General features: G+C 68.0%; 215 protein-coding genes (2 of these 215 only partly in view). 112 read left to right on the plus strand and 103 right to left on the minus strand.

Annotated elements, in window-relative coordinates:
- Positions 1-1200: the 3' end of a cation:proton antiporter gene (locus DKG74_RS04520; RefSeq protein ID WP_109903083.1), read on the plus strand. It extends 1308 nt beyond the left edge of the window; 1200 of the gene's 2508 nt are visible here — the last part of the coding sequence; its start codon lies off the left edge, out of view; its stop codon occupies positions 1198-1200.
- 120 nt (positions 1201-1320) lie between these two features.
- On the opposite strand, the gene DKG74_RS04525 is transcribed toward DKG74_RS04520, so the two are convergent.
- Both DKG74_RS04525 and DKG74_RS04530 read right to left on the minus strand, forming a co-directional pair.
- Positions 1321-1959: an HAD-IA family hydrolase gene (locus DKG74_RS04525; RefSeq protein ID WP_109903085.1), complete on the minus strand. Its 639-nt coding sequence runs from the start codon at positions 1957-1959 to the stop codon at positions 1321-1323.
- A gap of 10 nt (positions 1960-1969) precedes the next feature.
- Positions 1970-2626, minus strand: coding sequence for a TetR/AcrR family transcriptional regulator (locus DKG74_RS04530; protein WP_165837531.1), 657 nt, complete (start codon positions 2624-2626; stop codon positions 1970-1972).
- A 143-nt stretch (positions 2627-2769) separates the two neighbouring features.
- Here DKG74_RS04530 and DKG74_RS04535 point away from each other — a divergent pair, with 143 nt between their 5' ends.
- The 3 genes from DKG74_RS04535 to DKG74_RS04545 all read left to right on the plus strand — a co-directional run bounded on the left by DKG74_RS04535 (position 2770) and on the right by DKG74_RS04545 (position 6732).
- Positions 2770-3840: an HlyD family secretion protein gene (locus DKG74_RS04535; protein WP_109903089.1), complete on the plus strand. Its 1071-nt coding sequence runs from the start codon at positions 2770-2772 to the stop codon at positions 3838-3840.
- Positions 3841-3849: 9 nt separating this feature from the next.
- Entirely contained in the window at positions 3850-5484 is a 1635-nt protein-coding gene (locus tag DKG74_RS04540; protein ID WP_109903091.1) for a DHA2 family efflux MFS transporter permease subunit, read from the plus strand.
- 129 nt (positions 5485-5613) lie between these two features.
- On the plus strand, positions 5614-6732 hold the full coding sequence (locus DKG74_RS04545; RefSeq protein WP_109903093.1) for a ferritin-like domain-containing protein: 1119 nt from the start codon (positions 5614-5616) through the stop codon (positions 6730-6732).
- A gap of 63 nt (positions 6733-6795) precedes the next feature.
- Here the strand turns inward: DKG74_RS04545 and DKG74_RS04550 are convergent, their stop codons facing one another.
- Positions 6796-7884 carry a hypothetical protein gene (locus DKG74_RS04550; RefSeq protein ID WP_133251500.1) on the minus strand — a complete coding sequence of 363 codons (1089 nt, stop codon included), beginning with the start codon at positions 7882-7884 and terminating at the stop codon, positions 6796-6798.
- Between the two features lie 313 nt (positions 7885-8197).
- Between DKG74_RS04550 and DKG74_RS04555 the strand changes: the two genes are divergently transcribed.
- Complete coding sequence (locus tag DKG74_RS04555; protein ID WP_109903097.1) at positions 8198-8497, plus strand: hypothetical protein; 300 nt, start codon at positions 8198-8200, stop codon at positions 8495-8497.
- A gap of 43 nt (positions 8498-8540) precedes the next feature.
- Here the strand turns inward: DKG74_RS04555 and DKG74_RS04560 are convergent, their stop codons facing one another.
- From DKG74_RS04560 to DKG74_RS04570, 3 genes are read right to left on the minus strand one after another with little or no spacing between them, the layout of a single operon-like run.
- Positions 8541-9098, minus strand: a complete 558-nt coding sequence (locus DKG74_RS04560) for an ActR/PrrA/RegA family redox response regulator transcription factor (protein ID WP_109903099.1) — start codon at positions 9096-9098, stop codon at positions 8541-8543.
- Between the two features lie 20 nt (positions 9099-9118).
- A complete protein-coding gene (locus DKG74_RS04565) occupies positions 9119-10471 on the minus strand; it encodes an ActS/PrrB/RegB family redox-sensitive histidine kinase (protein WP_243404018.1) in 1353 nt (450 codons plus the stop codon).
- 49 nt (positions 10472-10520) lie between these two features.
- The gene (locus DKG74_RS04570) at positions 10521-10814 is read right to left on the minus strand and encodes a DUF1244 domain-containing protein (RefSeq protein ID WP_109903101.1); all 294 of its coding nucleotides are present in this window, start codon (positions 10812-10814) and stop codon (positions 10521-10523) included.
- Between the two features lie 87 nt (positions 10815-10901).
- Between DKG74_RS04570 and DKG74_RS04575 the strand changes: the two genes are divergently transcribed.
- Positions 10902-13493: a hybrid sensor histidine kinase/response regulator gene (locus tag DKG74_RS04575; RefSeq protein ID WP_109903103.1), complete on the plus strand. Its 2592-nt coding sequence runs from the start codon at positions 10902-10904 to the stop codon at positions 13491-13493.
- On the opposite strand, the gene DKG74_RS04580 is transcribed toward DKG74_RS04575, so the two are convergent.
- A complete protein-coding gene (locus tag DKG74_RS04580; protein WP_243404019.1) occupies positions 13471-14448 on the minus strand; it encodes a mitochondrial fission ELM1 family protein in 978 nt (325 codons plus the stop codon). The genes DKG74_RS04575 and DKG74_RS04580 overlap by 23 nt on opposite strands.
- A gap of 141 nt (positions 14449-14589) precedes the next feature.
- Between DKG74_RS04580 and DKG74_RS04585 the strand changes: the two genes are divergently transcribed.
- The 3 genes from DKG74_RS04585 to pyk are packed head-to-tail and all read left to right on the plus strand — an operon-like array spanning position 14590 to position 18222.
- On the plus strand, positions 14590-15483 hold the full coding sequence (locus tag DKG74_RS04585) for a DMT family transporter (RefSeq protein ID WP_109903105.1): 894 nt from the start codon (positions 14590-14592) through the stop codon (positions 15481-15483).
- 2 nt (positions 15484-15485) lie between these two features.
- On the plus strand, positions 15486-16727 hold the full coding sequence (locus DKG74_RS04590; RefSeq protein ID WP_109903107.1) for a glycerate kinase type-2 family protein: 1242 nt from the start codon (positions 15486-15488) through the stop codon (positions 16725-16727).
- Positions 16728-16779: 52 nt separating this feature from the next.
- Entirely contained in the window at positions 16780-18222 is a 1443-nt protein-coding gene (gene pyk, locus DKG74_RS04595; RefSeq protein WP_109903109.1) for a pyruvate kinase, read from the plus strand.
- Positions 18223-18242: 20 nt separating this feature from the next.
- Here the strand turns inward: pyk and DKG74_RS04600 are convergent, their stop codons facing one another.
- Positions 18243-18680, minus strand: a complete 438-nt coding sequence (locus DKG74_RS04600; protein WP_243404020.1) for a nuclear transport factor 2 family protein — start codon at positions 18678-18680, stop codon at positions 18243-18245.
- Positions 18680-19129 carry a GreA/GreB family elongation factor gene (locus DKG74_RS04605; protein ID WP_109903113.1) on the minus strand — a complete coding sequence of 150 codons (450 nt, stop codon included), beginning with the start codon at positions 19127-19129 and terminating at the stop codon, positions 18680-18682. The genes DKG74_RS04600 and DKG74_RS04605 overlap by 1 nt, the downstream gene beginning before the upstream one ends.
- 125 nt (positions 19130-19254) lie before the next feature.
- On the opposite strand from DKG74_RS04605, the gene DKG74_RS04610 reads away from it, so the two are divergent.
- Entirely contained in the window at positions 19255-20130 is an 876-nt protein-coding gene (locus DKG74_RS04610; RefSeq protein ID WP_109903115.1) for a trypsin-like serine peptidase, read from the plus strand.
- 21 nt (positions 20131-20151) lie between these two features.
- Here DKG74_RS04610 and DKG74_RS04615 read toward each other — a convergent pair whose 3' ends face one another.
- A complete protein-coding gene (locus tag DKG74_RS04615) occupies positions 20152-20811 on the minus strand; it encodes a hypothetical protein (RefSeq protein WP_133251501.1) in 660 nt (219 codons plus the stop codon).
- Positions 20812-21066: 255 nt separating this feature from the next.
- Here DKG74_RS04615 and DKG74_RS04620 point away from each other — a divergent pair, with 255 nt between their 5' ends.
- Positions 21067-21504, plus strand: a complete 438-nt coding sequence (locus DKG74_RS04620) for a DUF1036 domain-containing protein (RefSeq protein WP_109903119.1) — start codon at positions 21067-21069, stop codon at positions 21502-21504.
- Between the two features lie 4 nt (positions 21505-21508).
- Here the strand turns inward: DKG74_RS04620 and hrpB are convergent, their stop codons facing one another.
- The gene (gene hrpB, locus DKG74_RS04625) at positions 21509-24019 is read right to left on the minus strand and encodes an ATP-dependent helicase HrpB (protein WP_243404021.1); all 2511 of its coding nucleotides are present in this window, start codon (positions 24017-24019) and stop codon (positions 21509-21511) included.
- Between the two features lie 240 nt (positions 24020-24259).
- Here hrpB and DKG74_RS04630 point away from each other — a divergent pair, with 240 nt between their 5' ends.
- The 6 genes from DKG74_RS04630 to DKG74_RS04655 all read left to right on the plus strand — a co-directional run bounded on the left by DKG74_RS04630 (position 24260) and on the right by DKG74_RS04655 (position 40304).
- Positions 24260-25153 (plus strand): hypothetical protein, encoded by an 894-nt coding sequence (locus tag DKG74_RS04630; protein WP_109903123.1) that lies wholly within the window; start codon positions 24260-24262, stop codon positions 25151-25153.
- A gap of 238 nt (positions 25154-25391) precedes the next feature.
- The gene (locus DKG74_RS04635; RefSeq protein ID WP_109903125.1) at positions 25392-27086 is read left to right on the plus strand and encodes a ShlB/FhaC/HecB family hemolysin secretion/activation protein; all 1695 of its coding nucleotides are present in this window, start codon (positions 25392-25394) and stop codon (positions 27084-27086) included.
- 13 nt (positions 27087-27099) lie between these two features.
- Positions 27100-34410, plus strand: a complete 7311-nt coding sequence (locus DKG74_RS04640; RefSeq protein WP_109903127.1) for a two-partner secretion domain-containing protein — start codon at positions 27100-27102, stop codon at positions 34408-34410.
- Between the two features lie 29 nt (positions 34411-34439).
- On the plus strand, positions 34440-37382 hold the full coding sequence (locus DKG74_RS04645; RefSeq protein WP_165837532.1) for a CHAT domain-containing protein: 2943 nt from the start codon (positions 34440-34442) through the stop codon (positions 37380-37382).
- 190 nt (positions 37383-37572) lie between these two features.
- On the plus strand, positions 37573-38913 hold the full coding sequence (locus tag DKG74_RS04650) for an NAD(P)/FAD-dependent oxidoreductase (RefSeq protein WP_109903131.1): 1341 nt from the start codon (positions 37573-37575) through the stop codon (positions 38911-38913).
- 101 nt (positions 38914-39014) lie between these two features.
- A complete protein-coding gene (locus tag DKG74_RS04655) occupies positions 39015-40304 on the plus strand; it encodes a putative bifunctional diguanylate cyclase/phosphodiesterase (protein WP_109903133.1) in 1290 nt (429 codons plus the stop codon).
- 51 nt (positions 40305-40355) lie between these two features.
- Here DKG74_RS04655 and cydX read toward each other — a convergent pair whose 3' ends face one another.
- From cydX to DKG74_RS04685, 6 genes are all read right to left on the minus strand, one after another.
- On the minus strand, positions 40356-40475 hold the full coding sequence (gene cydX / locus DKG74_RS04660; RefSeq protein ID WP_109903135.1) for a cytochrome bd-I oxidase subunit CydX: 120 nt from the start codon (positions 40473-40475) through the stop codon (positions 40356-40358).
- 27 nt (positions 40476-40502) lie between these two features.
- Positions 40503-41657: a cytochrome d ubiquinol oxidase subunit II gene (gene cydB / locus DKG74_RS04665; protein WP_109903137.1), complete on the minus strand. Its 1155-nt coding sequence runs from the start codon at positions 41655-41657 to the stop codon at positions 40503-40505.
- Between the two features lie 5 nt (positions 41658-41662).
- Positions 41663-43240 (minus strand): cytochrome ubiquinol oxidase subunit I, encoded by a 1578-nt coding sequence (locus tag DKG74_RS04670; RefSeq protein WP_109903773.1) that lies wholly within the window; start codon positions 43238-43240, stop codon positions 41663-41665.
- Between the two features lie 183 nt (positions 43241-43423).
- The gene (locus tag DKG74_RS04675) at positions 43424-45115 is read right to left on the minus strand and encodes an amino acid ABC transporter ATP-binding/permease protein (RefSeq protein WP_109903139.1); all 1692 of its coding nucleotides are present in this window, start codon (positions 45113-45115) and stop codon (positions 43424-43426) included.
- Positions 45112-46761 carry a thiol reductant ABC exporter subunit CydD gene (cydD, locus tag DKG74_RS04680; RefSeq protein WP_109903141.1) on the minus strand — a complete coding sequence of 550 codons (1650 nt, stop codon included), beginning with the start codon at positions 46759-46761 and terminating at the stop codon, positions 45112-45114. Before cydD ends, DKG74_RS04675 begins: the two co-directional genes overlap by 4 nt.
- Positions 46762-47065: 304 nt before the next feature.
- Positions 47066-47455 carry a hypothetical protein gene (locus tag DKG74_RS04685; protein ID WP_109903143.1) on the minus strand — a complete coding sequence of 130 codons (390 nt, stop codon included), beginning with the start codon at positions 47453-47455 and terminating at the stop codon, positions 47066-47068.
- A 270-nt stretch (positions 47456-47725) separates the two neighbouring features.
- On the opposite strand from DKG74_RS04685, the gene DKG74_RS04690 reads away from it, so the two are divergent.
- The 3 genes from DKG74_RS04690 to DKG74_RS04700 are packed head-to-tail and all read left to right on the plus strand — an operon-like array spanning position 47726 to position 49220.
- Positions 47726-48148, plus strand: a complete 423-nt coding sequence (locus DKG74_RS04690) for a YeeE/YedE family protein (protein WP_109903145.1) — start codon at positions 47726-47728, stop codon at positions 48146-48148.
- A gap of 17 nt (positions 48149-48165) precedes the next feature.
- The gene (locus tag DKG74_RS04695) at positions 48166-48582 is read left to right on the plus strand and encodes a DUF6691 family protein (RefSeq protein ID WP_109903147.1); all 417 of its coding nucleotides are present in this window, start codon (positions 48166-48168) and stop codon (positions 48580-48582) included.
- A gap of 2 nt (positions 48583-48584) precedes the next feature.
- Positions 48585-49220 carry a DUF599 domain-containing protein gene (locus DKG74_RS04700; protein ID WP_109903149.1) on the plus strand — a complete coding sequence of 212 codons (636 nt, stop codon included), beginning with the start codon at positions 48585-48587 and terminating at the stop codon, positions 49218-49220.
- Positions 49221-49281: 61 nt separating this feature from the next.
- Here DKG74_RS04700 and DKG74_RS04705 read toward each other — a convergent pair whose 3' ends face one another.
- Both DKG74_RS04705 and DKG74_RS04710 read right to left on the minus strand, forming a co-directional pair.
- Positions 49282-49935: a DUF1013 domain-containing protein gene (locus tag DKG74_RS04705; protein WP_109903151.1), complete on the minus strand. Its 654-nt coding sequence runs from the start codon at positions 49933-49935 to the stop codon at positions 49282-49284.
- A gap of 122 nt (positions 49936-50057) precedes the next feature.
- Positions 50058-51056: an NAD(P)H-quinone oxidoreductase gene (locus tag DKG74_RS04710; RefSeq protein ID WP_109903153.1), complete on the minus strand. Its 999-nt coding sequence runs from the start codon at positions 51054-51056 to the stop codon at positions 50058-50060.
- 57 nt (positions 51057-51113) lie between these two features.
- Between DKG74_RS04710 and DKG74_RS04715 the strand changes: the two genes are divergently transcribed.
- Positions 51114-51308, plus strand: a complete 195-nt coding sequence (locus tag DKG74_RS04715) for a DUF1192 domain-containing protein (protein WP_109903155.1) — start codon at positions 51114-51116, stop codon at positions 51306-51308.
- Positions 51309-51472: 164 nt separating this feature from the next.
- Here DKG74_RS04715 and DKG74_RS04720 read toward each other — a convergent pair whose 3' ends face one another.
- The 3 genes from DKG74_RS04720 to DKG74_RS04730 all read right to left on the minus strand — a co-directional run bounded on the left by DKG74_RS04720 (position 51473) and on the right by DKG74_RS04730 (position 53429).
- Entirely contained in the window at positions 51473-51943 is a 471-nt protein-coding gene (locus tag DKG74_RS04720) for an Hsp20 family protein (protein WP_109903157.1), read from the minus strand.
- Positions 51944-52176: 233 nt separating this feature from the next.
- Positions 52177-52401 (minus strand): 50S ribosomal protein L31, encoded by a 225-nt coding sequence (rpmE, locus tag DKG74_RS04725; protein WP_109903159.1) that lies wholly within the window; start codon positions 52399-52401, stop codon positions 52177-52179.
- A 131-nt stretch (positions 52402-52532) separates the two neighbouring features.
- Positions 52533-53429, minus strand: coding sequence for an SHOCT domain-containing protein (locus tag DKG74_RS04730; protein WP_109903161.1), 897 nt, complete (start codon positions 53427-53429; stop codon positions 52533-52535).
- Positions 53430-53603: 174 nt separating this feature from the next.
- Between DKG74_RS04730 and DKG74_RS04735 the strand changes: the two genes are divergently transcribed.
- From DKG74_RS04735 to DKG74_RS04750, 4 genes are all read left to right on the plus strand, one after another.
- A complete protein-coding gene (locus tag DKG74_RS04735; RefSeq protein ID WP_133251503.1) occupies positions 53604-53792 on the plus strand; it encodes a hypothetical protein in 189 nt (62 codons plus the stop codon).
- A gap of 118 nt (positions 53793-53910) precedes the next feature.
- Positions 53911-54159 carry a DUF3297 family protein gene (locus DKG74_RS04740; RefSeq protein WP_109903165.1) on the plus strand — a complete coding sequence of 83 codons (249 nt, stop codon included), beginning with the start codon at positions 53911-53913 and terminating at the stop codon, positions 54157-54159.
- Between the two features lie 7 nt (positions 54160-54166).
- Complete coding sequence (locus tag DKG74_RS04745) at positions 54167-54904, plus strand: HesA/MoeB/ThiF family protein (RefSeq protein WP_109903167.1); 738 nt, start codon at positions 54167-54169, stop codon at positions 54902-54904.
- Positions 54905-54914: 10 nt separating this feature from the next.
- Positions 54915-55799 (plus strand): lysophospholipid acyltransferase family protein, encoded by an 885-nt coding sequence (locus DKG74_RS04750; protein ID WP_109903169.1) that lies wholly within the window; start codon positions 54915-54917, stop codon positions 55797-55799.
- Here the strand turns inward: DKG74_RS04750 and DKG74_RS04755 are convergent.
- A complete protein-coding gene (locus DKG74_RS04755; protein WP_109903171.1) occupies positions 55784-56581 on the minus strand; it encodes a crotonase/enoyl-CoA hydratase family protein in 798 nt (265 codons plus the stop codon). The genes DKG74_RS04750 and DKG74_RS04755 overlap by 16 nt on opposite strands.
- Positions 56582-56795: 214 nt before the next feature.
- Here DKG74_RS04755 and ykgO point away from each other — a divergent pair, with 214 nt between their 5' ends.
- The 4 genes from ykgO to DKG74_RS04775 all read left to right on the plus strand — a co-directional run bounded on the left by ykgO (position 56796) and on the right by DKG74_RS04775 (position 59554).
- Entirely contained in the window at positions 56796-56921 is a 126-nt protein-coding gene (gene ykgO, locus DKG74_RS04760) for a type B 50S ribosomal protein L36 (RefSeq protein WP_109903173.1), read from the plus strand.
- A gap of 19 nt (positions 56922-56940) precedes the next feature.
- Positions 56941-57546, plus strand: coding sequence for an HAD family hydrolase (locus DKG74_RS04765; protein ID WP_109903175.1), 606 nt, complete (start codon positions 56941-56943; stop codon positions 57544-57546).
- Positions 57547-57628: 82 nt separating this feature from the next.
- Positions 57629-59023, plus strand: a complete 1395-nt coding sequence (locus DKG74_RS04770; protein ID WP_109903177.1) for a methyl-accepting chemotaxis protein — start codon at positions 57629-57631, stop codon at positions 59021-59023.
- A gap of 123 nt (positions 59024-59146) precedes the next feature.
- The gene (locus tag DKG74_RS04775; protein WP_133251504.1) at positions 59147-59554 is read left to right on the plus strand and encodes a response regulator; all 408 of its coding nucleotides are present in this window, start codon (positions 59147-59149) and stop codon (positions 59552-59554) included.
- Here DKG74_RS04775 and DKG74_RS04780 read toward each other — a convergent pair whose 3' ends face one another.
- Positions 59555-59785 carry a DUF1127 domain-containing protein gene (locus DKG74_RS04780; RefSeq protein WP_133251505.1) on the minus strand — a complete coding sequence of 77 codons (231 nt, stop codon included), beginning with the start codon at positions 59783-59785 and terminating at the stop codon, positions 59555-59557. It abuts the gene before it with no gap.
- Positions 59786-59904: 119 nt separating this feature from the next.
- Between DKG74_RS04780 and DKG74_RS04785 the strand changes: the two genes are divergently transcribed.
- Positions 59905-60828, plus strand: a complete 924-nt coding sequence (locus DKG74_RS04785) for a LysR substrate-binding domain-containing protein (RefSeq protein WP_109903183.1) — start codon at positions 59905-59907, stop codon at positions 60826-60828.
- 3 nt (positions 60829-60831) lie between these two features.
- Here the strand turns inward: DKG74_RS04785 and DKG74_RS04790 are convergent, their stop codons facing one another.
- The 5 genes from DKG74_RS04790 to DKG74_RS04810 all read right to left on the minus strand — a co-directional run bounded on the left by DKG74_RS04790 (position 60832) and on the right by DKG74_RS04810 (position 66695).
- Positions 60832-61761 carry a hydrogen peroxide-inducible genes activator gene (locus DKG74_RS04790; protein WP_165837534.1) on the minus strand — a complete coding sequence of 310 codons (930 nt, stop codon included), beginning with the start codon at positions 61759-61761 and terminating at the stop codon, positions 60832-60834.
- A 164-nt stretch (positions 61762-61925) separates the two neighbouring features.
- Positions 61926-63767, minus strand: coding sequence for a long-chain-acyl-CoA synthetase (locus DKG74_RS04795; protein WP_109903187.1), 1842 nt, complete (start codon positions 63765-63767; stop codon positions 61926-61928).
- A 152-nt stretch (positions 63768-63919) separates the two neighbouring features.
- Positions 63920-64831 carry a cation diffusion facilitator family transporter gene (locus DKG74_RS04800; protein ID WP_109903189.1) on the minus strand — a complete coding sequence of 304 codons (912 nt, stop codon included), beginning with the start codon at positions 64829-64831 and terminating at the stop codon, positions 63920-63922.
- 148 nt (positions 64832-64979) lie between these two features.
- Positions 64980-66329: an ammonium transporter gene (locus tag DKG74_RS04805; RefSeq protein WP_109903191.1), complete on the minus strand. Its 1350-nt coding sequence runs from the start codon at positions 66327-66329 to the stop codon at positions 64980-64982.
- A gap of 27 nt (positions 66330-66356) precedes the next feature.
- Complete coding sequence (locus DKG74_RS04810; RefSeq protein ID WP_109903193.1) at positions 66357-66695, minus strand: P-II family nitrogen regulator; 339 nt, start codon at positions 66693-66695, stop codon at positions 66357-66359.
- Positions 66696-66995: 300 nt separating this feature from the next.
- Between DKG74_RS04810 and DKG74_RS04815 the strand changes: the two genes are divergently transcribed.
- A complete protein-coding gene (locus DKG74_RS04815; protein WP_109903195.1) occupies positions 66996-68366 on the plus strand; it encodes an RsmB/NOP family class I SAM-dependent RNA methyltransferase in 1371 nt (456 codons plus the stop codon).
- A gap of 2 nt (positions 68367-68368) precedes the next feature.
- Positions 68369-69202: a 23S rRNA (adenine(2030)-N(6))-methyltransferase RlmJ gene (locus tag DKG74_RS04820; protein ID WP_109903197.1), complete on the plus strand. Its 834-nt coding sequence runs from the start codon at positions 68369-68371 to the stop codon at positions 69200-69202.
- Between the two features lie 53 nt (positions 69203-69255).
- Here DKG74_RS04820 and phaR read toward each other — a convergent pair whose 3' ends face one another.
- Positions 69256-69927 carry a polyhydroxyalkanoate synthesis repressor PhaR gene (phaR, locus tag DKG74_RS04825; RefSeq protein WP_109903199.1) on the minus strand — a complete coding sequence of 224 codons (672 nt, stop codon included), beginning with the start codon at positions 69925-69927 and terminating at the stop codon, positions 69256-69258.
- A 201-nt stretch (positions 69928-70128) separates the two neighbouring features.
- Here phaR and DKG74_RS04830 point away from each other — a divergent pair, with 201 nt between their 5' ends.
- The 6 genes from DKG74_RS04830 (at position 70129) to DKG74_RS04855 (ending at position 74310) form a co-directional block, all read left to right on the plus strand.
- Positions 70129-71304, plus strand: a complete 1176-nt coding sequence (locus DKG74_RS04830) for an acetyl-CoA C-acetyltransferase (protein ID WP_109903201.1) — start codon at positions 70129-70131, stop codon at positions 71302-71304.
- Between the two features lie 103 nt (positions 71305-71407).
- Positions 71408-72130, plus strand: a complete 723-nt coding sequence (gene phbB, locus DKG74_RS04835; protein ID WP_109903775.1) for an acetoacetyl-CoA reductase — start codon at positions 71408-71410, stop codon at positions 72128-72130.
- 7 nt (positions 72131-72137) lie between these two features.
- Complete coding sequence (yddG, locus tag DKG74_RS04840) at positions 72138-73007, plus strand: aromatic amino acid exporter YddG (RefSeq protein WP_109903203.1); 870 nt, start codon at positions 72138-72140, stop codon at positions 73005-73007.
- 58 nt (positions 73008-73065) lie between these two features.
- Positions 73066-73698 (plus strand): glutathione S-transferase family protein, encoded by a 633-nt coding sequence (locus tag DKG74_RS04845; RefSeq protein ID WP_109903205.1) that lies wholly within the window; start codon positions 73066-73068, stop codon positions 73696-73698.
- A 40-nt stretch (positions 73699-73738) separates the two neighbouring features.
- Positions 73739-74026, plus strand: a complete 288-nt coding sequence (locus DKG74_RS04850; protein ID WP_109903207.1) for a hypothetical protein — start codon at positions 73739-73741, stop codon at positions 74024-74026.
- The gene (locus DKG74_RS04855; RefSeq protein WP_109903209.1) at positions 74023-74310 is read left to right on the plus strand and encodes a helix-turn-helix domain-containing protein; all 288 of its coding nucleotides are present in this window, start codon (positions 74023-74025) and stop codon (positions 74308-74310) included. The genes DKG74_RS04850 and DKG74_RS04855 overlap by 4 nt, the downstream gene beginning before the upstream one ends.
- Before the next feature lie 4 nt (positions 74311-74314).
- Here the strand turns inward: DKG74_RS04855 and DKG74_RS04860 are convergent, their stop codons facing one another.
- The 3 genes from DKG74_RS04860 to gloB are packed head-to-tail and all read right to left on the minus strand — an operon-like array spanning position 74315 to position 76139.
- Positions 74315-74755, minus strand: a complete 441-nt coding sequence (locus DKG74_RS04860) for a cupin domain-containing protein (protein WP_109903211.1) — start codon at positions 74753-74755, stop codon at positions 74315-74317.
- Entirely contained in the window at positions 74752-75369 is a 618-nt protein-coding gene (locus DKG74_RS04865) for a glutathione S-transferase N-terminal domain-containing protein (protein ID WP_243404024.1), read from the minus strand. Before DKG74_RS04865 ends, DKG74_RS04860 begins: the two co-directional genes overlap by 4 nt.
- Positions 75366-76139 (minus strand): hydroxyacylglutathione hydrolase, encoded by a 774-nt coding sequence (gene gloB / locus DKG74_RS04870; RefSeq protein WP_109903779.1) that lies wholly within the window; start codon positions 76137-76139, stop codon positions 75366-75368. The genes DKG74_RS04865 and gloB overlap by 4 nt, the downstream gene beginning before the upstream one ends.
- 132 nt (positions 76140-76271) lie before the next feature.
- On the opposite strand from gloB, the gene DKG74_RS04875 reads away from it, so the two are divergent.
- Positions 76272-77012, plus strand: a complete 741-nt coding sequence (locus tag DKG74_RS04875) for a methyltransferase domain-containing protein (RefSeq protein WP_207779236.1) — start codon at positions 76272-76274, stop codon at positions 77010-77012.
- Here DKG74_RS04875 and metW read toward each other — a convergent pair.
- Both metW and metX read right to left on the minus strand, forming a co-directional pair.
- Positions 76935-77552: a methionine biosynthesis protein MetW gene (metW, locus tag DKG74_RS21650; protein ID WP_109903215.1), complete on the minus strand. Its 618-nt coding sequence runs from the start codon at positions 77550-77552 to the stop codon at positions 76935-76937. The two genes, DKG74_RS04875 and metW, sit on opposite strands and share 78 nt — an antisense overlap.
- Entirely contained in the window at positions 77549-78745 is a 1197-nt protein-coding gene (metX, locus tag DKG74_RS21655; protein ID WP_165837535.1) for a homoserine O-acetyltransferase MetX, read from the minus strand. Before metX ends, metW begins: the two co-directional genes overlap by 4 nt.
- Before the next feature lie 134 nt (positions 78746-78879).
- Between metX and pheA the strand changes: the two genes are divergently transcribed.
- Genes pheA through DKG74_RS04900 form a run of 3 tightly spaced genes read left to right on the plus strand, consistent with a single transcriptional unit; the run spans position 78880 to position 81790 of the window.
- Entirely contained in the window at positions 78880-79725 is an 846-nt protein-coding gene (gene pheA, locus DKG74_RS04890; protein WP_109903219.1) for a chorismate mutase, read from the plus strand.
- A 27-nt stretch (positions 79726-79752) separates the two neighbouring features.
- Positions 79753-80865, plus strand: a complete 1113-nt coding sequence (gene hisC / locus DKG74_RS04895) for a histidinol-phosphate transaminase (RefSeq protein ID WP_109903221.1) — start codon at positions 79753-79755, stop codon at positions 80863-80865.
- A complete protein-coding gene (locus DKG74_RS04900; protein WP_109903223.1) occupies positions 80858-81790 on the plus strand; it encodes a prephenate/arogenate dehydrogenase family protein in 933 nt (310 codons plus the stop codon). Before hisC ends, DKG74_RS04900 begins: the two co-directional genes overlap by 8 nt.
- Positions 81791-81902: 112 nt before the next feature.
- Here DKG74_RS04900 and DKG74_RS04905 read toward each other — a convergent pair whose 3' ends face one another.
- Entirely contained in the window at positions 81903-82967 is a 1065-nt protein-coding gene (locus DKG74_RS04905) for a DUF2125 domain-containing protein (RefSeq protein WP_165837536.1), read from the minus strand.
- Positions 82968-83052: 85 nt separating this feature from the next.
- Between DKG74_RS04905 and DKG74_RS04910 the strand changes: the two genes are divergently transcribed.
- Positions 83053-83628 (plus strand): gamma-glutamylcyclotransferase, encoded by a 576-nt coding sequence (locus DKG74_RS04910; protein WP_109903227.1) that lies wholly within the window; start codon positions 83053-83055, stop codon positions 83626-83628.
- A 139-nt stretch (positions 83629-83767) separates the two neighbouring features.
- On the opposite strand, the gene DKG74_RS04915 is transcribed toward DKG74_RS04910, so the two are convergent.
- From DKG74_RS04915 to ftsE, 6 genes are all read right to left on the minus strand, one after another.
- Complete coding sequence (locus DKG74_RS04915) at positions 83768-86098, minus strand: adenosylcobalamin-dependent ribonucleoside-diphosphate reductase (protein WP_109903229.1); 2331 nt, start codon at positions 86096-86098, stop codon at positions 83768-83770.
- A 252-nt stretch (positions 86099-86350) separates the two neighbouring features.
- Positions 86351-87085 (minus strand): lysophospholipid acyltransferase family protein, encoded by a 735-nt coding sequence (locus DKG74_RS04920; protein ID WP_243404025.1) that lies wholly within the window; start codon positions 87083-87085, stop codon positions 86351-86353.
- Positions 87082-87714 (minus strand): YdcF family protein, encoded by a 633-nt coding sequence (locus DKG74_RS04925; RefSeq protein ID WP_109903231.1) that lies wholly within the window; start codon positions 87712-87714, stop codon positions 87082-87084. The genes DKG74_RS04920 and DKG74_RS04925 overlap by 4 nt, the downstream gene beginning before the upstream one ends.
- On the minus strand, positions 87714-88274 hold the full coding sequence (locus DKG74_RS04930; protein ID WP_109903233.1) for an HAD hydrolase-like protein: 561 nt from the start codon (positions 88272-88274) through the stop codon (positions 87714-87716). Before DKG74_RS04930 ends, DKG74_RS04925 begins: the two co-directional genes overlap by 1 nt.
- A 2-nt stretch (positions 88275-88276) precedes the next feature.
- The gene (locus DKG74_RS04935; protein WP_109903235.1) at positions 88277-89155 is read right to left on the minus strand and encodes a cell division protein FtsX; all 879 of its coding nucleotides are present in this window, start codon (positions 89153-89155) and stop codon (positions 88277-88279) included.
- 11 nt (positions 89156-89166) lie between these two features.
- Positions 89167-89841, minus strand: coding sequence for a cell division ATP-binding protein FtsE (ftsE, locus tag DKG74_RS04940; RefSeq protein ID WP_109903237.1), 675 nt, complete (start codon positions 89839-89841; stop codon positions 89167-89169).
- 191 nt (positions 89842-90032) lie between these two features.
- Between ftsE and DKG74_RS04945 the strand changes: the two genes are divergently transcribed.
- From DKG74_RS04945 to DKG74_RS04955, 3 genes are read left to right on the plus strand one after another with little or no spacing between them, the layout of a single operon-like run.
- Positions 90033-90698, plus strand: coding sequence for a zinc-ribbon domain-containing protein (locus DKG74_RS04945; protein ID WP_109903783.1), 666 nt, complete (start codon positions 90033-90035; stop codon positions 90696-90698).
- Positions 90695-91237, plus strand: a complete 543-nt coding sequence (gene hpt, locus DKG74_RS04950; RefSeq protein WP_109903239.1) for a hypoxanthine phosphoribosyltransferase — start codon at positions 90695-90697, stop codon at positions 91235-91237. The genes DKG74_RS04945 and hpt overlap by 4 nt, the downstream gene beginning before the upstream one ends.
- Positions 91238-91247: 10 nt before the next feature.
- Positions 91248-91607: a response regulator gene (locus tag DKG74_RS04955; RefSeq protein ID WP_109903241.1), complete on the plus strand. Its 360-nt coding sequence runs from the start codon at positions 91248-91250 to the stop codon at positions 91605-91607.
- Here DKG74_RS04955 and DKG74_RS04960 read toward each other — a convergent pair whose 3' ends face one another.
- From DKG74_RS04960 to argH, 7 genes are all read right to left on the minus strand, one after another.
- Entirely contained in the window at positions 91608-91991 is a 384-nt protein-coding gene (locus DKG74_RS04960) for a DUF1850 domain-containing protein (RefSeq protein ID WP_109903243.1), read from the minus strand.
- Positions 91988-94042 (minus strand): TRAP transporter permease, encoded by a 2055-nt coding sequence (locus tag DKG74_RS04965; RefSeq protein ID WP_109903245.1) that lies wholly within the window; start codon positions 94040-94042, stop codon positions 91988-91990. Before DKG74_RS04965 ends, DKG74_RS04960 begins: the two co-directional genes overlap by 4 nt.
- A complete protein-coding gene (locus tag DKG74_RS04970; RefSeq protein ID WP_341475842.1) occupies positions 94039-95004 on the minus strand; it encodes a TAXI family TRAP transporter solute-binding subunit in 966 nt (321 codons plus the stop codon). Before DKG74_RS04970 ends, DKG74_RS04965 begins: the two co-directional genes overlap by 4 nt.
- A 138-nt stretch (positions 95005-95142) precedes the next feature.
- Positions 95143-97656 (minus strand): TIGR02302 family protein, encoded by a 2514-nt coding sequence (locus tag DKG74_RS04975; protein ID WP_109903247.1) that lies wholly within the window; start codon positions 97654-97656, stop codon positions 95143-95145.
- A gap of 1 nt (position 97657) precedes the next feature.
- Positions 97658-98938 (minus strand): diaminopimelate decarboxylase, encoded by a 1281-nt coding sequence (lysA, locus tag DKG74_RS04980; RefSeq protein ID WP_109903249.1) that lies wholly within the window; start codon positions 98936-98938, stop codon positions 97658-97660.
- Between the two features lie 15 nt (positions 98939-98953).
- Entirely contained in the window at positions 98954-99139 is a 186-nt protein-coding gene (locus tag DKG74_RS04985) for a hypothetical protein (RefSeq protein ID WP_109903251.1), read from the minus strand.
- A gap of 13 nt (positions 99140-99152) precedes the next feature.
- Positions 99153-100565, minus strand: a complete 1413-nt coding sequence (gene argH / locus DKG74_RS04990) for an argininosuccinate lyase (protein ID WP_243404026.1) — start codon at positions 100563-100565, stop codon at positions 99153-99155.
- 54 nt (positions 100566-100619) lie between these two features.
- On the opposite strand from argH, the gene DKG74_RS04995 reads away from it, so the two are divergent.
- On the plus strand, positions 100620-101183 hold the full coding sequence (locus tag DKG74_RS04995) for a TlpA family protein disulfide reductase (RefSeq protein WP_109903253.1): 564 nt from the start codon (positions 100620-100622) through the stop codon (positions 101181-101183).
- Here the strand turns inward: DKG74_RS04995 and DKG74_RS05000 are convergent.
- The 3 genes from DKG74_RS05000 to DKG74_RS05010 form a co-directional block, all read right to left on the minus strand.
- Positions 101170-102543, minus strand: a complete 1374-nt coding sequence (locus DKG74_RS05000) for a chloride channel protein (protein WP_207779237.1) — start codon at positions 102541-102543, stop codon at positions 101170-101172. The genes DKG74_RS04995 and DKG74_RS05000 overlap by 14 nt on opposite strands.
- A 70-nt stretch (positions 102544-102613) precedes the next feature.
- On the minus strand, positions 102614-103219 hold the full coding sequence (gene fixJ, locus DKG74_RS05005; protein WP_109903257.1) for a response regulator FixJ: 606 nt from the start codon (positions 103217-103219) through the stop codon (positions 102614-102616).
- A complete protein-coding gene (locus DKG74_RS05010) occupies positions 103212-104609 on the minus strand; it encodes a PAS domain-containing sensor histidine kinase (RefSeq protein ID WP_243404027.1) in 1398 nt (465 codons plus the stop codon). The genes fixJ and DKG74_RS05010 overlap by 8 nt, the downstream gene beginning before the upstream one ends.
- 211 nt (positions 104610-104820) lie before the next feature.
- Here DKG74_RS05010 and DKG74_RS05015 point away from each other — a divergent pair, with 211 nt between their 5' ends.
- From DKG74_RS05015 to DKG74_RS05025, 3 genes are read left to right on the plus strand one after another with little or no spacing between them, the layout of a single operon-like run.
- The gene (locus tag DKG74_RS05015; RefSeq protein WP_109903261.1) at positions 104821-105432 is read left to right on the plus strand and encodes a formyltransferase family protein; all 612 of its coding nucleotides are present in this window, start codon (positions 104821-104823) and stop codon (positions 105430-105432) included.
- A gap of 3 nt (positions 105433-105435) precedes the next feature.
- Positions 105436-106077: an HAD family hydrolase gene (locus DKG74_RS05020; RefSeq protein WP_109903263.1), complete on the plus strand. Its 642-nt coding sequence runs from the start codon at positions 105436-105438 to the stop codon at positions 106075-106077.
- Positions 106074-106796, plus strand: a complete 723-nt coding sequence (locus tag DKG74_RS05025; RefSeq protein WP_109903265.1) for an NUDIX hydrolase — start codon at positions 106074-106076, stop codon at positions 106794-106796. Before DKG74_RS05020 ends, DKG74_RS05025 begins: the two co-directional genes overlap by 4 nt.
- A 12-nt stretch (positions 106797-106808) precedes the next feature.
- Here the strand turns inward: DKG74_RS05025 and DKG74_RS05030 are convergent, their stop codons facing one another.
- From DKG74_RS05030 to DKG74_RS05040, 3 genes are all read right to left on the minus strand, one after another.
- Positions 106809-107516, minus strand: coding sequence for a lipoprotein YafT (locus tag DKG74_RS05030; protein WP_109903267.1), 708 nt, complete (start codon positions 107514-107516; stop codon positions 106809-106811).
- Between the two features lie 191 nt (positions 107517-107707).
- The gene (gltB, locus tag DKG74_RS05035; protein ID WP_109903269.1) at positions 107708-112249 is read right to left on the minus strand and encodes a glutamate synthase large subunit; all 4542 of its coding nucleotides are present in this window, start codon (positions 112247-112249) and stop codon (positions 107708-107710) included.
- Positions 112250-112266: 17 nt separating this feature from the next.
- Positions 112267-113709 carry an NAD(P)-dependent oxidoreductase gene (locus tag DKG74_RS05040; protein ID WP_109903271.1) on the minus strand — a complete coding sequence of 481 codons (1443 nt, stop codon included), beginning with the start codon at positions 113707-113709 and terminating at the stop codon, positions 112267-112269.
- A gap of 451 nt (positions 113710-114160) precedes the next feature.
- Between DKG74_RS05040 and DKG74_RS05045 the strand changes: the two genes are divergently transcribed.
- On the plus strand, positions 114161-114973 hold the full coding sequence (locus tag DKG74_RS05045; RefSeq protein WP_109903273.1) for a calcium-binding protein: 813 nt from the start codon (positions 114161-114163) through the stop codon (positions 114971-114973).
- A gap of 64 nt (positions 114974-115037) precedes the next feature.
- Here the strand turns inward: DKG74_RS05045 and DKG74_RS05050 are convergent, their stop codons facing one another.
- Both DKG74_RS05050 and DKG74_RS05055 read right to left on the minus strand, forming a co-directional pair.
- Positions 115038-115748: a hypothetical protein gene (locus tag DKG74_RS05050; RefSeq protein ID WP_109903275.1), complete on the minus strand. Its 711-nt coding sequence runs from the start codon at positions 115746-115748 to the stop codon at positions 115038-115040.
- 83 nt (positions 115749-115831) lie between these two features.
- Positions 115832-116791, minus strand: coding sequence for a complex I NDUFA9 subunit family protein (locus DKG74_RS05055; protein ID WP_109903277.1), 960 nt, complete (start codon positions 116789-116791; stop codon positions 115832-115834).
- A gap of 66 nt (positions 116792-116857) precedes the next feature.
- On the opposite strand from DKG74_RS05055, the gene DKG74_RS05060 reads away from it, so the two are divergent.
- From DKG74_RS05060 to DKG74_RS05070, 3 genes are all read left to right on the plus strand, one after another.
- Positions 116858-117667 (plus strand): ABC transporter ATP-binding protein, encoded by an 810-nt coding sequence (locus DKG74_RS05060; protein ID WP_109903279.1) that lies wholly within the window; start codon positions 116858-116860, stop codon positions 117665-117667.
- On the plus strand, positions 117664-118464 hold the full coding sequence (locus tag DKG74_RS05065) for an ABC transporter permease (RefSeq protein WP_109903281.1): 801 nt from the start codon (positions 117664-117666) through the stop codon (positions 118462-118464). The genes DKG74_RS05060 and DKG74_RS05065 overlap by 4 nt, the downstream gene beginning before the upstream one ends.
- 64 nt (positions 118465-118528) lie before the next feature.
- The gene (locus DKG74_RS05070; RefSeq protein WP_133251507.1) at positions 118529-119227 is read left to right on the plus strand and encodes a lipid-binding SYLF domain-containing protein; all 699 of its coding nucleotides are present in this window, start codon (positions 118529-118531) and stop codon (positions 119225-119227) included.
- A gap of 19 nt (positions 119228-119246) precedes the next feature.
- Here DKG74_RS05070 and DKG74_RS05075 read toward each other — a convergent pair whose 3' ends face one another.
- The gene (locus DKG74_RS05075) at positions 119247-120059 is read right to left on the minus strand and encodes a hypothetical protein (protein ID WP_109903283.1); all 813 of its coding nucleotides are present in this window, start codon (positions 120057-120059) and stop codon (positions 119247-119249) included.
- Positions 120060-120175: 116 nt separating this feature from the next.
- Between DKG74_RS05075 and DKG74_RS05080 the strand changes: the two genes are divergently transcribed.
- Positions 120176-120862 carry an extensin-like domain-containing protein gene (locus tag DKG74_RS05080; protein WP_165837537.1) on the plus strand — a complete coding sequence of 229 codons (687 nt, stop codon included), beginning with the start codon at positions 120176-120178 and terminating at the stop codon, positions 120860-120862.
- Positions 120863-120899: 37 nt separating this feature from the next.
- Positions 120900-121367, plus strand: a complete 468-nt coding sequence (locus tag DKG74_RS05085) for a hypothetical protein (protein WP_109903287.1) — start codon at positions 120900-120902, stop codon at positions 121365-121367.
- A 7-nt stretch (positions 121368-121374) separates the two neighbouring features.
- Here the strand turns inward: DKG74_RS05085 and DKG74_RS05090 are convergent, their stop codons facing one another.
- Positions 121375-122976, minus strand: a complete 1602-nt coding sequence (locus tag DKG74_RS05090) for a hypothetical protein (protein ID WP_109903289.1) — start codon at positions 122974-122976, stop codon at positions 121375-121377.
- Positions 122977-123177: 201 nt separating this feature from the next.
- Between DKG74_RS05090 and DKG74_RS05095 the strand changes: the two genes are divergently transcribed.
- From DKG74_RS05095 to DKG74_RS05125, 7 genes are all read left to right on the plus strand, one after another.
- Entirely contained in the window at positions 123178-124809 is a 1632-nt protein-coding gene (locus DKG74_RS05095; protein ID WP_109903291.1) for an ABC transporter substrate-binding protein, read from the plus strand.
- Positions 124810-124867: 58 nt separating this feature from the next.
- A complete protein-coding gene (locus DKG74_RS05100; RefSeq protein WP_109903293.1) occupies positions 124868-125878 on the plus strand; it encodes an ABC transporter permease subunit in 1011 nt (336 codons plus the stop codon).
- On the plus strand, positions 125875-126777 hold the full coding sequence (locus DKG74_RS05105; RefSeq protein WP_109903295.1) for an ABC transporter permease subunit: 903 nt from the start codon (positions 125875-125877) through the stop codon (positions 126775-126777). Before DKG74_RS05100 ends, DKG74_RS05105 begins: the two co-directional genes overlap by 4 nt.
- A 2-nt stretch (positions 126778-126779) precedes the next feature.
- On the plus strand, positions 126780-127787 hold the full coding sequence (locus tag DKG74_RS05110) for an ABC transporter ATP-binding protein (RefSeq protein WP_109903297.1): 1008 nt from the start codon (positions 126780-126782) through the stop codon (positions 127785-127787).
- Positions 127784-128746 carry a dipeptide ABC transporter ATP-binding protein gene (locus tag DKG74_RS05115; RefSeq protein ID WP_109903299.1) on the plus strand — a complete coding sequence of 321 codons (963 nt, stop codon included), beginning with the start codon at positions 127784-127786 and terminating at the stop codon, positions 128744-128746. Before DKG74_RS05110 ends, DKG74_RS05115 begins: the two co-directional genes overlap by 4 nt.
- A gap of 151 nt (positions 128747-128897) precedes the next feature.
- Positions 128898-132689: a calcium-binding protein gene (locus DKG74_RS05120; RefSeq protein WP_109903301.1), complete on the plus strand. Its 3792-nt coding sequence runs from the start codon at positions 128898-128900 to the stop codon at positions 132687-132689.
- A gap of 144 nt (positions 132690-132833) precedes the next feature.
- On the plus strand, positions 132834-134192 hold the full coding sequence (locus DKG74_RS05125) for a flavin monoamine oxidase family protein (protein ID WP_109903303.1): 1359 nt from the start codon (positions 132834-132836) through the stop codon (positions 134190-134192).
- Here the strand turns inward: DKG74_RS05125 and DKG74_RS05130 are convergent.
- Entirely contained in the window at positions 134185-135429 is a 1245-nt protein-coding gene (locus DKG74_RS05130; RefSeq protein WP_165837538.1) for an aminotransferase class V-fold PLP-dependent enzyme, read from the minus strand. The two genes, DKG74_RS05125 and DKG74_RS05130, sit on opposite strands and share 8 nt — an antisense overlap.
- A gap of 35 nt (positions 135430-135464) precedes the next feature.
- A complete protein-coding gene (locus DKG74_RS05135; protein WP_207779239.1) occupies positions 135465-135998 on the minus strand; it encodes a septal ring lytic transglycosylase RlpA family protein in 534 nt (177 codons plus the stop codon).
- 724 nt (positions 135999-136722) lie between these two features.
- Between DKG74_RS05135 and ggt the strand changes: the two genes are divergently transcribed.
- Positions 136723-138483, plus strand: a complete 1761-nt coding sequence (ggt, locus tag DKG74_RS05140; RefSeq protein ID WP_109903309.1) for a gamma-glutamyltransferase — start codon at positions 136723-136725, stop codon at positions 138481-138483.
- A 3-nt stretch (positions 138484-138486) separates the two neighbouring features.
- On the opposite strand, the gene DKG74_RS05145 is transcribed toward ggt, so the two are convergent.
- The 9 genes from DKG74_RS05145 to DKG74_RS05185 form a co-directional block, all read right to left on the minus strand.
- Positions 138487-139893: a WS/DGAT/MGAT family O-acyltransferase gene (locus tag DKG74_RS05145; protein WP_109903311.1), complete on the minus strand. Its 1407-nt coding sequence runs from the start codon at positions 139891-139893 to the stop codon at positions 138487-138489.
- A gap of 156 nt (positions 139894-140049) precedes the next feature.
- Positions 140050-141120: an OmpA family protein gene (locus tag DKG74_RS05150; RefSeq protein ID WP_109903313.1), complete on the minus strand. Its 1071-nt coding sequence runs from the start codon at positions 141118-141120 to the stop codon at positions 140050-140052.
- Positions 141121-141240: 120 nt separating this feature from the next.
- A complete protein-coding gene (locus DKG74_RS05155; RefSeq protein WP_109903315.1) occupies positions 141241-142014 on the minus strand; it encodes a glucose 1-dehydrogenase in 774 nt (257 codons plus the stop codon).
- A 14-nt stretch (positions 142015-142028) separates the two neighbouring features.
- Positions 142029-142805, minus strand: coding sequence for an SDR family NAD(P)-dependent oxidoreductase (locus DKG74_RS05160; protein WP_109903317.1), 777 nt, complete (start codon positions 142803-142805; stop codon positions 142029-142031).
- 1 nt (position 142806) lies between these two features.
- Positions 142807-143583, minus strand: coding sequence for an ABC transporter permease (locus DKG74_RS05165; protein ID WP_109903319.1), 777 nt, complete (start codon positions 143581-143583; stop codon positions 142807-142809).
- Position 143584: 1 nt separating this feature from the next.
- The gene (locus DKG74_RS05170) at positions 143585-144442 is read right to left on the minus strand and encodes an ABC transporter permease (protein ID WP_109903321.1); all 858 of its coding nucleotides are present in this window, start codon (positions 144440-144442) and stop codon (positions 143585-143587) included.
- The gene (locus DKG74_RS05175; RefSeq protein ID WP_109903323.1) at positions 144439-145479 is read right to left on the minus strand and encodes an ABC transporter ATP-binding protein; all 1041 of its coding nucleotides are present in this window, start codon (positions 145477-145479) and stop codon (positions 144439-144441) included. The genes DKG74_RS05170 and DKG74_RS05175 overlap by 4 nt, the downstream gene beginning before the upstream one ends.
- A 4-nt stretch (positions 145480-145483) precedes the next feature.
- Positions 145484-146620 (minus strand): ABC transporter substrate-binding protein, encoded by a 1137-nt coding sequence (locus DKG74_RS05180; protein ID WP_109903325.1) that lies wholly within the window; start codon positions 146618-146620, stop codon positions 145484-145486.
- Positions 146621-146746: 126 nt separating this feature from the next.
- A complete protein-coding gene (locus tag DKG74_RS05185) occupies positions 146747-147646 on the minus strand; it encodes a fatty acid desaturase (RefSeq protein WP_207779240.1) in 900 nt (299 codons plus the stop codon).
- A 254-nt stretch (positions 147647-147900) separates the two neighbouring features.
- On the opposite strand from DKG74_RS05185, the gene DKG74_RS05190 reads away from it, so the two are divergent.
- Positions 147901-149121, plus strand: coding sequence for a class I SAM-dependent methyltransferase (locus DKG74_RS05190; protein ID WP_109903329.1), 1221 nt, complete (start codon positions 147901-147903; stop codon positions 149119-149121).
- Here DKG74_RS05190 and DKG74_RS05195 read toward each other — a convergent pair.
- The 3 genes from DKG74_RS05195 to DKG74_RS05205 all read right to left on the minus strand — a co-directional run bounded on the left by DKG74_RS05195 (position 149093) and on the right by DKG74_RS05205 (position 151914).
- Complete coding sequence (locus DKG74_RS05195) at positions 149093-149380, minus strand: lipid-A-disaccharide synthase N-terminal domain-containing protein (protein WP_341475843.1); 288 nt, start codon at positions 149378-149380, stop codon at positions 149093-149095. The two genes, DKG74_RS05190 and DKG74_RS05195, sit on opposite strands and share 29 nt — an antisense overlap.
- Before the next feature lie 64 nt (positions 149381-149444).
- Positions 149445-151577 carry a penicillin-binding protein 1C gene (gene pbpC / locus DKG74_RS05200; protein ID WP_109903333.1) on the minus strand — a complete coding sequence of 711 codons (2133 nt, stop codon included), beginning with the start codon at positions 151575-151577 and terminating at the stop codon, positions 149445-149447.
- 169 nt (positions 151578-151746) lie between these two features.
- Positions 151747-151914: a YdcH family protein gene (locus DKG74_RS05205; protein ID WP_109903335.1), complete on the minus strand. Its 168-nt coding sequence runs from the start codon at positions 151912-151914 to the stop codon at positions 151747-151749.
- Positions 151915-152131: 217 nt separating this feature from the next.
- On the opposite strand from DKG74_RS05205, the gene DKG74_RS05210 reads away from it, so the two are divergent.
- On the plus strand, positions 152132-152749 hold the full coding sequence (locus DKG74_RS05210) for a UbiX family flavin prenyltransferase (RefSeq protein WP_341475844.1): 618 nt from the start codon (positions 152132-152134) through the stop codon (positions 152747-152749).
- A gap of 1 nt (position 152750) precedes the next feature.
- Here the strand turns inward: DKG74_RS05210 and DKG74_RS05215 are convergent, their stop codons facing one another.
- Positions 152751-153203, minus strand: coding sequence for a TIGR02444 family protein (locus tag DKG74_RS05215; RefSeq protein ID WP_109903339.1), 453 nt, complete (start codon positions 153201-153203; stop codon positions 152751-152753).
- A 57-nt stretch (positions 153204-153260) separates the two neighbouring features.
- Between DKG74_RS05215 and DKG74_RS05220 the strand changes: the two genes are divergently transcribed.
- The 3 genes from DKG74_RS05220 to DKG74_RS05230 are packed head-to-tail and all read left to right on the plus strand — an operon-like array spanning position 153261 to position 155119.
- Positions 153261-153461 carry a YdcH family protein gene (locus DKG74_RS05220; RefSeq protein WP_109903341.1) on the plus strand — a complete coding sequence of 67 codons (201 nt, stop codon included), beginning with the start codon at positions 153261-153263 and terminating at the stop codon, positions 153459-153461.
- A 12-nt stretch (positions 153462-153473) separates the two neighbouring features.
- Positions 153474-153962, plus strand: a complete 489-nt coding sequence (purE, locus tag DKG74_RS05225; RefSeq protein WP_109903343.1) for a 5-(carboxyamino)imidazole ribonucleotide mutase — start codon at positions 153474-153476, stop codon at positions 153960-153962.
- Positions 153959-155119 carry a 5-(carboxyamino)imidazole ribonucleotide synthase gene (locus tag DKG74_RS05230; protein ID WP_243404029.1) on the plus strand — a complete coding sequence of 387 codons (1161 nt, stop codon included), beginning with the start codon at positions 153959-153961 and terminating at the stop codon, positions 155117-155119. The genes purE and DKG74_RS05230 overlap by 4 nt, the downstream gene beginning before the upstream one ends.
- Before the next feature lie 7 nt (positions 155120-155126).
- Here DKG74_RS05230 and cobA read toward each other — a convergent pair whose 3' ends face one another.
- From cobA to DKG74_RS05290, 12 genes are all read right to left on the minus strand, one after another.
- Positions 155127-155963, minus strand: coding sequence for a uroporphyrinogen-III C-methyltransferase (gene cobA, locus DKG74_RS05235; RefSeq protein WP_109903345.1), 837 nt, complete (start codon positions 155961-155963; stop codon positions 155127-155129).
- A complete protein-coding gene (locus DKG74_RS05240; protein WP_109903347.1) occupies positions 155935-158586 on the minus strand; it encodes a nitrate reductase in 2652 nt (883 codons plus the stop codon). The genes cobA and DKG74_RS05240 overlap by 29 nt, the downstream gene beginning before the upstream one ends.
- Positions 158586-158909 (minus strand): nitrite reductase small subunit NirD, encoded by a 324-nt coding sequence (nirD, locus tag DKG74_RS05245; protein ID WP_109903793.1) that lies wholly within the window; start codon positions 158907-158909, stop codon positions 158586-158588. Before nirD ends, DKG74_RS05240 begins: the two co-directional genes overlap by 1 nt.
- An 8-nt stretch (positions 158910-158917) precedes the next feature.
- Positions 158918-161368 carry a nitrite reductase large subunit NirB gene (gene nirB, locus DKG74_RS05250; RefSeq protein WP_109903349.1) on the minus strand — a complete coding sequence of 817 codons (2451 nt, stop codon included), beginning with the start codon at positions 161366-161368 and terminating at the stop codon, positions 158918-158920.
- 1 nt (position 161369) lies between these two features.
- Positions 161370-162170 carry an ABC transporter ATP-binding protein gene (locus DKG74_RS05255; RefSeq protein WP_109903351.1) on the minus strand — a complete coding sequence of 267 codons (801 nt, stop codon included), beginning with the start codon at positions 162168-162170 and terminating at the stop codon, positions 161370-161372.
- Positions 162171-162184: 14 nt separating this feature from the next.
- Positions 162185-163051, minus strand: coding sequence for a nitrate ABC transporter permease (gene ntrB, locus DKG74_RS05260; protein ID WP_207779241.1), 867 nt, complete (start codon positions 163049-163051; stop codon positions 162185-162187).
- Positions 163052-163069: 18 nt separating this feature from the next.
- The gene (locus DKG74_RS05265; RefSeq protein WP_243404030.1) at positions 163070-164359 is read right to left on the minus strand and encodes a CmpA/NrtA family ABC transporter substrate-binding protein; all 1290 of its coding nucleotides are present in this window, start codon (positions 164357-164359) and stop codon (positions 163070-163072) included.
- A gap of 412 nt (positions 164360-164771) precedes the next feature.
- On the minus strand, positions 164772-166028 hold the full coding sequence (locus DKG74_RS05270; RefSeq protein WP_109903355.1) for a CmpA/NrtA family ABC transporter substrate-binding protein: 1257 nt from the start codon (positions 166026-166028) through the stop codon (positions 164772-164774).
- The gene (locus DKG74_RS05275; protein WP_109903357.1) at positions 166025-166624 is read right to left on the minus strand and encodes an ANTAR domain-containing response regulator; all 600 of its coding nucleotides are present in this window, start codon (positions 166622-166624) and stop codon (positions 166025-166027) included. Before DKG74_RS05275 ends, DKG74_RS05270 begins: the two co-directional genes overlap by 4 nt.
- Positions 166625-166723: 99 nt before the next feature.
- Positions 166724-167392: an EF-hand domain-containing protein gene (locus DKG74_RS05280; RefSeq protein ID WP_109903359.1), complete on the minus strand. Its 669-nt coding sequence runs from the start codon at positions 167390-167392 to the stop codon at positions 166724-166726.
- A 70-nt stretch (positions 167393-167462) separates the two neighbouring features.
- Complete coding sequence (locus DKG74_RS05285) at positions 167463-168053, minus strand: Spy/CpxP family protein refolding chaperone (protein ID WP_109903361.1); 591 nt, start codon at positions 168051-168053, stop codon at positions 167463-167465.
- Between the two features lie 79 nt (positions 168054-168132).
- Positions 168133-168378, minus strand: coding sequence for a GlsB/YeaQ/YmgE family stress response membrane protein (locus DKG74_RS05290; protein ID WP_109903363.1), 246 nt, complete (start codon positions 168376-168378; stop codon positions 168133-168135).
- A 128-nt stretch (positions 168379-168506) separates the two neighbouring features.
- Between DKG74_RS05290 and def the strand changes: the two genes are divergently transcribed.
- The 36 genes from def to DKG74_RS05470 all read left to right on the plus strand — a co-directional run bounded on the left by def (position 168507) and on the right by DKG74_RS05470 (position 199858).
- The gene (def, locus tag DKG74_RS05295; protein WP_109903365.1) at positions 168507-169028 is read left to right on the plus strand and encodes a peptide deformylase; all 522 of its coding nucleotides are present in this window, start codon (positions 168507-168509) and stop codon (positions 169026-169028) included.
- A 5-nt stretch (positions 169029-169033) separates the two neighbouring features.
- Positions 169034-169705, plus strand: coding sequence for a COQ9 family protein (locus DKG74_RS05300; protein ID WP_109903367.1), 672 nt, complete (start codon positions 169034-169036; stop codon positions 169703-169705).
- A gap of 141 nt (positions 169706-169846) precedes the next feature.
- Entirely contained in the window at positions 169847-171625 is a 1779-nt protein-coding gene (gene nifA / locus DKG74_RS05305; RefSeq protein WP_341475845.1) for a nif-specific transcriptional activator NifA, read from the plus strand.
- Between the two features lie 230 nt (positions 171626-171855).
- Complete coding sequence (nifB, locus tag DKG74_RS05310; protein WP_165837559.1) at positions 171856-173280, plus strand: nitrogenase cofactor biosynthesis protein NifB; 1425 nt, start codon at positions 171856-171858, stop codon at positions 173278-173280.
- Between the two features lie 27 nt (positions 173281-173307).
- On the plus strand, positions 173308-173502 hold the full coding sequence (locus DKG74_RS05315) for a 4Fe-4S dicluster domain-containing protein (RefSeq protein ID WP_109903373.1): 195 nt from the start codon (positions 173308-173310) through the stop codon (positions 173500-173502).
- 22 nt (positions 173503-173524) lie between these two features.
- Complete coding sequence (locus tag DKG74_RS05320; RefSeq protein ID WP_109903375.1) at positions 173525-174286, plus strand: 4Fe4S-binding leucine-rich repeat protein; 762 nt, start codon at positions 173525-173527, stop codon at positions 174284-174286.
- A 2-nt stretch (positions 174287-174288) separates the two neighbouring features.
- Positions 174289-174582: a nitrogen fixation protein NifZ gene (locus DKG74_RS05325; RefSeq protein ID WP_109903377.1), complete on the plus strand. Its 294-nt coding sequence runs from the start codon at positions 174289-174291 to the stop codon at positions 174580-174582.
- Positions 174579-174791 carry a putative nitrogen fixation protein NifT gene (nifT, locus tag DKG74_RS05330; protein ID WP_109903379.1) on the plus strand — a complete coding sequence of 71 codons (213 nt, stop codon included), beginning with the start codon at positions 174579-174581 and terminating at the stop codon, positions 174789-174791. Before DKG74_RS05325 ends, nifT begins: the two co-directional genes overlap by 4 nt.
- 3 nt (positions 174792-174794) lie before the next feature.
- A complete protein-coding gene (locus tag DKG74_RS05335) occupies positions 174795-175649 on the plus strand; it encodes an SIR2 family NAD-dependent protein deacylase (protein WP_109903381.1) in 855 nt (284 codons plus the stop codon).
- 301 nt (positions 175650-175950) lie between these two features.
- Positions 175951-176850 (plus strand): nitrogenase iron protein, encoded by a 900-nt coding sequence (gene nifH / locus DKG74_RS05340; protein ID WP_109903383.1) that lies wholly within the window; start codon positions 175951-175953, stop codon positions 176848-176850.
- Between the two features lie 63 nt (positions 176851-176913).
- A complete protein-coding gene (gene nifD / locus DKG74_RS05345; protein ID WP_109903385.1) occupies positions 176914-178386 on the plus strand; it encodes a nitrogenase molybdenum-iron protein alpha chain in 1473 nt (490 codons plus the stop codon).
- Positions 178387-178451: 65 nt separating this feature from the next.
- The gene (gene nifK / locus DKG74_RS05350) at positions 178452-179990 is read left to right on the plus strand and encodes a nitrogenase molybdenum-iron protein subunit beta (protein ID WP_109903387.1); all 1539 of its coding nucleotides are present in this window, start codon (positions 178452-178454) and stop codon (positions 179988-179990) included.
- Positions 179991-180068: 78 nt separating this feature from the next.
- Positions 180069-181499 carry a nitrogenase iron-molybdenum cofactor biosynthesis protein NifE gene (nifE, locus tag DKG74_RS05355; RefSeq protein WP_109903389.1) on the plus strand — a complete coding sequence of 477 codons (1431 nt, stop codon included), beginning with the start codon at positions 180069-180071 and terminating at the stop codon, positions 181497-181499.
- A gap of 11 nt (positions 181500-181510) precedes the next feature.
- The gene (nifN, locus tag DKG74_RS05360) at positions 181511-182908 is read left to right on the plus strand and encodes a nitrogenase iron-molybdenum cofactor biosynthesis protein NifN (protein WP_109903391.1); all 1398 of its coding nucleotides are present in this window, start codon (positions 181511-181513) and stop codon (positions 182906-182908) included.
- Positions 182886-183365: a nitrogen fixation protein NifX gene (gene nifX / locus DKG74_RS05365; RefSeq protein WP_109903393.1), complete on the plus strand. Its 480-nt coding sequence runs from the start codon at positions 182886-182888 to the stop codon at positions 183363-183365. Before nifN ends, nifX begins: the two co-directional genes overlap by 23 nt.
- A gap of 2 nt (positions 183366-183367) precedes the next feature.
- A complete protein-coding gene (locus tag DKG74_RS05370) occupies positions 183368-183832 on the plus strand; it encodes a NifX-associated nitrogen fixation protein (protein ID WP_109903395.1) in 465 nt (154 codons plus the stop codon).
- Between the two features lie 12 nt (positions 183833-183844).
- On the plus strand, positions 183845-184045 hold the full coding sequence (locus tag DKG74_RS05375; protein WP_109903397.1) for a CCE_0567 family metalloprotein: 201 nt from the start codon (positions 183845-183847) through the stop codon (positions 184043-184045).
- 14 nt (positions 184046-184059) lie between these two features.
- A complete protein-coding gene (fdxB, locus tag DKG74_RS05380) occupies positions 184060-184335 on the plus strand; it encodes a ferredoxin III, nif-specific (RefSeq protein ID WP_109903399.1) in 276 nt (91 codons plus the stop codon).
- 13 nt (positions 184336-184348) lie between these two features.
- A complete protein-coding gene (locus DKG74_RS05385) occupies positions 184349-184972 on the plus strand; it encodes a nitrogen fixation protein NifQ (protein ID WP_109903401.1) in 624 nt (207 codons plus the stop codon).
- Between the two features lie 239 nt (positions 184973-185211).
- Positions 185212-185532, plus strand: a complete 321-nt coding sequence (locus tag DKG74_RS05390) for a HesB/IscA family protein (protein ID WP_109903403.1) — start codon at positions 185212-185214, stop codon at positions 185530-185532.
- Between the two features lie 11 nt (positions 185533-185543).
- Positions 185544-186470, plus strand: coding sequence for a Fe-S cluster assembly protein NifU (nifU, locus tag DKG74_RS05395; RefSeq protein WP_109903405.1), 927 nt, complete (start codon positions 185544-185546; stop codon positions 186468-186470).
- Between the two features lie 20 nt (positions 186471-186490).
- On the plus strand, positions 186491-187705 hold the full coding sequence (gene nifS, locus DKG74_RS05400) for a cysteine desulfurase NifS (protein ID WP_109903407.1): 1215 nt from the start codon (positions 186491-186493) through the stop codon (positions 187703-187705).
- A gap of 20 nt (positions 187706-187725) precedes the next feature.
- Positions 187726-188883 carry a homocitrate synthase gene (gene nifV, locus DKG74_RS05405; protein WP_109903409.1) on the plus strand — a complete coding sequence of 386 codons (1158 nt, stop codon included), beginning with the start codon at positions 187726-187728 and terminating at the stop codon, positions 188881-188883.
- Positions 188883-189614 (plus strand): serine O-acetyltransferase, encoded by a 732-nt coding sequence (cysE, locus tag DKG74_RS05410; RefSeq protein ID WP_109903411.1) that lies wholly within the window; start codon positions 188883-188885, stop codon positions 189612-189614. The genes nifV and cysE overlap by 1 nt, the downstream gene beginning before the upstream one ends.
- Positions 189611-189937 (plus strand): nitrogenase stabilizing/protective protein NifW, encoded by a 327-nt coding sequence (gene nifW / locus DKG74_RS05415; protein WP_109903413.1) that lies wholly within the window; start codon positions 189611-189613, stop codon positions 189935-189937. Before cysE ends, nifW begins: the two co-directional genes overlap by 4 nt.
- Positions 189938-190056: 119 nt before the next feature.
- A complete protein-coding gene (locus DKG74_RS05420; RefSeq protein WP_109903415.1) occupies positions 190057-190911 on the plus strand; it encodes an electron transfer flavoprotein subunit beta/FixA family protein in 855 nt (284 codons plus the stop codon).
- A gap of 13 nt (positions 190912-190924) precedes the next feature.
- Entirely contained in the window at positions 190925-192037 is a 1113-nt protein-coding gene (locus DKG74_RS05425) for an electron transfer flavoprotein subunit alpha/FixB family protein (RefSeq protein ID WP_109903417.1), read from the plus strand.
- Positions 192038-192049: 12 nt separating this feature from the next.
- Positions 192050-193357 (plus strand): FAD-dependent oxidoreductase, encoded by a 1308-nt coding sequence (locus tag DKG74_RS05430; RefSeq protein ID WP_109903419.1) that lies wholly within the window; start codon positions 192050-192052, stop codon positions 193355-193357.
- The gene (locus DKG74_RS05435; protein WP_109903797.1) at positions 193354-193644 is read left to right on the plus strand and encodes a ferredoxin family protein; all 291 of its coding nucleotides are present in this window, start codon (positions 193354-193356) and stop codon (positions 193642-193644) included. The genes DKG74_RS05430 and DKG74_RS05435 overlap by 4 nt, the downstream gene beginning before the upstream one ends.
- Positions 193645-193646: 2 nt before the next feature.
- Positions 193647-194501 (plus strand): ModD protein, encoded by an 855-nt coding sequence (modD, locus tag DKG74_RS05440; RefSeq protein ID WP_109903421.1) that lies wholly within the window; start codon positions 193647-193649, stop codon positions 194499-194501.
- Positions 194502-194516: 15 nt separating this feature from the next.
- On the plus strand, positions 194517-194942 hold the full coding sequence (locus tag DKG74_RS05445) for a TOBE domain-containing protein (RefSeq protein WP_109903423.1): 426 nt from the start codon (positions 194517-194519) through the stop codon (positions 194940-194942).
- Between the two features lie 90 nt (positions 194943-195032).
- The gene (modA, locus tag DKG74_RS05450) at positions 195033-195830 is read left to right on the plus strand and encodes a molybdate ABC transporter substrate-binding protein (protein ID WP_109903425.1); all 798 of its coding nucleotides are present in this window, start codon (positions 195033-195035) and stop codon (positions 195828-195830) included.
- A 7-nt stretch (positions 195831-195837) separates the two neighbouring features.
- Positions 195838-196527, plus strand: a complete 690-nt coding sequence (gene modB / locus DKG74_RS05455; RefSeq protein ID WP_207779242.1) for a molybdate ABC transporter permease subunit — start codon at positions 195838-195840, stop codon at positions 196525-196527.
- Positions 196524-197594, plus strand: coding sequence for a molybdenum ABC transporter ATP-binding protein (gene modC, locus DKG74_RS05460; protein WP_109903427.1), 1071 nt, complete (start codon positions 196524-196526; stop codon positions 197592-197594). Before modB ends, modC begins: the two co-directional genes overlap by 4 nt.
- Positions 197595-197699: 105 nt before the next feature.
- Positions 197700-199202: a PAS domain S-box protein gene (locus DKG74_RS05465; protein WP_165837539.1), complete on the plus strand. Its 1503-nt coding sequence runs from the start codon at positions 197700-197702 to the stop codon at positions 199200-199202.
- Positions 199199-199858, plus strand: coding sequence for a response regulator transcription factor (locus DKG74_RS05470; RefSeq protein ID WP_109903431.1), 660 nt, complete (start codon positions 199199-199201; stop codon positions 199856-199858). Before DKG74_RS05465 ends, DKG74_RS05470 begins: the two co-directional genes overlap by 4 nt.
- 10 nt (positions 199859-199868) lie before the next feature.
- Here DKG74_RS05470 and DKG74_RS05475 read toward each other — a convergent pair whose 3' ends face one another.
- From DKG74_RS05475 to DKG74_RS05505, 7 genes are all read right to left on the minus strand, one after another.
- Complete coding sequence (locus DKG74_RS05475) at positions 199869-200942, minus strand: ABC transporter ATP-binding protein (RefSeq protein WP_109903433.1); 1074 nt, start codon at positions 200940-200942, stop codon at positions 199869-199871.
- The gene (locus DKG74_RS05480; protein WP_109903435.1) at positions 200939-201727 is read right to left on the minus strand and encodes an ABC transporter permease; all 789 of its coding nucleotides are present in this window, start codon (positions 201725-201727) and stop codon (positions 200939-200941) included. Before DKG74_RS05480 ends, DKG74_RS05475 begins: the two co-directional genes overlap by 4 nt.
- Positions 201724-202620 (minus strand): ABC transporter permease, encoded by an 897-nt coding sequence (locus DKG74_RS05485; protein WP_165837540.1) that lies wholly within the window; start codon positions 202618-202620, stop codon positions 201724-201726. The genes DKG74_RS05480 and DKG74_RS05485 overlap by 4 nt, the downstream gene beginning before the upstream one ends.
- 29 nt (positions 202621-202649) lie before the next feature.
- Positions 202650-203765, minus strand: a complete 1116-nt coding sequence (locus tag DKG74_RS05490; protein WP_109903439.1) for an ABC transporter substrate-binding protein — start codon at positions 203763-203765, stop codon at positions 202650-202652.
- A 65-nt stretch (positions 203766-203830) separates the two neighbouring features.
- Positions 203831-205624 carry a hydantoinase B/oxoprolinase family protein gene (locus tag DKG74_RS05495; RefSeq protein WP_109903441.1) on the minus strand — a complete coding sequence of 598 codons (1794 nt, stop codon included), beginning with the start codon at positions 205622-205624 and terminating at the stop codon, positions 203831-203833.
- 13 nt (positions 205625-205637) lie between these two features.
- Positions 205638-207725 (minus strand): hydantoinase/oxoprolinase family protein, encoded by a 2088-nt coding sequence (locus DKG74_RS05500; RefSeq protein WP_109903443.1) that lies wholly within the window; start codon positions 207723-207725, stop codon positions 205638-205640.
- Positions 207722-209008, minus strand: coding sequence for an aminotransferase class III-fold pyridoxal phosphate-dependent enzyme (locus DKG74_RS05505; protein ID WP_109903445.1), 1287 nt, complete (start codon positions 209006-209008; stop codon positions 207722-207724). Before DKG74_RS05505 ends, DKG74_RS05500 begins: the two co-directional genes overlap by 4 nt.
- A gap of 195 nt (positions 209009-209203) precedes the next feature.
- On the opposite strand from DKG74_RS05505, the gene DKG74_RS05510 reads away from it, so the two are divergent.
- Positions 209204-209929 (plus strand): GntR family transcriptional regulator, encoded by a 726-nt coding sequence (locus tag DKG74_RS05510; RefSeq protein ID WP_109903447.1) that lies wholly within the window; start codon positions 209204-209206, stop codon positions 209927-209929.
- Positions 209929-210330, plus strand: coding sequence for a RidA family protein (locus DKG74_RS05515; protein ID WP_109903449.1), 402 nt, complete (start codon positions 209929-209931; stop codon positions 210328-210330). The genes DKG74_RS05510 and DKG74_RS05515 overlap by 1 nt, the downstream gene beginning before the upstream one ends.
- Before the next feature lie 50 nt (positions 210331-210380).
- Here DKG74_RS05515 and DKG74_RS05520 read toward each other — a convergent pair whose 3' ends face one another.
- Positions 210381-211193 (minus strand): beta-keto acid cleavage family enzyme, encoded by an 813-nt coding sequence (locus DKG74_RS05520; protein WP_109903451.1) that lies wholly within the window; start codon positions 211191-211193, stop codon positions 210381-210383.
- Positions 211194-211291: 98 nt separating this feature from the next.
- Here DKG74_RS05520 and DKG74_RS05525 point away from each other — a divergent pair, with 98 nt between their 5' ends.
- Entirely contained in the window at positions 211292-212227 is a 936-nt protein-coding gene (locus tag DKG74_RS05525) for a LysR family transcriptional regulator (protein WP_109903453.1), read from the plus strand.
- Between the two features lie 5 nt (positions 212228-212232).
- Here the strand turns inward: DKG74_RS05525 and DKG74_RS05530 are convergent, their stop codons facing one another.
- The 9 genes from DKG74_RS05530 to DKG74_RS05570 all read right to left on the minus strand — a co-directional run bounded on the left by DKG74_RS05530 (position 212233) and on the right by DKG74_RS05570 (position 223270).
- Positions 212233-213273: an MDR/zinc-dependent alcohol dehydrogenase-like family protein gene (locus DKG74_RS05530; RefSeq protein WP_109903455.1), complete on the minus strand. Its 1041-nt coding sequence runs from the start codon at positions 213271-213273 to the stop codon at positions 212233-212235.
- Entirely contained in the window at positions 213266-215269 is a 2004-nt protein-coding gene (locus DKG74_RS05535; RefSeq protein ID WP_165837541.1) for a hydantoinase B/oxoprolinase family protein, read from the minus strand. Before DKG74_RS05535 ends, DKG74_RS05530 begins: the two co-directional genes overlap by 8 nt.
- The gene (locus tag DKG74_RS05540) at positions 215266-217308 is read right to left on the minus strand and encodes a hydantoinase/oxoprolinase family protein (protein ID WP_109903459.1); all 2043 of its coding nucleotides are present in this window, start codon (positions 217306-217308) and stop codon (positions 215266-215268) included. Before DKG74_RS05540 ends, DKG74_RS05535 begins: the two co-directional genes overlap by 4 nt.
- Before the next feature lie 143 nt (positions 217309-217451).
- Positions 217452-217829: a cupin domain-containing protein gene (locus tag DKG74_RS05545; RefSeq protein ID WP_109903461.1), complete on the minus strand. Its 378-nt coding sequence runs from the start codon at positions 217827-217829 to the stop codon at positions 217452-217454.
- A gap of 47 nt (positions 217830-217876) precedes the next feature.
- Complete coding sequence (locus DKG74_RS05550) at positions 217877-218962, minus strand: ABC transporter ATP-binding protein (RefSeq protein WP_109903463.1); 1086 nt, start codon at positions 218960-218962, stop codon at positions 217877-217879.
- Positions 218959-220272, minus strand: coding sequence for an NAD(P)/FAD-dependent oxidoreductase (locus DKG74_RS05555; protein WP_109903465.1), 1314 nt, complete (start codon positions 220270-220272; stop codon positions 218959-218961). Before DKG74_RS05555 ends, DKG74_RS05550 begins: the two co-directional genes overlap by 4 nt.
- Complete coding sequence (locus DKG74_RS05560) at positions 220269-221057, minus strand: ABC transporter permease (protein WP_109903467.1); 789 nt, start codon at positions 221055-221057, stop codon at positions 220269-220271. Before DKG74_RS05560 ends, DKG74_RS05555 begins: the two co-directional genes overlap by 4 nt.
- Complete coding sequence (locus tag DKG74_RS05565; RefSeq protein ID WP_109903469.1) at positions 221057-222229, minus strand: ABC transporter permease; 1173 nt, start codon at positions 222227-222229, stop codon at positions 221057-221059. Before DKG74_RS05565 ends, DKG74_RS05560 begins: the two co-directional genes overlap by 1 nt.
- 15 nt (positions 222230-222244) lie before the next feature.
- The gene (locus DKG74_RS05570) at positions 222245-223270 is read right to left on the minus strand and encodes an ABC transporter substrate-binding protein (protein ID WP_207779243.1); all 1026 of its coding nucleotides are present in this window, start codon (positions 223268-223270) and stop codon (positions 222245-222247) included.
- A gap of 217 nt (positions 223271-223487) precedes the next feature.
- Here DKG74_RS05570 and DKG74_RS05575 point away from each other — a divergent pair, with 217 nt between their 5' ends.
- The 4 genes from DKG74_RS05575 to DKG74_RS05590 form a co-directional block, all read left to right on the plus strand.
- Positions 223488-224081 carry a helix-turn-helix domain-containing protein gene (locus DKG74_RS05575; RefSeq protein ID WP_165837542.1) on the plus strand — a complete coding sequence of 198 codons (594 nt, stop codon included), beginning with the start codon at positions 223488-223490 and terminating at the stop codon, positions 224079-224081.
- 205 nt (positions 224082-224286) lie between these two features.
- Positions 224287-225528 carry a D-amino acid dehydrogenase gene (locus DKG74_RS05580; RefSeq protein ID WP_109903475.1) on the plus strand — a complete coding sequence of 414 codons (1242 nt, stop codon included), beginning with the start codon at positions 224287-224289 and terminating at the stop codon, positions 225526-225528.
- Between the two features lie 10 nt (positions 225529-225538).
- Complete coding sequence (locus tag DKG74_RS05585; protein WP_109903477.1) at positions 225539-226315, plus strand: maleate cis-trans isomerase family protein; 777 nt, start codon at positions 225539-225541, stop codon at positions 226313-226315.
- Positions 226316-226365: 50 nt separating this feature from the next.
- Positions 226366-226683, plus strand: partial view of an ABC transporter substrate-binding protein gene (locus tag DKG74_RS05590; protein ID WP_207779244.1) — the 5' portion only. It continues 804 nt past the right edge of the window; 318 of the gene's 1122 nt are visible here — the first part of the coding sequence; it begins with the start codon at positions 226366-226368; its stop codon lies off the right edge, out of view.

A 226683-nucleotide genomic window follows, 5' to 3' on the forward strand; every position in this document is an offset into this window, starting at 1 on the left:
GCCCTCAGCCTGACCGAGGTCAAGGATCACGCCCAGCAGGTTGGCCACAACCACCGGCTGGCCGATGCCGCCGTGCGTCAGGTCACCGGCTATTACGAGCGCCGCCTCGGCGAGCTCGAGGTCGCCGCCAGCCTCGACCCCGGCGCCGGCAAGGGTGACGATGTCGGCAGCGCCGCGCTCGTCACCCTCGCCCGGCGCGAACAGGCGGCCTATCTCGAAATGTTCGAGGACCGGGTGATCGGGCGCGAGCTGGCCGCCCCCCTCGCCGCCATGGCCAGTGGCCTTGCCGATGCCGCGCGCGACGGCGGGCAGGCCGAGTACCTGAAGGACTGCGGCCGGGTCGCGGCCTTTCCGCCGCCCTTCCGCATCGCCCTGTTCCTGCAGCGCCGCCTCGGCTGGAGCCGGCCGCTGGCGACCATCCTCGAAGCGCGGATGGAGCGGCTGCTGATCATGCAGGCCTCGCTGCGCGACCTGCAGACCTATGTCGAGCATACGCTGGCGCCCGTCTTCGGCCGTGCCGCGGGCGACCTTCTGCTGCAGACGCTCGAACTCCGCCAGAAGGTTCTCGCCGACGGGCTCGACGCCCTGAAGCTGCAATATCCCGATTACGCCGCCGATCTCGAGGCGCGCTATCTGGCCCGCGCCGCCATGGGGCAGGAAACCGTCGCCTATCGCCACATGCTGGAGGAGGGCGTCATCTCGCAGGAGGTGATGAATGCCCTGCTGCGCGATCTCGAAACCCGCCGCGCCCTGATCAGCCGGCCGCCCCGGCTCGACCTGCGCCTGTCGCGGGACGAGCTGGTCAACCGGGTGCCAATCTTTGCCGGCCTCGGCCTTGGCCGTTGCGGCGCCGTCGGCGCCCTGATGAAGCCGCATCTCGCCGTGCCTGGCGAGCGGATCATGGCCCGGGGCGAGCGGGGCGACACGATGTATTTCATCTCGTCCGGCGCGGTCGAGGTCTCGGTCGGCGGCACGCCGATCCGCCTCGGCTCCGGCGCCTTCTTCGGCGAAATGGCGCTGTTGTTCGACCAGCCGCGCAATGCCGACGTGACCGCCCTCGGCTATTGCCAGCTGCTCGAATTGTCGCGCCGGGATTTCGAGCGCCTGATGGCTTCGGACGAGACCATAAGGCGCACCATCATGGCCGCGGCCGAGACCCGCGCGCGCGGCCACCGCGAGGCGAAACCCACCCCGGGCTGAGGCTCGGCGCCTCCCGTTTCGTCATCCCGGCGAAGGCCGGGATCCTGGGCCGGCAAGGGCGCCTCTCTCGTCCAAAGGCCCCGGCCTGCGCCGGGGCGACGAATGTCCCGATAAAAGGCCTCAGCGCAGGGGCAGGTCGAGGATGGCTTCCAGCTCGCGCAGGGCCTGGTCGGCGCCATCGACCTTGATCGTCGTCATTCCCATTGCCCTGGCCGGCTTCAGGTTGATGCCGAGGTCGTCGAGATAGACCGCGCGCCGCGGATCGACACCGACAATCTCGCAAGCCATTTCATAGAAGCGCGACTCCGGCTTGCGGCAGCCGACGCGCCGGCTCTCGATCACCGCACCGAATTCGGCCATGACCGCCCCGACCTCGCGGGCGTAAGCCTCGCCCGCGCCCGAATCATTCACGTTGTTGGTGAGGCAGGCGGTCTTGTAGTGCTGCTTCACCCGGCGCAGCGCCTCGACCATCTCGGGCCGGATCGCACCGTGGATCACCGCGACGACATCGCGCCCGCGCAAGTCGTGACCGAGGGCGCGGGCCTCGGCGGCGAAGGCTTCGTCGAAGCCGTCGAGGTCGATTTCGCTGCGCTCGAACCTGGCCCAGGCATTGTCGTGGGGATTGGCTGCGTTGATGCGGCGGATCGTGTCCGGCGGCAGGCCGCGCGCCACTTCCAGCGCGTTGAACGCCTCGAACGGCGACGACAGGATGACCCCGCCGAAATCCCACAGGACGGCGTCGAATTCCCGGCTCGGCATGTTCACTCCCCTAGCGTTGCGCCGGGCGATGGGCCTTGAGGAAGACCGCCACCGCCGTGTCGGCGAGGCGCGAAATGTCCGTCCTTTGCAATTGGTCGGCAAGCCCCAGCATACGGCGCATGTGCAGGTCGCCGCGGATCATGCCGAAGAACAGTTCGGCCGCGATGCGCGGATCCTCCATCTCGAGATCGCCGCGCGCCTTGGACCGCTCGAGATAGGCGGTCAGGGCGGCCAGCACCCGGGCCGGCCCCGCCCGGTAGAAGCGGGCGGCGAGATCGGGCCGGCGCCCGGCCTCGGCCATGACGAGGCGCAGGGTCTTCAGCGATTGCGGGCTGGTCAGCACGCCCATGAATTCATGGGCGACGGTCGACAGCGCCGCCTCGACCCCCAGCGTGTCGAGATCGGCCGCCATCAGGCTGGCGAAACGCTCGACCGAGCCCTGCGCCACCATGGCCTCGAACAGGTCTTCCTTGGAAGCGAAATGGGCATAGACCGTGGCCTTGGACACCCCGGCCTTGCGCGCGACCGCATCCATCGAGGTGCCGGCGAAGCCCTGGTCCATGAACAGTTCGGACGCCGCCGCCATCACCTGGCGGCGCTTGGCCGACGTGCAGGCGCCGTCGTCGGGAATGGCGGTATCGACCGCCGGATATGCCGTGGACTTCATCACAGAAAACCTTGCCGCCCGGCCGCCACACGACCTGCCATGCGCATGATGCATGACGTGGGGAGGTGTGTGCCAGCCTCGTTGGTGCTATATCAACTGAACTGAACCGTTTAGTCTAGTTCCGGAAATGCGAGACTGATGCCATGAAACCGCATGTGAAGTTCGGCCTGCTGGGCCTCGTGGTTCTGGTCGCGGCCGGCTTCCTGGGCTGGCTCTATCTGACCCGGCATCTGATCAGCACCGACGATGCCTATGTCGCCGCCGATATCGCCCCGATCAGCACCAAGGTCGAGGGGACGGTGGCCGAGGTGCTGGTGACCGATAACCAGACCGTGCGCCCGGGCGACGTCCTGCTGCGCATCGACGATGCCAATTACAAGGCGCAGGCCAACGCCGCGCGCGCCGCCAGCGCCGCCGCCGCCGCCGATGTCGAGACCCTCTCGCAGCAGCTGGCACAGCAGGCCTCGCATATCGCGGCAGCCAAGGCCGACGCCGACAGCGCGGCCGCCGAGGCGGAACGCGCCGCCCGCGACCTCGCCCGCCAGAGCAAGCTGGTCAGCAGCGATTTCGCCACCCGCCAGAACGTCGAAACCGCCAAGGCGGATGACGCCAAGGCGCGCGCCGCCCTCGACCGCGCCAGGGCCAATGTCGCCCTCGCCGAATCCGATACCGCCGTGCTGCAGGCCCGCCTCGTGGAAGCCCGCGCCGCCCTCGACCGGGCCAAGGCGCAGCAGGATCTCGCCGAGCGCAATCTGGCCGACACGGTGATCCGCGCGCCGTCCGCCGGGGTCGTCGGCAACCGCGGCGTCGTCGCCGGGCAATATGTCCGGCCGGGCGTCATCATGATGTCGATCGTGCCGGTCGAGGCGTTGTGGATCGACGCCAATTTCAAGGAAACCCAGCTCGCCGCCATGGGCCCGGGCCAGCCGGTCGAGATCGAGGTCGACGCCCTGCCCGGCCTTGTCCTGCACGGCAAGGTCGAGAGCTTCAGCCCGGCGTCGGGCGCGCTGTTCAGCCTGCTGCCCCCTGAGAATGCCAGCGGCAATTTCACCAAGGTCGTCCAGCGCGTGCCGGTGAAGATCGTGCTCGACCCGGCGGAAGGCCACGGCCGTCTGGTGCCCGGCCTGTCGGTCGTCGTCACCGTCGACACTTCGGTCGAGCCCGCGCGCAGCGCCTATATCCCGGCGCCGGCCGCGGTCGCCCAGGGCCAGTAAGGCACCGCCATGTCGAGAAGCAGCGCCGCCGCCGCCGCGAAGCCGCCCGCAGCGCCCGCGCCCGCCCAGGCCGCGACCACGATCCGCGTGGACGCAGCCGGCAACCCGAGACCCGAAAGACGCCATCTGATCGGCTTCTTCGTCATGGTCATCGGCATGTTCATGGCGATTCTCGACATTCAGATCGTCGCCTCCTCGCTGTCCGAGATTCAGGCCGGCCTCGGCGCCGCGCCCGACGAGATCGGCTGGGTACAATCGTCCTATCTGATCGCCGAAGTCGTGATCATTCCGCTGTCGGGCTGGCTGTCGCAGGTGATTTCCACCCGCTGGCTCTTCGTCATTTCCTGCGGCGGCTTCACCCTCGCCTCGCTCGCCTGCGCCTTCTCGTGGTCGATCGAGTCCATGATCTTCTTCCGCGTACTGCAGGGCTTCCTCGGCGGCGCGATGATCCCGACGGTCTTCGCCACCTCCTTCTTCGTGCTCGGCCGCAACAATCCGCGCGCCTCGATCCTGATGGGCCTGATCGCCACCATGGGGCCGACCCTCGGCCCCACATTGGGCGGCTGGATCACCTCGGCCCTGTCGTGGCACTGGCTGTTCCTGCTGAACATCATTCCGGGCATCTTCGTCACCCTGTCGACGGCGACGTTGATGGACATCGACCGGCCGAATCTGAAGCTGCTGAAGGGCTTCGACCTTCAGGGCATCGTCGCGGTCGCGGTCTTCCTCGGCTCGATGCAATATGTCCTCGAGGAAGGCGCCAAGGATGACTGGTTCCAGTCGGATACCATCGTCGGCTTCACCGCCGCCGCCGCCTTCGGCGCCTGCTGGTTCTTCTGGCGCTCCTTCACCTTCGCGCGGCCGGTGATCGACCTCCGGGTCTTTTCCAACCGCAATTTCGCCATCGGCTGCCTGATCGCCTTTTCCATCGGCTTTGGCATGTATGGCTCGGTCTATGTGCTGCCGCTGTTCCTTGCCCGGGTCTCGGGCTATGACAGCTATCACATCGGCACCGTGCTGGCGGTCACCGGCCTGTGCCAGTTCCTGGCGACGCCGATCGCCGGCATCCTGTCGCGCAAGCTCGACGCCCGCGCCGTGCTCGGCATCGGCGTGTTCTTCTTCGCCCTTGGCGTCTATCTGAACACGTTCCTGACCTCGGAATCCGGCTTTTCCGATTTCGTGCTGCCGCAAGCGGTGCGCGGCTTCGGCATCATGATGTGCATGATCCCGGCCAACATGCTCGCCCTCGGCGCCCTCGACATCCATCAGATGAAGAACGGCTCCGGCCTCTATAACCTGATGCGCAACACCGGCGGCGCCTTCGGCCTCGCCGCCATCAACACCCTGCTGACCGACCGGCTGGCGCTGCACGTCTCCCGCCTCGCCGAGGCGGTGAACCCGGCCCGGCTGGCGGCCACGGCGAAGCTCGAAGGCCTGTCGAGCTATGTCTCGACCGCGGCGGGCGGCACCATCGACGGCGACAAGGGCGCCCTCGCCCTGGTGCGCCAGATCGTGCAGCAACAGGCTTCGGTGCTCGCCTTCACGGATGTCCTGCTGATCATGGCCGGCGTCTTCGTTTTCGTGCTGGCCTTCGTGCCGCTGATGCGCCTGCCGAAGGCCACGGCGATCGTCGCCGATCACTGACACCCGTCCTAAATGTGAGGACGGTTCGCTTTTTCATTGCCACGCCTGCACCCTCGAATTAGTCTGACAGAAAATCAGATCACCCCGACTTAAAAACAACACGGGGGATTCCCTAGGGAGGGTAATGGTATGAATGCGCTGGTCTCCCAGATCACGAAGGACCCCGCCTATAACACGGTGCGGCCCAACGACTTCGGCGCCATGATCGCCGTCGATCGTTACGGTCAGCGGTCGAGTGCCTTCGACAAGATCATCACCGCGACCCACGACCATTTCTGGGACCCGCTCGATCCTGCCTATATCGACTTTTCGCAGCCCTTCGACATGGAGAACCAGCCGCTGCTGCCCTTCGACCTGATGGTCGAGCTGCAGTCGGCGGTCGCCGACAAGCTGGACGAAAAGCAGAAGATCCAGCTCGTCAACATGAACACCCATTGGTCGCTGTCGTCGATCCTGCATGGCGAGCAGGGCGCGCTCGGCCTGTCGGCCAGCCTGTGCCACATCCTGGTCGATCCGGGCGCGCAGGAATATGCCGCCAATCAGGCCCGGGAAGAGGCGCGCCACGTCACCGCCTTCACCCGCTACATCCAGGCGCGCTGGGGCAAGCCGGCGCCGGTCGGCCCGATCCTCGGCAATCTCCTGAGCGAACTCGTGCTGGCGGAAGAGGTCTACAAGAAGCTGGTCGGGATGCAGATGCTGGTCGAGGGCCTCGCCATGGGCGCCTTCGCCATGCTGCATTCCAAGACCTTCGATCCCCTCCTGAAGAAGACCACCCAGCTGGTCATGACCGACGAGGCGTTCCACCACAAGTTCGGCAAGATCTGGGCCGACCGCACCATGCCCAAGCTGAGCGCGGAAGAGCATGACAAGGTCGAGGACTGGGCCTTCAACTGCTTCCAGTCGCTGTTCTTCAACCTGGTCTCGCCCGACCAGAAGGGCTGGATCTACGAGCGCCTCGGCCTCGATCCCGCCTGGGTGCAGGGTGCCGTGCTCGAAGCCGCGACCGACGATCTGCGCCGCGAGCGCATGAAGGACGGCACCGACATCTTCCGTGTGCTGATCAAGACCCTGCTGAACGCCGGCATCATCACCGACCGCACCCGGTGGTTCTACGAACAGTATGTCGACATGGTCCAGCTGAAGGCCGAGGGCGACTACATGGTGGGCGACGCCATCGCCGAGGAAGGCATCGAATACCTGAAGGGTATCAACAAGAACCGCAAGAGCTTCGGCAAGGCGGTCGCGTAAGGGCTTACCCCTCTGGCGAAGGGCCGTCGGCACGAGCCGGCGGCCCTTTTTCTTTTGCGCACGTCAATAAGGCAGGCTGTCGAGGCAGCGATCCTCGTCCAGGCGGAAGCCCTCGGCATTGCCGGGGCGAGAGCGCCAGGCGACCATCGCCGGCCGCTCGTCGAGACCGGCCACGGGATAATACTCCGGCTGTCCCGGCGCCCCCGCGATGCGATAGCAACTCCTCGGCTGGCCCGGCAGGTCGAGGCACAGCGCCTCGCCACCGGTTGCCCGATTGATCGACCAGCGGCCTACACGGGCACAGCGGCCATCGAGGCGCACGAAACGCCAGTTTTCGTCATAGAAATCGACGATGGCTCGGGGATCGCCGTCGATCGAGTGAAGGTCGAAGGTCCGGCCGCGCAGCGTCGGCGCCAGCGGCGAGGCCGAACGGTCGGCGCCGTCGACACGGGCCACGCTCGGCAGCCAGCGGCCGCCGTCACGCGACTGACCGGACAGGCGCGCCGCCAGTTCGGCCATGAAGCCATCCAGCACCTCGGTCGCGACGGCGCCAAGGGCATCGGTCGCATTCTCGCAGGCGAACTGCAGGCCATCCGGGTTGCGATGGCGCCGTTCGGCCGCGACCCGCGTCTCCACCATGGAGCCGGCCGCATACTGGACCTGAACCAGGGCCGAGAGATCGAGCCGCGCGGTCGAGGCATGGTGCCAGAACTCGGCGATATGCTTGCGGTCCAGCCAGAACCGCCGCTCGAACGACAGATCGGTCACCGGCGGATCGACCGTCACCACGATCTGCCCGGCATAGCCCGCGGCCTTCAGTTCGTCCGGCGGCAAGATATCGGCCCCGACCACGACCGCCTCGACATTGGCGGCGACAGTACGGCGGACCGACAGGTCGAAGGCATCGCGCAGGTCGAAATTGATCACCTCGGCGTTGCAGTCATAGGCCGAGGGCACGACCCGGGCCGCCAGCGCCTGCCCCTGCACCACCAGAAGGAATTTTCCAGGATGGGGTGAAGCCCTGAGAGCCGGTGGTGCCTGCACCGCTTCGACCTGCACGTCGACCTCCGTCCCCCAGCCATAGCCGAGATCGAAGGCGCAACCACCCAGCATCAGCGCAGCCATCGCGGACAGAATCACCGAGATCTTCAATTGGCCTTCCCCCATCAACCGGCGGATTCTACGCGGAACCTGCGACGGCGGCGACCCCCGACATTCCTGCATGGCGGCCACGACATCGCGATGTAACCCGGCGGCAACGACCGGCGAACTACAGGGCAAGGACGAGACGACGCCGAGGACCGCAGACGATAGCCCCCTCACCCGACTGAACACCCGGCCCGACCGCCTTGCCCGAAACGCGCATCCCGCGCAGCCTGAAGATGCACACCCCGATCATCCGCCGCCACGGGACAATCCGGCCCGGCGAAATCGACCCATCTTTAGTAATCAGAAAGGTTACAAAATGAACACGCGCCTTCTCTTCGCCTCCCTCGCCGCCCTGTCGCTCGGCACCATCGCCTCGACCGGCAGCTTCGCCGCGCAGCAGTCCGGCGGCAAGGACAGCTATGGCCCTGGCATCACCTACACGCAGAAGGCCGCGCCCGGCAGCGCCGAAGCCTTCGCCCTGATCGACAACGAGAATGCCGCCGGCCCCGGCATCGTGATCGCCACGCCCCCCACGGCCCACGCAGGCGGGACCGGTCCCGACAGCGAGCTGGCCATGGCGTCGGCATATCCGGTTGACAACCGCAACGGTCACTGAGGGCTGGAGCCACCGCCAGCCGGACCGCCAGCCGCGGTCCGGCTCAGCGCGGCGAATGCTTGGCGAGGATGCGCTGCAGCGTGCGGCGATGCATGTTCAGCCGGCGCGCGGTCTCGGAAACATTTCGCTCGCACAGTTCGTAAATGCGATTGATGTGTTCCCAGCGCACCCGGTCGGCCGACATCGGACGATCCGGCGGTTCGGGCTTGGTGTCGCCCGAGGCTTGCAGCGCGGCGTCGATATCGTCGGCGTCGGCAGGCTTCGCCATGTAGTCGACGGCGCCGGCCTTAACCGCGGCGACCGCCGTCGCGATATTGCCGTAGCCGGTCAGCATGACGACGCGGGCATCGGGGTTGATATCGCGAATGGCCGCAATGACGTCGAGGCCATTGCCGTCGGCGAGACGCAGGTCACAGACGGCATAGCGTGGCGGATTGCTGCGCGCCGCCGTGATGCCGGCCGCGACCGAAGGTGCCGTGGTGACGGCATAGCCGCGCTTGGCGAGGGCCCGCGCCAGACGCTCGCGCAGGATATCGTCGTCGTCGACGAGCAGAAGCGTGCGGTTCGGGTCGACATTCGAGGGCGCAGGTGTGGTTTCCATGGACTTTCTGTCTCCCGTGCTCACTCGTTCCGAGCGCCGACGGCTTCGGCCGCCAAACCGGAGCCCGCGATATCCAATATGCCCCGAGGCCAGCGAATCGCAACCTCCGCGCCACGACCGACGCGGTTGAAGAAACCGATGCGCCCCCCGGAATGTTCGATCAGGGTCTTGGCGATGAAGACACCGAGGCCCAGCCCCTCGCCCTTCCTGGTCGTCACGTAAGGCTCGCCCAGCGATTCGAGGATTTCCGCCGAGAAGCCGGGGCCGTCGTCGCTGACCGCGACCACGATTTCATCGGCATCCCAGTCGATGGTGATGATCACCTGCTCGCGGGCGAAGCGCATCGCGTTCTCGACCAGATTGCCGAGGCCATGCAGGATTTCCGGGCTGCGGCGGACCTGCGGTTCCGCCCCCTCGCCCACATCCTCGATCTGGAAGCCGATCTGGCGCCGCAGGTGCGGCTCGGCCGCGGCCTCGACCAGCGCGGTCAGGCCAAGGACCGAGAAGGTCTCGTCGCGCATGTCCTCCGGCCGGCGCGACAGGCGCGACAGGATATCCCGGCAGCGCGCGGTCTGGCTGCGCAGGATCGCGAGATCGTCGGCATGGGCACTGTCGGAAAGTTCATTGGCGAGTTCGCCGACGACGATGGCGATGGTCGCGAGCGGCGTGCCCAATTCATGGGCCGCCGCCGCCGCCAGCGTGCCGAGGGCGGACAGCTGCTGTTCCCGGGCGAGGGCGTCGCGCGTCGCGGCAAAGGCGCTCGACAGGCGCCGCGCTTCCGCCGCCACCCGCCAGGCATAGGTGACGATGAACACCATGCCGAGGGAAAGGCTGGCCCATATGCCGATCATGTAGATCGGGTCGATATCGAAAGGCTGGCCACGCCAGGGCAATGGCAGATGCAGCACCGACAGCATGGTGATGCAGGCGAAGGCAAGCGCCCCGAGACCGACCGTCAGACCGAGTTCGAGAATGGTCGCCGAAATCGTCACCGGCACCAGGATCAGGAAGGAGAACGGATTCTGCAGCCCCCCGGTCAGATACAGCAGGGCAGCGAGCTGCAGGATGTCATAGGCGAGATAGAGACCGGCCTCCCGGTCCGACAGGCGCTTGGCCGCCGGATAGACCGCCTGCAACACGATGTTCAGCAGGATCGACGCGGCGATGGGGATCGCGATCGCGACCATGGGCAGTGGAAAATCCAGCACCACGGCGACGACGAACAGCGCCCCCGTCTGGCCCGCGACGGCAAGCCAGCGCAACAGGACAAGAGTGTGGAGGCGCAGGGGCGCGCCCGCCGCCGCCTTGGTCAGCGAGGTCGCCGGATTTTCGGGCTCCGCCTCTTCGCGCGGGGACTGCATCATGATCGCCATGGCGCCACATTAGGGGGGCTGGGTCCGCCCCGCCACCGCATTGAGGACGTCAGGCCCCTGACTTTGTGTTGAAGGCGGCGAGCTGTTCCGCCGTCGCCTCGCGCTGATGGCGCCGCTTCCATTCGTCGTAGGGCATCCCGTAGACCTCGGCCCGTGCCTCGTCCCTGGTCAGGGCGACGCCGGCCTCGTCGGCCGCGTCCTTCAGCCAGTTGGACAGACAGTTACGGCAGAAACCGGCAAGATTCATCAGCTCGATGTTCTGGACATCGACCCGCTCGCGCAGGTGCCCGACAAGGCGGCGGAAGGCCGCCGCTTCCAGCTCGGTCCGGGTCTTATCGTCCATGGCTCTTCGCCCCTTCGGTTGAGTCGCATAGGGTTGATTAACTTTTCGCAGCGAATATCCCGTCATGCAACCGCTCCGCCAGCGTCCATGACTGCGTCCGCTGCATCCCGCCTGCGGATCTTCCGTTCGCCGCCTCATGTCCTCATCTGGCGGCTGTCGGTGCTCATCGCCGTTCTCGGGCTGCTGTTCGGCACTCACCTGATGCTCGACCGGCGGGCCTATCTGGCCGAGACGACGGCCACCACGCGCCTCGGGGCCACGGTGCTCGCCGACTGGACCGCCCGCACGTTCGATCTGATGAACAGCCTGCTCGCCGCCGCGGCCGAGGTGCGCGAAGCCGATCCGGCACCGAGCGATACCGCGAACCGGAAAGACGTCCTCGAAACCGCCTTCCGCCGTCTGCTCGGCGCCGATCCCGCCGTGATTGACATCGGGCTCTATTCGCCCGAGGGGCGTCTGATCGCCTCGGCCGGCGGGGGCGAACGCCTGCCGGCGGAGTTGTCCCCGCTGATCTGGACATCGGCCCTTTCATCGCCCGGAGAAGGCCCCGCCGCGATCGGCAAACCGCAACGGGACCACCAGGGCCGTCTGCTCCTCGTCGCGGGCTTTCGCCTGGGCGACGGCGCAATGCTGGTCGGCGCGATCGAACACGACTATCTGAAGGCAGCCTATCAATCGGTGCTGCGCCGTGCAGCCAGCGTCGTCACCCTGACCGACGGAGGCCATCTTGTTCTGGCGCGAACTCGGGACGACCGTTTCGCCGCGGGCAGCCTGCTGCCCTTCACCCCGGCGCAGGCCGACGCGGAGGTCGACGGTGTCCCGGACGCCGATCCCCGGCTGGTCGGCGAGCGGCAGCTCTCGCCACTTGGCCTGACCGTCACCCTGACCACCTCCAGGGCTGAAATCGCCGCAGGCTGGTGGCATCGGCAGGCCCTGTTCATCGCCATGTTCACCGCCGCGATGCTCGTGCTCATCGTCGGCGGTCACGCCTTCTATCGCCGGTTGCTGGACATCGAGAACAATCGGATCGCCCTGCACCAGGCGAGGGACCGCGCCCATGACGCCAGCGAGGCGAAATCCCGCTTCCTCGCCATGATGAGTCACGAGCTGCGGACCCCGATGACCGGTGTGATCGGCACCCTCGACCTGCTGCGCCAGAGCCCGTTGAACGGCCGTCAGGCCCAGCTGGTCAAGGTTCTGACGACCTCGTCCAACGCCCTGCTTGAAGTCCTGAACGATATTCTCGACTTCTCGAAGATCGAGGCAGGGGCCGTGCAGATCGAGGAGGTCGATTTTCGGCTGGAAGACGTCGTCGGCGCCACCGCCGACATGTTCCGGGCCCGCTGCGAACAGAAGAACATCCGCCTGATCGCCCGCATCGACGCCGATGTCCCCGGTTGGCTGAAGGGCGATCCGACGCGCATCCGGCAGGTTCTGACCAATCTTGTCGGCAACGCGGTCAAATTCACCGAAGGCGGCGAAATCAGCCTTCAGGTCAGCCACCAGTCGCTGAACGACAAGCCCACCGCAGGGCCGGTCGAGCTGCGGTTCAGCGTGCAGGATACCGGCGTCGGCATTTCCCGCGCGACCCAGGCCCATCTGTTCGAGCCTTTCGTCCAGGCCGATGCCTCGACGGCCCGGCGCTATGGCGGGACCGGGCTCGGCCTTGCCATCTGCCGCCGGCTGGTCCAGGCCATGGGCGGCGAGATCGGCCTGACCAGCGCCCTCGGCAACGGCAGCCGCTTCTGGTTCACGTTGCGCCTGCAGGCCACCGAGGCACCGTCGGAAGCGGTCGCGGAGGCCGCCGCGGCCCCCGGCCCCGTGGCTCCAGCCGCGCATCACGGGGCGCATATCCTCGTGGCCGAGGATAACGAGATCAACCGCTTCCTCATTCGCGAGCAGCTGACCCGGCGCGGCTATCGCGTGACCACGGTCGAGAACGGCTGGCAGGCGGTCGAGGAGCAGCGCGCCAATCCTCACGACTTGGTCATTCTCGACATGCGGATGCCGGTGATGGACGGGCCGACCGCCCTCGCCCATATCCGCGCGCTCGACGGCAGGGCCGCGACCTGCCCGGTCGTGGCGCTGACCGCCGATGCCCTGCCCGAGGAAATCGAAGTCTATATCCGCAGCGGCGTCGACGCCCTGCACACCAAGCCGATCGACTGGCAGGCGCTCGACGACAGCCTGCGCCGCCTGCTCGACAATCGGATGACACTGCCGGCGAAATCCGCGACGCCACCCGACGGCGGCGCCGCCAACGTCAACGAAGCCGCCGGGGCGAAGCCCCCCACCGCGCAGACCCTGCTGGGCCTGAGCGGCGCCAATCCCGGCTTCAATCCGGCAATGATCGAGGATCTGCGCGATGTGATGGACGCCGCCGCCATCGGCGACCTCATCGCCTCCTTCCGCTGCACCCTGCTGAAGGAAGGCGCCGCCCTGCGCGAGGCCGCCCTCGCGGGGGATGCCGCGCGCCTGCGCGAGGTCGCACACACCATCCAGGGCATGGCCGCCCAGATGGGCGCGGACGGCATCGCCGCGGTCGCGCGGACGATCCGCCTCGACGGGCCATCGCCGATTGCCCCGCGAGACCTGCCGGGCCGGATCGAGTTCTACGACACGATCGTCGCTGCGACCCTGTCGCGGCTCGACGGTTTCACCAACCTAGGCGCCGCCTGACCTCGGCCGCGATACGCGGCATCTCGTCGAGGGGTTCGTACCCCCAGCTGTCGAAACGGCCGTCGAACCAGCGGACATAGCCATCGGCCACGAGATCGTCGACGAAACGACCGAGGCGCTTCGAGCGGCCGGGCAGCCGCGCGACATGGACAGGCCGACCCGTCACCAGAGCCTCCGAAATCATGGACACGGAATCAGCGGTGATCACCAGATGGTCGGCGAGGCCGAGCAGGCCGAAATAGGGATTGTCGCCCTTGCCGTCCCAGATGAAACGCGGCCGGTCGCCGAGCGCCTGGCGCAGCCCCTCGAGCGCGGGTGCGCCGGTGCGCCGCGACGGCGTCACCGCGAGACTGCCGCCGACCCGCGCCGCCGCCGCCGCGAGCGACGCCCCGAGCGCCGCGCCCGAGCGGGCATCGAGCCGATAGCGCCGGTTGGAGCCGCCGAGCAACACGCCGATCAGCGGCCGCGGCATATGGGCGAGGCGGTCGCGCCACTGGCCCGCGCCGGCCTCGATCTTGGCCGGGGTCACCCGGTGCAGGCCCGCCCGCGTCTCGACCACATTCTCGCCCGCCAGCCGGTCGTGGCGCGGCGCGATGACGACGTCGAACAGGCGCAGCGGCAGCTTGGGGTTCTGCAGATGGACGAGGCGGGTGTGGCCGCCGCTCGCCCGGCGGATCGCGACCGCGAGGGGGGCGGCAACATTGCCGGTCGATATGACGAGGTCGGGCCAGGGCGGCGTCAGCGGGTCGCTGTCGGCGGTCGGCGCCTTCAGCGGAAACGGCCACAGGCGCCCGGGCAGCCAGTCCCACGGCCGGCGCGCCCGCACGCGCTTGACCACATGCGGCAGGCCGAGCGCCTCGGCGAGGCCGACGATCTGCGTCTCCATGCCGGCATGGCCTTCGCTGAGGCACCAGACCAGTGCCGGCGCCGCGCTGGGCGACAGGGCCGTCGTCACCACCACTCTCCCCGCCGGCGGCAACGCAACTCTCGGGCGCCGGATCTTCGGCGCAGAGGTTTAACGAGACCGGCGCCCGGCACAAGCCCGCAATTGCCAATCGGAAGAGGCGGCCCGCCCACCGGCCCGCTATAAGACGGCATGACCGCCCCTGCCCTGCCCCGGCCGGCCCCCGTCTGGGCCCTGCCCGCCCTCGCCCTCGGCGCCGCCTTCATCGGCTGTTCGCCCATTTTCGTGCGCCTGTCGGAACTCGGCCCGACGGCGACCGCCTTCTGGCGCCTCGCCCTCGCGCTGCCGCTCTACTATGCCTGGATGAAGGTCGCCGACCGCAACCGGCCGGCGGCGCCGCCCCGGCTGCCTGCGGGATCGCGCCGACGCCTCCTGCTGGCCGGCCTGCTCTTTACCGGCGACCTGTTCTCCTGGCACTGGTCGATCCACATGACGACGGTGGCCAACTCGACCCTGCTGGCCAATTTCGCCCCGGTCTTCGTCGTCTTCGGCGCCTGGCTGCTGTTCGGCGACCGGCCGCGTCCTGTCTTTCTCGCCGGCCTTGCCCTGACCGTCGCCGGGGCGGCCTGCCTGATCGGCGACAGTTTCTCGATCGGCGCCCAGAACGCGGTCGGCGATGGCCTCGCCCTCGTCACCGCCTTCTTCTTCGGCACCTATCTTCTCACCGTGAAGGATCTGCGCGAGCGGATCGACGCCCCGCGCCTGATGCTGTGGTCGAGCCTGGTGACCGCCCTCGCCCTGTTGCCCCTCGCCCTGCTCTCGGGCGAGTCGATTTGGCCGACGAGCCTCGATGGCTTCCTCGTCCTGCTCGGCCTCGCCTGGATCAGTCAGGCGCTCGGTCAGGGGCTGATCGCGGAGGCCTTCGGCCACCTGCCGGCCGGCTTTTCGTCGCTCGTCATCCTGGTCGAGCCGCTGTCCGCCGCCATCCTGGGCTGGCTCCTGCTGAACGAGGCGCTGGGGCCGTGGCAGGCACTGGGCGGCGCGCTGATCCTGTTCGGCATCCTGGTCGCGCGGCGGGGGGCCTGACCATGGCCGAGAAAGACCCGCGGGACCGTCTGTTCGCCGCCGCCCTCGCCGCCGCCGATGCCGGTGCGGCGACACTGCGCCATCTGCCGCCCGTGCCCCGGGGGCGCACCGTCGTCGTCGGCGCGGGCAAGGCCGCCGCCGCCATGGCCGCCGCGCTCGATTCGGCGTGGCGGGGGCCCCTGAGCGGGCTGGTCGTCACCCGCCACGGCCATGGCCTGCCCACCGGCCGGATCGAAGTGGTCGAAGCCGGCCATCCGCTGCCCGATGGCGCGGGGCAAGACGCGGCGCGGCGCATCCTCGATGTCGTCCGGGGTCTCGGCCCCGACGATCTCGTGATCGCCCTTGTCTCCGGCGGCGGCTCCGCCCTGCTCGCCCTGCCGGCGCCGGGGCTTGCCCTTGCCGACAAGCAGGCGGTGACCCGCGCCCTGCTGCGCGCCGGCACCCCGATCGGCGAGATCAATGTCGTGCGCAAACATCTGTCGGCGATCAAGGGCGGCCGCCTCGCCCTCGCCGCCGCGCCCGCGCCTGTCCACACGCTGCTGGTCTCGGACGTGCCGGGCGACGATCCTTCCGTGATCGCCTCCGGCCCGACCCTGCCCGATGCCTCGACCCGCGAAGAGGCGCAGGCGATCCTGCGCCGCTGGTCGGTCGACGCACCGGAAGCCGTCGCCCGCTGGCTGGACGATCCGGCATCGGAGACGCCGAAGCCGGGCGACCCGCGCTTTGGCCCGCTGGCCCCGGCCATCGTCCTGCGCCCGGCCGACGCACTGGCGGCGGCCGCCGCCGAGGCGAGGGCGGCGGGCTATCGCGTGATCGACCTCGGCCCCCGGATCGAGGGTGAGGCCCGGCAGGTCGGCGCCGCCCATGCCCTGCTCGCCCTCAGCCTGTCGGGTGGCGGGCCGACCGCCATCCTCTCGGGCGGGGAATTGACCGTGACCGTGGCGGGCGATGGCGCGGGCGGCCCCAACAAGGAATATCTGCTGGGGCTCGCCCTCGCCCTCGGCGGCGCGCCGGGCATTTCCGCCCTCGCCTGCGATACCGACGGCATCGACGGCACGTCTGACGACGCGGGCGCGCGCATCGACGAAACCACCCTCGGCCGTGCCGCCGGCCTCGGCCTCGACGTCGCGGCGATGCTGGCGGCCAACCGCTCCCACGAGGTCTTCGCCGCCCTCGGCGATCTCGTTTCGACCGGCCCGACGCGGACGAATGTGAACGATTTTCGGGTTATCTTCGTCACCTGAAAGCCATCGTTTCGTCATGGCGCCGGCCATCTGCCGGCGCTAACCTGCCGCCATGATCGAATATCGCAGTCGCCGCGCGCGCATCATCGCCACCCTCGGCCCCGCCTCCTCCGACAAGGCCGTCATCCGGGCCCTCGCCGAAGCCGGCGCCGACGTCTTCCGCCTGAACATGAGCCATGGCGCCCACGAGGACGCCCGCGCCCGCCACGCCGCCATCCGGGCGGTCGAGGCGGAGCTGGGCCGGCCCATCGGCATTCTCGCCGATCTTCAGGGGCCGAAGCTGCGCATCGGCCGCTTCGCCGAAGGCGCCATCGACATCGCCCCCGGCCACCGCATCCATCTCGACATGGACGAGACCCCGGGCGATGCCGGCCGGGTCTGCCTGCCCCATCCGGAAATCTTCGCCGCCATGGCGCCGGGCACCGAGCTGCTGCTCGACGATGGCCGCGTCCGCCTCATCATTGAAGAGGTTTACGAGGGCCGCGCCTTCGCCCGGGTGGTCGAAGGCCGGCGCCTGTCGGACCGCAAGGGCGTGAACGTGCCGAACGCCATCCTGCCCCTCGCCGCGATGACGCCGAAGGACCTGCGCGACCTCGACTTCGCGCTCGAGATCGGCGTCGACTGGATCGCCCTGTCCTTCGTCCAGCGCCCGCAGGACGTGCGCGACCTGAAAGCCATCGTGCAGGGTCGTGCCGGCATCGTCGCCAAGATCGAGAAACCGTCCGCGGTCGAGGATATCGACGGTATCCTGGCCGAATCCGATGCCATCATGGTCGCTCGCGGCGATCTCGGCGTGGAGCTGCCACTGGAAACCGTGCCCGGCATCCAGAAACGCCTGACCGCCAAGGCCCGCGCGGCCGGCAAGCCGGTCGTGGTCGCGACCCAGATGCTGGAAAGCATGGTCTCGGCCCCTGTCCCGACGCGCGCCGAGGTTTCGGACGTCGCCACCGCCGTCTATGACGGCGCCGACTGCGTGATGCTGTCGGCCGAGTCGGCGGCGGGCAGTTTCCCGGTCGAGTCGGTCGCCACCATGAGCCGCATCGCCGCCCAGGCGGAACAGGACATCGTCTACGACGAGCTGATCCATGCCCACCACGAGGAAACCGGCGATTCGATCGGTGACGCCATCACCACCGCCGCCGGCCGGGTCGCGGCCATGGTCGGCGCCGCCTGCATCGTCACCTTCACCTCGAGCGGATCGACCGCGCTGCGCACCGCGCGGGAGCGGCCGGAGACCGATATCCTGGTGCTGACGCCCAACCTGAACACGGCGCGGCGCCTCGCCATCGCCTGGGGCCTCAGCTGCGTCGTCGTGCCCGATGTCTCGAATTTCGCCGAAATGGTGCAGCGCGCCGGGGCGACGGCGGCGGAGCATGGTTTCGCCCGGCCGGGCGACCGTATCGTGATCACCGCGGGCGTGCCCTTCGGCTCGCCCGGCACCACCAATATCCTGCGCGTCGCCATCGTCGGCCAGCCGGGCGGCCCCACCACCTGACGGGGCGGCGCCTCAGCCGGTCAATGCAGCATGGTGCCCGTGGGCGGGCCGGCGTCGTCGCCGGTCTCGTCGGCGGGGATCTGCGCCGCGTCGGCCAGCGGGCTGGCCTGGTGGTGGACGATGTGCCATTCGCCATCCTCGAGGACGAAGACATTGGTCGCCGCCAGCGGGTTGTCGCCGATCATCTCGATCAGCACGACGAGGGCCTGGCCCTTGCCGATCATGCGCACCTTCTCGTCGCGACAGGCGACCGCGGGCGATTCGGGGTGGGAAAGGATGCCTTCCCACGACCCCATCACCTCGTCCCGGCCGATCAGCGGCGGCCAGCCCGGATGGACGCAGGACACCGGCGCCACCCGCGCCCAGAGCGCCCGCATCGCCCCGATATCGCGGCGGCGGAACACGGCATAGAAGGCCCGGTTGGCGGCCAGCACCGCCGCTTCGTCGTCTGCGCTCATCATGGCTCCGGGAGGGACAGGCTGACCACTTCGAGGTCGCGGCGCCCACTCGGCCTTGACCAGGTGACCGTGTCGCCGACCATGGCGCCGACGAGGGCGCGGCCGAGCGGCGAAGTGCAGGACAGGCGCCACAGCGCGGGATCGGCCTCGTGCTCACCGACCAGGGTGACGGACAGGGACTGGCCGTCATCGTCGACGACACCGACGGTGCAGCCGAAACAGGCAGCCTCCGGCACCGCGGTCAGGGCCGGCACCACCTCGGCCGCGCCGATCACGGCATCGAGCCGCGCCCGTTCATTGGACGCTTCGAGACCGTCCTGCCCGGCAAGGGTATCCCGCCGTGCCGTCAGCAGCGCGAGGCCGCGCGGCGAGATACGGTGCGGCGCGACCGCGGGCCGCTCGACTTCGGCTGTCGCCGTATCGTCTTCCTTCACGAATGCCCGGCTCACCCCTCGCCCTCTCCCCGTTGCCGCGTAGCGCGGCCGGTCATCCTAGCAGCCTGTGGCGCGGATCATAGACGGGAAGCGGAGCGACATGGTTTCCTGCGCCTCGGAACATCAGGACCCCCACCATCATGAAGATCATGCCGGCCCGCCTCGCTCTTGTCCTGTCGCTCGTCGTGGCGACGGGCAGCCCGCTTCGGGCCGACGACCGCGGCGGCCGCTTCGGTGCCGCGCCGGACGCGGGTGCCGATATCGCCGATGTCGCCCCCCTGCCGAAATTTCCGGGCGGCGCCGCCCCGCCGGCCGGCAAGCCCGACCGGCGCCACCGCGACCGCGCGGGTGGCGACCCGGCCGATATCGCCGGCCTGCCGGACCTGCCGCTGTCGGCCATCGGCGTCGTCGATTCGCCGAACAGTTTCTGCACCGGCACCGTCGTCGGCCCGCGCATCGTGCTGACCGCGGCGCATTGCGTGTTCAGCGAATACGGCGGCGTGAAACTGCCCGACACCTTCCTGGCCGGCCATGGGGACGACGGCACGCTGGTCGAAGCCAGGATCGTCGAGGCTTTCGTGCCGCCACGCTTCAACCTCGAAACCTTCAACAAGACCAACGACATCGACGGTCTCGACTGGGCCATCCTCGAACTCGACCGCGACATCGGCGATGTCACGGGCATCGTCGAGATCGCTGCCTTCGATCGCAAGGCGCTGAAGTCCTACGACGGCGGCAGCCGCACCTTCGTCCAGATCGGCTATGGCGAGGAGGACGGCGAACGGGTGACGATCCGGCGCGGCTGCACCGTGATGGAGGCCTGGGACGACGGTACCTTCGGCCACAATTGCGGCAGTGTCTCCGGCGATTCCGGCGGCCCCGACCTCGCCCTGATCGACGGCCGCTGGCAGATCATCGGCATCGAATCGGCCGAGATCGACACCGAGAACATACGTGGCGTCGACATGGCGGTTTCCGCCACCTCCTTCGCCCGGGAGGCGGCGCGCCACCGCTGACGGCGCGCCCCGGGGGATGGCTCAGCCGTTGCCGTCGCGGCCGAGCAGCGCCGTGGTGCAGCCCGGCGCGCCGCTCAGGGTCGCGCGGAGGGCCATGTCGTCGGACGACAACTGCAATTCGAATCCGACCATGACATAGCCCGGCGGCCGCTCGATCCAGCCGTCGGGATAGAAGATCAGCGCCCGGTCACCGGGCGCGGGCGCCGTGCCGGTGACCCGGAAGCGGCCGGACGGCACGCCCGGGTTGGACGCCACCGGATAGAAGGCGACGACGGCCGAAATCTCGCCACCCGCAGGCGCGTCGAAGGTGAAGGTGACGCCGGTCAGCCCCTGCGCGCAGGTATAGGTGCCCGACCACACGCCGGCGAAACCACGGGCATCCACCGTGGGGGCCGGCGCGGGCGAAGGCGAGGGCGCGATACCCTTGCCGGGCGACGTCGGCGCCGGTGCCGTGGCGGAAGGACTGGTGGGCGCGGTCGGGGTCTGCGGCCGGCTGGGCCGCAGCGAGGACGACGAGTCGTCGGCCGGGGCGGGCGGGGTTTCGGCGGGCGGGGCTTCCGGCGCGGGGCTCGCGGGCGCGGTCTTGCCGGTCAAGCCGCCGAGAAAGCTGCCCTGGGCCAGCGCCGGACCGGTGCCGAGCATCAAGCAGAGGCCGATCGCCGACCATTTCCGAATCGTCACAGTCCCCGTCTCCCCGCAACGGCGCGCCATCCCGACGCTATCCCTTCACGCCGCAGGCCACCATACAGCAAAGCCGTGTCGCGTCACAGCAAGCCCGACTTGACGACAGCGGAAGCGGGTCCATAAGGTCGATATCGCGCGCACCTTCTTGTGATCAACCGGGGTTTTTGTGGCCCGGGTCACAGCGGGGGGAAAGGCCGCGTGATCAAATGGTGACCGTCCGATTTGTCGGCACCCATATCAGGAGTGGACGGGATGAAGATCCGTTCTGTCGCGATGGCGGCGCTTACGGTTGCGGGGGTTGCGACCGTCACTGCCCCGGCCTTCGCCGAATACAAGGTTTGCAACAAGACCAAGCAGACCACGTCCGTGGCCGTCGGCTATTACGACGACAAGACCCCTGACGGCGTCGAAAACGGTGTCTGGGTCTCGGAAGGCTGGTGGAACGTCGACCCGGGCAAATGCGCGACGCCGATCACCGGCCCGCTGAAGGTCCGCTACGTCTATGTCTATGCCGAGCATCCGGACGGCACCGGCTGGACCGGCGAGAATCCCTTTTGCGTGAAGGACGCGGAATTCACCATCCGCGGCAACGAGAATTGCGAACGGCGCGGCTTTGCTTCCAAGAATTTCTCGGAAGTCGACACTGGCGCCGAAGCCAAGTCCTATACGACCAACCTGACCGACGATTGATCGCTCAGCGTTGCTCCGGCGGCAGGTGACGCTTCGTCCTTGCCGTCGGCAGCGCGGTCAGCGGGTCTTCGGGCCAGGGGTGCCTCGGATAGCGTCCGCGCAGGTCCGCCCGGACATCGGCATAGCCCCGGCCCCAGAAACTGACCAGATCCTGCGTCACCTGCACCGGCCGCCCCGCGGGCGAAAGCAGGTGCAGCGTGACCGGGATCTTGCCCTTCGCGACACTGGGCGTCTCGCGCGCGCCGAACATTTCCTGCAGCTTCACGGCGAGCACCGGCGCCTCCCCCGCGCCGTAATCGAGGGCGTGGCGGTTGCCCGACGGCACCTCGAGATGGGACGGCGCTTCAATATCGAGCGCCTGACGCAGGGGCCAGTCGAGGCCGGCCGATAGCACCTCGTGAAGGTCGAGGCGCTTAAGCCCCTCGAGCCGGGAAATCCCGCCGAGATAGGGCAAAAGCCAGTCTTCCAGTCCGGCCAGCAAGGCATCGTCGGACCAGTCGGGCCAGCGCCCCGACGCGGGGTCCAGGCGATGAAGGAAATTGACCCGTGCCTTCAGCGCCGCCGCCGCCGCCGTCCAGGGCAACAGGGTCAGGCCACGCGCCCTGATCGCGGCCAGCAGGGCGGCGCTGACCGCATCGGCCGGCGGGTCGGACCAGACCGCATCCTCGATCACGATTTCGCCCAGCCGGCGACGTCGGCGGGCCCGGACCTGACCGCTGGCCTCATCGAAGGCGACCTCTGCTTCCGCCACGATGCGATCGGCGAACAGGGCCTCGACCTCGGCGGCATCGAGCGGCGCGGCGAGATAGACGCGCCCATCCTTGCGGCTGCCGTCGAGCGAGGCGATGGCCAGCCATTCGCGACCGGCCAGCGGCTCAACGGGGTCGAGACGGGCCGCCGCGCCCGAAGCCATGAGGTATAGGCTACCGCCCCCCGGCCGGCGCCGCGCCACCCGTTCAGGGTAAGCGAGGGCGACGAGCTGGCCGGTCAGCGACCGGTCGTCCAGAGCCCGCGCGTCGACGCCGAGACGCCGGCACCATTGCCCCGCCGCCTGTTCGATCTGGCGCAGCAGGCCCCGGTCGGTCCCGCCGCCGCCCCGCCCTTCGATCGCTTCGAGGCGGAGGGCGAGGTCGCAATCCCGGTTGCCGGGGCCAAGGCGCAGGGGATCGCGCCCCTCGATCAGGGCGGCGATACGGGCGGCCTGCGCGCCCTGCCCCAGCCGTTTGCCCTCGATCATCAGATGACCGAGGCGGGGATGGGCACCGAGCCGGACCAGCGCCTTGCCATGATCGGTGATGTGACCCTGGCGGTCGAGGGCGCCGAGACCTTCGAGCAAGGCGCGGCCCTGCGCATAGGCGCCCGCGTTCGGCGCATCGAGCAGACGGAGGCTGGACGGGTCGGCGATGCCCCACAGCGCGAGGTCGAGGGCGACGGGCGCAAGGTCGGCCAGCAGGATCTCCGCCGTTGTATGGGGCAGCAGGGCACGGTGTTCCGCCTCGCTCCACAGGCGGATGCAGGTGCCGGGGCCGAGGCGGCCGGCGCGGCCCCGGCGCTGTTCGGCCGAGGCCGCGGAAATACTGCCAAGCACGAGGCGCCCCATGCCGGTGCCGGGGTCGAAGGCGGCGTGGCGGGCCAGACCCGAATCGATCACGACGGCGACGCCTTCGATGGTCAGGCTGGTTTCGGCGATATTGGTCGCGAGCACGATCTTGCGCGTGCCCGGCGCGGCGGGGGCGAGGGCCCGGTCCTGCTGGGCGAAATCGAGGTCGCCGTGCAGCCGGTGCAGGAGGATATCCGGCGGCAGGCCGCCCTCCTCGATCTGGCGGGCGGCCTTCTCGATCTCGCCCCGGCCCGGCAGGAAGACGAGGATGTCGCCCGAAAGCTCGGCCAGCGCCCGGCGCACCGCCCGGGCGATGCGCGCCTCGAGTGGGGCATCGTCCCGCCCCTCGGCCCAGCGGAGCGCAACCGGATAGGCGCGGCCTTCCGAACGGACCGTCGGGGCGCCGCCCAGCAGTTCCGCCACCCGGGCGCCATCCAGTGTCGCCGACATGACGACGAGGCGGAGGTCGGGCCGCAGCGCCTCCTGCGCTTCGAGCGCGAGGGCAAGGCCGAGATCGGCATCGAGGCTGCGCTCGTGGAATTCGTCGAACAGCACGGCGGCGATACCGTCCAGCCCCGGATCGTCGACGATCATGCGGGTGAAGAGGCCGTCGGTGACCACCTCGATCCTGGTCCGGGCGCTGACCTTGCTGTCGAAGCGCACGCGGTAGCCCACGGTCTCCCCCACCGCCTCGCCCAGCGTCGCCGCCATGCGCCGCGCGGCCGAGCGGGCGGCGAGACGGCGTGGTTCGATCATGACGATGCGCCCGCCCGTGGCCCAGGCCTCGCCGAGCAGGGCGAGAGGCACCCGCGTCGTCTTGCCGGCGCCGGTTGGCGCTTCGAGCACCGCCGAGGGTCCAGCCCGCAGCACGGACAGAAGTTCGGGCAGGACATCGTCAATCGGCAGATGATCCACGCGTCTCCCCTTCCCGCCACCGGCACGCATTCGCCGTCGCTGCCGACCGACTAGCGCAAAGCGCGTCGCCCGATCAAGCGGTCATGTGGCGGCCTCTGTTCCCCCTGCGGGTCTCCGGCGCTATCCTCGCCTGCGATCCCGCTGGCGGCGTGCCGAAACGAAACCGCGCGCGAGGATGGATGATGGGTGTCCATGAATTTTCGACCGGTGACATCACGGCTCTGGCCAAAGGGATCGCGGATGGCCCGATTCGCGGCGGTCGCCATCGCCCTGGCCGTCATCGGGGTTGGCGCCGGTCGCGGCGAGGCCCCCCCACCGAATTCCGACGCCGCCCAAATCACGGCGGCCATGCAGGGCCAGACGGGGCTGGTGGTGGCGAGCGCCGACGACATCGCCCGCCGCATTCCGCGGCGACTGACGCTGTACCGGGCTGCACACAACCCGCGGGTGCTGATCCTCGATTTCCCCGATGCCGCGCTTCAGGCGAGAACCTTGAACAGAATCGCCGTCTTCGCCGAAATGAAGGGGGCTCCGCACGATCGGGTGCCGGACGAGGCCGAGACCCGCCGCCTGATCGCGGAGGCTGGCCGCCCCTTCGACCACTTCTATCTGGGTCATGATTACGATGCCGCGACCCTCGCCCGCTTCTTCTCCCTTGCCGGGGCCGATGGCCTGTCGCCGGAGGAAGCAAGGCTGCGCAATATACTCCTGCATTACCATGTGCTGCGCACCGCCGCCGACGGCTTCGTCGCAACGACACCGGTGCAGGCCCTGATCAGCATCGCCGACCTCGGCGGAACTCCCGGCGATGCCGTTGCATTGCGCCGGCAGGTGCTCCGTCACGAACTCGCCCACGGCGAATTCTTCACCCGTCTCTTCTATCGGGCAGCCTGCGACCGGTTCTGGCGACAGGGACTGAACGGCTACGAAAGAAACCTGTTCCTGCGCTTCCTGGATCGCGAAGGTTACGATATTCGCGAGACCGAACTGGTGATCAACGAGGTTCAGGCCTATCTCGGCTTCACCGCCGGTCCGGGGCTTTTCGATGCCCGGCAGCTCGGCATCGACGATATTGCGTTCGACGAGTTGAGGCAGCGCTTCCACCGCGCGATGAACGCCACCCCCGCCTTCTAGTCTCGATGCTTGACGCCCCACGCGTAATATTCTGAAATCTGCCGCCACCCGGGGGGGTGAATTTGGCCGGTGTCGGCCTGTTCCGGGTGACTCGGCGATCTGTTGGATGCTTTGCCCTGCGCCAGCTTCCGGCAGCCGCCCAGGGGGAACAATGAAGACAGTGGTTCAGGGCCTGCTTGCCAGCGCAAACGGTTCTCGCGGTCGCGCTCGCGGCCATATCGGTGGCGGCCAGCGCCCCATGTTGGCGCTCGCGACGGCCGCCTTGCTGCTTCACGCCATGCCGGCGGCCGCGCAAAGCCTGCCCTCCGCCGCCCGCCCCGCCGTCGCGCCCGAGGCCCTGACGCCGCCCGCTCCCGCCGCCCCCGGCGGACTGGACCTGGTGACGGCGCCCGCAGGACAGCCGCCGACGGGTGCCGAGAGTGTGAAACTGACCCTGAGCGCCCTCGCCGTCGACGGCAGCACGGTCTATGACGCCGAAACGCTTTCCGCCTTCTATGCCGGGAAGATCGGCACCGAAGTCTCGCTGGCCGACATCTTCGCCATCGCTGCCGCGATCGAGGCCGCCTATCGTAGCGACGGCTATTTCCTGACCCGGGTGGTGGTGCCGGCCCAGCGGATCGAAGGCGGCGCGGTGAAGCTCGTCGTCGTCGAAGGTTATATCCATTCCGTCGCCGTGGTCGGCGACGCCGGGGGATCCCTCGATCTGGTCAAGGACATGGCCGCCCGCATCTCGGAAGATCGTGGTCCCGCCCGTCTCGCCACGGTCGAGCGGCAGTTGCTGTTGATCAACGACCTGCCCGGCATCAGCGCCCGGGGGGTGCTCAGCCCCGTGGCGGGGGAGCGAGGCGCCAGCCAGCTCACCATCGAAGTCGGCCACAAGGCGATGGACGGATTCGTCGCCGTCGACAACCGCAGCTCCGACCTGCTCGGTCCCTGGGGCGCCACCGCTTCTGCCGGGGTGAACAGCCTGACCGGCATGGGCGAGCGGCTGGACCTCGTGTTGTTCTCGTCCGTCTTCAGCGATCATCAGCGCCTCGCCCAGGTCTCGGGCGATATCGCCCTCGGCAGCGACGGGCTGCGCCTGCGTGCCTATGCCGGCTATGCCCCCGGGCGTCCGGGCGGCGCGCTCCAGGTTCTCGACGTCGAGACGGCGGCCACCCGCTTTGGCCTCTCCCTCGCCTATCCGGTATTGCGCGGCCGCACGCTTTCGCTGTCGACCCGCGCCGCCTTCGACTGGCTGGACGAGGATGACGAACTGCTGGGTGTCACCAACACCAGCGATCGCCTGCGCGTCCTGCGTCTGTTCGCGGATGGCGAATACCATGACGAATGGGCCGGCGTGACCCGGGCCAGCCTTGGCCTGCACATGGGTGTCGACGCTTTCGGCGCGACGACGGCCGACGACCGCAACCGCTCGCGCGTCGACGGCGACGGCACCTTCGAGAAGGCGACGCTCGAGGTGTCCCGTCTGCAGGGCCTGTTCTCGGGTGAGTTCGGTTCGCTCAATCTCTTTGTCGAGGCGACGGGGCAATATGCTCCGGGCGCCCTGCTGGCGGACGAGGAGTTTCGCCTTGGCGGCTATCGTTTCGGACGGGGTTACACGCCGGGCGAGATCAGCGGCGACCGCGCCCTCGGCGCCAGCGCCGAGTTGCAGCTGAACGGGATCATCGACCACAGCGACGAGGCGGGCCAATTCCACCTGCCGTTCCAGCTCTATGGTTTCTACGATGCCGGCAAGGTCTGGGACCAGGGCCGCACGGAAATATCCAGTGCCGCCCTCACCTCCGCCGGCGCCGGTGTCCGCCTCTATGTCGGCGATTCCATCCAGGGCGAGATCGAGGTGGCCAAGCCGCTGACCCGCGACCGCGGCGACCGCAGCGACGACGACAAGCGCAATCCAGGCGTCTTCCTGCGCCTCGTCGGCAGCTTCTAGGAGGAATCGAATCATGACTTTCGCATTCTTCCCGTCGGCGCGACGCGCCGCCCTGTTGGCATCGACCGCGCTCGGCATCGTTCTCGTCGGCGCGCCCGTCGCGCCGACGCGCGCCAACCCGACCGGCGGCACCGTGGTCCGCGGTGAAGCCACGGTCACCACCGCCCCCGGCACCGTCACGGTCCGCCAGACCACGGACCGCGCGGTGATCGACTGGCAGGACTTCTCGGTCGGCGGCGGCGAGAGCACCAGTTTCGTTCAGCCGGGGCGCGGCTCTGTCACCCTGAACCGGGTGACCGGCGACGATGCCTCGGTGATCGACGGCAAGCTGACCGCCAATGGCAATGTCTTCCTGGTCAACCGGAACGGCGTCCTTGTCGGTGCCGGGGCGCAGATCGACGTCGGCGGCCTGGTCGCCAGCACCAGCGATATCGCGGACGATGCCTTCATGGCCGGCCGCGACCGCTTCGACCGGCCGACCGACAATCCGAATGCCCGCGTCGTCAATGAAGGCCGCATCACCGTCGCCGACAAGGGCATCGCCGCCCTCGTCGGCCCGACGGTCGCGAACGATGGCGTCATCGCCGCCCGTCTCGGCACGGTCGCCCTCGGCAGCGCCGAGACCTTCACCGTCGATCTCGCGGGCGACGGGCTGATCGCCTTCGACACGGGTCAGACCGTGGACCGGGCGACAGGCGCGCCTCAAGTTGCCAACAGCGGCGTCATCAGCGCCGCCGGGGGCACCATCGTGCTCGACGCCCGGCAGGCTTCCAGCGTGGTCGACCGCGCCATCGACATGACCGGCGTCATCGAAGCGGGCAGCATCTCGACCGAAGGCGGCACCGTCATCCTCTCCGGCGGGGCGGGCACGACCGCTGTTTCCGGCACGGTCGATGCCTCGGGCACGACCGGCGGCACCATCGAGATTACGGGCCGGCAGGTCGCCGTCGCCGGCAGCGCCAGCCTCGATGCCTCGGGCGCGCGGGGCGGCGGCACCGTTCGCCTCGGCGGCGGCCCGCGCGGCACTGGTGCCACCCCGCGCGCTGAAACCACCACGGTCGCGGCCGGTGCCCGCGTCGACGTCTCGGCGACTGTGCAGGGCGATGGCGGCACGATCGCCGTCTGGTCCGACAAAACGACCGATTTCGCCGGCACGGCCCGGGCGACCGGCGGTGCCTCGGGCGGCAACGGCGGCCTGATCGAGACCTCATCCGCCGGCAAACTGTCGGTGGAAGGCGCAAGCATCGACGCTTCGGCGGCATCGGGCAAGGCCGGCGAATGGCTGCTGGACCCGGCCGACATCGCCATCGTCAATCGCGGCTCGCCCATTCCCGCCGACGGCGTCTTCATTCCGGCCGACGCCTCGCTGGTTTCGATCGACTCCATCTTCGACGTGCTCAAGACCGGCACCAACGTCAGCATCGTCACCAACGATCCGGCGATCAAGGGCGACGGCAACATCTCCTATCTCGCCAATGCCGCCTATGACCTCGGCGGGGTCGGCGCCAGCCTGCGCCTCGAGGCGGCGGGGGCGATCGACTGGTCGGGAACCCTTCAGGTCTCGAACGGCACGCTGTCGATCGACGCTGTCGCGGGTCAGGGTCTGATGTGGTCCGGCACGCTCGACGGCGCGGCGGCGGACCTGACCCTGCGCGCGACGGCCGGCGGCTCGATCAAGATTTTCGACGGCAGGCTCGTCGCCGACACCATCGACCTGCGCGGCTGCATGACCGGGGCCGGCGGCTGTGGCACCGACGCCGATCCTTATGGCGTCGGCATCCAGCCGACGGCCAGCGGGACTTCCGGTTCCGTGCCCTCGATCGTGATCGACGCCGGGCAGCTCACCCTGCTCGGCGGCTACGGCGGTATCGGCATTGATCACGGCGCGGATTCCGAATCCTCGATCGACATCGCGGTCGGGCGCCAGCTGCACATGCAGGGTTACGGCCTGGACCCGTTCCACATCGGGAACGGGGTGTTCTCGCCGGCATCGACGGCGACCGTCCTGATCACCGGCGCCTTCCGCAACTCGAACCTCGGCGCCATCGTCGGCGCCCCCCCGGGGATTGACGTTCCGGGTCTCAGCGAATCCGAACTGGCGGCCATCGGCGGTTTCCAGTCGCTGACGCTGCGGACCGGTGCCGCTTCCGCCACCTTCGACGCCGACGAAGCCAGCGGCAGCGCGAGCGTGCTCGTCGTCGGCGCGGTTCCCGGTCAGGTTACCTTCAACGTACCGTTCGACGTCTTCGTCGAGGTCAACGACGGCGGGGACTTCTATCTCGCCTCGAATGTGACGATCAAGAGCGCCGACAGCATCTCCATCGTCACGTCGTCGCCATCGTCCAAGGCTTCCTTCCTCGGCGCGGCGGATATCGGGGGCGATTTCACCATCGATTCCCCGGACATCATCCTGGCGCGTGGCCTCGACGTCGCGGGACGCATCCTGCTCGATGGCGATGTCGCCGTCGCCGCGCCGGCGATTGCGGTCACGGCCGGAACCAATCTCGACATCACCGGCACGCTCGACGGTCTGGTGGCGCCCGGCGGCCCCGTCTCCCCCCATGTCGGACTGACGGCCAAGGCGGGCAGCGTGCGCATCCGCGGCGATGTCGGCTTCGGCGTCGGCCTCGCCTCGCTCACGGTCCTGGGGGGCGCGGTCGAAATCGCCGGGGTATCGACGCTCGGCGACCAGAACTATCTCGCGTCGGTGATCACGCTGTTCGGCAGCGACAGCGCGGGCAACGACTACCGTTCGGCCGCGGGCGACATCACCTTCGACGGCACGACCATGCTGGCGGGGACCACCGCCATCGCCGCGGCGGATGGCGGCATCCACTTCACGCGGGACATAATGCGTCTCGATTCGACCCTTGAAACGGCGCTGACCCTGACCGCGGGCGGTGCCTCGGGCGATGTGATCGTCGACGGCGACATCGGCAGCGTCGAGGGAATGCTCGACCGGGTGACCGTGGCGGCCACCCGGTCCTTCACCCTGCACGATGTGCTGACATCGGGCGACCAGACCTATGCCGCGCCGCTCGGCCAGTTCTTCGGCGAGACCTACCGCTCGTTCTCGGGCAGCATCGTCGCGGCGGCGACAGAGGCGGCCCTGGTTTCCGGCCCGACCCTGTTCGACGCCGGGCGTGGCGTGAGCTTCGGCAAGGTCGATTCGACCGACGAAGGCTTCGGCGGCCTCAATGTCGTGGCCCGCGCCGGCAGCATCGGTTTCTTCGGTGCTCTCGGCGGCACCACCCGGTTGAGCTTCCTCACCGCCAAGGCCAGTGAACGCATCACGGCGGACGACATCGGAACCACGGGCGACGCCATGCTCTTCGCGCCCGACATCGCCTTCACGGGCGCGAGCTATGACGCGGGCGGCGCCTTCATCGCCCATGGCGCGATGACAATCGCGCGCGACCTGAGCATCGCGGGCCACGATCTCGTCGACCTGAACGGAGACATCGACCTTGCCTCGGCGGTCGGTGCCGGCCTGTCGGTCGGCTCGGCCGCGGGCGACATCCTGATCGGCGGCGATGTCGGCGGCATGACCGCCATTGCCTATCTCGACGCGACGGCGGCCGGGGAAATCTCCCTCGCCAATGCCGCGACCGAGGGCGACCAGCGTTTCTCCGCGAGCCGGGTCAATCTCGGCGGCGCGACCTATGACGCCGGCGGTGCCTTCGCCATCTCGGGCGAGGCGGTGGCGAGCCGCACGCTGGCCATCACCGCCGGTGACGACATCGTGTTCGACGGCAGTCTCGATGCCCGTGGCGATGCCGTCGATATCGTCGCCAAATCCGGTGGCGATCTGACCATCTTCGGGCCGATGGGAGGCATCGACGCCTTCGGCTCCATCGAATTGTCCGCTCTTGGCGTCGCCGCCATCGGTGCCGTCGATGCCATCGGTGCCCTGACTGTCACCGCCGGGGATCACATCCACCTGCTCGACACCCATGTCGCGGCTGGCGGCGACATCGGCCTGTTCGCCGATCTTCGCCTTGCCCAGGATGCCCGCATCGTCTCGGGCGGCAGCGTGACCATCGGCGGCAAAGTCGACGGCGATGGCCTGTCGGACGGCATTCCCTCGCTCAATGTCGCCGGCAACGGCGGCTTCGTCCGTATCGACGGCGCCATCGGCGGCCAGTCGGCCATGCTCGACGTCACCCTTTCTGCCCTCGACCGCGTCTCCATCGACGATGTCACCACCGAAGGCAGCCAACTTTACGATGCCCCGCTTGCCCTGCTCGGTGGCGCGACCTACAGCGCGGGCCGTGACTTCAACGTGACCGGCGATGCCGGGATCGTGCATGGCGCAAGCATCGAGGCCGGGGGCGACATCCACTTCGGCGGCACCATCGAAGCGACCGATGGCGGCGGAGCCTTGCGCGCCGCGGCGCCGGGCCTGACGGCCAGGGCGGGCGGCGATCTCGGCATCGACGGCGACATCGGCGGCACGAAGACACTCGGCGCCATCGACCTGACGGCGACCGGCGATATCCTGCTGCAGTCGGCGCAGGCGACAGGCGGCATTTCCGTCGTCGCGGGCGGGCTCGTCCGCCTCGCCGGAACCCTGGACGCGGGCGGCGACCTGTCGCTCCGCGGTGCGCTCAAGCTGCTCGGCGACACGCGGCTGCTCGCGGCCGGCTCGGTCCTGATCGCCGGCACCGTGGACGCCGATTGCACCACCTGTCTGGTCGCGGCCGCGCCCGGCCTCGACATCGAGGCGGCGACCGGCTCGGTCGAGGTTACCGGCGCCATCGGCAGCCTCTCCGCCCCTGGCAATGTCAGGATCGGTGCGGCCGGCACGCTCGACGTCGCCGCCATCGACGCCGGCGGGTCGCTCACCCTCGCCGGCAATGGCATCACGCTGAACGGGGCCAGTTACACCGCCGCGGGCGATATCGACATTCTGGGCGACACCCTGCTGACCGGCGTGACCACGCTCGCGGCCGGGGGCGGCATCGGCGTCCGCGGCACCATGGACGCTGCCGACGGAACCGGGCGCGACCGCGTGCCGGCCCCCACCCTGACGGCCCGGTCGAATGGCGATCTGTTGCTTGCCGGCGATATCGGCAGCCGCGGCGCCCTGGGCGACATCATGCTCGAAGCGGGGGGGAGCGCCACCGTCGCCGCCATCGACAGTGTCGGCAGCCTGAACATCGAGGCGGGCGACCATATCCATCTGTCGGGCAACCATATCGTGACGGGCGGCGACATCGACCTGTTCGCCGATGTCCGGCTCGCCCAGTCCATCTCCATCGCCTCGGGCGGCAGTGTGACCGTCTACGGTCGCATCGACGGCGATGGCCTGTCGGACGAGACACCTTCGCTCGACCTCATCGGCAATGGCGGTTTCGTGCGGGTCAATGGCGCCATCGGCGGCCTGTCGGCGCTGCTGGACGTTACCATGATCGCGCCCGGGCGCATCACCCTCGGCGACGTGACGACCGAGGGCCGGCAGTATTACGATGCCCCCTTGGCGCTGCTGCGCGGCGCGACCTACCGCGCCGGGCTCGGCTTCACCGTCACGGGCGATACCGAAATCGCCCGTGACGTAACGGTGACCGCCGGGCGGGACGTCCGCTTCGGTGGCCGGATCGACGCCATCGACGAAGGCGCCGGCCGGCGTGGACACGCCCCCCTGCTGACCGCCGACGCCGGTGGCGACCTGCTGGTCGACGGCGACATCGGTGGCTCGGGCATTCTCGGCGGGATCGACCTGACCGCCGCCCGAGACATCCTGCTGCACGGCGTGACCGTGGCCGACGGCATATACGCCGCCGCGGACGGCTTCATCCGCCTTGGCGGCAGGCTGGACGCGGGCGGTGGCCTTTCGCTGCTGGGCACGGTCCGCCTCTTCGCCGACACCCTCCTGCGCGCGGGGGAATCGGTCTTCGTCGACGGGACCATCGACGTCGACGACTGCTACGGCTGCCTGGTCAGCGCGTCCCCCGGCCTCGATATCGAGGCGGCGGCCGGCACCGTCGAAATTACTGGCGCCATCGGAGCCGTGTCCGCGCCGGGCGACATCTGGATCAGCGCCGACGGCTCGATCGACGTCGCCGATATCGACACGGACGGCTCGATCTTCATGCGCGGGAACGGCATCACGCTGAACGGCGGACATTACAGCGCGTCGGAAGGCATCAACATCCAGGGCGACACGGTGCTGACCCGGGCCACCAGCGTCACGGCGGGCGGCGACGTCGACATCGTCGGCACCGTCGACATGCTGCCCGGCGCGGATGGCGGCGATGCCCTGCCAGTGCCAACAAAAGGGCCGGTCGAGATCATTTCGCGCGGCGGCAATGTCAGCCTGGCGAAGGCCGTCGGCGCGGCCGGCAGCCTCGGCAGCCTGCTGGTTTCGGCGGCCGAGGAGATCTTCCTGGCGCGGGGCGTCTGGACCGATGGCGGCCAGACCTACGATGCCAGCCGCGTCACGGCCACCAACGCGATCCTTGCCAGTACCTCGGCCGGCATCGCCATCGACGGCAGCCTCGAAGCCAGCGGCGACGTCACCTTGCAAGCCGCGACCGACATCGACATCGCCGGCACCATCGACAGCCTGCGTGGCGAAGGCTCCGGCCTCGCCCGGGTCGGCATGACGGCCGGACGTGAAATCCGCCTGCTCGGCGCGGTCGGACAGGGTGCCGCGCTCGGCTCGTTCGAACTGGTGGCCGGGGTCAGGATCGACCCGTTGTCGGTGACCACTTTCGGTGCCCAGTCCTACAGCGCGCCAATCGTCATCCTCAGCGGCAGCCGCTACGAGACCAATGGCGGCACGTTCACGACCTCGGGCAATCTCAGCCTGACCGCGCCCGAGGTGACCATCGTCACCACGGGCTCGGGCGGCGACGGCGACATCCTGCTGGAGGGAGCCGCCGATGGCGCGGACGTGACGCTGGATGCCGGCGACGGCGATATCACCGGCCTCAATGTTACTTTCAACAGGCTGACGGTCATGAGCACGACCGGTTCCGCCACGATGGGCGGCAGCCTCGGGGACATCTCGGGTGTCGAGGCCGCGGCCGACGTCCTGCGCCCGGATGGCATCGCGGCCACCTATCTGTTCAACGATTGCGTCATGGCCACGAGCTGCGGCGGCCCGCCGCCGCCGGTCGGCAGCATCGACCCCGAGGGCACGATCAAGGTCACGCTGCCGCCGCCGCTCGTGCTGCCGCAACTGTCACCGACACCGCTGATCGTTCTCGCCACCGACGATCCCCTGGACGACCCGCGTTTCGTCCTGTCCAACACCGGCAAGGATACCCTGTGGCGGCTCGACCTGTTGCTTCCCGATGCCACCCGGGAGGGCGGGCAATGACCGGCCCGCGTCTTCGCGGGGTGGCCTGGATGGCCCTTCCCCTGATTCTCGCCGCCTGCGCCAGTACTGGCGACGGCACGCGGGACATTCCACGCGATGCCGGCAAGAATCTGGTCGGCGAAGCCTGCACCCTGACCGAAACCGCCCCGACGGGTGCCGCGCGGCGCGGTTTCACCATCCAGTGCGGCAGCTGGCAGCAGCCGTCGGCCCGGCTTTCCGAGGTCGAGAGCGCGTCCGATCCGGCCGCCCTCCTGTCCGGCGGCGCCTGGCGCGGGGAAATCGACACGCGCATGGCCTGCGCCAAGGCGCAGCCCGCGCATTTCGCCGACGGTCTGTCGGGCGCGATGGCGCAGTGCCGTCTGCTGAACGGCGGTTTCCCGACCGTCATCGCCGCCATGGCCAGCGACGACGGCCGCCTGATCCTCGCGGACGGCATTCCGGCTGCCCTGCCCGTCATCGAAAGATCTGCCCTTGCCGCCTTCGGCCGCACCGCCCTCGGCGTGCAGGCAGCGGATTCGCAGGCAATCGAACTCATCCGTCAGTCCACCGGGCGCCCCCTGACCGGGGCAGGTACCCTCGACGTCTATTACGCCGCCATGTCGAAGGCGCAATACGAAGACACGATTCAGGACTTCGCCGCCTCGGAAGACAGTTACCGCGCGGCCATGCTGGCGCAGGCCGAGGCCCTCGGAGCCGACGACCCCGGCGGCGCCGATCCCCTGATGCATGTCGCGCTCGAGATGTCGAACCAGGGCCGCTTCGACGACGCGGGTCCGCTGTTCGACGAGGCCCAGCGCCTGGCCACCGCCAACCCCAATCCGGCCAGCCTGCCCCGCCTGCTATCCTACCGGGCGATCGACGCGGCCAACCGCAACAAGCTCGACCTCGCGCTGTCCTACGCCGAACAGGCGACCGAACAGCGGCGCAAGCTGGCGCGCGAACTCGGCGGAGTGCCGGGCGGCGGCGGAGGCGACCTGCTGGTCTTCGCCGGCGCTTCCGCTTCCTCGGTCGCGGTCGACATCGCCCAGAGCCTGCACACGGAGGCGGCACTGCGCCTGCGCCTCGGCGATCTTGCGGGGGCGGCCGACAAGGCCGACGAGGCGCTGGCGATGGCGGCAGGCAGCCGCGCGACGCCGCCCTGGTGGCGACCGCAGTTCCTCGAGACCCGCGCGACCATCGCCAGCGCGGCCGGCAATCCGGCCAGCGCCATCGCCATCCAGGGCGAGGCGGTCAGCCTCTGGGCGCGCATTCTGCCGCAATCGACCCCGGAAGGCCTCGCCCGGCTCGGCCTTGGCCGCCTGCTCTTCGCCGGTGGCGCCGAGGACCAGGCCATCGACAGCTACCGGCAGGGGCTGAGCATCCTCAAGGCCCGCAACGCGGAAATTCGCCCGCGTGACCTGATCGGCTTTCTCGACGTCGCGAGCACCCTGGCTGCGCGTCGGCCGGATCAGGCAGACGGCCTGCGGATCGAGATGTTCGAGGCGATGCAGTTGATGCGCTCCGGCGTGACCAGCCGCACGGTCAGCCTCGCGACCGCGCGGCTCGCGGCCGGCGATCAGGCGGTGGGCGGCGTCATTCGCGCACAGCAGGAGAATGAGCGCAGGCGCTATGCCCTCGTCGCCGAGCTGAACCGCGCCCTCGCCGCGCCGTCCGACCTGCGCGACACGGCGAAGATTACCCGCCTGCGCCAGGATCTGGACACCGTTGAGCGCGAGGGGCGCGGTCTCGACGAGACCCTGCAGGCCGCCTCGTCCGGCTATCGCCAGCTGCTGGCGACGCCGGTCGGCGCGGCCGAGCTGCAAGGCCTGCTGAAACCCGGCGAAGCCGTCGCCGCCTTCGCCAGTTCGGAAAACGCCACCTACGGCTTCCTGGTCGCCGCCGACCGGTTGCGGGTGTGGCGGATCGACATCGGCGACCAGGGCCTTGGCGACGTCGTGGTGTCGCTGCGCCGGGGTGTGCTGCCCGCCGCGGGGGCGAGCGGGCGTTTCCCGGTCGATCTCGCGCAGCAGCTTTATGCCGCCCTGTTCGGTCCGATCGCCGACGATCTCGCCGGCATCGACCGCCTCGTGACCACGGCCAACGGGCCCCTGGCCAGCATTCCCTTCGGCATACTGGTCGTCAGCCCGGGCACGGCCCCGGCGGGCGACTATCGCGGAATCGACTGGATGGTGCGCCACCAGGCCCTATCGGCGGCGCCTTCGGTGCGGGCCTTCGCCGACCTGCGCAAGGTGCCGACCGCCGCCGCCGGCACTTCGGCCCTGATCGGTTTCGGCGACTACCGCCCGCCGCAGGATATCGGCAGCCTGTTCGCCAGCCTGCCCGCGGGCTGCCAGCGCGACCGCAAGGTGCTGGGCAGCCTCGGCGCCCTGCCGGCGACGGCGGGCGAGGTTCGGCGCGTGGCACAGCTCGTCGGCGCGGGTGCCGATTCCCTCCTGCTCGGTCCCGCTTTCACCAAGGAAGCGGTACTGGCCAAGCCTCTGTCCGACTATCGCATCCTCTATTTCGCCACCCATGCCGTGCTTGCCAGCGAGATTCGCTGCTTCTCGGAACCGGCCCTGCTGGCCACGCCGGGCGCGGGCAGCGGCATCGACAGCGCCCTGCTTCGCCTCAGCGATATCCTGAACCTGAAGCTCGATGCCGACCTCGTCGTGCTTTCCGCCTGCAACACGGCGGGAACCGACGGCAAGAGTGGCGGCGAGGCCCTGTCCGGCCTCGCTCGGGCCTTCTTCTATGCCGGGGCGCGGCGTCTGGTCGTCTCGCACTGGCAGGTGCCAGACGACTCCACCGCGGCCCTGATGCTCGGCGTGTTCGACCGCCACGGTCCGGGTGTCGGCGGGGCTGAAGCCCTGCGCCAGGCACAGCTCGCGATGATCGACGGTCGGACGGGCGGCATCGGCGCAAGCTGGTCCCACCCGTTCTATTGGGCCGGCTTCACCGCGATCGGCGATGGCACCGGCGTCAAGGTCCCTTGAGGCGGGCCGACGATCGTGAAATTGGCGGCCCGCTCTGGCCCCTTTGAATAGCGGCTTCCAGCGGCCGACGGCCGGGATGGATGGTCGCCTTCCGCGCCGGAACACCGATCCGCCGACGCGAAATTTTGTAGGTCAACCGAGACAGAAGGAAAACTTCCCTCTGTCTCGGTTGCCCCCCTAGGATATTCATATGTCCGCGTCGCTTCACCATCCGTCGATCCACGATTACCGGCAGCCGGTACCCAGTTGGTGGGCGGCCTCGGCGGGTGTGGCCCCGTCGGCGCCTCGTCTCGACGGTGAGCTGAAGGTCGATGTCGCGGTCATCGGCGGGGGCGTTACCGGCCTCAACGCCGGGATCGCCATCGTCCGCGAGGGCGGCCTGTCGGCGGCGGTGCTCGATGCGGCGCCGATCGGCTGGGGGGCGTCGGGGCGGAATGGCGGCTTCTGCTGCCTCGGGTCGGCCAAACTGTCCTGGCCCGCCATCATCCGTCGCTTCGGCCTCGCCGAGGCGCAAGCCTTCTTCCGGCTGCAAGTCGCGGCCATCGCCCATGTTCGTCAGCTGCTGGCCGAATTCGCCATCGACGCCGAAGCCGGGCCGGAAGGTGAAGCGGTGATCGCCCATCATCCCCGCGCCGTCGAGGGCCTCGCCGAGGAGGCCGCGCTCTATGCCCAGGCCTTCGATACACCATGCCGTGTCCTTTCCCTGTCCGAGGTGAAGGAGCGCGGCCTCTTCACCGCCGAGGCGGCGGGGGCGCTGCTGGTACCCCACGGCTTTCCGCTGCACCCGCTGAAATACGTCCAGGGGCTTGCCCGGGCCGCTGCCGATGCGGGGGTGAAGCTGCATGGCGAAAGCCCTGTCGTCGGCTGGTCGCGGGAGGGGCATCGGCACCGCTTGACGACACCGACGGGCAGCGTGCTCGCCGACCGGGTCGCGGTGGCGACCGCCGGATTCACCCGTGAGAGCCTGCACCCGGGCCTTTCCGGCCGGCTGCTGCCCGTGCTCTCGAATATTATCGTCACCCGTCCGCTGACGGCGGCGGAACGGGCCGAACAGCGGTTCGACACGCTGACCATGTGCGCCGATACGCGGCACCTGCTGCATTATTTCCGGCTGCTGCCAGACGGGCGCCTGATGTTCGGTGCGCGGGGCGGCATATCGGCAGCCCCTGCCGCGGAAGATGCGATGAAGGCACGGCTGCGCGGCGATCTCGCCCGCATGTTCCCGGCCTTCGCCCGGGCCGAGACCGCCTATTTCTGGCGCGGCCTGACCGATCTGACGTTCGATCTGCTGCCCCACTTCGGCACGCTGGACGATGAAAGCGCCCATTTCCTGCTGGGCTTTCACGGCAATGGCGTCGCCATGGGCAGTTTCGGCGGATCGTTGCTGGGCCGGCGCGTCGCCGGTCTGCCGGTGGACCTGCCCTCGCCGGTGTCGCGCCCTCTGCGTCGTTTTCCTCTGCCCTGGTTGCGCCAGACGTATTTACGCGCCGCCTATATCGCCTTTAGTCTTCGGGACGGAGTCGGAAAATGACACCAAGAACGCCACCGGCTTTATTTCCAATCTGAAATCATATATTCCCAATCTGGAAGCAGATCGTGCCCAATGCCTAGCGTCAGGACCAGCCCGGACTCATGAGCCACAAATTCTCACCGGGGCCGCTGCTGCGGGACCGGCAGTGGCTTGTCGATCGTCTCGATAACGCGCTGCCGGGCGGACGCCGCGGCATTCTGGTGATCAAGATCGTCGGCCTGTCGAATATCGAGGATCTGCTGGGCTTTTCGGGCCGCGATCTGGTGATCGAAGGGGTCGGCCGCCGTCTCGGCGAACGCCTGGGCGACGTACCGATCGGACATCTGTTCGCCAATGAATTCTTCGCCCTGATCGAGGCTCCAAGCGGTGACGCCGATGTCTCCGATCTCGTCGAACGCGCGCTGACCTGCACAGCCGAGCCGATCAAGGCCGGTGACGCCTCGGTGCGGGTCGACATCCGGATTGGCGTGGTGTTCTCGCCGGAGCATGGCCACTCCAGTGAAATCCTGTTGTCGCGGGCGATCACCGCGCTGAACGCCGCAGCGCGGCAACGTCAGCCGGTCGTCTATTTCGACGAGATGGTCAATCGCAACGCCAGGGAGCGGGCGGCGACCCACGCGGAATTGCGGCGTGCTCTGACCGAAGGTCAGTTCGAGCTGTATTTTCAACCCAAGGCCGCCCTGCCCGACCACCGGCTGGTCGGTTTCGAGGCGCTGCTGCGCTGGCGCCAGCCCGGCCACGGCATCGTGCCACCGGCCACCTTCGTGCCGCTGGCCGAGGAAACGGGCCTCATCCGCGAGATCGACGTGTGGGTGGCGGAACGGGCCTGCGAAGCCATCATGCGCATCAACAGGGCGCTGAACACCGACTTCAGCGTATCGGTCAACGCCTCGGCCATGGCGCTCGAATCGGGTGATTACATCCGCCACCTGCGCCGGCTGATCGCCGAAAACCATATTCCGGTCGAATGGCTGGAAATCGAAATGACCGAGACCACGATCGGCGACGACACGGTGGCGGCGGCTGCACTGTTGGCGGAATGCCGGGCCATCGGCCTCAAAGTCTCGATCGACGATTTCGGCATCGGCTATTCGTCCCTGCACCGGCTGCGCCATTTCCCGGTTTCGGGACTGAAGATCGACCGCTCCTTCGTCGGGGAACTGGGGCAATCGAATGTCGCCCGGCTGATCATCCGGGCGACCATCGAACTTGGCCATGCCATGGGCCTGCAAATCATCGCAGAAGGGGTCGAGACCCTGGCCCAGGCCGAAGACCTCGCCCTGCTCGGCGTCGATGTCTATCAGGGCTATGTCTTGTCCCGCCCCCTGCCGGAGGCGGAACTGATGCGCTGGATCGGCAATCAGGATCTGGGGACGCTGCTGCTGCGCTGACAGCGCCCCCAGACCTTCAGCCCTTACGCAGGCCCTCCCGGCACGGGCAGGTCACTTGCGGGCGAGCTTGCGCTTCGCCGACTCGTCATCGACCAGCTCGTACCACATGGCGTTGAGGACGGCGAAGGCCGCCGCGAGCGGCAGGCCGAGCATCCAGGCGAAATACCACATTGTCGTTTCTCCTTGTTTCCCGGCCGCTCAGTAGGCGTGACCGCCCTTGCGGGTGATGGACTCCGGCCGGACCTTGCCCCACAGCACCTTGTAGACCCAGGCGGTATAGGCGAGGACGATCGGCAGGAAGATCAGCGTGACGACCAGCATGATGAACAGGGTCATATGGCTGGACGAAGCGTCGAACACGGTGAGGCTGGCCCTGGGATCGGCCGACGACGGCAGGATGAAGGGGAACATCGAGACGCCGACGGTCGAGATGATGCCGAAGATCGACAGTTTGCTGGCCAGCACGGTCAGGCCTTCCTTGCGCGCGCCGAAGCAGACGAAGGTCAGGAACGCACCGCCGAGACCGAGCGCCGGCGCGATCAGCAGCCAGGGATGGGCGCCGTAATTGGCGAACCAGGCCCCGGGCAGCATCACCGCGTCCTTCAGCAGCGGATTGGACGGGCCGGCCCCGTCGACGGCGCTGGTGATCGCATAGCCGTTGACGAAGAAATAGAGGCAGACCCCGCCGAGGACGAAGAGCAGGAAACTGGCGAAGGAGGCGAGCTGGCCATAGGCCCGCGCCCGCTCCGCCACCCGGCCCTCGGTCTTCAGGACGATCCAGGCGGCGCCGTGGGTGACCAGCATGGCGACCGACAGGAGCCCGCACAGCAGGGCATAGGGGTTGAGCAGGCCGAAGAAGGTGCCGTCGTAGAAGATGCGCAGGTCGTCGTCGAGGCGGAAGGGCACACCCTGCAGCACGTTGCCGACGGCGACGCCGAAGATCAGCGACGGCACGAAGCCGCCGACGAACAGCGCCCAGTCCCAGCCGCCGCGCCAAGCCGCGCTATCCCGCTTGCTGCGGTACTTGAAGCCCACGGGGCGCAGGATCAGCGCCGCGAGGATCGCGAACATGGCAAGATAGAAGCCCGAGAAGGACACGGCATAGAGCGGCGGCCAGGCGGCGAAGATGGCGCCGCCGCCGAGGATCAGCCACACCTGATTGCCTTCCCACACCGGGCCGACGGTGTTGATCACCACCCGGCGCTCGATATCGGTCTTGCCGACGAAGGGCAGCAGGGCGCCGACGCCGAGATCGAAACCGTCGGTCGCGGCGAAGCCGATCAGGAGGACGCCCAGCAGCACCCACCAGATCAGGCGCAGGGTTTCATAGTCGATGAGTTGATGGAGGATCATGTCGGTTACTCCGCGGGCACGATGGCAGGCGAGATCAGCTCGGCCTGCGGGTCGGTGTCGTCTTCGGGGCCCTTGCGGATGGCTTTCAGCATCAGGCCCATTTCGATGACGATGAGGACGGTGTAGATGGCGGCGAAGCCGACGATGGTCAGCAGCAGCGTCCCGGCGCCGAGGCTGGAGACCGCGGCCGCCGTCGGCAGCACGCCTTCGATGATCCAGGGCTGACGGCCGAATTCGGCGACGAACCAGCCGAGTTCCGCCGCCAGCCAGGGCAGCGGGATCGCCAGCACGGCGACGCGCAGCAGCCAGCGCCGGGCCAGCAGGTTGCGCCGGGCCGACAGGACGAAGAACACGCCCGTCAGCAGGATGAAGAAGAAGCCGAGACCGACCATGATCCGGAACGACCAGAACAGCGGCGCGACCTGCGGCACCGTATCCCAGGCCGCCTTCTCGATCTGTTCGGGCGTCGCCGCCGCCGGATTGTCGGTGTAACGCTTCAGGAGAAGGGCATAGCCGAGGTTGGCGCCATTGTCCTCGAAGGCGGTCTGGGCCGCCGGATCGACGGCCTTGGCCTTGCCGGCGGCGCGGATCTTCACCAGCGCGTCATAGGCGATCATGCCGCTCCTGATGCGTTCCTCGGCCTTGACCACCAGATCCTTGATGCCCGGCAGTTCCTCGGTCAGCGAGCGGGTGGCGATCAGGCCCATGACGGCGGGGATCTTCACCGCGTAATGGGTCTCGCGCGCTTCCTGGTCGGGGAAGCCGATCAGGGTGAAGGCGGCGGGGGCGGTATCCGTCTCCCACATGCCTTCCATGGCGGCGAGCTTCATCTTCTGATGCTCGTTCGCGAGATAGCCGCTTTCATCGCCAAGGACGACGACCGAGAGCGAGGCGGCGAGGCCGAAGGAGGCCGCGACCGTCATCGAACGCTTGGCAATGTCTATGTGCCGGCCCTTCAGGGCATACCAGGCCGAGACGCCGAGCACGAAGATCGAGGCCGTGACATAGCCGGCCGAGACCGTGTGGACGAATTTCGCCTGCGCCACCGGATTGAACAGCACCTCGAAGAAATTCGAGACTTCCATCCGCATGGTCTGGATGTTGAAGGTCGAACCCACCGGGTTCTGCATCCAGCCGTTGGCGATCAGGATCCACAGCGCCGACAGGTTGGAGCCGAGCGCCACCGCCCAGGTCGCGGTCAGATGCCCGACCTTGGACATGCGGTCCCAGCCGAAGAAGAACAGGCCGACGAAGGTCGCCTCGAGGAAGAAGGCCATCAGGCCTTCGATCGCCAGCGGCGCGCCGAAAATGTCGCCGACATAATGGCTGTAGTAGCTCCAGTTCATGCCGAACTGGAATTCCATGACGATGCCGGTGGCGACGCCCAGCACGAAGTTGATGCCGAACAGCGTGCCCCAGAATTTCGTCATCTGCCGCCAGATCGGACGCCCGGTCATGACATAGACCGTCTCCATGATGGCGAGCAGCACGGACAGCCCGAGCGTGAGCGGTACGAAGAGAAAGTGGTACAGCGCCGTCATGGCGAACTGCAGGCGTGACAGCCCTACGATATCCAGTTCCATGTCGATCAACGCCGGACGAACCGGCGCCCTCCTTTTGAGTTCCCGCCCGTCACCGGGCGAAATGGCTACAGACCTTTTTCCCTCACCACCGGCCCCGGGAGGGCCGGCCAGCACCTTCGCTGTCCGGCCCGTGGGCCGGACGGCATCTCCCCTGGCCGGCCCGCAGGCCGGCCAGCGTATCCCCTAGCCGGCCCGCAGGCCGGCCAGCATGTCGTCATATCCAGGCGTGCCCTTGCGGGCCTCGCGCTGGATGCCACCGCCGCCGACGGCGATCAGCCGGTCGGCCAGTGCCGCCTCGCGGCGCAGATGGGTGGCGATCACCAGGGTCCGGTCGCTCGCGGCCGCGGCGACACGGGCAAGGACGTCGGCCGCGACCGCGCCATCCAGCGCCTCGGTCGGCTCGTCCAGCAGCCACAGCGGCACCGGCCGCAGCAGCAGCCGCGCCAGCGCCAGCCGCCGCCCCTGCCCGCCCGACAGCCCGAGGCCGCCGTCGCCGAGCCTTGTTGCAAGGCCATGCGGCAGGGCACGGATGTCGGCACCAAGGCCGGCTGCGTCCAGCGCGGCCCACAACTCGGCCTCGCTCGCCCCGGCGTGGGCGAGGCGCAGGTTGCCGGCCACCGTGTCGCGGAACAATTCGCTGCGCTGGGTCAGCAGGGCCGAGGGCAGCGTGGCGACATGGCCCGCGCTCTGCGGCAATTCCCCGGCGATGGCCTGCATCAGGCTGGATTTGCCGGCGCCGCTCGGCCCGATCAGGGCGACCCGCTCGCCTTTGGCAATGGCAAGATCAAGGGCGGTCAGGACCGGCGCGGCGGCGCCGTCATGGCGGCAGGTCGCGCCCCTGATCTCGACCGCGAGGCGCTGGTCGAGCGGCAAGGGCACCACCGAAGGGACGAGCGGCGACAGAAGTGTCGGCGCCAGCCGGTCGACGGCCAGCAGACTGCGACCGATCTCGACCGCGCCCCGGCGCAGCGCGGCGAAAGGCTCCATCGCGGCGAGGGCGAGCAGCAGGGCGAAGGCGGCGACCGGCGTGCCGATCGCGCCCTGTTCGACCAGCAGCGCGCAGGCCAGCAGGACACCCACGAGGCCAAGGCAGCCGGCGATGCCGAGCAGGAAACCGGCGCCGCATTCAGCCCGGTTCAGCCGGTCATCGGCCGCGGCGAGATAGGCATCGGCCCGTTTGGCCGCGCCCAGCTGGGCCGGCATCCGCCCGGCGAGCAGAAGATCGGTCTGACCGTCGACAAGGTCGATGGTCCGCACGCGCAAGGCCTCGAGGCCAAGGGCGCGGCGCCGCGCCGCCCGCCGCCCGACCAATGCCGCCAGCAGCGGAACGCCGAGCCCGGCGAACACCAGGAACGGACCGAAGCCGAGACCGAGCCAGCCGTCGATGAAGGACAGCGCCGCCCCGGCGACCAGCGCCGCGCCGACGGCGGCGATGGCGGGCACGCCGAGGCGCAGGTAGAAGGATTCGAGGGCGTCGATATCGCTGGTCAGGCGGAACAGCATCCGCCCGGGCCGGGCCAGCAGGCCGCGCGCCGCCCCGGGCAGGGCATAGGCCCGGAACAGGCGGACCCGCAGGGTCTCGAGCGTGCGCAGGGTCGCGTCATGGGTCACCAGCCGCTCGCCATAGCGGGCGGCGGTGCGCACCAGCGCCAGCAGGCGGATGGCGGCGGCAGGCGCGAAGACATCGAAGACCAGCGCCGTCGCGGGGACGAGACCCGCCAGCGCCGTCGCGGTAATGAACCAGCCCGACAGGCCGAGCAGGGCGATGCCCGCCAACACCGTCGCCGCCGCCAGCAGCGCGCCGAGGGCGAGCCGACCCCGATGACCTTCCGCCAGCAGGCGGAGAATGGCGGGGAGAAGACGAAGCGCGCTCATGACCGTGCCCCCGTCAGGTCGATCTGCCGGTCCATGGCGGCGATCAGCACCGGATCATGGGTGGCGAGGATCAGGGTCCGCCCCTCGGCGAGGGCGAGCAGCCCCGCGGTCACTTCCGCCGCCGTCGCGCGGTCGAGATGGGCCGTCGGCTCGTCGGCGATGACAAGGCCGAGGTCCGGCGTCGCCGCCGCCCGGGCAATCGCCAGGCGAAGCTGCTCACCGCCCGACAGGCCACCGCCGCCTTCGCCAAGATCGCGCGCCGCGCCCGGCCCGGCCACGCCCTGCAACCGGGCCAGCGCCACCGCGTCGAGCACGTCCATCAGACCGATTTCCGGCCGGCCGAGGGCGATGTTGCCCCGCACCGTGCCGGCGAAGAAATGCGGGCGCTGGCCGATCCAGGCGATGCGGGCGCGAAGACTGGCGGCGCTCGCCCCGGTCAGCGCGGTGCCGCCGATGGCGATGCATCCGGCGCCGACCGGGGCAAGCCCCGCGATCAGCGACAGCAGGGTGGATTTGCCCGCGCCCGACGGCGCAGTCAGCGCGACATGCTCGCCGGGGCGGATATTCAGGCTGAAATCCGTGAATACGGGCTTCGCCGCACCTTCGTGGCTGAAATGCAGATGCTCGATCTCTACCCCCGGCACCGGGCCGCTTGCCGCGCCAGCCCTATCGAGGGCACCGGGCACCTCGAGGCCGGGGGCGGCGAGCCGGGCCAGGCTGTCGGCGGCGGCAACACCCGCCGCGCGGTCGTGCCAGACCGCCGAGAGATCGCGCAAGGGCTCGAAGAAGGCGGGGGCCAGCATCAGCACGAACAGGCCCTGAGCGAGGTCGAGCCGGCCGCCCCAGGCGCCGAAGCCAAGCTGGCCGAGCAGGTGGAAGCCGACATAGACGGCGACCATGGCGACACCGAGGGCCGAGAACAGCTCGAGCACGGCGGACGACAGGAAGGCGATACGCAGCACCGCCATGGTGCGCTGGCGCAGGCCCCGGGCGCTGGCCGCCAGCCGCTCGGCCGTCGCCTCGATGGCGCCGAGGCCGCGAATGGTGGCAAGCCCGCGCAGCCGGTCGAGCAGGAAGGCGTTCATGCCGCCCATTTCGACCATCTGGGCTTCGCTCGCCGCCTTGGCGCGCCAGCCGACGAGGGCCATGAAGACGGGGATCAGCGGCGCCGCGGCGAGGAGAATCAGCGCCGCCACCCAGGACTGGCTGAAGACGGCGGCGAGGATGAGCGGCGGCACCAGCGCGACGCGCAGGCGTACCGGCTCGAAGCGCGAAAGGTAGGGCAGCAGGGTTTCCGCCTGTTCGGCCAGCACGGAAGCGGCGAGACCAGCCGGATGGCGCCGGGGATCGAGCGGCGAGCCGGTGGCGAGGCAATGCAGGGCCTCGCCCCGCGCCTCGCCCAGCAGCTGCCGGGCCCGCAGGTACGACAGGCGCGCCCCCGCCGCCTCGGCTCCGGCGCGGAGAACGCCGAGCCCAAGCACGAAACCCGCCAGCACCACGACGGCGCCAAAGCCGCCACCGTCCGCCAGCGCCTGCACGGACAGGGCGAGCAGCGCCGCCTGCGGCAGCCAGATCAGCGCGGCCAGCGCGGAAAGCAGGCTTCCCGCCGACAGACGGCCGATTTTCGGGGCGCGAGGATGGGTCATGGCATCAACCCGCGATCACCCGGCAAGGGGCGGACAGGGACGCGATGACCGACATCGGGGGCGGAGGGTTCATGGGGGTGTTGGCTCCACGCTCGCCGCAATTTCAATTATTATTGAAATTACAGTATGCGCATATGATGACAGGAACAAGCGCAGCGGGCCCTGCGGCATTCTCGTTTGAAGGGTGGATGGATTGGGGTCGGAGCCGGAATGCCGGTCGCCCGAAGATGAATGACCCGCCCGCGATGGCTGCCCGCCGATCCGAAATCGGCGAAACACCCGAGGTTTCGGCAAACCTTCGGCGTTACAGGATGCGGATATTCATCGTGTTACCGGGCACGATCGCCCGCGCAAGGGGAGGACCACGCGGCTGGACGTCGGCGACATGGATCAGGTCCGGCGCAGTGAGGGGCTGCTGGTGCCAGTCGAGATGACCATGTCCCCCGGGCACGACCAGCGCCAGGGTGACGGGGATAAGACCGAGGCCGGCGACGGCCTGGGTGATGCAGACCTGACAGTCATGGCCCGGCAGGGCTGGCGCGGGCCGTTGGCCCGGCGCCTTTCCGTCGATGCTGCAAAGCTCTTCAAGGGCCGCCTGCAGGGCCGCCAGCGAATTGATGCGGCCGCCATGCATCGGCGACAGCGGCGCGATCACCTGCAGGCACAGGGCAAGCGCGGCCAGCAGCGTCATCATGTGACGCCGGCCGATCCGCCGATATGCCGAAAGTGACCGCATGGAATACAATCCGCCGCTGGGATATTTTCGAGGTAAGCCCTCGTCCCGGCTCCCGGCAATGGGACAGAAACGCACAGCGACGCAAGCGCGCAGCGACAGATGAACGCAGCCGCCCCCTCTGCGCGGCGCACAGTTCCGCCCTGCGCCGCGCTCATCGCCAGCCCTATTCCAATTTACATTTTATGATTATATATAATGATACAAACCAGCGGACACGGGACAAACGCCATGGATCAATTCATTTCGCCGACGCTCGGCGGCGCGCTCATCGCGCTCTCGGCCATCCTGATGATGGGCTTGCTCGGCCGCATCACCGGCATCAGCGGCATCCTCGGAAATCTGTTGCCCCCGGCCCCGGCGCGGGGCGGTGAAGCCATGTGGCGCGTCGCCTTTATCGCCGGCCTGCTGGGCGGCCCCCTGCTGCTGCAGGCCTTCACCGGCGACAGCGGCATCGGCGCCCCTGTCGTCGGACTGCCGATGATGATCCTCGGCGGCTTCATCGTCGGCGTCGGCACCGCGCTCGGCTCGGGCTGCACCTCGGGCCATGGCATCTGCGGCCTGTCGCGCCTGTCGAAACGCAGCTTCGTCGCCGTCGGCACCTTCATGGCGACCGGCGTCGCGACCGTCTTCGTCGTCCGTCACCTGCTCTGATCACGGGGATCATCGTCATGGCACGCATCATCGCCGCCCTCGCCGCCGGGCTGATTTTCGGCCTCGGCCTTGCCCTCGCCGGCATGACCGATCCCGCCAGGGTCATCGGCTTCCTCGACCTTGCCGGGGCGTGGAACCCGGCCCTCGCCTTTGTCATGGGCGCGGGCGTCATCGTCACCTTCATCGGTTACCGGCTGGTGCTGGCGCGGCCGAAGCCGGCGCTGGACGCCAAGTTCCAGATCCCGACAAGGACCGACATCGACCTGCCGCTGGTCGGCGGCGCCGCGCTGTTCGGCATCGGCTGGGGCCTCGCCGGCTATTGCCCGGGGCCCGCCCTGTCGTCGCTGATCGCCGGCAATGGTGATGTCTTCGCCCTGGTCGGCGCCATGATCGCGGGCATGATCGTGGTCCGCTTCGCCCGGATGCGCGGTTGACCATGCTGTCGGCGGACGTCTGGCGCTGGCTCGCCCTCGCGGGGGCAGCCATCGCCATCCTTGCCTTCGAGCGGCATCAGCGCCGCCGCCAGACCGCCCGCCAGCGCCATGTCACCATGCGCGAGCGCTGGCTGGATGCCCTCATGGCGCGGCCGGGTCAGGAGATCGTCGCGGTCCAGACCCTGCGCAATTCGCTGATGGCGGCGAGCATCGTCGCCTCGACGACGGTGATCGCGATCATGGGCACGATCAGCCTGGTCGGCCCGGTCGCCGCCCATCTGGCGCTGCGCATCGCCGAAAGCCCCGAGGAAGCGGCGGTGCGCCCGGTACAGCTGACCATCGGCGGCCTGCTGGTCATCGTGCTCTTCTCGGCCTTCCTCTTTGCCACACAGTCGGCGCGCTTCTACAACCACCTGTCCTATCTGGTCGGTTTCGGCGCCGCCGCCAGCGACGACGACCGGGTCACGGCCCGGCATTATGTCGCCCTCGCCGGGCGCTATTACAGCGACAGCCTGCGCACCATGGTCTATCTGGCGCCGCTCGTTGTCGGCCTGTTCGAGCCCATGGCGGTGCTGCCCGGCGCCCTCGCGGTCATCATGGTGCTGGCCTATTTCGACCGGCGGCATCCCGCGGCCTGATGCCCCAAATGAAACGGCCGGGGCATTCCCCGGCCGTTCCGCATTCCAGATCGAGCGGGGCTCAGTTGGCCCAGCCGGGGGTCAGCCCCTCTTCCTCGCCCTCTTCGCCCTCGGCTTCGGCCAGGGCCTCCAGCGTCTCGGGCGCATTGGCCTCGTCGTAATCGTCCTCGTCGTCCGGGCCGCCTTCGCCCTTCACGCGGTCGGCGGCCTTCTGCACCGCCTGATCGAGTTCGATCTGGCTGCACAGGCCAAGGGTCACCGGGTCGACCGGCTTGATGTTCTGGCTGTTCCAGTGGCTGCGGTCGCGCACGGCCTTGATCGTCGGCTTGGTCGTGCCGATCAGGCGGCAGACCTGGGCGTCCGACAGTTCGGGGTGGTGGCGCAGCAGCCAGGCGATGGCATCCGGCCGGTCCTGCCGGCGCGAGACCGGGGTATAGCGCGGCCCCTTGGAGCGGGCGCGCGGCGACGGATTGGTCGATTCGCTGACCTTCATCTCGTAGCGCGGATTGGCCTGCGCCTTGTCCAGTTCGGACTGGTTCAGCTGGCCGTGGGCGACCGGATCGAGACCGACGATGCCCTGAAACACTTCGCCATCGGCGATGCCCTTCACCTCGAGCGGATGCAGACCGCAGAATTTCGCGATCTGGTCGAAGGTCAGCGCCGTGTTTTCCACCAGCCAGACGGCGGTGGCCTTGGGCATCAGGGGCAGGGTCATGTCAATTCTCCACCGTTGCGACCGGCCTTCCGGCCTGCCGCTGCCATGATCATGGCCTTTAGCGATAGGGCTATATAGTCGCGGTGCGCAGCGACGTCAAACCCCGCACGCGACCGGCAACCTCACATCTCCAGCACAATCTTGCCCAGATGATCCCGGTCGTCCATCCTCTCGTGCGCGCCGGCGGCATCGGTCAGCGGGAAGGTGCGGTCGATCACCGGCCTGATCTTGCCCGCCGCCAGCAGCGGCCAGACCCTGGCCTCGAGCGAGGCCGCGATGGCCGCCTTGTCGGCGATGGAGCGGATGCGCAGGGTGGAGCCGGTGATGGTCAGGCGCTTCAGCATGACCGGCATCAGGTTCACCTCGACCTGCGCGCCCTGCAGGAAGGCGATATAGACGAGGCGCCCGCCCGTCGCCATGCAGGCGATATTGCGCGCGACATAATCGCCGCCAACCATGTCGAGGACGACGTCGACGCACTTCTTGCCGGTCTCGGCCTTGATCACCTCGACGAAATCCTCGGTCTTGTAGTCGATCACCCGCTGCGCGCCGAGCGCCATCAGCGGCTCGCGCTTGGCCGCGCCGCCGACCGTGGTGAAGACATGGGCGCCGAGGGCGGACGCCATCTGGATCGCCGTCGTGCCGATGCCGCTGGCGCCGCCATGGACGAGGAAACTCTCACCCGGCTGGAGGCCGCCCCGATCGAAGACATTGGTCCAGACGGTAAAGAAGGTCTCGGGGATCGCCGCCGCCTCGACCATCGACAGACCGTCGGGAACGGGCAGGCATTGGGCAGCCGGCGCGACGGCATATTCGGCATAGCCCCCGCCCGCGAGCAGGGCCATGACCCGGTCGCCGACGGCGAAACGCGAGACCTCGGCCCCCAAGGCGACGATGGTCCCCGCCCCCTCCAACCCCGGGGTCTCGGGCGCGCCGGGCGGCGGCGGATAGACGCCGAGGCGCTGCAGCACGTCCGGCCGGTTGACCCCCGCGGCGGCGAGGCGGATCAGGACTTCGCCCTTGCCCGGTTGCGGCACCGGCAGGCTGACCGGCTTCAGCACCTCGGGACCGCCGGGGCTGGCGATGGCGATGGCGGTCATGGTTTCGGGGACGGTCGACATCGCGCACTCCATGCTATGGTCATCGTTGGTTAGGCGAGGACAAGGCACGAGGCAAGGATGGTATTCGATCCCGACGAGAGGCCGCGGCCGAAAACGGGGGTGGCGATCGAGCCGATCCCCCTCGATCCCCTGTCGATCGAGGATCTGCAGGCGCGGATATCCAGCGCCGAGGCGGAAATTGCCCGCTGCGCGGAAGCAATCGCCAAAAAGAAGGCGAGCCGCGATGCGGCGGCAGCCTTTTTCAAGAGTTAGGCGAAAGAATCTTGTGCGCGCCCGCATGTGGCGGGTTGACGCAGGCATCGCGCTTCAGCATGATCCGGCCAGCAAGTCTGACAGGGACGGCATCACAATAGAACGGGCTGCCCATTGGGCAGCCCGTCGCCATTTGGGGGTATCGCCACCCCGCGGTCCTGGGATCAGGCGGCGTGCTGATGCTCGATCTGCGGGCCGGCCGCGACGGCGCGGGTCTCGATGGCGATCTGGCGCGGCTTCTTGGCTTCCGGCACCTCGCGCACGAGTTCGATGTGGAGGAGGCCGTTCTCGAAACTGGCGTTCACCACCTTGATCGTGTCGGCGAGTTCGAAGCGGCGCTCGAAGGCGCGGGCGGCGATGCCGCGATGCAGATATTCGACGCCGGTCTTGTCCTCGCGCGCCTTGCCGGCGATCACGAGCATGTTTTCGTTCACCGTGACGTCGAGGGCGTCGGGCGCGAAACCGGCCACCGCCATGGTGATGCGGTAACGGTCGTCACCGGCCTTCTCGATGTTGTAGGGCGGATAGCTGTTGGCCGCCTCGTCCATGCGGGCCGCGCTGTCGAGCAGGCGGGACACCCGGTCGAAACCGATGGTCGAGCGCATGAGGGGCGAGAAATCAAAGGCAGAGCGCATCGCAATTCTCCTGATGAGCAAAGGCGAGTTTCGTCTTGCGGCGGGCCCCCCGAAACCGGGCGGACCTGCGCGCCGAACCCCGATCGGGCATCCGGCAACACTCAGGTAGGTGCGGGAAAAAGCCCCTTCAAGGGGGCCGAAAACGAAAAAGGGCGACCCGAGGGCCGCCCTTTTCCAAAACCTGCGCCGCCAAGCGGCGCACTGTGTCCGATGCGCCGCAGAGCGGCGCGGGATCACTTGATGCCGAACTTGGAGAAGCGCTTGTTGAAACGCGCGACCATGCCGCCCGTGTCGATGATGCGCTGGCTGCCGCCGGTCCAGGCGGGGTGCGAGCTCTTGTCGATATCGAGCTTCAACACGTCGCCTTCCTTGCCCCAGGTGGTCCGGGTCTGGAATACCGTGCCGTCCGTCATTTCGACCGTGACGACATGGTAGTCGGGGTGAATGCCTTCCTTCATCACTCTGCTCCTTGACCACGGAACCTGCCGCCGGCCACGAGAAAATCTGATCGACCTTGTGTCGAGAAGCCGCGTTCCTAACGGAATTGGCGGCCCTTGGCAATGGTCATTGCTGAAAATCGCCCGGCTGATCAGAGCCGGGACAGGAGCTCCGCCTTCTTCGCACCGAATTCCTGATCGGTCAGGATGCCCTTGGCGTGCAGCGCCGCCAGTTTCTCGATCGCGGCGAAGATATCGCCCTCAGCGGGAGACGGCGGCGGCATCGGCGCGATGGGGGCTGGCGATTCGAACACGGGCGCGGGCGGCGGCGCGAACACGGGCGCGAACACCGGCGCGGGCGCGGGCGGGGCCATCGGCGCCTGACCGTCGATGGAAACGATGGGCAGGCTGGCGACGTCGATCAGGCCATACTGGCTGGTGAAACTGAGGGTGCCTCCATAGGACTGCTGCTGCGAGAAGCCGCCGATATTGTGGTCCAGCGTGTCATAGACGGTGACGTGGCCGCCCATGGCGATGGCGAGGCGGCGGCTATCGGCGAAATAGGCGTAGCGGACGTCGTTCTGCGCCCCGGTGGAGGAGGCGAAGCCCAGCTCCGCCGGCCACCAGTTGGCGCCCTGCCCCGGCGGCGGCGGCACGAACAGGCTGGCCGCGCCAAAGCCGGCGGACGCGCCGCTGCCCTGATACTGCGTGTTCTGGTAAGGCCCGCCCTGATACTGGCTGCCCTGGGACTGCGACTGGAACGAGCCGGTGTGGATCAGGTCGGGCTGGTTGGCGACGAGGTTCGACAATTCCGTGCACAGGCTGTCGACCCGGCCCTTCAGGTAATTGTTGAACATGTCGGAGAGCATGATCATGCCGCCCCGCATCCACTGGCCCGAACCGGCGAATTCGGGGTGATTGAACTGGGCCATGCTGCCATTGCCGTCGATCACGCTGCCCAACATGCTGGCGACCGCGTCCGGGCTGAAGCCATGGCGCTGGGCGATGTCGTTGACCGCCTGCTGCCCGGCAGGTGAAAGCTGTCGCATTGTCGATCCCGAATACTGAAAGGCGGCCGTGCCGCGTGTCGGCGCCACCATGCGCCCCTTCACCGCCCTTGGCGAGGAAACAACGAGGCTTCGCGGCAGATTCCGGCAGGCTGTCAGGTTCCGGTCAGGAAATGTCACCAGAATGGGAATGCTTGATTTCAGAAGGAAATGAGCATGAGAGTCTCCGCGCAAACGACCATTCCTGAACAGAGGCCGCAACAGATCGCCCCGACGACCGAAAGGGTCGGCGAGCGTGAGAACGACGGCGACAGCGACGACGGTGGCCACGTCGCCGCCGCCGCCCCGGCCAAATCCGGCTATCTGTCCCCGGGGGTGGGCGCCAGCGTCGATATTTCGGCCTGACGGGTCGGGACGGGCCCCGCGCCCGTCCCGATGGCGCCCGCTCCGGTCCCGGGATTGGCACGGCGGCAATTGCTGGCTATTACTGGCGGCCATTCGCGTAACCAGATGGTCATGACCCATGAGCGACAGCCTGCCCGACCGGCTTTCCACCAATCCGAAGAGCCCCTATTACGATGAAGAGCTGCTGAAGCGCGGCATCGGCATCCGCTTCAAGGGCGTCGAGAAGACCAATGTCGACGAATATTGCATCAGCGAGGGCTGGATCCGCGTCGCCGCCGGCAATGCCCGTGACCGGTTCGGCAATCCGCTGACCATCCTGCTCAAGGGGCCGGTCGAGCCGTTCCTGCGCGACAGCCAGGAAGGCTGATGCCCCCATGCTGAGCGACGAGCAGCTCGACCGCTATGCCCGCCACATCATCCTGCGGGAAGTGGGCGGGGCCGGTCAGGCCAGGCTGCTTGCCGCGCGCGTGCTGATCGTCGGGGCGGGCGGCCTCGGCGCGCCGGCCGCGCTCTATCTCGCGGCGGCGGGGGTTGGCACCATCGGCCTCGTCGATGCCGACACGGTTGCCCTGTCCAATCTGCAGCGCCAGATCCTCTACCGCACGGAAGATGTCGGCCGCCCCAAGGTCGAGGCGGCGGCGGCGGCCCTGCACCGGCTGGACCCGGCGACGGCCCTCGAACTGCATCCCCTTCATTTGGACGAGGCGTCCGCCCACGATCTGGTGAAATCCTACGATCTGGTGCTGGACGGGACCGATAATTTCGCCACGCGCCACGCGGTCAACCGGGCCTGCGTCGCCGCCGCGCGCACGCTGGTCTCGGGCGCCGTGTCCCAGTTCGAGGGGCAGGTCGCCACCTTCCGCGGCCGCCCCTGTTACCATTGCTTCGTTCCCGAGGGCACCAATGCCGCCGCCGATTGCGCGGGCCAGGGTGTCCTTGGCGCCATGACCGGCGTCATCGGCAGCCTGATGGCGGTCGAGGCGCTGAAGGAACTGGTTGGCATGGGCGAGAGCCTGGCTGGCCGTCTCGTGCTGTACGACGCCTTGTACTCCCGCTTCCGCACCCTCCGTCTTGCCAAGGACCCTGCCTGCCCGGTGTGCGGCGGGGGATAGGACCCCCGTCATGAGCGAAGCCGCCGCCCCGCCCGTCAGACCTTACAGCGACGAGGATTTCGGCCGGTTGCGGCGCCTGGTCGGCCCCGCCGTCGACCTGTGGACGGCGCTGACCGATCCCGTGTTCGAGGGTATCGAGAACATACCGCTGGACGGGCCGGTGCTGATGGTCGGCAATCACGGCATGATGGGCACGCTCGATGCCGCCATCATGTGCTTTGGCCTGCGCCAGCGGCTGGGCATCTGGCCGCGCGGCCTCGCCGATCACGTCCATTTCCGCATTCCCGCCTGGCGCGACCTGTTCAGGGCCGCGGGCGCGGTCGAGGGCACCCACGACGGTTTCCGCGCCCTGATGCGGATCGGCGCCCATGTCGTCGTCTATCCGGGCGGGGTCGGCGAAGTGTTCAAACGCAAGGGCGAGCAATATCACCTGCGCTGGAAGGAGCGGATCGGCTTCGCCAAACTGGCCATCGAAGCCGGCTGCAAGGTGGTGCCCTTTTCCGCCGTCGGCGCCGATGACAGCTATTCCGTGCTGATGGGCTCGGACGAGATGCTGAAGATCCCGGGGGCGGCCGCCCTCGCCCGGCGCCTGAAGCTGAAGCCCGATTACGTCGGTCTCTACCGGGGTCTCGGCCTGACCGCCCTGCCCCGGCCTGAGCGTTATTACTTCCGCTTCGCCCCGGCGATCGACGCCGGCCGTTTCGCGGGCGCGGTCACCGACGAGAACGCCTGGACCCTGCGCCGCGAGGTCGAGGCGGCGGTGGAAGCCGGGATCGACGATCTGCTGGCGCTCCAGGCCGAAGACCCGGACCGCCGGTTCCGCCGCCGTGCCCTGCCGCTGGCGAAGGGCCTGTGGCGGCGGCTGCGCGGCGGGCCCGATCAGACGCCGCGATAGGCCGGCGGACGCTTTTCCTTGAACGAGGCGACGCCTTCCGCCGCATCCGCCGTCGCCGCGAGGCGGGCCGTCACCGCGCCGAGATCGCCGATTGCCGCCTTCGGCCCGTCGAGCAGGGCAAGCCGGGCGTTGGCGAGGCTGGCCTGTACCGCCAGCGGCGCCTGCAGCGCGATTCGGCGCGCGATGGCCAGCGCCGCGTCGAATTCCGCCCCCGGCTCGACCACCTCCTGCACGAAGCCATAGGCGCGGGCGGTTTCGGCGTCGAAATCGTCGCCGGTGAGAATCAGCTTCATGGCATTGCCCCAGCCGGCGCGCTGGGCCATGCGGATGGTGGCGCCGCCATAGGCCATGATGCCCCGCTTCACCTCGAGCTGGGCGAAGCGGCTGTTGCTGGCGGCGACCGCGATATCGGCGGCGAGAATCAGCTCGATGCCGATGGTGAAGCAGATGCCCGCGGTCGCGACCACCACAGGCTTCGACGACCGCCGCCCGTGCAGACCGAGGGGATCGACGAGACCGTCGGGGAACAGAGGATCGCCGTCACGCTGCGATGCCGCCATCTTCGGCAGGTCGAGGCCGCCGGTGAAATGCCCGCCCGCCGCATGGAGCAGCCCGACCCGCGCCTGCGCCGATTCCTCCAGCGCCGTATAGGCTTCCGCCAGCTCGCGCAGCATCTTCGGGGTGAAGCCGTTACGCTTCTCCGCCCGGTCGATGCAGATGGCGAAAACCCCGCCTTCCAGCAACGCTGTGGTGATCTGGCCGTCCTCGTGGCGCGCGCTCATCGCTTGCTTCCTTGTTCTTGTGCTTGATCTTTCGGTCCGAGGCATGGTCCATAGCGGCCGGGCTTATGCAAGGGGCTTTCCCCGATCATCGTCCAGCGCCGCGCCGCCGTCCTGACGGATTGACAGGCGCGGTGACGGACAGTATGGTCCGCGCTCACTTTTCGGCGCCTCGGGCGCCGCTCTCGTTTATGGCCGAAGGGCCGGGTTGGTTGTCATGAAGATCGTCAATTCCCTCAAGACTCTGAAGACCCGTCATCGCGATTGCCGCGTGATCCGTCGTCGTGGCCGCGTCTATGTGATCAACAAGACGCAGCCCCGCTACAAGGCCCGCCAGGGCTGAGGCCGAGGCCGGTCGATCCATGGTTGCCGCGGTCGTCTTCGATCTCGGCAAGGTGCTGATCGACTGGGACCCGCGTTATCTCTACCGCCGGCACTTCGGTGCCGACGAGGCGGCGATGGAGGAATTTCTTTCCTCCGTCTGCTCGATGACATGGCATACCCGCTGCGACGCTGGCGTGCCCATGGCCGAGAATGTCCGTGAGCTGGCCGCACGCCACCCGGACAAGGCCGATCTGATCCGCGCCTGGGACGAGGAATGGCCGGCCATGTTCGCCGGCGCCATCCCGGGTTCGGTCGCATTGCTCGAGCGGCTGCACGAAAGGGGCATCCCCCTTTTCGCCATCACCAATTACCCGGCGGACAAGTGGTCGCACGGGCTGTCGCAATTTCCCTTCCTCGGCCGTTTCCGCGACGTGCTCGTCTCCGGCATCGAGAAACTGGCCAAGCCCGATCCGGAAATCTTCCGCCGCGCCTGCGACCGTTTCGGCATCCGCCCGGAAACCAGCCTGTTCATCGACGATCTCGCGGCCAATGTCGCCGCCGCCGCCGCGCTCGGCTTCGATACCCATCGTTTCGAGGGCGCGCCGGGGCTGGAAACAGCCCTGAAGTCCCGCGGCCTGCTCTGATCCGCGCTCTGGCCTTAAGGGGCCATTAAGCCCATTTCGCGTAAAACCGCCTGAGGGGCCACCCGGAGCGCCAGGGGGCGGAATGCACAACGACCAGGAAAGGGCCGCGCAGACGGCCCTCGTTCAGATAGCGAAAGATGCCGGGCATCTCGGCATCGAAATCGCCGACGTCGCCGGCCTCGTCGAGACCGTCGCTGGCGAAATGGAAGGCCAGGCGAATGCCTTCGGCCAGCTGCGAAGCGACGCCGACGAACTGGCCGGGTCGAACCGCACCATTCTCCACGCGGTGACCGAAGCCCGGGCGACCAGCCGCGACGCTGCCGAAGCCATGCGCCGCAGCGAGAGCGAGGTCGGCATGTCGCTCGCCGAGATTCGCGGTCTCGTCACCAATGCGGTCGCCGTCGCCGCGGAATTGCGCAAGCTCGTCGCCTCGCTGGAGGATGTGCGCAAGGTCGCGCGCGGCATCGACAGCATCGCCCGGCAGACCAATCTTCTGGCCCTCAACGCCTCGATCGAAGCCGCCCGGGCGGGCGATGCCGGCCGGGGATTCGCCGTTGTCGCCGCCGAGGTGAAGGCCCTCGCCCGCTCGACCTCGCTTGCCACCACGGAAATCGACGCCACCCTCGCCATGCTGGGCAGCCAGAGCGCCCGGCTGGTCGAGGAAAGCGATGCCGCCAGCCAGCGGGCGGAGGCGGTCGAAAAGGGCACGACGACCATCGGCACGGCCATCGGCGAGCTCGCCCGCCGCTTTGCCACCGTCGACAATGGCATCGGCGCCATTTCGGGCGCCGCCGACAATATCGCCCGCCGTATCGACGGGCTGGTCGATACGGTCAGCACCATGACCGATGGCGTGCAGCGTTCATCGACCTCGCTGAGCGCGGCCAAGGAGCGCAGCAACGCCGTGCTCGGTATCGCCGAGCGCCTGCTGGGCCAGACCGTGGTGCCGGGGATCGCCACAACGGACACCCGCGTGCTCGACGTCGCCCTGGCCGCCCGGAATGCCATCGAGGCAGCCCTGGCCCGCGAGATCGCCGCCGGGACCATCGCGGTGGCCGACCTGTTCGACGAAGACTACAGCCCCATAGCCGGCAGCGCGCCCCAGCAGTACACGGCCCGCTTCACCAGGCTGACCGACCGCCTGTTGCCCTCGATCCAGGAGCCGGCGCTGACCGCCGACCCGCAGATCGTCTTTGCCGTCGCGGTCGACCGCAACGGCTACCTGCCGACCCACAACGCCGCATTTTCCCAGCCACAGGGCAAGGACCCGGCCTGGAATGCCGCCCATTGCCGGAACCGGCGCCTGTTCACCGACCGGGTCGGCCTTGCGGCCGCGCGCAACCGCGAGCCCTTCCTGTTGCAGTCCTATCGCCGCGACATGGGGGCCGGAAAATTCGCCCTGATGAAGGATATGTCCGTGCCGATCACCATCGGCGGGCGCCACTGGGGCGGCTTTCGTGTCGGCTATCGGGTCTGACCGCCGGTCTTCCCAATTTGTCCCGGCTCGGTGACGGCGTGGGAGGAGTTGCTGTTGCGGGCCGCGCCCCCTGCGTGATTGCGTTGTGTCCCTGAACCTGTTTCAAGGAGTCGATTGTCCGCCATGAACTCGACCGCCCAAACCCCACCGAAACAGCCCGCCCCCGGGCAGGCCGCGCGGGTGGTCCTGGTGCTGGACGACCACGTCGCCCTGCGCGAGGAACTGGCGGAATATTTCGGTTCGATGGGCTACCAGGTGATGCAGGCGGGCGATGGCCCCAGCCTTTCGGTGGCCTTGCGGCAGCATCGACCCGATCTCGCCGTGCTCGACATCGACCTGCCGGGCTGGAACGGCATCGAGATCGCGCAGGCCATTCACCGGCGCGATCCGTCGATCCGTATCATCCTGATGACGGGCAACCCCAACTGGGTGACCCCTGCCCTGAGCACATCGTCGGGCGCCTTCGCCCTCGTGGAAAAGCCGATCGAACTCGCCCGCCTGTCGCGGGTCGTCAAGGCCGCGCTGCTCTAGTTACCAGGTCGGGAAGTCGGCCTGCTGACGCGGCCCGTTGGCCTCGGTCGCCGTCAGGCCGATATCGGTCAGCAGATGACCGGACGTCGCGCCGAGGCGCGCGACTTCACGCCGCGCGACACGCCGCGCCCGGCGGGCTTCATGATCCTGGATCATGTCGCGCAGGCTGCGGCCGATGAGCGCCAGCAGGCGGCCGGCAGGGCGGGTGGTGGAGAAAACGACGGTGGACATGGCTTGCATCCATTGCTTCAGGCCCTGAAAATGAGCCTTCGGCGGTGTTTTCGCCAGGGAGTTCTGGTCATGAACTTATCAGCTTTTCTCATGGGCTTCGCGCCTGCGAGAAGATCGCCATGATCGGGCGCGGCCACCTGCCCTCGCTGAATGCCCTGCGGGCCTTCGAGGTCGCGGGCCGGCTGCTGAGTTTTTCGCGGGCGGCGACCGAACTGGGCGTGACCCAGGGCGCCATCTCGCGGCAGGTGAAGCTGCTCGAGGGGCAGCTCGGTGTCGAATTGTTCCATCGGGGCGCGACCGGCGTCACCCTGACCGACGAGGGACGCCAGCTGCTGCCCGTGCTGACCGAATGCTTCACCAAGATGGCCGAGGCCTCGGCCTCGCTGCGGGACGATCCGTTCCGCCTGTCCATCGGCGCGCCGCCATCCTTCGGGATGCGCTGGGTGATGCCGCGCCTGCCGCGTTTCCAGGCCGAGAATCCGCGTATCGACGCGCGCCTGACCATCACCACCGACGACCTGAACGATCTCGCCGGTTTCGATGCCGGGGTCCATTACGGGGCCACGCCGCCGCCGGGGCTGCACGCCCTGAAACTGGCCGCCGAACGGCTGGTCCCGGTGGCCGCGCCGCGTCTGATCGACGATCCGGCCCGGCCGCTGAAGACGCCGCAGGACCTCGCGCGCCACACGCTGATCGACACGGTGCCTGACCGGCGGTACTGGCGGCTGTGGCTGCAGGTGGTCGGCCACGACAGCCTGACCGGCGAGCGTGCGCAGGTCATCACCATTCTCGACATGGCGCTGCGGGTCGCGGAACAGGGCCTTGGCATCGCCATCGGCGATGTCGCCATGATCGCCGACGACATCGCCCTCGGCCGGCTGGCGGCGCCCTTCCCGGTCGAGGTGCCGTCGGGCTTTTCCTATTGGCTGGTGGCCCGGCCGGAAGCCTCGGCCCGGCCGAAGCTGCGCAGCCTGTTCCGTTTCATGGAGAAGGAGGCGCGGGCGACGGCGGCCCTGAAATTGAGGCCGCCGGCCGCGCCTTGAAACTTACTCGGCCGCCATCGGCAGGGCGGCGACGATGCCGCCCTCGACATCGGGCTTCAGCCGGGCCAGCCCCTGGGCGAGGCGGCGCCAGCAACGCTCGCCGGTCGCGCCCTTGCGCCAGACGATGCCGATGGTGCGGCCCGGCGCCGGATCGGGCAGTCGGCGGACGACGGTACCGTCGCCCAGATGGCTTTCGACCGCGACCGCCATGGCCGGCAGCAGGGTCACGCCCCGGCCCCGACCGACGAGACGGGCGAGGGTCGACAGGGAAGCGGCGCGCATGGGCGCCCGCAACTGGCCATCGTCGCACAGGGACAGCGCCTGATCGGCAAGGCAATGCCCTTCCTCGAGCAGGAGCAGCGGACGATCGGCCAGCGCCTCCACCGACACCTCGCCCGAGGCGGCGAGTGGGTCGGCCTGCGGCAGCAGGGCATAGAAGGGTTCGGCGAAGGCGATGGCGGTTTCGAGATCGCGGCCGAGCACGCCACTCTGCGGCAGGGCCAGCAGCGCGGCATCGAGCGTGCCCGTACGCAGCGCCGAGACCAGCTCACCGGTCCGGCCTTCGATCAGTTCCAGCCCCTCGGCGGCATAGGCCGTGCCGAGATCGACGACGTCCGGCCCCAGATAGGGCGCGATGGTCGGGATGACGCCGAGACGCAACGGCCGGGCCGCCGCGGCCGCGCCAAGGGCACGCAGGCCTTCAACCTCGGCCAGGATGCCGCGCGCCTTGGCGATCACGGCCTCGCCCAGCGCCGTCGGCGTAACGCCCCGGCGCGAACGGGTCAGCACCAGACCGTCAAGCGACTGTTCGAGCAGCTGGATCTGGGCCGTCATCGCCGGTTGGCTGACGTTCAGCGCCGTCGCCGCCTTGCGGAAGCTCTGATGGTCGGCGACGGCGACGAGATAGCGGATCTGGCGCAGCGAAATCGACATGGACGTCATTCCTTCGACGGGGCGGGCGACCGGTTGCGGTTTGCACCACGAACCCCGGCCACCCTCCCGGCCCGGAGTCCGCCCGGCCCAAAGCCGGCCGGAAGCTCACCGGCCTTTTGTAGCGTCTTTGCGAATGACTTGCAATTGCGTTTTTAACGCCGCGATCAGAACCTCAATTTGCCGGCCTGGATGTCAGCATGGATCGCGGGGGTCAGGGCCGCGATACCGCCGAGGTCGGGATGACGGATATAGAGCGGGTCGGCGACCTGCCCGGGATCGAACCCCTCCTTCACCAGATCGACCTTGCGGTGCTTGAAGGTGCCGGTGATTTCGATCTCGCCCTGCAGGCGCAGGAAATAGGGCTGGGCATAGGCCGGCAGCGACTTGGCGATATAGGCATCGAAGGCGGCAAGATCGAGGCTGTCGCCCGCGACCATGGAGGCCATGCCGGCGCGCCCGTCGCAATTCGGCACCTGCACGCCGAAGACATTCACCTCGCGCACGCCGGGGAAGGTCGACAGAACCTCGGCCACCTCGGCGGTCGAGACATTCTCGCCCTTCCAGCGGAAAGTGTCGCCGATGCGGTCGACGAAATAGAAATAGCCGTGCCGGTCGCGGCGCATCAGATCGCCGGTGCGGAACCACATGTCGCCCTTGGCGAAGACGTCGCGCAGAATCTTCTTCTCGGTCTCGGCCTTGCCCTTGTAGCCCTCGAAGCGGCCGACCGGCTTGTTCGGGTCCTGCGGGATGAGGCCGATGGTCTCGCCCGGCTCGTCGGGCGCGCATTCGATGCAGAACCCCCGTTCATCGCGCACCGGCTGTTCAGCGACCACGTCGAACTTGATGATCTTGGTGTTGAAGACCTTGTCCAGATAGAAGGGAATCCGGCCGATCGCCCCCACCTTGCCGTCAGCATTGATCAGGGCGACGTTGCCTTCGGTCGCCGCGTAGAATTCGACGATGCGCGGAATGCCGAAACGCTCCTGGAAGCTCGGCCAGATTTCCGGGCGCAGGCCATTGCCGCAGGCGACGCGCAGGCGGTGTTCCCGTTCCTTGGCGTGGGGCGGCGTGTTCACCAGATAGCGGCACAATTCGCCGATATACTGGAAGCAGGTCGCGTCGTAGCGCACGACATCGTCCCAGAACTGGCTGGCGGAGAATTTCCGCCGCAGGATCACTGTGCCGCCGACCGACAGCATCGAGCCGACGGCGATGATGCAGCCCGCCGAATGATAGAGCGGCAGCACGCAATACATGCGGTCGTGGCGCGTCGCGTCCATCTGGGCGGCGAAGGCGTTGCAGGCCTGCAGGAAGCGGTAATGGCTGATATGGGCCGCCTTGGGATTGCCCGTGGTGCCCGAGGTATAGATGTAGAAGAGATTGTCCTTGGCGATGAGGTCCGGGCGCTTCGCCTTGGGCAATTCGCCGGTCGGCTGGGCGGCGATGGCTGCATCGAAATCGCTGGCGCCCTGGATCGCGCCGGCCGAGGCATGGACCGGCGGCAATTCCGCGATCAGGCCGCGGATCGAATCCAGCGCCGGGGCATATTCGCCGTCGATGATCAAGGCCTTGGCCGCGGCGACCGTCAGGCTGTGGTTCAATTGCCCGCCGGTCAGGTTGGTGTTGATCAGGGCGATGCAGGCCCCGGCCTTGGCGAGGCCGAGCCAGGTGATGATGAATTCCGGCCGGTTGGCCATCATCAGGGCGATGACGTCGCCCTTTTCGATGCCGTGGGCCTGCGCCCAATGGGCGACCTGATTGGCCCTTGCGTCGAGACTGGCCCAGCTGACCTCCTGCCGCTCGAACAGGATCGCGGTGGACTTCCCGGCCCGGCGCGCCTGCTGTTCGACCATCTGGACGACGGTATAGTCGCCGTCGAGGCGAATGGAGCTGAGCCGCATGAGCACCGAGACCATGCTCTCGACATAGTTCAGCTCCATCCGGGTCCTGCCCACCAGACCCGTCGGGTCCAGCCGCGTCGCCAGATCCAGAATACCGTTCAGCATGACCTGTTCTCTCCCCTTTTGCCGTTTTCCTTACCGAACTCGCCTGTCCGGGTCCAGCGGCAAGTGACATTTTGTCATTCGACAGACACGGGACCGCGATGGCGCGGCCACGCGTTTACGCAACGGGAAGCGAACGGAACGGCGATGCCGGATCAGCCGCGCGGAGCGGCCAGGGCCTCGATATAGAAATGGCGGACCGAGGGTTCGGCCGCCTTCACGCTGGCGGCGAGTTCGTGGATCGCCCCCTCGACATCGTCGCCGCTCTGTCCGTCGCGGAAATCGACGGTGGCAAGGACGATCAGATCGTGCGGCCCGAAATGGACCGAGAGGATTTCGCCCACGGCCTCGATCCGGGGATCGGCCGCGACCTTGGCCCGGATCGCCTCGAGCACCACAGGATCGGCGCCTTCGCCGATCAGCAGGCCCTTGCATTCGACGGCCAGGATGACCGCCGTCAGCAGCAGCACGCAGCCAATGACGATGGCGGCGATACCGTCGAACACGGGCATGTGCAGGTAATAGCCGATGAGAATACCGGCCAGCGCGACGACAAGCCCGATCATCGCCGCCGAATCCTCCAGCAGCACGGTGACCAGGCTGGGATCCTTGGTATCGCGGATGGCGCGGATCATGGACTTGCGGCCGCGCCCCTTGTTGAACTCGCCAATGGCGACCGAGAAGGAATAGGCCTCGAACACGATGGCGACGCCGAGCACGATCAGATTGACCAGCGGATCATGCATCTCGCCCGGGCTCATCACGGCCTGGATGCCTTCATAGAGCGAAAGACCGCCGCCCAGGGCGAAGATCAGGATCGCGACCAGGAAGGACCAGAAATACAGCTCCTTGCCATAGCCGAAGGGATGCCGCGAATCCGAAGGGCGCGCCGCCCGGCCGAGGCCATAGAGCAGCAGCAGCTGATTGCCGACGTCGACGAGGGAGTGGATGCCCTCGGACAGCATGGCGGAGGAGCCGGTCCAGATGGCGGCCGCGAATTTGGTCACGGCGATGCCGCCGTTGCCGAGCGCCGCCGCCACGATCGCCTTCTTCGATGAACCCGCCATGATTCCCCCAGAACCTCGCCACAGGGGCCCAATGTAGAATCTCGCGCCCGCTTTGTGCAGGCCCGCGCAACAAAAAAGGGGAAGCACGAGGCTTCCCCTTCTTGCACCGACCGAAGCAGGGCGGACGCGAGGCGCCCGCCCGCCGGGATCAGTTGTAGGCGCGTTCGCCGTGTTCGGCGACGTCGAGGCCTTCGCGCTCGGCATCCGCCGGGACGCGCAGACCGATCACCAGGTTGACGATGAACAGCAGGATCGCCGAACCGATGCCCGAGACCAGGATCGTGATGATCACGCTCTTGAGCTGGATGAACAGCTGGGCGCCCATGGTGACGCCTTCGGCATAGCCGACGCCGCCGAAGGCGGAGCTGGCCGCGATGCCCGTGCCGATCGCGCCGACGATACCGCCAACGCCATGGACACCGAACACGTCGAAGCTGTCGTCATAGCCGAGAGCATTCTTCACCACGGTGACGAAGAAGAAGCAGAACACGGCGGCGACGGCGCCAAGGACGATCGCGCCCAGCGGACCGGCGGTGCCGCAGGCCGGGGTGATCGCGACCAGACCGGCGACGACACCCGAGGCGAGACCCAGCAGGCTGGGCTTGCCCTTCGCGATCCATTCGACGAACAGCCAGGCGAGGCCGGCCGCGGCGGTGGCGACGAAGGTGTTGATCGCGGCGAGGCCGGCGGTCGAGCCGGCGCTGAGGGCCGAACCCGCGTTGAAGCCGAACCAGCCCACCCACAGAAGGGCCGCACCAACCATGGTGAAGACCAGCGAGTGCGGGGGCATGGCTTCCTTGCCGAAGCCGATACGCTTGCCGAAGAAGAAGGTGGCGACCAGCGCGGCGACACCCGAATTGATGTGAACGACGGTGCCGCCGGCAAAGTCGAGCGCGCCATCGTTGAACAGCAGGCCCGTGCCCGCCCACACCATGTGGCACATCGGGAAGTAGATGAAGGTCACCCACAGCGCCGAGAACAGCAGGACCGCGGAGAACTTCGCGCGTTCAGCGAAGGCACCGACGATCAGGGCCGGGGTGATGCAGGCGAAGGTCATCTGGAACAGGACGAAGACATATTCCGGGATGGTGCCGCTCAGGCTGTCCGGGGCCACGCCCTTGAGGAACAGCTTGGAGAAGTCGCCGATAAAGGCATTGCCTTCGCCGAAGGCGAGGCTGTAGCCGTAGACGACCCAGATGATCGAGACGACGCACAGGATGCCGAGGACCTGGGTCAGGACCGACAGCATGTTCTTGGAGCGGGCGAGGCCGCCGTAGAACAGGGCGAGACCCGGCACGGTCATCAGAAGGACGAGGACCGAGGACACCAGCATCCACGCGGTATCGCCGGCGGACAGCGTCGGTGCAGCTTCGGCCGCCGCTTCAGCGACCGGAGCCGCCTCCGCCGCCGCGTCCTGCGCGAAGGCGGCCATTTCGGGCACCATCAGCGCAGCCCCGGCCGCCCCGAGCAGCAGAGGAAGTTTCCAGTTGAGTTTCATGGGAAGGACCCTCTCGTCGGCACGCACTCAGAGCGAATCCGGACCGGTTTCGCCGGTACGGATGCGGATGGACTGCTGAAGGTCGACAACGAACACTTTGCCGTCGCCGATTTTGCCCGTGTGGGCGGCCTTCTGGATCGCCTCGACGACCTGCTCGACGATTTCGTCGGCGACCGCGGCTTCGATCTTGACCTTGGGCAGGAAGCTGACGGTGTATTCCGCACCGCGATAGATTTCGGTATGGCCCTTTTGGCGACCGAAACCCTTCACTTCACTTACCGTGAGCCCGGGCACACCAACAGCGGCCAGAGCTTCGCGCACGTCATCGAGCTTGAACGGTTTGATGACGGCCATCACGAGTTTCATGGTTTTCCCCTCACGATTGACCTCAGGGCCGCGCCAGCCCCGACCGTGCCCGAAACGAGCGAAGGCCGGACGCGCCACCCCGGGTCCTGCTAGAATCAAGAACCGTGCCAATTACGGCTGTCGGCGGGTTTCGCGCTGCAACAGGGCTATGCGCCTCGTGATCATCGTCGCAATTTCGACAAAATGCTGCACAAAAGACCAGCAATGCACAGATTTTAGCCAACATGCGTCTGACCCCGGGGCCCGAGCCCTGAAACAGAGATGGCGCCCAGCCGCGGCGACCATTAGGTTGCGCCGATCATGAGCTTTTCCAGGCCCCCCCGTTCCGGTGCCCCCGGCCCCGCCGCCCCGGTCCATCGCCGCCCCCGCCCCAAGCCCGAGGCGGAGATCGCCGATGCCGTCATCGACGCCCTCGTGGCGGTCGAGAGCGGCCGCGCCGCCGACAAGGTGCTGAAGGCGACCTTCGACCGGCGCAAATGGCCGCCGCCGATGCGCAGCCGGATCGCCCGCCTCACCCTCGGCATCATCCGCTGGCGTGCCCAGCTGGACTGGTGGCTGGAGCGGGCCGGTTGCCGGCCGCAGCCCATGTCCCGCTTCGTCGCCGCCCTCGCCCTGATCGAGGGTGCGGAGAAGGGCGTGATCCGCAAGCATCTGCCCCGCATTCCGACGCCCGAAGCCCATGCCATGGACGAGCTGGTCGGCCATTCGCTGGATCATCCGGACCAGCCGACGGCGATCGCCGCCAACCTGCCCGACTGGCTGATGCCGCGCCTCGCCGCCCGCTTCGGCAAGCGCCTGCTGCCCGAGGCGCAGGCCCTCTGCGCCGAGACCGGCCTCGACATGCGCGCCAATATCCTGAAGGGCAGCCGCGACGGCGCCATCGCCGCCCTGGCGGAAGACGGCATCATCGCCGTGCCCACCCCCCTGTCGCCCGTCGGCCTCAGGGTCGAGGGCCGGCCGGCCATCGCCCGCAGCCGCGCCTGGCGCGACGGCCTCGTCGAGGTGCAGGACGAAGCGTCGCAGCTCGCCGCCCTCATCCTCGGGGCGCGGCCGGGCGAAAGGGTGCTCGATTTCTGTGCAGGCGCGGGCGGCAAGACCCTGGCCATCGCCGGCACCATGGCCAACAAGGGCCGCCTCATCGCCACCGACAGCGACGAGCGCCGGCTGGAACAGGCCGTGCCCCGGCTGCGCCGCGCCGATGTCCATAATGTCGCGCGTCACGCCATCGGCGCCGAGGGCGACCGCTGGCTGAACCGCCAGAAGGGTGCCTTCGACCGGGTGCTGGTCGATGCCCCCTGCACCGGCACCGGCACTTTCCGTCGCAACCCGGATGCCAAATGGCGGACCAGCCCCGAAGAGCTGGAGCATCTGACCGCCCTGCAGGCCCGCCTGCTCGACCGGGCGGCGACCCTGGTCCGCCCGGGCGGCCGCCTCGTCTATGCCACCTGTTCCGTTCTGATCGAAGAGGACGACGCCCAGATCGAGGCTTTCCTGGCCCGGCACCCGGATTTCCGGGTGGTTCCGGTCGCCGAAGCCTGGGCGGCCATCGGTTCGCCCCGGCCGGTGCCGGTCGATGGCCCCTATCTGTCGCTGAGCCCGGCACTGCATGGGACCGACGGTTTCTTCGCCGCCGTGCTCGAGCGGGGAGCGGCCGCACCGCCCGCCGTCTGACCATGAACTACCGTCACAGTTTCCACGCGGGCAACGCGGGCGATGTGCTGAAGCATCTCGCCCTCGCCTTCATCATCGACCGGCTGAAGGCGAAGCCCGCGCCGATCACGGTGATCGACAGCCATGCCGGCGCCGGCCTCTACGCCCTCGATACCGGGGGCGGCGAATGGCAGGACGGCATCGGCCGCCTGCTGGGCCAGGAGGTCTCGACCTGGCCGGCCGCGGCCCGGCCTTATGCCGAGGCGCTGGGCGGCGATCCGATGCTCTATCCGGGTTCGCCGCTGATCGCGCTGCGCCTGTTGCGCGATCAGGACCGGCTGATCGCCTGCGAAACTGGGGAGGAGGTGGCGGAGGACCTGCGCTTCGCCCTCGCCCATGATCCGCGCGCCGCCGTGCACCGGCGCGACGGCTGGTCGGCCCTTCGCGCCTTCCTGCCGATAAAGACCGGGCGCAGCCTCGTCCTGATCGACCCGCCCTTCGAGGCGGCGAATGACTTCGCGCTGCTGGCGGAGCACATGATCCAGGCGGCGCGGCGGGCATCGACGGCAATCATCGTCGGCTGGTATCCGGTCAAGGGCCGGCAGGCGGCGGACCGGCTGCACGAGGTCCTGCGGTCATCGGGCATCGCCAAGATCCTGGCGGTGGAACTCCTGACCCAGCCCGATCACGACCCCCTGCGCTTCGCCGGATCGGGCCTCGTCGTCATCCGGCCGCCGTGGCATTTCGACACGGCAATGGCGGAGGACCTGCCCCGTCTGCTGACCCTGATGGGTCAGGCCCACACCGGCTCGGTGCGGGTCGACTGGCTGAGCGGGGAAACGGTCGAGGCCGAATGAAAATCGGCGCCCGGAAGGGGCGCCGATATCAAAACATTGGGACCGGGAATGCCTTATTCGGCGTCCGAGGATTTGTCGCCTTCGGTCTTGCGGGCGATGCCGTCGAGCTGACGCTGCATCGATTCGATCTGGGCGCGCAGGGCCGAAATCTCGCCTTCGGCACCGGGCGGCGGCGGAGGCGGCAACTCGCCGGGAGCCCCGCCTTCGCCGGTCGCGACGCGCAGCGCGGCGAAGGGCGGGAAGGCGCGGATCGCCCGCTCGAACAGCGAGAAATTCTGCCGCGCCATTTCCTCGAAGGTGCGCAAGGGATTCTTGCCCGAGAAGGCTTCGGTGATGACGCTCTTCACCTGTTCCTGATTCTTGGAGAAAGACTCCATCGACAGCTCGAGATAATTGGGCAGCACGCCCTGGAGCTGGTCGCCATAGAACCGGATCAGCTGACGCAGGAAGCGGATGGGCAGCAGGTTCTGGCCCTTGCCCTCTTCCTCGAAGATGATCTGGGTGAGGACGGAGCGGGTGATATCGTCGCCCGTCTTCGCGTCATAGACGACGAAATCCTCGCCGTTCTTCACCATCTGGCACAGATGGTCGAGGGTGACGTAGCTGGAGGTCGCCGTGTTGTAGAGCCGCCGGTTGGCGTACTTCTTGATGGTGACGGGAGCCTCGCCGGTCGTTTTTTTTGCCACAGCCGTACCATTCACTTCTGGAGGACGTTCGTCCCCCATTCTCGCTTGTTGCGGTGCCGTCACGCAAGCGCCGCGTGAGGCTTGATCTGCAGCAAGGACGGTTGCGCACCCGCGACTAATTTCTCGTTTACCGGCGTCGGGCCGTCATGCAAATGTGGCGCCCGCGACGGCCCAAGCCGCCCGAATATCAGATGAAGGTGCCGGCCTGATGCGGCGCCGCAGCAAATCTGGGAGTGAACAATGACCGACGTCGTCATCGTCGCCGCCGCCCGTACCCCGGTCGGCTCCTTCAACGGATCCTTCGCCGATGTGCCGGCCCATGTCCTCGGGCAGACCGTCATCAACGAGCTTCTGAAGCGCAGCGGCGTTTCGGCCGCCGACGTGTCGGAAGTCATTCTCGGCCAGATTCTCGCCGCCGGTCAGGGCCAGAACCCGGCGCGTCAGGCCGCGGTGAACGCCGGCCTGCCGGTCGAAGTCCCCGCCTGGGGCATCAACCAGCTTTGCGGCTCGGGCCTGCGCGCCGTCGCCCTCGGCTTCCAGGCGGTGAAGAACGGCGATTCGGCCGTGGTCATCGCGGGCGGCCAGGAAAGCATGAGCCAGGCGCAGCACGCCGCTTATCTGCGCGCCGGCAGCAAGATGGGCGACGTGAAGTTCCTCGACACCATGCTGCGCGACGGCCTGACCGACGCCTTCTACGGCTATCACATGGGCGTGACGGCGGAGAACGTCGCCCGCCAGTGGCAGCTGACCCGCGAGGAGCAGGACGCCTTCGCCCTCGCTTCCCAGAACAAGGCCGAGGCCGCGCAGGCCGCCGGCAGGTTCAAGGACGAAATCGTCCCCGTGACGATCAAGACCCGCAAGGGCGATGTCGTCGTCTCGGACGACGAATACATCCGCAAGGGCGCGACGCTGGACATGATGGCCAAGCTGCGCCCCGCCTTCGACAAGGAAGGCACCGTCACCGCCGGTAACGCCTCGGGCATCAACGACGGCGCCGCCGGCGTCGTGCTGATGAGCGCCGAAGAGGCGAAGAAGCGTGGCCTGACCCCGCTCGCCCGCATCGTCTCCTGGGGCCAGGCCGGCGTCGATCCGAAGATCATGGGCACCGGCCCGATCCCGGCGTCGCGCGCCGCGCTGAAGGCCGCCGGCTGGTCCGTCGACGACCTCGACCTGATCGAGGCGAACGAAGCCTTCGCCGCCCAGGCGCTGGCCGTGAACAAGGATCTCGGCTGGGACACCTCGAAGGTGAACGTGAACGGCGGCGCCATCGCCATCGGTCACCCCATCGGCGCCTCGGGCGCGCGCGTGCTCGTCACCCTGCTGCACGAAATGCAGAAGCGCGACGCCAAGAAGGGCCTCGCCACCCTGTGCATCGGCGGCGGCATGGGCATCGCCCTGACGGTCGAGCGCGACTGATCGGGCGCAGCGCCCCACAGAAACCGTAAAGGCTTAAATCCGGCCGGGGATGAACCCCGGCCGGCCCCACCTCAAGCATCAATCTAGGGCATTGGAGGAAAACATGGCTCGGGTAGCGGTCGTCACCGGCGGCACGCGTGGCATCGGTCACGCCATTTCGGTCGCGCTGAAGGAGGCCGGCTATATCGTCGCGGCGAATTACGCCGGCAACGACGAAGCGGCGGCGAAGTTCAAGGCGGAAACCGGCATCGCGGTCTACAAGTGGAACGTGGCGAGCTTCGCCGAATGCCAGGAAGGCCTCGCCCGTATCGAGGCCGAACTCGGCCCGATCGACGTCGTCGTCAACAATGCCGGCATCACCCGCGACGGCGTGCTGCACAAGATGTCGCTGGAGCAGTGGACCCAGGTCATCGACACCGACCTGAACTCGCTGTTCAACATGACCCGTCCGGTGATCGAGGGGATGCGCGCCCGGGGCTTCGGCCGCATCGTCAACATCTCGTCGGTCAACGGCCAGAAGGGCCAGATGGGCCAGTCGAACTATTCGGCCGCCAAGGCCGGCCTGATCGGCTTCACCAAGGCGGTCGCCCAGGAGAATGCCTCGAAGGGCATCACCGTGAACGTGGTCGCGCCCGGCTACATCAACACCGAGATGGTCGCCGCCGTGCCCGAGCCCGTGCTGCAGAAGATCATCGGCCAGATCCCCGTGGGTCGTCTCGGCAAGGCCGAGGAAATCGCCCGCTGCGTGGCCTTCCTCGCCAGCGACGACGCCGGCTTCATCACCGGCGCCACGATCTCGGCGAACGGCGGCCAGTATCTCGCCTGATCCCGACATGACATCAGTGACGACGCGCGGCCCCGGTGGCCGCGCGACGCTTTTCGGGGCCGGGGCCATCGTGCTCTGGTCCACCCTCGCCCTGCTGACCACCCTCGCCGAGATCCCCGCGCTCGAGAAGACCGCCATCACCTTCGCCATCGGCGGCCTGGTGCTGGCCGGGCTGAACCTCGTTCGCGGCGACGGGCTCGCGCTTTACCGCCAGCCGTGGCGCGTCTGGGCCATCGGGCTGGGCGGCATGTTCGGCTATCACGCGCTCTATTTCTTCGCCCTCGGCATCGCGCCGCCGGCCGAGGCCAGCCTGGTCAATTACCTCTGGCCGCTGCTGATCGTCGCCGGTACCGCCTTCCTGCCGGGCGAGAGGCTGCGCCCCCTCGCCGTTGTTGGCGCCCTGATGGGCCTTGGCGGCGTCGGCTTCCTGATTGGCCCCCGCGCGCAATTCTCGATGGACGCCATGGGCGGCTATATCGCCGCCCTCGCCGCCGCCGTCACCTGGGCGACCTATTCCCTCGCCTCGCGCCGGATGGCGGGCGTGCCCAGCGGCATCGTCGCCGGTTTCGCCCTTGGCACCGCCCTGCTCGCGGCGATCGGCCACCTGCTGTTCGAGGATTTCGTCTGGCCGGCGGGCGGCCTCGCCTGGGCCTCGCTGGTCGCCCTTGGGCTCGGTCCGGTCGGCGCCGCCTTCCTGCTGTGGGACATCGGCATGAAGGGCGGCAATCCGCGCCTGCTCGGCGCCCTCGCCTATGCGACGCCGCTGACCTCGACCGTGCTTCTCGTCCTCGCCGGCAAGGCGGAGGCGAGCGCGGGCATTTTCGTCGCCTGCATCGCCATCACTTTCGGCGCCATTCTCGCGGGGCGAAAGGGATAGGCTTGCCACGGCGCCGTCCTCCCCTAGTGTTTAGGAAAACACATGGGGAGATACAGGCATGTCCGCGATCACCGTCCATCATCTGAACGATTCCCGCTCGCAGCGCATTCTCTGGCTGCTCGAGGAACTGGGCGTGCCCTACACGGTCGTGCCCTATGCCCGCGACACCGAAACCCGCCTGGCGCCGGACAGCCTCAAGGGCGTGCATCCCCTGGGCAAGAGCCCGGTGATCTTCGATGGCGACCTGCGCGTCGCTGAATCGGGCGCCATCGTGACCTATCTGATCAACAAATACGGCAAGCGCCGCTTCGGCCCCGGCCCCGACATCGAGGCCGAGGTCGCCTATGAGGAATGGCTCCATTTCGCCGAAGGGTCGGCCATGCTGCCGCTCATGCTCGCGCTTTATTGCAGCCGGCTGGGCGAGGCCGCGGGGCCGCTGTGGCCGCGCATCCAGTCGGAAATCGCCAATCACCTCGGCTATATGGAAGACGCGCTGGGCGACAAGCCCTTCTTCCTGGGCGACGAGCCGAAGGGGCCGGACTTCCTGCTCGTCTTCGTCGTCGAGGTCGCCCATGTCCTCGGTTTCGCCGGCCCCTATCCCCGCCTGATCGCCTATGCGAAACGCATCAACGCCCGCCCGGCCTATCACGCCGCCATCGCCCGCGGCGGCGCCTATGCCTTCGGCATGTGAGGGCATTGCACGCCTACGCCAATGACGTATAGTCATAACCATGAGCAGCGAGGGCGCCCTTCATTCGGTCGTCGAGACGCCGGAGTTTCTCCGGGCGGCGCAGGGCCTGCTCGACGAGGCTGAAAAATCGGCATTGGTCGACTATATCGCCGCGCATCCGTCAGTTGGCGATCTGATCGTCGGCACTGGCGGCGCGCGCAAGTTGCGGTGGGCGATCGGCAACCGGGGCAAGGGCGAGAAGGCCAACCTGACCAAGGCCGAACGGAACGAACTGCGCGACGTCTTGTCCGACATCGCCGCGATCTATCGGAAAGGACGGGAGAGATGAGCAAACTGGGCAAGAGCATCCTGACCGGCGCCCGGGAAGCCCTCGCCTTCGCGAAGGGGGAACGCGAAGGCTTCGTGGAACATGCGCCGGACCCCATCAACGTGAAGGCCATCCGCGAGAAGCTGGGCTTGTCGCAATCCGCCTTCGCCGCCCGTTTCGGCGTCTCGCTTCGCACACTTCAGGGCTGGGAAGGGGGATCGCGCCAGCCGACCGGGGCCGCGAGGACTCTGCTGCGCGTCGTCGAGCACGAACCGGAAGCGGTGCGCCGGGCACTTCTCGGCTGATTGCCTAGCGGCCCGTCCTTGGACGCGGGCGCCAGTCGGGGGGCGCCATTTCGAAGCCGGCGAAATCGAAGCCCGGCGCCACCGTGCAGCCGACCAGGGTCCAGCGGCCGAGGCTGACCGCCGCCTGCCAGGCGAAGGCGGGCACGACCACCTGCGGCTGCTGGCCAAGGTGAATGTCGGGGCCGAGGTGATGGCCCGAGATGTCGTGACCGTCGGGCGAGATGGTCAGGGCAAGCGGCGCGCCGGCATACCAGTGCCAGACCTCGACCGCGTCGACCCGGTGCCAGTGGGAATTCTCGCCATGCTGCAGCAGGTAGTAGATGGCGGTCGAGGCCGATCGGCCCGGCCCCGCGTCGCGAAACGTCTCCCGGTAGTGGCCGCCCTCGGGATGGGGCTGAAGGCCGAGGCGGCGGATCACCTCGGCCGCGTCGAGGTCGGCGCTCACACCGGATCCCTGGGGATGGTCGCGAGGAAGGACGGGCGCTTGGCCGCTTCCTCGAACCAGGCGGCGAGGGCCGCGCGGCCTTCCCGCCAATCGTCGGCGGGGAAGCGGAAATCGAGATAGCCGAGCAGCGCCATCACCGTGATCTGGCCGACGTCGAGCGCGGGACCGAAGCCGAAGACCGCATCTTCGAGCGCGTCGAGCCCGCGATTGGCCGCGCGCATCTGCCGCTCGACCCAGGTCGCGGAACGCTCCGCTTCCGGCCGCCGGCCCTCGAGCAGGCGCAGCACCAGCGCGTCGAGCACGCCATCGGCGAGCGCCTGCACGGTCAGCACCCGCGTCCGCGCCGCGCCGTCGGCCGGGATCAGGGCGGGACCGCCGTGCAGCCGGTCGAGATGGTCGAGCACCACGGGGCTGTCGAAGATCACCGTGCCATCCTCGAGCAGGAGGGCCGGCACCTTGCCGAGGGGATTGACCGTGCCGATGTCGGTGTCCGGCGCCCAGACATTCTTGGGCAGGAGTTCGATATCGCCCGCGAGGCCCGTCTCATGGGCCATGATCATCACCTTGCGGACGAAGGGCGAGGTCGGCGACCAGCACAGGCGAAGACGGCTCACCGGAAATTGTCCTTGGCTTTGCGCAGGGCCGTGAAGACGGCGAGCGGCGAGGCGTCGGCCAGCTTCAGTTCCTTGGCGATGGCGCGCTGATCGGCGCGCAGGAAGGGATTGGTGGCAAGCTCGACGCCGATGGTTGTGGGCACCGTCGGCTCGCCCAGGCGGCGGGCCGCCTTCACGCTGACCTCGCGCACGCGGAGCGCGGGATTTTCGAGATCGACGCTGAGGGCGAAGCGGATGTTCGCCTCGGTATATTCATGGGCGCAGTAGACCTTGGTCAGGCCCGGCAGATCGGCGAGCTTGTTGAGGGAAGCCCACATCTGCTGCGGCGTGCCCTCGAACAGGCGGCCGCAGCCGGCGGCGAACAGCGTGTCGCCGACGAAGACCGCCAAGGCCGCCTCGAACCAATAGGCGACATGGCCCGCCGTGTGGCCCGGCACATCTAGCACCTTGCCGGCGATCGAGCCGATGGCGACCTCATCCCCCTCGCCCACCGCGCGGTCGATACCGGGGATCTTGTCCGCCTCGCCCCGGGGACCAACGATGGTGAGGCCGTAACGCGCCTTCAGCTCGAGATTGCCGCCGACGTGATCCGGGTGATGGTGCGTGTTCAGGATCAGCGAGGGCCGCCAGCCCAGCCGCTCCAGCGCCTCGGCGACCGGGCCGGGATCGGCCGGATCGACGATGGCGACGGTGCCCGTCGCCGGGTCCCGCACCAGGGGCACGTAATTGTCCGTGAAGCACGGGATGAGCTGGATGTCGAAACCGGTCATGGGAACACTATAGGCAGAAGGACGCGGATCGGCCACGATGCCGGGCATCCGGATGGGACAATTATGCGGCTGGACGTTACCGAATTTCGAGCCTTCTACGATAGCCCCCTCGGCGCCGTCACGAGGCGCCTGATGCGGCGCCGTCTGAAGGAGCTGTGGCCCGACGTCCGGGGCAAGTCCGTGCTCGGCCTCGGCTACGCGACGCCTTACTTGCGGCCCTTTCGCGGCGAGGCGGAACGGGTGATCGCCCTCATGTGCGGTGCGCAGGGGGTGACGCGCTGGCCGCGCCGCGGCCCGGCCGCGGTCGCCCTGTCCGAGGAAACCGCCCTGCCCCTCGCCGACGATTCGATCGACCGCATCCTGCTCGTGCACGAACTCGAACTGGCCACCGACCTGCGGCCCCTGCTGCGGGAAATCTGGCGGGTGCTGGCACCGGAAGGGCGCGTCATCGCCGTGGTGCCCAACCGGCGCGGCATCTGGGCCCGCCTCGACATGACGCCCTTCGGCGCCGGCCGGCCCTTTTCCCTGCCGCAGATCGAACAGACCCTGCGCGGCGCCATGTTCGAGCCCCTGCGCAGCCACCCGGCGCTTTATCTGCCGCCGACCAAGCGCCGCTTCCTGATCCGCACCGCGCCGTTCTGGGAAAAGATGGGCAGCCGCTGGTGGCCCAGTTTCTCGGGCCTGCTGCTGGTCGAGGCGACCAAGAGCCTCTACGCCCTGACGCCGCCGGGCGAGCGGGTCACGGCCAGGGCGAAGGCCAAGGCGATGATCCCCTCGCTGGAGCGGCGGGTCGGCTTAGCCCCGGGCGAGCTGGAACACGGCCTGTTCGCCGAAGAGATTGGCGAGACGCCCTGCGCCGCGGATCGGCCGTGAGCCGCCGTCGCTGTTGACCGCGAGGCCGCGCTCGATCGACAGGCCCATGTCTTTCGTCAGATCGACGAAATCCCGAATGGTGCAGAGGTGGATGTTCGGGGTCGAATACCACGGTTCCGCCAGGCAGGAGGTCATGGGCATGGTGCCCCGGCACAGCAGATGGGTGCGCACCTTCCAGAAGCCGAAATTCGGGAAGGAGACAATGGCGTGCCGGCCGATGCGCAGCAACTGCTCGATCACGAGGCGCGGGTTGCGCGTCGCCTGCAGGGTCTGCGACAGGATCACGTAGTCGAAGGCACCGGCCGGATAATCGGCCAGATCCGTGTCGGCATCGCCCTGGATAACGGAAAGCCCACGCGCGACGCAGGCGTTGACGCCCTGCTGCGACAGCTCCATGCCCCGGCCGTCGATGCCCTTGCGCTCGGTCAGCCAGGCCAGCAAGGCGCCGTCGCCGCAGCCGACGTCGAGCACCTTGGTGCCCGGGGTCACCATCTCGGCGATGACGCCGAGGTCGACGCGAATGGATTCGGTCCCGCTCATGCCCGCACCGCCTTCTGCCGGGCAGCCCAGGCGGACGAGATGAAGCCACTGACCGTGCTGTGAAACTCCGGCTCGTCGAGCAGGAAGGCGTCGTGGCCCTTGTCGGTCTCGATCTCGACGAAGGAGACGTTGGCGGCGGCCGCGTTCAGGGCATGGACGATCTTGCGGTTCTCCGCCGTCGGGAACAGCCAGTCCGAGGTGAAGGAGACGACACAGAAACGGGTCTTCGTACCCTCGAAAGCCTTGGGCAGCGAGCCGCCATTGGCTTCCCACAGGTCGAAATAGTCCATCGCCCTGGTGATATAGAGATAGGAATTGGCGTCGAACCGCTCGACGAAGCTCGACCCCTGATGGCGGAGATAGGATTCCACCTGGAAATCCGCGTCGAAGGAAAAGCCCAGCCGCTCGCGCGATTGCAGGCGCCGGCCGAACTTGCGGTGCAGCGCCGGCTCGGACAGATAGGTGATATGGGCGGCCATGCGGGCGACGGCGAGGCCGGCGCGCGGCCGCGTGCCGGCGTCGAGATAGGCCCCGCCCCGCCATTCCGGATCGGCCATGATCGCCTGACGCCCGACTTCGTGGAAGGCGATGTTCTGGGCCGAATGACGCGCGGCGGTCGCGATCGGCACCGCGGCGAAGAGCCGTTCGGGACAGGCCGAGGCCCATTGCAGCACCTGCATCCCGCCCATGGAGCCGCCGATGGCGCAGAACAGCGTCTCGATCCCGAGGTAATCGAGCAGCAAGCCTTGCGCCCGCACCATGTCGCCGATGGTGATCACCGGGAAGTCGAGGCCATAGGGCCGCCCGGTCGCCGGGTTGAGGTCGCGCGGCCCCGTCGTGCCCATGCAGCCGCCGAGGACATTGGAACAAATGACGAAAAACCGGTCGGTGTCGATCACCTTGCCCGGGCCAATCAGGTCGCCCCACCAGCCGGGCTTGCCGGTCACCGGATGGGTCGACGCGGCATAGTGGTCCCCGGTCAGCGCATGGCAGACCAGCACCGCGTTCGATTTCAGGGAATCGAGGGTGCCATAGGTTTCATAGGCGACGGTGAAGGGGCCGAGAGTCGCGCCGGAATCGAGCCGCAGCGGCGCGTCTACCCCAAGAAGGGCGCGCTTTCCGGCGGTGGCGGCGATACTGGCGCCAGCCTCCGGATCGGGTGCGGAGGCCGGATTTTCGGGTTCGGCGGACATGGTCATGATCGAGGCACAATCGGTTAGGCGGCGGCCCCACGCAAGTCAATGTTTTCTTTGCGTTCCCGTGGCCATCCGTCTAAAACCGAGAAGCCTTCGGACGGCCCGTCCGGCCCTCTTTTCAGTACCCGCGAATGAGCGAGAAACCCCTCGACCTCGACGACCTGCGGCGCGAGATCGACCAGATCGACGACCGCCTACACGACCTGCTGATGGCACGGGCCGATATCGTGCAACGCGTGGCTGTCCTGAAGCGCGGCACCGCGGCCATGCGGCCCGAACGCGAGGCCAGCATCCTGCGCCGGCTCGTCGCCCGCCATCGCGGCTCGCTGCCGGTCGGCATCCTTGGCCGTATCTGGCGCGAGATCATTTCCAGCCTGACCCGCGGCCAGTCGCCGCTGTCGGTCGCGCTCTATGCCCCCTACGGCGTCCTTGAGTTCTTCGACGTCGCGCGGACCCATTTCGGCGCCGCCCGCATCGACCTGCACGATACGCCGGCGCAGGCCCTGCGCGCCGTCGCCGAAAGCGGCAATCAGGTGGTCGGCGTGCTGCCCCTGCCAGCCGGCGACGAGAATGCCTGGTGGCCCAATCTCGCCTCGACCGATCAGGCCCGGCCGCGGATCATCGCCCGCCTGCCCTTCGTCCGCGACGGCTCGAGCGCGGTCGAGGCGGTGGCCGTCGCCCCCTTCGACCCCGGGGTGTCGGGCGACGACGCCGGTTATCTGATCATCGTCACGGGCTATGGCACCGAAATCAGCCGCGGCCGCCTGAGCGACCGCCTGACCGCCGTCGGCATCAACGGTCAATGCATCGACAGCCGCCAGCGCGGCGGTGACACGCTGCATCTCTTCGAGGTCGACGGCCCGCTGTCCGATGGCGACGCGCGCCTTCATTCGCTGCTGGCGGCCCATGGCGACGAGATCGCCCAGGCCATCCCCGCCGGTGGCTATGCCCGGCCGATCAGCACGTCCGGCTATTGATCCGTACAGATTCCGAGGAGAGGCGTCATGCCCCCGGTCGATTCCAGGCCCCAGCCCCGTTCCAGCATCCTCGGCATCGCCGCCTATGTCGGCGGCCGTTCCAAGGCCGAACCGGGCCAGCGGGTGATCAAGCTCTCGTCCAATGAATCGGGTATCGGGCCCAGCCCGAAAGCCATGGCCGCCCTGAAATCCGTGGCGGGCGAGTTGCACCGCTATCCGGACGGCGGCGTCGCCGACCTGCGTCAGGCCATTGCCGCCCGGTTCGACATTCCGGCCGACCGCATCGTCTGCGGCGCGGGCTCGGACGAGCTTATTCACCTGCTGACGATTTCCTACGCCGGGCCGGGCGATGAAGTGCTCTATTCCGAGCATGGCTTCCTCGTCTATCCGATCTCGGCCCGTACCGCCGGGGCGACGCCGGTCAAGGCGCCGGAAAAGGACCTGCGGCTCGATGTCGACGCCCTGCTGGCCGCGGTGACGCCCGCGACCAAGATCGTCTATATCGCCAATCCCAACAATCCGACCGGCACCTATGTCCCGCCGGAGGATGTCGCGCGGCTGCACGCCGGCCTGCCGCCGCATGTGCTTCTGGTGCTCGACGCCGCCTATGCCGAATTCGTCGATGTCGACGATTACGAGGCCGGCCTGCGCGCGGTCGAGGCGGCGGAAAATGTCGTCATGCTGCGCACCTTCTCGAAGCTGTACGGCCTCGCGGCGCTGCGCCTCGGCTGGGCCTATTGTCCGGAAGGCGTCGCCGACGTGCTGAACCGGGTGCGCGGGCCGTTCAACATCTCGACGGCGGCGCAGGCAGCCGGCGTCGCCGCCCTTGGCGATGACGAATTCCTCGAGGAGGCGCGGCGCCACAACAGTCAGTGGCGCGCCTGGCTGACCGGCCGGCTGAGTCAGCTCGGCCTGAAGGTGACGCCCAGCGTGACCAATTTCCTGCTGGTCGAATTCCCGCAGGAAGCCGGCAAGACCGCGGCCGAGGCGGACGAATTCCTGACCGCGCGCGGCATCCTGCTGCGCCGGGTCACCGCCTATGGCCTGCCGCATCACCTGCGCATCTCGATCGGCACCGGTGAGGAATGCGAGATCGCGGCGGCCGCCGTCGCCGATTTCCTGCGGGGCGATCATGGCTGAACACCCCCTGTTCCGCCGGGCCGCGCTGATCGGCATCGGCCTGATCGGCTCGTCCATGGCGCTCGCCATGCGGCAGCATGGTCTTGCGGGTGAAATCGTCTGCGCCGCCCGATCCGAGGCGACGCGGGCGACCGCGCTCCGCCTCGGCCTCGTCGACGCTGCCTTCGCCACCGCCGCCGAGGCGGTGGCTGGCGCGGACCTGATCGTGCTCGCCACCCCGATCGGTGTCTTCGGCCAGATCGCCGAAGAGATCGGCCCGGTGGTCGAAGCCGGCGCCATCGTCACCGACGTCGGCTCGGTCAAGGCCATGGTCCTGCGCGAGGTCGGGCCGCATCTGCCGCTCAACGTGCACCTCGTCCCCGGCCATCCGGTCGCCGGCACCGAACATTCGGGGCCGGAAGCCGGTTTCGCCGAATTGTTCGAGAACCGCTGGTGCATCCTGACCCCGCCCGAAGACGGCGATGCCGCCGCCCTCGACAAGGTATCGCGCCTGTGGTCCGCCATGGGCGCCAAGGTCGAGATCATGTCCGCCCAGCACCATGATCTGGTGCTGGCGATCACCAGCCATGTGCCGCATCTGATCGCCTATAACATCGTCGGCACCGCTTCGGACCTCGAAGCCGTCACCCAGTCGGAAGTGATCAAATATTCGGCCGGCGGTTTCCGCGACTTCACCCGCATCGCGGCCAGCGACCCCACCATGTGGCGCGACATCTTCCTGAACAACAGGGAAGCCGTGCTCGAGATGCTGGGCCGTTTCGTCGAGGATCTGACGGCACTGCAGCGCGCGATCCGCTGGGGCGAGGGCGACACACTGTTCGACCTCTTCACGAGGACGCGGGCGATCCGCCGCTCCATCGTCGATGCCGGCCAGGAGACGCCGGCCGCCGACTTCGGCCGCCGGGTTCCGGGCAGCGGGGAGTAACCCCCTCCACCTCGTCGCTCCGGCGAAGGCCGGAGCCTTGGGACCGGTTGGCAACCCTCTTCCGTCGGGATGCCGGCCTTCGCCGGCATGACGAGTGAGAGGAGTGCCCTTCCTAGAACAGAGGCCGCAACTCGCCGAGCTGCACCGGCCCCATCGAGACCCGGCCGTCCTGGAAGGTCAGGGAGAAGGGCACGCGGCCTTCGGCGTCCTTGGTGATGAAGCCGAGGGCGCCCAGCGCCTTCTTGATGCTCTGCGCCTGCGCCGGGGTCATGCGCCCCTGCGCCGCCGCGCCGTCGATCAGCGGCTCCAGCCCGCCGATCCGGCCCGACAGGGCGCCGAGCGGGCGCATCTGGTCGTCGACCGAGAAACTGCCGGTCACCAGTGAATTCAGCGGCCCCCAGCGGGTCTCGCCCCTTGTCAGCTCGATGGTGCCGCCGGCCTGCGCCCAGGCCGCCACCATGTCGCGCGGCGCCGTGCCCGGCAGATAGCGCGGCGGTGGCCCGGCGAGGCCGAACGTATAGCCGAAGGACGTGATCTCGTTGCCGAGCGTGCCGCCGGGCAGCGGCGGCAGCACCACCGCCTCCCCGTCGAAGGCGATTTCGCCCGACAGCGGCGCCGTCGGCGCGACACCGTCGGCGGTCGGGGCGGGGCCGCCGTCCAGCAGGCGCGCGTGAATCTCGAAGACCTTGGCCGAGACGGGACCGGCCAGCACACTCGATTCGAGGCGCGGGCGATCCATCGACAGGGCGAAACGCTTGGGCCGGCCGGCTTCGAGACCGACGGAGATGCCGGTCGATTCGGCGCGGAAGGTCGCGCGCTGCTCATCGCCCCTCGCGTCGGTCCAGCGCGTGACCGTCTCGCCGTCGATCCGGGCGACGACGAGATTGGGGTTCCACGGCAGGCCGAGGACGACCAGCTTCGGCACGGCGATCGCGGGCTTGCCCGGCTGGCGCGGCGCCGAGACCGTCAGATTGTCGACCTCCGCCTCGATCCGGTAGGGATAGCCGCCGATCGAGAAATCGGTATAGGCGATCTCGAAACCGGCGGCCGCCTGCTGGTCGATGAAAGCCTGGGTCCGTTCGCGCACCTGGCCGGCGAGAATGAACCAATAGGCGGTCCAGGCCCCGATGGCGGCGAGGACGAACAAAGTCAGGTAGAGATAACGTCTGGACTTCACCACAATGTCTCCCGTGCCCCCGCCGGTCCCTCTATAGGCAAGGACGGCCGGCGGCGGAAGAGGTTGTGGCGTGCACGGGGATGGAATGGCGGATTTGTCGGGTGACCTGTTCGTGTTCGGCTATGGCTCGCTGATCTGGCGGCCGGGCTTTTCCTATCTCGATTGCCGGCCGGCGACGCTGCGCGGCTATCACCGCGCCTTCTGCATCTACTCGCACCATTACCGGGGCACCTGCGAGCGGCCGGGTCTCGTGCTCGGCCTCGACCGCGGCGGCTCGTGCCGGGGCGTCGTCTTCCGCGTCGCCGCGGCGGAACGCGACGCCACCCTCGCCTATCTGCGGGAGCGCGAGCTGGTCACCAATGTCTATATCGAGAAAGTCCTGCCAGTGCGCAGCGACGCGGGCAGCCACGCCGCCGTCACCTATGTCGCCGACCGCGCCCACGAGCAATATGCCGGCGGCCTCGATTTCGAGCGGCAGGTCGCCATGATCGCAGGCGCCGAGGGCATCGCCGGCCGCAACCGCGACTATCTGGCCGCCACGGTCGACGAGATCACCCGCCTCGGCCTCGGCGACAGCGCCCTGCACCGCCTGCGCCAGGCGGTCGACGCGGTGCCGGCCGAGGCGATGGGCGACCACGCGGTCGCCCATCTTCAGGGCTAGTTCAGCTTGCCGAGCGACTGAACACGAACAGTCGTCGCCCCGGCGAAGGCCGGGGCCTTTAGACGAGAGAGGCGCCCTTGCCGGTCCAAGATCCCGGCCAGCGCCGGGATGACGAAATGGGTCGGCCGCGTCTTGACCGTCAGCCGCACTTGGAATAGCCGCAGGAGAAGCAGGCGTCGCAGCCTTCCTGCCGGACGAGACTGGGCTGGCCGCAGCGCGGGCAGCCGCGCATACCCTTGAGGCTGCCGGCCGGCGGGCTTGCTTCGGCGGCGCGGCGGAATTTCTCCGGCACCTCGACCTCTTCCTTGTGGATGAAGCCGATGTCGATCATGTGCTGCTCGATCACCTCGCCGATGGCGGCGAGGAGCGAGGGGATATAGCGCCCCTGCATCCAGTGGCCGCCGCGCGGATCGAACACGGCCTTCAATTCCTCAACCACGAAGGCGACGTCGCCGCCGCGGCGGAACACGGCGGAGATCATCCGCGTGAGCGCCACGGTCCAGGCGTAATGCTCCATGTTCTTCGAGTTGATGAAGACTTCGAACGGCCGGCGCCGGCCGTCCTGCACGACGTCGTTCACGGTGATGTAGAGCGCGTGTTCCGATTCCGGCCAGCGCACCTTGTAGGTCTTGCCCGGCAGCACTTCCGGCCGGTCCAGCGGCTTCGTCATATAGACGACGCCGCCCGCCTCGAACATGTCGTCGGAACGGGCATGGGCCGCCGCCGATTCCAGCGGCAATTCCGGCTCGGCCTGCTTTTTCTCGTCCTTCTTCGGCTCGACCGAGAGGACGGAGCCGGTGATGTCGTTCGGGCGATAGGTGGTGCAACCCTTGCACCCTTCCGCCCAGGCCATCAGATAGACGTCCTTGAAGGCTTCGAAGGAAATATCCTCGGGGCAGTTGATGGTCTTGGAAATCGAGCTGTCGACATATTTCTGCACGACGGCCTGCACCCGCACATGGTCGGGCGGGGTCAGGACCTGGGCATCGACGAAATAGTCGGGCAGCGGCGCGTCGCCCTTCAGCCGGCGCCACAGGCGGTAGGCGTAGTCGGTCACCTCCTCCTCCCTGCGGCTGCCGTCGGGCATCAGCACCTTGCGGGTATAGGCGAAGGAAAACACCGGCTCGAGCCCCGACGAGACATTGTCGGCGAAGAGCGAGATCGTGCCGGTCGGCGCGATCGAGGTGAGCAGGGCGTTGCGGATGCCGTGCTGGCGGATCGCTGCCTGGACATCGGCATCGAGGCCCTGGATCGACGGTCCGGCCAGATATTTCTCGGCGTCATAGAGCGGGAAGGCGCCCTTCTCCCTGGCGAGATCGACCGAGGCGAGATAGGCCGCGCGCTGGATCGCGCGCATCCAGCCGCCGATCAGGCGCAGCGCCTGCGGCCCGCCATAGCGCGCCCGGCACATGATCAGCGCATCGGCGAGCCCGGTGACGCCAAGGCCGATGCGGCGCTTTGCCTTCGCTTCCGCCAGCTGCTCGGGCAGCGGGAAGCCCGAGGCGTCGACGACATTGTCCATCATGCGGATGGCGAGACGCACCACCCTGTCGAGTTCAACAAGGTCGAGGTCCGCCTCCTCCTCGAACGGGCGGCGGACGAAACGGGCGAGATTGACCGAGCCGAGCAGACAGGCGCCATAGGGCGGCAGCGGCTGTTCGCCGCAAGGATTGGTCGCGCTGATGTTTTCGGCGTACCAGAGATTGTTCAGCCGGTTGATACGGTCGATGAAGATCACGCCCGGTTCGGCATAGGCATAGGTCGCCTGCATGATCGTGTCCCACAGGGCGCGGGCCTTCACGGTCTTGTAGACGACACCGTCGAACACGAGATCCCAGGGCTCGTCCCCTTCGACCGCCTTCATGAAGGGATCGGTGACGAGGACCGAGAGGTTGAACATGCGCAGGCGCCCCGGATCGCGCTTGGCCGCGATGAAGGCCTCGATGTCCGGATGGTCGCAGCGCATGGTCGCCATCATGGCGCCCCGGCGCGAACCGGCCGACATGATGGTGCGGCACATGGAATCCCAGACATCCATGAAGGGCAGCGGACCCGAGGCATCGGCCCCCACGCCCTTCACCGGCGCGCCCTTGGGCCGCAGGGTGGAGAAATCATAGCCGATGCCGCCGCCCTGCTGCATGGTCAGGGCCGCCTCGCGCAGATGCTCGAAAATGCCCGACATGCTGTCGGGGACCGTGCCCATGACGAAGCAGTTGAACAGGGTCACCTTCCGGTCGGTGCCGGCGCCGGCCATGATGCGCCCCGCCGGCATGTAGCGGAAATCGCTGAGGGCGCCGAAGAATTCGGCTTCCCACTTCGCCCGCTCTTCCGGCTTCTCGACCGCCGCCAGCGCCTTGGCCACACGCCTCCAGCTGTCGTCGATGGTCGCGTCGATGGGCGTGCCGTCGACCGCCTTCAGGCGGTATTTCATGTCCCAGATCTGCTGGCTGATCGGCGCGATCGACACCATGGTTTCGGTCCTCGGAGATTCGCTAAAAACGGCACAGGAAGCAGCGACGGTGACAGCCCGTCACGTCCCGGTCAACCATGCCCCGGCTGACCCCGTTCTATTTTTGTTTCCACAATGTTCGCAAGCACAAGATGCTGATTTCATTGGGGATTTGAACTTATCCCAGAAATCAACACATCGCGGCGGCAAACTTATCCACAACCAGTGCTGGGGATCATGGCTCATGTTCCCGATTCGTATGGTACCCCATATCTAGGGGCCTGACGATGGCCGGGCCAGTGCCGCGAGGGCATCCGACGCCGCCTCGACCCGGGCTTCGAGCGTGGTCATGAAGGGTTCACGACGCAGCCCCGGCGGGATCGGGGTGAGGAATTCGACGGTGATCGTGCCGGATGGGCGCAGGAACTGCCGGCGCGGCCAGACGAGGCCAGAATTGAGCGCGACCGGAATGCAGGGCAGGCCGAGCTGGCTGTAGAGCGCGGCGACGCCCGGCTGGTATTCGAGCTTGCGGCCGGGCGCGACCCGCGTCCCTTGCGGGAAGATCAGGACCGAGCGCCCCTGCGCCACGGCCAGCTTGGCCTGGCGCACCATGTCCTTCAGCGCCCTGGCCCCGGCCGAACGGTCGATGGGGATGCCGCCCATCGCCATGATGTACCAGCCATAGAGCGGGATCCAGGTCAGCTCGCGCTTCAGGACGACGGCCGGCATCCCGCAGATGGCGAGCAGTTCGATCGTATCCCAGGCCGACTGATGCTTGGCGGCGATCAAGACCGGGCCTTCAGGCATTCGCTCGCGGCCACGCACCTCGACCCTGACGCCGCAGATGAGGCGAAGCCCGACGTTGACGCCGGCGATCCAGCCCTTGGCCACCTTGACGCCGAGCACGCGCGGCCACAGCAGCGCGGGCAGCATGGAGACGCTCACGAAGGCGGTCCAGGCGTAGAAGAACAGGTTGAACAGGGCCGAGCGCAGCCAGAGCAGGATCATGGGAGTGACTCCGGCCGGTTGGTGGCCTCGGATGGGGGCGGGAGACCCTCGCCTTGCGTTTCGTCGTCGAGGGTCGCGACGCGCAGACGGAACAGGGCGAGGACATATTTCGCGAATTCGAGCGGTGCTGTCACCGGCGGCAGCGTGCCGCTGTCGAACACCCGCTCGGGGAAGACAGGGTGGGGCACGACCTCGACTTCGGGCAGGACCCGGCGGAGTTCGACCAGGGTGCGCGGCATGTGATAGGCGGCGGTGACGACGCGCAGCGTCTTCATGCCATTGGCCCGCGCCCAGGCCGCCGTCTCGCCCGCGTTGCCGATCGTGTTGCGCGCCTGATAGCCAAGATCGACACAACAGCGGAACAGATCATCGTCGAGGGCAGGCAGACGCTCGCGGATGTCTTCCGGCTTCGTGTCGATGGAGACGCCTGAAATCAGCAGCCGCCGCGCCCGCCCGTCGGCCAGCAATATGGCCGCCTCGTCAAGGCGAAGCGCACCGCCGGTCAGCACGACGATGCCGTCGGTCTGGCGCTGGGGCTCGGCCACCACGGTCGGAATCTGGCCGAGGAACCAGCCATAGGCCCCGAGCAGGAAACAGACGATCAGAAGGAAAAGACGCAGGCTGCGCATCACGCCCTTCCCTCGCCTCCCTCGACGCCGAGCAACCGATTCACCGCCCCGACGATATCATCGACGAGGCGCAGCGGCATCACCTCCGCCGGAATGCCCGCGCCCTGCGTCGCCCGGCCCTGCCCGCTGCGAACGAGGATACGGGCGACGCCGGCCGCCGACGCCGCCTGCAGATCGTCGAGACAATGGCCGATGAAGACCGCATCGTCCGGTGCCACGCGCAGGAGGCGCAGCAACTCGCGCAGGGCAGGCGCCGCCGCCGGTCCCGGATCGCGCCCCGTCGCGCCGCCGACATGACCGATGTGATCGAGCCGCGCGCCCGCGGGCGCCAGCAGGTCGCGCAACTGCTCGTGCTGGCGCAGCAGCATCGCTTCATCCAGCGGCCCCCGGCCCAGCAGCGGCTGACGCGTGAGCACGGCGACCAGCGTGCCGGCGCGGTTCAGCCGGGCCAGTGCCGCGCCCGCGCCGGGCAGCAGCCGCATCTCGCCCGGATGGCGGATCGCGGGGGCGACCGGCTCCAGCAGGACACCGTCGCGCTCGAGGACGACCAGCCGCGCCACGGCTAGACCATACGGCGCAGGACGCGCGAAACCGTCAGTCCCGCCGTCGCCGTGGTCAGCGCCGCGACCACGGGCGGAATCGCCAGCAGCGGCACCAGCCCACCCAGAAAATCATCGAGCGAGGGCAGGAAGGGCGAATCGAAAGAGCCGGCGAACAGGGCGAGGCCATAGACGACGCCCGCTGCCAGCGCGACGCCGACAACCCCGCCAATGCCGCCGAGGACGAGGAAATGGACCTGGAATTCGCGGGCGACCGCCGCCTCCCGCGCGCCCAGCTGATGCACGATCTCGATGATGCCGTGATGTGCCTCGAGACCGGAGCGCGTGGCGAAGACGACGACGGCGACGAGGCAGAAGCCGACGAGGCCGACGACGGCATAGGCCGCGAGTTCGATGGCGCCCGCGACATCGGCGATTTCGTCCATGCTGTCGATGGCGGCCTCGACCCGCGCGCCCTTGACCAGCGTGTTCAGCCGCGCGGCCAGCGCGGGCGCGTCCAGCACCGCCCCCGGGGTCGAGGCGATGTCGATCAGCACGGGCAGCGGCAGGTCACCCACGGCGGCGTCGCGGCCCAGCCAGGGCTCGAGCAGGCGCTGCATGGTCGGCATGGGCACGACTTCGGCCGCGATCACGCCGGGCGTCTCGGCCAGCAGGTCGACGACCCTGGCCACCGTCTCGTCATCGACGGCGCCGGCGTCCGCGGTCGGCAGTTCGACAGTGTAGCGGCCGGCGAGTTCCGCCTGGAAACTGGCGAGGGAGCGGTCGATGCCAATCGCCCCCGCCGCGGCGAGGGTGAGCAGCAGCACCATGACGGCGATGATCGCCGGCACGAGCCGGGTGGACAGCGCCCCCCTGGGCAGCAGATCGAGACGAGCGAACATGGCGCCCCCCCCTAGAGCCGGCCGGCGGAGCGGCTGAACGCCAGCTCGCCCTGCACGAGACGCAGCACGGGCGCGCGGTGGCGCTCCATCATGGCGACGTCGTGGGTGGCGATCAGAATCGTCGTGCCGATGCGGTTCAGCTCGAGGAAGAGATGCATCAGACGGTCACCCATGTCGGGATCGACGCTGCCGGTCGGCTCGTCGGCGAGAAGAAGGCGCGGCCGGGCGATGACGGCGCGGGCGATGGCCACCCGCTGCTGCTCGCCGCCCGACAGCTCGGCCGGGGTGGCGCGAACCTTGTCGGCGAGGCCGACCCAGCTCAGCAATTCGTCGACATGGGCCTTCACCTCAGCCTTCGGCGCCTCGGCGAGGCGCAGGGGCAGCGCGACATTGTCGAACACGGAGAGATGGTCGATCAGACGGAAATCCTGATAGACGACGCCGATCTGGCGCCGCAGCTCGGGCAGCGCCTGCCGGGGCAGGCGGGCCAGATCCTTGCCGAACATCTCGATCAGACCGCGCGATGGCCGGTGGGCGAGATACATCAGGCGCAGCAAGGATGACTTGCCCGCCCCGCTCGCCCCGGTCAGATAGGTCAGCGACCCGCGCGGCAGCTCGAAGGAGACGTCGCGCAATACTTCATGGCCGATGCCATAGCGCATCCCGACATTGTCGAAGCGAACCATACCTGCTGCCTGCTGCTGGAGTCGGCACCATGGCACGAAGCGACCCGCGAGGCCAACCCCCTCGACAGCCGGCCCGGAAGGGCCGATCCTGTTCCGCCTCTCCGCCGTCGTCATTCCCTCTCGCTAGGGCTGGCAGCCCGGCCCGGGGTCGCCTATAAACGCCGGTACCCGCTTCTTCAAGTCGATCGCGCATGATCATCACCTGCCCATCCTGCAGCACCCGTTACCTGCTGCCCCCGGCTGCCCTCAGCCCGGCCGGGCGCGAGGTGCGCTGCGCCCGCTGCGGCAATGTCTGGTTCCAGCAGCCGCCCGACGACATGCCGCATACCGTCAACCTGATTGAGCCGACGCGCAGCGCCGGTGGCGCCGCCATGAATGTGGACGCGCCGACACGCAACCTGCCCGGCCCGCCCCTGACCCATCCGCGACGCGGCGCCGCCCTCGGCTGGCTGCTGTTCTTCGTCGTCATCGCCGGTGGCCTCGCCGCCGCCGCCGCCTTCCGCGAGCAGGTGGTCGAAGCCTGGCCGCCCTCGGGCAAGCTCTACGAACTCGTCGGCCTGCCGGTCGCCGCCTATGGCCTGTCGCTGTCGACGCCGACGACCGAACGCTCGAGCGAGGGCGGGGCCGAAATCCTGACCGTCGCCGGCAGCATCCGCTCGACCATCGGGCAGGAACGGCCGGTGCCGCCGCTCTGGGTCAGCCTCCTTGACGATCAGGGCCGCATCCTGCGCCGTGAACTGGCCAGCCCCGAACCCAACCTGCTGCCCGCCGGTGGCGAGGCCCGCTACAAGGTGCGCTTTGCCGCGCCGCCCACCGAGGCGACCAGGATCGCCGTCACCTTTGGAGAGTCCCCATGACGAGGCCGGTGCCCCAGGGCAAGGCAGTGCGCGTATTGTTCGACGCGGAAACGATCGACGACCGGACCCGTGTGCTGGCCAAGGAAATCGTCGCCGAGATGGGCACGGAATTCGCCGTCGTGCCGGTCCTGAAGGGCAGTTTCATGTTCGCCGCCGACCTTCTGCGCGCGCTGCACGCCGAGGGCGCGGAGGTCGAGGTCGATTTCGTCATCCTGTCGTCTTACGGCGACCGCACCACGAGTTCGGGTCAGGTCACGGTCCAGCGCGATATCTCGATCATCGTGCGCGGCAAGAAGCTGCTGATCGTCGACGACATCCTGGAATCCGGCCGCACCCTGTCCTTCGCCAAGGATCTGATGTCGGCGCGCGGCGCCGAGGTTCAGCTCTGCGTCCTGCTCGACAAGCCGAAGCGGCGCGAGAACAACCTGCAGGCCGATTTCGTCGGCTTCGAATGCCCGGAGCGTTTCGTCGTCGGCTATGGCATGGACGTCGCGAACTGCTTCCGGGAACTTCCCTTCATCGGCGTCGTCGAGGATTGAGGGCCCGGCCGTGGCCCGCGTCCTTGTCGCCGAGGATGAGGCCGCGGTCGCCCAGTTCATCCTGCGCGCGTTGGGCGGGGCGGGCCATCAGGTCACCCTGACCGGCGACGGCGGCGCCGCCCTGCGGGCCGCGACTTCCGCGCCCTTCGATCTCGTCCTCTCCGACATCCGGATGCCGGTGATGGACGGCATCGCCCTCGCCCTTGCCCTCGCCACCGACCGGCCCGGGCTGCCGGTCGTGCTGATGACCGGCTATGCCGCCGAATACGAGCGGGCGGAAGATTTCGACGGCCTGGTCGCCGGCCTGCTGCTGAAGCCGTTTTCCCTGTCCGATCTGCTGGCGGCGGTCGAGGCGGCGCTGGCGCGCTGATCAGGGGCCGCAGGGCGCCAGCGTCACAGCGACACCGTCGGCGATACCGCCGGCCAGACGGCCAAGCGGCGCACAGTTCCCCCCGACGCAGAGCCGGTAATCGGGCACCAGGCCGGAACGGGCGAGATGAACCTCCCGCTGCCTCGGCAGGGCGGGGCGATAAGTCCAGCCGCCGTCGATCCGGCGCGCGTCCGCCGGCACGTCCATCCCGGCGCCCGAGCCGGCGACGCGGGCCTCGACGATCTCGAGACCGTCGGCCGTCACCTGCCAGTCCTCCTGCCATTCGATCTTCTCGATGGAATGGACCCAGGACAGGGTGAAGCGATCGGTCTCGAGCCGCGCCGCCAGCACATGGCCAGCCAGCAGCAGGCAGAGCGCGCTCACGCCCCTGCCCGCCGCCGCGCCAGCACCTGCAGCAGGACGAAGACGGCGGCGAGGGCAAAGCCGATCTCGTCCGAGAAGGGCGTCGACAGCACAAGGCCGATGGCCCCGCCCACGGCGACAGGCATCTGCCAGACCGGCACCCGCGTCAGGCCCCAGCGGATGGCGACCGCGCCCCACAGGCCGATGGCGACCAGCGCCCGCAGCATGGCATAGGCGATGGCCAGCGGATCGTCGCTCTGCCCGATCAATGCCGTGTCGTAAACCGCCATGAAGGGCACGACATAACCGGCGAGAGCGATCCGGGTCGCGATCCAGCCGATCTCCATGTGGCCGGCCCGCGCGATGGACGAGGCGGCGAGCGCGGCGAGGGCGACCGGCGGCGTCAGGTCGGCCATGATGCCGAAATAGAAGCAGAACATATGCGACGCGATGGGGGGCACCCCCATGTGCATCAAGGCGGGGGCCGCGATCGACGAGGTGATGATGTAATTGGGAATGGTCGGCAGCCCGGTGCCCAGCACGAGGCAGGCGACCATGGTCAGCACCAGGGCGAACAGAAGATTGCCGTCCGCCAGGGCAACGATGCTGCCGGCGAGGCTGGAAGCGATGCCGGTCAATGTGGTGACGCCGATCAGCACGCCGACGAGGGCACAGGCGACGCCGACGCCAAGGGCATTGCCCGCGCCATCGGCGAGGCTGGAGAGGACGAGACGCAAGGCCCCTCGTCCGCCCCGGACGAAAGCCGCCATCCCCGCCAGCACTAGCAGGGCGACGCCGCCCACGGTGACCGGCGGCACGCCCGCCTCGATGGCGCCACCCGCGAGCAGGCCGAGCACCAGCCAGAACACGAACCGCTGCGCGTTGGCACCGAGGGCATCGCGCGCGACCGACTGGCCGAGGATCAGGCAGACGGTGGCGAACAGGCCGATCACCCCGGCGAAGAGCGGCGTGTAGCCCGAGAACAGCAGGGTGACGAGGGCGACGAGCGGCAGCAGCAGATACCAGCCCCGGCGCAGGGCGCGCAGCGCGCTGGGGCATTCCTCGGGTGCAAGGCCCTTCAGGTCGCGCCGGCCGGCCTCGAGATGGACCATCCAGAACACGGAGGCATAATAGAGCAGCGCCGGCACGATGGCCGCCCGGGCGATCTCGGCATAGGCGACGCCCAGGGTCTCGGCCATGATGAAGGCGACGGCGCCCATCACCGGCGGCATGATCTGGCCGCCCATGGAGGCGGTCGCCTCGACCGCGCCGGCGAAGGCCGGGCGATAGCCGAAGCGGCTCATCAGCGGGATGGTGAACTGGCCCGTGGTCAGGACATTGGCAACACCCGAGCCGTTGATCGTGCCCATCAGGCCGGAGGAAATCACCGCGACCTTGGCCGGACCGCCCTTGGCCCGCCCGACGAGGCCGAGGGCGACATCGTTGAACAGTTTCACCATGCCGGCATGTTCGAGGAAGGCGCCGAACAGCACGAAGAGGAAGATATAGGTCGCCGAGACGAAGGTGGGCGTGCCGTAAATCCCTTCCGTGCCGAGGAAGAGCTGGTCCACCACCTGCTCGAAGGAAAAACCGCGATGGGCGAGACCGAAGGGCAGATGCGGCCCGAGCAGGGCATAGGGCACGAACACCCCGCACAGGATCGGCAGCGCCAGCCCCATGATGCGCCGCGCCGCCTCGAAGACGAGGAGGATGGTGGCGCAGCCGGCGATGATGTCCATCGTCTCGGGCTCGCCCGCGCGCAGGATCAGATCGCGCTCGAACACGACATGATAGAGACCAAGCAGGAAGCCGAGCGCGGCGAGGCCCCAGTCCCACCAGGGCACGCGCCGTGTCCCCTGCCCCGGCCGCAGCCCGAACAGCATGAAGGTCATGGCCAGCAGGAAGCCGACATGGATCGAGCGGACGGCGAGGCTGGACAGCGGGCTGAGCGCCGCCGTCCAGATCTGGAACAGCGAGAACAGCGTGCCGACGATGGCGACCACCAGCGCCGCCCGGCCTTCCGGCCGGGCATGGGCCGGGGCTTCGCGGTCGACGACCCCGGCCGCCGTCACGCCAGCCCCTTTTCCTTGTAGAAGCGCAAGGCGCCCGGATGCAGCGGCATCGGCCCCGCGGCGGCCCCGGCATCGAGCACGATCCCCTTGGCCGCGGCGTGCGACGCGACGAGGGCGTCGAGATTGTCGAACAGCGCCTTGGTCATGCCATAGGCGAGATCGTCCGCCACCCCGTCGTGACTGACGAGGAGATTGCGGATCGAGGCCGTGGGTACGGCGGCCTCCTGACCCGAATAGGTGCCGGCCGGAATCTCGCCCGGCAGATAGGCGGCATCGCCGACCGCCGCGACGGTCTCGGCCGGAACCGGGACGACAACGATGGGGATCGAGGCCGCGAGATCCTTGATCGAGCCGACACCAAGGCCGGCGGATTGCAGGGTGACGTCGATCTGGCGGTTCTTCATCAGGTCGACCGACTCGCCGAAGGGCAGATATTCCACCTTGGCGAAATCATCGTAAGTCAGGCCCGCCGCCTTCAGGATGGCGCGGGCGTTCAGCTCGGTGCCCGACTTCGGCGCGCCGACCGAGATGCGCTTGCCCTTCAGATCGGCCAGCGTCTTGATGCCGCTTTCGCCATTGGCGACGATCTGGACGTAATTGGAATAGATCGCGGCGATCAGGCGAAGCTTGTCGAGCTTGGCCTTGAAGCCCGCTTCCTCATTGCCGGCGACGGCGGCGCTGGCAGCGTCGGCGAGGGTGAAGCCGATCTCGCCCTGGCCCTTCTGCAGGAGGTTCAGATTCTCGACCGAGGCCTTGGTCGCCTGCACGCTGGTCTTGGTGCCGGCCACCGTCTTCTCGATCGCCCCGGCGAGGGCGACGCCGATCGGGTAATAGGCGCCGGAGGTGCCGCCCGTCAGGACATTGACGAAGGTCTCCGCCCGCGCTGGCGATACGCCCCGCGCCCCATAGGCCAAAAGCCCGGCGCCGAGCGCCATGAGCCCGCGCCTGTTCATCGACGGCATCTGTCCCATCCCGCTTCCTCCCTTGCCGGTGCGTCTTGTGGCGCCGGTCGTGTCAGCCCGTGGGCTGCGTCAGCCTGTCGCAGCCGGGGACAGGGTGCGACCCCGTGGCGCCTCTGTCCAGCCTCAATGGGTGAAGGGTCAGAAACGCTCGATCAGGCGGCGGATGTAATCCAGCTCTTCCTCGCTGCGGCTGCGGTCGCCGGCCCGGCGCTGCAATTCCTCGAGGATTTCGCGCACGCGTTTGGCCTCGGCTTCGGTCGGCACGCGGACATCGTCGCCATTGCCGAAATTCTGCCCCGGGCGCGGCCGGCCCAGGGGATCGCGCTCGCCGCCCGGCTGATCGCCCGCCCCCCCCTGCCCGCGCGAGACGCCGAGTTGCCGGGCCATCTGCTCGCCCATGGCCTGTAGCCCTTCGCGCAGGGCATCGAGCGCCTGGCCCTGGGCCTGTGCCGCCGCGGCAGGATCATTGCCGGCGAGCGCGGAGCGGGCGGCATCCATCGCCCGGTCCGCCCGGGTCAGGGCATCGGGCAGCGGCAGGCCGGATTCGCCAAGACGGCCAAGAATATCGCCGAGCTGGCGGCGCAGGGCTTCCTGCGACCGGGCGAGATCGGACAGCGAACCGCCCTGCCCCAGCCCCTGACCCTGACCCTGACCCTGACCTTGGCCGCGCGGGTCGGCTTGTCCGGCGCCCGGCCGGGGCCTGCCCTGATCGCCGGGACGGGGCTGGCCCTGATCGCCCGGCATGGTGCCACTCTCGCGCCGTTGCTGTTCGGCGAAGGAGCGATCGCGCAGCTGGCTCTGCTCGCGCAACAGGCTGCCCATCTTTTCCATGCTCTCGCCCAGCGCCCGGCCAGCCTCGGCATCGCCGGGCTGGGCCGGCATGGCCTGCAGGTTTTCCAGCATCTCGCGCAGTTGCGACAGCATCTGGCGCGCCGCCTCGCGCGAGCCGGTCTCGGCCGCGCGCTGGGCCTCGTCCAGCATCCGCTGGATATCCTCGCCGGTGATGGCGCGCCCGTCCGGCGAGTCGCGCAATTCCCCGGCGTCGACGCCGCCGCGCAGGGCTTCCTCGGTCAGGGCGCGCAGATATTCATCCATGGCCGCGCGCATTTCCGCCATCAGACGGGCAATCTCCGCGTCCGAGGCGCCGTTTTCCAGCGCCTGTTCGAGGGCATCCTGCGCCGCCCGCAGCTGGGCCTGCGCCCCGCCGACCCGCCCCGAATCGAGGTCGAGGGCGATGGCCCACAGAAGATCGACGACCTCGCCGTCCTGCGCGCCGTCGCGGTGGCGCAGCAGCTTCAGCACCGCCATGCCAAGGCCGAGATAGACCGCCTTGCGCTCGTCATAGGCTTCGACATTGTCGGCGATGCCGGCCAGCACCTCGGCCACCTTGCGCCGCTCGGCCGGTCTGGCGACCAGCTCCTTGCGCGCGGCGACGATGGCGCGCGCCACCGGGTGGCGGAACGCCCGCTCGGGCAGGGCGAGGGTGACCGGATCGGACTGGCCGGTCTGGCCGAGGGCATCGCTCGCGACCAGCGTCGCGGTGACGTCGAGCCCGGCCCAGGGGCTGGCGGTCAGATCGCGGAAGGCGATGCCCTTGGCTTCCGGCCGGCCGGTCGCGCCGCCCAGCGGAATGACCAGCGGCTCGCCCACACCGCCGAGGCGAAGCTCGAGACTGACCGACTGCACGCCGTAATCGTCGCTGGCGGCGAAAGCGATGCGCAGGGATTTCTGCTCGGTCGCGGCCGGCGGCTGGGCGAAGACGACGACGGGGGGCGCATCCGCCACCACCTCCATCGGCCAGGCCGCCATTTCACCGCCACCGCCAAGCAGCACCAGCCGGTCGGCCGGCTGCACCGGCACTTCACCCGCGAAGGTCCCGTCCTCGACCGTGTCGAGCGGCACTTTCGTCTCACCGAAAGCCACCGCGCCGCTGCCGACACCATAGAGCCGCGCCATCACCGTGGCGCCCGCGGTCACGCGCAACCGCTCCCCCGGGGCAAGGCCCTGACCGCCGAGATAGATGGGCGCGAGGCGGGTATAGGCGGGCGGCGTGATCCAGGCGGTAAAGCCCGGCTCCACCCCCGGCGTGCCGGCGTCCTTGCCGAAGCGGGGCACCAGCGCCTCGCCGAGGCGTTGCGGCGCCGTCGCCCCCGACGCCGCCATGACGACGACGAGGCCGAGCAGCACGGCAGCGCGCAGGCCGAAGGGATCGTGCCGGGCGATGACCGGATGGGGTGCGTGCAGGCGCAAGTCCTTGGCCCGCTCCGCCGCCCGGTCGCGGTGGGCCTGCCACAGGGCCGCCGTCACCGGATCGGCCGCGCTGCCCGCCAGCCGATCGTCGAGGGCTTCGAGGGCGCGGTGCGGAATACGGTTGTCACGCTCCAGCCGGCGCCGGGCCGACGCCTCGTCCGGCAGGGTCAGCGCCGCGGGCAGGCGGCGCAGGGAAAACAGCAGCGCGAAGCCGAAAAGGCCGAGCAGGATGGCATGGACCGTGCCCGGCAGGGCCGCGAACACCCCCGACAGGGCGAGGATCAGGAACAGGCCGGCCACCCCGGCCCCCGGCAGCAGCGCCGGCACCAGACGCTCGCTGAACAGGGCGAGCCGGGTGACCCGCAGCCGGCGCCGCAGCGCCCGATCCGGGCCGCCCGCCATCTCAGGCGTGCTCCGGCTCCAGCCAGGGCGGCAGGCTGTCGAGGCCGATGATGGTCTCGGCCGGCACCCGCTCGCGCACCACGGCGAAACTGTCGCCCTTGACCAGAACCTCCGGGATCAGGGCCCGCGTGTTGTAGGTGGAGGCCATGACCGCGCCATAAGCACCGGCCGAGAGCACGGCGATGGCGTCACCCGATTTCAGCGGCGTCATCGCCCGGTCGAGGGCGATGAAATCGCCCGTCTCGCACACCGGGCCGACGATGTCGACCGGCGCCACGGGCGCATCCGGGTTGGGCGCGACCACGGGCAGGATGCCGTGATAGGCCTCGTAGAGCGTCGGGCGGATCAGGTCGTTCATGGCGGCGTCCACGATCACGAAAGTCTTCGCCGTCGCCTTCTTCACATAAAGGACGCTGGTGACCAGCACCCCGGCATTGCCTACGATCAGGCGGCCCGGCTCGAGGATGATGCCACAGCCGAGATGCCCCGTCGTCCGTTTCACGATGTCGGCATAGGTCTCGGGCGCGGGCGGGACCAGGCGGTTTTCCTCATAGGGAATGCCGAGGCCGCCACCAAGGTCGAGCCGGTCGATGCGGTGACCGTCGGCGCGGAGGGCGACGACGAGTTCGGCGACCTTGCGGAAAGCGGCCTCGAAAGGCTCGAGCGCGGTCAGCTGGCTGCCGATGTGGACATCGACGCCGACGACGCGCACCCCCGGCAGGGCGGCGGCGCGGGCATAGACCGGGCGCACCCTCTCCCAGGCGATGCCGAATTTATTCTCGGCCTTGCCGGTCGAAATCTTGGCATGGGTCTTGGCGTCGACATCGGGGTTCACCCGGATCGTGATCGGCGCGACCATGCCCTTGCCCGCGGCGACCTGCGACAGGCGCTCCAGCTCGGGTTCCGACTCGACGTTGAACTGGTGGATGCCGGCATCGAGCGCAAGGGCCATTTCCGCCGCCGTCTTGCCGACGCCCGAAAAGACGATGCGCGAGGGCGGAATGCCGGCGGCCAGCGCCCGCTTCAGCTCACCGCCCGAGACGACGTCGGCCCCGGCGCCGAGACGGGCCAGGGTCGAGATCACGGCCTGATTGGAATTGGCCTTCAGGGCAAAGCAGACCAGAGCGTTCTGGCCGCCGAAGGCATCGGCGAAAACGCGGAAGTGCCGCTCCAGCGTCGCCGTCGAATAGCAGTAGAACGGCGTCCCCACCGCCTCGGCGATGGTTTCCAGCGGCACGTCCTCGGCATGGAGCCGGCCATCGCGATACTCGAAATGATTCATGGGCGATGCGGTCTCTCAGTTGCTGGTCCGGCTGCCGGGCAGCGGATAATCGGTCTGGGGCGACGACGACGTGGGGTGGATGGTTTCAGGAATGCCGGCGGCAGGCCCCGTGGTGCCGGGCCGGATCGGCGCCCCCCGCTTGCCGCAGGCGGCAAGGCCGGTCAGGGTCACGATCATCAGGCAGAGCGCGAGTTTTCTCATCGCCATATCCTACTCAAAGACCGAGGCGGCCGCGCGCGGCGGCGATCTGGGTGCGCACGCCCGACGGCGCCGTGCCGCCGAAGCTGACCCGGCTGGCGACCGAATTGTCGACCGAGAGCACACCGAAGACGGCATCGGTGATGCGCGGCTCGACCGCCTGCATCTCGGCAAGGCTGAGGGCGTCGAGGTCGATGCCCTTGCCCTCCGCCAGTTTCACGATGCGGCCGGTGACGTGATGGGCTTCGCGGAACGGCATGTTCAGCGCCCGCACCAGCCAGTCGGCGAGATCGGTCGCGGTCGAGAAGCCGGTGCCGGCCGCGGCCTTCAGCACCGCCTCGTTCGGCTTCAGGTCGGCGATCATGCCGGCCATGGCGGCGACCACGAGTTCGATCGCCTCGGCGGCATCGAAGGTCGGCTCCTTGTCTTCCTGCATGTCCTTGGCATAGGCGAGCGGCAGGCCCTTCATCACGATGAGCAGCGTGTTCAGGGCGCCGATGACCCGGCCGACCTTGGCCCGCGCCAGTTCCGCCGCATCCGGATTGCGCTTCTGCGGCATGATCGAGGAACCGGTGGTGAAGGCGTCGGTCAGGCTGACGAACCGGAACTGGGCCGAGGTCCAGATGACGATTTCCTCGGCGAGGCGCGACAGGTGGACGCCCAGGATCGAGGCCGCCGCGAGATATTCGAGGGCGAAATCGCGCGACGAAACCGAATCGAGCGAATTGGCGGTCGGCCCGTCGAAGCCGAGCGACGCCGCCGTCATGTGCCGGTCGATCGGGAACGACGTGCCGGCCAGCGCGGCGGCGCCCAGCGGGCATTCGTTCATGCGCGCGCGGGCATCGCGCAGGCGGCCGATATCGCGCTCCAGCATGGCGACATAGGCCATCAGGTGATGACCGAAGGTGATCGGCTGGGCGACCTGCAGATGGGTAAAGCCGGGCATCACCACCTCGGTGTGGGCGTCGGCCTGGGCCAGCAGGGCGGCGACGAGGCCCGTGGTCTGGCCGATCAGCCCGTCGAGCGCGTCGCGCACCCACAGGCGGAAATCGGTCGCGACCTGGTCGTTGCGCGAGCGGGCGGTGTGCAGGCGCCCGGCGGCCGGGCCGATCAGTTCGGCGAGGCGGGCCTCGATATTCAGGTGGATGTCTTCCCGATCCTTGCGAAAGACGAAGCGGCCTTCCTCGATCTCGGCCTTGACGGCGTCGAGACCGGCCTGAATCTGATCGCCGTCGGCCCTTGTCAGAATACCGGTCGCGACCAACATGCCCGCATGAGCCTTTGACCCGGCGATGTCCTGGGCATAGAGCTTGCGGTCGAAATCAATGGAGGCGTTGATCTTCTCCATGATCTCGGCGGGGCCACGGTCGAAGCGGCCACCCCACATCGCGTTCGAGGAAGTCAGTTTGTCGTTCTGGTCGTTGGGCATCGAAAGCTACTTGGCTGTTGTCACGACCGCAGCACCATCGGGGAGTATTGAAGCATGAAGCTGGTGCCGGTTGTCGTCGTTGTGGCCGCCCTCGCGGGGCTCGCCGGGGCGGTCGCCGTTCGGGCACCCTGGGGCGAAGATGCCCCGGCGTCCCGGCCGGCTGGGATCGCCAACTTTAGCCCGAGCGACGAGCCGAAGCCAGCACCCGCTGCGACCTTCAAGAACGCCGAGGGCGCCGACGTCTCGCTGGCGGCCTACAAGGGCAAGGTTGTCGTGGTGAATTTCTGGGCCACCTGGTGCGGCCCTTGCGTCGAGGAATTGCCCTCGCTCGCCAAAGCCGCGGAAATCCTGCGTCCCGAGGGGATCGAAGTGCTCGCCCTGTCGGTCGACCGACTGGAGAACGATAAGATATCCGCCTTCCTCGCCGCGAATCAGGCCGCGAAGCTCGGCCTGTTCAGGGACGAGGGCATGAGCCTCGCCCGCGCGCTCGACGTGAAGGGCCTGCCGACGACGGTCGTGATCGGGCCGGACGGCACCATCCGCGGCACGCTGGTCGGGCCGGCAGACTGGGCGTCGGAGGGGGCTCTGAACCTGATCCGGGGCTTCAAGGCGGGCTGAGGCGCCCGCCCAACTCCGAGCCCGGCGCGCCCGAGCCGCCCGCCGCCCGCACCCGGGCGAGGAACATCTCGGAAAGGGCGTGGTAGATCGGCTGGTGGCAGATCATGCGCGAGGTGCCCGCGGCGATGATCGCGACCGCCATCAGCGGAATGACCATGGCGTGATTGTCCGTCATCTCGAAGACGATGACGAAGCCGGTGATCGGCGCCTGCATCACCCCGGCGAACAGCGCGACCATGCCAAGGGCCGCCAGCGCCCCGGGCGCGACGCCCGGCACGATGTCGCCGACAGCGGCGCCGAGCCCGGCGCCCACCGCCAGCGTCGGCGCGAAGATGCCACCGGCGATGCCGCTCGCCTGGGTCAACAGATTGGCGAGCAGCTTGGCCGCGACGAAAGACCAGGGCTCGGCCAGGTCGCCGGCCAGCGCCGCCTTGGCCTCGGCATAGCCCGTGCCGTTGATCGGCAGGCCGCTGCCCCAGGCGAGCAGCGCGACGAGAAACCCGCACAGCATGGCGAAGACGATCCGGTGGCGACCGATCCGCCCCCGCAACACCCGGGGGATGAGGCGGGCCTGACCGATCATGGCCCGGGCGAAACAGGCGCCGATCACCCCGCCACCGACGCCGAGCAGCGGCACGACCAGCCAGTCGGTCCAATGGCCGAGCTGGGCCATGGTCTGGCCGAAATAGGAGCCGCTGCCGTGGACGAGCGCGGCCGCGCCCGCCGCGAGGAGAACGGCGGAGAGAATAAGCGTGCTCACCCGCTTCTCGAACGCCCGGCTCATTTCCTCGATCGCGAAGATGATGCCGGCGAGCGGGGTATTGAAGGCGGCGGCGACGCCGGCCGCGCTGCCCGCCAGAATGACGCCGCGCATCCGGCCGAGGCCGGCGAAGCGGCTGCAGGCCAGCATGATCGAGGCGCCGACCTGGACCGACGGCCCCTCGCGCCCGACCGAGGCGCCGAAGCCGAGGGCGAGGGTCGTCAGCATGACCTTGCCAAAGCCGATACGAAGGGACAGGAGGCGATTGCGCTGTCCGGGCGAGTCCAGCTTGCGGGCAGCGATGGCCTGCGGAATGCCGCTGCCCTCGCCCCCGGGAAAGAAGCGCATGAGCAGATAGGTGCAGAGCCCGAAGCCGAGCGGCGTCACCACGAGACCGGCGAAGGGCCAGGCCGCCGTCACCATGCGGAACAGCTCGAAGGCATAATCGGCGGCATAGGCGAAGGCGACGCAGACGAGGCCGGTCAGGATCGCGCCCAGCCAGAACACCAGCCGCCGCCGCCACAGCAGCGACGACAACCACAGTGAAAGGGAGGGCCGGAGCTGGCGACGCAGCCGATAGGCCATGGACCGGGGACGCATGGCCTATCCTAGAGAGGCCCGCCCCCCGATTTCAATGCAGGCGGCGCCCCGGCGTGACGAAATCCGCCCCTCAGCCGAGGCCGGCGGCCATGGTCATGCGCACCAGCGCCGCGAGATTGTCGGCCTGCATCTTGGCCATCACCTTGGCCCGGTAGATTTCGACCGTGCGCGGACTGATGCCGAGGTCGCGGGCGATGATCTTGTTGGGCCGGCCGGCGACGACCCCGTCGAGCACTTCCCGCTCCCGCTCCGACAGGGTACCCAGCTTTTCGACAATCTCGCTGTTCGGTGCCTCATCGACATCGGTGCGCAGCTTGTCGCGGGCAAGGCCGAGGGCTTCGAGAATCCGCTCTTCTGGGAAGGGTTTCTCGATGAAATCGACGACACCGGCGCGCATCGCCTCGATCGCCAGGGGGATGTCGCCATGCCCGGTGATGACGATGACCGGCAGGGTCACCTTCAGGGCGTTCAGCCGGTGCACGAGTTCGATACCGGTCAACTCCGGCATCCGCACATCGGTGATGATGCACCCCTTCGGACCGACCGGCAGGCCATCCAGGAAGGCCTGGGCCGAGGGATAGGGTTGCACGGTGAAATCGGCGGATTCGAGCATGAAGGCGAGACTGTCCCGCGCACTGTCGTCATCGTCGATGAGATGGACCAGCATCTCAGTCATCGGTGGCGCCCTCCGTGGGTACTGGGGGTAGGGTAAATCGAAACACGGTACCGCCCCCCGCATTGGCTTCGGCCCAGATCCGCCCGCCATGCGCATCGACGATGGAGCGGGAAATGGACAGGCCAACCCCCATGCCCTGGGGTTTGGTGGTCATGAACGGCTGAAACAGCTTTTCCCGAATCTCTTCGGCAAGGCCGCTGCCGGTATCGGCGACGCTGACGACGACGAACTCGTCGTCACGCCGCGCGGTCGCGATGGAGAGCTTGCGCCGGGGCGTATCCTGCATCGCCTCCATGGCGTTGCGGATCAGGTTCAGCAGCACCTGCTGGATCTGCACCTTGTCGACGAAAATGGCGTTGGCCTCGACATCGAGATCGAAACCGACCTCGACATGGCGCTCCTTCGCGCCGACGAGGCCGAGGGCCGCCGCTTCCTCGACCACCTTGGACAGGTTTTCGATGCTGCGCTCGCCGTCGCCCCGGCTGACGAAACTGCGCATCCGGTGGATGATGTCGCCGGCACGCAGGGCCTGCTGCGCCGCCTTCTGCAGGGCGTCGCGGATCTTGGGCTCGTCCTCGGCCCGGCCGCGCTCGAGCAGGCGGCGCGAACCGGTCAGCAGATTGGCGACGGCCGACAGAGGCTGGTTCAACTCGTGTGCGAGCATGGACGCCATTTCGCCCACCGCCATCAGGCGCGAGACATGGACGAGTTCCGACTGCAGGTCCTGCAGCCGCGCCTCGACCTGCTGGCGTTCGGTCAGGTCGCGCACGAAGCCGGTGAAGAAGGGCACGGCGCCGCCCGTCTCGCCGACATGCAGTTCCATCGGGAAGGTGGTGCCGTTCTTGCGCAACCCGACGATGATGCGGCCGATGCCGATGATCCGCCGCTCCTTGGTGCGGGCGTAGCGCTCGAGATAGGAATTATGGGCGTCGCGATAGGGCTGGGGCATCAGGGTGCTGACGTTCCGCCCGATGACTTCGGACGCGGACCAGCCGAACAAACGCTCCGCCGCCGTGCTGAAGGAGCGCATGATGCCGTTGCGGTCGATGACGATCATGGCATCGGGCACGGTGTCGAGGATCGACTGCAGATGCTGCTGGGTGGTGGCGGCCGTCCGCCGTGCCTTCAGCGCGGAACCGCCCCAGAAGGCGATGCCGAAACCGACGGCGATATAGACGACGAGCGCGACCCCGCCCGACATGCCGCCAAGACCGGAGAGCACGGGAACGGCGATGGCGCCCAGCCCGACGACGATCACCCCGGGCAGGAACCCGCCGAAAGCCGAAGCCAGCACGACGCAGGCGACGAACGGCAGATAGCCCGCCTGCCCCGCGAAGATCGAACCTTCGACGTTCAGGGCCACCGCGAGGGCCACAGCCAGAGCCGTCAAGCCATAGACCCGCAGCGACCGCCCGTTGTCTGCAGCAGACGGTTGCCGGAGACCGACCATCAATGCTCGCCCCTCGCCAGAATCACACGTCGAGGATAGTGCGGGCGGTTGGGAGAACAAGAAAAACTCTAAACGGGCTGGGACGGCCGGCCTTGAACCCGCCCTGGATTGCCCCGAGAATGACGATGACGAGTGGCGGAGGTCTGGCGAGATGGCAAAGCTGAAGGTGGTGGCGCTGCTGGCGCGCCGACCGGGCCTGCTCGTCCTCGAAAACGCCCTGCTGGCCGACCCCGAAATCGAGATTACCGCCCTCTTCACGCATGGCCGCCTGCCCAGGGCGGAGGGCGGCGCGACGCGCGGCGATCTCGCCGAATTCGCCCGCAGCTGCACGCGCGGAGGGGTTGCCCTCAACGCGGTCGACGGCGCCGAGGCAAGGGACATCAGCCCCCTGTTGCCGGCGGGGCCGCTCGATCTTCTGGTCGCGCTGTCGTGGCGTTATCAGGTGCCGGCTTCCGTGCTCGGCCGGTTCAGCCTTGGCTGCATCAACCTGCACCGGGGCGCCCTGCCCCGCTATGCCGGGGCGCTGCCGGTCCAGCGCGCCATCGAGGCGGGCGAGGACAGCGTCGCCATCACCGCCCATGAGATGGTGCCCGAAATCGACGCCGGGGCCGAGATCGCCCGGGTCTGTCTGCCCATCGCCCCCCTGCCGACGGGGCAGACGGCGGCGGATTATGCCGAAGCCGTCAAGGCCCGGCTGGAGCCGCTCTACGCGCCGCTGTGCCGCCTCGCCATCGCCGCCCGCCGCGCCGAAAGGGAGGCCTGACAGGTGGCCTGCGGCTTGTTGCTCGATCTCGACGGCACGCTGGCGGATTCCCTTGCCGCGCTGCGGGCGGTCTACGACGATTTCCTGGCGAGCTTCGGCATCGCCGGCAGCGACGAGGGCTTCGCCGCGCTGAACGGCCCGCCGCTGGCGGAAGTGGTGGCGCGGCTGCGGGTCAGGCACGGTTTGCCTGGCACCCCGGCCGAGTTGCTGGCGCTTTACCGCCGGCTGGTCGATGCCGCCCATGGCGTGGCTCCGCCTGCCGCGGGGGCCGAGGCCTTGCTGCGACAGGCGCGGGCCGGCGGCTGGCGTATCGCGGTCGTCACCTCGTCGCCCCGGGCCGCCGCCCTCGGCTGGCTGGCGCGGCAGGGCCTCGCGCCGCTCGTCGATGCGGTCGTCGGTGGGGACGAGGTCGCGGCGGGCAAGCCCGCGCCCCTGCCCTATCGTCTCGGCCTCGAACGGCTGGGCTGCGCGGCGGCACAGTCGCTGGCGGTCGAGGATTCGCGGCAGGGCGCGACCGCGGCGACCGGCGCCGGGATCGAGACACTGGCGATCGCCGCCCCCGGGGACCGGACCGGTTGGCCCGAAGGCGTTCGCTTCATCGCCCGGCTGGCGGAGACCGCCGCCTTCCTGCAGCCCTGCCCATGATGCGCGGCACCGCCCTGACCGGCCCCCTTGCTGTGCGCGGCGATGCCGCGCCGCCCGATCCGCCGCGCGCCGCCCTCGACCGGGTCGCGGCGATCTGGCAGGCGGAAAAGGCGCGGCGCGGCGATGCCCTGTTCGACGGCCGGCTGTTCAGCATCCGGACCCTGGCGCCCGGCCTGATCACCGGCTGGCTGGCACCCTACAGCTGGTATGTGGCGCAGCGGCGCGACGCGGCGCTGGCGGCGGCGCTGGACATCCGCCCGCTGGGCGTCACCGGCATCATGATCTGCGACGACGGCATCGTTCTCGGCCGGCGAGGCGGCGGGGTCGAGACCGATGCCGGTCTGTGGGAACTCGCGCCTTCGGGCGGGGTCGATGGCGAGTTCCGCACAGGCGACGGCAGCCTCGACCTTGGCGCCCAACTGCTGAACGAACTGGTCGAGGAGACCGGCCTGCCGGCCGCGCTGGCGACCGCCCCGCCCCGCCCGGTCGCTCTGGCCGAAGACGGGGAGAGCGGCATCACCGACGTCGGCCTTCTCCTGCGCATCGCCTGCGACGCGGCGGCGGTCCGCGCCGCCTTCGCGCCGCTGGCGGGGCAGGAATATGCCGAACTCGCCGTCGTGCCACGAGACGCGCTCGGTGCTTTCATGGCCGGGCGCGCGGCGCAGTTCGGCCGGGTGTCCCGCTGCCTGATCGAGACCCTGGGCCTGACCGCGCCCTGACCGGACGGTGCCTCAGGGGGCCGCCGACTGGCCGACCATGTCCGCCAATGCCGCGTATCCTTTGGCCTTGAGCAGCTCGACCTGATCCTGCCCCGCGCCTTGCCGGGTGAGGCCGGCGGTGATCGTCGTGTCCTCGACCGGTTCGGGGATATAGACGCGCCAGCGCCCGGTTTCGACGTCGATCAGCACGGCCTTGAGGCGGATGCGCATGCGTTGCGATTCATCGGGCACGACCGAGCCGACGATGGGCACCCAGGACACCAGCTTGGCGGCATTGGCCGATCGCTGGGTCTCGAGCGCGCCCCAATAGCACAGAACCTGCCGGAACCCGCCCTGTGCCGCCATCAGGCGCAGGCGAGGGCCGTAATCGTCGGTTTTCGCGGGCGGAATGCCGCTGAAGGGCTGCGCCGCGAAATAGCGGGTCAGCTGTTCCATCATCTGGGTGTCGGGCACCAGCGCGCCGGACTGGATCGCCAGCAGCGCCTGACCGCGATGGGGCACCAGCGCGCCCTCCGACACCCGCTTGAGCGCGGCCGCGACATCGGCGTCGGTCACAGTGGCGCCGACCGGCGCGCCGATGATGTCGACCTCCTGCAACTCGCCGCGGTAGAAGTCGTTGCGCCCGGCATAGCCGTCATAGCCGCTGTTGGAAATCGACGCGGTCGAACATGCCCCGAGGAGCAGCCCGAGGCCGAGAATGATGATCGCCGTCTTCTTCATGGAGCACCTTGTCCTGTCGTGACAAAGGCTGTCCTAGGGGGCGATGGTGGCGAGCCGGCCGCCGGATTCAGGCGAAAATATGCCGCCGGACAAGAAATGCGACCTGTGGCTGCCGCGCATCAGCCCCCGACCCCGCCGCCACGAAAAAAGGCCGGGGATTCCCCCGGCCTTTTCCCTGAAAGTTCGATGCCTCAGGCGCGCTTCAGCGCCGCCTTGTCCGACAGGGGATGGGCGAGGCGATTGACCATTTCCTTCGGGCAGATCTGCCAGAAGCGGTCGATCTCGCGTTCCCAGTCCGACAGCATCCGCTGGGCGAGCGGCGAGCCGGTCTCGGCCTCGTGGCGGACGACGAGGTCCTTCAGCACACCTTCCCAATGGGTGGAGGCGAGACGCTGGAACACCACGCTTTCCTCGTTGACGCGCAGGGGGAACTGGTCCTGCGGGTCGTAGATGAAGGCCATGCCGCCCGACATGCCGGCGCCAAAGTTGTCGCCCACCGGGCCGAGGATGATGGCCGTGCCGCCGGTCATATACTCGCAACCGTTGGAGCCGCAGCCTTCGATCACCGTCGTGGCGCCCGAGTTGCGGACGGCGAAACGCTCGCCCGCCTTGCCCGCCGCGAACAGATAGCCGGCGGTGGCGCCATAGAGCACCGTGTTGCCGATGATCGTGTTCTCGTGCGGGACGAGCGGCGACGACGTCGTGGTGCGGACGACGATGGTGCCGCCCGACAGGCCCTTGCCGACGTAATCGTTGGCATCGCCATAGACCTTCAGCTTCACGCCCTGCACCGCGAAGGCGCCCAGCGACTGGCCGGCGGAGCCGCGCAGCGAGACCTCGATGTGACCGTGGTCGAGACCGGTCATGCCGAACTTGCGCACGACATGGGACGACAGCCTCGTGCCGATGGCACGCTGGGTGTTGCGCACCGTATAGGTCAGCTGCATCTTCTCGCCCCGGTCGAAGACCGCGGCGGCGTCCTGCACCATCTGGGCGTCGAGCGTGTCCGGCACCTCGTTGCGGCCGACGATGACCGAATGGCGGGCATAGGGCCCGGAATCCGGCGTGACCAGCAGCGGGTTGAGGTCGAGGTCGTCGAGGTGGTGATGACCGCGGCTGACCTGACGCAGCAGATCGACGCGGCCGATCGCCTCCTCGAGGGTGCGAAGCCCGAGCGAGGCCAGGATCTCGCGCACTTCCTCGGCGATGAAGGAGAACAGGTTCACCACCTTGTCGGCGTTGCCGTCGAACTTCTCGCGCATCGCCGGGTCCTGGGTGCAGACGCCGACCGGGCAGGTGTTCGACTGGCACTGGCGGACCATGATGCAGCCGAGGGCGACGAGGCTGGCCGTGCCGACGCCATATTCCTCGGCGCCCATCAGCGCCGCCATGACGACGTCGCGGCCGGTCTTGATGCCGCCGTCGGTGCGCAGCTTCACCGAATGGCGCAGACGGTTCAGCGTCAGCACCTGGTTGCTTTCGGTCAGGCCCATTTCCCACGGCAGGCCGGCGTATTTGATCGAAGTCTGGGGCGAAGCGCCCGTGCCGCCGACATGGCCGGAGATCAGGATCACGTCCGCCTTCGCCTTGGCGACGCCGGCCGCGATGGTGCCGATGCCCGAGCCCGAGACCAGCTTCACGCAGACCTGCGCGGTCGGGTTGATCTGCTTCAGGTCATAGATGAGCTGGGCCAGATCCTCGATCGAGTAGATGTCGTGATGCGGCGGCGGCGAGATCAGGGTCACGCCCGGCGTCGAATGACGCAGGCGGGCAATCTCGACCGTGGCCTTGAAGCCGGGCAGCTGGCCGCCCTCGCCGGGCTTGGCACCCTGGGCGACCTTGATTTCCAGCTCGCGGGCCTGGTTCAGATATTCGGCGGTGACGCCGAAACGGCCCGAAGCCACCTGCTTGATCGGCGAATTGGCGTTGTCGCCGTTCGCCCGCGGCACGAAGCGTTCCGCGCCCTCGCCGCCTTCGCCGCTGTCGGCCTTGGCGCCGATGCGGTTCATGGCGATCGTCAGGGTCTCATGCGCCTCGGCCGAGAGCGCGCCGAGCGACATGCCGGGCGTCACGAAGCGCTTGCGGATCGAGGTGATGCTCTCCACCTCCTCGATCGCGATGGGCTTGCCCGCCGGCTTGAATTCGAGCAGGTCGCGCAGCGAGATCGGCGCCCGCGAATGCACCCCTTGCGAATATTTCTTGTAGAGCGTGTAGCTGTCCGTGCCCACCGCCTGCTGCAGCGTGTGGATGAGGCCGCCTTCCCAGGCGTGCAGCTCGCCGTTCTTGCGGAAACGGTAGAGACCGCCGACCGGCAGCGCCGCCGCTTCCTGATCGAAGGCACGGCCGTGCAGCTCCAGCACCTTCTTCTGGATACCGGCGAGGCCGATGCCGGAGATGCGCGACTGCATCCCGGGGAAGAATTCGGCGACGAGGGCGCGCGACAGGCCCACCGCCTCGAAGTTGTAACCGCCGCGATAGCTCGAGACGACCGAGATGCCCATCTTGGACATGATCTTCAGGAGGCCCTGATTGATCGATTCCTTGAAGCGGGCGATGCAATCCGCGTGGGTCAGGCCGGGGAACAGGCCCCGGGCCAGCCGGTCGGCGATGCAGGCTTCCGCCAGATAGGCGTTGACGATTGTCGCGCCGCAGCCGATCAGCACCGCGAACATGTGGGTGTCGAGACATTCGGCCGAACGCACGTTCACCGAGGTGAAGGTGCGCAGGCCGCGCCGCACGAGGTGGCTGTGCACGCCGCCAACCGCGAGCACCATCGGAATGGCCGCGCGGCTTTCCGAAATCTTCTCGTCGGTCAGGATCAAGTGGCCGTAGCCCTGGCGCACCGCGTCTTCCGCTTCCTGACGGATGCGGGCGACCGCGCTGCGCAGCGCGTCGGTGCCGCCATCCGCCGGGAAGCTGCAGTCGATCTCGGCGACGGAATCGCCCATGAACTTCTTGAGTTCAACGAGTTCACCCGACGAAACCACCGGGCTTTCCAGCAGGAGCACATTGGCCTGGCTGGAATCCTGGGCGAGGACGTTCTTCAGGTTGCCGAAGCGCGTCTTCAGGCTCATCACCCGATGCTCGCGCAAGGGGTCGATGGGCGGATTGGTGACCTGGCTGAAGTTCTGCCGGAAGTAATGGTGCAGCGGCCGGTACTTCTCGGACAGCACGGCGAGCGGCGTGTCGTCGCCCATGGAACCGATGGCTTCCTTGCCGTCCTCGACCATGGGCTGAAGGATCAGCTCCATGTCCTCGTGGGACAGGCCCGCGGCGAGCTGGCGCACGCGCAGTTCCTGCTTGTCATAGGGCGTCGGCTCCGCCGCCGGCTTGATCTTCTCGTCGAGTTCGACGATGGACTTCGTCCACTCGAGATAGGGATGCTCGGCCGCCAGCTTGTCCTTCACCTCGCGGTCGTGATAGAGCCGGCCCTCGCCGAGGTCGACGGCGATCATCTGACCCGGGCCGAGCGCGCCCTTCTCGACGACATTGGCTTCGGGCAGCAGGACCATGCCGGTTTCCGAGCCCATGACCAGCATACCGTCGCGCGTGATCGTGTAGCGCATGGGACGCAGGCCATTACGGTCGAGACCGCCGACGATCCAGCGCCCGTCGGTCATGGCGAGGGCGGCCGGGCCGTCCCACGGCTCCATCACCGAATTGACATAGGCATACATCGCCCGATGCGCGTCGGGCATGGACGATTTCTTCGACCAGGCTTCCGGCACCAGGAAGGTCTTGGCCAGCGGGGCCGAGCGACCGGCGCGCACCAGCACCTCGAAGACGTTGTCGAGGGCGGCGGAATCCGAGCCGCCGGGCTGGATCACCGGCTTGATGTCGTCGGAATATTCACCGAAGGCTTCCGAGACCATGCGGATCTCATGGCTCTTCATCCAGTTGATGTTGCCCTTCCAGGTGTTGATCTCGCCATTATGGGCGAGCATACGGAACGGCTGCGCCAGCTTCCACTTGGGGAAGGTATTGGTCGAGTAACGCTGGTGGTAGATCGCGAAGGACGAGACGAAACGCTCGTCGCGCAGGTCCGGATAGAAATTCTCCAGATCGGCGGCGAGGAACATGCCCTTGTAGATGACCGAACGGCACGACAGCGAGCACAGGTAGAAATCCGCCGAAAGGTTGGATTCCAGCGCCCGGCGCTCGATCCGGCGGCGGATGATGAACAGCTTGCGCTCGAACTCGTCGGCGGTCAGATGCGCCGGGTGCTCGATCATGATCTGCTCGATCTCGGGGCGGGTCGCATTCGCCTTCTCGCCGATGACCGAAATGTCGACCGGCACCTGACGCCAGCCGTAGATGTAGAAGCCGAAGTTCAGGATTTCCTGCTCGACCAGGGTCCGGCAGGCTTCCTGCTGGCCGAAATCGGTGCGCGGCAGGAAGACCTGGCCGACGGCGAGGCCGCGTTCGGACGGGGCATGGCCGGTGGAGCGGACATGGTCGGTAAAGAAATCCTGCGGGATTTCGATGTGGATGCCGGCGCCGTCGCCGGTCTTGCCGTCGGCGTCGACCGCGCCGCGGTGCCAGACCGCCTTCAGCGCGTCGATGCCGGCCTTCACCACCTCGCGGCGCGGGCGGCCGTCGATGGCGGCGACGAGGCCGACGCCGCAGCTGTCCTTCTCGTCCTCATGGGCATAGAGCCCTTCGGCGTCGAGACGCGCGGATTCCGCGAGCCAGTGGGCGACGAAATCCGAACCGCTTTCGATCTTCTTGCTCATGTCCGTCCCTCCGACGCTCAGGAGGCCTTGGCGAGGCCGGCTTCGGCCTTCGCCTTCAAATAAAGGTGCATCTGCTCCGCGACATCGCGGCCGTCGCGGATCGCCCAGACGACGAGCGAGGCGCCGCGCACGATGTCGCCGGCGGCGAAGACACCGTCGAGATTGGTCATCATGGTCTTGAAGTCGACCTTGAGGGTGCCCCAGCGCGACACGCCGAGTTCCGGCGCGCCGAACATCTTCGGCAGCTCTTCGGGATCGAAGCCGAGGGCCTTGATGACGAGATCGGCCGGCATGTTGACCGACGAGCCCTCGATCACCTCGGGCGCCTGACGGCCCGAGCTGTCGGGCAGGCCGAGGCGCATCCGGTGCGCCTTCACCGCCGTCACCTTGTCGTCACCGAGGAAGGCCTGCGGCGCCGACAGCCAGACGAATTCGACGCCCTCTTCCTCGGCGTTCTTCACCTCGCGCATCGAGCCGGGCATGTTTTCCCGGTCGCGGCGATAGAGGCATTTCACCGATTTGGCGCCCTGGCGGACGGCGGTGCGCACGCAGTCCATCGCGGTGTCGCCGCCGCCGATGACGATGATGTCCTTGCCCTTGGCGTTCAGGTCGCCACTCTCGTATTCCGGCACGGTGTCGCCCATGCCGACCTTGTTCGAGGCGGTCAGATAGGTCATGGCCGGCAGCACGCCCTTGAGGCCTGCGCCCGGAACCTGCACGTCGCGCGCCTTGTAGACGCCGGTGGTGATCACCAGCGCATCGTGGCGGGCGCGCAGCTCTTCGAGGCTGGCATCGGTGCCGACGGCGAAGTTGAGGTGGAATTTGATGCCCTGGTCTTCCAGCAGCTTGGCGCGGCGGGTGATCACGCTCTTTTCCAGCTTGAAGCCGGGAATGCCATAGATCAGCAGGCCGCCGACGCGGTCATAGCGGTCGTAGACATGGACTTCATAGCCCTTGGCGCGCAGCTGCTCGGCCGCGGCGAGGCCGGCAGGCCCGGCGCCGATGACGCCGACCGACTGGCCGAGTTCCGTCTTGGGCAGGCGCGGCTTCACCCAGCCGTTTTCCCAGGCGGTATCGGTCAGGAATTTCTCGACCGAGCCGATGGTGACCGAGTTGAAATCCTTCTCGATCACGCAATTGCCTTCGCACAGGCGGTCCTGCGGGCAGATGCGGCCGCAGACTTCCGGCATCGAATTGGTCGCCTGCGACAGCTCGTAAGCCTCCTGCAGGCGGCCTTCGGCGGTCAGCTTCAGCCAGTCGGGAATATTGTTCGAGAGCGGGCAATGCACCTGGCAGAAGGGAATGCCGCACTGCGAGCAGCGCCCGGCCTGATCCTGGGCCGAAGGCTGGACGAAGGTGGCATAGATCTCGCCGAAGTCCTTGATCCGCTCGTCCGCGCTGCGCTTGGGCGGCATTTCCTGCTCGCGCGACACGAACTTCAGCATTTTGTTCTCAGCCATGGGCCACTCCATCACGGCCAGTGTCTCGGCGCGGCCGGTGTCTGGGGCAGACGGGCGCGCCACGGGGCAGTCCGGCGCTGTCGCCCCGGGGTCTAGGGTCTAGATACGCGCAAATTTTCTGATCGCAAAGCGAAAAAATGCAATTAGGGCAGCTTTACTGACCATTTTCCGCCAGGTCGCCTATATTCTTCGCAGGGCAGCACTGAAAATAGGCAAAAATAGGTCCGGTTTGCGAACTATACCGCGGCGCCGCTGCGCCGCGCCATTCCCCGGAGAGTCCGTGACCCGATTGATTTGAAACGAATTTTCGGTGCCCGTCGAGAATGATTCAACGTCGGCGCGTTCGCATCCGCAAAACTCCGCCCCTTACTCCCTGCCCGACAGCAACAGGATGCATCTTGAGTGGGCAGGCACGCCACGGTAGCGTGCGCCGGCAGGGGGAAAATCAATCATGCCGATCGAACAAGACGAAGCCGCGGACGCGCCCGGAAACATCCAGATGGGAAGCGAGGCGCCGGACGCCCCTTATCAGTGGTATCGGTGGGACGGCGCCCCTGGCGTCGACGGACCGTCCCAATGGGTCCTCGGCATCCCTGGCGACGATGGGGAATTCTGGGTCGTATCCTACGCCGAGACCAGCCAATCGAAGGTGTTGGGCACGCGGCTGGCCGACCGCCTGACCAGCGGCGCCGGCGACAACGAGACCTGGGGCAAGGGCGGCGACGATCGGATCGAGGGCCGTGCCGGCCATGACCGACTGAGCGGCGGCGATGGCGACGATGTCGTCATCGGCGGCGACGGCGCCGATCGTCTCGAAGGCGGGCGGGGTAACGACCGGTTGATCGGCGGTGCCGGTCAGGACTTGCTGGTGGGCGATGCCGGCAACGACACCCTCAATGGCGGCACGGGCGACGACGTGATCATCGGCGGCCGGGGCACCGACCGGCTGATCGGTGGGACTGGCGCCGACATCTTCGTGTTTCAGGCCGTCACCGACAGCCGCGCCACCGGCAGCGGCGCCGACCGCATCGTCGACTTCAACCGCGCGGAAGGCGACCGCATCGAGTTGTCCGCCCTCGCCTCGGACCCCGTCAGCTTCATCGGCACGGATCGCTTCAGCGGCACCGGACCCGAAATCGGCTATGCCGTCAGCCGGCACGAAGTCGTGCTCTCCGGCGATTTCGACGGCGACGGCCGCGTCGATTTCACCCTCCGCGTCCACGGGGTCGAGGCGCTCTATGCCACGGACCTCGTCCTCGCCTGAGAGTCAGCGCGCGCCCCTGTCGGACAAAGGCTCCGGCTTTCGCCGGAGCGACGCGTCTGTTTATTCAATCACTTGACCTTCCCTCGGCCCGCAACAGGGGATGGCGCCCGAAGACCGGGATGAGCACGGCGCAGAGGGCGAGCGCGGCAACATAGGCGCCGATCAGGCCGAGGGTTTCGAGGCCGGGCTTCCCCGTCGCGATCAGGCGGAAGGCCGCATGGGCGGCGGCGAAGCCGAGGCCATAGCCGATCAGATTGAAACTCGCGCGCTGCAGGCGTGCCGGCAGGATCAGCAGGGGCGACAGCAGCAGAAAGGCGAGGAAGCCGTATTTGGTCTGAACTGCGACCTCGTCGAAGGGCGTGACCGCATCGAAACCGATGCGCTCGTAACCAGCCTTCGCCCGCGCGCCGCCGAAACAGAGCCGGGCCAGGAACAGGCCGAACATCAGGGCGAGCGCGGCCAGCAGGCGCGGATCGACACCGCCGATGCTTGGCCCTGCCCCTTGTATGAAGGCAAGGGCGAAGAACAGAAGTGTGATGAACAGCGCCGCCGCGAGTTCTGTATATCGCTGCCCGTCGCCGCGCCGCTGCAGGCGCAGCATGACCCGCGTGCGCGCATAGTGACGGATGGTGACGAGATCGAGGACGAGGGCGAAGGCGACGAAGACCGCCGCCACCGGCCAAGGCCAGAGACCGCTCGCGGCGAGCGAGAGGGCGAGCAGGCTCAGGAATGCCCAGGACGCCCCGGCGACGCCTCGCGCCAACAGCCTGCTCATCCGCCCTCCGCCGAAAGCCGGGCGGACGTCGCCCGGGCCTTCAGCACATGGTTGCGGCGCCGGCCACTTTCAACCGGCCGCGCTCAGTTCTCGACCGCGTCGCGGATTTCGTACTGGCCGGCCTTGCGGAAGCGGTGCAGATAGGTCGGCACGATGGCCTCGACCGAGGTCGGCGCGATGCCGAAGGCGGCAAGGCCCGGCGCCCCGGGGGCGACGACATTGTCGACCTCGAGCAGCTTCACCTGGTCGGAGGTGATGGGCGCGCCCGGCAGCCAGCCGATGGCCGCCGCCTGCAGCTTGGCGACGGCAAAGGGAATGGGCAGCAACAGCGCCTTCCGCTCGGTCACCTTGAGCACGATCTCCATCAGCTGGCGGAAGCTGTAGACGGTGGGGCCGCCCAGCTCGTAGGGCTGCGCCGCGGCGCCGACCGTGCCGTTGGCCGCCGCGACCACCGCATCGGCGACATCGCCGACATAGACCGGCTGAAACTTCGTCTCGCCACCGCCGATCAGCGGCAGCACGGGGACATAGCGCGCCATGTTGGCGAAGCGGTTGAAGAACTGGTCCTCCGGCCCGAAGACCAGTGACGGGCGCAGGATCACCGCCTCGGGGAAGGCGGCCTTCACCGCCGCCTCGCCGAGAGCCTTGGACCTGGCGTAATCGGCGCCGGATTTGGCGTCAGCGCCGATGGCCGAGACCTGGACGAAGCGGGAGACGCCGGCTTCCCGGGCCGCGGCGGCGATCCGCTTCGCGCCTTCGGCCTGGATCATCTGGAACTTCTGGCTGCCCGACTCGGAGAGAATGCCGACGAGGTTGATCACCGCCTCGGCACCCTCGACCGCCAGCTTCACCGACGGAGTGTGGCGGACATTGGCCTGGACGATGGCGATCTGGCCGACATCGCCCATGGGGCGCAGGAAGCCCGCTTCCTGCGGCCGGCGCACGGCGACGCGGACGCGAAAGCCCTGCTTCGCCAACCGCTTGACGACATAGCGCCCAACGAACCCCGAACCACCGAATACCGTCACCAGCCTGTCGGCCATGGGAATACCCCGCAAACGCATGAAGCCTGTTGGGCCGCACAATATAGAATCCGATCGCCCGCGCCAATGGCGCCGCATCCGACCTTTGCAGGGGTCGATAGGCTTTGGCATGATGCCCCCGTGCCCCCCTCGCCCCGCCCCATCCTCGAGATCGAGCATCTGTCCAAACGCTTCGGCGCGGTCGAAGCGGTGCGCGACGTCTCCTTTTCCATCGCGGCGGGGGCGATCACCGGCCTCCTCGGCGGCAATGGCGCCGGCAAGACGACCAGCATCGCCATGATTCTCGGCCTCGTGAAGCCAAGCGCGGGCACCATCCGGGTCGATGGGCGGGAGCTGGCGCGGGAGCCGGTCGCGGTCAAGGCGATGATGAATTTCTCCTCGCCCTATGTCGATCTGCCGCATCGCCTGACGGTGACCGAGAACCTGACGGTCTTCGCGCGGCTTTACGGTGTCGCCGCGCCGCGCCGCCGGATCGCGGCGCTGGCTGCCGATCTCGACCTCGAAGGCCTGCTCGACCGGCCGGTCGGGCGCCTGTCGGCCGGACAGAAGACGCGGGTCGCCCTGGCGAAAGCCCTGATCAACGAGCCGAAGCTCCTCCTCCTCGACGAGCCGACGGCGTCGCTCGATCCCGATACCGCCGACTGGGTGCGGCGCTATCTGACCGACTACCAGCGCCGCTCGGGCGCGGCCATCCTGCTCGCCTCCCACAACATGGCCGAGGTCGAGCGCCTGTGCGCCGATGTCGTCATGATGCGGGCCGGGCGCATCGTCGATCACGACACGCCCGCGGGACTGCTCGCCCGCTATGGCCGCGACACGCTGGAAGACGTCTTCCTCGACATCGCCCGCGACCGCCGCAAGGGAAAGCCGTCATGAGCCCGCTGTCGGCCGGGCGGATCGGTGCCCTCATGCTGCGCCACGGGTACCTGCTGCGCTCGTCCTGGCCGCGCCTCCTCGACATGATCTACTGGCCGACGGTGCAGATGCTGACCTGGGGTTTCATCACCCTGTCGCTGCCCCTGCCCGAGGGGGTTGCCGGTCAGGGACTCGGCGTGTTGCTGGGCGCCGCGCTGCTGTGGGACGTGCTGCTGCGCGCCCAGCTCGGCACCTCGATGTCGTTTCTCGAGGAAATGTATGCCCGCAACCTCGGCCATCTGCTGGCCAGCCCCTTGCGCCCGATCGAGCTGCTGATCGCCATCGCCTGCGTCGGCCTGCTGCGCACCCTCGCCGGCATGGTGCCGACCAGCCTGCTGGCGATCTGGTTCTTCGGCTTCTCCGTCTACGACATGGGCCTTGCCCTCGCCGGCTTCTTCGGCGCCCTCGTTTTGATGGGCTGGGCCATCGCCCTGTTCATTTCCGGCCTCGTCATGCGGGTCGGCATGGGGGCCGAGGCGTTGGCCTGGGGCTTCGTCTTCGCCATCGCGCCCTTGTCGGCGGTGTTCTATCCGGTCTCGGTGCTGCCGCCCGCCCTGCAGGTCGTCGCCTGGGGCCTGCCCTCAGCCCATGTCTTCGAGGGGATGCGGCAATTGCTGCTGACCGGCACGGTCGACGGTGCGGCCATCGGTCTCGCCTTTGCGCTCGATGCGCTCTATCTCGCGCTTGGCATCTTCGCTTTCCTGCGATTCCATGATGGCGCGCGCGACAAGGGCCGGTTACTCCAGACAGGCGAATAACGGGAACCCTCGTCCCGATCCCGGCGTTGATCGACCGGGGACGCGAGAGAGAAGGAATGCCAGGATGCACATGATTTCGCGCCGGGACCTGATGGGCGGCGCCATCACCGCCATCGCCCTCGCCGGCACGGGCCGCGCCGCCTTCGCCGCGACCGACCAGCAGGAAATGGTCGACAAGGCCCGCATCACCATCGAAAGCCTGGGCACGGACCCATCTTACGGCGACATGCGCGCCTATCTCGCCCGCTCGGTCGGTTGCCTGATCGTGCCGCAATTGCTGAAGGCTGGCTTCATCATCGGCGGCTCAGGCGGCGATGCCCTGCTCGCCGGCCGGCGCAAGTCGGACGGCAGCTGGTCGGCCCCCGCCTTCTATACGCTGGCCGCCGGCTCGGTCGGTCTGCAGATCGGCGCGCAGGCGTCGGAAGTCGTGCTCGTCATCAACAACGACCGCGGCCTCGAGGCGATCTTCAAGGACGAGATGAAGCTGGGCGCCGATGCCTCCATCGCGGTCGGTCCGGTCGGATCGGGTGTCGAGGCGGCGACGACGACCAATTTCCGCGCCGACATCTATTCCTACGCCAGGGCCAAGGGCCTGTTCGCCGGCGCCTCGCTGGAAGGCGCGGGCATCCTGTCGTCGACGAGCTGGAACAAGGCCTATTACGGGCGGGCGGTGAACCCGCGCGACATCGTGCTGAACCGGATCGTCGACAATGCGGGCGCCAACAGCCTGAAGGCCACGCTTGCCCGCATCGCCAAGGTCTGACGCTGGCCCGATAGAGGCCTCAGCCGAGGGCAGCGGCGGTCACGCCAGCGACGACAAGGGCCAGCAGCCACAGGGCATGGGCCCGGTCAACGAGGACGAGGGCCGCCGCCACCCGCTGCGCCGGCAAGGCGAAACCTCGCCGGCCGAGAGCCGCTGACAGCGCCGCCGCCGCGGGGTTCAGCCCGCGCGGCGGCAGACGGCCGAAACCGATCAGCACCCCGGCGATGAACGAGGCCGGCAGGGTGACGACAGCATGGCAGGCGCGCACCGCCCGGCCGAAGGCGCCATCCCGGTCCGCCTCGACGGCGGCGACCAGCCATTGCCCGGCCTTCAGCAGGAAGAGACCGGGCAGGCCGAGCGCCAGCCAGCCGAGGATCAGGGCGACCGGCCCGTCGGCGAGACGGGTCGCCAGCCGGTCGCAGGCGACGCGGGCGACCTCGCCTGCCCTTGACGGCGCGAGGCCGGCGACGCCGTCGACCGCCCGGCCGGCAGCCGCCCGCGCGCCGTTGAAGCCCATGCCTGCGGCAAGCAGCAACAATTCGGCGAGGCTGACGAATTCAGGCGGCAACAGCGCCGGCAGGGCACGGGCGAGACCGAAGCCCGCGCCGAGGGCGAACAGCGCGACCACGGACCACAGCAGGAATCCCCGCATCTGGCGCGTCGCCGCGGGCCGGTCGGCGCGGTTCAGGCGCCCGACCAGCCCTGTGGCGAGGCGCTGGACGGAGGCCGGCGGCCGGGCGCTGGCGCGGGGCCAGACCCGGTCGACGAACAGGGCCAGCACGGCGGGCGTCACCGGCTGGGCGGCAAGGCCGATCAGAAACGCTTCGAGCACGGGCTGCGCGGTCCCATTCCGACGAGATAGACTGCAGGCGATTAGCCGAATCGCCGGAAGCGCCGTCAAGTGCCACAGCATCCTCCCGCCCGATCATGCGCCGCCTGCTGTTGCTGATGGGTGCACTTCTGCTGCTGGCCGGCCTCGGCTTCGGCGGGCTGTGGCTGGCCCATGTCCGGGGCTGGTTGCCGAAAGGCGACGATCCCTGGGGCCGCCTCGACCTCGCGGCACCGCCAGGCCTGTTCACCGGGCGGCAGTTGCGCGCCCTGATCGACGATCCTCTGGCCTGCGTCGCCGTGCTGAAGGCCGCCCGGATCGACTTCACGGCGATGGCCGACCAGCCGATCAGCGAGGGCTGCGGCTATGCCGACGCGGTCCGGTGGCAGGGCGAAAAGGCGCGCTTTCGCGAGCCGCTGGCGCTGACCTGCACCATGGCCGCGGGCCTTGTCCTGTTCGAGCGGCAGGTGCTGCAGCCGGCGGCGACCGCCATGCTGGGCAGCCCGGTGACCCGGATCGAGGATTACGGCACCTACAATTGCCGCAACATCGGCCGCGAGGAGAGCCGGCGGCGCAGCGAGCACGCCAAGGCGAACGCCATCGACCTCGCCGGATTCACGCTGGCCAACGGGCACCGCATCACCGTCGCCCACGACTGGGGCCGCAAGACGCCGGAAGGCCGCCTTCTGGCCCGGCTGCGCGACGGCGCCTGCGGCCTGTTCAAGGTCGTGCTCGGCCCCGACTTCAACGCCGATCACCGCGATCACTTCCACATCGACATGGGGCCTTTCGAGGCCTGCCGCTAACGGCTAGGCTGCGCGATCCCTTTGCCGAGTTGCCGTCTTGCGCCCAGTCCTTCGTCTCGTTCCCGTCCTGGTCGCGCTGCTGTGCGCCGCCGGCTGCGCCCGCCAGACCCCGCGCGCCGCTGCCCCGGCACCCGACCGGACGGCGCCCGCGCGCGCGGCCTTCGGCGATCACATGGAAAAATATCAGGGCCAGCCCCTCACCGCCCTGATCAGGGACTTCGGCCCACCCAGCCGCCAGCGTCCGGCGTCCGACGGCGGCACCATCGCCGTCTGGTCGCGCAAGGGCGAGACAACGGTCGACGGCAAGACCTTCGCCCAGGATTGCGAGGTTACCGCCTTCGTCGATCCCGCCGGCACCGTCTCGGGCATCTTCGGCGGCGGCAACATCGTTTATTGCGCCAAGGAATTCGTGCCGCCGACCGCCGTCCGCGATTCGGCGGGCGAGCTGTTCTCGGGTCCGCAGGCAAGCCCGCCCGGCGCGGCCTTGCCGCCGCCCGGTTTCTGATCCGCTGTTATTCGGCGGGCGGGGTCTGCAAGGGGGCGGCGTCGAGCGGCTGGGCGCCGATGCGGGTCGCGATCCGGGCAAGGACAAGGGCGCGCAGGGTCGGCTCGGACAGGCCTCGGGCCGCTTCCAGCCCGGCGACCGCATTGCCGGCCGCGAGCTGCGCCAGGGCGAGATTGGCCGTGCCGATCTCGCGGTTCTCGGTGCTCTGCACCTCGGCGACGGCGCGTTGCACCGCCTCGACATTGCCGCTGTCGGCGAAAATGCCGGCGAGTTCCAGCGCCACATCCTCGCGCTCCGGTGATTCGGTCATGCGACCGAGAGCATCGAAGGCGCCGTTCACATCGCCGTTGCGCGCCAGCCGCTCGGCCACGGCGCCAGTGGCCGATTGCCGGGCCTGCTGTCCGGCGATGGCCTCGGCGGCGGCGGCGGCAACCTGAACATTGGCCGCCTCGGCCGCGCCATTGACGATATATTGCAGCGCCGCGTCTCGAATCTGGCCATCCTGAATTTCGCCCGCGATGGCCTGCGCCTCGGCGAGACGGCCGGCATCGACGAGGGCGGCGACGGCACCGCGCAGCGCGATGTCGCGCACGACGATATCGGGCAGGGCGCGGGCGAATTCGATGCCGAAACCCGTCAGGTTGCCGGCGATGGCCGCGCCGGGGACATAGCCCTGAATCTCGCCCAGGGTCTCGGGCGTCAGGCCCCGCACCGCCTCGACAGCGCCGGCGAAGGCCTGACGAGCCCGCTCGCCGTCGCCGGCCAGACCGAGCGCGGTGCCGAGGTCGAGCAGGACGAATGCCTGTTCGCGGGCATCGGGCGCATCGCCCAGATGCTCCAGCGCGCGGTCGGCGGCGGCGACGGCGCCCGCCGTCTCCCCTGCGCGGGCAAAGCCGAGGGCGGCATTGCGCAACACCTGAAGCCGGCGCGCGGAATCGGGGATACTGTCGGCAATGGCGAGGGCGCGCGGCACGTCGTACATGCCGACGGCGGCCTGCGCCGCGCTCTGCCGCAAGCGGCCGAGCAAGCCCGGGTCGCTGACCTGCGCCAGCACAGCCATCGCATCGTCGAGAATGCGGCCCGCCGCCGGGTCCTGGCGCGCGGCCATCGCCCGGGCGACATCGACGAGGGCACGGAAACGCTGTTCGGTATCGTCGACCGCGCGGGCGAGGCCAATGCCGACCGAGACCGAGCCCTGACGCACCAGGGCGGCGGCGACCGCCGCCGTCGCATCGCGCTGACCATCGACATCGGACAGGCGGCCGACGAGAGCCATCGCGCGTTCCGCCTCGCCGGCCGCGGCGGCGATGATGGCGGATTGAGACAGGGCATCGTCCCGCACCGAGACATCGGCGATATCGGCGAGGATGCGGTCGACCGCGCCCCAGTCGCCAGCCTTGGCCCGTTCCTCGGCGATGGAGGAAACGACCATGCCGCGCTCGTTACCGTCGGGGATCTGGTTCGCGCTGGCGAGGGCGGCGTTGATCAGGTCATCGGACGAGATCGCCGCCTGCGCCGGGCCGGCCCCGATGGACAGCCACAAGCCGGCGAGGCCCATGGTACTGGCAAGGAGACGGCGAACCACCGAGGGATAGAGCTTGGAAAACATGAGGATACGGTACCGCTGGACCGGAGTCGAATTCGGGGCGCCATCATGCCCATTGCCCCGGCGCTTGACCAGAGGGGCCAATGGGGGATTTCAAACCGCTGGAAATAGGCTCGAATTATCTGTGGGAACCGGTCTAGTCTTGACGGTGGCGGGGGGCGCGCCGCGGCGGTTTGCCGACCCGCATCAAACACGGAGGCATTCATGAACCTGCGATCCGGCACTTTGCGAACGAAGGCGCGGCGCCTGGCCCTGGCCACGGCGGCGGCGACCACGCTTCTCGCCGGCCTCGGCGGCCCGGCCTTTGCTGCCAAGACTCTGGTCTATTGCTCCGAAGGCAGCCCCGAGAATTTCAATCCGCAGCTGAACACGACGGGTACATCCTTCGATGCCGCCCGCCCCGTTTACGACCGTCTGGTCGATTTCGTGCCCGGCACGACGCAGACGCGGCCCGGTCTCGCCGAATCCTGGACCGTTTCCGAAGACGGCCTGACCTATGAGTTCAAGCTGCGCCGCGGCGTGAAATTCCACACGAGCAAGACCTTCACGCCGACCCGCGACTTCAACGCCGACGACGTGCTGTTCTCGTTCAATCGCATGTGGAAGAACGACAGCCCCTACCACGGCGTCTCCGGCGGGGCTTACGACTACTTCGGCGACATGGGCATGAACGAGATGCTGAAGTCGATCGACAAGGTCGACGACTACACCGTCCGCTTCGTGCTGACCGCGCCCAACGCGCCCTTCATCGCCAATCTGGCGATGGATTTCGCCACCATCCTGTCGGCCGAATATGCCGATGCCATGCTGAAGGCGGGCACGCCCGAAAAGGTCGATCAGGAGCCGATCGGCACCGGCGCCTTCACCTTCGTGCAGTACCAGAAGGATGCGATCATCCGCTTCAAGGCGTTCGACGCCTATTGGGCGGGCAAGCCGAAGCTGGACAATCTCGTCTTCGCGATCACCACCGACGCCTCGACCCGCTGGGCCAAGCTGAAGGCCGGCGAGTGCCAGGTCGCGCCCTATCCCAACCCTCAGGACATCGAAGTGATGAAGGCGACGCCGGGCGTCGTCCTGATGCAGCAGCCGGGGCTCAATGTCGGCTATCTCGCCTTCAACACGCAGAAAGCCCCCTTCGACAACAAGCTGGTGCGCCAGGCCCTGTCGATGGCGATCGACAAGGCGGCGATCATCAAGGCGGTTTACGGCGCCGCGGGCCAGCCGGCGGTGAACCCGATCCCGCCCACCATCTGGTCCTACAACAAGGACATCACCGATTACCCCTATGACCCGGAAAAGGCCAAGGCCCTGCTGGCCCAGGCCCAGGTCACGCTGCCGCTCGAGACCGATATCTGGGCGATGCCGGTGCAGCGCCCCTATAATCCGGACGCCAAGAAGGTCGCCGAACTGATCCAGGCGGATCTCGCCGCGGTCGGCTTCAAGGCCAAGATCGTCACCTATGAATGGGGCGAATATCGCAAGCGCTGCCAGAACGGCGAGCACCAGATGTGCCAGCTGGGCTGGACCGGCGACAACGGCGACCCGGACAATTTCCTCTACACGCTGCTCGGCTGCGACGCGGCGCGTCCCGGCGGCGGCAATCTCGCCAAATGGTGCAACAAGGAGTTCGACGACCTGGTGCGCAAGGCCCAGCAGGTCCCGGACATGGCCGAGCGCACCAAGCTCTACGAACAGGCCCAGGTCATCTTCCACGAGGAAGCGCCGTGGTTCGTCATCGCCCATTCGCTGGTTTCGGAGCCGGTGAGCGACAAGGTGGTGAACTACAAGCTCAGCCCCCTCGGCAGCCATGAGTTCAAGGAAGTCGACCTGAAGTAGGAATGGGGGCGCCGCCCACTCCGGCGGCGCCCTGTCCACCGCTCGCGGAAGGGCCTGAATGCTCCGCTACATCGCCTCGCGCCTGCTGGTGCTCGTCCCGACCGTGCTCGGGATCGTGCTTCTCGCCTTCTTTCTGGTCCGCCAGCTTCACGGCGATGCCGTCGAGGCCCGTTCGGGCGAGCGCGGCATCACCGCCGAGCAACTGGCGGAGCGGCGCCACGCCCTCGGTCTCGACCGCCCGCTCTACGAACAGTTCGGCGCCTATCTTGGCCAGTTGATGCAGGGTGACCTCGGGAAATCCTATGTCACCCAGCGCCCGGTGATCGACGAGTTCCTCGAACTCTTCCCGGCGACCATCGAACTCTCCATCGTCGCCATGATCTTCGCCGTCGTCATCGGCCTGCCGGCGGGCATATTGGCGGCGCTGACGCGGGGCAGCGTCCTCGACCACGGAGTGATGGGGGCCGCCCTCGCCGGCTATTCCATGCCCATCTTCTGGTGGGCGATCCTGCTCATCGTGCTGTTTTCCAACATTCTTGGCCTGACCCCCGTCTCGGGCCGGCTCGACGTGCTTTATTACATCGAGCCGACGACGGGTTTCATGCTGATCGACACGCTGTTGTCGGACGAGCCGGAATCCTTCTGGTCGGCGCTGCGCCACCTGATCCTGCCTTCCGTTGTGCTCGGCACCATTCCCCTCGCCGTGATCGCCCGCATGACCCGTTCGGCCATGCTGGAGGTATTGGGCGAGGATTACATCCGCACCGCGCGGGCCAAGGGCCTGTCGCCGTTTCGCGTGGTCTGGGTCCATGCCCTGCGCAACGCCCTCATCCCCGTGATCACGGTGATCGGGCTGCAGGTCGGCACGCTGCTGGCGGGGGCCGTGCTGACCGAGACGATCTTTTCCTGGCCCGGGGTCGGCAAATGGCTGATCGACGCCATCGGCCGGCGCGACTTCCCCGCGGTGCAGGGCGGCATATTGCTGATCGCCGTCACCATCATCGCCGTCAATCTGGCCGTCGACCTGCTCTATGGCCTGATCAACCCGCGCATCCGGCACCAGAAATGACCACGACGACCGACAGTGCCGGGACCGGCCACCACCCCTCCCCCCTCGCCGCCTTCTGGCGCGATTTCCGCCGCAACAGGGGCGCCCTCGGCGGCCTCGTCTTCATCGTGATCGTCGCCCTCGCCGCGCTGCTCGCGCCCGTGGTCGCGCCCCATCTGCCGGATGTGCAGGACCGCAATGCCTTTCTGGTGCCGCCGGTCTGGGTCGCGGGCGGCGACTGGCGTTACATCCTCGGCACCGATGACGTCGGCCGCGACATCCTCTCGCGCATCATCTGGGGCGCGCGGCTGTCGCTGTCGATCGGGGCGATCGTCGTCACCCTGTCGCTCGCCATCGGCGTGCTGCTCGGATTGCTCGCCGGCTTTCTCGGCGGCCTGTTCGATCAGGGCATCATGCGCCTGATGGATGTGCTGATGGCGTTGCCCAGCCTTTTGCTCGCCGTCGCCATCGTCGCCGTGCTCGGCCCGTCGCTGGCCAATGCCATGATCGCCATCGCCATCGTCGTGCTGCCGCATTACGTGCGCCTGACAAGGGCGACGGTGCTGACCGAGCTCGCCAAGGATTACGTCACCGCGAGCCGCATCGCCGGCGCCGGCCTGTGGCGCATGATGGTCATCGTCGTGCTGCCCAATTGCCTCGCACCGCTGATCGTGCAGGCCAGCCTCGGCTTTTCCTCGGCCATTCTCGATGCCGCCGCCCTCGGTTTCCTCGGTCTCGGCGCCCAGCCGCCGACGCCGGAATGGGGCACCATGCTGGCCGATGCCAAGAAATTCGTGCAGTCCGGGCAATGGTGGGTCGTCACCTTCCCCGGGCTCGCCATCCTGCTGACCGTGCTCGCCTTCAACCTGCTGGGCGATGGCCTGCGCGATGCCCTCGATCCCAAGCTGAAGGAGCGATGAGCATGGCGCTTCTCGAGATCAGCGATCTTTCCGTCCGCTTCGGCCAGTTCCGCGCCGTCTCCGGCGTCGACATGACGGTCGATGCGGGCGAGATCGTGGGCGTGGTCGGCGAATCCGGCTCGGGCAAATCGGTCACATCCCTCGCCGTCATGGGCCTGATCACCGAGCCGGGCAAGGTCAGCGCCGGCGCGATGCGCTTCGACGGGCGCGACCTGCTCGCCATGCCGGCGCGGGAACGTCGCCGCCTGCTCGGCCGCGACATCGCCATGATCTTTCAGGAGCCGATGACCAGCCTGAATCCGTCCTATACCGTCGGCTTCCAGATCGAGGAAGTGCTGGCGGTCCACGGCGCCGGCAACCGTCGCCAGCGCCGCGAACGCGCGGTCGAACTGCTCGAACTCGTCGGCATTCCCGATGCCGGGCGGCGCCTGTCGGCCTATCCGCATCAATTGTCCGGCGGCATGAACCAGCGGGTGATGATCGCCATGAGCGTCGCCCTCGACCCCCGGCTGCTGATCGCCGACGAGCCGACGACTGCCCTCGACGTCACCATCCAGGCGCAGATCCTGCGGCTTCTGGTCGAGTTGCAGCGCCGGAAGGGCATGGGCCTCGTCTTCATCACCCATGATCTCGGCGTCCTCGCCGAAATCGCCGACCGGGTCATCGTCATGTACGCGGGCGAGGTGGTCGAGACGGCGGCGACCGCCGATCTGTTCACCACCCCGCGTCATCCCTACACCGCCGCCCTGCTGGATGCCCTGCCCGACCGTGCCCTGGCGACCGCCGCGGCGGACGGCAGGCGCGGCCGCCTGCCCGCCATCCCGGGCATCGTGCCCGGCCCCTTCGACCGGCCGGCGGGCTGCCTGCTGCAACCACGCTGCCGCTTCGCCGACGACCGCTGCGTCACGGAACATCCCATGTTGCACCCGCTGCACCCCGGCGCCGCCCGCTGTCACCGCCCGCTGGGCGCCGACGGATTGCCGGCGGGCGAGATCGGGAGGGTGGCATGACCCGGGTGCTCGAGGCCGAAGCCCTCGGCAAGATCTATCAGGTGCCGCGCGGGCTGTTCCGCGCGCCCCGGCCACTGCACGCGGTCGATGGCGTGTCCTTCACCCTCGACGCCGGCAAAACCCTCGCCATCGTCGGCGAATCCGGCTGCGGCAAGTCGACCCTCGCGCGGCAGGTGACCCTGATCGAAAGCCCGTCGTCCGGCCGCCTGCTGATCGACGGCAAGGACGCGACGGCACCGACCCCGGCCGAGCGCAAGGCGCTGCGCCGGGCGGTGCAGATGGTGTTCCAGAACCCCTATGGTTCCCTGAACCCGCGCCGCACCATCGGCGCCGCGCTGGCCGAGCCGCTGGTGATCAACACCACTCTATCCGCCGCCGAACGGGACGCCGCGGTCGCCGCCATGCTGTCGCGCGTCGGCCTGCGCCCGGAGCACGCCGAGCGTTACCCACATATGTTCTCGGGCGGGCAGCGCCAGCGCATCGCCATCGCCCGCGCCCTGATGCTGCGCCCGCGCATCCTGGTCGCCGACGAGCCGGTTTCCGCCCTCGACGTCTCGGTACAGGCGCAGGTGTTGAACCTCCTGATGGACCTGCAGGACGAGATGGGCCTCGCCATGGTCTTCATCAGCCACGATCTCGGCGTCGTCCGCTTCGTCGCCGACGAGGTGCTGGTGATGTATCTCGGCCGGCCGGTGGAACAGGCCCCGGCCGCCACCCTGTTCGAGAGCCCGCGCCACCCCTATACGAGGGCGCTGCTGGCCGCGCGGCCGAAGATCGACGCCGACGAGCGCGCTCACCGTCCACCGCCCCTGACCGGCGAATTGCCCTCGCCGCTCAATCCGCCAAGCGGCTGCGTCTTCCGCACCCGCTGCCCCCTCGCCACCGACCGCTGCGCGGCGGAACGGCCGGAATTGCGCGAGATCGCAGGCGCGAAAGTGGCTTGCCATTTCGCGACCTGACGGCCCGCGCACACTCCCCCCTGTATCAACCCCGACGAGATGACACAAAACCGGCACAATTCTCGCTATTGATCGGGCAACGAAAAGAACTCAAATAGGGTTCGAATCTCCTCGCCCCCCCGGGCGTCGTCCAAAGTCGGAGCGCAGCGCAATGGCCATCGTCAACGGAACCCCCGACAACGACATCCTTCGGGGAACGGGCGATACCGACGAATTATATGGCTTCGACGGGGCCGATATCCTGGATGGCCGGGCCGGCGCGGACGTCATGGCCGGTGGTGCCGGAGACGACACTTATGTCGTCGACGACGCAGGCGACATCGCACAGGAAGCGGACAGCGCCGGAACGGACAAGGTCGAAACGTCGGTCAGCTACACGTTGGGCAGCAACATCGAGAATTTGCGGATGGTGGGTGACCGTGGGCTGACCGCCACCGGCAACGCCTTGTCCAACACGATGTCGGGCAACGCCGCTGACAATCGCCTGTTCGGTCTGGCAGGAGACGACATGATGACCGGCGGCGGCGGCGAGGACACGCTGCTCGGCGGAGATGGTGACGACACGCTGAGCGGCAATGCCGGCAACGACAAGCTGGTCGGCGGCACCGGCAACGACAGGCTCGATGGCGGCACGGGCGATGACCGGATGCGGGGCGGCGCAGGCGACGACACGTACATCGTCGATTCGGCCGGCGACATCGTCAGTGAATCCGGTGGCTCCGGCACAGATACCGTCCGGTCGAGCGTGAGCTTCACGCTGTACGGCGGCGTGGAGAATCTGGTGCTGACGACCAATGGCGCCGCGGACGGCCGGGGCAACTCGGGCGCCAATGTGATGATCGGCGGCGCGGGGGCCAACAGTCTTCAGGGCCTGGGAGGCGACGACACGCTGTACGGCCGCGACGGCAAGGACACGCTGGACGGCGGCACGGGCGCGGACAGGATGTACGGTGGAACCGGCAACGACATCTATGTCGTCGATAACGCTGGCGATATCGTCGACGAGACCGGGGGCGACGGCACCGCCGATCTGGTGATGACCAGCCTCGCCACCTACACCCTCGGATCCGGCATCGAGAACCTTGCCTTCATCCGGACTGGCAGGTCCCACGGGACCGGCAACGCCGATGCCAATATCCTGACGGGGGGGAGCGGCAACGACACGCTGAGCGGTCTTGCAGGCGACGACACGCTCGATGGCGGCATCGGCAGGGACACGATGTTCGGCGGTCTCGGCAACGACACCTATGTGGTCGACGATATCGGCGACGTCGTCGACGAGAGCAACGGCGGTGGCAAAGACACGATCCGCGCGATGCTGGCGGCCTTCGTGCTGACCGAGCCGAAGATCGAGAATCTGGAGGCGGGCCTTTCGATCGACACCAGCCTGACCGGCAATGCCCTCAACAACCGGCTGAGAGGAAATATCGGCAACGATGTCCTCGACGGCGGCGCCGGCAAGGACAGGATGTTCGGCGGTCTCGGCGACGACACCTATGTCGTCGACAATGACGGCGACGTCGTCGACGAAAGCAATGGCGGCGGAACCGATACCGTCCGCACGACGCTCGCCGCCTATACCCTGGGCGAGGGACTGGAAAATCTCACGCTGACCGGCAGCACCGGCTCGGTCGGGACTGGCAATGAACTCGGCAATATTATCGTCGGCACCGCAGGCGACGATACGCTCGCCGGTGCCGATGGCGACGACATCCTCATCGCCGGCAGCGGGCTGGATACGATCGTCGGCGGCTTCGGCAACGATACCTATGTGATCGCGAGCGTGAGCGAGTTCGCCGGCAAGATGTTCGATGCGGGCACGGGCGAAATCGCCACCACCGACACGCTCCGCCTCGACGCCGCGGGCGCCTACGACTGGTTCTCTGCCGCTGGCCTCTACGATATCGACCAGGTGATGCTGAACGAGGACGCGGCCGGCTGGAACCTGACACTCCAGTACTATGGCCGGTGGGCGGACGAAGACCACGATGGCGTCAAAGGCGATCTGCGCATCACCGCCCCTGGCCCCCTGACCCACGGCGTGACCATCGACAGCTCCAACGGACAGGCGGCATTGCGCATCGACGGCAGCCAGTGGTCGGGCAACGATGTCATCGTCACGTCCTTCGGCTATTTCCCCGTGGAGCAGGACGATATCGTCACCGGCCTGGGCGCCGATGTCGTCGCGCTGCACCATTTCACCGCAGGTTCGACCATCGACGGCACCTGGCAAGCCGCGACGGACGATATTCTGCGCCTCTTGTCGAGCGCGGAATCCTATGATCTGACCACGGGGGCCGTGCGCAATTTCGATATTCTCGAGATCGGCGCGAACCGTGGCACGACGAGTGTCGTGCTCAGCGACCAGCTCCTATCGACGGCCGATGCCAATCATGACGGGGTCGGCGGGGATCTCCTGATCCGGGGAAACACCGGGATCGGCGACAGCACGAGCTTCGATCTTTCCGCCGTTTCCGGCGGCGCCATCAAGGTCGATGCGACCAATCTGCGCGGAAGCGAGCTTTTCGTGATGGGGGCCGCTCGCGAAAATCTCGTCGGCGGCCTCGGCGGCGATACCTTCGACGTCTCGCTGGCCGGGCTGCAGGCGGGCGACAGAATCGACGGCACGCAAGAGTCGGGCACGCGTGACACCATCCGCCTGAACGGTGCCGGCACCTTCGATTTCGCCGGTGTTGCCATCGCCAACATCGACCGCTACAGCTTCGCCACGGATGATGGTGCCAGCCTGATCGTGTCCGCCGACATGGCCGCGGGCGGCGATTACGACATGTCCGGCAGCACCAGGAGCGACATTGGCTTGACGACGGCCGTCACTCTCGCCAAAGGGATCACGGTCGACCTGTCGGCCATGGCGGCCGGCCAGCGGTTCACCATGCAGGCCAGCGATGGTCACCAGTTCAACGGCGATGACCTCGTCATCGGCGGCGCCGGGACCAATAGCATCGAAACTCATGGGGGCGACGACGTCATCATCGCCGGCCTCGGCAGCGACCTGGTCTATGCCGGCGACGGCGACGACACCTATGTCTACACCGTCGGCGCGCAAGGCAGCGATGGCTTCTATGGTGGCAATGGCTTCGATACGTTCCGTCTCGATCAGGCCGGGATCTACAACGGAGTAAACGGTACCAACGTCGAGCGCGTGTTGCTGAGCGACAGCGCGGCCGGCTTCGATGTCACGCTCGGCACGTCCCTGCAGGATGGCGATGGCGATGGCGACGGCCTGCCCGGCGGTCTTCTCGTAACCTCGGACGTGGTGATGACCGAGGATGTCATCATCCGCGCGAGCAGCTACGGCGAGGGAATCGTCTTCGACGGCGCGACATTCCGCGGCAACGATACGATTTACGGAGGGCGCACCAAGGATGTCATCTTTGGCGGCGCCGGCGACGACACGATCGAAGGCCGCATCGGGGGTGACAGGCTGACCGGCGGCGCCGGTCGGGATGTTTTCGTTTACAGCTCGGCCTTGGACGGATTCCAGCACCCGTCCTTCACCAATACCGGCGACCACCTCGTTGATTTCGATGCCGGCACGTCGACGACGTCCGTCGATCGTCTGGCGTTCGATGCCGACGGCACCAACTTCAGTCTCTATATCGGCGACAGGGATCTCAAGGTCGAAGGTTTCCGCACGGGCGATAACGCGGCCCTGAATGTCTGGGGCACGGAAATCGCCGTGAAGACCGACGCCGCCGTGACCAACGAGACGATCCAGAGCCAGATTGACACCTTGGGCAATCTCCGGAACGGCCTGATCTATGTCGCCTTCAACAGCTCTGCGGGCGTGAACAAGGCTCAGGTCTGGTACGACGACTCGCCGTGGGCGGCTGGCGGGGCGGTCCTGATGGCCAATATCGACACCATCACCAGCCTTGCCGGCCTCGCCAGCATCGACGCGTCGGACTTCCTGTTCGTCTGATCTCGCGCCGTCATTGCCGCGCCTCCCTCCCCCCGAGGGCGAGGGCGAGGGCGAGGGCGGGGGCGGGGGCGCGGTCCGGCTTTCCCCCTTGGCTTGGCACACGCCCCGGCCGATCATGGCCGACGGAATCAGGGGAGGGTCAGGGTGCAGGGGTTCGATGTCGACGTGGTGGTCGTGGGGGCGGGATTTGCCGGTCTGAATGCCGCCGCCCGCATCGTCGCCGCCGGCCGCAGCGTCTGCGTCGTCGAGGCGCGCGACCGGGTCGGCGGGCGGACCAAGCCGGGCACGCTTTCGGGCCATGTCGTCGATCTGGGCGGGCAATGGGTCGGTCCCGATCATCGCCGGCTGATCGCCCTCGCCGCCCGCCACCGCATCCCCCTGGAGCCACAGTTCGAGGCCGGGGGCAAGCTGATCGACTATCGCGGCCGGGTGCGCCGCTACGAGGGCCTGATCCCGGCCCTGCCCCTCCTCGCGCTGCTCGAGACCGACCGGGTGATGAAGCGGATCGAGCGCATGGCCGCGGCCATCGCCGTCAGCGCGCCCTGGGCGGCGGCGGGGGCGGCGGACCTCGACCGGATCACGGTCGCGGGCTGGCTGGACCGGAACCTGCGGACAAAGGGCGCCAAGGCGATGATGGATATCGCGGTGCGCGCCGTGTTCTCGGCCGAGCCGTCCGAGATTTCCATGCTGTTCCTGCTGACCTACCTGCGCGCCTCCGGCGGGCTGGAGCCGCTGATCTCGGTCCGGGGCGGGGCGCAGCAGGACCGGGTGAAGGGCGGCCTGCACCCCTTGTCCGAGCGCCTCGCCGACGAAGTCGGCCGGGGCCGCCTGCGTCTGTCGTCACCGGTTTCGGGTATCGAGCAGGACGGTGACGGGGTGACGGTCCATGTTTCGGGCGGCGAGGCGCTGCGCGGCCGGCGGGCGATCCTCGCCGTGCCGCTCGCCCTGCTGTCGCGGATCGGGGCGCAACCGGCCTGGCCGGCGCTGAAGACGGGCCTGGCCCAGCGCAGCCCGATGGGCAGCGTGATCAAATGCCATGTCGCCTATGAGACGCCGTTCTGGCGCGCGCGCGGCCTGTCGGGCGAGGCGGTTTCCGATGCCGCGCCCTTCTCCCCCGTCTTCGACGGCACGCCCGAAGGGGCGCGCCACGGCGTGCTGTCCGGCTTCCTCGAAGGCGATGCCGCCCGCACCTTCACCGGAAAGCCGCCCGCCGAGCGCCGGCAGGCGGTGATCGCCACCCTGACCCGCCTGTTCGGCCCGGAAGCCGGCCAGCCCATCGACTATGTCGACAATGACTGGCTGGAGGAAGAATGGTCGGGCGGCTGCTACGCCGGCCTGATGGCCCCCGCCACCATGACCTCCTACGGCCCCGCCCTGCGCACACCCGCCGGCCGCGTCCATTTCGCCGGCACCGAGACCGCGCTGGAGGCGACCGGTTATGTCGAAGGCGCGCTCGAATCCGGCGAGCGCGCGGCGACCGAGGCCCTGCGGGCGCTCAGCTGACGATACGGCCGAGGGTGGCGAGGAAGCGGGAAACCTCCGCCTCGTCGTTGTAGTGCGCGAGGCTGACCCGAATCACCCCGCCCGACGGCGAAAGGCCGAGGGCATCGACGCAGCGCCGGGCATAGAAATCGCCATGGCCAACCGCGATGCCGGCCGCCCACAGCCGGCTGGCGACCGCCTCCGGATCCTGGCCCGCGACCGTGAAGGAGAAAGTCGGCGCGCGTTTGCCGTCCATCGTCTGTTTGCCGATCACGCGAACCCCCGGCAGGGCGAGCAGGCCGGACAGGAGACGCTGGCCGAGCACCTGCTCATGCCGGTCGAACATGGCATAGAGCCGTTCCATCCGCGCCCGCAGGCCATTGGCCGGCAGGGCGAAATGATGCAGGTCCAGCGCCTCGAAATAATCCGCGATGCCGGGCAGCGAAGCGGTGAATTCGTGGGACGGGCCGCCGGGGTTCAGGGTCTTCGGCGGCTCTGTCAGGAAGAAATGGTTCTGCGGCGCGAGGCGCAGCGCGACCGAGCGGCGGACGTAGGCCGCGCCGACATGGGGACCGAAGGTCTTGTAGAGGCTGAAATAATAGAAATCGACGTCGAGCGCCTTCACATCCGGCAGGCGATGCGGGGCATAGGCGACACCGTCGACCGCGATCAGCGCCCCGGCGGCATGGGCGATCCGCGCCGCCCCGGCGACATCGTTGAAACTGCCGACGATGTTGGAGCAATGGGGCATCACCACCAGCTTGCAGCGCGGCCCGACCAGCGATTCGAGCACCGCGAGGTCGAGTTCGGCCGTGACCGAATCAATCGGCCATTCGCGAATGACCACCCCCTCGCCCGCCAACCGGCGCCACGAGCCGGAATTGGCTTCGTGATCCTGATTGGTGACCACGATCTCGTCGCCCGGCTGCAGCAGCGGCCGCACGGCCTGCGCCAGCACCAGGGTGTTCACCGTGGTCGACGGGCCGACGAAGACATCTTCGGGATCGGCATTCAGGAAGGCGGCGGCGACCGCGACACCGTCGCGGATCAGCCCGGCCGCCTCGGCCGAGGCGGTAAAGCCCCAGGCCGGCTGGACCTGGAGCGCCGACATATAATGGGTGACCCGCTCGACAACCTGCCTCGGCACATAGGTGCCGCCGGCATTCTCGAGAAAGGCCGTGCCATTGGTCATGGGCGGGAACTGATCCCGCGCGAAGGCGACGTCGAGATCGACGTCGCTACCGAAACCGGAAACCAAGATCATCTCCCCGGTGGCTGCACCGGGGATGGAGCCTATTCCGCGTCGACGATGGTTGTCACGCGCCGAGGCGCCTGCGGCCCCTCGCGGCTGTCGGTGGAGCGCGAGCCGGCGAAATGATCGGTCGTCGCCGGCAATTCCAGCACTTCCAGCTTCACCTTGCCAACACCCCGGCCGCCGAGGCCGATGGCCTTGGCCGCCGCCGCCGACAGGTCGATCATCCGGCCCCGGACATAGGGACCGCGATCATTGATGGTCACGATCACCGAACGGCCATTGGAGACCGAGGTGACCCGGACCCTCGTATTGAACGGCAGGGTCTTGTGCGCCGCCGTCAATTCGTTCTGGTTGAACTTCTCGCCATTGGCGGTGCGCCGGCCATGGAAGCCGGGACCATACCAGGAGGCGACGCCGGTAAACTCCTGCACCACCTTCTCGCTCTGGGCGCCGGGGATCTTGCCCCGGTCGGTGATCGGACCGCCGACGTCGGCAAGACCGGTCATGGGGCCAAGTCCGGCCATGGGGGCGGTGGCGCCGTCCCGCTCGCTGGCGGCACGGGAGGAAACCATCGTCGATGCAGCAACCGCGTGTTCGCGAATACTGACCGGGTCGTCGGCACTTTCAGTCGCCCGTGCGGCCGCGGGGGCCATCACGGAAACGGCCGCCGCCATCGCGGCTGCCACGATCCAATTGGACGCGAGCAAACGGGTTGCTGCCATTGTTCCTCCGCTCCTTCATCGGCGCGCGAGCACGGAGGCTGTGTCGCACGCGAACTGGATGGACCCCTGCATTAAAGGTCATGAACACACCTGGATGGGTTCGGTTTCATCGAACCGCATCCGCCGATACCGGAGCCGCCTGCTTATCGCTGCGGGCGTCGCGCCGCGGTGGCTTTCAACCGCCACCTCATGCCGACAAGACACATGGCCAGGCCAAGTGCCACGACATAAATTTCAGGACTCAAACGTCCCATACCTTCTGGGCCGGCGGTGACCGTACCGGGCTTTATGGACATGCGGCGGCGCTCGCTGAAAGCAGGCCGCAGGGGTCACCACGAGCGGACTTTGACCGAAAATTGCGCGCTTGGCAACCCCCGGCCGACTTCCGCCGATTGCCGCCCCCCGAATGCACAGCCGATAAGTTGCATCCGAATTGGAAAAATTGAGATAAATCAACATCTTGCCGGGCCACCGCGCCACCCCCTGCCGATGGCGTTTCCCCCCTGACATGGCCATTCCCCCGGCCCACCGGACAGGGCAAGATGCAAAAGTTGCGAGTGCCGAAAGCCATAAAATGCGTATTGCCACGGCCGTCCTGGTGACGGCACTGACCGTGACGGCGGCCCGGGCTGAACAGGCCTCCGACCGTTATGCGCCGGAGGCCGGCAGCGTAACCGGCATTGTCGCGCCGCAGCAGGCGACGGCGCGCCGCCACATGGTCGTCGCCGCCCATCCCCTCGCCGCCCGCGCCGGGCTCGAGGTGCTCGATGCCGGCGGCAGCGCCGTCGATGCGCTGGTCGCAACGCAGATGGTGCTCGGCCTCGTCGAGCCACAGTCGTCGGGCCTTGGCGGCGGCGGTTTCCTGCTGCATTACGCGGCGGCGAATGGTGGTGTAACCTCCCTCGACGGGCGGGAAACCGCGCCAGCCGCGGCGACACCCGACATGTTCCTGGGGACCGATGGCCAGCCCCTGCCCTTCTTTACCGCCGTCGTCGGCGGTCGTTCGGTCGGCACCCCCGCGACCTTGCGCCTGATGGTCGAGGCACACCGCCGCTTCGGCCGCCTCGCCTTCACCGATCTGCTGAAGCCGGCCATTCGCCTGGCCGAGAACGGCTTTCCCGTCTCGCCCCGCCTCGCCGATCTGATCGCGGCCGAGGGCGAGCGCCTGAAGCACGATCCCGTCACGGCTGCCTATTTCTTCGATGCCGCGGGCGCGCCCTTGCGCGCGGGCGCCACCTTGCGCAATCCGGCCTACGCCGACACATTGCGCCGGATTTCGGACGGCGGCGAAGACGTCTTCTACCGCGGCGAGATCGCCGCCGACATCGTCGCCAAGGTCATGGCCGATCCGGTCAATCCCGGGCGCCTGTCCGCGAGCGATCTCGAGAATTACACGGTTATCGAACGTGAGCCGGTCTGCAACACGGTCTTCGCGGTCGAGGTCTGCGGCATGGGCCTGCCGTCGTCCGGCGGCATCGCCACCTTGCAGATCCTCGGCCTGGTCGAGCCCTGGGGCATCGAGCATATGTCGCCGCAGGCGCCCGAGACCTGGCGCCTGATCGGGGACGCCTCGCGTCTCGCCTTCGCCGACCGGGAACGCTGGCTGGCCGACCCCGCCTTCGTGCGGGCGCCGGTCGCCGGCCTGCTGGCCACCGGTTATCTGTCCCTGCGCGCGAAACTGCTCGACGGGCCGAATGCCATGCCCGAGGTCACGCCCGGCCAGCCCGCCTTCGACGATGGCGCGCTGTGGCCGATGCCGCCGGCCGGCGTAACCCCTGAACTTCCATCGACCACCCAGGTCGTCATCCGCGACGATGCCGGCGACATGCTGTCCTACACGGGCACGATCGAGAACGGCTTCGGCTCCCGCCTCATGGTGCGGGGGTTCCTGCTGAACAACGAGCTGACCGATTTCTCCTTCGCCCCGACGGGCAAGGACGGCGCCCCGGTCGCCAACCGGGTCGAGGGCGGCAAGCGGCCGCGGTCGTCGATGGCGCCGACCCTGGTGCTGCGCGACGGCGTGCCCGTGCTCGCCATCGGCAGCCCGGGCGGCAGCCGCATCATTGGTTTCGTCGCGCAGGCGCTGATCGCCCATCTCGCCTGGAAGAAGCCGGTGGCCGAGATCGTCGCCATGCCCCACCTCCTCAACCGCTTCGGCCCCTTCGAGGTCGAGGCGGGCACGGCGGCGACCGCGCTGGTGCCGGGGTTGCAGGCCCTCGGCTACCGGGTCGAGGTGCAGGAGCTGAACTCCGGCCTCGCCGCCATCGCGGTGACACCCGCAGGCCTCGAAGGCGCGGCCGATCCCCGGCGCGAGGGCGCGGTTCTCGGCCGCTGAGGCTCAGAGGCCCAGTGCCCGCTCCAGCTCGGCGAGGGCATCGCCGGTATAGACGGCGATCCGCTGCATATGGGGCAGGCTGTCGCGATCGCCGGTGAAGCCGAGGTTGAACTGCCCGGCATAGGACAGGACCGTGATGTTCAGCGCCTGGCCGTCGAACAGCAGCGAGACGGGGTAGATCTGTTCGAGCTTCGCGCCATTGAAATAGAGCACCTGCGATGGCCCCGGCACGTTGGAGATGACGAGGTTGTTCATCGGCCGCGTCATGGTGCCGAGGCCGAGCATGAGCTGGACCATATAGGGCGTCATCAGGACGAGGGTGTAATTGTCGATGGCGCCCCGGGTCATCGACTGCAGCTTGTCCTTGGCCGGCGCCGACGAGGCACCGATGGCCTTCAGCCGCGCCAGGGGATCGGCGATGTCGGTGTGCAGATTGACGAAGATGGTCGAGATCGCATTGCCGACCGAGGCATCGTCGGCCGGCCGCACCGAAATCGGCACCGAGGCGGTGAGCGGCTTTTCCGGCAATTCCTCCATCTCGGCGAGATAACGGCGGAGCGCCGTCGCGCAGAGGCCGAGGAAGACGTCGTTGACGGTCACCCCCGCCGCCTTGGCCAGGGTCTTGATGCGCGAAAGTTCGTAATATTGGGTGGCGAAGCGACGCTTGCCCCTGATCTTGCCGTTCAGGATGGTCTGCGGCGCGCCGTAAGGAAAGGCCGGTCCATCCGCCTCGCCCTTGCGGGCTTCAAGCGCCAGTTTGCCGAGGGCCTTCGCCGCCTCGAGACCGGTGCGGAACTGTTCCTTGCCGAGGCCGATCATGCGCTCGATCAGCGAGCCCTGATCCGCCCCCTCCTCGTCGTCGGCGCGTTTCTTGCCGGACGACAGGCCGACTTCCCACGGCGGGGGCAGGTCGCGCGCCGCCGGATCGGGGGAGAGGAAGCGTGACAGCAGACGCATCCCGCCCATGCCGTCGATCTGCGAATGATGGACCTTGGTGTAAACGGCGAAGCGGTTGTTCTCCAGCCCCTCGATGACATGGCATTCCCACAGGGGGCGCGAGCGGTCGAGCGGATTGGAATGGAGGCGCGAGACGAGCACGCCCAATTCCCGCTCCCCGCCCGGTTTCGGCAGGGCGGAATGGCGGAAGTGATAGTCGAGGTCGATATCCTCGGCCTTCAGCTCCTGCCAGGCGGGCAACACAGTCGAGAGCAGGCCGGGACGCAGGCGCAGGTTGAAGGGCGGCGCGAAACGGGGCCGCGCCCGCCATTCGGCGACAAGGTCGGCCAGATAGCCGGGCGGGGCATCGGGCGGCAGCGAGAAGGTGGCGAGCGAGGCGACATGCACCGGCTTGTCGCGCTTTTCGATATAAAGCCAGGCCGCATCCGTCGGCCGCAGCACCCGAGTCGCCATATTCCCGTCTCCCCCGTCGTTTTGCCCATGCGACAGGGGCAGCGGGGCGGCGTCAAGGGGTCTGCCGTCTCAATTCAGGGACAAGTGCCGCCGCGACGACGGCATGAAAAAGGCCGGCCCCGAAGAGCCGGCCTTGTTCCTGAAGACGGGTGCCACTCAGGGCATGACGATTTCCACCCGGCGGTTCTGCGGCTCGCGCACACCGTCCGGCGTCGGCACCAGCGGCGCGGACTCGCCCTTACCCAGGGTGACGATCTCGGCCGAGGTCATGCCGATTTCCAGCAGCTTGGCCTTCACCGCCTCGGCCCGGCGCACCGACAGGGCCTGGTTGTAGTCGGTGGCACCCGAACGGTCGGCGTGGCCGGTCAATTCGATCCGGCTGACACCCCGCGTCAGCGCCGACTGGGCGGCGTCCTGAATGATCGCGGCGGCATCCGCCGTGATTTCGGACGAATTCCAGTCGAAGAACACCATGTAGGAGCGGTCGAGCACCGGCGCGGCCACCGGCGCGGTATCCGGCGTCGGCACCGGCGGCGGCGGCGGGTCATAGGCGCTGAAGGCATAGACGAGGCCGGCCTGCACGCTCTGCAGCGCGTAGGACGACTTCAGCTCGTTCACCTGAATGTCCGAGGTGCCGAGGTAGCGGTAGTCGGCGAAGGCCGACAGATTGTCGTTGATCGCGACCTTGGCGCCGACGATGCCCTGATAGGCGAAGCCGACATCGTCACCGGAAGCGATGGTCACCGGGCCATTGCCTTCGTTCACGAAAACCCAGGCCGCGCCGAGACCGGCGCCGATATAGGGCGTGAAGGCCGACGAGTTCTCGTATTCGTAAAGGACGTTGCCCATCACGGAGAGCACGCCGAAATTATTGTCGGTCGCGGAATCGCCGACGTTCGTATAGCCGCCCGCGCCATCGCCCAGGCGCAGGTTCTTGATGTCGCTCGCATCGAAGCTGCGGTAACCGATATCCGCCTCGACCCGGATGGCGCCGTAGTCGTAACCGAGCAGGGCGCCGACGCCCCAGCCATTGTCGAATTCGACCCTCGCCTTGTCGTCGATGCCGTCGCCATCCGCGTCGCCTTCGACGTCGATGCTCTGCGGGATCACGAAGGCGCCATAGCCGCCCAGATAGGGGCCGGGGCCGAGGTTGCCATCGGCGAAGGCCGTCGAAGCCCCGCCCGCCAGCACGAGCGCCCCCAGAACGATGCGAGACAGACCGCGCATGTAACCCCCGCCAGAAAAACCGCCACCATTACGGTCGTTCTACCACCCGGAAAGAGCAGGCTCAATCCGTGTCACCACTTTTCTGTCCCGCAACTATGGTTAACCACCGTCGCGGGAACATCAGCGGATGATATGACCGCCGTCGATGACCAATTCGCTGCCCGTGACATATTTCGAGGCATCGGAGGCGAGATAGAGGATGCCCTCGGCGATATCCTCGGCCGTGCCGACGCCAAGGGGGCAGATACGGTTCCATTCCGCGCGGACCGACGAGGTATCGGACAGCCCCCGCTCCGCCGCGACGTCGACGATCTCGCGCTCCAGCATCGGGGTCCAGGCGAGGCCGGGATGCACCGAGTTCACCCGGATGCCATAGCCCCGGTCGGCGCAATAGAGCGCGGCGGCCTTGGTGAAATGGCGCACCGCCGCCTTCGACGCGCAATAGGCGGCGTTCAGACCGTCGGCGATGATGCCGAAGGTCGAGGACAGATTGACGATGGAGCCGCCCCCCGTCCCCTTCATCAGGCCGATGGCCGTTCTGGTGCCGAGGAAGGCGCTGTCGGCGTTGACGCTCATCACCCGGTGCCAGTCGTCGAGGCTGGTTTCCTCCAGCCCACGGGTGAGCTGGATGCCGGCGTTGTTGACGAGAATGTCGAGCCGGCCGAACCGCGCCGTCACCTCGGCCATCACCGCCTGCCAGGAGGCTTCGCTGGCGACGTCATGGGCAAGGAACAGGCCACCGGGCAGCGCCGCGGCGGCGGCGGCACCGCCTGCCTCGTCGATATCGGTCAGGATGACGGTGGCGCCTTCCCGGGCGAGCAGGGTGGCCGTCGCAAAACCGATGCCGGCGGCGGCGCCGGTGACCATGGCGATGCGGCCCTGGAGCTTTGACATGAGAGGTTCCGTCTTCAACCGATGAAACTGCCGCGGTCGACGTTGAGCATCTGGCCGGTGATATCGGCCGCCCCGTCGGAGGCGAGGAAGAGATAGGCGGGCGCGACCGCCGCGGGCTGCATCATGCCGGGGATCGGCTGGGCGCCCAGATAACGCTCGACCAGTTCGGGCACGGGAATGCCGAGTTCCGCCGCCTCGGCCCGGATCGTCCACATGGAACCTTCGGTCTCGACCCAGCCGGGGCAGACCGCGTTCACCGTGATGCCCAACGGCCCGAGTTCCATGGCGAGGGAGCGCATGAAGCCGGCGACCGCATGTTTCGAGGCGGCATAGCCCGAGAAGCCGGCGGCCCCGGTGCGGCCCCAGATCGACGAGGTGACGATGATCCGCCCACCCCGCGTCATCAGCGGCAGCGCCGCCCGCGTGACGTAATAGGTGCCGAGGACATTGACGGAAATGCAGCGCTCGAAGGCGGCGTCGCTCGCTTCGGTCGCGCCGCTTAGCGGGGTCATGGGCTGGAAGCCGGCGTTGTTGATCAGCACGTCGATGGCGGGCAGCGCACCGATGGCGGCATAGACGGCGGCGCGGTCGGCGATGTCGCATTTCAGCGCGCGGACCGGCCGGCCGCAGGCGGCCGCGACCTCGGCCCCGGCGGCGTGGATCGCCTCGTTCTCGGCCATCAGGGTGAGATCGGCGCCCGCCGCCGCGAAGGCGTGGGCGATGGCGAGGCCGATGCCCATGCTGGCCCCGGTGATCACGACATGGCGGCCGGTGAAATCATGGGCGGTCATTTCAGCCTCGGTAACGGGTCAGGCGGAGGGCGATCAGGCTGGTGCCGATTGTGGCGACCAGCACCAGCGAGCCGAGGGCGTTGATGCTGGGATCGAGCGCCTTGCGCAGCATGCCCCAGATCATGGTCGGCAGGGTCATGCCGCCGCCGATGGTGAAATAGGTGATGATGAAATCGTCGAGCGAGACCGCCATCGCCATCAGGGTCGCGCCGATCAGGGTCGGCCGGATGATCGGCAGGATCACGGTGCGGAAGATCGTCCACGAGCCGGCGCCGAGGTCACGGGCGCTGTCGACGATCGCCATGTTGAAGCCGGCCATCTGGGCATAGACCACCAGAATGACGAAGGGCTGGGTGAAGACGAGATGGCTGGGGATCACCGTCGAAAGGCCGAGCGGCAGGCCGAGGGACGAATAGCCGGTGGCGAGCGCGAGAGCGAGCACGAGCGGCGGCAGCATGATCGGCAGGGTGATCAGGGCGATCACGCCATTAGCGAGCTTCGGCCCCGAGCGGGCGAGCGCCATGGCCGCCAGCGTGCCGGCGATCATGGAGACGAGACCGACGGACAGGGTGACGATGGCGCTGTTGCCAAGGGCCTTCCAGAAATCGGCGTTGTCGAACAGCACGCCGTACCAGTGCAGCGTGGCACCGCCCGGCGGGAAGGTCGCATTGGCATTTTCCGCCAGCGAGAAGAAGACGACGAGGACGAGCGGCGAGAGCATGAACACCAGCACCGCCGCGCCGAAAGCGGTCCAGGCCGCCTGCGCCTTGGCCGCCATCTCAGCGCCCCCACTTGGGCGTCAGCGCCCGGCCGAGCAGCCAATGCGCGGTGACGAGCACGATGCCGCAGGCCAGCAGCGTCGTGAACGCCAGCGCGGCGCCCATGGGCGCGTTCATCCGCCCGACGAAGAGATTTTCGATGAAATTGCCGACCATGAAGGTCTCGGGCCCGCCGACCAGCCGGGGCGTCACATAGTCGCCGGCCGGAATCAGGAAGGCGAGGGAGAAGGCGGAGAACAGGCTGCCCCGGCACTGCGGCAGGACGATGTCCCTGGTGATCTGCCAGGGCTTCGCGCCGAGATCCCGCGCCGCCTCCAGCGGGGCTTCGGAGACGCCGCGCAGACCCGCGAGAATGGGCAGCAGGGCGAAGGGCAGCATGAAATGAACGAGGGTGATCACCACGGCGGCCGGGCTGTAGAGCAGCCAGGAAATCGGCTCGTCGATCAGGCCGAGGTTGATCAGCAGCAGATTGACGCTGCCCTGCGCGCCCAGCATCGCCTTCCAGGCATAGATCTTCACCAGATAGCCGCCGAACAGGGTCGCCAGCGCCGACAGCAGGATGATCTGACCGAACAGACCGGAGCGAAAGCGGATCAGATAGGCGATGGCGAAGGCGAGCGCGGTGGTGATCAGGGCGATCACGAGGGCGATCACAAGCGTGAAGCCGAGGGCGTGGAGATAATCGCCGAAGACATCGGCGTAATTCGACAGGGTGAAATCCGGGGTTAGCCGGTAACGCTTGATGCGCCAGAAGGTGACGACCAGCAGATAGGCCATGGGCAGGGCGAAGAACAGCCCGAAGATGGTCAGCGCCGGGGTCAGGCCGAGACCCCGGCGCAGGGCGGGCGACAGGCTCATGGCGCGACCACGCTGCAGGCCGCCGCCGGCAGGCCGAGGGTAGCCGTGCTGCCCATCGGGGGCGGCGCCGCGCCTTCGGCGCCCGAAGGACGGTGCACCGTGACCGCCGTGCCGTCGGCGAGCGTCACCACGAGGCGGAGGTAGGGCCCCATGAAGCGGCTTTCCGTCACCGTGCCGGCAAGTGTCAGCGGCCCGTCGCCGGCAAGGGCGATATCGTCCGGCCGGATGACCACGAGGACGGGACCGTCCGGCCCCGGCGACGGCAGCCGTCCGCTGCCGATCTCGACCTCGCCACCCTTCCGCACCGCCGACAGCATGTTGGCGTCGCCGATGAAGGAGGCGACGAAACGGCTGGCCGGGCGGCGGTAGACATCCTCGGGCGTGCCCTGCTGGACGATGCGCCCTGCCTCCATGACGACGATCCGGTTGGCGAGGTCGATCGCCTCGCCCTGATCGTGGGTAACGAAAATGAAGGTGCCGCCGATTGCCCTGTGCAGGGATTTCAGCTCGTCCTGCATCGCCTTGCGCAGCTTGAGGTCGAGCGCGGCCAGCGGCTCGTCGAGCAACAGGATCGAGGGCCGCATGACGAGGGCGCGGGCGAGCGCGACGCGCTGCTGCTGCCCGCCCGAGAGGGCCGCCGGCAGCCGGTCGGCGACCGCGCCCAGATGGACGAGGTTCAGCATCCGGACGACGTCGAGGTCGATCTGTTCGGGGTCGCGCCCGGCGATCTTGGGGCCATAGCCGATGTTCTGGGCCACGGTCATGTGGGGGAACAGGCCGTAACCCTGGAAGACCATGTTGGTGTTGCGCTTCTCGGGGCCGAGGGCGGTCACATCCTGGCCGCCGATCTCGATGGTGCCGGTGCTGGGCGGCAGGAAGCCGCCGATCATGCGCAGCAAGGTGGTCTTGCCGCAGCCCGACGGCCCGAGCAGGGCGACGAAATCCCCCCGCTCGACATCGAGGTCGAGCGGGTGAACCGCCTGGGTTTCGCGATAGTTCTTGGAAATATTCCGCAGACGCAGCAGGGGATCGCTCATCCGGTCAGGCCTTGAGCACCTTTTCCCAGGCTTCCTGGTAATCGTCCCAGATCGCGTATTCGCCGTCCTCGTCGAGCGGATACATTTCCATCACCAGGGTCTTCCTGGTGAAGTAACCTTCAAGGTCCGTATAGTCGTAGAGCGCCTTGTTGGCGGCCCCCGCCTTCTCCATCGCCTCGCTCGTCACCACGGGGATCGAGCTGAGGTCGGCGCCGGCGATCTGCCCCTCGAGCGAGAGGGCGTTGTTGATCAGGGCGTGCGCCTCGGCCGACTTGGCCGAGCCCTTGCCGATGGCATAGCCTTCGATGAAGCCGCTGCTGCCTTCCTTGGGATAGGCGACCTTCACCGTGGTGCCGTCGCCGATCCAGGTGGAGACCGGCTCCCAGCCCTGCGAGATGACGATTTCCTTGTTCACATACATATTGATCAGGTCGCCGTAGGACGGGGCGATGGCCTTCAGGTGCTTCTTCTTCAGGGTGATCAGCAGATCGGTCGTCTTGGCCAGTTCGTCGCGGGTCATGTGGTGCGGGTTGGCGATGCCGAGCACCCGGGCCATGGCAAAGATATTGCCCTGATAGTCGGCGGTGATCGCCGCCTTGCCCTTGTATTCGTCCTTCATCAGGTCGGCCCAGGAGGTGGGCGCCGCGATCTTCGTGCTGTCGTAGAGCATACAGATCGAGCCGAAGGTGAAGGGACAGGCATACCAGGTGCCGTCCGTCGTCATGTTGCTTTCGGCAAACTGCTTGATGGTCGGATGCAGCTTGGCGAAATTGGGGATCTGCGCGAGATCGAGCGGGGCCAGCAGGCCTTCCGCCGCGAGGAAGTCGTCATTGACGAAATAGGGCGTGCAGACGTCGACCGCGCTGCTGTCGAGGCGCAGCTTGGTGATGATCTCGTCGGTCGAGGAAATCAGCGTCTTCTGCAGGGCATAGCCCTTGGCCTTGTCGAATTCGCCGCCGGTCAAGAAGGTGTCGTAGCCTTCCCAGCCGATATAGTTGATGTCGGTCGCCGCCGCAGCCTTGCGCATCCCGCCGAAGCCGAGCGCCCCCGCGGCACCGAGCGCCGCCGCGCCGCGCAGCATGTCGCGCCGGCTGAGGTTGAAATAGCGGCGAACGCGCAGGATTTCGTCTTTGCTGCTCATGGTACTCTCCCTCGGAAGGTTACGCCGTCTCTGCCGCCATTACGCCCGTCCAGCTTCGGCGCGGGAGTGCTGCGGTGCAACAACGGTTTGTTTTCGACGTGTAAAAGGACACTTTGACCGGGCCGCTCAGTCGCGCACCCAGACCCGGTCGTCGGCATAGGCCACCTCGCCCGGCCCCGCCGCCAGCGCCCGCCACAGCCGTGCCTGGAAGCCGAGATAGGTCATGCTGTTGGGGGCGATGTTGTTGCCGTCGAAGATTTCGCGGTGCAGTTGCGGCAGGCGATGGAACGGCACGCCGGGGAAGGCGTGGTGCGCCGTGTGATACTGCATGTTCCAGCAGATCAGCCGCATCAGGGCATTGGTCCGCGTCGTCCGCGTGTTCACCAGGATGTTCTGCTCGTGCGAGAGGCCGAGATGCTCGATCGTGTTCTGCATCTGGTGGACGAATTTGGTCAGCACCAGCGGCGCCAGCCAGTAGGTGACCGCCGCCCAGCTGCCGGCCGCGACCGAGGCGGCGGCGATCAGGGCATAACCGGCAAGATGCAGCCGCGCCTCGCGGATGACATCGGCCTTGCGCGCCTCGGGGATATAGGGCTCGGTCACCCGGCCGGCGGCCATGCGCAGGATGCGCGCGATCCGTGTGTACCAATAGGACGGGCCGAAGAACCACATGAGGTAGGAGAGAAGCGTATATCTCGGCCGGGCCAGTTCGCCGTCCTTCGCCCAGTCCTGGGTGTGACGATGGTGGGCGGTGTGCTGGATCAGGTCGAAATCGCGCGGGTAGATCATCAGGAAGCCGATCAGCCGGCCGAAGACTTCGTTGAGCGGGCGTGTACGAAACACCGTCCAGTGACAAAGCTCGTGCTGACCCGCGTAAAGGAAATTCAGCAGGATGCCGTGGACAAGAAACACCGGCACCACCGCCCAAGTCCCTTGCGTGAGATAGAGCAGCCAGCCACTGATCCCGATGGCGCCGAAATGACCGCACAACTGGATGGCGCCCTTGACGTTGGAACGCGCACTCAATTCATGAAGACGGCCGGGCTTTATCAAATTCGTGCGAACGAATACTTCTTCCATGGACGCGGTACCCTGTAATCGTTCTGAATTGAATCAACGATCACCCGGATGGTGCCCTGCAACAGATACCGGTGGTGACAAGTTCAGTTGAGGATTCCGTCAAGCGACGGCGGAGGCGGCGACCGAGGGTGGACAAAGCGGCGCCGGCGCTTCACCTTGCCCGCCATCGACCCGCCCGATCCCGCCGAGCCTGCCGCCCCATGACCACGCCTACCACCGACGATCTGGTTGCCCGGCACTACGAGGCCCTGCCCTACCCCAGCCGCAACCCGCGCGACGAGGCGAAGCGCCTGATCGAAGGCAGCCCCAGCGCCTTGCCGGAGATGCGCCACTGGATTTTCGGCGGACGCCTGCCGGCGCGCCCGCGCGTGCTCTTCGCCGGGGGCGGCACCGGGGACGGCTGCATCATGCTGGCCCAGCAACTGGCCGATGCCGGGATCGCGGCGGAGATCACCCATCTCGACATGTCGGTGGCGGCGCAGAAGGTGGCAGCCGAGCGGGCGGCGGTGCGCGGCCTCGACATCCGCTTCGTTTCAGGATCGCTGCTCGAGGTCGAGCGGCTGGCGCCCGGGCCTTACGATTACATCGACTGCTGCGGCGTGTTGCACCATCTGGCCGAGCCGGCGGCGGGCCTTGCCGCCCTGCGCGCGGTACTGGCGCGGGGCGGCGGCATGGGCCTGATGGTCTATGGCCGGATCGGGCGCAGCGGCGTTTACGACATGCAGGATGTCTTCCGCCTGCTGGCGCCGGAGGGCGATGCGCCGGCCGCGCGCCTCTCCGTCGCCAGGCGCCTGCTGCCCGCCCTGCCCGGCACCAATCGCCTGCGCCGCAACGACGCCGTCACCGACCACATTCAGGGTGGCGATGCCGGCATCTTCGACCTGCTGCTGCATTCGCGCGACCGCGCCTATGATGTCGAGGCGTTCGTCGCCCTGATCGAGGATGGCGGCCTTGGCCTCGCCAGCCTGATCGAGCCCGCCCGCTACCAGCCCGAGACCTATCTGGTCGATCCGACCTTGCGCCGGCTGGCGGGCGAACTCGACCCGCGCGGCCGCGCCATGCTGGCGGAGCGGCTATCCGGCAATATCGCCCGCCATGTCGCCTATGTCGTTCATCCGGATCACGAGGCACTGCCGCCCGATCCGCTGGATGTCGACGCGATCCCGGTGTGGTCGCGCACCGACGGGGCGCAGATGGCGGCGGCCATGGGCGGGGACCGGGTCCTGAAATTGACCCTCGACGGTCTGGCCTATCGCTTTCCCCTGCTCCAGGCGGCGCCCGCCATCGCGCGCGCCATCGACGGCAAGTCCAGCGTTGGCGAAATCGCCGCGCGGGTGAAGATTCAGGGTTTCGAGCGGGCCTGGCCCGCCACTTTCGCCGTGCTGAACGGGATCAGCCGGCTGTTCCTTCGTCGCGCTTGAACTTGTGGCCATAGATGAACCACAGGTTCCGCGCATAGATGACGAGGCCACCGGCCTGGCCGGCGATGAACACCGGGTCTTCCCGGTGGATGGCATAGCCGAGCAGGACGACGCCGCCGCCGATGGAGAAGAACCAGAAGGCGACCGGCACCAGGCTCTGCTTCGCCTTTTCGCTGGCGATCCACTGCACGACGAAGCGCATGGTGAAAAGCGCCTGTCCGGCGAAGCCGATGATGATCCACAAGGTCGTGTCGTTCACGATGCACTCCGGGGGGCGAAGATGCGGCGCCTTATAGCCGGAATTGGCTGCCGTGTCCCCTGCCTTAACTGCCCGGGCTGGCCAGCCAGACATCGGCGCTGGCGGCCCGGCCGCTGGCGTCGAGCACGGTGACGCTGGTCCGGCCGATGCCATCCGGCTGCCATTCGGCCTGACGGCGGAAGGCGGTGGTGGCGATGGGCCGGCCGTTCACCAGGAAGGTCAGGGGCATGGTGCCGCCGCTTGCCCGCAGCAGCACGGTGGACAGCGTGCCGTCGGGAAGGCGCGGCACCTCGATGGTACTGCCGTCGAGCGGCGCGGCGAGGCGCAGGGTGTCGCGCCCGGCGGCGATGGCGGAGACATCGCCGCCCCGGCGCGGCCGCAGGCGCTTCAACCCGGGCGGCAGTTCCGACTGGCTGGCGACCAGCGTGCCGGGCGGCGGCGGTGGGCGGCGCAGGGCGTCCGGCCCCGGCGGCGGCAGCATGGAGAAGGCGGCGAAGACGAGGGGCGCGGCAGCATCGCGCCCCATGCGCCCGGGCGAGAAGGACCCGTCCGGCCGCCCAACCCAGACCCCGACGGTATAATCCTTGTCGTAGCCAATGGCCCAGGCATCGCGGAAACCATAGGACGTCCCAGTCTTATAGGCGATCTGCCGCCCGTCCGAGGTCGCTTCCCCGGGCAGGAGATGGGGCGGCGGCGGCGTGTCGCGCAGGATCGACGAGACCTGCCAGGCAGCGGAGGCGGACAGGAGCGTGGCCGGCACGCCCGCCTCGTCGTGGATGCGATCGCGCAGCGGCAGGGCGCGGCCGCCGTCCGCGAGCGCGGCATAGAGCGTGACCAGATCGCGCAAGGTGACGCCGACACCGCCGAGGGCGATGGGCAGGCTGGGTTCCGCCCCCGGATCGGGCAGGCGCAGGCGCACGCCCACGCCCGCCAGCCGGGCGGCGAAGCGGCGCGGCCCGACGAGATCGAGCACGGCGACGGCGGGAATGTTGAGCGAAAGCTGAAGCGCCTCCGCCAGCTTCACCTCGCCCCGGTAGAGCCGGTCGAAATTCTTCGGGGCATAGCCGCCGAAATGGGTCGGCCGGTCGACGACGATGGTTTCCGGGTGGCACACCAGTTCCTCGAAGCCCATGCCATAGATGAAGGGTTTCAGGGCCGAACCGGGGGAACGCACGGCCATGGTCATGTCGATGGGGCCCGCCCGCCGCCGGTCGAAATAGCCGGCGGAACCGACGCTGGCGACCACCCGCCTTCCGTCGTTGGCGACGACGAGAATGGCGATATTGGCCGTCGCCTCGAACTGGGCGACGCTGCGCGCGGCGAGGTCTTCCAGCTTCTGCTGCAGGTCGCGCTCGATGGTGCTGGCGATGACCGAGGCACCGGGATCGGCCATGTGCAGCCGCTCGGCCAGATGGGGCGCGAAGAAGGGCGCGGGCAGCCGGGCGACCGGCACCTCCTCCTCCATCGCCTCGCGGGCGGCGGCCTCGGTGATGACGCCGGCGGCGGCGACCCTGGTCAGCACCTCGTCGCGCATCTGCCGGGCGACATCCTCGTGGCGGTCGGGGCGGCGCCGTTCGGGCGATTGCGGCAGGGCGACCAGCAGCGCCGCCTCGGCATCGGTCAGATGGTCCGGCTCCTTGCCGAAATAGAACAGCGAGGCCGCCCGCACCCCTTCGAGATTGCCGCCATAGGGCGCGAGGGTGAGATAGAGACCGAGGATATCGTCCTTCGACAAATACCATTCGAGCTGCAGCGCCCGCGCCATCTCGATCAGCTTGGAGCCGAAGGTGCGCGGCCGCGGCTCGATCAGGCGGGCGGTCTGCATGGTCAGGGTCGAGGCGCCGGAGACGATGCGCCCCGACAGGAGCGCCTGCCCCGTCGCGCGCAGCACGGCGATGGGATCGACCCCCCAGTGATCGGCGAAGCGCCGGTCCTCATAGGCGGTGAGCATGGCGAGATAGCGGGGATCGACATCGACCGGCCGCGCGGTAAAGCGCCAGCGCCCATCCCCGGTCTGAAAGGCACGCAGGGGTTGGCCGCCGGCATCGAGGACGATGGTCGAGCGTGCGGCGACGAGATCGAGCGGCAGCGGATAGAGCCGGTCAAGCAGGATGGCGGCAGCCATCAGAGTGACGGCGGCGACACCTGCGCAGAAAGCCAGCCGGCGCCACCCGCGCCCGAAGTTCAACCGCTTCATCCGTTGCCTGTCGCCCAAACCGCCGGCCCGCGCCGACAGGGGCCAGATAAGCACGGGGAAGGCCCCGAGGCGATGGCGTCGATCACATCAAGGGCTGGGGCCAAAAATAAAAAGAGGCCACACCCGCCCATCGGCGCGGTGTGGCCCCCAGCCGGTTACGGCCTGGAATTCAATGAGTGGGCAGACGACTGATCTCGTCCTTGATGCGCAGCTTTTCGCGCTTGAGCTTGGTGATCACCGCCGGATCCGGCATCGGCCGGTGGGCCTCGGCCTCCAATTCCCGGTCGATCGACGCATGGCGTTGGGACAGGCTGCTTGCGCGTGCTTCAAGGCTCATTCGCACATCCTCCCTTCAAGTCACGGGACTGACATGAAAGCACATGGGGATGGCATCGTCAGCCGTCAATGATGGATGCAGCGCATTGATTCGATGCCGCATCGCACCATGTTCCAAAACCGTTGACCCGGCCCGTCTCTGCCCCCACCCTCCGCCCTCGAAACCGTCGAGAAAGCACCGCTGGACCATGGCTGCGCCCGCTTCCCAGAAACCCCGGATGATCGTGGGCATTTCCGGCGCCTCGGGCGTCATGCTCGGCATCCGCCTGCTCGAGCAGCTGCGCGCCCTCGATGTCGAGAGCCATCTGGTGATGACGAAGGCGGCGGAAATGACCCTCGCCTATGAGACCGATCTGAAGGTGGCGGATGTCCATGCCCTCGCCGACGTGGTCTATCCGGTCGCCGATATCGGCGCCGCCATTGCCTCGGGCAGTTTCCGCACCCTCGGCATGGTGATCGCGCCCTGTTCGATCCGCACCCTGTCGGAAATCGCCACCGGGGTAACCTCCAGCCTGATCAGCCGGGCGGCCGATGTCGTGCTGAAGGAGCGGCGCCGTCTCGTCCTCATGGTGCGGGAGACGCCGCTGCACCTCGGCCACCTGCGCACGATGACCGCGGTCACCGAAATGGGCGCGGTGGTGATGCCGCCGGTCCCGGCCTATTACGCCGAGCTGGAGACCATCGACGACGCGACGCGGCAGAGCGCCGGCCGCGTCCTCGACCTGTTCGATCTCGATTCGGCGCCGGTGCGGCGCTGGGGCGAGGCGAGCCGGCCGCGCGTCCGGCCCCGGCCGCGCCCCCCCGCGGCAGGCCCGCGCAAGAGCAAGGCCAAGTAGCTCACAATCCCGCCAGCAGCACCCCGGCCCCCGTGACGCCATAGGCGGCGAGACTGGCCGCGGCGATTTCGGGCGCCGGGCGGGAATCGCGCCCGAGCCGCGGCGCGGCGGCCAGCATCTGGCGCTGTGATTCGCGTTCCAGATCCAGTTCGGCCGCCTTGGCCGCGGCATATTCGGGACCTCCCGCCGCCTTCAGGGCGCGGCGGCGCGCCCGCGCCGGCAGCAGCGCCCATTGCCGGAAGGGCGCGGCCGCGCGCTCCACCGCAGCGATTTCCGTTGGCGAAAGCGGCCGAAACCCTTGCCCGGCGAGGAAAACCAGTAGCAAAACGAGGTTCACGTCCCGCCCCAGCCGGTCCTGCAGATCGAGGCAGAAGGCGGCGACGCCGGGGCGATCGTAACAGGCGATCGACCAGCGCCAGAATTCCGCCGCGCCCGGCCCGTCAGAAACATTCATGGTCGCGCCCAGACATGGTATAAAGCCCCTCTTTCCGGTGTGGGGATCGCGGCGCGCATGGTGGACGAGGAAGAGCTTCAGCGAAAGCTGACCGAATTGATGCAGGAACACCGTGACCTTGATGCCGCCATCGACGCTCTCATCGCCACACCGCCCTTCGATCAGATTCAGGTGCAGCGCCTGAAAAAGCGCAAGCTGCAGCTGAAAGACCTGATCCTGAAGATCAACAGCCAGCTCCTGCCCGACATCATCGCCTGACAGGCTTCATCCATGACCTCCCCTTCTCCCGTCGTCGGCATCATCATGGGCAGCCGGTCGGACTGGCCCACCATGATTCATGCCGCCGAAACCCTGGCCAATCTCGGCGTGCCGCATGAGGTGAAGGTGGTTTCCGCCCACCGCACGCCCGAGCGCATGTTCGATTACGCCAAGGGCGCCAAGGCCCGGGGTCTGAAGGTGATCATCGCCGGGGCCGGCGGCGCCGCCCATCTGCCGGGCATGGCCGCCTCGCTGACCAGCCTGCCGGTGCTGGGCGTGCCCGTCGAAAGCCACAGCCTGAAGGGCCAGGATTCGCTGCTGTCGATCGTGCAGATGCCGGGCGGCGTGCCCGTCGGCACCCTCGCCATCGGCAAGGCGGGGGCGATCAACGCCGGCCTGCTGGCGGCGTCGATCCTCGCCCTGTCGGACCCGGTGCTTGATGCCCGTCTGGTCGAATTCCGCCGCCGCCAGACCGAAAGCGTGCCGGAGACGGCGGAGTGAGCACCAGCCCCAAGCCGGCCCCGCTGACCGCAGCGGCCCTGCCGCCGGGCGCCACCCTCGGCATCCTGGGCGGCGGCCAGCTCGGCCGCATGATCGCCATCGCCGCCGCCAATCTCGGCTACCGCTGCCATATCTTTGGCCCGGAGGCCGATCCGCCGGCCGGCCTCGTCGCCGCCGCGACCACCATCGCCGCCTATGAGGACGAGGCGGCGCTGGCCGCCTTCGCCGACGCGGTCGACGCCATCACCTATGAATTCGAGAATGTGCCGGCGGCCACCGTCGAATTCCTCGCCGCGCGGAAACCCGTGCGGCCGGGCGCCAAGGCCCTCGCCGTCGCGCAGGACCGGATCGCCGAAAAGACCTTCGCCAACGACCAGGGGGCGGAAACCGCGCCCTTCCGCGCCGTCGACGACCGCGCCGGGCTCGATGCCGCGGTCAAGGCCCTCGGCCTGCCGGCCGTGCTCAAGACGCGGCGCTTCGGTTACGACGGCAAGGGTCAGGCGATCATCCGCACAGTGGACGATATCGAGGCCGCCTTCGCCGCGATGAAGGGCCAGCCCGCCATTCTGGAAGGCTTCGTTCCCTTCACGGCCGAGATTTCGGTGGTGGCAAGCCGCGGTGTCGCCGGTGATGTCGCGGTGTTCGACCCGGTCGAGAACCGCCACAGCCACCATATCCTCGACGTCACCATCGCGCCGGCCCCGGGCCTGTCGCCCGCCCTCGCGCTGCGGGCGCAGACCATCGCCCACGACCTGCTGATCGCGCTCGATTACGTCGGCGTGCTGGCGATCGAATTCTTCGTCACTGGCGATGGCCGCCTGCTGGTCAATGAAATGGCGCCCCGGGTGCATAATTCCGGCCACTGGACCATCGAAGGGGCGGAGACCAGCCAGTTCGAGCAGGCGGCACGCGCCGCCCTCGGCCTGCCGCTGGGCTGCCCGATAAGGCGCGGCCGTTCGGTCATGCTGAACCTGATCGGCGACGATGCGCGCGCCTGGGGCCGGCTGCTGCTGGCCGAGGGCGCGCATCTTCACCTCTATGGCAAGGCAGAGGCCCGGGCCGGCCGCAAGATGGGCCATGTCACCCGGGTGCTGACCGACGATACCCCGGCCGAAGCCGCCATCGCCTCCCTGCGCCGGGCCATCGCCGGCGCCTGATCCCGCGTCAGCCGAAGGCGGCCAGGTCCCCGGCATCGTCGAGGGCCTGCGCCTGCGCGAGGCTGTCGCCGATGGCGATCAGGATCGGCTCGTCAAGGCCGAGGGTGGCCGCGCCTGCCGCGAGCCCGTGGAGCGGCCCGGCCCAGCGCGCCTCGGTCGGGCGCGAGACGGCGCAGACCGCGACCGCGGGCGTTACCGCCGGCAGGCCCGCGCCGGTCAGGCGGGCGACCATGTCCGCCACCGTCCGTCCGCCCATGTAGATGACGAGGGTGGTGCGGGGATCGGCCAGCCCCTGCCAATCCAGCGTGTCCGGCAGGGTGCCGTGGCGCGAATGGCCGGTGACGAAGCGCACCGACTGGGCGTGATCGCGATGGGTAAGCGAGACGCCGAGGGCCGACGCCATGGCGAGGGCGGCGGTGACGCCCGGGATCACCTCGACCGCGATGCCCTCGCGGCGCAGACGCTCGATCTCCTCGCCGGCGCGGCCGAAGATCATGGGATCGCCGGATTTCAGGCGCACCACATGCTTGCCCTTGCGGGCGAATTTCACCATCAGGTCGTCGATATCCTGCTGCCGGCAGGAGGCCCGGCCGCCACGCTTGCCGACGGCGAGGCAGCGCGCCTTCTCGTGCACCAGGTCGAGAATGCCGTCGCCGACGAGATCGTCGAACAGCACGACATCCGCCGCCTGCAAGGCCTTCACCGCCTTCAGGGTGAGAAGGTCCGGATCGCCCGGCCCCGCCCCCACCAGGGTGACCCGGCCCGGACCGTCGGACGGGTGGCCCGCCGCGCGGCCGCCCTTCAGCAGGGTGACGTCAACCGGCTTTCGCTGTGGCGCAGGCATCAATCAACCTCCCGATTTCCATGCGGCACGAGCCGCAGTTGGTTCCCGCCTTCAGGCACGCGCCGACGGCGTCGATGGTCCGGGCGCCGGCCTTGGCCGCCGCCACGATCTGGTTCACGCCGACCGAGAAACACGAACACACGATGGCGCCCGGATCGGCCCCGGCTTCCCCGCCCCGCCCGGCGAGCAGGCGCAGGCGCTCCGCCCCGTCGAGGCGCTGGCCCAGCCGGCCGATGAGCCAGCCCCGCGCCGTCTCCACCGGCCCGGGCGCGATGAACAGGGCGGCGACGAGCCGGCCGCCCTCGAACACGGCGAAACGGTGGGCGCCATGGGCCGTGTCCCGATAGGCGAGGATTTCGGCTTCCGGCCCCGGCGAGACCAGATGGGTGACCATCTCCCGCCAGTCGTCCGGATCGACGCTGCCGGCGATTTCGGCGCGGTAACCGCCCTCGCAGGGCGCGACCGCCCAATAGTCGAAGTCGTGAACCTGCGGCCGCGCCGCGCTGACCAGGAAACCGTGCCAGCCGGCTGCGAAGCGGCGCACGGATACGGGCGTCGACTTCGACGCGGGCTGGCCCGACACGGGATCGACCCGGGGCGCCACCAGCGCGTCGACCCGCGACAGCGAGGCCTGCTGGCCGGTCCAGTGAATGGGCGCGAAGACCGAACCGGCCTGTTGGCGCTTGGTGATCAACACGCGCAGCAGCGCGCGGCCGTGATCGCTCTCCACCCATGCGAGGTCGGCGGCGCCGAGGCCGAGGGTGCGGGCATCGTCCGGATGGACTTCGACGAAGGGTTCCGCGTAGTGGCTGGTCAGACGCGCGGTCTTGCCCGTCCGCGTCATCGTGTGCCACTGGTCACGCACCCGGCCGGTGTTCAGGACGAAGGGGCGTTTCGCGGTGGTACGCGCGAGGGGCGCGCGCCACGGCGTCGCCACGAAACGCGCCCGCCCGTCGGCGGTGAAGAAACGGCCGTCGGCGAAGAAACGCGCGCGGGCCGGCCGGCCGGCCGGTTGCGGCCACTGGAATGGCGCGAGGGCATCGTAACCCGCGTCGTCGATTTCGGCATGGGCGCCGATATCGAAATCGCGCCGCCCATCGTTGCCATAGGCCGAGAGCGCGGCATGTTCGCGGAAGATCGCGGCGGGACCGTCCCAGTCGAAACCGGCATGGCCCATGCGCCGCGCGACCTCCGCCATCTGCCACCAGTCGGGTTTCGCCTCGCCCGGCAGGGGCAGGAAGGCGCGCTGGCGCGAAATGCGGCGTTCGGAATTGGTGACCGTGCCATCCTTCTCGCCCCAGGCGGCCGAGGGCAGCAGGACATCGGCAAAGCGCGTGGTATCGGTCGCGCGGACGACATCGGAGACGACGACGAAGGGACAGGCATCGAGGGCGGCGGCCACGCCGTCGGCATCGGGCAGGCTGGCGACCGGATTGGTCGCCATGATCCACAGCGCCTTGATACGGCCGTCGCGCACCGCCTCGAACAGCTCGACCGCCTTCAGGCCCGGGCGTTCGGCGATACGCGGGGCATCCCAGAAACCGCGCACCAGGGCGCGGTGGTCGGCATCGCCGATTTCCATGTGGGCGGCGAGCTGGTTGGCGAGGCCGCCGACCTCGCGCCCGCCCATGGCGTTGGGCTGGCCGGTGACCGAGAACGGCCCCATGCCCGGCCGGCCGATGCGCCCGGTCAGAAGATGGCAGTTGACGATGGCGTTCACCTTGTCGGTCCCGGTGGCCGACTGGTTGACCCCTTGGGAATAGACCGTGACCACCCGCTCGGTCGCGGCGAAGAGGCGGAAGAAATGCTCGACCTCGGCGGGATCGAGCCCGGTCCAGCGCGCGGTGGTGCGAATATCCGCGCCGGTTGCCGCCGCCAGCGCCTCGACGAGGCCATTGGTATGCGCGGCGACGAAAGCTTCGTCGACCTGGTGAACCCCGGCGAGGTGAACGAGAAGGCCGTTGAACAGCGCGACATCGCTGCCCGGCGCGATCGACAGATGCAGGTCGGCGAGTTCGCTGGTCGCGGTGCGCCGCGGGTCGATGGTGACGACACGCAGCTCCGGCCGCGCGGCCTTGGCCGCGGCCAGGCGCTGGAACAGCACCGGGTGGCACCAGGCGAGGTTGGAGCCGACGAGGACGACGAGATCCGCCTGTTCCAGGTCTTCGTAAGTGCCGGGCACCGTATCGCTGCCGAAGGCGCGCTTGTGCCCCGCAACCGAGGACGCCATGCACAGCCGGCTGTTGGTGTCGATGTTGCCCGAGCCGATGAAGCCCTTCATCAGCTTGTTGGCAGCATAATAATCCTCGGTCAGCAATTGGCCCGAGACATAGAAGGCGACGGCATCCGGCCCGTGTTCCTCGATCGCCGAGAGGAAGCGGCGGGCGACATGGTCGAGGGCACTATCCCATGTCGCCCGCACACCACCGACTTCCGGGGCCAGAAGCCGGTCTTCGAGGCCCAGGGTTTCCCCCAGCGCCGAGCCCTTGGAACACAGCCGGCCGAAATTGGCCGGATGGTCCGGATCGCCCTTGATGGTGACGCGGCCATCCGCCTGCGGCGAGGCGAGAACGCCGCAGCCGACCCCGCAATAGGGACAGGTCGTGCACGTCACCCCGGACATTACAGGGTGCCCCCGATGCGCAGACGCACGCGGCCGTCGACGACCTCGACCGGCACCTTGTGGGCGCAGCCCTCGTCCGCGCCGCGGGCGCGGCCGGTTTCGAGGTCGATCACCCAGTTGTGCAGCGGGCAGGTCACCCCCGTGTCATGGACGATACCCTGACTGAGGGGACCGCCCTTGTGCGGGCAATGATCGTTCAGGGCGAAGACGCGGTCGTCGGCGGTGCGAAACACCGCGATGTCGCCGCCCGGCGCCTTCACCACCCGGGCACCGCGCCGGGGGATGTCGGCGACGGCGCAGATATCGGTCCACATCGGCATCATGGCATTCATCACTCGGCCGCTTCCTGGGGCATGAAGGGGGTCAGGGGGTTGAATTCATGGGCATCGACACCGGAGACCCGCTCGGCCCAGGGATCGACCTGCGCGAAACGCTGGGCGTGCAGGAAGCGGGCGGCCAGGGCCTTGCGCTTGTCCACGTCGTCGATGACCTGGGCGCGGATGGAGTCGTTGCCGACCCGCTTCGCCCATTTGTAGATACGCTCGAGGTAACGCGCCTGCTCGCGGTAGGCCTGGGTCAGGGCGAGGATGATTTCCACCGCCTCGTCCTCGCTGCCCGCGTGGCCGAGGGCTTCCGTCCCCTTGATATCGAGGCCGGCGGCCCCGGCGAACAGGATATCGTAACCCGAATCGACGCAGATGACGCCGATATCCTTGCAGGTCGCCTCGGCGCAGTTGCGCGGGCAGCCCGAGACGCCGAGCTTCACCTTGGCCGGGGTCCAGGCGCCCCACATCACCCGCTCCAGCCGGATGCCGAGGCCGGTCGAATCCTGGGTGCCGAAGCGGCACCATTCCGAGCCGACGCAGGTCTTCACGGTGCGCAGGGCCTTGCCATAGGCATGGCCCGAGACCATGCCCGCGGCGTTCAAGTCGGCCCAGACCGCCGGCAGGTCTTCCTTCTTCACGCCGAGGAGGTCGATGCGCTGGCCGCCGGTCACCTTCACCGTCGGGATGGCGAATTTGTCGACCACATCGGCGATGGCGCGCAGCTCGGTGGCGGAGGTGACCCCGCCCCACATGCGCGGCACCACCGAATAGGTGCCGTCTTTCTGGATGTTGGCGTGGACGCGCTCGTTGATGAAGCGCGACTGGCCGTCATCGACATAGTCGCCCGGCCAGGCGCAGAGCAGGTAATAGTTCAGCGCCGGCCGGCACTTGGCGCAGCCGCAGGAGGTTTTCCATTCCAGCTCCTGCATGACGGCGGGCACCGACTTCAGGCTCTTGGCCAGGATCAGGCGGCGGACGTCGTCATGGCCAAGGTCGGTACAGGCGCAGACCGGCTGCACCGCCGCCCGGGCGAATTTGTCGCCCAGCGTCAATTGCATCAACTGCTCGACAAGGCCGGTGCAGGAGCCGCAGGAGGCGGACGCCTTGGTGTGGGCCCGCACCTGATCGAGGCTGGTCAGGCCCTTCTCGACGATGGTGCCAGTGATCTTGCCCTTGCACACGCCGTTGCAGCCGCAGATCTCCGCCTCATCCGGCAAGGCTGCAACGGCCGCCATAGGGTCCAGGGGGGTGCCCCCGGCGAAGCTCTGGCCAAAGATCAGGGTGCCGCGCATGTCGGTGATCGGCGTCGCCTTCTTCAGCAGGTCGAAGAACCAGCCGCCATCCGCCGTCTCGCCATACATGACGGCGCCGATGATGCGCTCGTCCTTGATGACGAGGCGCTTGTAGATGCCGCGCGCGGCATCGCGCAGGACAATTTCCTCGCGCCCCTCGCCCTCGGCGAAATCGCCGGCCGAGAACAGGTCGACGCCGGTCACCTTCAGCTTGGTCGAGGTGACCGAGCCTTCGTAGGCCGCCGTCGCGTCGCCCGCGAGCTGCGCCGCCAGCACTTTCGCCATGTCGAACAGGGGCGCGACCAGGCCATAGCATTGGCCCCGGTGCTCGACGCATTCGCCGACGGCGAAGATGTCGGCATCGTCCGTGCGCATGTGATCGTCGACCAGCAGGCCCCGATTGACGGCAAGGCCGGCGCCCTTGGCGAGGGCGGCGTTCGGCCGGATGCCAACGGCCATGACGACGATGTCCGCCGGGATTTCGCTGCCATCGTCGAGGCGGACGCCGGTCACCTTGTCCTCGCCCAGGATCGAATGGGTATTGGCGCGGCAGATCACGCGGATGCCGCGCGCTTCCATCGCCTGCTGCAGCAGATAGCCGGCGGCGGGGTCGAGCTGACGCTCCATCAGGGTCGGCATCAGGTGGAGGACGGTCACCTCCATGCCGCGCATCTTCAGGCCGGCCGCCGCCTCGAGGCCGAGCAGACCGCCGCCGATGACGACCGCGCTGCCGCCCGTCTCCGCCGCCGCCAGCATGGCGTTCACGTCGTCGAGATCGCGATAGGCGACGACGCCGGGCAGCTTGTGACCGGGCACCGGCACGATGAAGGGGCTGGAGCCGGTGGCGATCACCAGTCGGTCGTAAGGGGTCACGCTGCCGTCGCGCGCGGTCACGGTATGGGCCGCGCGGTCGATGGCGACGATCTCGCCACCCTTGACGAGGTCGATGCCGCGCGAGGCATACCAGGCGTCGTCATGGGTGACGATCTGCTCGAAGCTCTTCTCGCCCGACAGCACGGGGGACAGCAGGATACGGTTGTAGTTCACCCGGGGCTCGGCCCCGAAGACGGTGATCGCATAGGCGTCGGGGGCGGCCTCGGTCAGATGCTCCAGCATCCGGCCAGCGGCCATGCCGTTACCGACGACGACGAGACGGGCGGTCATGTCAGGCGGCCTCCACCTTGTTGAGCGCGTGACGGGCGTAGAGGAATTCCATGACGGCGGTGCGGGCCTTCACATAGGTCGGGTTGTCCGCAAGGGTCAGGCGGTTGCGCGGACGCGGCAGCTCGATGGTCAGGATCTCGCCGATGGTGGCGGCGGGGCCGTTGGTCATCATCACGATGCGGTCGGACAGGAGCACGGCCTCGTCGACGTCATGGGTGATCATGATCACCGTGTTGCCGAGACGGGCCTGAATCTCCATCACCTTGTCCTGCAGCTGGGCGCGGGTCAGCGCGTCGAGCGCGCCGAAGGGTTCGTCCAGCAGCAACACCTTGGGTTCCATGGCGAGCGCCCGGGCGATGCCGACGCGCTGCTTCATGCCGCCCGAAATCTCGCCGGGCTTGCGGTCGACCGCGTGGGACATGCCGACGAGGGCGAGATTGTGCAGCACCCAGTCGCGCCGCTCGGCCCGGCTCTTGGTCTTGCCGTGAACCTTGTCGACCGCCAGCTTCACATTGTCGTAGACCGACAGCCAGGGCAGCAGGGAATGGTTCTGGAACACCACCGCCCGCTCCGGCCCCGGCTCGGAGACTTCCTTGTCCTCGAGCAGGATGGCGCCGGTCGTCGTCTCGAGGAGGCCGGCGACGAGGTTCAGCAGGGTGGACTTGCCGCAGCCGGAATGGCCGATGATCGAGATGTATTCGCCCTTCTCGACCTTCAGGTTCACGTCGCGCAGGGCGACATAGGGGCCGCGGTCCGTGTCGAAGGAGACGCCGACCTGTTCGATGGAGAGATAATTGGCCATGATCCGCGCCTCCTTCAGGACTTGACGTTGCCGGCGACGAGGTTGCCAAGGGCGCCGATCAGCCGGTCGAGGATGTAGCCGACGATGCCGACCGCGATCAGGGCGACGATGATTTCGCTGATCAAGGAGGAATTCCACGCATCCCAGATGAAGAAGCCGATGCCGACGCCGCCGATCAGCATCTCGGCCGCGACGATGGCGAGCCACGAGAGGCCGATGCCGATGCGCAGCCCGGTGAACATGAAGGGCACGCTGGCCGGCAGCATGATCTTGAAGAAGAATTCCGGCCCCGACAGGCGCAGCACGCGGGCGACATTGCGATAGTCCTGCGGGATGTTGCGGATGCCGACAGCGGTGTTGAGGATGATCGGCCAGACCGAGGTGATGGCGATGACGAAGATCGCCGACGGATTGGCCGCCTGGAACGCGGCGAGCGACAGGGGCAGCCAGGCGAGCGGCGGCACCGTGCGCAGCACCTGGAAGATCGGATCGAGCCCGCGGAAGGCGAGGCTGGACTGGCCGATGAGGACGCCGAGCGAAATGCCGACGACGGCGGAGATCAGGAAGCCCTCGGCGACCCGGGAGAGGCTGGCGGTGATCTGCCAGAACAGGCCCTTGTCGGTGCCGCCATTGTCGAAGAAGGGATCGGAGATCAGATCCCAGGTATCGGCGATCACCTGGCTGGGCGCCGGCAGGGGCGCGTTGCCGCCCCGGCACAGCAATTCCCACAGCCCGATCAGCAGCGCGAGCATCACGAGGGGCGGCAGCGCCGCCGCCAGCCGGCGACGCAGCCAGCGCAGCACGGCCGCGCGGTCGAGGGTGGGGAGACGACCGGACAGGCCGGCGAGAAATTTAGGCATGGGTTCGGTCCGCACGGTCATGGCACGCGCCCCTTCCGGTCAGGCGGCCTTGATGGCCAGGCTGGCCAGATAGGCAGCAGGGTTTTCAGGGTCGAAGGTCTTGCCGTCGAAGAAAGTCTCGACGCCGCGCGACGTGCCGGCCGGCAGGTCGGTAACGCCGAGGGTCTTGGCCGCATCGCGCCACAGGTCCTCGCGGTTCACCTTGGCGATGGTCGCCTTCAGGTCGAGATCGGCCGGCTGGTAACCCCAGCGGATATTCTCGGTCAGGAACCAGAGGTCGTGGCTCGGATAGGGATAGGAGGCGTGATTGGCCCAGTATTTCATGATGAAGGGGCTGTCGGTGACCGAGCGGCCGTCGCCATAGTCGATCTCGCCCTTCGAGCGGCCGAGGATGTCCTCGACCGGCACCTTGAAATAATCGCGGCCGCCGATGATGGCGCACATCTCTTCCTTGTTTTCCATCTTGTCGCACCACTGCGCGGCTTCCTGCACCGCCATCAGCATGGCCTTGGCCGCCTTGGGGTTGGCGTCGACCCAGTCGGCGCGCATGGCGAAGGCCTTTTCCGGGTGGTCGGCCCACAGTTCGCCGGTGGTGAAGGCGGTGAAGCCGATGCCCTGACGCACGAGCTGGGCATTCCACGGCTCGCCGACGCAGAAGGCCTCCATCGTGTTCACCTTCATGTTGGCGACCATCTGGGGCGGCGGCACGACGATGGTCGAGACATCCTTGTTCGGGTCGATGCCATTGGCCGCCAGCCAGTAGCGCATCCACAGGTCATGGGTGCCGCCGGGGAAGGTGACGGCGCATTTCACTTCCTTGCCCTCGGCCTTGGCCTTGGCGAAAGCGTCCTTCAGCGCGGTGGCATTGGTGGTCACGCCCATGCCCTTGTAGGCGGCGGCGACCGAGATGCACTGGCCGTTCACGTTGAGACGCGAGAGGATATACATGGGAACCGGCACATTCCCCTTGGTCACCTTGCCGGTCGAGATCAGGTAAGGCATCGGGGTAAGGATATGGGCACCGTCGATGCCGCCGCCGGCCGAGCCCAGCTCGATATTGTCGCGGGTGGCGCCCCAGGACGCCTGCTTCTGCACGGCGACGTCGGTCATGCCGTATTTGGCGAAGAAGCCCTTTTCACGGGCGACGATCAGGGGCGCGGAATCGGTCAGCGCAATGAAGCCGAGCGTCGCCTTCGGCGTCTCGGGCCCCGAGGTCTCGGCGAAAACGCCGGCCGGGAAGGCGCTGTTCACCGCGCCGAACAGGGCGGCGGTCGCGCTGGTCTTCAGCACATTGCGACGGGTGATCCCCTTGGATACGAAGCTGCTCACCTGCTGTCTCCCCAAAAACGTGAAGCCGAAACGAAAAAAGCCGCGCGACAGAACCCGTGAGACCATTGAGGTCTTGAGACTGTCGGCGGCGGTGCCGGTGGGCCCATCGCTGGACCCGGATATGAATGAGGTGCCCTGAGGCTATGATCTTCGTGCGTTACGTCGCCGGGTGAATAACCGCCCGGGTTCCCTCGCTGCGAAGCCGGCGGCCGTCGTTGGCACTGCCGGGGATCGGGCCATCGTTGGCCCTGTGATCAGTTTTGCAGAAACCGTGCCAAACTGGGACAATCCAGAAAAATTATTATATATCAATGGCTTGAAAAACACTGCCGGAACCGTCGGGGTTCCGGATTGACGCGATTTTGGCCAAATGCCTGTTCAAAAATTGTGCAGTGCGATGATTTTATATCCCTCAGCCTTCCTGCGGCCCGGGCCCCTTGATCTCGAACCCGGCGACGTAGTCCCCGATCAGATCGGGATCGAAGACCTTGCCGTCGAAGAAACCGTCCGGCCCGAGGAACAGACGCCCGTCGGCGGTGGCGACCGGGGTTTCCATGGTCAGCGTGCCTTCGACCTTGGCGCTGGCATTGGGCAGGGCGACGCCGAGCGGACCGAGCGCCTTGCGGTAGAGATCGGGCCTGATGCTGCGCCGGGCGATGTCGAGCGTCGCCGGGGTCAGCTCGATCTGGCCCCAGCGCGCCATCTGGCTGAAGAACCACAGGCCGTGGCTGATCCAGGGGAAGGTGGCGGCGCGCTTGGCGAAATAGCGGAAATCGGGCACCGCCTGCGGCTGGCCGTCGCCGAGGGCGATGCGCCCGGTGACCCCCGCCAGCATGGCCGAGGGCGCGACGTCGAGATAGCGCGACGAGGACAGAAGCTCGACCAGTTCGGGCGCGTTCTTCGGCGCGTCGCACCACAGCGAGGCGCGGTGCATGGCGCGCAGCAGGGCGGAGAGGGCTTCGGGATTCTGCTCCGCCCAGTCGGCGCGGGCGCCCAGCACCTTTTCCGGGCTGGATTTCCAGATCGCCGAGGTCGTGGTGACGATATGGCCGACACCGGCGACGACCGAGGCGCTATTCCACGGCTCGCCCACGCAATAGCCGTCGATATGGCCGCCGGCCAGGGCGTCGGACATATAGGGCGGCGGCACCACGGTCAGCGTCACGTCGGTGCGCGGGTCGATGCCGCAGGCGGCGAGCCAGTAGCGCAGGTAGTAGTTATGGCTGGAGAAGGGATGGACGACGGCGAAGGTCAGGCGCGACTGGCCCCTGCGCCGGCGCTCCGCGACCACGGCGCGCAGCGCCTCGCCCATCCGTTTCGGATCGCCGCTGTTGTCGGCGCCCGCGAGGCTCATGCCGTACCAGACCGCGTTGGACACGGTGATCGCATTGCCGCCGAGGCCAAGACACATGGGCGTGATCACCGCCCCGCCGAAGGGCGTGAGCCCGAGGGAGGCGGCGATGGGCATGGGCGCCAGCATGTGGGCGACATCGAAATGGCCGAGGGCGACCCGGTCGCGGATGCTGGCCCAGGAACTTTCCTGCACGAGGACGAGGTCGATCCCCTCCTCCTCGGCGAAGCCCTTGATCCGGGCGAGGATCAGGATGGCGGCGTCGAGCAGCGGGATGAAGCCAGCGCGAATGGTCACGGTGGGGCGGGATGCGGTCATGGCTTGCCTCCCGACAGCAGATCGGCTGCGGTCAAAACACTTTGGGCAACTTCGGCGATACGGCGATTCTCGTTCATGGCGGTGCGGCGCAGGAGGGCATGGGCCTCGTCCTCGCCGATGGCGCGCAGGCGCATGAGGACGCCCTTGGCCCGGTCGATCACCTTCCGCTCCTCGAGGGCGCGCTTGGTGCGGTCCAACTCCTCCCTCATGCGGGAGAAGGCGTTGAAACGGCTGATCGCGGTATCGAGGATCGGCTTCAGCCGCTCCTTCTTCAGGCCGTCGACGATATAGGCGGAGACGCCGGCATCGACCGCCGCCTCGATCATGTCGCGGTCGGAGCGGTCGACGAACATGGCGATCGGCCGGCTGATCGCCCGGCTGACCTGGAACATGTGCTCGAGCACGTCGCGATTGGGATTCTCGAGGTCGATGAAGACGACGTCCGGGTCGGCATCGACGATGGCCCGCACCATGGGCCGGCTGTCGGCGATCACGCGGACATTGGCATAGCCCGCCTCACGCAAGCCCTCCTCGATGACGGACGCCCGGATCCGGTTCTCGTCGATGACCAGAATCTTGATGTCGGCATCTACCATCGCACGTCGTCACCCCGGGCGGCCGGAGTCGATTCAGGCCGCCTTCAGGGTCGATGGTTGCAGTGCGGCAATCAATTGGCAACAAGGCCAATGACGGCGTCACTCCGAGGGACAGAAGCCGAACAGTTCCTCTGCGCTCAGGCTGCCGCCGCGGTCGGTATCCAGCCGGTCGAAGCGGCTCTTGACCCTGGCTTCCAGCTCGCCCTTGTCGACCCGGAAATCGAGCCCGGTATCGGCCGCCATGATCGGGTCGGGCTGGCCGCGCAGGCCGGAATCGAGGCGGCCGGCGGCGCGGCCGCCTTCGTCTTCCGGGGAGCCGCCGCGATGCTTGCCGCCGGTGGGGGCCGCGTCGTCCTGCGACCCGCCGGGTTGCCGCTTCAGCCTGCGATCCGCATAGGCATCGGGCGCGACGCGCTCGCGCCAGGCCTCGATCTCGATCGGGGTCGCGAAACCGTCGCGGTTGGTGTCGATCTCGGCCAGCAGCCGGTCGGCATCGGCCAGGGCCTCGGCGAGGGACAGAGAACCGTCCCTGTCGGCATCGGCCGTGGACAGCCAGGCCCCGAGCAGGGCCGGACAATCGGCCTGACCGCCATCGGACAGGGGCCGGCCGGCCAGCGTCGTCACCGGCGCCTCCGGCGGCGGCCGGCGGTCGGCCATGCCCGGCGGCGGGCCGCGTCGGCTCGGGACATCGTCGTCGGCACAGGCGGCAAGGCCGCCTCCTGCAGCGAGGGAAAGCAGAAGAAGGGTCGCGGTCGTCCGGACGGTCATGGCGCTCTCGCAAGGCAAAAGACCCCGGCCGCGGGGCCGGGGTCGCAATGTAAGTCGGAGGGAGCGGCGATCACTTCACCGGCGGCGGCATGTCGTCGGGCGCGTCCGGCGCACCGGCGTCCGGGCCGGCCGGCGGCGGCATGTCCATGCTGGCGCGCTGGGGCCGGCCGTGATGGCCGCGCGGCGCCGGCTCGTCGAGCATGGCGCGCTGTTCGGGCGTCAGCACGGCGTAGAGCTTCTGCAGTGCTGGCAGCGTCGCCTTGCTGCGGTTCAGTTCGGCCTCCAGCCGCTTCACCTTCAGCGTTTCACGGGTCACGATGTCGGGCGGGCCGGGGGGCTGATCGGCCTTCGCCGGAACGGCGGCGACGCAGGCATCGCGATTGGTCGCCTCGGCCGCCTCGACCGCCGCCTTGTAGTCCTGCCATGCGGGCTTCTGCGCCTCGGTCGGGGCAAGGCGGGTCTCGAGATAGGTCAGTTTCGCCGCGGCCCCGGCATATTGCCGCTTGCAGCGATCGGCCATGCGCTCGGGGGTCATCACGCGCTCGGCCCGGGGCTTGTGCCCGCCGTCGGGCGGCGAGCCGGCAAGACCAAGGCCGGTGCCGGCGGCGGTCGCCCCCATGAGGGCGGCGAAGCCGAGCGCGGCCAGCGTCATACGTTTCATCGGGAGTTCCTTCTGTGTCCTGAAGCGGGGGCCCCTTCGCTTCAAGAAACGAAAGACTGCCGTGTTTCCTGCGCGGCGGTCAGGCGACCGCGCGCCAGACCACGAGAAACAGGATGGCACCGAGCACGGAAATGCCGATCGAGCGCAGATCGAGGCTGCTCGCTTCGCCCCAGCCGATCCTGGAGCCGATGTAGCCGCCGATGAAGGCGCCGACGATGCCGACGATGGTGGTCCAGATCAGGCCACCGCCATCGTGACCGGGAACCAGAAATTTCGCGATCAGGCCGGAAATCAGCCCGAGAACGATCCATGACAGCCAACCCATGACGATCTCTCCTTCTATCCCGGCGCGGCGCGGCGCCTGTTCAGTCAATGGCGCCACGGCCGGGCAGTTCCACACTCCCGCCTTGCAAGGGCGGTTGCAAGACGGCACATCTGCGCCATATTCCCTATATGGGCATTCGACCGATCCTGCGCATGGGCCATCCCGTGCTGCGCCGCGCCGCCGACCCCGTGGGCGATCCCACGGCCCCGGTGGTGCGCGCCCTCGTCGCCGACATGGTCGAGACCATGCGGGCCGCGCGTGGGCGGGGCATCGCCGCGCCGCAGGTCGGCGTGTCGCGCCGGCTGGTGATATTCCATGCCCCGCTCGGCGACGAGAATGCCCGGGGCATCGACGACGCGCCCCTGACCGTGCTGGCCGATCCGGTGATCGAAATTCTGGACCCGGCGCAGGAACTCGACTGGGAAGGCTGCCTGTCCGTGCCCGGCCTGAAGGGACTGGTGCCGCGGGCCCGCCACATCCGCTATCGCGGCTTCGACCTCGATGGCCGCCTGGTCGAGCGCGAGGCGCGGGATTTCCACGCGCGGGTGGTGCAGCACGAATGTGACCATCTCGACGGCATCCTCTATCCCCAGCGGATGACGGATCTGTCGAGCTTCGGCTTCGTCGACGCCGACAATTTCGAGGACTGAGTTTCATGACCGATGCCACGGCCGACGATCTGGCCCTTCGCCTGCTCGACGCCATGATGATGCATGTGCCCTTCGACGGCTGGTCGCAGGCGGCGATCGACAATGCGGCGAAGGACCTCGGCGTCGATCCCCTGCTGGCGCGCAATGCCTTGCCGCGCGGCGCTTTCGACGCCATCGCCCTGCATTCGGCCCGCGCCGACAAGCGGATGATCGAAGCACTGCAGGCCAGGGGCCTCGATGGCCTGAAAATCCGCGAGAAGATCGCCCTCGCCGTCCGCACCCGCCTCGAGCAATGCGAGGCGGAGCGGGAATCGGTGCGCCGGGCCGTGCAGTTCCTTGCCCTGCCGCCGGGCGCGCCACTGGCCGCGCGCCTGCTCTACACCACGGTCGACGCCATCTGGCGCGGCATCGGCGATGCCTCGGGGTCCGAGGACTTCAGCTTCTATTCCAAGCGGGCGATTCTCGCCGGGGTCTATTCCGCCACCCTCGCCTTCTGGCTGCAGGACGACAGCGAGGGCCGGGCCGAGACCTGGTCCTTCCTCGACCGGCGGATCGACAATGTGATGCAGCTGGGCAAACTGCGCACGCGGGTCGATCCGCTGCTGAAGGCGCTGCCGTCACCGCTTTCCGCCCTGATGCGGCTGCGCGACGCGGTCAGCAGCCGCAAGGCGGGCTGATCGAGCCAAATTGACGCAGACAGGGGTCTTTGTCCTTATGTAGGCGTTGACCATATTTGGACTAGCCTTATTCAATAAGCGATCCGCCATTGCGATCGCTTGCCGGCAGTTTGCTGCGCCTCTGCTTTCGAGGGGTGAACCATGGTTAGTCAGCTGCCCTTCTCCCCGAGCCGACCGGCCGCGCCGCCCGGCATGGCCCGCGGCCCGGCCACAGGCGCCAGCGCCGAGAGGGCCGAAATGGCCCTTTACGGCATTTACGAGATTTCGAAGCTGCTGGCGATGCCTGCCCGGCTGGAGGTCAATCTCGCCGGCGTGCTCTCGCTGCTTTCGTCCTTCCTCGATATGCGGAACGGGCTGATCGCGCTGCTCGACGATACCGGCGCGCCCGAGGTCGTCGTTGGCTCCGGCTGGTCGGAGGCGACGGCCAAACGCTATTTCGAGCGCCTGCCCGAGCGGGCGATCGGCCGCATCGTCGTCACCCAGACCCCGCTGGTGGTCGAGAATGTCGCCTATGACCCCTTGTTCTCGGAGGTCGATTTTTCGACCTGGGGGCCGCGCGGCGTTTCCTATTCCTTCATCGGCGTGCCGATCAAGGTCGAGGACAAGGTGGTCGGCACCCTGACCATCGACCGGAACTGGAGCGGGCTGCCCCATTTCCGCTTCGACCAGGATGTCCGTTTCCTGACCATGGTGGCCAATCTGGTCGGCCAGTCGGTGCGGCTGCAGCGCCTGATCGCCCAGGACCGCCAGCGCCTGATCGCCGAACAGCACCGGCTGGCCAAGGCGGTCGAGGATACGGTGCGGCCCCTGCGCCCCATCGCCGCCCCGACCGAGAGCCACGGCATCGTCGGCGACAGCCCGGCGATCAAATCCGTTCTGGACAAGGTGCGGATCGTCGCCCGCTCCCATACCACCGTGCTGTTGCGGGGCGAATCCGGCACCGGCAAGGAATTGTTCGCCCAGGCCCTGCACGAGATGTCGCCGCGCAAGAACGCGCCCTTCGTGAAGCTGAACTGCGCCGCCCTGCCGGAAAGCGTGCTCGAATCCGAACTCTTCGGTCACGAGAAGGGCGCCTTCACCGGCGCCCATGCCCTGCGCAAGGGCCGCTTCGAGCTGGCGGACGGCGGCACCCTGTTCCTCGACGAGATCGGCGAGATTTCGGCGATGTTCCAGGCCAAGCTGCTGCGCATCATTCAGGAAGGCGAATTCGAGCGCGTGGGCGGCTCGAAAACGATGAAGACCGACGTCCGCCTGATCGCGGCGACCAACCGCAATCTGGAAGAGGCGGTGGCCAAGGGCGAGTTCCGCGCCGATCTGTACTACCGGATCAGCGTGGTGCCCCTGTTCCTGCCCCCCTTGCGCGACCGGCCGAGCGATATCCCGAAGCTGGCCCGCGAGTTCCTGCGGCGTTACAACGACGAAAACGCCACCCGCCTCGCCCTGACCGACGAGGCCTTGCAGGTTCTGACCGGCTGCTATTTCCCGGGCAATGTGCGCGAGCTGGAAAACTGCGTGCGACGCACGGCGACCCTCGCCCATGGTCCGAATCTGACCGGGCGGGACTTCGCCTGTCGCAACGACGGCTGCCTGTCGGCCATGCTGTGGAAGTCGACCGCGCGGGAAGTCGTGCCGCCCGCCGGTTTCCAGCCGCTGCCGATCGCGCCCCAGGCCGCGCCACGCCCGGCCCAGGCCCCGGCGCCGACCGCCGCCGCGCCCGAGGCGGAATGGCCGACCGGCTGCCCCGCGCCCGGCAATTGTCCCGCCAGCGCCGCCGACGGCAAGTCGGAGAAGGAGCGCCTGGTCGAAGCGATGGAAACCGCCGGCTGGGTCCAGGCCAAGGCGGCGCGCCTGATGGGTCTCACCCCGCGCCAGATGGGCTATGCCCTGCGCAAGCACGACATTCCGATCAAGAAATTCTGATGCGACACCCCCGACGTTTTGTCGGGGGTGCGACACGGCGGTCCGACAAAACGTCGCCCCCCTGACAGACGCGATTTCGCGTCGCCAGCGATCACCCAAACAAATCAAATACTTGCCCCCTTGGCACGCTGCTTGCGAAGGGGGTGAGCGGGGATCTCTTGCGACGGAGGAAGAGCGTGGCACAGTTGATACCGCTCGGCAGCCTGGGGGCGCCGACTTCGGCCGAAACCATGCGTGAGGCCCTTTCGGGCGGCGGATGCTCGTCGTCTTCCTGCGGCTCGTCCGACGGCGCGGGCGACCTCCCGCCCGAGCTGTGGGACCGCATCAAGGACCATCCCTGTTACTCGGAAGAGGCGCATCACTATTTCGCCCGGATGCATGTCGCGGTGGCGCCCGCCTGCAACATCCAGTGCAACTACTGCAATCGCAAATACGACTGCGCGAACGAAAGCCGCCCCGGTGTCGTCTCCGAGAAGCTGACCCCCGAACAGGCCCTGGGCAAGGTGATCGCGGTCGCCAACGAAGTGCCGCAGTTCTCGGTCCTCGGCATCGCCGGGCCGGGCGACTCGGCCTATGACTGGCGGAAGACCAAGGCGACCTTCGAGCTGGTGTCGCGGGTGATCCCGGACGTGAAACTGTGCCTGTCGTCCAACGGCCTCGCCCTGCCCGATCATGTCGACGAGATCGCCGGCATGAACATCGACCACGTCACCCTGACCATCAACATGGTCGACCCCGAGGTCGGCACGAAAATCTACCCCTGGATCTTCCACCGCGGCAAACGCTGGACCGGGCTCGACGCGGCGAAAATCCTGCACGAGCGCCAGATGGAGAGCCTCGACCTCCTCAAGGCGCGGGACATTCTCGTCAAGGTGAACTCGGTCATGATCCCGGGCATCAATGACGAGCACCTGATCGAGGTGAACAAGGTGGTGAAGGGCAAGGGCGCCTTCCTCCACAACATCATGCCGCTCATCTCCGATCCCGCCCATGGCACGCATTTCGGCCTGACCGGCCAGCGCGGCCCGACCGCGATGGAGTTGAAGGCGCTGCAGGACAGACTGGAAGACGGCACCAAGCTGATGCGCCACTGCCGCCAGTGCCGGGCCGATGCCGTCGGCCTGCTGGGCGAGGACCGGGGCCAGGAATTCAACCTCGACCTGCGGCCGGAAGAGGTCGTCTACGATCCCAGCCAGCGCGAGACCTACCGCGAGATCGTCGCCGTGGAGCGGGGCGAACATGTCGCCGTGCGCAAGGCCGCCAGCGCCGAAGTCTCGGGCCTGCAGGCCGGAGCCTCGGTCCTGGTCGCGGTCGCGACGCGGGGCGGCGGCCGCATCAACCAGCACTTCGGCCATGCCACCGAATTCCAGGTCTATGAAGCCTCGGCCAAGGGGGTCGCCTTCATCGGCCACCGCAAGGTCGAGCAATATTGCGAAGGCGGCTGGGGCGAGGACGCGACGCTGGACGGTGTCATCGCTGCCCTCGAAGGCGTCACGGTCGTGCTCTGCGCCAAGATCGGCGACTGCCCGAAGGACAGCCTGACCGCCGCCGGCATCGAGGCGACCGACGAACACGCCTACGACTGGATCGAGGCCGGCATCGCCGCCTGGTATGCGGCGCGTTACGCCCCGGCCGAACAGCTTCTCACCGCCTGACCCCATCCCGACGAAAGGAACCCGACCATGGCCTACAAGATCATCGCTTCCCAATGCACCGGCTGCTCGGCCTGCGAATTTGAATGCCCCAACGCGGCGATCCGCATGAAGGGCGACATTTTCGTGATCGACCCCAACAAATGCACCGAATGCGAAGGCCAGTTCGACAGCCCGCAGTGCGCCGCCGTCTGCCCGGTGCCGAAGACCTGCGTCCCGGCCTGAGCCACCGCCCCGAGGGCCGGTCATGGAATTGGCGGGGGAGTTGACGGGCGAGGCGCTCGACTGGCTGGGCCGGCCGGTATCCTGCCGGTCGTGCCCGCATGAGGCGATGCATCGCGACGGCCGCTGCCGCAAGGGCAAGACCTGCGTGCGCGACCGCCGCGCCCGCCGGGTCGAGCGCTTCTTCATCGACCACCCGGAGCTGGCCGGCCAATACCTCGACCATCCTTATTTCGAGGTGCGGGCGATCGCGGCGAAATATGTCGATCTGTTCCGGCTGCCGCCCCTGCTGGCCGATCCGGAGCCGGAAGTTCGGGCGATGGCCGCGCTGCGCCTGCCGGCTGGCCGTGTCGCCCCCCTCGCCCATGACCCGGACCGGCGCGTGCGCATCGCCGTCGCCAGCCGGCTGAGCGGCAAGCCCCTGCTCGATATGCTGGGGGACGAGGACTACTACGTCCGCCTGATCACCGTGCGCCGCCTGCCGCCGGAATTGCTGCCCGCCGCCATGGCGGACGAGGAAGCGGAGGTGCGCCGCTGGGTCGCCCGCCGCCTGCCGGAACACCGCCTGATCGACATGGCCTTCGACGCCGACCCCATGGTCCGCCAGGAGGTCGCGGAGCGGCTGGAGCCGAGACGCCTCGGCCTCTTCGCCGACGACGCCGACCTGCGCGTCCGTTTCACCGCCGCCGAGCGCATCCCGGTCGAGGGCCTGATCGGCTTTCTGGGCGATAGCGATCCGCTCATCCGCGAAACCGTCACGCGGCGTCTCGCCGCCCGGGAGGAATGATCATGGGCCTTGGCCGCGAAGAAGAGATCGAAACCCGGGGACCGCCCGCCTTCAAGCCGGGCACCAAGGTCCGGGCGACGAAATACGTGAAGAACGACGGCACCTTCGCCGGGCGCGACGTCGGCGAGATCCTGATCCGCAAGGGCGATGAAGGTTACATCCGCGACATCGGCATGTTCCTTCAGCGTTACTATATCTACGCGGTCGAATTCATCGACCGGGGCATCGTCGTCGGGATGCGCCGGCGCGAGCTGATTTCCCTCGACGATCTGCCAAAGGAAGGCCAAGGCCGATGAAAGTCATGATCCGCAGGGCCGCCACGGGCCTGTCCGTCTATGTCCCCAAGAAGGACCTCGAGGAGCATGTGACCGAGACCGAGCACGAGGCGCTGTGGGGTGGCTGGGTCCGCCTCGCCAACGGCTGGATACTCGACCTGCCCGAGATGGCGGCCGATACCCGCCTGCCGATCACCATCAACGCGAAGAAGCGCGGCGGGGAGGATTGAGCCATGAACGCCGCGGTTCCCCCCCTGCCGCTGGCCGACCGCGCCAGCGTGCTGCCCGCCATCCGCAAATGCCTGGCCGAGGAGCGGCTGGTGCCCTTCCTCGGCGCCGGCATCGCGGCCCTGTCGGCGCCGGTCGTGCCGACCGATTACGACGCGCTGGCCGCCGCCCTCGGCAAGCGCGTCGCCCTGCCGAAACGGGCCCGCGGCAACCCCTGGGCCTCCGCCCAATATATCGAGAGCAGCCGGCACCGCTCCAGCCTCGACGCGCTGCTGCGCGAGATTTTCGCCGCGCCGGTCGCGCCCGGGCCGCTGCACCGCTTCCTGGCCGGCCTGCATCTGCCGCTGATCGTCGACAGCTGGTACGACGGCGCCATGCGCGCCGCCATGGAGGACGTGCTCGACTGGGGCGAAATCCAGGGCATCACGCGCGCCGGCATCGGCGAGGACCGCTGGTTCCGCGCCTATGACCGCAAGGGCGCGGAAACGCCGGTGGTGAACGCCGGGGGCTGGGCCACCCTCCTGTACAAACCCCATGGCGCCATCGCGCCTGTCGGCAATTTCCTGCTGGCCGACAGCGACTATGTCGAGGTCCTGACCGAGATCGACATCCAGAACCCGATCCCTGACGCGGTGAAACTGCGTCGGCAGGGCCGCGGCTTCCTGTTCCTTGGCTGCCGCTTCCACGACCAGCTGCTGCGCACCTATGCCCGACAGATCATGAAGCGCAGCCGCGGGCCCCATTTCGTCGTCATGGGCGACACCGAACTGACCCGGAATGAAATCCGCTTCCTGCGCGGACAAGGCATCACCCCCATTGGCGGCAGTCTCGCCGATTTCGTGAGCGAACTCGTCGCCTGACCCCATCGTCAGGGCGAGACCTGGAAATCCCGGCGGCGACGCCGGGATTTCTGTTTTCGAGGGACAGCCGCCCGTCACCCGGAGCATTACGCGCGGCCCGGCGACCGACCCGACAGGCCTGTCGGATTTTGTCGGGGTTGCAACAGCGGTGTCGGGCCCCGCCACAAGCCGCCAACCCGACATAACATATTGATTTTCAATATTTTTTTACCCTGAACGGCACTTGGCACGCCCCGTGCAAAGAAGGGAATGCGAGGCGAGATGCCCGCGTGATCATTCCCGAACGAGACAGGATACGAACATGAGCGCACTTCGTCAGATCGCGTTCTACGGGAAGGGGGGCATCGGCAAGTCCACCACTTCCCAGAACACCCTCGCCGCGCTGGTCGAGATGGGTCAGAAGATCCTCATCGTCGGCTGCGACCCCAAGGCGGATTCGACCCGCCTCATTCTGAATTCCAAGGCCCAGGACACCGTCCTGTCGCTCGCCGCCGAAGCCGGTTCGGTCGAGGACCTGGAACTCGAGGACGTGCTGAAGCTCGGCTACAAGGGCATCAAATGCGTCGAGTCCGGCGGTCCGGAACCGGGCGTCGGCTGTGCCGGCCGCGGCGTCATCACCTCGATCAACTTCCTCGAGGAGAACGGCGCCTATGACGATGTCGATTACGTCTCCTACGACGTGCTCGGCGACGTGGTCTGCGGCGGCTTCGCCATGCCGATCCGCGAGAACAAGGCCCAGGAAATCTACATCGTGATGTCGGGCGAGATGATGGCGCTCTATGCCGCCAACAACATCGCCAAGGGCATCCTGAAATACGCCCATTCCGGCGGCGTGCGCCTCGGCGGGCTGATCTGCAACGAGCGCCAGACCGACCGCGAGCTCGACCTCGCCGAAGCCCTGGCCAAGCGCCTGAACTCCAAGCTGATCCATTTCGTGCCGCGCGACAATATCGTGCAGCACGCCGAGCTGCGCCGCCAGACGGTGATCCAGTACGCCCCGGACAGCCAGCAGGCCGCCGAGTACCGCCAGCTCGCCCAGAAGATCCATGCCAACTCGGGCCAGGGCACCGTCCCCACCCCGATCACCATGGAAGAGCTGGAAGACATGCTCCTCGACTTCGGCATCATGAAGACCGAGGAACAGCAGCTCGCCGAACTCGCTGCCAAGGAAGCGGCCAAGAAGGCCGCCGCCGCGCAGTAACCAGTGACATCCCCGGCCGCCACAGGGTGGCCGGGGGCACGATCCGGCACCAAGGAGGGCATCATGAGCCTCGATTATGAAAACGATTCGGAATTCCATGCCCGCCTCATCGAGGAGGTGCTGGAAGCCTACCCCGACAAGTCCCGCAAGCGCCGCGCCAAGCACCTCTCGGTCGCCAAGACCGTCGAGGGCGAAGAGGCCGCCGAGCCGCTGACGGAATGCGACGTCAAATCCAACATCAAGTCGGTCCCCGGCGTGATGACCATCCGCGGCTGCGCCTATGCAGGTTCCAAGGGCGTGGTCTGGGGCCCGGTCAAGGACATGGTCCACATCAGCCATGGCCCGGTCGGCTGCGGCCAGTATTCCTGGTCCCAGCGCCGCAACTACTATATCGGCAAGACCGGCGTGGACACCTTCGTGACCATGCAGTTCACCTCCGATTTCCAGGAGAAGGACATCGTCTTCGGCGGCGACAAGAAGCTGGAAAAGATCATCGACGAGATCGACGAGCTGTTCCCGCTGGCCAAAGGCACCTCGATCCAGTCGGAATGCCCGATCGGCCTGATCGGCGACGATATCGAAGCGGTCGCGCGCAAGAAGAACAAGGAAACCGGCAAGACCATCGTGCCCGTGCGCTGCGAGGGTTTTCGCGGTGTTTCCCAGTCGCTCGGCCACCATATCGCCAATGACGCGATCCGCGACTGGGTCTTCGACAAGAAGGATGTCGAGTTCGAGGCCGGCCCCTATGACGTCAACGTCATCGGCGACTACAACATCGGCGGCGACGCCTGGGCCTCGCGCATCCTCCTCGAGGAGATGGGCCTGCGCGTGGTCGGCAACTGGTCGGGCGACGCGACCCTGGCCGAGATGGAGCGCGCGCCGAAGGCCAAGCTCAATCTCATCCACTGCTATCGCTCGATGAACTACATCTGCCGGCACATGGAAGAGAAGTATAATATTCCATGGATCGAATATAACTTCTTCGGTCCCTCGCAGATCGCCGCCTCGCTGCGCGCCATCGCGGCGCAGTTCGACGAGACGATCAAGGAAAACGCCGAAAAGGTCATCGCCAAGTACCAGCCGCTGGTCGATGCCGTGATCGCCAAGTACCGCCCGCGTCTCGAAGGCAAGTCGGTCATGCTCTATGTCGGCGGCCTGCGCCCCCGCCATGTCATCACCGCCTACGAGGACCTCGGGATGCAGATCGCCGGCACGGGCTATGAATTCGCCCATGGCGACGACTACAAGCGCACCGGCCACTACGTGAAGGACGGCACCCTGATCTATGACGACGTGACCGGCTACGAGCTCGAGAAGTTCATCGAGAACATCCGCCCCGACCTGGTCGGCTCGGGCATCAAGGAAAAATACCCGGTGCAGAAGATGGGCATCCCGTTCCGTCAGATGCACTCGTGGGATTACTCGGGCCCCTATCACGGCTACGACGGCTTCGCCATCTTCGCGCGCGACATGGACCTCGCGATCAACAACCCGGTCTGGGGCCTGTTCAAGGCCCCCTGGACCAAGGCTGCCTGAACCGGAAGACCGCGGGGCGTGCCTTCGGGCCGCCCCGCCCCCCAGACCAGACAAGGAACTGACCCATGCCCCAGTCCGCTGAAAAGGTGCTCGACCACGCACCGCTGTTCCGCGAACCCGAATATCGGGAAATGCTCGCGAAGAAGAAGGCCCTGTTCGAGAACATGCCGGCGGACGACGTCGTGCAGAAGACCGCGGACTGGACCAAGTCGTGGGAATACCGCGAGAAGAATTTCGCCCGCGAAGCCCTGACCGTGAACCCGGCCAAGGCCTGCCAGCCGCTGGGCGCCGTCTTCGTCGCCGCCGGCTTCGAGAAGACCATGAGCTTCGTCCATGGCTCGCAGGGCTGCGTCGCCTATTACCGCTCGCACCTGTCGCGTCACTTCAAGGAGCCGTGTTCGGCGGTCTCCTCGTCGATGACCGAGGACGCGGCGGTGTTCGGCGGCCTGAACAACATGATCGACGGCCTCGCCAACACCTACGCGCTCTATGACCCGAAGATGATCGCGGTCTCGACCACCTGCATGGCGGAAGTGATCGGCGACGACCTGCAATCCTTCATCCAGAACGCCAAGAACAAGGGCTCGGTCCCGCAGGATTTCGACGTTCCCTTCGCCCATACCCCGGCCTTCGTCGGCAGCCATGTCACCGGCTACGACAACATGCTGAAGGGCATCCTCGAGCACTTCTGGAAGGGCCAGGAGTGTAACCCGGGCACCTCGATCAACATCGTTCCCGGCTTCGACGGTTTCGCCGTCGGCAACAACCGCGAACTGAAGCGGATGCTGGACCTGATGGGTGTCGACTACACCATCCTGTCCGACGTCGCCGACCAGTTCGACACCCCGTCGGACGGCGAGTACCGCATGTATGACGGCGGCACCACCATCGACGCCGCCAAAGCCGCGCTGAACGCCAAGGCGACCCTGTCGATGCAGGAATACTGCTCGATCAAGTCGCTGGAATATGCCGCCAGCCTCGGCCAGGAAACCGCCTCGTTCCATTATCCGATGGGCATCGCCGGCACCGACGAATTCCTGATGAAGGTCTCCGAGATTAGCGGCAAGGAAGTCCCGGAAGAACTGACCAAAGAACGCGGCCGTCTGATCGACGCCATGGCCGACAGCCAGGCCTATCTCCACGGCAAGACCTATGCGATCTTTGGCGATCCGGACTTCGTCTACGCCATGGCCCGCTTCATCCTCGAGACCGGCGGCGAGCCGAAGCATTGCCTCGCCACCAACGGCAACAAGGCCTGGGAAGCCCAGATGGCGGAGCTCTTCGCCTCCAGCCCCTACGGCGCCGGCTGCAAGGCCTGGGGCGGCAAGGACCTGTGGCACCTGCGCTCGCTGATGGCGACCGAGCCGGTCGATCTGATGATCGGCAGTTCCTACGCGAAATATCTGGAACGCGACCTGGACACCCCGTTGATCCGGCTCAGCTTCCCGATCTTCGACCGTCACCACCACCACCGTTTCCCGGTCTGGGGCTATCAGGGCGGCCTGCGGGTCCTCGTCACGCTGCTCGACAAGATCTTCGACAAGCTCGACAGCGAGACCATCGAGGCCGGCGTCACCGACTATTCCTACGACCTGACGCGGTAACGAGCAACGTCGCCCCGGCCCGCGCCGGGGCGACGCCCCCTTTCGGTGGAGAGCGGCAACAACGACAGGAGCAGGATCATGAGCGACGCCTTGAAAGCCAAGATCGCCGATGTCTTCAACGAGCCGGGCTGCGACAAGAACGCGGCCAAGGACGCGAAGGCGAAGAAGAAGGGCTGCTCCAAGCCGCTGACCCCCGGCGCGGCCGCCGGCGGCTGCGCCTTCGACGGCGCCAAGATCGCCCTGCAGCCGATCACCGATGTCGTCCACCTGATCCACGGCCCCCTCGCCTGCGAGGGCAATTCCTGGGACAATCGGAACTCTGCCTCGTCAGGGCAGAAGACCTATCGCGTCTCCTTCACCACCGACCTTTCCGAACTCGACATCGTCATGGGCAATGGCGAGAAGCGCCTGTACCGCGCGATCAAGGATGCCATCGCGCAATATGCGCCGCCCGCCGTCTTCGTCTATCAGACCTGCGTGCCGGCGACCATCGGTGACGACATCGACGCCGTCTGCCGCCACGCCAGCGAGAAATTCGGCACGCCCTGCATCCCCGTGAACGCACCCGGTTTCGCCGGCTCCAAGAACCTCGGCAACAAGCTGGCCGGGGAGGCGCTGCTCGACCATGTCATCGGCACGCGCGAGCCGGAATTCACCACGCCCTGCGACATCAACATCATCGGCGAATACAATCTCTCGGGCGAACTGTGGCAGATCAAGCCGCTGTTCGAGGCGCTGGGCATCCGCGTGCTGTCCTGCATGTCGGGCGACGGACGTTACGAGGAGATCGCCACGGCGCACCGCGCCCGGGTGAACCTGATGGTCTGCTCCACCGCGCTGATCAATGTCGCGCGGAAGATGGAGGAGCGCTGGGGCATCCCCTATTTCGAATGTTCCTTCTACGGCATTTCCGACATGAGCGCGACGCTGCGCACCACCGCGCGCCTCCTCGTGGAACGCGGCGCGCCCGCCGATCTGATCGCGCGGACGGAAGCCCTGATCGCCCGCGAGGAGGCCCATGCCTGGTCCCGCATCGAGCCCTGGCGGGACGAGCTGAAGGGCAAGCGCGTGATGCTTTATACCGGCGGCGTGAAGTCCTGGTCCATCGTCGCCGCCCTTCAGGAAATCGGCATGGAGATCGTCTACACCTCGGTCCGGAAATCGACCGAGGAGGACAAGGAACGGGTCAAGGCCATCATGGAAGACCCCCATATGGTCGAAAGCGTGCCGCCCCGCGAGATGTACGCCCAGCTGAAGCGCGGCGATGCCGATATCCTGCTGTCCGGCGGCAAGAGCCAGTTCGTCGCCCTGAAGGCCAAGGTGCCCTGGCTCGACATCAATCAGGAACGCCACCACGCCTTCGGTGGTTACGACGGCATGGTCACCCTGGTGCGGGAGCTGGCCAAGTCGTTGCACAACCCGGTATGGCGCGACATCAACCGGCCGGCGCCCTGGGACCTGCCGAATGCCGCCTTCCCCTTCGCCGAAATCGAACCCCGGCGCGTTTGAGGGAGGCTGACATGGCAACCATCCGCATCCCCAAGAAGAACCTGTCGGTCAATCCGCTGAAATCGTCCGCGCCCATGGGGGCGGCGCTGGCCTATCTCGGCATCGACGGCGCGGTGCCGCTGTTCCACGGCAGTCAGGGCTGCACCTCCTTCGCCCTCACCCTCGCGGTCCGGCACTTCAAGGAAGACATGCCGCTGCAGACGACGGCGATCGACGAAGTCTCGACCGTGCTTGGCGGCGCCGATCATCTGGAAGAGGCGCTGATCAACCTGACCAAGCGCATGAAGCCGAAATTCGTCGGCATCGCGACCACCGCCCTAGTCGAGACGCGGGGCGAGGATTTCGTCGGCGACCTGCAAGGCATCATCGCCCGGCGCGACGAACTGGCGGAAACGAAGATCGTCCTCGCCTCCACCCCCGATTTCGCGGGCGCGCTGGAGGACGGCTGGTCGAAGGCGGTCACCGCCATGATCGAGGCCCTGGTCACGCCCGGCGACCGGCGCGACAACCCCTTGCGCCAGATCAATGTGCTGCCCGGCGTTCACCTGACCTCGGCCGATATCGAGGAACTCCGCGAGACGATCGCCGCCTTCGGTTTCACCGCCGTCGTCTTGCCCGATGTCTCCGGCTCGCTCGACGGCCACGTGAACGATGCCTATTCCGGGCCGACCAGCGGCGGCACGAGGCTGGGCGACATCGCCGAGATGGGCCGGGCCCTGCACACGATCGCCATCGGCCACCACATGCGCGCGCCCGCCGAGGCGCTGCAGGGCCTGACCGGCGTGCCGACCACGCTGTTCGCCAGCCTGACCGGCCTTGCCCCTACCGACAGCCTGATCACCCTGCTGTCCCACCTTTCGGGCCAGCCGGTGCCGGCCAGTGTGAAACGGCGGCGGTCTCAGCTGCTGGACGTCATGCTGGACGGCCATTTCCATTTCGGCGACCGGCGCGTCGCCATCGCCGCCGACCCGGATCTGCTGCACGGCCTTGCCCTGTTCTTCGGCGGTCTCGGTTCGGAAGTCGTCGTCGCCGTCGCCTCGACCGGCAATTCGCCCGCCCTCGCCGATATCCCGTCGGACGAGGTGATCGTCGGCGATCTCGCCGATTTCGAGGCCGCGGCCGCCGCCAACGGGGCAGAGCTGCTGGTCACCCATGCCCATGGCCGTCAGGCGGCGGAGCGCCTCGGCCTGCCGCATTACCGGGCGGGCTTTCCGATCTTCGACCGGCTGGGGGCGCAGCACCGCTGCACCATCCTCTATCGCGGCACCCGCGACCTGATCGTCGACATCGCCAATCTCTTCATCGCCGCGCGGCCCGAAAAGCGCCCGGCCGATTTCGCTGACGTGCTGGCGCCCGTGCCCGCGTCGCTCAAGGGGGAAACAACCCATGCGCCGACTGCAACTTGTTGAGACCGAACCCGTGCCGGTAACGGACAGCGTGCCGCGCCTGCGCATCGCCATCGCGACGCAGGACATGAAAGCCCTGAACGCCCATTTCGGCTCGGCGAAGAAATTCGCCGTCTACGACGTGACCCCGCTGGAAAGCCGCTTCGTCGAGGCGGTCGAATTCGGCACCGTCTCGGATGAATCCGGCAAGCATCGGAACGAAGGCGATGACCGCATCGGCCCCAAGGTCGATGCCCTGCGCGGCTGCAACCTGCTGTTCTGCCTCGCCATCGGCGGGCCGTCGGCGGTCAAGGTGGTGAACGCCCGCATCCATCCGGTGAAACTGTCGGCGCCCGAGCCGATCGAGACGGTGATCGCCAAGGTCCAGACCATGATGGCCGGCAACCCGCCGCCCTGGCTGCGCAAGGTGATGATGGCGCAGCAGGAACGCTCGATGGATTTCCTGGACGAGGAGGATTGACCATGACCGCCCTTGCCGAAACACCCGCCGACGCCTTCGACAGCCCCTTCCTTCAGAGCCTGGTCAGCCTGATCCGGGCCGAGGACAGTTACGGTGCCTGGGAAAAGCGCAGCGACGCCCGCCTGATCGAGGATTTCATCGTGACGCGCGCCGAGAAGCGCGCCATGCCCATGATGGCCGATCCCGATCCCGACACCATCGACCGGGTGGAAAAATTCTACAAGGCGGTCGGCCTGACCATCGAGAAGCGTTGCGGCCTGATGGCCAGTCCGATGATGAAGATCAGCCATGAAGGCTTCGGCCGCGTCGTCCTGCTGGTCGGCCGGCTGGTCGCCTTTTCCAAGTCCCTGCGGGACGTCCATCGTTTCGGCTTCGAGGATTTCGAGACGCTGGCGGCCGAGGGCATGAAGGCGGTCGATCAGGCCATCGCCCTGATCGAGACCCATCCCGACGTCGCCAAAATCTGAGGGAGGACAGCCATGACCGATATCGACAGTCTGAAAGCCGAGCTGAAGAAACTCTCGGCCAAGGCGGTAAAGGCCAAGATGGACCTGCACGACCTGTCCGAGGATCTGCCGGTCAACTGGCAGCAGATTCCCGAGGTCGCGGCCCGTGCCCTCGACGCCTTCAGCACCCTCGAGGCCAAGCGGGCCGAGCTGAAGCAACGCGAAACCGCCTGAGAAGGACGATTGCCATGCAAGCGCAGACACGCGACGGCCGCGCCTGGACGCCGGACTATCTGCTCGCCATCGACGCCAAGCTCTGCATCGGTTGCGGCCGCTGCTACAAGGTCTGCGGCCGGGGCGTGATGACCCTGATGGGCGTGACCGACGAGGGCGAGATGGTCGACCCGGACGAGGACGACATCGAGCGCAAGGTGATGGCCCTCGTCGACGCCGGGGCCTGCGTCGGTTGCGGTGCCTGCGCCCGGGTCTGTCCGACCAACTGCCAAAGCCATGGCGCGGCCTGACGGGGAGGCGGCGATGAACGCACAGGATCTCTATGACTGGCTGATGGGGGCCGGCGGCCGTCCGGCCTGCGAAGCCTTCGATGCCCATGTCGTCGCGTCCATCCTCTCGCTCTCCCTGGCCGAGGCCTTGCACGACAAGGTCCTGCCGAGCGAGCGCATCGGCCTTGGCGAGGCGGAGTTGCTCGCCCTCGTCGACGCCGTGTTCCCGGCGACGCGGCCGCAGTTCGAGCGCTTCCCCTTGTCGGACATCGTGCTGCCGGACGACGAGGCTTGCCTGCGCGACCTGCTGCTGCGCTGCGCGACCGACGGCAGCCCGCTCGAATATGCCCTCGCGTCCATGCTGGCGCGGCGCGTGCAGCGGCCGAACCACCTGTGGCAGGACCTGGGCCTGCGCAACCGGCGGGAGCTGTCCTGGCTGATGGAGCGGCATTTCGAGCCGCTGTCGCGCAAGAATTCCAGCGACATGAAGTGGAAGAAATTCCTCTACCGCATGATCTGCCGCGACGAGGGCTATCGCCTGTGCACGGCGCCGAGCCGCAGCGAATGCGACGATTTCGAGACCTGCTTCGGCACCGAGGACGGTGAAAGCCTGATGGCGCGCAGCCGCCGCGAGATGGAGAGCCGCGCCAGCGCCTGACGAGACCCGCGGGGTTCCCGATCCCCAGATACCCGCGGCCGGCCCCGGCCTTTCCCCTCAGCCCCGGGAAAGGCCGGGGTTACTTTTGAGCGGCTGTCGCATCCCGCCCCTGTCGGAAACCCGACAAAGGCATAAAGCCGACAATCAGCCAATCGGCAAAACCTATTATAAATCAACACGATGCCGTTTGGCACGGGGCTTGCGATGTCCCCACCAGTCCACATTTGGGGAACATCGCCATGATCCATCTGACCGAAAGTGCCGTGAATGCCGTGCGCACCGCGATCTCGGGCTCGACCGAGCCGGTCGAGGGCCTGCGCGTGATGGTGGAGGCGGGCGGCTGCGCCGGCTTCAAATACATGATGGGCCTCGTCTCGGCTTCGGAGCCGGGCGACATCGTGACCGAGCAGGACGGCGTGAAGGTCTTCATCGACGAGAAGAGCAAGCCGGTGATCGAAGGCACGACGATCGACTTCGTCGTCGCCCTCGAAGGTTCGGGCTTCACCTTCGACAACCCCCAGGCGACGTCGCAGTGCTCCTGCGGCAAGTCCTTCGGCTGAGGAGACGGGCCATGTGGGAATACAGCGAAAAGGTCCAGGATTACTTCTACAATCCGAAGAACGCGGGCGTGATGGAAAACGCCAGCGGCATCGGCGACGTCGGCGCCATCTCCTGCGGTGACGCGCTGCGCCTGATGATCAAGGTCGATCCCGCGACCGATGTGATCACCGACGCCAAGTTCCAGACCTTCGGCTGCGGCTCGGCCATCGCCTCGTCCTCGGCCCTGACCGAGCTGATCATCGGCAAGACCATCGACGAAGCCCTGAAGCTGACCAATCAGGATATCGCCGACTTCCTCGGCGGCCTGCCGCCCGAGAAGATGCACTGCTCCGTCATGGGTTACGAAGCCCTGCGCGCCGCCGTCGCCAACTACCGGGGCGAGGCGTGGGAGGACGACCACGAGGAAGGCGCCCTTGTCTGCAAGTGCTTCGGCGTCGACGAAGGCATGATCGAGCGCGCGGTGCGCAACAATGCCCTGACCACCCTCGAACAGGTCACCCATTTCACCAAGGCGGGCGGCTCCTGCGCCACCTGCATCGAGGGGATCGAAGAGGTTCTGGCCAAGACCAACGCGGCGATGGTCGCCGAAGGCCTGCTCGACGCCGCCGAGGCTTTCGACCCCAGCCAGGCGCTGCGCGCGGTGCGGCGGCCGAAGACCGGCAAGTCCCCCCTCGCCATCAAGCTGGAGCCGGTGGCCCGGCCGAAGCTGACCAATCTCCAGCGCATCCGCCTGATCGAGGAAGCGATCGAGGGCCTGCGCCCCTTCCTGCGCCAGGACGGCGGCGACTGCGAACTGGTCGATGTCGAGGGCGACCGGGTGCTGGTGAAACTGTCGGGTGCCTGCATCGGCTGCCAGATGGCCAGCGTCACGGTGAACGGCGTGCAGGAACGGCTGATCGAAAAGCTGGGCCAGCCGCTGCGCGTCATTCCGGTCTGAGCCGGGGAAGGGAGATCGCCATGCGTCCCGTCTATCTCGACAACAATGCCACCACCCGGGTCGATCCGGCCGCCGTCGCCGCCATGCTGCCCTTCTTCACCGAGCAGTTCGGCAATGCCTCCTCCATGCACGCCTTCGGTGCCTCGGTCGGCGGGGCGCTGAAGACGGCGCGGCGGCAGTTGCAGGAGCTGCTGGGCGCCGAGCACGATCACGAGATCGTCTATACCTCGGGCGGCACGGAATCCGACAATACCGCCATTCTGTCCGCGCTCGAAACCCAGGTCGGGCGGAGCGAGGTGATCACCTCGGTCGTGGAACATCCGGCGATCCTCGCGCTGTGCGACTGGCTGGAAAAGCACAAGGGCGTGACCGTCCACCGCATCCCGGTCGATGCCAAGGGCCGCCTCGATGTCGAGGCCTATCGCAAGGCGCTGGGGCCGAAGACCGCCATCGTCTCGATCATGTGGGCCAACAACGAGACCGGCACCCTGTTCCCGGTGGAACGCCTGGCCGAAATGGCCCATGAGGCCGGCGCCCTGTTCCACACCGACGCGGTGCAGGCCGTGGGCAAATTGCCCATCGACCTGAAATCGACCGAGATCGACATGCTGTCGCTGTCGGGCCACAAGCTGCACGGACCAAAGGGCATCGGCGCGCTTTATGTCCGCAAGGGCGTGCGCCTGCGCCCGATGATCCGGGGTGGCCATCAGGAGCGGGGCCGTCGCGCCGGCACCGAGAACGCCCCGGCCATCATCGGCCTCGGCAAGGCGGCGGAACTCGCCCTCGCCCATATGAGCGACGAACAGACCAGGGTGAAGGCCCTGCGTGACCGGCTGGAACAGGGTCTGTTGCAGCGGATCGGCAACAGTTTCGTGACCGGCGATACCGATCACCGTCTGCCCAATACCGCCAATGTTGCCTTCGAATTCATCGAGGGCGAGGCGATCCTGCTCCTGCTCAACCGGGCGGGCATCGCCGCCTCCTCGGGCTCGGCCTGCACCTCGGGCTCGCTCGAACCCTCGCATGTCCTCCGCGCCATGAAGGTGCCCTATACCGCCGCCCATGGCGCCATCCGCTTCTCCTTCTCGCGCGAGAATGGCGAGGAGGATGTGGACCGCGTGCTCGAGGTGATGCCCGGCATCATCGCCAACCTGCGCTCGCTCTCGCCGTTCTGGAAGGACAAGGGCGCGGCCAAGGCAGCGGCGGACACCGCCTTCAACCCGACCTACGCCTGACCTCGAGAGGAGAGAGTGCCATGACCCCCGCGCATCTTCCCGCCGTCGTCATCAATGACACCACCCTGCGTGATGGCGAACAGGCCCCCGGCGTCGCCTTCACCCTCGAGGAGAAGCTGGCGATCGCCCGCGCCCTCGACGAGGCCGGCGTCGACGAGATCGAGGCCGGCACCCCGGCCATGGGCAGCGCCGAGATCGACTCGATCGCCGCCGTCGCCGAAACCCTGTCCCATGCCGAGGCCATCGCCTGGTGCCGCATGACCGAGGCGGATGTCGACGCCGCCCTGCGCACCGGGTTGTCGCGCGTGAACCTGTCGGTTCCGCTTTCCGATCTGCAGATCAGGGCGAAATATCACAGCGACCGGGCCGACGTGCTGCGCCGGATCGACCGGGTGATCCGCTATGCCCGCGACCTCGGGCTCGAGGTCGCCATGGGCGGCGAGGACGCGAGCCGGGCCGACCTTGGCTTCGTCTGCACCGCGATGCAGGTCGCCGAAGAAGCGGGCGCCCATCGCTTCCGCTTCGCCGATACGCTGGGCATTCTCGATCCCTTCGCGACCTATGCGGTCACCCGCCGGCTCTGCGCCGAAAGCGACCTCGAGATCGAGTTCCATGGCCATGACGACCTCGGCCTTGCCACCGCCAACACGCTGGCGGCGGTACAGGGCGGGGCCAACCACGCCTCGGTCTGCGTGCTCGGCCTTGGCGAGCGGGCGGGCAATGCCGCCCTCGAAGAAGTGGTCGCCGCCCTTGCCCAGACGCAAGGCCGGCGCACCGGCGTCGACCTCGCCCGGTTGCAGGGCCTCGCCGATATCGTCGCCGCCGCCTCGTGCCGGCCGATCCCGACCGCCAAATCCATCGTCGGCGCGGGCGTCTTCACCCATGAATCCGGCATCCATGTCCACGGCCTGCTGCAGGACCCGGCGACCTATGAAGCCCTGTCCCCCGCCCGCTTCGGGCGGCGGCGGGAAATCGTCCTTGGCAAGCATTCGGGCCTGTCCGCCGTCTTCGCCGCGCTGTCCGGCCTTGGCCTTGCCGCCGACGAATGCCGCGCCCGCGCCGTCCTTGCCGAAGTCCGTGAAAAGGCCAGCCGGACCAAACGCACCGTCGGTAACAACGAACTTCTCGAAATCTACGCCCATTGCGCCCGCCCGGGCGTATTGATGGGGGCGGAGTGATGGTGGACATCACCGCCATCCCCGACACCATGCAACCGCGCGCGCCCGGTCTTCTCACCAGCTGGCGGCAGGATATCGCCTGCGTGAAGGCGCGCGACCCGGCCGCCCGCTTCGGCCTCGAAATCCTCTGTACCTATCCGGGGGTTCACGCGGTGATGATCCACCGGGTATCCCACCGCCTGTGGCGGGCCGGGGTGCGCTTTCCGGCCCGGCTTCTGTCGTGGTTCGGACGATTCATGACCAATGTCGACATCCACCCGGGCGCCACCATCGGCCAGCGCCTGTTCATCGACCATGGCGCCGGCGTCGTCATCGGCGAGACCGCGGTGATCGGCGATGACGTCACCCTGTATCACGGCGTGACCCTGGGCGGCACCAGCTGGTCGCCCGGCCGGCGCCATCCGACGCTGGAGGACGGCGTGCTGGTCGGCGCCGGGGCCAAGATCCTGTCGCCCATCACCGTCGGCCGGGGCGCCCGGGTCGGCGCCAATGCCGTCGTGATGGAGGACGTCCCGCCGGGCATGACCGTTGTCGGCATTCCCGGCCGCATCGTCCGCCCCGAGGGCGAGCGCCGCCGCATCGACGGCCGCATCGACCTCGAACATCACCTGATGCCCGATCCGGTGGGCGAGGCGATCTCCGCCCTGATCGACCGTATCGACTTCCTCGAAGCCCGCCTCGCCCATTACCAGACCCGGGACCGCAACCCCGCATCGGAGGACCTGTCATGAGCCTGATCGACACGTTGAAGCAGATGTCGGCCGCCGAGGATTTCTTCGACTTCCTCGGTGTCGACCACGACCCGGCGGTGCTGAATGTCGCCCGGCTGCATATCCTGCGCCGCATGGGCGAATACCTGCGCCGCGAAGACCTGGGCGGCCTGTCGGACGACGAACTGTTCCTGCGCGCCAAGGCCGATCTCGAAAAGGCCTATGCCGATTTCACCGCCTCCTCGCCGCTCGACCAGCGGGTGTTCAAGGTCTTGAAGGACGCGGTGCGTCCCAAGGGCCGCGGCTTTGTCCCGCTGTCATCGCTTGCGTTGCGAAAGGCCTGATGTTGTCGGGAAGCCGACAACCCTGTCGGCTTCCAAGTCATTGATTCCATTGAATTTCCATCTGGCACGAGTTTTGCGAAACATCACATGCGGCACAAGGCCGGCAGCAGGAGGAGCGGATGCATATCGTCGTTTGTATCAAGCAAGTGCCCGACAGCGCACAGATCCGCGTCCACCCGGTGCACAACACGATCATGCGGCAGGGCGTGCCGACCATCATCAATCCCTATGACCTCTTCGCCCTCGAGGCGGCGCTCGCGCTTCGCGACAGGCAGGGCGGCGCGGTCACGGTGTTGTGCATGGGCCCGCCCATGGCGGAAGATTCGCTGCGCAAGGCACTGACCTTCGGCGCCGACCGGGCGGTGCTGCTGACCGACCGTTACTTCGCGGGTTCCGACACGCTGGCGACCAGTTTCGCCCTGGCCTCCGCGATCGCCAAGATCGGCGAGACCTTCGACCCCGTGGACATCGTCTTCACCGGCAAGCAGACCATCGACGGCGATACCGCCCAGGTTGGCCCGGGCATCGCCAAGCGGCTCGACCTCAATCAGCTCACCTATGTCTCGCGCATCGCCGGCCTCGATCTCGAGACGCGGGAAATCACGGTGGAGCGCAGGGCCGAGGGCGGCGTTCAGGTGCTGAAGACCGCGCTGCCCGTGCTCGTGACCATGCTCGAAGGCACCAACGAGATCCGCCGCGGCTCCCTCGCCGACGCGTTGCGGGCGGCGCGGGCCGAGATCACGACCTGGAACGCCGCCGATGCCGGCATCACCGACCTGCTGAAATGCGGGTTGCGCGGCTCGCCGACCGTGGTGAAGAAGGTCTTCGCCCCGACCCCCCGCGCCGAAAAGGCCGCGCTGATCGAGACCGAGGGCAAGTCCGGCGCGCAGCTGGCCGATGCCCTGATCGCCGCGATCCTGGATCGCAACCCTGCCCTCGACGCCGACCTGCGGCGCCTGTCGGCCGGCTTCTGAGGAGGATGGAAGGATGAGCGACGCCCCCCGCCAGACCCAAGCCACGACCCCGGCCCCGGCCGCCGGTCGCGCCGGCATGAAGAAGGAATTGCCGGAACGCTTCAAGTCCTACAAGCATGTCTGGGTATTCATCGAATATGAACACGGCCATATCCACCCGGTCTCGCTCGAATTGCTGGGCGAGGGGCGGAAGCTGGCGGACAAGCTGCAGGTCGAGCTGGCCGGCGTGCTGATCGGCGGCGATGCCGCCGAACTGACCGAAGCCGCCCATGCCTGTTTCGAGCATGGCGCCGATCTCGCCTATCGCGTCGCCGATCCGGTGCTGACCCATTACCGGAACGAGCCCTATACCAAGGCGCTGACCGACCTCGTCAATACCTACAAGCCGGAAATCGTGCTCCTCGGCGCGACCACGCTGGGCCGCGACCTGGCCGGTTCCGTCGCCACCACGCTGCTGACCGGCCTGACCGCCGACTGCACCGAACTCGCGATCGACGACGAACGCTCCCTCGCCGCGACCCGGCCGACCTTCGGCGGCTCCCTGCTGTGCACCATCCACACGCTGAACTTCCGACCGCAGATGGCGACCGTGCGGCCGCGCGTGATGGCGATGCCGCTGGCCATTCCGGGCCGCGAGGGCCGGATCGTCGACCATGCGCTCGACATGAGCGAGCTGGATGTGATCACCAAGGTCCTGCAGTTCATTCCCGACCGCCACACCCAGAAGGCCCAGCTCGCCTATGCCGACGTCGTCGTCGCCGGCGGCCTTGGCCTGAAGTCGGCGGAAAATTTCCAGCTGGTGAAGGACCTTGCCGCCGTGCTCGGCGCCGAATATGGCGGCTCCCGCCCGCTCGTCCAGAAGGGCTGGATCACGGCGGACCGCCAGATCGGCCAGACCGGCAAGACCATCAGGCCCAAGCTCTATATCGCCGCCGGTATCTCGGGCGCGATCCAGCACCGGGTCGGGGTCGAGGGCGCGGACATGATCATTGCCATCAATACGGATGCGAAAGCGCCGATCTTTGATTTCGCTCAAATCGGGATCGTCGCCAATGCCGTCGAATTGCTGCCCGTGCTCACCGCAGCATTCCGTCGGCGCCTTTCTGTCCACCGTCTGGCGAGCTGAAGGAGGCCTGGCATGAGCGAGGAACGTTTCGACGCCATCGTGGTCGGGGCCGGGCCTTCGGGCAACGCCGCCGCCTATACGATGGCCAAGGCGGGACTGAAGGTTCTGCAGCTGGAGAGGGGTGAATACCCCGGCTCCAAGAATGTCCAGGGCGCCATTCTCTATGCCGACGCGCTGGAGAAGGTGATCCCCGACTTCCGCGAGGACGCGCCACTGGAGCGGCACGTCATCGAGCAGCGCATGTGGATGCTGAACGAGAGTTCTTACGTCGGGATGCACTATCGCTCGGAAGACTTCAACGAAGAGAAGCCGAACCGTTACACGATCATCCGCGCCCAGTTCGACAAGTGGTTCAGCCGCCGCGTGCGCGAGGCGGGTGCCACCGTCCTGTGCGAAACGACGGTGACCGACCTCGTCCGCGACATCAAGGGCAAGGTGATCGGCGTCCGCACCGACCGGGGCGGCGGCCTGATCCATGCCGATGTCGTCGTGCTGGCCGAGGGCGTGAACGGCCTCATCGGCAATCGCGCGGGTCTGCGTCCCGAATTGAAGCCCGAGGCGGTCGCCCTCGCGGTCAAGGAAATGCATTTCCTGCCGCAGGAGGTGATCGAGCAGCGCTTCAACCTGAAGGGCGACGAAGGCGTCGTCATCGAGGTGATGGGCACGGTGACCGACGGCATGACCGGCACCGCCTTCATCTATACCAACAAGGAAAGCCTGTCGGTCGGCATCGGCTGCATGGTCTCGGATTTCGCCAGGAACGAGACGACACCCTATGCCCTTCTCGAGCAGTTCAAGAACCATCCGAGCGTCAAGCCGCTGCTCGAAGGCTCCGAGGTCAAGGAATATGCCGCCCATCTGATCCCCGAGGGCGGCTACCGGCACATTCCGGAAATCCATGGCGACGGCTGGCTGATCGTCGGCGATGCCGGGCATTTCGTGAACGCGGTGCACCGGGAAGGTTCCAACCTGGCGATGACCACGGGACGTGTCGCGGCCGAGACCGTCATCCGTCTGCGCCAGCTGCGCTCCGACTTCTCGAAGGCCGACCTCGCGCTCTACCGCAAGACGCTGGACGAGTCCTTCGTCATGAAGGACATGAAGAAATACAAGGACATCCCGAATTTCCTGCACGGCAATGCCGCCAATGTCTTCGGCACCTATCCGCGTCTGATCAACGAGGCGGCGCAGCGCTGGTTCCGGGTCGACGGCGTGGCGAAACGCGAGAAGGAGCGGCAGATCATCGCCTCCTTCCGCAAGGGCCGGGGCCTGCGCGGCCTCATCGGTGACGCATTCAAACTGGCGAGGGCATGGCGATGACGACGGTCGTGAAGGTCGAGGAAAAGCTCTACGTCAACCGCTACCTGGTGGATGCCGGGCGGCCTCACATCAAGGTCCGGCCGCATGAGACGCCCTCGGCGGCACTGGTCGCCCTGACCCATGTCTGCCCCGCCGGCTGTTACACGACCAACGACCGGGGTCAGGTCGAGGTGGCGCCGGACGGCTGCATGGAATGCGGCACCTGCCGCGTGCTGACCGCCGACAGCGGCGAGGTCGAATGGAACTACCCGCGGGGCGGCTATGGCGTGCTGTTCAAGTTCGGTTGACGATGCCTATCGCCGACGCCGAGCTTGACCGCCTGATCGCCGAGGATGTGCCCTTCGGCGATCTGACGACCGAGGCCCTCGGCCTCGGCGACTGCCTTGCGCGTATCACCTTCGCCGCGCGCACGCCCCTCGTCGCCTGCTGCACCGAGGAGGCGGCGCGTCTGCTGACACGCCTTGGTGCCGCCATCGAAGGGCCGATCCTGGCCAGCGGCACGATGGCGCCGCCGGGCACGCCGCTGCTGGCGGCGACCGGTCCGGCGGAAGCCGTCTTCGCCGGCTGGAAGATCGCCCAGACCCTGGTCGAATGGGCGTCCGGCATCGCGACGGCGACGCGCGAACTGGTCGACGCCGCCCGCATCGTCGCCCCCGGCATCCAGATCGCCTGCACCCGCAAGACCGTGCCCCTGACCCGGGCCTTTTCGGCCAAGGCGGTGAAGGCGGGCGGCGGCATCCTGCATCGTGTCGGCCTGTCGGAAACCGTGCTGGTCTTTCCCGAGCACCGCGCCCTGCTGGGCGGCGAGGCCCCGGCGGCGATCCTTGCCCGTCTGCGACAATCGGCACCCGAGCGTGCACTGGTCATCGAGGTCACCACCGTCGATGATGCCCTGGCCGTCGCGGAAGCCGCAGATGTGATACAGTTGGAAAAATTCGCCCCGGCCGAGGTCGCTCGCACCGTCGCCGGGATCGAGAAGCGGGCCGACAGACGCCCGATCATTGCCGCCGCCGGCGGCATCGGGCCTGGAAACGTCGCCGCCTATGCCGCCTCCGGGGCCGATGTCCTCGTGACTTCCGCCCCCTATACGTCCCGCCCGGCCGAGGTGCAGGTGCGCATCTCGGCCATTCACTCACTTGACTGACAGGGGATCACCGTCATGAAGACCAGCGCACGCAATCAATTTCCGGGCATCGTCGAATCCGTTGCCCTTGGCCCCGTCAACGCCGAAGTGGTGCTGAAGGTGGCGGAAGGCGTCACCATCGCCGCCATCATCACGCGGCGCAGCGCCGACGACCTCGGCCTCGCCGCGGGCGTGCCGGCCACGGCCCTGATCAAGGCGAGCTTCGTCATCCTGGCCAAGGACGGCGAGATCGGCCGCACCTCCGCGCGTAACACGCTGAAGGGCACCATCGTGCGCCGGATCGACGGCGCGGTGTCGACCGAATACGGTCTCGACATCGGCGGCGGCCTGACCCTGACCGGCGTCGTCACCAAGAGCAGTGCCGAAGGTCTGGTGCTCGATGTCGGCGACAAGGCGATCGCCCTCGTGAAGGCGCCGCATATCATCATCGCCGTCGACTGACCGCGCTGGCCGGCGGTGCGATCAGGCCTCGCCGCCGACCGCTGTTCTGTGAGACTGTCCCGACCACCCACGGTTCCGGAAAGGTATCCCATGCTGTTCTCGCGTCGCTCCGTGTTCGCTCTCGTCGCCGGCCTCGCCCTGGCGGCCCCGCTCGTGCCGTCCAGGGCGGAAGAAGCCCCCGTGCTCGTCTTCGCCGCGGCTTCGCTGAAGGAATCGCTGACCGGCATCGCCACCGCCTTCGAGAAGGAAACCGGTCAGAAGGTGCAGATCTCCTTCGCCGCCTCCGGCCCGCTCGCCAAGCAGATCGAGGCCGGCGCCCCCGCCGACCTGTTCATTTCCGCCGACCTGAAGTGGATGACCTATGTCTCCGACAAGGGCCTGACGGTGAAGGAGACGGAAAAGCCGCTGCTGGGCAATACGCTGGTCCTGGTCGCGCCCGCCGATTCCGACAAGGCGCCGGTCACCCTCGCCGAGGGCTTCGACCTCGCCGGCCTGCTCGGCGACGGCCACCTCGCCATCGGCGAGATGACCTCGGTCCCCGCCGGCACCTATGGCAAGGCCGCGCTCGAGAAGCTGGGCCTGTTCGATGCCGTGAAGGACAAGCTCGCCCAGGCGGAAAGCGTGCGCGCCGCCCTCGCCCTGGTCGGCCGGGGCGAAGCCCCGCTCGGCATCGTCTATGCGACCGACGCGGTCGCCGACAAGGCGGTGAAGGTTCTCGCCACCTTCCCCGAAGGCAGCTATCCCGCCATCGTCTATCCGGTTTCGATCCTGAAGGAATCGACCAATCCGGCGGCGGCGAAGTTCCTCGCCTATCTGCAGTCGGCCCCGGCCGCCGCCACCTTTACCGGCGCCGGCTTCACCGTGATGCAGGCCCCCGGCACCAACTGAGGCCGGGGTGCTGGACCTCAGCCCGGAAGAGCTCACCGCCATCGGGCTCTCGCTCAAGGTGGCCTTCTGGGCGGTGGCGGCCAGTCTGCCGTTCGGCATATTGACCGCCTATGTCCTGTCGCGGGGGCGGTTTCCGGGGATTTCGATCCTCGATGCCCTCGTCTATCTGCCGCTGACCCTGCCGCCGGTGGTCACGGGCTTCATCCTGCTGATCCTGTTCGGCCGGCGGGGGCCCATCGGTGCCTTCCTGGCCGAGCATTTCGGCATCGTCTTCGCCTTCCGCTGGACCGGCGCCGCCCTCGCCGGGGCGATCATGGGCTTTCCCCTGCTGGTGCGCGCCGTCCGCCTGTCGTTCGATACCGTCGACCGCCGGCTGGAAGCGGCGGCAGGCACCCTCGGCGCCTCGCCTGTCTGGGTGTTCCTGACCGTGACCCTGCCGATCGTGCTGCCCGGCGTGCTGGCCGGCGTGATCATGGCCTTCGCCCGGGCCATGGGCGAATTCGGCGCCACCATCACCTTCGTCTCCAACATTCCGGGCGAGACCCAGACCCTGCCCACCGCGATCTATACCCTGACCCAGGTGCCCGGCGGCGACGCCGCCGCCTTCCGCCTCGTTGGCATTTCGGTCGCCATTTCCATGGGGGCGCTGATTGCCTCGGAATATCTGGCGCGCCGCCTGGGCAAGAGGGTGGAATGAGCCTTTCCGTCGCCATCGAGCACAGGGCGGGCGATTTCCGTCTTGCCGCCGACTTCACCACCCAAGGCCGTGTGACCAGCCTGTTCGGCCCCTCCGGCTCGGGCAAGACCACGGTGATCGACGTCATCGCCGGCCTGACCCGGCCCTTGCGCGGGCGGATCGCCATCGACGACCTCGTCCTGCTCGACACCGACAGGGGCATCTGCCTGCCGCCCTGGCGCCGCCGCATCGGCTATGTCTTTCAGGAGGGGCGGCTGTTCCCGCATCTCAGCGTGCGGCAGAACCTGCTCTATGGCCGCTTCTTCGCGCCGAAGGGCGAGGGTCTGGCCGACTTTGCCGCCATCGTCGACATGCTGGGCATCGGCCACCTGCTGAAGCGGCGGCCCCGCCTGCTCTCGGGCGGGGAGAAGCAGCGGGTGGCGATCGGCCGGGCGCTGCTGGCCAATCCGCGCCTCCTGCTGATGGACGAGCCGCTCTCTGCCCTCGACGAGGCACGGCGGCAGGACGTCCTGCCCTTCCTCGCCCGCATCCGGGACGAGGCGAAAGTGCCCATCGTCCATGTCAGCCACGATCTGTCCGAGGTGATCGCTCTCGCCGACCATCTCGTGGTGCTTGACGCCGGCAAAGTGGCCGCGGCCGGCCCGCTGGCGGCGGTGATGGCCCGGCCCGATGTCGCCCCCCTCGCCCGGCGTCAGGACGCGGGCGCGGTGATCGAGCTTTTCGTCGCCGGCCATGACGCCGCCGCCGGCATGACCCTGCTCGAAGGTGCCATCGGCCAGCTGGCCGCCCCCCTGCGTCCGCTGCCCATCGGCGCCGCCTGCCGCATCTGGCTCCACGCCCGCGACATCATCCTGGCCCGGGAAGCGCCCCACGGCCTCAGCGCCCGCAACATCCTGCCCGTCACCATCACCGGCCTGCTGCCCCATGCCGACGGCAGCCGCGACGTGCTGCTGGATTGCCGGGGCCAGCCGCTGTTCGCCCGCGTCACGCCCGCGGCCGTTGCCGATCTCGGCCTGGCGCCGGGCCAAAGCATCCACGCCATCATCAAGAGCGTGGCGCTGGCTTGAGACCGGCGCATTGATCAAATAATAGGCACCGCCATCGAGATGGCTTGAAATTGGGCGCCCGGATGCGCCATGTTGGGGTTTGTCCGCCCGCGAGGCCCGAAGGCCATGACCGAACTTTCGCCCAGCCACTACCGGACCGCGTTCGAATACGCCAGCGACGCCATCTTCCTGCACGATCCGGACGATGGCCATATCATCGAGGCCAATCAGACCTCGGAACGGCTGACCGGCTTTTCGCGCGCCGAATTGCTGAACCAGACCGTGGCGGCGATCAGCCCGCCACGTCCCGCCTTCAGCATCGAGGAAGCCCAGCGCCGCATCCGCCGGGCGACGGAAGAAGGCGGCTATACCTTCGAATGGGTGTGCATTCACCGCTCGGGCGGGGAATATCCGGTCGAGGTCAATCTGAAGCTGATCACGGTCGAGGGGCGGCGCCTGGTGCTGGCCCTGTTCCGCGACATCCGCGAACGCAAACTCTACGAAGACCGGCTGATCGCGCGCGAGGCGCATTTCCGCCGCCTGATCCAGCATTCCTCGGACGGGATCGCCATCGTCAACCACAACGGCCGGCTGCGCTATGTCTCGCCCTCGATCTCGACCGTGCTCGGCTATGACGAGCGGCGGGCGACCGGGCGCAATGTCCTGCATTACATCCACCCCGAGGATATCGACCGCCTGCGCCAGCTGCTGCGGCGCGAGGCGACGGGCTGCGGCGAGGCGGAAGTGGCGCATCACGTCACCTATCGCATCCTGCATCGCGACGGCCACTGGCGCCACCACGAGGCGACCTGCAAGAACCTGCTGGCCGCCCCCGACATTCAGGGCGTCCTGATCAACTACCGCGACGTGACCGAGCGGATCGAAGCCGAGCTGCGCGCCCGCGAGCGGGAGCGGGAGCTGGAGCATGTCGCCCGCTGCCGCTCCATGGGCGAACTCGCTTCCGCCCTCGCCCATGAACTGAACCAGCCTTTCGCCGCCATCGGCAATTATGTCGGCGGCTGCATCCACCGGCTGGAAAGCGGCCGTTTCGACCGGGACGAGACGCTGGACGCCCTGCGTCTCGCCAGCGCCCAGGCCGACCGCGCCGGCCGCATCATGGTCAGCATGAGGAACTTCACGCGGCGCAGCGATCCGACGCGAGCGATGGCCGATGTGAACGCCATGGTGCGTGACGTCGCCCCCTTCATCGACCTGAAGGCGGCGCGCGAGGGCGTGCGGGTCGTCTACCGCCTGTCGCCCCGGCCGCTGGAAACGCTGGCCGATCCCATCCTGATCGCGCAGGTGATCCTGAACATCGCCTTCAACGGCATCGAGGCCATGGCCGAGACCCCGGCGGAGCGCCGCAGCCTGGTCATCGCCACGGACCACCTGCCGCGCGCCGTGCGCATCTCGATCGAGGATCGCGGCCACGGGCTGCCCAAGATGAATCCGGACAAGATCTTCGACGCCTTCTACACGACGAAGAAACAGGGCCTCGGCATCGGTCTTACCCTGTGCCGGACCATTGTCGATTCCCACCAGGGCCACATGTGGGTGACCTCGGGCAATGGCGGTACCCTGTTCCATGTCGCCCTGCCCGTCGGAACGCCCGAGGAGGGCACGGCATGAATGCGCTGAAGGCGGCTCCGCCGACGGAGCGCGACGTCAAGCCCATCGTCTATATCGTCGATGACGACGACGCGGTGCGCGCCTCCCTGCGTTTCCTGCTCGAATCCGTCGGCTGCGACCTGCGCACCTGCGCGGGCGCAGCCGAATTCCTCGACACCTACGACCCGCGCCGCCCGGGCTGCCTCGTGCTCGATGTGCGGATGCCGATGATGGGCGGTTTCGACCTGCAGAAACTGCTGGCCGAGAGCCATATTCCCCTGCCCATCGTCTTCATGACCGGACACGGCGACGTGCCCATGTCGGTGCGCGCCATGAAGAGCGGCGCCTTCGACTTCGTCGAAAAGCCGTTCAACTACCAGGTGATGCTGGACACGATCCAGGCCGCCCTCGCGACCGGCGTCGCCCTGTTCGCCGAGGCCCAGCGCAGCTCGAAACGCAGCGCCCGGCTGCTCTCGCTCTCCCCGCGGGAGCGGGATGTGCTCGACCTGATGATCGACGGCAAGCAGAGCAAGCAGATCGCCCATGCGCTGGGTATCAGCCCGAAGACGGTGGAAGTCCACCGCGCCAACATCCGCCAGAAGCTCGGGACCGACAGCCTCGCCCAGATCGTCCAGATCGTCTTCGGCGTGAAACCGCCGGGCGCGGGCATTCGCTGAAGCCGCCCCGTCACAGGACGACGGCAGCTTCCGCAGCCAGGGTACAATCGACCGTCTGGCCGGGCACCAGATCGAAACCGCCGAGACTGAGAGCCTCCAGCGTCGTACCGGCGATCTCGAGCGTGAGGCGGCTGGTGCCGCCGGTATTCACGACACCGGCCAGCCGCGCATCGCGCCAGGTCGGCGCCGGCTGGCTGCCGGCCGGGCCGACCTCGACGTGCTCGGGGCGGACCAGCAGCCGGGCCGAGGCCCCGACCGCAACGCGACTGCGCGCGACCACGAAGGCTCCCGCCACCTCGAACAGGGGCAAATCGTCAGTCCCGCCCGCGCGGCGCCCCTCGACGATGGTGCCGTTGCCGAGGAAGGTGGCGACGAATTCGGTCGCCGGCCAGCGATAGAGTTCGGCGGGCGGGCCGTATTGCTCGAGCTTGCCGCCCTGCATCACGGCGATACGGTCGGCCATGGTGAAGGCCTCTTCCTGATCGTGGGTGACGAGAAGCGCGGTGACGTTCAGGCGGCGCAGCAGGCGCGCCAGCTCTTCCTGCAGCCGCCCCCGGATCTGCCGGTCGAGCGCCCCGAGCGGCTCGTCCAGCAACAGGATGCCGGGGTGGACGGCCAGGGCGCGCGCCGTCGCCACGCGCTGACGCTGGCCGCCGGACAATTGCGCGATGTTCCGGTCCGCCAGGGCTTCAAGCCCGACGATGGCAAGCATTTCGAGCGCCCGCTTCCGCGCCTCCGCCTTCGCCACGCCCCGGACGCGGAGTCCGAAGCCGACATTTTCGAGCACGGAGAGATGGGGAAAGAGGGCATAGTCCTGGAACACGGTCGCCGCGTCGATCTTCTCGGGCGGCAAGCCCATGACGGAATTGCCGCCGATCCTGATGTCGCCACCATCGGCCGCGATCCGCCCGCCGACCATGCCAAGCAGCGCCGTCTTGCCCGAGCCCGACGGGCCGAGAATGGCGACGATTTCCCCCGGTTCCACCGCCAGGCTGACATCGTCGACGGCCAGGAAATGGCCATAGGCTTTCGAGACCTTGTCGATTTCGAGGGCATGGCCCTTGCGCAGAGGGGACACGGTCATTTCGAGCCTCGAAGCAGACGGGTGACGAGCGGCAGGACAGCGAGCGCGGCAATGGCGACCACGGCGGTCGAGAGCGCGGCATAGGCGAGAACCGTGGGCGGCAAGCCGTTCCGCTGCAACGAATAGACAAGCATGGGCAGGCTGTTCACGCCCCGGCCGGTGAAGAAGGCGATGGCCCATTCATTGAACGACAGCAGAAAGGCGAGCAGCGCGCCCGAGCGGATGCCGGGCCAGAGAATGGGCAGGGTAACGAGGCGCAATGTGGTGAAGGGCCCCGCGCCGAGATCCCGCGCCGCGGCATCGAGCGCCGGATTGTAGCGATAGAGCGGCGCCATCACCATGAGCGTGACGAAAGGCGTGGCATAGATGACATGCCCGAGGATGACCGTGCCGAAGCCGAGCGGCAGACCGATCTCGACGAAGGTGACCTGCAGCCCCGCGGCGAGGACGAGGACCGGCACCACCAGGGGCAGGAAGCCAAGGCCGGCCAGGACGCGCTTGAAAGGCACGGCGGCACGCACGACGAAGAAGGCGAACATGGTGCCGATGACGGTCGCCGCCACCATCACCGACGCGGCGATCGTGACCGAGGCGACGAGGGAATCGCCGATCCGGCCGTCCGCAAGCAATTTCACGTACCAGTCGGTGGTGAAACCGGTCAGGGGGAAGGCGTAAAAGGGGCTCGGATTGAAGCTGAAGAGCGTGAAGGTGACGATCGGCAGCAGCGAATAGACCAGCATCGCGCCGGTCACGGCGGCCGGGAACCAGTGGAACTCCCGCCTCATCGCGCACTCCCGGCACCGGTGGACCCCGCGCGCATGGCGATGCCGATCCGCCCGGACAGGCGGGCCAGCGCCGCCGTCACGAGGGCTAGGGCGAGGATGGCGACGCCCCCCGCGACGATCAGCACGATGGTCAATGTGCTGCCCATGGGCCAGTTCAATGCGTGGAAGAACTGGTCGCGGATTTCGGTCGCGGCCAGCCGGCCCGAAGTGCCGCCCAGGATTTCCGGCTCGAGCACGGTCGAGATCGTCGGCACGAAGACGAGGATGGCCCCGGTCCAGATGCCCGGCGCGGCGAGCGGCAGCACGATGCGCCAGAACACCGTGGCCGGCCCGGCGCCGAGATCGCGCCCGGCCGCGAGATAGCGGTCGTCGATCATCTTCATGGCGAGAAAGACGGTGAAGAGCATGAAGGGAAAGGCGTTGTAGGTCATGGCGACGATCACGGCCGGCCGGCCGTAGAGCAGGGCCATGATCGGCTCGTCGATCACGCCAAGGCCCTGCAACACCGTGTTGACGAGACCGCTGCGCCCGAGGATGCCGCGCCAGGCCACGGTGCGGACCAGCGGTCCGACCAGGAAGGTCACGGCGACGAGCGCCAGCACCGCCGCCTGCACCCGCGCGGAGAGAACGCATTTGGCGAGGTAATAGGCCGCCGGCACCGCGATCGCGATCGAAAGCAGGACAACGCTCAGAGCCGTGCCGATGGTGCGCAGAAGCACCGCCGGCCGGTCCGACCCCTCGCCCAGCACCACGCGGTAATTGTCGAGCGAGGGAAAGCCCCCCTCGCCCGAAAACGACATGAGCAACAGTCCAGCCAGCGGCAGGATGAAGAAGCAACCGATCATCAGCAGCCAGGGGGTGCCGGACAGCCAGGATCGCCAGGTCTCGTTCATCGCGTCTCCATCCCTCCGCCGGTGGCCCGTCAGGCGTTCAGTACCTTGTCCCAGGCCTTCTGATAGAGGTCCGGCTGGGTCGGCGAGGTCCACCATGCGGCCTTGGCGAGGAAACTGTCGTAATCGTCAAGGCCGAGCGTCTTCACCAGATCCTTGTCCATGGCGGCGATGGCCGAGGTCGATGTGGTGAGATAGCCGATGCTCTTGCCGAGCACGGCGCCATAGGTATCGCCGATCAGATAGTCCATGAAGGCCATCGTCGCTTCCTCGGTCTCGCCTTCCGCTTCCTTGGTCATGAAGGCGGCGTCGTACCAGGCCAGTTCGCCCTGCTTGGGGTGCGCCCAGCGCACGTCGATGCCATGCTGCTTGATGTCGAGCAGCATTTTCCAGCCCCAGCAGATGGTGACCTCGCCGGTCGCCATCAGATTCTTCAGGTCGCCGATGTCGTTCCAGTAGGAGCGCACCAGCGGCTTCTGCTTGATCAGAACCTTGGTGACCTCGTCCAGTTCCTTCTCGCTCATGGCGAAGGGCTTTTCGATGCCGAGATAGAGGGCGGTGGCGACCAGACTCTCGAACAGGCCGTTCGGCATCGCGATCTGGCCCTTGTACTTCGGGTCGAACAGCGCGCCGAGATCGTCGATTTCCGTCTTCAGGGCGTCGAAATTGTAGACGACTGAATCCGTGCCCCAGGCATAGGGAATGCCATGGGGCTTGCCGTCGAAGGCAAGGCCGCCCGCGGTCTTGAAGGCGGGGATCATCTTGTCCCAGTTCGGCATTTTCGCGGTGTCGATCGGCTTCAGGACACCTTCGCCGTAAGTGATGTCCGAATGGTAGGAGCCGTCGGTCATCACATGGACGCCCGCCCCGCCGGCCCGCAGCTTGGTCACGAGTTCGGACGGGTCGGAGAAATATTCCGTCGCCACCTCGATGCCCGAAGCCTTCTGGAACGGCGACAGCATGTCCGGCTGGGCATAGTCGGCGTTGGTGCCCCAGACGATCTTCGACGCCTTGGCGAAAGCCGGCCGCGCGCCAAGGTGGCCCGCGGCGATACCGGCGACGCCGGCCAACGCCGCCGTCTTCAGGAAGTCTCGGCGCGACTGGGCCCAGGGGCCCGGGGCGGAAATCAGATGCGTGTTCCGTTTCATGTCTTACTCCCCAAATGGATCAGGCCCAGGTCTCGATTCCAGACATTCCTCCGGATATGCGCGGCTTATGTGCTGTGTGCCGCTTTCAGTGCCGCCCGGCGGGCGGTGGTGGCATCGGCGTCGACGGTCGGCTCGCCGTCAGCACCGCCCGCGACGAGGGTGACGCCATAGATCGCCTCCGCCCGCTCCACGGTTTCCCAATGTTCGATGACGTCGTGCAGCACCCGCGCCGGATCGCGATCCAGCGGATCGCCATAGCCGCCGCCCGAACAGTCCAGCCCCCGGATGCTCTCGCCCGGCTGCAGGGTGATGTTGGTCGCGGGTGGCAGTGGCGCCGTGCTGCCGTCCGCCCTGATGTGCCAGGCGACGGCCCGGGTGCCGTCGTGACCGCCGCGAACGCCCTTGGGCGGCGTCACCTGGCCGTCGCAGGGAAAGATCACGGTCATCGGCCGGTCGATGGGACCATAGGCGACATCGCCTCCGGGCGCGCCGCGGAAGCGCCCCGCCCCGCCCGAACCGGCCACGAGACGGACATGATGAAAGCGCATCGGGTGCTTCAGCTCGTCGATCTCGACCGAATCCCGATAGGTCAGGCCACTGCCGTCGGGCAATTCGTAGGTCACCCAGCCATCGGCCCGGGGACTGGCCGGGCCGCCGTTGTTGGCGATGATCAGCTGGTTCACGTAATCGCTGCCATCGCGCGGGTCGCGGCCCGAGATCACGGCCATGCCCGGCCCCATGCCGATGCCGCCCTCGGCGACGCCGTGGCCCTCGCCCAGGCTCGCCATGGCGGCCCCGACGCAATTGACCAGCCGGTCGGCGACATTGGTGGTCGCGACCGAACAGGAATGGGGAAAGGACGGGCGACCGATCACCTTGCCGTCGCCGAGCAGCATCTTCACCCGGCGGAAGGTGCCGGCATTCTTCGGGATGTCGGGCGGCAGGGAATTGAAGATCCCGGTCAGCACGGCCGAGATCGTGCAGGCTTCCGAGACATTCAGGCCGCAATCGACATTGTCGATATTGTCGCGCAGATCGACGGTGATCAGCGCCGCTTCCGGGTCGATCGCCATGTCGACCTTGATCGGGATGCCGTCCGGGATCACGCCTTCGATCGGATCGTGCGCACCATGATTGACGACATGGGCCGCCGGCATCCGGCGCACCGCATGGATCATGCGCTGCTCGGAATAATTCAGCCAGTCGGTGACGAAGCTCTTCACCACGTCCTTGCCGTATTTGGCGCAGAGTTCCTTGAGCCGCCGTTCGGCGATCCGGGCGGCGCCGAGGCCGGCCAGGAAATCGCCGTGCCATTGCGCGGGGGCACGGATGCGGGCCTCGCACATGCGGACGATGTCCCTGTTCATCTCGTAGGCCCGCTGGATGCGGACCGCCGGGAAGATCAGCGCGCCTTCCTCGTAGATGTCCTTTGCCGTGACGTGATAGGTGGTCGGCAGGGAATTGCCGATGTCGGCCTGATGGGCCTTGGCCACGGCGGTGAAGAGATGCTCGCCCTCGACGAAGACCGGCACCAGGAACGTGTGGTCGGCCGGGTGGGTATTGCCGCTGAAGGGATCGTTGTGCAGGAAGGCGTCGCCCTCGGCGATGTCGTCGTGCAGCCGGCACATGGTCGCCGTCTGCAGGCTGGCGCCGAAGGAATGGATCGGCAGGCCGTCGGCGCAGGCCAACAGCTCGTTGTCGGCGGTACAGATGCCGCAGGAAAAATCGCGCGCCGAATTGATCACGGCGGAGCGGGCGGCACGCAGCAGCGTGTTGGTCATCTCGCGCACGATGCCGTCGATGCGGTTCGAGATGACGGCGGTCAGGATCGGGTCGATCGCGGGCTTCGTCTCGCTCATGGCCTCTCTCCGATCACAGACAGGACAACAGGTAATTGCCGGTCGGGCTGACCGTGGCCGCCGTGCCCGGGTAGACGACCAGGGTGGTGGTCGCCTCCTCGACGATGGCGGGGCCTTCGATCCGGTGCCCGGGGGCGAGGTCGGCACCGCGATGGATCGGTGTTTCGACCGCGCCCTGACCGAAGAAACAGCGCCGCGTGGCAGCGACGGGCGGGGCGCCGTTGGCGACCGCGAGCCGCCGACGGCCCGCCTCCGTCGGCAGGGCGACACGCAGCCGGGCCTTCCAGTTGACGAATTCCACGGGACTGCCCGGATCGCGCACGGCGAAGACCCGCTCGTGCACACGGTGAAATGTCCCGACGAGCGCCGCGACGTCGCCAGCCGCCAGCGGCCGGGGATCGTCGATCGGCGTGTCGAGCTGCCAGACCTGCCCGAGATAGCGGGCCTCGGCGATGAAGGCGATTTCCGCCCGCGTCGCCGCTTCGGCCCCCAGCGTGGACAGGAAGGCGCGCAGCCGCCCGGCCAGATCGTCCAGCACCGCCGTCACCCGTGCCGCCTCGAAGGCGGCCGAGGAGGTGATCAGGGTCGCGGTTTCTTCCTTCACGATGTCCGCGAACTGCATCCCGGCGGCCGACAGGGCGGAAGCGGCCTTGGGCAGGACCACTTTCTCGCACCCCAGCTCCCGGGCGATGGGCATGATGTTGATGCCGGCGGCGCCGCCCCCGGCGACAATCGTGCTCTCGCGCGGGTTCACCCCCTCGGCGATGGTGATTTCATGGATCGCCTTGATCATCAGTTCGTTGGCGATGCTGATCATGCCCCAGGCGGTTTCCTCGATACCGCGGCCCATGCGACCCGCCAGGGGCGCGATCGCGTTCCGCGCGGCCTCGACATCGAGGGTCATGCGGCCGCCGAGGAAGGCGTCCGGATTGAAATAACCGAGCACGCAGGCGGCATCGGAAATCGTCGGCTCGGTCCCACCGCGGCCATAGCAGGCGGGCCCCGGCTCGGAGCCTGCGCTCTGCGGCCCGACGCGCAACATGCCGCCGTCGTCGAGCCAGCCGATGGAACCGCCGCCGGCCCCGATCGAGCGGATGTCGACCGAGGAAATGCCAAGCAGGTGGCCGGTCCAGGCCGGACCCAGCCAGGTATCGCGGCTATAGGTCAATTCGCCATCACGCACCAGGCCGACGTCGAAGGTGGTCCCGCCTGTGTCGCAGACGATGGCGTTGTCGCCCAGCCCCTCGATCGCGCTGAAGGTCGCGGCGGCGACGGGCGCCATGGCGGGGCCGGATTTGACCGTGTGGATTGGGGCGGCGATCAGCTCCTCGATCAGCATGACGCCGCCGACCGTGGTCGAGACCAGGATGTCGTTTTCGTAACCGCTGGCGCGCAGATCCTGTTCGAGCCCGCGCAGGTGCTCCTGCATCAGGGGCTTCAGCGAGGCGTCGATCGCGGTCGCCGAGGCGCGGCGATACTCGCGCACCACCGGCAGCAGCCGGTGCGACAGCGTATAGGGCACGCCCGGCAGCAACTCGTCGAGCAGCTGGCCCATGCGGGTCTCGTTGGCGGCATCGGCGATCGACCACAGGAAGCAGACGGCGACCGCCGCGTAGCCTCCGGCGGCGATCTCGCCGATCACCCGGCGCGCATCCGCCTCGTCGAGAGGCGTGGGGCGGGTGCCATCGGCCAGCGTCCGCTCGCTCACCTCGAACGTGTGACGCCGGGGGATATAGGGCGCGGGAAAATCCTGCGAAAAATCGTGGGCATTGGCCCGCCCGCCTTCGCGCAGCACCAGAATGTCGGGAAAGCCCCGGGTGACGAGCAGCGCCGTGCGGGCGGTCTTGCCCGTCACCGTCGCATTGGTCGCCCGCGTGGTGCCATAGGTGAAGAGGGTCGTTTGCGCCAGCAATTCGCCGAGCGACAGGCCGATCTCGGCAGCGGCGACACTCAGGGCTTCCCTCATGCCGTTGAAGATGCGGGCGTGGGTGGTCAGCGCCTTGCCGATGGTCATGCGGCCGTCGCTGCCGGTCACCAGCACATCGGTGAAGGTGCCGCCGGTGTCGACCGAGATGCGGAAGCGGAGCGCGGTATCGGTCATCGGGTCGCCTCCAGTCCGAAATCGAGGGCATCGAACAGGCGATCGAGTTCCGCGTCGGAGACGATCAGGGCCGGCGCCAGGAACAGGGACGTCTGTTCGCCACTGGTGCCGATCAAGGCCCCGGCCTCGGCCGCCCGGTCGGAAACGCGGGTTGCCACCGGGATATCGGCGCTGTCGCCGCGCCATTGGCGCCAGTCCGGCCCTTCCAGCTCGATCGTCCAGTGCAGACCGCGGCCGTCGATCCGCGTGATGGCCGGATGGCGCGCGGCCAGAGTCGCCATCCGCGCGGCGATACGCGCCTCGAGCACCCGCACCCGGTCGAGCAGACCATCGCGCACGAGCACGCGGAGGTAGGCGCGGGTCGCGGCGATCATCAGGGGATGGGCGCGGAAGGTGCTGTAACTCTGCCAGGTGCAGCCGGCCAGTTCGGCCATCATGTCCTTCGACAGGACCACGGCGCCGCAGGGCATGGCGCCGCCGGCCAGCGGCTTGCCCAGGGTCACCATGTCCGGCCGGCTGTCACCGCCCTGAAAGGCGAACCAGCGCCCGCTGCGGCCAAGCCCGGTCACCACCTCGTCGGCGATCCACAGCGCGCCGGCCGCGCGCGCCGCCGCCGCCGCCCGGTCCTGGTAATCGGCGTCGTGATAGATGCCGCCCTGGGTGTAATCGAGGATCAGGGCCGCGCAGCCCGCCAGCCTGTCCCCGGCATCGGCCAGCAGGCTGGCCGCGGGGCGAAGGTCGGCGCCCCGTCCCGCCCGCGCGCCTTCGGGCGCCGGCAATCGCCGGACATCGAAGGGGATCGGCGCCGGCCGGATGCCACCCGACAGGCGGGACAGGCCGCCATGCCATTGCGGCTGGGTGGTGACGGCACGCGACAGGCCGGTGAGGCCGTGATAGGCGCGTTCGCGCGTCGCCAGCGGCGTTCGCCCGGTGATGGCCTGGGCAAGCGACAGCGCCTGATCGTTCGCCTCGCTGCCCGAGAGGAAGAAGCGCACCGCGCCGACCCAGCCGTGTTCACCGGCGAAGGCGAGGTCGATCAGCTCTTCCGCCGCCGCCTCGCGCTCCCGCCAGTCCCAGCCTTCGCTGATCACCGGGGCGATCTCCAGCGTCTTGCGCAGGGCTTCCAGCATGTCGGGGTGACGATGGCCGAGCGGGCCGCCGGTGCTGCTGCCGTCGATCAGGCGGCGACCGTCGGAGAAGGTGAAATAGACCCCCTCGCCGCCGACGATCTGCGGGGCATCCCCGCTTTCGACATTCAATCCGGTGCGCAGCAGACGCTTCATCAGACGAGGCCTCGGTTCATTGATGCCTCGCAGCATAGTATCGAGTCTGTCGCCTGTCGACAGGCGACAGACGGTGGTCGACAAATTTATTTCCCTGTGTATGATCCTGCCATCGGACTTGGACGCCCCCCTGCGCCGCGGGCATGATGCCCGGGGCGCCGAACGGGGCGGACCCGCGTCGAGGGGAGTCGTTCTATGCAGCAGGCCGTGGTTCCGGACGAAGAGGTGTCGGTGGCGCCCCTGTCCACCGCCCGCCTGGCCGATCAGGCCTACGAGCAACTGCGGGAGATGATCGTCTCCGGCCGCTTCGCCATGGGCACCCGCCTGATCGAGGTGCAGCTGGCCAAGAATTTCGGCATCAGCCGCGCCCCCGTGCGTGAGGCGATGCGCCGCCTGGTCGAGGACGGGCTGGTCGACGAACGCCCCCGGGTCGGTTACACGGTCGCTGAATTCGATGCCGCGGCGGTGATTGATCTCTACAATGTGCGCCTGTCCCTCGAGGCGACCTCGATCCGGCTGGCGACGCGACGGGGCATGGCGACGGCGCCCCTGCGCGATCTGATCGACCGCATGGCGGCGGCGGCCCGGGCTGGCGAACAGGCCCGCGTCTCGCGCTATGAACTCGATTTCCACGCCGAAATCTGCCGGGCCAGCGGCAATGCCCTGATCGCCCACCTGTTCCATACGCTGGAGGGCCGGCTGCTGATGGCGATCGCCCTCGACAACGAGGGCCAGGCCGATCTGCAGGCGATCGCCACCGAGCACACCCCGCTGATCGCCGCGATCGAATCCGGCGACGAGCAGGCGGCTGCAGCGACGATGACCGGCCACATCCTGTCCACCGTGAAGCCCCTGATCCTGCGCCTCGGCGGCGATCCGGGGCAATTGCTCGTTCCCCTCGATCATTCGGAACCCGCCTGATGCCCGGACTCGATTTCGTGAACCCCGCCAGCCTGCCCGCGCCGGTCGGCCCCTATAGCCATGTCGTGCGCATCCCGCCCGGTTTCGAGCAGATCCATGTCTCGGGCCAGGTCGGCACGGCGTCCGACGGCAGCCTGCCCCCCGATATCGAAGGTCAGGCGGAAAATTGCTGGCGCAACCTGGAAGCTGCCCTCGCCGCGGCCGGCATGGAAGTCGGCGATCTGGTGAAGACCACCGTCTATCTGGTCGACGAGGGCGATCTCGCCGCCTATGGCAAGGTGCGGGCGCGCCACCTGGGCGCCGCCCGGCCCGCCTCCACCCTGATCATCGCCAAGGCGCTGGTCCGTCCCGACTGGAAGGTCGAGATCGAGGCGGTGGCGGCCAGGCCCCCCGCCCCCTGACGAACGGAAGCCGTCGCGGCGGGGTCTCGTCAGCATCCCCGCCATCATGGTCAGGCCGCGATGTTGAGCAGGCCGCGGGCGGCCGCCGGGGTCATCGGCGGGCGCTGGGCCAGGGCACAAAGGTCGGCCGCCCGGCCCACCAGTTCCGCGTTGTCGCGGACCGGACGGCGAACGGCGAAATGGATCGTGTCTTCGATCCCGACACGCAGGTTGCCCCCGGCCGAGAGCGCGGCCAGCATCACCGGCAGGGACGCCTTGCCGATCCCCGTCGCGGACCAGGATGTAACCTGCGGCGGCAGGGCCTGCAGCGCGGCCGCCAGCGTGGCCAGATCGCCCGGCATCCCGCCCGGCACGCCCATCACGAAATCGCAATGCACGCGTCCCCCATGGGGCAGGCCCTTCTCGTCGAGCAGCCGGCGCAGGTTCGCCAGATGACCCAGGTCGAAGATTTCATATTCCGGCACGATGGCGAGATCGCGCGCCCGCTGGTGCAGGGCGACGATGAAGGGCCAGGGATTGAGGAAGACCCCTTCGCCGAAATTGACCGTGCCCATCGAGATCGAACAGGAGTCGGGCCGGACGTCGAGCACGCGCAAGCGGTCGGCGTAACCATCTTCGATACTGCCGCCGGTCGAGAGCTGGACAATCAGCCCGGTGCGCCGCCGCAGTGCCGCGACCGCCGCCCCCAGCAGCGCCGGATCGAGGCTGGGCCGCCCCGCGCCATCGCGGACATGGACATGGATCATGGCCGCGCCCGCCGCTTCGCAGCTTTCACCGGCCGCGACAAGCGCGTCGAGGCTGGCCGGCAGGGCAGGAACGGCAGCGGCGTCCAGTTCCGCCCCCGTGGGCGCGACGGTGATCATGGTGCCCGGAGGCCTGGGCGCCCCATTGAAAGACTGCGGCATTTCCCCGTTCATTATAGGCTCTTTCGATAATCGAGGGCGACGGAGTCGGGAATACGGTGGACAAGCTGAACTGGAACCTGCTGCGGACTTTCGTCGCCATCGTCGAAAGCGGCGGCCTGTCCAAGGCCGCGACGCGGCTGCGCCGCAGCCAGCCGACCATCAGCACCGCCCTGAAGCAGCTCGAGGATCAGGTCGGCCACCGCCTGATCCGGCGCGGCGGCACGGTGTTCGAGGTCACGGCCGAGGGGATGGAGCTGTTTCGCGAATGCCGCGAGATCCTGTCGCGCATCGACCGCCTGAACGAGCGGATGGACGATGCCGGCCGGCTGGTCGCCGGCACCGTGAAGCTGCAACTGGCGAGCGGCATCGTCGCGCCCTTCTTCGATGCCTTCGTGACCGGCTTCCACCGCCGCTACCCGGGGGTGGATTTCGAGATGACGGTCGCCCCCAGCGTCGATATCCAGGAGGCGGTCGCCCGGGGCGACGCCACGGCCGGCATCTGTCTCAGCTTCAAGGAGCGGGACGATCTCGCCTATCGCCCCTTCACGCGGGAGCATTTCGGCTTCTTCTGCGGGCGCGACCACCGCCTGTTCGGACGGGCGGATGTGACGGTCGAAGACCTGCGCGACGAAGCCTTCGTCTCGTTCCAGACCGACCGCTTCAACGATGCCCTGTGGCCGGTCGCGCATCTGCGCATGAAGCTCGGCTGCCGGGGCAGGATCGCCGGCGTCTCGCCCTATCTCGAGACCATCCGGCGCATGGCGATCGCCGGCCTCGGCATCGCGCCCTTTCCCGTTCATGCCATGACGGGCGACGTCCGCCTCGGCCTGCTCCGGCAATTGCCGCCCTACGAGGGCCTGCCGGCGATCGACCATTTCCTGGTGACCCATCCGGGGCGCAGGCCGACAAGGGTGGAAGCCGTCTTTCTCGACGAACTCGACGCCGAATTGCTGCGCCTGCCGCTCGCCCTCAGAACCTATCCGCAGGACTGATCCGCTCATGCCCCCGTCTCCGGAAAGCGACGGTGCATCAGGTCCAGCAGGGCGCCATGACGCCGGACGAGGTCGAAGGTCGCGTCGATCCAGCCTTCGGCATAGCCATTGCCGATCAACATGGTGACGTCCCGTCCCAGGCCTTCGGCGCCCAGGGCCGCCGCCTGGAACGAGGTCTGCATCCCGAAGAACAGAATGCGGCCTCGCTGGCGCGCGGACAGGATGCTGGCGCCCTCTGTCCCCGCGACATTGGTGGTGTTGACGACGAGATCGGCGAGGGCGCCGTCCGTCGCCGTGGCGACCGTCCGCCAGGTGCCGAGGGAATCGCGAAGGTCGGCGACGGCGACCGTGTCGGCGACGCCGAGGCCACGGACCTCGTCACATCCGGCCGGAGACTGGTCGAGCGCGATCACCCGCCCCCCGGGACCGACCCGATCCCGCGCGGCGAAGAGGGAAAGGACACCCGCCTTGCCCGCCGCGCCCAGCACGGCGACGGTCTCGCCCGGCCCCGCCTCGCGCAGGACCGTGGCGGGGGCCCCCGCGACATCGCAAAGCGCGAGCGACAGGACGAGCGGCAAGTCGTCGGGGATGCGGGCGTAGAGCCCGCTGGCGAAGAGATAGGCCCGTCCCCGTGCCCGTACCTGGGCCCGGGATACGTCGACCCCCTCGATCGCGTCGAGCACCAGCGGGGTCAGCGACAACGAGACCATGGTGCAGATTCTTGTGCCGGGGGTCAGATCCCGATCGGGAAAATCGGGGCCGACGGCGACGACGCGGCCCACCAGCACACCGCCAGATCCGGTCACAGGATTGTGCATCTTGCCCCGTTCGCGCACGATCCCGGCGATGCGGGCGGCGATGGCGGCACGGTCGCCACCGCAGCTTTCCGCGATCTGGCGCATACTGGAGCTGTCGAGATTCAGACACTCGACCTCGATTTCCAGCTCGTTGGCCTGCATCGGCAGGGCCGTGTCGAGGCGGGGGGCGGGCTGGGGCAGCAGGCCGCCGGCGCGATGGGTGCCGAAGGGACAGGGCGCGTCAGTCATGGCGACCTCGGACGGAGAGCCAGCGCCGCAGGGCCCAGGAGTCCCAGAAGGCGAGCGCGCGGCGATTGTCGAAGGGCGTGTCCAGGGAATGGCCGGGGGCAGGCTCCGCCCGGGTCGCGACGATCTCGGCGATGGCCGCGATCTCGGCCCGGGTGCGGGTGTCCGGCTCGCTGCCCGCCGCGCGCTTCAGGGCCGCGGAAATCAGGGCTTCGTAATCCCCAGCATCCCGCGCCCCGGCAAGGCGTCGGCGGAGCGCCGCCGTCGCCTGCGGGTCGAAGCCCGACGCCTGCTGCGTCAGGACGACACCGTAGATGCTGGCGGCCGCGCCGGCACTGACGAAACCTTCCCGGACATCTTCGACCACGCGCGCCGGATCGCGGTCCAGCGGCGGGCCGAAGCCGCCGCCACCCCCGGTGACGATGCGGAAGCGGTCGCCCCGTCCGGCCTTGAGGCCATGGAATTTGGAGGGGGAGGCGCAGCCGAAAGCACAGGTCAGGTCCTGCCATTCGCGGCCGCCATGCCGGCGGAATTCGAGCTGGTTGAGCCCCCCCGGCCGTCCCCCTTCGAGACCGAAGGGCGGAATCACCATGCGCTCGCCAAGGCCGTTCAGCTCGACCTCGTCTTCCAGCAGCTCGAAGCTGCGGATCGCGCCGACGCCGCCCCGGAAACGCCCCGGCCCGCCGCTGTCCGGGTTCAACCGCGCCTCGAGGTAGCGCAGCGGCATGGTCGCCTCCACCCATTCGACCGGATAATCGTTGAAGTTGGAGGTCGGATTGGGCGTGCAGTTCCAGCCGTCACGCCAGGCCGTCGCCCCCCAGCCGCCTTCGCAGAAGAGGTAAAAGCCGAAATCCTGCTGACGCGCCCGGTCGTAACCGCCCCCCGAGAAATTGATGCAGGTGCCATAGGTCCCTGCCCCCAGCCGATCCGGCGCCGCGGGCGCGAGCGCGCCGAGCACGGCGTCGATGATCCGGATCGAGGTTTCGGTGACGCCGCCGAAACAGGGAGCCGGTGGCACCGGATTGAGCAGGCAGCCGCGCGGGGCGATCACCTCGATCGGCCGGAAACAGCCGGAATTGAAGGCGACTTCCGGGCCGACCAGCTGCATCAGTGCGTTATAGGTGCTCGACAGCGTATTGCCGTAGGATGAATTGATCGGCCCCAGGGCCTGGGCGCTCGAGCCGGTGAAGTCGACCGTGACCGTGTCGCCCGCGACCTTCAGGGCGACCTCGATCCGATAGGGCCGGTCGTCGTGGCCATCGTCCTCCATGAATTCGGTGAAGCGCCAGATGCCGTCCGGCAGGCCGGCGATCACCGCCCGCATCAATTGTTCCGAATGGTCCTGCACGGCGGCCATGCAAGCCGCGACCGTATCAACGCCATATTTTCCGATCAGCCCGGCGAAACGCCTCTCGGCCACGCGGGTGCTGGCTTCCTGGGCGCGCAGGTCGCCGATCTGATCGCGCGGAAACCGCACGTTGAGGGTGATCAGCTCCAGGATGTCGCGCCGCTCCTCGCCCGCGGCGAACCATTTGACCGGCGGAATGCGCAGGCCTTCCTGATAGGTCGATTTCGCCGTGCCCGGAAAGCCCGCGACCGCCATGCCGCCGATATCGACGTGGTGGGCGCGGTTGACCGCGAAGGCGAGCAGACGCTCGCCGCAGAACAGGGGCCGGATCAGGGTGATGTCGGGCAGGTGGCCGCCGCCCCGATAGGGATCGTTCACCAGGAAGACGTCGCCCGGCAGGATCGCCGCGCGGCCGAAATGCAGCATGACATACTCGACCGTCAGCGCCATGGCCGAGAGGTGGCTGGGATCGAAATTGGCGGTCGCGACCAGCCCCGCCTCGGCATCGACCAGGGCGCAGGAGAAATCCCGCCCCTCGACAAAGACCGAGGAATTGGCGGTGCGCAACATGGTGTGCCCCATCTCGGCGCAAATCGAGCCAAAGGCGGAGCCGAGCACCCGCTCGGTGATCGGGTCGAGGGCGCCGCTCATGCCGGGCTCCTTTCGAGGACGAGATGGCCTTCGGCCGCGAGGCGCAGGCGAAAGCCGGGCGGCACCACCGTGCTCGACTGGTCCTCGGTCACCACGGCGGGCCCCGCCAGCCATCGGCCGGGGACCAGCGCGTCGCGCTCGACCACCCGCGTGTCGAGGGCATCGGCATGGCCATGGAAATAGACAGGACGGCAGACCGGGGCCGCCTCTGGCCCCGTCGGGGGTGGCGCGATGGCCGCTTCCCCGGCGGCGACGGCGACCCGCGCCTGCAGCCGGACGGTCGTCACCTCCCGCGGATCGTCGGGACGCCGGTGGGCATAGGCGGCTTCATGCAGCCGCTCGAACTCCGCCTCGGCCTCGCGCAGGAGCGCGCGATCGGGGGCGTCGGGGCGCCCCAGGGGCACGGCGATCTGATGCGATTGCCCGGCGTAGCGCATGTCGAGGGCGGCCGTGTAGCAGGCCCGCGTGGGATCGCAGCCATCACGCCGCAGGTCGGCTTCCGCAGCCGACCGCAGCGCCGCCAGCCGCTCGGCCAGACGGGCCGGATCGAGGCTGGCCACGGCCGAGAACAGAGTCTGGGCGTAATCATGCACAATATCGGCGTTAAGCCCGCCGCAGGCGGACCAGACCGAGGGAAAGCGCGGCACGATCACGCCCGCCGCGCCGATCTCTTCGGCGATGCCGGCGACGAAGAGTGGCCCCGCGCCGCCAAAGCCGACCAGAGTATAGTCCCGGGGATCCAGCCCTTCCTGCACCGTCATCTCGGAGACGAGCTGGGCCATGCGGGCGGTGGCCAGATGCAGGATGCCGGCCGCCGCCGCCGCGACCGAAAGGCCGAGGGGGGCGGCGATCTCCCGTTCGATCACGCGATGCGCGGATGCGACGTCGAGCGTCATCCGACCGCCGAGGAAGCGGGCGGGGTCGATCAGACCGGTGACCGCGGCGGCATCGGTCGTGGTCGGCTGCGTGCCACCCCGGCCATAACAGACGGGCCCTGGGAAGGCGCCGCTCGACCGCGGCCCGACATGGAGCCGCCCGGCAGCGTCGAGCCGCGCGATGGAACCGCCCCCGGCACCGACCGAGCGGACGTCGGCCATGTTGGCGCGGACCGGAATATCCCACTTCAGCGGCATCTCGCTGGTATAGGTGACCTTGCCGCCGGTGATGACCGCGACATCCGCCGTGGTGCCGCCGATATCGACCCCGATCAGATTGGGCAGGCCGAGGCGCGCCGACAGACGGGCCAGGGCGGCAACCCCGCCGGCCGGGCCGCTGCGGATGATCTCGAGCGGCTTCGCCCGGGCCGAGGCGGCCGACATGGTCCCGCCGTTCGACTTGATCACCTGCGGCTTCGCGGCGATCCCGGCGGCCGAGAGCCGGTCTTCCAGCTCGCTGAACAATTCGTTGGCCAGCCCGCTCAGCGAGGCGGCGACCACGGTGGTCGAGCCGCGCTCGTAATCCTTGATCTCGGGATCGACCTCGGACGACAGGAAGACGTCGATACCGGGTGCCCGGCTGCGGAAGCGGTCGCGAACCTTGCGCTCATGCACCGGATTGAGGAAGGAGAACAGGAGCGAGACCGCGACGGCGCGGATGCCGCGCGCCGCGATCGCGTCGATGATGGCATCGAGGGCCGCGAGGTCGAGAGGTTCGATCTCCTGCCCCCGGTGGTCGATCCGGCCGGGAACGCCGAAGCGGAGATCGCCGGACACCAGCGCCACCGGCCGTTCCCAGCGCCAGCCGAACAGATGTTCGCGCCAGACCCGGCGAATTTCCAGCGTATCGGAAAAGCCCCGGGTGGCGATGAAGGCGACCGCGGGCACCTTGCCTTCGACCAGGGCATTGACGAGCCGGGTCGAGCCGAAGACGAAACGCCCGATCTCGGCGGGGGCGATACCGCTCCGCGCGATGGCGTCGATCACGCCGCTGACCGCGTCCGGCGTCGTCGTCGCCTTTTCCGTGATCACCGCGCCTTGCGCCGGATCGACCGCATAGAGATCGGTGAACGTACCGCCGACATCGACACAGACCTGATACATGGCGCCGCCTTCCGCAGGGCAACCTTGGCAAAGGCTACCGAAGTGCTCGTCTCACCAGATCATCAAACCCCCTTCCGTCCACCGTCATCAAATTGATAATTGGCAATTACATTATAGATATATCCAATGATGAATCGCGACCGTCAGGCTTCGGGCAAGGGGCGGCTCGCGTCGACAAGGACGAACACCTTGCGCACGGTCTCGACGGTGTTCCAGACCCCGGTGAAGCCCGGCCCCAGCACCACCGTGTCGCCGGCGCGGTAAGTCACCGGCGGATGGCCGTCCTCGGTAATTTCGACGACGCCTTCCAGCAGGGTGAAAATCTCCCAGGTTTCCTGCTTGATCGAACGGAAGGAGCCGGGCGTCGCCAGCCACAGGCCGGCATCGAGAAAGGCCTGCGGCGCCGCGCCCATCGACCAGGTGCGGAATTCGGGCGTGCCGGCGATCAGCCGGCCGGGCAACGGACCTTCCGGCGGCCGGCCATCGAGATCGGACAGTTTGAAATGCTTGAGATTGGACATGGCCCCTCCGAAATTCCGGGCGACAGACGATGGCGGCACGACGGCCGTCATACCGGCGAAGACGCGCCGATCACGGCGCATTCGCGTATCGGGAATGAAACCGTCACGGTCGCGCCGATATCCTGCGCCGCCCCGCCGCCGGCCCGGCTGTAAACGAGAAAGCGGTCGAGACCGGGCGCCGCCAGCGTGTAAAGAGTGCGGTCACCGGAATAGGTGCTCTCGCACACCCGCGCGGTGAATTCGACATCGCCGCCGGTCGCCGCCGCCGGGCCGAGCGCCGCATCCTCGGGCCGGATCATCAATTCGACCGGACCGTGGCTTCGTCCGGCCCCCGGCACCGGAAACGCCAGGCCCCCGCCCCTGAAGCACGGGCCGCCGGCGCCGGCTTCCAGCACGCCTTCGAGGATATTGCTCTTGCCGAGGAAGTCGGCGACGAAGCGGCTGGCCGGGCGCCGATAAAGCGCCGCCGGGGTTCCGAACTGTTCGATCACGCCCCTATTCATGATGGCGATGCGGTCGGACATATGCATCGCCTCCTCCTGGTCGTGGGTGACATTGACGAAGGTGGTGCCGAGGACGCGATGGATATCGCGCAATTCCTGCTGCAGGTCGCCGCGCAGCTTCTTGTCGAGCGCGCTCATCGGCTCGTCCAGCAGCAGCACCTCCGGCCTGAACACCAGCGCCCTGGCGAGCGCGACACGCTGCTGCTGCCCGCCGGACAGGGCGGCCGGGCGGCGTCCGGCGAGACCGGACAGTTGCACGAGGTCCAGCAATTCCCCGACCCGGCGGGCGATCTCCGCCCGGGGCACCCGCCGCACCCGCAAGGGATAGGCGACATTGTCGAACACGGTCATATGCGGAAACAGCGCGTAGCCCTGGAAGACGAGACCGAAGTCCCGCCTTTCGGGAATGAGACTAGTAATGTCCCGGCCGTCCAGCAGCACCTGGCCCCCAGTTACCGTCTCGAAGCCCGCGAGAATGCGCAGGAGCGTTGTCTTGCCCGAACCGGAGGGGCCGAGCAGCGTGACGAATTCCCCCCGCCCGATCGACAGGGAGACGTCCCGCAGCGCGTGAAAGGCGCCGTAATGCTTGTCGATGCCGACGATGTCGAGCCGGCCCGCCGCGCCGCTCATGCCCGGTCCCTCCAGCGGGCGAGCATGTCGCCCGCCCGGTAGAGATTGCCGACGATGCCGAGGAACCAGGGATTTCCCGTATAGCCGGGCACCGCCGGATAGGGAATGCGGCCGAGGCCCCGCGCCGGCTGGCCACCGTCGAGCACCCGCTCCGCCACCTTGTGACCGAGATAGGTCGACATGACGATACCCGAGCCATTACAGCCGCCGGCGTAATGGATGCCGTCATGCACGCCGTAATGCGGCAGGAAATCGAGACAGAAGGCGACATTGCCGAGCCACGAATGGGTGATCGCGACATCGCCCAGTTCCGGGAAGACCGAGCGCATGAAACCGCGCAGGCCCACCGCCGACCGCTGCTCGTCGATCGCAGTGAAACTGGCGCGGCCGCCGAACAGCATCCGCTGGCCGTCGGGCGAGAGCCGGTAGTAGTAAAGCACCTTCTTGGTGTCGGCGACGGCCCGGTTGCCCGGGATCAGTTCCCGCATCCGCGCCGCCGGCAGGGGCGCGGTCGCGATCATGTAGCTGGCGACCGGCACGAGACGGCGGCGCAGCCAGGGCATGACCGGCCCGGCGTAACCGTTCGGTCCCATGATCACCTGCCGGGCGCGGATGGCCCGCCCGCCGCCGAGATGCAGCCGGAAGCCCTGCCCCTCGCGCGCCACGCCCGTCACCTCGACGCCGGAATGCAGCGCGATGCCGAGGCCGCGCGCCCTCTCGCGCAGGGCGCGGTGATAAAGCGCCGGATGGATCAGCCCGCCCTCGTCCCGCACCAGCGCGCCGCGATAGATATCCGTCCTGATTTCCCGGTGCAGCTGATCGGGCGGAACGAGGCGGTATCGTCCGCGCTCCGCCGCCGGCAGGCCTTCGACCGCCGCCGCCATCTGCCTGTAGTCAGCGGTGCAATGGGCGCCGACGACCGAGCCGGTCATCTGCAGATGGCATTCGCCGGTCAGGGTCGCGAAACGCTCGAGGAAGAACGGCATGGCGGCCCGGAAATCCGCCTCGACCTCGCGGGCGACGTCGCGGCCGTAACGCTTCTCGAGATGGGCGGTGTCGACCTTGGATTCGGCGCCGAGCTGGCCGCCGTTGCGGCTGCTCGCACCTTCGCCCAGGCGCTGGCGGTCGATCACGGCGATCCGCGTCCCCCCGGCCTCGGCCAGGGTGATCGCCGCGTTGAGGCCGGTATAGCCGGAGCCGACGATGGCGACATCGCAATCGCCGAGGGCATCGGCCGGCAGCCCATGTTCGGGCGGCGCCGCCTCCCACCAATAGGGCGTGGTCGTGATCGGAAGCGTGGCGGAGGTCATTGGTCTTTCCCCAGGGGCGCCGCCGACCGCCGCAGTCGGGCGAGCGCGAAGATCAGGAGCCCCGAGAGCAGGGTGAGCGAGAGCGCGACGACGACAAGCGTCGGCTCCAGCCGGTCGCGCAGGGCGGCGAAAAGGGCGATCGGCAGGGTCTGCGTCTCGGGCGAGACGAGGAACAGGGCGATCACCACCTCGTCGAAGGACATGACGAAGGCGAAGATCGCGCCGGTCAGGAAGCCGGGCAGGGTCAGCGGCAGGATGACGGTGCGAAAGCGCATCCAGCGCGACGCGCCGAGGGAGGCCGCTGCCTGTTCGAGTTCGGGTGGCAGGCCCCGCAGACTGTTCAGCACCGACACGAAAACGAGCGGCGCCCCCAGCAGGGCATGGGCGATCACGAGGGAGAGATAGGTTCCGTTCAGTCCCAGGCGGGCGAAGGCGAAATAGAGCGCGACCGCCATCACGATCGACGGCACCGCGAGCGGCGAGACGAAGAGCGCCCACAGGACGATGGCGGTCAGGCGCCGGCTGGCCATGGTCCCGATCGCCGCCAGTCCGCCCACCACGAGGGCGAGGGCCGTCGCCCCGAGCGCGACCCGGAAACTGTTGGCGATCGCGGCGAGCCAGGGCGGATTATGCAGCACCGCGCCGAACCAGCGCAGCGACAGGCCTTCGAGCGGATAGCTGAGATAGCTGCCACCGTTGAAGGCCAGCGGCATGACGATGGCGAGCGGCACGATCAGGAAGGCGAGCCCGAAGCCGACGGACAGGGCCATGACGATCCTCGACATCACGGCCGCCTCGCCGACGGGGCCGCGAAGAGACGCGGCACGAACCACAGGGCGAGTACGGCCGCGACCGCCGCCAGCAGCATGATGCCGAGGGCCGAGGCCATGCCCCAGTTCAGCTGCTTCTGCATGAAGTCGGCGATGTAATAGGCCAGCATCTGGTCGCCCGGTCCGCCGACCAGCGCCGGGGTGACATAGAAACCCAGCGCCAGGATGAAGACCGTGCCGCCCCCCACGGCCACGCCGCGCAGGGTCTGGGGCAGATAGACGCGCAGGAAAGTCTCGATCGGCCCCGCGCCCAGCGAACGCGAGGCGTCGCGCTGCGCCGCCGGGATCTGCCGCATCACATTGACGATGGGCAGGATGGCGAAGGGCAGCAGCACATGGGTGATGGCGACAACCGTGCCAAAGCGGTTGAAGATCAGCGGCAGCGGGGCATCGACGAGACCGAGGCGCAGCAGCAGGCCGTTGATCAGGCCGTTGGTCTGCAAGAGGACGACCCAGGCCGTCGTCCGCACCAGGATCGAGGTCCAGAAGCCGAGGAGCACGGCCCCCAGCACCAGCCCACGCAGCCGGGGTCCGGCGTTGACGACGGCATAGGCCAGTGGATAGCCGATCAGCACCGTGAGGGCGGCGACCTCGAAACCGATGACCAGGGTACGGAGCATGATACGCAGATAGATGTCGCCGCCCTCGACCCGGGTGATCCCGCCATCGGGCGAAAGCCCGAGCCCCAGCGCCTTGCGGAAATGACGCCAGGTCACGGGCTCGAGATTTTGCCGGAGCGAGAACCAGAAGCGGTCCTCGGCCCAGCGCGCGTCGAAGCTGCGCAGCGCGGCGAGGCCAGGACCGATCGTGCCCGCCGCGTTGCCCGTGGTCATGATCAGGGAGCGAAAGCCCGGCTGATCCTGGTTCAACATGCGGGCGGCTTCCGCCCGTTCTTCCGGTCGAAGGACGCCGAGGTCGGCCAGCAGGGCCACCGCCGCCGCGTCGTCGACCGGGGCGGCCGAAGCCGCCCAGGCCGCCAGGCGCGGGAAACGCTGGCCGAGCACGCCGTTGTCGACGCTGGCGCCGCCGAAAGCCAGCATCGGCAGCAGATAGACGCCGACATAGAGCGCCAGCGGCGGCAGCAGCAGGAGCAAGGTGGCGAGCGCGCCGCCCTTCGACCGGATCATCGGGTCAGCCGCCGGTTACTGGGTGGCCCAATTGTTCCAGCGCACGGAAATCTGGTCGAAATGATCGGCCCAGAAGACATCGTCCATGAACAGCGCCGTATCCATGTTGACCCCGGCGGGCAGATTGGCCCGCAGATCGGGCGCCATCAGGTCGGCGGCCTTCACGTTGCTGGTGCCATAGGGGATATATTTGGGGAATTCAGCCTGCGGTGCCGGCGTGTTGGCGAAGGCGATGAACTCCATCGCCAGTTCCTTGTTGGGAGCCTTGGCGGGAATGGCCCAGGAATCCATGCCGTAGATATTGTTGGTCCAGACGAAGCCGAGCGGCTTGCCGTCCGCGACCGCGTTGGAAATGCGGCCGTTGTAGGCCGAGGACATGGCGACATTGCCGGTCGACAGCCAGTCGACGGGCTGCGCCCCCGCGTCCCAGAACTGCAGCGACGGCTTGATCTCGTCGAGCTTGCGGAACGCGCGGTCCACGCCTTCCGGCGTCGCCAGCACCTTGTAGACATCGGCCGGCGCGACACCGTCGGCGATCAGCGCCAGTTCCATGTTCATCTTGGGGCCGGCGCGCAGGCCGCGCTTGCCCGGCCAGGTCTTCAGATCCCAGAAATCGGCCCAGGTCTGCGGTGCCTTGCCGGCGCCGTTCTTGTTGTAACCAATGCCGTAGGAGACGACGACAGCACCCGCGCCGCAAGGATGGATCGCGGTGGGCAGCAGGTCGGCGGCGCCGAGCTTGGCCCAGTCCAGCTTCTCGAACAGCCCCTCGTCACAGCCGAGGATGAGGTCGGCGCGCTCGACCATGACCAGATCCCATTTGACCTGACCGGTCTCGGCCATCGCCTTGATGTCGGCGAGACCGCCGAGATAGGTATCCTCGGCGAAGGAAATGCCCTTCTGCGCGGCGAAGGGTTTGAAGAAGGCGGCGCGTTGGGCATCCTGATAATTGCCGCCCCAGGAGGCGAAGGTCAGATCCCTGGCCTGCGCCCCCGCCGACAACCCCACGGCCAGCATGACCGCGCCCGAAAACAGCTTCAGCATATTCGTGCCCCTTCTGATATCGCCAAAACCGGCGATGGCCGACCGGCGCATCGCCGCCATCCCCATTGGGACAGCACCGCCCATGGCCTGGCGCGGCTTGCGCCCAGGCTGAAAAAACCTCACAAGTTCTAAAATCGTGATATAAACCCTATACCCGAACTAAAAATGTTCAATGATTTTTTTAGTAAGCCTGCAGAAGACGAGGGATGAGGCGCCTATGGACCAGAACGCACCGAGCGGGGACGGCATCGCGGGCAACGGTATCGGGCAGAAGCTGCGCCTGCGCCGGAAGATGCGCGGCCTGTCGCTGAGCGATGTCGCGACGCGGGCTTCGGTCTCGATCGGCCTGCTCAGCCAGATCGAGCGCGGCCTGACCATGCCGTCGGTCAAATCCATGGGCGCGATCTGCGCCGCGCTGGATATGCCGGTCAGCTGGCTCTTCGCCACCGAGCCGCACGAGAACGCGGCCGACAGCGACATCGTCGTCCGCCATCCCTACCGCCGCCGGCTGGATCTCGGCAGTCACGGCATGATCAAGGAATTGCTCACCCCCGATGCCTGCCCGGACATCCAGATGATGCGCTTCGTCATCCAGCCGGAAGGTCATTCGGGGGAGCCCTATCGTAACCAGCAGGGTGGCAAATGCGGCATCGTCCTGCGCGGCTGCCTCGGGCTCGAGATCGACGGCCGCGTGCTGCGCATCGAAGCGCAGGATTCCTTCGCCTTTCCGGCGACCTCCCTGATCCGTTTCTGGGCCAACGACGGGGAAGAATGCGAAGTCCTGTGGATCGTCGCACCCGCCGTCTATTGATCGGGGGCCGAAAGGCCCCCTTGCCCGCTCCCGGCCCCCACGGCACCGATCCAGCCCGACACGGCGAGCCACTCCCCCTCGACATATGACCCGGCGACAGGAAACGGCGACACCGTTTCCTGTCGATATGAATTTGTTGACGACGCATTTGCTGAGTGCATTACTGTCTACAGATATAAATTACGAACTGCTCGGGGGCGCTTGAATGCATGTCCTGGTGATGGGCGGGGGTGTCGTGGGGGTCACGGCAGCCTGGGAATTGTTGAGGGACGGTCACCGCGTGACCCTGGTCGAGCGCCATCCCGGCGTCGCCGAAGACACCAGCTGGGGCAATGCCGGCATGGTCGCGCCGGGCCATTCCTTCACCTGGTCCTCGCCCTCCGCGCCGATGACCTTGCTGAAGTCGCTGTTCGCGCGAAATCAGGCCCTGCGCTTCACCCCGTCACTCGACCCCCGGCTCTGGACCTGGTCGCTGAAGTTCCTTGCCCAGTGCACTAAAAGCAGGTCTGAATACAACACGATCCGCAAACATCGGCTGGCGGCCTATTCGCAGGCCGTGCTGCAGCAGACCCTGGCCGAAGCGCCGATTGCCTATGACCGGATCGACCGCGGCATCCTCTATTTCTACCGTCAGGCGGCGAAGCTGGAGACCGGCATCGCCCATATGAAAATCCTGGCCGACGACGGGCAGAAGATCGAAGTGCTGGACCGGGCCGGCGTGCTCGCGCTCGAGCCTTCGCTCGCCGCGGTCGGCGACAAGATCGCGGGCGGCATCTATTGCCCGACCGACGAAACCGGCTCCTGCGCCGCCTTCACCCGCGAGATGGCGAAACTCTGCCGGGGTGCCGGCGCCGAGTTCCGCCTCGGCGAGCGTATCGAGGCGATCGAAGCGGTCGGGGACGAGATCATCGGCGTCCGCACCGACCGGGGCACGATCCGGGCCGATGCCTATGTCATGGCGCTGGGCAATGGCAGCGCGGCGCTGGCGCGGCGGATCGGCGTCGATCTGCCGATCTATCCGATCAAGGGTTATTCCCTGACCATTCCGATCGGCGAACAGCCGCATCCGCCCACCATCGGTTCGGTCGACGAGGAAAATCTGGTCGCCATCTCGCGCTTCGGCGGCTCCATGCGGGTGACTGCGACCGCAGAATTCGCCGGCTACGACACCAGCCACAAGCCGAAGGATTTCGCCTTCATGGCGGGCGTGGCGCGCGAGCTTTACCCGCAAGGCGCCCATTACGACGAGGCGGAAATGTGGGCGGGCCTTCGTCCCATGACCCCGACCAACCTGCCCATCATCGGCCGGAAGAAACACCGCAACCTCTGGTACGACACGGGTCACGGCCATATCGGCTGGACCATGTCCCATGGCTCGGCCCGCATCCTCGCCGATCTGATCGGCGGCCGGACGCCCGCCCTGCCCATCGAAGACATCGCGGCGTGAGGGACGGACGATGAGCGACTGTCTCGATCTTGGCCTGCTGCCCTGTGAACTCGACGGCGGCGTCGCCGCGCGGGCCGCCATCGGGCTGCTGGTGCTGGCGACCGACCAGACCATGGAATATGAATTCCGCCGCCTGCTGCCGCTCGACGGCATCGGCCTCTACGCCGCCCGTCTCTTCAACGACGCGGACATCACGCCTGAGACGCTGCGCGCCATCCGCGACCGCATCGCGCCGGCGACCGAGCTGATCCTGCCCGGCCTCGATCTCGACGTCGTCGGCTTCGGCTGTACCTCGGCGACCATGACCCTGGGCGAGGACGTGGTCTTCGCCGAAATCCGCAAGGCGCGGCCGGGCATTCGCTGCACCACGCCGATCACTGCCGCGCTCGCCGCCTTCGAGGCCTTCGGCGCGCGCCGCATCGGTGTCGTCACGCCCTATGCCAAGCCGGTCAACGACATCGTGCGCCGCTTCCTCGAGGACAAGGGGATCGAGGTCGCCGCCTTCGGCTCCTTCGAGAAGCTGGACGACCGGGAAGCCGCGCGCATTTCGCCGAAGTCCATCGCCGACGGCATCGCGGCGATGGCGGAGAAGGCCGACCTCGACGCGGTCTTCATCTCCTGCACCAGCCTTCGTCTCGCCGACAAGGCGGCGGAGATCGAGGCCGCGACCGGCCTGCCGGTGACCGCCAGCGACCATGCGCTGGCCTGGCACTGCCTGCGTCTCGCCGGGGTCGGCGATGTCATTCCGGGGGTCGGCCGCCTGTTCGAACTGCCGGCACCGATGTGATCACCTGCGTTTTTCAGCGTGCAACTGGGGACTGAAAGGGAGAGCTTGCGATGAATGGGTTGAACCGCCGTCACTTCATGGCCACCGTCGCCGTCGGCAGCCTGGCCGCCGCGCTGGGCGGCCGCCGGGCCTTCGCCGCCGACGAAGGCGTCGTCTTCGGCGCCGTGCTGCCGCTGACCGGGGCCAGCGCCTCGATCGGCGAGGATCAGCGCCGCGGCATCGAACTCGCGGTCGAGAAGATCAACGCGGCCGGCGGCGTGCTGGGCAAGCCGCTGAAAGTCCTGGTCGAGGATTCTGCGGGCAATGCCCAGACCGCGCTCGATGCCGCCAAGAAGCTGGTTTCCATCGACGGGGCCAAGGTCGTGATG

Origin of the sequence: Zavarzinia aquatilis, from assembly GCF_003173035.1 — a bacterium.
In the GTDB taxonomy this organism is placed as follows: Bacteria; Pseudomonadota; Alphaproteobacteria; order Zavarziniales; family Zavarziniaceae; genus Zavarzinia; species Zavarzinia aquatilis.

Coding starts and splice junctions, on each gene's coding strand:
- DKG74_RS04525 (WP_109903085.1), bottom strand. CDS start 1,959: ATGCCGAGCCGGGAATTCGACGCCGTCCTGTGGGATTTCGGCGGGGTC.
- DKG74_RS04530 (WP_165837531.1), bottom strand. CDS start 2,626: ATGAAGTCCACGGCATATCCGGCGGTCGATACCGCCATTCCCGACGAC.
- DKG74_RS04535 (WP_109903089.1), top strand. CDS start 2,770: ATGAAACCGCATGTGAAGTTCGGCCTGCTGGGCCTCGTGGTTCTGGTC.
- DKG74_RS04540 (WP_109903091.1), top strand. CDS start 3,850: ATGTCGAGAAGCAGCGCCGCCGCCGCCGCGAAGCCGCCCGCAGCGCCC.
- DKG74_RS04545 (WP_109903093.1), top strand. CDS start 5,614: ATGAATGCGCTGGTCTCCCAGATCACGAAGGACCCCGCCTATAACACG.
- DKG74_RS04555 (WP_109903097.1), top strand. CDS start 8,198: ATGAACACGCGCCTTCTCTTCGCCTCCCTCGCCGCCCTGTCGCTCGGC.
- DKG74_RS04560 (WP_109903099.1), bottom strand. CDS start 9,098: ATGGAAACCACACCTGCGCCCTCGAATGTCGACCCGAACCGCACGCTT.
- DKG74_RS04565 (WP_243404018.1), bottom strand. CDS start 10,471: ATGGCGATCATGATGCAGTCCCCGCGCGAAGAGGCGGAGCCCGAAAAT.
- DKG74_RS04570 (WP_109903101.1), bottom strand. CDS start 10,814: ATGGACGATAAGACCCGGACCGAGCTGGAAGCGGCGGCCTTCCGCCGC.
- DKG74_RS04575 (WP_109903103.1), top strand. CDS start 10,902: ATGACTGCGTCCGCTGCATCCCGCCTGCGGATCTTCCGTTCGCCGCCT.
- DKG74_RS04585 (WP_109903105.1), top strand. CDS start 14,590: ATGACCGCCCCTGCCCTGCCCCGGCCGGCCCCCGTCTGGGCCCTGCCC.
- DKG74_RS04590 (WP_109903107.1), top strand. CDS start 15,486: ATGGCCGAGAAAGACCCGCGGGACCGTCTGTTCGCCGCCGCCCTCGCC.
- pyk (WP_109903109.1), top strand. CDS start 16,780: ATGATCGAATATCGCAGTCGCCGCGCGCGCATCATCGCCACCCTCGGC.
- DKG74_RS04600 (WP_243404020.1), bottom strand. CDS start 18,680: ATGAGCGCAGACGACGAAGCGGCGGTGCTGGCCGCCAACCGGGCCTTC.
- DKG74_RS04610 (WP_109903115.1), top strand. CDS start 19,255: ATGAAGATCATGCCGGCCCGCCTCGCTCTTGTCCTGTCGCTCGTCGTG.
- DKG74_RS04620 (WP_109903119.1), top strand. CDS start 21,067: ATGAAGATCCGTTCTGTCGCGATGGCGGCGCTTACGGTTGCGGGGGTT.
- DKG74_RS04630 (WP_109903123.1), top strand. CDS start 24,260: ATGGCCCGATTCGCGGCGGTCGCCATCGCCCTGGCCGTCATCGGGGTT.
- DKG74_RS04635 (WP_109903125.1), top strand. CDS start 25,392: ATGTTGGCGCTCGCGACGGCCGCCTTGCTGCTTCACGCCATGCCGGCG.
- DKG74_RS04640 (WP_109903127.1), top strand. CDS start 27,100: ATGACTTTCGCATTCTTCCCGTCGGCGCGACGCGCCGCCCTGTTGGCA.
- DKG74_RS04645 (WP_165837532.1), top strand. CDS start 34,440: ATGGCCCTTCCCCTGATTCTCGCCGCCTGCGCCAGTACTGGCGACGGC.
- DKG74_RS04650 (WP_109903131.1), top strand. CDS start 37,573: ATGTCCGCGTCGCTTCACCATCCGTCGATCCACGATTACCGGCAGCCG.
- DKG74_RS04655 (WP_109903133.1), top strand. CDS start 39,015: ATGAGCCACAAATTCTCACCGGGGCCGCTGCTGCGGGACCGGCAGTGG.
- cydX (WP_109903135.1), bottom strand. CDS start 40,475: ATGTGGTATTTCGCCTGGATGCTCGGCCTGCCGCTCGCGGCGGCCTTC.
- cydB (WP_109903137.1), bottom strand. CDS start 41,657: ATGATCCTCCATCAACTCATCGACTATGAAACCCTGCGCCTGATCTGG.
- DKG74_RS04670 (WP_109903773.1), bottom strand. CDS start 43,240: ATGGAACTGGATATCGTAGGGCTGTCACGCCTGCAGTTCGCCATGACG.
- DKG74_RS04675 (WP_109903139.1), bottom strand. CDS start 45,115: ATGAGCGCGCTTCGTCTTCTCCCCGCCATTCTCCGCCTGCTGGCGGAA.
- cydD (WP_109903141.1), bottom strand. CDS start 46,761: ATGACCCATCCTCGCGCCCCGAAAATCGGCCGTCTGTCGGCGGGAAGC.
- DKG74_RS04685 (WP_109903143.1), bottom strand. CDS start 47,455: ATGATGACGCTGCTGGCCGCGCTTGCCCTGTGCCTGCAGGTGATCGCG.
- DKG74_RS04690 (WP_109903145.1), top strand. CDS start 47,726: ATGGATCAATTCATTTCGCCGACGCTCGGCGGCGCGCTCATCGCGCTC.
- DKG74_RS04695 (WP_109903147.1), top strand. CDS start 48,166: ATGGCACGCATCATCGCCGCCCTCGCCGCCGGGCTGATTTTCGGCCTC.
- DKG74_RS04700 (WP_109903149.1), top strand. CDS start 48,585: ATGCTGTCGGCGGACGTCTGGCGCTGGCTCGCCCTCGCGGGGGCAGCC.
- DKG74_RS04705 (WP_109903151.1), bottom strand. CDS start 49,935: ATGACCCTGCCCCTGATGCCCAAGGCCACCGCCGTCTGGCTGGTGGAA.
- DKG74_RS04710 (WP_109903153.1), bottom strand. CDS start 51,056: ATGTCGACCGTCCCCGAAACCATGACCGCCATCGCCATCGCCAGCCCC.
- DKG74_RS04715 (WP_109903155.1), top strand. CDS start 51,114: ATGGTATTCGATCCCGACGAGAGGCCGCGGCCGAAAACGGGGGTGGCG.
- DKG74_RS04720 (WP_109903157.1), bottom strand. CDS start 51,943: ATGCGCTCTGCCTTTGATTTCTCGCCCCTCATGCGCTCGACCATCGGT.
- rpmE (WP_109903159.1), bottom strand. CDS start 52,401: ATGAAGGAAGGCATTCACCCCGACTACCATGTCGTCACGGTCGAAATG.
- DKG74_RS04730 (WP_109903161.1), bottom strand. CDS start 53,429: ATGCGACAGCTTTCACCTGCCGGGCAGCAGGCGGTCAACGACATCGCC.
- DKG74_RS04735 (WP_133251503.1), top strand. CDS start 53,604: ATGAGAGTCTCCGCGCAAACGACCATTCCTGAACAGAGGCCGCAACAG.
- DKG74_RS04740 (WP_109903165.1), top strand. CDS start 53,911: ATGAGCGACAGCCTGCCCGACCGGCTTTCCACCAATCCGAAGAGCCCC.
- DKG74_RS04745 (WP_109903167.1), top strand. CDS start 54,167: ATGCTGAGCGACGAGCAGCTCGACCGCTATGCCCGCCACATCATCCTG.
- DKG74_RS04750 (WP_109903169.1), top strand. CDS start 54,915: ATGAGCGAAGCCGCCGCCCCGCCCGTCAGACCTTACAGCGACGAGGAT.
- DKG74_RS04755 (WP_109903171.1), bottom strand. CDS start 56,581: ATGAGCGCGCGCCACGAGGACGGCCAGATCACCACAGCGTTGCTGGAA.
- ykgO (WP_109903173.1), top strand. CDS start 56,796: ATGAAGATCGTCAATTCCCTCAAGACTCTGAAGACCCGTCATCGCGAT.
- DKG74_RS04765 (WP_109903175.1), top strand. CDS start 56,941: ATGGTTGCCGCGGTCGTCTTCGATCTCGGCAAGGTGCTGATCGACTGG.
- DKG74_RS04770 (WP_109903177.1), top strand. CDS start 57,629: ATGCACAACGACCAGGAAAGGGCCGCGCAGACGGCCCTCGTTCAGATA.
- DKG74_RS04775 (WP_133251504.1), top strand. CDS start 59,147: ATGAACTCGACCGCCCAAACCCCACCGAAACAGCCCGCCCCCGGGCAG.
- DKG74_RS04780 (WP_133251505.1), bottom strand. CDS start 59,785: ATGTCCACCGTCGTTTTCTCCACCACCCGCCCTGCCGGCCGCCTGCTG.
- DKG74_RS04785 (WP_109903183.1), top strand. CDS start 59,905: ATGATCGGGCGCGGCCACCTGCCCTCGCTGAATGCCCTGCGGGCCTTC.
- DKG74_RS04790 (WP_165837534.1), bottom strand. CDS start 61,761: ATGTCGATTTCGCTGCGCCAGATCCGCTATCTCGTCGCCGTCGCCGAC.
- DKG74_RS04795 (WP_109903187.1), bottom strand. CDS start 63,767: ATGCTGAACGGTATTCTGGATCTGGCGACGCGGCTGGACCCGACGGGT.
- DKG74_RS04800 (WP_109903189.1), bottom strand. CDS start 64,831: ATGGCGGGTTCATCGAAGAAGGCGATCGTGGCGGCGGCGCTCGGCAAC.
- DKG74_RS04805 (WP_109903191.1), bottom strand. CDS start 66,329: ATGAAACTCAACTGGAAACTTCCTCTGCTGCTCGGGGCGGCCGGGGCT.
- DKG74_RS04810 (WP_109903193.1), bottom strand. CDS start 66,695: ATGAAACTCGTGATGGCCGTCATCAAACCGTTCAAGCTCGATGACGTG.
- DKG74_RS04815 (WP_109903195.1), top strand. CDS start 66,996: ATGAGCTTTTCCAGGCCCCCCCGTTCCGGTGCCCCCGGCCCCGCCGCC.
- DKG74_RS04820 (WP_109903197.1), top strand. CDS start 68,369: ATGAACTACCGTCACAGTTTCCACGCGGGCAACGCGGGCGATGTGCTG.
- phaR (WP_109903199.1), bottom strand. CDS start 69,927: ATGGGGGACGAACGTCCTCCAGAAGTGAATGGTACGGCTGTGGCAAAA.
- DKG74_RS04830 (WP_109903201.1), top strand. CDS start 70,129: ATGACCGACGTCGTCATCGTCGCCGCCGCCCGTACCCCGGTCGGCTCC.
- phbB (WP_109903775.1), top strand. CDS start 71,408: ATGGCTCGGGTAGCGGTCGTCACCGGCGGCACGCGTGGCATCGGTCAC.
- yddG (WP_109903203.1), top strand. CDS start 72,138: ATGACATCAGTGACGACGCGCGGCCCCGGTGGCCGCGCGACGCTTTTC.
- DKG74_RS04845 (WP_109903205.1), top strand. CDS start 73,066: ATGTCCGCGATCACCGTCCATCATCTGAACGATTCCCGCTCGCAGCGC.
- DKG74_RS04850 (WP_109903207.1), top strand. CDS start 73,739: ATGAGCAGCGAGGGCGCCCTTCATTCGGTCGTCGAGACGCCGGAGTTT.
- DKG74_RS04855 (WP_109903209.1), top strand. CDS start 74,023: ATGAGCAAACTGGGCAAGAGCATCCTGACCGGCGCCCGGGAAGCCCTC.
- gloB (WP_109903779.1), bottom strand. CDS start 76,139: ATGACCGGTTTCGACATCCAGCTCATCCCGTGCTTCACGGACAATTAC.
- DKG74_RS04875 (WP_207779236.1), top strand. CDS start 76,272: ATGCGGCGCCGTCTGAAGGAGCTGTGGCCCGACGTCCGGGGCAAGTCC.
- metW (WP_109903215.1), bottom strand. CDS start 77,552: ATGAGCGGGACCGAATCCATTCGCGTCGACCTCGGCGTCATCGCCGAG.
- metX (WP_165837535.1), bottom strand. CDS start 78,745: ATGTCCGCCGAACCCGAAAATCCGGCCTCCGCACCCGATCCGGAGGCT.
- pheA (WP_109903219.1), top strand. CDS start 78,880: ATGAGCGAGAAACCCCTCGACCTCGACGACCTGCGGCGCGAGATCGAC.
- hisC (WP_109903221.1), top strand. CDS start 79,753: ATGCCCCCGGTCGATTCCAGGCCCCAGCCCCGTTCCAGCATCCTCGGC.
- DKG74_RS04900 (WP_109903223.1), top strand. CDS start 80,858: ATGGCTGAACACCCCCTGTTCCGCCGGGCCGCGCTGATCGGCATCGGC.
- DKG74_RS04910 (WP_109903227.1), top strand. CDS start 83,053: ATGGCGGATTTGTCGGGTGACCTGTTCGTGTTCGGCTATGGCTCGCTG.
- DKG74_RS04915 (WP_109903229.1), bottom strand. CDS start 86,098: ATGGTGTCGATCGCGCCGATCAGCCAGCAGATCTGGGACATGAAATAC.
- DKG74_RS04920 (WP_243404025.1), bottom strand. CDS start 87,085: ATGATCCTGCTCTGGCTGCGCTCGGCCCTGTTCAACCTGTTCTTCTAC.
- DKG74_RS04925 (WP_109903231.1), bottom strand. CDS start 87,714: ATGCGCAGCCTGCGTCTTTTCCTTCTGATCGTCTGTTTCCTGCTCGGG.
- DKG74_RS04935 (WP_109903235.1), bottom strand. CDS start 89,155: ATGTTCGCTCGTCTCGATCTGCTGCCCAGGGGGGCGCTGTCCACCCGG.
- ftsE (WP_109903237.1), bottom strand. CDS start 89,841: ATGGTTCGCTTCGACAATGTCGGGATGCGCTATGGCATCGGCCATGAA.
- DKG74_RS04945 (WP_109903783.1), top strand. CDS start 90,033: ATGATCATCACCTGCCCATCCTGCAGCACCCGTTACCTGCTGCCCCCG.
- hpt (WP_109903239.1), top strand. CDS start 90,695: ATGACGAGGCCGGTGCCCCAGGGCAAGGCAGTGCGCGTATTGTTCGAC.
- DKG74_RS04970 (WP_341475842.1), bottom strand. CDS start 95,004: ATGCCGTCGATGAACAGGCGCGGGCTCATGGCGCTCGGCGCCGGGCTT.
- DKG74_RS04975 (WP_109903247.1), bottom strand. CDS start 97,656: ATGGCGGGCGGCCCGGATCGGGCGCTGCGGCGCCGGCTGCGGGTCACC.
- lysA (WP_109903249.1), bottom strand. CDS start 98,938: ATGAATCATTTCGAGTATCGCGATGGCCGGCTCCATGCCGAGGACGTG.
- DKG74_RS04985 (WP_109903251.1), bottom strand. CDS start 99,139: ATGAGAAAACTCGCGCTCTGCCTGATGATCGTGACCCTGACCGGCCTT.
- argH (WP_243404026.1), bottom strand. CDS start 100,565: ATGCCCAACGACCAGAACGACAAACTGACTTCCTCGAACGCGATGTGG.
- DKG74_RS04995 (WP_109903253.1), top strand. CDS start 100,620: ATGAAGCTGGTGCCGGTTGTCGTCGTTGTGGCCGCCCTCGCGGGGCTC.
- DKG74_RS05000 (WP_207779237.1), bottom strand. CDS start 102,543: ATGCGTCCCCGGTCCATGGCCTATCGGCTGCGTCGCCAGCTCCGGCCC.
- fixJ (WP_109903257.1), bottom strand. CDS start 103,219: ATGACTGAGATGCTGGTCCATCTCATCGACGATGACGACAGTGCGCGG.
- DKG74_RS05015 (WP_109903261.1), top strand. CDS start 104,821: ATGGCAAAGCTGAAGGTGGTGGCGCTGCTGGCGCGCCGACCGGGCCTG.
- DKG74_RS05025 (WP_109903265.1), top strand. CDS start 106,074: ATGATGCGCGGCACCGCCCTGACCGGCCCCCTTGCTGTGCGCGGCGAT.
- DKG74_RS05030 (WP_109903267.1), bottom strand. CDS start 107,516: ATGAAGAAGACGGCGATCATCATTCTCGGCCTCGGGCTGCTCCTCGGG.
- gltB (WP_109903269.1), bottom strand. CDS start 112,249: ATGAGCAAGAAGATCGAAAGCGGTTCGGATTTCGTCGCCCACTGGCTC.
- DKG74_RS05040 (WP_109903271.1), bottom strand. CDS start 113,709: ATGGCTGAGAACAAAATGCTGAAGTTCGTGTCGCGCGAGCAGGAAATG.
- DKG74_RS05045 (WP_109903273.1), top strand. CDS start 114,161: ATGCCGATCGAACAAGACGAAGCCGCGGACGCGCCCGGAAACATCCAG.
- DKG74_RS05050 (WP_109903275.1), bottom strand. CDS start 115,748: ATGAGCAGGCTGTTGGCGCGAGGCGTCGCCGGGGCGTCCTGGGCATTC.
- DKG74_RS05055 (WP_109903277.1), bottom strand. CDS start 116,791: ATGGCCGACAGGCTGGTGACGGTATTCGGTGGTTCGGGGTTCGTTGGG.
- DKG74_RS05060 (WP_109903279.1), top strand. CDS start 116,858: ATGGCGCCGCATCCGACCTTTGCAGGGGTCGATAGGCTTTGGCATGAT.
- DKG74_RS05065 (WP_109903281.1), top strand. CDS start 117,664: ATGAGCCCGCTGTCGGCCGGGCGGATCGGTGCCCTCATGCTGCGCCAC.
- DKG74_RS05070 (WP_133251507.1), top strand. CDS start 118,529: ATGCACATGATTTCGCGCCGGGACCTGATGGGCGGCGCCATCACCGCC.
- DKG74_RS05080 (WP_165837537.1), top strand. CDS start 120,176: ATGGGTGCACTTCTGCTGCTGGCCGGCCTCGGCTTCGGCGGGCTGTGG.
- DKG74_RS05090 (WP_109903289.1), bottom strand. CDS start 122,976: ATGTTTTCCAAGCTCTATCCCTCGGTGGTTCGCCGTCTCCTTGCCAGT.
- DKG74_RS05095 (WP_109903291.1), top strand. CDS start 123,178: ATGAACCTGCGATCCGGCACTTTGCGAACGAAGGCGCGGCGCCTGGCC.
- DKG74_RS05100 (WP_109903293.1), top strand. CDS start 124,868: ATGCTCCGCTACATCGCCTCGCGCCTGCTGGTGCTCGTCCCGACCGTG.
- DKG74_RS05105 (WP_109903295.1), top strand. CDS start 125,875: ATGACCACGACGACCGACAGTGCCGGGACCGGCCACCACCCCTCCCCC.
- DKG74_RS05110 (WP_109903297.1), top strand. CDS start 126,780: ATGGCGCTTCTCGAGATCAGCGATCTTTCCGTCCGCTTCGGCCAGTTC.
- DKG74_RS05115 (WP_109903299.1), top strand. CDS start 127,784: ATGACCCGGGTGCTCGAGGCCGAAGCCCTCGGCAAGATCTATCAGGTG.
- DKG74_RS05120 (WP_109903301.1), top strand. CDS start 128,898: ATGGCCATCGTCAACGGAACCCCCGACAACGACATCCTTCGGGGAACG.
- DKG74_RS05135 (WP_207779239.1), bottom strand. CDS start 135,998: ATGGTTTCCTCCCGTGCCGCCAGCGAGCGGGACGGCGCCACCGCCCCC.
- ggt (WP_109903309.1), top strand. CDS start 136,723: ATGCGTATTGCCACGGCCGTCCTGGTGACGGCACTGACCGTGACGGCG.
- DKG74_RS05145 (WP_109903311.1), bottom strand. CDS start 139,893: ATGGCGACTCGGGTGCTGCGGCCGACGGATGCGGCCTGGCTTTATATC.
- DKG74_RS05150 (WP_109903313.1), bottom strand. CDS start 141,120: ATGCGCGGTCTGTCTCGCATCGTTCTGGGGGCGCTCGTGCTGGCGGGC.
- DKG74_RS05155 (WP_109903315.1), bottom strand. CDS start 142,014: ATGTCAAAGCTCCAGGGCCGCATCGCCATGGTCACCGGCGCCGCCGCC.
- DKG74_RS05160 (WP_109903317.1), bottom strand. CDS start 142,805: ATGACCGCCCATGATTTCACCGGCCGCCATGTCGTGATCACCGGGGCC.
- DKG74_RS05165 (WP_109903319.1), bottom strand. CDS start 143,583: ATGGCGGCCAAGGCGCAGGCGGCCTGGACCGCTTTCGGCGCGGCGGTG.
- DKG74_RS05170 (WP_109903321.1), bottom strand. CDS start 144,442: ATGAGCCTGTCGCCCGCCCTGCGCCGGGGTCTCGGCCTGACCCCGGCG.
- DKG74_RS05175 (WP_109903323.1), bottom strand. CDS start 145,479: ATGAGCGATCCCCTGCTGCGTCTGCGGAATATTTCCAAGAACTATCGC.
- DKG74_RS05180 (WP_109903325.1), bottom strand. CDS start 146,620: ATGAGCAGCAAAGACGAAATCCTGCGCGTTCGCCGCTATTTCAACCTC.
- DKG74_RS05190 (WP_109903329.1), top strand. CDS start 147,901: ATGACCACGCCTACCACCGACGATCTGGTTGCCCGGCACTACGAGGCC.
- pbpC (WP_109903333.1), bottom strand. CDS start 151,577: ATGAAGCGGTTGAACTTCGGGCGCGGGTGGCGCCGGCTGGCTTTCTGC.
- DKG74_RS05205 (WP_109903335.1), bottom strand. CDS start 151,914: ATGAGCCTTGAAGCACGCGCAAGCAGCCTGTCCCAACGCCATGCGTCG.
- DKG74_RS05210 (WP_341475844.1), top strand. CDS start 152,132: ATGATCGTGGGCATTTCCGGCGCCTCGGGCGTCATGCTCGGCATCCGC.
- DKG74_RS05215 (WP_109903339.1), bottom strand. CDS start 153,203: ATGAATGTTTCTGACGGGCCGGGCGCGGCGGAATTCTGGCGCTGGTCG.
- DKG74_RS05220 (WP_109903341.1), top strand. CDS start 153,261: ATGGTGGACGAGGAAGAGCTTCAGCGAAAGCTGACCGAATTGATGCAG.
- purE (WP_109903343.1), top strand. CDS start 153,474: ATGACCTCCCCTTCTCCCGTCGTCGGCATCATCATGGGCAGCCGGTCG.
- cobA (WP_109903345.1), bottom strand. CDS start 155,963: ATGCCTGCGCCACAGCGAAAGCCGGTTGACGTCACCCTGCTGAAGGGC.
- DKG74_RS05240 (WP_109903347.1), bottom strand. CDS start 158,586: ATGTCCGGGGTGACGTGCACGACCTGTCCCTATTGCGGGGTCGGCTGC.
- nirD (WP_109903793.1), bottom strand. CDS start 158,909: ATGATGCCGATGTGGACCGATATCTGCGCCGTCGCCGACATCCCCCGG.
- nirB (WP_109903349.1), bottom strand. CDS start 161,368: ATGACCGCCCGTCTCGTCGTCGTCGGTAACGGCATGGCCGCTGGCCGG.
- DKG74_RS05255 (WP_109903351.1), bottom strand. CDS start 162,170: ATGGCCAATTATCTCTCCATCGAACAGGTCGGCGTCTCCTTCGACACG.
- ntrB (WP_207779241.1), bottom strand. CDS start 163,051: ATGACCGTGCGGACCGAACCCATGCCTAAATTTCTCGCCGGCCTGTCC.
- DKG74_RS05270 (WP_109903355.1), bottom strand. CDS start 166,028: ATGACCGCATCCCGCCCCACCGTGACCATTCGCGCTGGCTTCATCCCG.
- DKG74_RS05275 (WP_109903357.1), bottom strand. CDS start 166,624: ATGGTAGATGCCGACATCAAGATTCTGGTCATCGACGAGAACCGGATC.
- DKG74_RS05280 (WP_109903359.1), bottom strand. CDS start 167,392: ATGACCGTCCGGACGACCGCGACCCTTCTTCTGCTTTCCCTCGCTGCA.
- DKG74_RS05285 (WP_109903361.1), bottom strand. CDS start 168,053: ATGAAACGTATGACGCTGGCCGCGCTCGGCTTCGCCGCCCTCATGGGG.
- DKG74_RS05290 (WP_109903363.1), bottom strand. CDS start 168,378: ATGGGTTGGCTGTCATGGATCGTTCTCGGGCTGATTTCCGGCCTGATC.
- def (WP_109903365.1), top strand. CDS start 168,507: ATGGGCATTCGACCGATCCTGCGCATGGGCCATCCCGTGCTGCGCCGC.
- DKG74_RS05300 (WP_109903367.1), top strand. CDS start 169,034: ATGACCGATGCCACGGCCGACGATCTGGCCCTTCGCCTGCTCGACGCC.
- nifA (WP_341475845.1), top strand. CDS start 169,847: ATGGTTAGTCAGCTGCCCTTCTCCCCGAGCCGACCGGCCGCGCCGCCC.
- nifB (WP_165837559.1), top strand. CDS start 171,856: ATGCGTGAGGCCCTTTCGGGCGGCGGATGCTCGTCGTCTTCCTGCGGC.
- DKG74_RS05315 (WP_109903373.1), top strand. CDS start 173,308: ATGGCCTACAAGATCATCGCTTCCCAATGCACCGGCTGCTCGGCCTGC.
- DKG74_RS05320 (WP_109903375.1), top strand. CDS start 173,525: ATGGAATTGGCGGGGGAGTTGACGGGCGAGGCGCTCGACTGGCTGGGC.
- DKG74_RS05325 (WP_109903377.1), top strand. CDS start 174,289: ATGGGCCTTGGCCGCGAAGAAGAGATCGAAACCCGGGGACCGCCCGCC.
- nifT (WP_109903379.1), top strand. CDS start 174,579: ATGAAAGTCATGATCCGCAGGGCCGCCACGGGCCTGTCCGTCTATGTC.
- DKG74_RS05335 (WP_109903381.1), top strand. CDS start 174,795: ATGAACGCCGCGGTTCCCCCCCTGCCGCTGGCCGACCGCGCCAGCGTG.
- nifH (WP_109903383.1), top strand. CDS start 175,951: ATGAGCGCACTTCGTCAGATCGCGTTCTACGGGAAGGGGGGCATCGGC.
- nifD (WP_109903385.1), top strand. CDS start 176,914: ATGAGCCTCGATTATGAAAACGATTCGGAATTCCATGCCCGCCTCATC.
- nifK (WP_109903387.1), top strand. CDS start 178,452: ATGCCCCAGTCCGCTGAAAAGGTGCTCGACCACGCACCGCTGTTCCGC.
- nifE (WP_109903389.1), top strand. CDS start 180,069: ATGAGCGACGCCTTGAAAGCCAAGATCGCCGATGTCTTCAACGAGCCG.
- nifN (WP_109903391.1), top strand. CDS start 181,511: ATGGCAACCATCCGCATCCCCAAGAAGAACCTGTCGGTCAATCCGCTG.
- nifX (WP_109903393.1), top strand. CDS start 182,886: ATGCGCCGACTGCAACTTGTTGAGACCGAACCCGTGCCGGTAACGGAC.
- DKG74_RS05370 (WP_109903395.1), top strand. CDS start 183,368: ATGACCGCCCTTGCCGAAACACCCGCCGACGCCTTCGACAGCCCCTTC.
- DKG74_RS05375 (WP_109903397.1), top strand. CDS start 183,845: ATGACCGATATCGACAGTCTGAAAGCCGAGCTGAAGAAACTCTCGGCC.
- fdxB (WP_109903399.1), top strand. CDS start 184,060: ATGCAAGCGCAGACACGCGACGGCCGCGCCTGGACGCCGGACTATCTG.
- DKG74_RS05385 (WP_109903401.1), top strand. CDS start 184,349: ATGAACGCACAGGATCTCTATGACTGGCTGATGGGGGCCGGCGGCCGT.
- DKG74_RS05390 (WP_109903403.1), top strand. CDS start 185,212: ATGATCCATCTGACCGAAAGTGCCGTGAATGCCGTGCGCACCGCGATC.
- nifU (WP_109903405.1), top strand. CDS start 185,544: ATGTGGGAATACAGCGAAAAGGTCCAGGATTACTTCTACAATCCGAAG.
- nifS (WP_109903407.1), top strand. CDS start 186,491: ATGCGTCCCGTCTATCTCGACAACAATGCCACCACCCGGGTCGATCCG.
- nifV (WP_109903409.1), top strand. CDS start 187,726: ATGACCCCCGCGCATCTTCCCGCCGTCGTCATCAATGACACCACCCTG.
- cysE (WP_109903411.1), top strand. CDS start 188,883: ATGGTGGACATCACCGCCATCCCCGACACCATGCAACCGCGCGCGCCC.
- nifW (WP_109903413.1), top strand. CDS start 189,611: ATGAGCCTGATCGACACGTTGAAGCAGATGTCGGCCGCCGAGGATTTC.
- DKG74_RS05420 (WP_109903415.1), top strand. CDS start 190,057: ATGCATATCGTCGTTTGTATCAAGCAAGTGCCCGACAGCGCACAGATC.
- DKG74_RS05425 (WP_109903417.1), top strand. CDS start 190,925: ATGAGCGACGCCCCCCGCCAGACCCAAGCCACGACCCCGGCCCCGGCC.
- DKG74_RS05430 (WP_109903419.1), top strand. CDS start 192,050: ATGAGCGAGGAACGTTTCGACGCCATCGTGGTCGGGGCCGGGCCTTCG.
- DKG74_RS05435 (WP_109903797.1), top strand. CDS start 193,354: ATGACGACGGTCGTGAAGGTCGAGGAAAAGCTCTACGTCAACCGCTAC.
- modD (WP_109903421.1), top strand. CDS start 193,647: ATGCCTATCGCCGACGCCGAGCTTGACCGCCTGATCGCCGAGGATGTG.
- DKG74_RS05445 (WP_109903423.1), top strand. CDS start 194,517: ATGAAGACCAGCGCACGCAATCAATTTCCGGGCATCGTCGAATCCGTT.
- modA (WP_109903425.1), top strand. CDS start 195,033: ATGCTGTTCTCGCGTCGCTCCGTGTTCGCTCTCGTCGCCGGCCTCGCC.
- modC (WP_109903427.1), top strand. CDS start 196,524: ATGAGCCTTTCCGTCGCCATCGAGCACAGGGCGGGCGATTTCCGTCTT.
- DKG74_RS05465 (WP_165837539.1), top strand. CDS start 197,700: ATGACCGAACTTTCGCCCAGCCACTACCGGACCGCGTTCGAATACGCC.
- DKG74_RS05470 (WP_109903431.1), top strand. CDS start 199,199: ATGAATGCGCTGAAGGCGGCTCCGCCGACGGAGCGCGACGTCAAGCCC.
- DKG74_RS05475 (WP_109903433.1), bottom strand. CDS start 200,942: ATGACCGTGTCCCCTCTGCGCAAGGGCCATGCCCTCGAAATCGACAAG.
- DKG74_RS05480 (WP_109903435.1), bottom strand. CDS start 201,727: ATGAGGCGGGAGTTCCACTGGTTCCCGGCCGCCGTGACCGGCGCGATG.
- DKG74_RS05485 (WP_165837540.1), bottom strand. CDS start 202,620: ATGAACGAGACCTGGCGATCCTGGCTGTCCGGCACCCCCTGGCTGCTG.
- DKG74_RS05490 (WP_109903439.1), bottom strand. CDS start 203,765: ATGAAACGGAACACGCATCTGATTTCCGCCCCGGGCCCCTGGGCCCAG.
- DKG74_RS05495 (WP_109903441.1), bottom strand. CDS start 205,624: ATGAGCGAGACGAAGCCCGCGATCGACCCGATCCTGACCGCCGTCATC.
- DKG74_RS05500 (WP_109903443.1), bottom strand. CDS start 207,725: ATGACCGATACCGCGCTCCGCTTCCGCATCTCGGTCGACACCGGCGGC.
- DKG74_RS05505 (WP_109903445.1), bottom strand. CDS start 209,008: ATGAAGCGTCTGCTGCGCACCGGATTGAATGTCGAAAGCGGGGATGCC.
- DKG74_RS05510 (WP_109903447.1), top strand. CDS start 209,204: ATGCAGCAGGCCGTGGTTCCGGACGAAGAGGTGTCGGTGGCGCCCCTG.
- DKG74_RS05515 (WP_109903449.1), top strand. CDS start 209,929: ATGCCCGGACTCGATTTCGTGAACCCCGCCAGCCTGCCCGCGCCGGTC.
- DKG74_RS05520 (WP_109903451.1), bottom strand. CDS start 211,193: ATGATCACCGTCGCGCCCACGGGGGCGGAACTGGACGCCGCTGCCGTT.
- DKG74_RS05530 (WP_109903455.1), bottom strand. CDS start 213,273: ATGACTGACGCGCCCTGTCCCTTCGGCACCCATCGCGCCGGCGGCCTG.
- DKG74_RS05535 (WP_165837541.1), bottom strand. CDS start 215,269: ATGAGCGGCGCCCTCGACCCGATCACCGAGCGGGTGCTCGGCTCCGCC.
- DKG74_RS05540 (WP_109903459.1), bottom strand. CDS start 217,308: ATGTATCAGGTCTGTGTCGATGTCGGCGGTACGTTCACCGATCTCTAT.
- DKG74_RS05545 (WP_109903461.1), bottom strand. CDS start 217,829: ATGTCCAATCTCAAGCATTTCAAACTGTCCGATCTCGATGGCCGGCCG.
- DKG74_RS05550 (WP_109903463.1), bottom strand. CDS start 218,962: ATGAGCGGCGCGGCGGGCCGGCTCGACATCGTCGGCATCGACAAGCAT.
- DKG74_RS05555 (WP_109903465.1), bottom strand. CDS start 220,272: ATGACCTCCGCCACGCTTCCGATCACGACCACGCCCTATTGGTGGGAG.
- DKG74_RS05560 (WP_109903467.1), bottom strand. CDS start 221,057: ATGTCGAGGATCGTCATGGCCCTGTCCGTCGGCTTCGGGCTCGCCTTC.
- DKG74_RS05565 (WP_109903469.1), bottom strand. CDS start 222,229: ATGATCCGGTCGAAGGGCGGCGCGCTCGCCACCTTGCTCCTGCTGCTG.
- DKG74_RS05570 (WP_207779243.1), bottom strand. CDS start 223,270: ATGCTGAAGCTGTTTTCGGGCGCGGTCATGCTGGCCGTGGGGTTGTCG.
- DKG74_RS05575 (WP_165837542.1), top strand. CDS start 223,488: ATGGACCAGAACGCACCGAGCGGGGACGGCATCGCGGGCAACGGTATC.
- DKG74_RS05580 (WP_109903475.1), top strand. CDS start 224,287: ATGCATGTCCTGGTGATGGGCGGGGGTGTCGTGGGGGTCACGGCAGCC.
- DKG74_RS05585 (WP_109903477.1), top strand. CDS start 225,539: ATGAGCGACTGTCTCGATCTTGGCCTGCTGCCCTGTGAACTCGACGGC.